Annotated in this window: 180 protein-coding genes, 2 tRNA genes, 2 pseudogenes, 1 CRISPR repeat array and 1 riboswitch; of the genes and pseudogenes, 83 read left to right on the forward strand and 101 right to left on the reverse strand. The window is 66.8% G+C overall.

What is annotated here, in order from left to right; all coding sequences use genetic code 11:
- Positions 1-107 precede the first annotated feature (107 nt).
- A riboswitch (cobalamin riboswitch) is annotated at positions 108-225 on the forward strand.
- Between the two features lie 239 nt (positions 226-464).
- The 3 genes from cobW to cobO are packed head-to-tail and all read left to right on the forward strand — an operon-like array spanning position 465 to position 5,816.
- Positions 465-1,493 carry a cobalamin biosynthesis protein CobW gene (cobW, locus tag K3F48_RS04870; protein ID WP_222574300.1) on the forward strand — a complete coding sequence of 343 codons (1,029 nt, stop codon included), beginning with the start codon at positions 465-467 and terminating at the stop codon, positions 1,491-1,493.
- Complete coding sequence (cobN, locus tag K3F48_RS04875) at positions 1,493-5,242, forward strand: cobaltochelatase subunit CobN (RefSeq protein WP_222574301.1); 3,750 nt, start codon at positions 1,493-1,495, stop codon at positions 5,240-5,242. The genes cobW and cobN overlap by 1 nt, the downstream gene beginning before the upstream one ends.
- Positions 5,196-5,816: a cob(I)yrinic acid a,c-diamide adenosyltransferase gene (gene cobO, locus K3F48_RS04880; RefSeq protein ID WP_222574302.1), complete on the forward strand. Its 621-nt coding sequence runs from the start codon at positions 5,196-5,198 to the stop codon at positions 5,814-5,816. The genes cobN and cobO overlap by 47 nt, the downstream gene beginning before the upstream one ends.
- A 128-nt stretch (positions 5,817-5,944) precedes the next feature.
- Here the strand turns inward: cobO and K3F48_RS04885 are convergent, their stop codons facing one another.
- Positions 5,945-6,802, reverse strand: a complete 858-nt coding sequence (locus K3F48_RS04885) for an ABC transporter substrate-binding protein (RefSeq protein WP_222574303.1) — start codon at positions 6,800-6,802, stop codon at positions 5,945-5,947.
- A gap of 212 nt (positions 6,803-7,014) precedes the next feature.
- Complete coding sequence (locus tag K3F48_RS04890) at positions 7,015-8,715, reverse strand: carbamoyltransferase C-terminal domain-containing protein (RefSeq protein WP_222574304.1); 1,701 nt, start codon at positions 8,713-8,715, stop codon at positions 7,015-7,017.
- 453 nt (positions 8,716-9,168) lie between these two features.
- Between K3F48_RS04890 and K3F48_RS04895 the strand changes: the two genes are divergently transcribed.
- The 4 genes from K3F48_RS04895 (at position 9,169) to K3F48_RS04910 (ending at position 14,990) form a co-directional block, all read left to right on the forward strand.
- Positions 9,169-9,513: a hypothetical protein gene (locus tag K3F48_RS04895; RefSeq protein WP_222574305.1), complete on the forward strand. Its 345-nt coding sequence runs from the start codon at positions 9,169-9,171 to the stop codon at positions 9,511-9,513.
- Between the two features lie 158 nt (positions 9,514-9,671).
- Complete coding sequence (locus tag K3F48_RS04900; protein ID WP_222574306.1) at positions 9,672-11,924, forward strand: TOMM precursor leader peptide-binding protein; 2,253 nt, start codon at positions 9,672-9,674, stop codon at positions 11,922-11,924.
- 47 nt (positions 11,925-11,971) lie between these two features.
- Positions 11,972-13,369: a SagB family peptide dehydrogenase gene (locus K3F48_RS04905; protein ID WP_222574307.1), complete on the forward strand. Its 1,398-nt coding sequence runs from the start codon at positions 11,972-11,974 to the stop codon at positions 13,367-13,369.
- A gap of 37 nt (positions 13,370-13,406) precedes the next feature.
- Entirely contained in the window at positions 13,407-14,990 is a 1,584-nt protein-coding gene (locus K3F48_RS04910) for an amidase (protein WP_222574308.1), read from the forward strand.
- An 11-nt stretch (positions 14,991-15,001) separates the two neighbouring features.
- Here the strand turns inward: K3F48_RS04910 and K3F48_RS04915 are convergent, their stop codons facing one another.
- Positions 15,002-15,796, reverse strand: a complete 795-nt coding sequence (locus K3F48_RS04915; protein WP_222574309.1) for a 4'-phosphopantetheinyl transferase superfamily protein — start codon at positions 15,794-15,796, stop codon at positions 15,002-15,004.
- Between the two features lie 380 nt (positions 15,797-16,176).
- A CRISPR array of direct repeats spans positions 16,177-16,579; the repeat unit is 37 nt; unit sequence GCCTTTCCGGGCCTCACGGCCCGGACCTCATTGAAGC.
- A 48-nt stretch (positions 16,580-16,627) separates the two neighbouring features.
- Positions 16,628-18,409: pseudogene (locus K3F48_RS24820) on the reverse strand (M3 family oligoendopeptidase); the annotation flags it as partial.
- Between the two features lie 303 nt (positions 18,410-18,712).
- Between K3F48_RS24820 and K3F48_RS04925 the strand changes: the two are divergent.
- The 4 genes from K3F48_RS04925 to K3F48_RS04940 all read left to right on the forward strand — a co-directional run bounded on the left by K3F48_RS04925 (position 18,713) and on the right by K3F48_RS04940 (position 21,664).
- Positions 18,713-20,200: a sigma-54 dependent transcriptional regulator gene (locus K3F48_RS04925; protein WP_222574310.1), complete on the forward strand. Its 1,488-nt coding sequence runs from the start codon at positions 18,713-18,715 to the stop codon at positions 20,198-20,200.
- 117 nt (positions 20,201-20,317) lie between these two features.
- Positions 20,318-20,797 carry a glutathione peroxidase gene (locus K3F48_RS04930; protein ID WP_222574311.1) on the forward strand — a complete coding sequence of 160 codons (480 nt, stop codon included), beginning with the start codon at positions 20,318-20,320 and terminating at the stop codon, positions 20,795-20,797.
- An 82-nt stretch (positions 20,798-20,879) separates the two neighbouring features.
- Positions 20,880-21,371, forward strand: coding sequence for a glutathione peroxidase (locus K3F48_RS04935; RefSeq protein WP_222574469.1), 492 nt, complete (start codon positions 20,880-20,882; stop codon positions 21,369-21,371).
- Complete coding sequence (locus tag K3F48_RS04940; protein WP_222574312.1) at positions 21,368-21,664, forward strand: hypothetical protein; 297 nt, start codon at positions 21,368-21,370, stop codon at positions 21,662-21,664. Before K3F48_RS04935 ends, K3F48_RS04940 begins: the two co-directional genes overlap by 4 nt.
- 44 nt (positions 21,665-21,708) lie before the next feature.
- Here K3F48_RS04940 and K3F48_RS04945 read toward each other — a convergent pair whose 3' ends face one another.
- Positions 21,709-23,325, reverse strand: coding sequence for a sulfite exporter TauE/SafE family protein (locus K3F48_RS04945; protein ID WP_222574313.1), 1,617 nt, complete (start codon positions 23,323-23,325; stop codon positions 21,709-21,711).
- Positions 23,326-23,594: 269 nt separating this feature from the next.
- Between K3F48_RS04945 and ftsH (K3F48_RS04950) the strand changes: the two genes are divergently transcribed.
- Positions 23,595-25,523 (forward strand): ATP-dependent zinc metalloprotease FtsH, encoded by a 1,929-nt coding sequence (gene ftsH, locus K3F48_RS04950; protein ID WP_222574314.1) that lies wholly within the window; start codon positions 23,595-23,597, stop codon positions 25,521-25,523.
- Between the two features lie 70 nt (positions 25,524-25,593).
- On the opposite strand, the gene K3F48_RS04955 is transcribed toward ftsH (K3F48_RS04950), so the two are convergent.
- The 5 genes from K3F48_RS04955 to K3F48_RS24715 all read right to left on the reverse strand — a co-directional run bounded on the left by K3F48_RS04955 (position 25,594) and on the right by K3F48_RS24715 (position 32,388).
- Positions 25,594-26,454: a carotenoid biosynthesis protein gene (locus K3F48_RS04955; RefSeq protein ID WP_222574315.1), complete on the reverse strand. Its 861-nt coding sequence runs from the start codon at positions 26,452-26,454 to the stop codon at positions 25,594-25,596.
- Between the two features lie 194 nt (positions 26,455-26,648).
- Positions 26,649-28,574: an ATP-dependent zinc metalloprotease FtsH gene (ftsH, locus tag K3F48_RS04960; RefSeq protein WP_222574316.1), complete on the reverse strand. Its 1,926-nt coding sequence runs from the start codon at positions 28,572-28,574 to the stop codon at positions 26,649-26,651.
- Positions 28,575-28,768: 194 nt separating this feature from the next.
- Positions 28,769-29,770, reverse strand: coding sequence for a tRNA lysidine(34) synthetase TilS (gene tilS, locus K3F48_RS04965; RefSeq protein WP_222574317.1), 1,002 nt, complete (start codon positions 29,768-29,770; stop codon positions 28,769-28,771).
- 9 nt (positions 29,771-29,779) lie between these two features.
- Positions 29,780-30,829, reverse strand: coding sequence for a tol-pal system protein YbgF (ybgF, locus tag K3F48_RS04970; RefSeq protein WP_222574318.1), 1,050 nt, complete (start codon positions 30,827-30,829; stop codon positions 29,780-29,782).
- Positions 30,830-30,927: 98 nt separating this feature from the next.
- Complete coding sequence (locus K3F48_RS24715; protein ID WP_222574319.1) at positions 30,928-32,388, reverse strand: calcium-binding protein; 1,461 nt, start codon at positions 32,386-32,388, stop codon at positions 30,928-30,930.
- A 294-nt stretch (positions 32,389-32,682) separates the two neighbouring features.
- Between K3F48_RS24715 and K3F48_RS04980 the strand changes: the two genes are divergently transcribed.
- The 3 genes from K3F48_RS04980 to K3F48_RS04990 all read left to right on the forward strand — a co-directional run bounded on the left by K3F48_RS04980 (position 32,683) and on the right by K3F48_RS04990 (position 35,982).
- Positions 32,683-33,429, forward strand: coding sequence for a thermonuclease family protein (locus K3F48_RS04980; protein ID WP_222574320.1), 747 nt, complete (start codon positions 32,683-32,685; stop codon positions 33,427-33,429).
- 91 nt (positions 33,430-33,520) lie between these two features.
- Entirely contained in the window at positions 33,521-34,909 is a 1,389-nt protein-coding gene (locus K3F48_RS04985; RefSeq protein ID WP_222574321.1) for a M48 family metalloprotease, read from the forward strand.
- 203 nt (positions 34,910-35,112) lie between these two features.
- Entirely contained in the window at positions 35,113-35,982 is an 870-nt protein-coding gene (locus K3F48_RS04990; RefSeq protein WP_222574322.1) for an RNA polymerase factor sigma-32, read from the forward strand.
- Positions 35,983-36,102: 120 nt separating this feature from the next.
- On the opposite strand, the gene K3F48_RS24215 is transcribed toward K3F48_RS04990, so the two are convergent.
- Positions 36,103-37,854, reverse strand: coding sequence for a CarD family transcriptional regulator (locus tag K3F48_RS24215; protein ID WP_255608337.1), 1,752 nt, complete (start codon positions 37,852-37,854; stop codon positions 36,103-36,105).
- A 427-nt stretch (positions 37,855-38,281) separates the two neighbouring features.
- A complete protein-coding gene (gene fdxA, locus K3F48_RS05000) occupies positions 38,282-38,620 on the reverse strand; it encodes a ferredoxin FdxA (RefSeq protein ID WP_222574323.1) in 339 nt (112 codons plus the stop codon).
- 149 nt (positions 38,621-38,769) lie between these two features.
- Between fdxA and K3F48_RS05005 the strand changes: the two genes are divergently transcribed.
- Both K3F48_RS05005 and K3F48_RS05010 read left to right on the forward strand, forming a co-directional pair.
- A complete protein-coding gene (locus tag K3F48_RS05005; protein WP_222574324.1) occupies positions 38,770-39,600 on the forward strand; it encodes an RMD1 family protein in 831 nt (276 codons plus the stop codon).
- Positions 39,601-39,625: 25 nt separating this feature from the next.
- On the forward strand, positions 39,626-40,828 hold the full coding sequence (locus tag K3F48_RS05010; protein ID WP_222574325.1) for an MFS transporter: 1,203 nt from the start codon (positions 39,626-39,628) through the stop codon (positions 40,826-40,828).
- A 51-nt stretch (positions 40,829-40,879) separates the two neighbouring features.
- On the opposite strand, the gene miaA is transcribed toward K3F48_RS05010, so the two are convergent.
- Entirely contained in the window at positions 40,880-41,800 is a 921-nt protein-coding gene (gene miaA, locus K3F48_RS05015) for a tRNA (adenosine(37)-N6)-dimethylallyltransferase MiaA (RefSeq protein WP_222574326.1), read from the reverse strand.
- Positions 41,801-41,830: 30 nt separating this feature from the next.
- Here miaA and serB point away from each other — a divergent pair, with 30 nt between their 5' ends.
- Both serB and K3F48_RS05025 read left to right on the forward strand, forming a co-directional pair.
- Positions 41,831-42,775: a phosphoserine phosphatase SerB gene (gene serB, locus K3F48_RS05020; protein ID WP_222574327.1), complete on the forward strand. Its 945-nt coding sequence runs from the start codon at positions 41,831-41,833 to the stop codon at positions 42,773-42,775.
- A 6-nt stretch (positions 42,776-42,781) separates the two neighbouring features.
- Positions 42,782-43,174: a GtrA family protein gene (locus tag K3F48_RS05025; RefSeq protein WP_222574328.1), complete on the forward strand. Its 393-nt coding sequence runs from the start codon at positions 42,782-42,784 to the stop codon at positions 43,172-43,174.
- A gap of 43 nt (positions 43,175-43,217) precedes the next feature.
- On the opposite strand, the gene K3F48_RS05030 is transcribed toward K3F48_RS05025, so the two are convergent.
- Positions 43,218-44,039, reverse strand: coding sequence for a phosphosulfolactate synthase (locus K3F48_RS05030; RefSeq protein WP_222574329.1), 822 nt, complete (start codon positions 44,037-44,039; stop codon positions 43,218-43,220).
- A complete protein-coding gene (locus K3F48_RS05035) occupies positions 44,036-45,424 on the reverse strand; it encodes an MmgE/PrpD family protein (RefSeq protein ID WP_222574330.1) in 1,389 nt (462 codons plus the stop codon). Before K3F48_RS05035 ends, K3F48_RS05030 begins: the two co-directional genes overlap by 4 nt.
- Before the next feature lie 123 nt (positions 45,425-45,547).
- On the opposite strand from K3F48_RS05035, the gene K3F48_RS05040 reads away from it, so the two are divergent.
- The gene (locus K3F48_RS05040) at positions 45,548-46,702 is read left to right on the forward strand and encodes a DUF3611 family protein (RefSeq protein WP_222574331.1); all 1,155 of its coding nucleotides are present in this window, start codon (positions 45,548-45,550) and stop codon (positions 46,700-46,702) included.
- Between the two features lie 19 nt (positions 46,703-46,721).
- Here K3F48_RS05040 and K3F48_RS05045 read toward each other — a convergent pair whose 3' ends face one another.
- The 6 genes from K3F48_RS05045 to K3F48_RS05070 form a co-directional block, all read right to left on the reverse strand.
- Positions 46,722-47,306 (reverse strand): TIGR02281 family clan AA aspartic protease, encoded by a 585-nt coding sequence (locus K3F48_RS05045; protein ID WP_222574332.1) that lies wholly within the window; start codon positions 47,304-47,306, stop codon positions 46,722-46,724.
- 317 nt (positions 47,307-47,623) lie between these two features.
- Entirely contained in the window at positions 47,624-48,280 is a 657-nt protein-coding gene (locus K3F48_RS05050) for a pentapeptide repeat-containing protein (protein WP_222574333.1), read from the reverse strand.
- A gap of 89 nt (positions 48,281-48,369) precedes the next feature.
- Positions 48,370-49,404 (reverse strand): glycosyltransferase family 4 protein, encoded by a 1,035-nt coding sequence (locus K3F48_RS05055; RefSeq protein WP_222574334.1) that lies wholly within the window; start codon positions 49,402-49,404, stop codon positions 48,370-48,372.
- Complete coding sequence (locus tag K3F48_RS05060) at positions 49,401-49,799, reverse strand: 6-carboxytetrahydropterin synthase (protein WP_222574335.1); 399 nt, start codon at positions 49,797-49,799, stop codon at positions 49,401-49,403. The genes K3F48_RS05055 and K3F48_RS05060 overlap by 4 nt, the downstream gene beginning before the upstream one ends.
- Positions 49,800-49,811: 12 nt before the next feature.
- Entirely contained in the window at positions 49,812-50,783 is a 972-nt protein-coding gene (locus K3F48_RS05065) for a zinc-binding alcohol dehydrogenase (RefSeq protein ID WP_222574336.1), read from the reverse strand.
- A 117-nt stretch (positions 50,784-50,900) separates the two neighbouring features.
- Positions 50,901-51,182 (reverse strand): hypothetical protein, encoded by a 282-nt coding sequence (locus K3F48_RS05070; RefSeq protein WP_222574337.1) that lies wholly within the window; start codon positions 51,180-51,182, stop codon positions 50,901-50,903.
- Between the two features lie 187 nt (positions 51,183-51,369).
- On the opposite strand from K3F48_RS05070, the gene K3F48_RS05075 reads away from it, so the two are divergent.
- The 3 genes from K3F48_RS05075 (at position 51,370) to K3F48_RS05085 (ending at position 53,938) form a co-directional block, all read left to right on the forward strand.
- Positions 51,370-51,807: a Rieske 2Fe-2S domain-containing protein gene (locus K3F48_RS05075; protein WP_222574338.1), complete on the forward strand. Its 438-nt coding sequence runs from the start codon at positions 51,370-51,372 to the stop codon at positions 51,805-51,807.
- A gap of 233 nt (positions 51,808-52,040) precedes the next feature.
- Positions 52,041-52,946: a hypothetical protein gene (locus K3F48_RS05080; RefSeq protein ID WP_222574339.1), complete on the forward strand. Its 906-nt coding sequence runs from the start codon at positions 52,041-52,043 to the stop codon at positions 52,944-52,946.
- 287 nt (positions 52,947-53,233) lie between these two features.
- Positions 53,234-53,938: a glutamine amidotransferase gene (locus K3F48_RS05085; protein ID WP_222574340.1), complete on the forward strand. Its 705-nt coding sequence runs from the start codon at positions 53,234-53,236 to the stop codon at positions 53,936-53,938.
- 46 nt (positions 53,939-53,984) lie between these two features.
- On the opposite strand, the gene K3F48_RS05090 is transcribed toward K3F48_RS05085, so the two are convergent.
- The 5 genes from K3F48_RS05090 to K3F48_RS05110 all read right to left on the reverse strand — a co-directional run bounded on the left by K3F48_RS05090 (position 53,985) and on the right by K3F48_RS05110 (position 58,447).
- Complete coding sequence (locus K3F48_RS05090) at positions 53,985-54,443, reverse strand: hypothetical protein (RefSeq protein WP_222574341.1); 459 nt, start codon at positions 54,441-54,443, stop codon at positions 53,985-53,987.
- Between the two features lie 187 nt (positions 54,444-54,630).
- Positions 54,631-56,850: a transglycosylase domain-containing protein gene (locus K3F48_RS05095; protein WP_222574342.1), complete on the reverse strand. Its 2,220-nt coding sequence runs from the start codon at positions 56,848-56,850 to the stop codon at positions 54,631-54,633.
- 275 nt (positions 56,851-57,125) lie between these two features.
- A complete protein-coding gene (locus tag K3F48_RS24825) occupies positions 57,126-57,737 on the reverse strand; it encodes a ClpX C4-type zinc finger protein (RefSeq protein ID WP_370631359.1) in 612 nt (203 codons plus the stop codon).
- Positions 57,738-57,743: 6 nt separating this feature from the next.
- Positions 57,744-58,184: a hypothetical protein gene (locus K3F48_RS05105; protein ID WP_222574343.1), complete on the reverse strand. Its 441-nt coding sequence runs from the start codon at positions 58,182-58,184 to the stop codon at positions 57,744-57,746.
- Positions 58,181-58,447, reverse strand: a complete 267-nt coding sequence (locus K3F48_RS05110) for a type II toxin-antitoxin system Phd/YefM family antitoxin (protein WP_222574344.1) — start codon at positions 58,445-58,447, stop codon at positions 58,181-58,183. Before K3F48_RS05110 ends, K3F48_RS05105 begins: the two co-directional genes overlap by 4 nt.
- Positions 58,448-58,636: 189 nt before the next feature.
- On the opposite strand from K3F48_RS05110, the gene dnaN reads away from it, so the two are divergent.
- Positions 58,637-59,755 (forward strand): DNA polymerase III subunit beta, encoded by a 1,119-nt coding sequence (gene dnaN / locus K3F48_RS05115; RefSeq protein WP_222574345.1) that lies wholly within the window; start codon positions 58,637-58,639, stop codon positions 59,753-59,755.
- Between the two features lie 144 nt (positions 59,756-59,899).
- On the opposite strand, the gene K3F48_RS05120 is transcribed toward dnaN, so the two are convergent.
- On the reverse strand, positions 59,900-60,481 hold the full coding sequence (locus tag K3F48_RS05120) for a hypothetical protein (protein ID WP_222574346.1): 582 nt from the start codon (positions 60,479-60,481) through the stop codon (positions 59,900-59,902).
- A 179-nt stretch (positions 60,482-60,660) separates the two neighbouring features.
- The gene (locus K3F48_RS05125) at positions 60,661-61,335 is read right to left on the reverse strand and encodes a hypothetical protein (protein ID WP_222574347.1); all 675 of its coding nucleotides are present in this window, start codon (positions 61,333-61,335) and stop codon (positions 60,661-60,663) included.
- 86 nt (positions 61,336-61,421) lie between these two features.
- Here K3F48_RS05125 and K3F48_RS05130 point away from each other — a divergent pair, with 86 nt between their 5' ends.
- From K3F48_RS05130 to K3F48_RS05175, 10 genes are all read left to right on the forward strand, one after another.
- Positions 61,422-62,453 (forward strand): hypothetical protein, encoded by a 1,032-nt coding sequence (locus tag K3F48_RS05130; protein ID WP_222574348.1) that lies wholly within the window; start codon positions 61,422-61,424, stop codon positions 62,451-62,453.
- Between the two features lie 261 nt (positions 62,454-62,714).
- Entirely contained in the window at positions 62,715-64,109 is a 1,395-nt protein-coding gene (locus tag K3F48_RS05135) for a murein hydrolase activator EnvC (RefSeq protein WP_222574349.1), read from the forward strand.
- Positions 64,106-65,440 carry a S41 family peptidase gene (locus K3F48_RS05140; RefSeq protein ID WP_222574350.1) on the forward strand — a complete coding sequence of 445 codons (1,335 nt, stop codon included), beginning with the start codon at positions 64,106-64,108 and terminating at the stop codon, positions 65,438-65,440. The genes K3F48_RS05135 and K3F48_RS05140 overlap by 4 nt, the downstream gene beginning before the upstream one ends.
- Positions 65,441-65,523: 83 nt before the next feature.
- Positions 65,524-66,294: a heme ABC transporter permease gene (locus K3F48_RS05145; RefSeq protein ID WP_222574351.1), complete on the forward strand. Its 771-nt coding sequence runs from the start codon at positions 65,524-65,526 to the stop codon at positions 66,292-66,294.
- Complete coding sequence (gene ccmD, locus K3F48_RS05150; RefSeq protein WP_222574352.1) at positions 66,291-66,452, forward strand: heme exporter protein CcmD; 162 nt, start codon at positions 66,291-66,293, stop codon at positions 66,450-66,452. The genes K3F48_RS05145 and ccmD overlap by 4 nt, the downstream gene beginning before the upstream one ends.
- The gene (locus K3F48_RS05155) at positions 66,449-67,042 is read left to right on the forward strand and encodes a DsbE family thiol:disulfide interchange protein (RefSeq protein ID WP_222574353.1); all 594 of its coding nucleotides are present in this window, start codon (positions 66,449-66,451) and stop codon (positions 67,040-67,042) included. Before ccmD ends, K3F48_RS05155 begins: the two co-directional genes overlap by 4 nt.
- A gap of 97 nt (positions 67,043-67,139) precedes the next feature.
- A complete protein-coding gene (locus K3F48_RS05160) occupies positions 67,140-68,654 on the forward strand; it encodes a sensor domain-containing diguanylate cyclase (RefSeq protein ID WP_222574354.1) in 1,515 nt (504 codons plus the stop codon).
- A 263-nt stretch (positions 68,655-68,917) separates the two neighbouring features.
- On the forward strand, positions 68,918-70,378 hold the full coding sequence (locus tag K3F48_RS05165; protein WP_222574355.1) for a methyl-accepting chemotaxis protein: 1,461 nt from the start codon (positions 68,918-68,920) through the stop codon (positions 70,376-70,378).
- 123 nt (positions 70,379-70,501) lie between these two features.
- Positions 70,502-70,864 carry a hypothetical protein gene (locus K3F48_RS05170; RefSeq protein WP_222574356.1) on the forward strand — a complete coding sequence of 121 codons (363 nt, stop codon included), beginning with the start codon at positions 70,502-70,504 and terminating at the stop codon, positions 70,862-70,864.
- A 157-nt stretch (positions 70,865-71,021) separates the two neighbouring features.
- Positions 71,022-71,399 carry a hypothetical protein gene (locus K3F48_RS05175; RefSeq protein ID WP_222574357.1) on the forward strand — a complete coding sequence of 126 codons (378 nt, stop codon included), beginning with the start codon at positions 71,022-71,024 and terminating at the stop codon, positions 71,397-71,399.
- Between the two features lie 10 nt (positions 71,400-71,409).
- On the opposite strand, the gene K3F48_RS05180 is transcribed toward K3F48_RS05175, so the two are convergent.
- The 12 genes from K3F48_RS05180 to K3F48_RS05235 form a co-directional block, all read right to left on the reverse strand.
- A complete protein-coding gene (locus K3F48_RS05180; protein ID WP_222574358.1) occupies positions 71,410-71,787 on the reverse strand; it encodes a hypothetical protein in 378 nt (125 codons plus the stop codon).
- Positions 71,787-72,332, reverse strand: coding sequence for a chemotaxis protein CheD (locus tag K3F48_RS05185; protein WP_222574359.1), 546 nt, complete (start codon positions 72,330-72,332; stop codon positions 71,787-71,789). The genes K3F48_RS05180 and K3F48_RS05185 overlap by 1 nt, the downstream gene beginning before the upstream one ends.
- On the reverse strand, positions 72,329-72,718 hold the full coding sequence (locus tag K3F48_RS05190; RefSeq protein WP_222574360.1) for a response regulator: 390 nt from the start codon (positions 72,716-72,718) through the stop codon (positions 72,329-72,331). Before K3F48_RS05190 ends, K3F48_RS05185 begins: the two co-directional genes overlap by 4 nt.
- 11 nt (positions 72,719-72,729) lie before the next feature.
- Positions 72,730-73,758, reverse strand: a complete 1,029-nt coding sequence (locus tag K3F48_RS05195) for a chemotaxis response regulator protein-glutamate methylesterase (protein WP_222574361.1) — start codon at positions 73,756-73,758, stop codon at positions 72,730-72,732.
- Positions 73,758-74,642 carry a protein-glutamate O-methyltransferase CheR gene (locus K3F48_RS05200; protein ID WP_222574362.1) on the reverse strand — a complete coding sequence of 295 codons (885 nt, stop codon included), beginning with the start codon at positions 74,640-74,642 and terminating at the stop codon, positions 73,758-73,760. Before K3F48_RS05200 ends, K3F48_RS05195 begins: the two co-directional genes overlap by 1 nt.
- A 6-nt stretch (positions 74,643-74,648) precedes the next feature.
- Entirely contained in the window at positions 74,649-76,814 is a 2,166-nt protein-coding gene (locus tag K3F48_RS05205) for a chemotaxis protein CheA (protein WP_222574472.1), read from the reverse strand.
- A 40-nt stretch (positions 76,815-76,854) separates the two neighbouring features.
- A complete protein-coding gene (locus K3F48_RS05210; RefSeq protein WP_222574363.1) occupies positions 76,855-77,220 on the reverse strand; it encodes a response regulator in 366 nt (121 codons plus the stop codon).
- The gene (locus K3F48_RS05215) at positions 77,217-77,495 is read right to left on the reverse strand and encodes an STAS domain-containing protein (protein WP_222574364.1); all 279 of its coding nucleotides are present in this window, start codon (positions 77,493-77,495) and stop codon (positions 77,217-77,219) included. Before K3F48_RS05215 ends, K3F48_RS05210 begins: the two co-directional genes overlap by 4 nt.
- Positions 77,496-77,531: 36 nt before the next feature.
- Positions 77,532-78,002 carry a chemotaxis protein CheW gene (locus K3F48_RS05220; RefSeq protein WP_222574365.1) on the reverse strand — a complete coding sequence of 157 codons (471 nt, stop codon included), beginning with the start codon at positions 78,000-78,002 and terminating at the stop codon, positions 77,532-77,534.
- A gap of 2 nt (positions 78,003-78,004) precedes the next feature.
- Entirely contained in the window at positions 78,005-79,492 is a 1,488-nt protein-coding gene (locus K3F48_RS05225) for a methyl-accepting chemotaxis protein (protein ID WP_222574366.1), read from the reverse strand.
- Positions 79,493-79,869: 377 nt separating this feature from the next.
- Entirely contained in the window at positions 79,870-80,118 is a 249-nt protein-coding gene (locus K3F48_RS05230) for a hypothetical protein (protein ID WP_222574367.1), read from the reverse strand.
- Positions 80,119-80,196: 78 nt separating this feature from the next.
- The gene (locus tag K3F48_RS05235; RefSeq protein WP_222574368.1) at positions 80,197-80,646 is read right to left on the reverse strand and encodes a hypothetical protein; all 450 of its coding nucleotides are present in this window, start codon (positions 80,644-80,646) and stop codon (positions 80,197-80,199) included.
- A gap of 178 nt (positions 80,647-80,824) precedes the next feature.
- Here K3F48_RS05235 and K3F48_RS05240 point away from each other — a divergent pair, with 178 nt between their 5' ends.
- The 13 genes from K3F48_RS05240 to K3F48_RS05300 are packed head-to-tail and all read left to right on the forward strand — an operon-like array spanning position 80,825 to position 90,908.
- Positions 80,825-82,063: a flagellar hook protein FlgE gene (locus K3F48_RS05240; protein WP_222574369.1), complete on the forward strand. Its 1,239-nt coding sequence runs from the start codon at positions 80,825-80,827 to the stop codon at positions 82,061-82,063.
- A gap of 20 nt (positions 82,064-82,083) precedes the next feature.
- Positions 82,084-83,571: a flagellar hook-associated protein FlgK gene (gene flgK / locus K3F48_RS05245; protein ID WP_222574370.1), complete on the forward strand. Its 1,488-nt coding sequence runs from the start codon at positions 82,084-82,086 to the stop codon at positions 83,569-83,571.
- Between the two features lie 15 nt (positions 83,572-83,586).
- Positions 83,587-84,636: a flagellar hook-associated family protein gene (locus K3F48_RS05250; RefSeq protein WP_222574371.1), complete on the forward strand. Its 1,050-nt coding sequence runs from the start codon at positions 83,587-83,589 to the stop codon at positions 84,634-84,636.
- A 26-nt stretch (positions 84,637-84,662) separates the two neighbouring features.
- Positions 84,663-85,010, forward strand: a complete 348-nt coding sequence (gene flaF, locus K3F48_RS05255; RefSeq protein ID WP_222574372.1) for a flagellar biosynthesis regulator FlaF — start codon at positions 84,663-84,665, stop codon at positions 85,008-85,010.
- Between the two features lie 7 nt (positions 85,011-85,017).
- On the forward strand, positions 85,018-85,428 hold the full coding sequence (flbT, locus tag K3F48_RS05260; RefSeq protein ID WP_222574373.1) for a flagellar biosynthesis repressor FlbT: 411 nt from the start codon (positions 85,018-85,020) through the stop codon (positions 85,426-85,428).
- A 14-nt stretch (positions 85,429-85,442) separates the two neighbouring features.
- Entirely contained in the window at positions 85,443-85,847 is a 405-nt protein-coding gene (flgD, locus tag K3F48_RS05265) for a flagellar hook assembly protein FlgD (RefSeq protein ID WP_222574374.1), read from the forward strand.
- Positions 85,847-86,113, forward strand: coding sequence for a flagellar biosynthesis protein FliQ (gene fliQ / locus K3F48_RS05270; RefSeq protein WP_222574375.1), 267 nt, complete (start codon positions 85,847-85,849; stop codon positions 86,111-86,113). Before flgD ends, fliQ begins: the two co-directional genes overlap by 1 nt.
- A gap of 60 nt (positions 86,114-86,173) precedes the next feature.
- Complete coding sequence (gene flhA, locus K3F48_RS05275) at positions 86,174-88,258, forward strand: flagellar biosynthesis protein FlhA (protein WP_222574376.1); 2,085 nt, start codon at positions 86,174-86,176, stop codon at positions 88,256-88,258.
- A complete protein-coding gene (locus K3F48_RS05280; protein WP_222574377.1) occupies positions 88,255-89,010 on the forward strand; it encodes a flagellar biosynthetic protein FliR in 756 nt (251 codons plus the stop codon). The genes flhA and K3F48_RS05280 overlap by 4 nt, the downstream gene beginning before the upstream one ends.
- A gap of 5 nt (positions 89,011-89,015) precedes the next feature.
- Complete coding sequence (locus tag K3F48_RS05285; protein ID WP_222574378.1) at positions 89,016-89,408, forward strand: hypothetical protein; 393 nt, start codon at positions 89,016-89,018, stop codon at positions 89,406-89,408.
- Positions 89,409-89,445: 37 nt separating this feature from the next.
- Entirely contained in the window at positions 89,446-89,940 is a 495-nt protein-coding gene (locus K3F48_RS05290; protein WP_222574379.1) for a rod-binding protein, read from the forward strand.
- 37 nt (positions 89,941-89,977) lie between these two features.
- Positions 89,978-90,409 carry a hypothetical protein gene (locus K3F48_RS05295; protein WP_222574380.1) on the forward strand — a complete coding sequence of 144 codons (432 nt, stop codon included), beginning with the start codon at positions 89,978-89,980 and terminating at the stop codon, positions 90,407-90,409.
- Positions 90,410-90,425: 16 nt separating this feature from the next.
- Positions 90,426-90,908: a flagellar basal body-associated protein FliL gene (locus tag K3F48_RS05300; protein ID WP_222574381.1), complete on the forward strand. Its 483-nt coding sequence runs from the start codon at positions 90,426-90,428 to the stop codon at positions 90,906-90,908.
- A gap of 11 nt (positions 90,909-90,919) precedes the next feature.
- On the opposite strand, the gene K3F48_RS05305 is transcribed toward K3F48_RS05300, so the two are convergent.
- Positions 90,920-91,588 (reverse strand): response regulator transcription factor, encoded by a 669-nt coding sequence (locus tag K3F48_RS05305; protein WP_222574382.1) that lies wholly within the window; start codon positions 91,586-91,588, stop codon positions 90,920-90,922.
- A gap of 263 nt (positions 91,589-91,851) precedes the next feature.
- On the opposite strand from K3F48_RS05305, the gene K3F48_RS05310 reads away from it, so the two are divergent.
- From K3F48_RS05310 to K3F48_RS05330, 5 genes are all read left to right on the forward strand, one after another.
- Positions 91,852-92,403: a MotE family protein gene (locus tag K3F48_RS05310; protein ID WP_255608346.1), complete on the forward strand. Its 552-nt coding sequence runs from the start codon at positions 91,852-91,854 to the stop codon at positions 92,401-92,403.
- Positions 92,400-93,122 (forward strand): flagellar basal body L-ring protein FlgH, encoded by a 723-nt coding sequence (gene flgH, locus K3F48_RS05315; RefSeq protein ID WP_222574384.1) that lies wholly within the window; start codon positions 92,400-92,402, stop codon positions 93,120-93,122. Before K3F48_RS05310 ends, flgH begins: the two co-directional genes overlap by 4 nt.
- 18 nt (positions 93,123-93,140) lie before the next feature.
- Entirely contained in the window at positions 93,141-93,719 is a 579-nt protein-coding gene (locus K3F48_RS05320) for a flagellar basal body-associated FliL family protein (protein ID WP_222574385.1), read from the forward strand.
- Positions 93,716-94,447 carry a flagellar type III secretion system pore protein FliP gene (fliP, locus tag K3F48_RS05325; RefSeq protein ID WP_222574386.1) on the forward strand — a complete coding sequence of 244 codons (732 nt, stop codon included), beginning with the start codon at positions 93,716-93,718 and terminating at the stop codon, positions 94,445-94,447. Before K3F48_RS05320 ends, fliP begins: the two co-directional genes overlap by 4 nt.
- Before the next feature lie 255 nt (positions 94,448-94,702).
- Entirely contained in the window at positions 94,703-95,614 is a 912-nt protein-coding gene (locus tag K3F48_RS05330; RefSeq protein WP_222574387.1) for a flagellin, read from the forward strand.
- A 77-nt stretch (positions 95,615-95,691) separates the two neighbouring features.
- On the opposite strand, the gene K3F48_RS05335 is transcribed toward K3F48_RS05330, so the two are convergent.
- Together K3F48_RS05335 and K3F48_RS05340 are read right to left on the reverse strand one after the other, a co-directional pair.
- Positions 95,692-96,171, reverse strand: coding sequence for a hypothetical protein (locus tag K3F48_RS05335; protein ID WP_222574388.1), 480 nt, complete (start codon positions 96,169-96,171; stop codon positions 95,692-95,694).
- Between the two features lie 180 nt (positions 96,172-96,351).
- The gene (locus K3F48_RS05340) at positions 96,352-97,017 is read right to left on the reverse strand and encodes a sigma-70 family RNA polymerase sigma factor (RefSeq protein ID WP_222574389.1); all 666 of its coding nucleotides are present in this window, start codon (positions 97,015-97,017) and stop codon (positions 96,352-96,354) included.
- Positions 97,018-97,213: 196 nt separating this feature from the next.
- Between K3F48_RS05340 and K3F48_RS05345 the strand changes: the two genes are divergently transcribed.
- Together K3F48_RS05345 and K3F48_RS05350 are read left to right on the forward strand one after the other, a co-directional pair.
- Complete coding sequence (locus tag K3F48_RS05345) at positions 97,214-98,422, forward strand: divergent polysaccharide deacetylase family protein (protein ID WP_222574390.1); 1,209 nt, start codon at positions 97,214-97,216, stop codon at positions 98,420-98,422.
- Positions 98,419-98,916 (forward strand): RNA pyrophosphohydrolase, encoded by a 498-nt coding sequence (locus tag K3F48_RS05350; protein ID WP_222574391.1) that lies wholly within the window; start codon positions 98,419-98,421, stop codon positions 98,914-98,916. The genes K3F48_RS05345 and K3F48_RS05350 overlap by 4 nt, the downstream gene beginning before the upstream one ends.
- A 53-nt stretch (positions 98,917-98,969) precedes the next feature.
- Here K3F48_RS05350 and aspS read toward each other — a convergent pair whose 3' ends face one another.
- From aspS to K3F48_RS05375, 5 genes are all read right to left on the reverse strand, one after another.
- Complete coding sequence (aspS, locus tag K3F48_RS05355) at positions 98,970-100,748, reverse strand: aspartate--tRNA ligase (protein ID WP_222574392.1); 1,779 nt, start codon at positions 100,746-100,748, stop codon at positions 98,970-98,972.
- A 339-nt stretch (positions 100,749-101,087) separates the two neighbouring features.
- Positions 101,088-103,346 (reverse strand): amylo-alpha-1,6-glucosidase, encoded by a 2,259-nt coding sequence (locus K3F48_RS05360; RefSeq protein ID WP_222574393.1) that lies wholly within the window; start codon positions 103,344-103,346, stop codon positions 101,088-101,090.
- 60 nt (positions 103,347-103,406) lie between these two features.
- Positions 103,407-104,579: a glycosyltransferase family 4 protein gene (locus K3F48_RS05365; protein ID WP_222574394.1), complete on the reverse strand. Its 1,173-nt coding sequence runs from the start codon at positions 104,577-104,579 to the stop codon at positions 103,407-103,409.
- Between the two features lie 104 nt (positions 104,580-104,683).
- Positions 104,684-105,310 (reverse strand): NADPH-dependent FMN reductase, encoded by a 627-nt coding sequence (locus tag K3F48_RS05370; protein ID WP_255608353.1) that lies wholly within the window; start codon positions 105,308-105,310, stop codon positions 104,684-104,686.
- 19 nt (positions 105,311-105,329) lie between these two features.
- On the reverse strand, positions 105,330-105,752 hold the full coding sequence (locus K3F48_RS05375) for an MAPEG family protein (protein WP_222574395.1): 423 nt from the start codon (positions 105,750-105,752) through the stop codon (positions 105,330-105,332).
- Between the two features lie 278 nt (positions 105,753-106,030).
- Here K3F48_RS05375 and K3F48_RS05380 point away from each other — a divergent pair, with 278 nt between their 5' ends.
- Positions 106,031-106,978 carry a trypsin-like peptidase domain-containing protein gene (locus K3F48_RS05380; protein WP_222574396.1) on the forward strand — a complete coding sequence of 316 codons (948 nt, stop codon included), beginning with the start codon at positions 106,031-106,033 and terminating at the stop codon, positions 106,976-106,978.
- A gap of 44 nt (positions 106,979-107,022) precedes the next feature.
- Here K3F48_RS05380 and ahpF read toward each other — a convergent pair whose 3' ends face one another.
- Together ahpF and ahpC are read right to left on the reverse strand one after the other, a co-directional pair.
- Positions 107,023-108,579, reverse strand: coding sequence for an alkyl hydroperoxide reductase subunit F (gene ahpF, locus K3F48_RS05385; protein ID WP_222574397.1), 1,557 nt, complete (start codon positions 108,577-108,579; stop codon positions 107,023-107,025).
- 220 nt (positions 108,580-108,799) lie between these two features.
- A complete protein-coding gene (ahpC, locus tag K3F48_RS05390) occupies positions 108,800-109,363 on the reverse strand; it encodes an alkyl hydroperoxide reductase subunit C (RefSeq protein WP_222574398.1) in 564 nt (187 codons plus the stop codon).
- Positions 109,364-109,502: 139 nt separating this feature from the next.
- On the opposite strand from ahpC, the gene K3F48_RS05395 reads away from it, so the two are divergent.
- A complete protein-coding gene (locus K3F48_RS05395; RefSeq protein ID WP_222574399.1) occupies positions 109,503-110,426 on the forward strand; it encodes a hydrogen peroxide-inducible genes activator in 924 nt (307 codons plus the stop codon).
- Positions 110,427-110,479: 53 nt separating this feature from the next.
- Here K3F48_RS05395 and K3F48_RS05400 read toward each other — a convergent pair whose 3' ends face one another.
- From K3F48_RS05400 to K3F48_RS05415, 4 genes are all read right to left on the reverse strand, one after another.
- Positions 110,480-111,895, reverse strand: coding sequence for a TolC family outer membrane protein (locus K3F48_RS05400; protein ID WP_222574400.1), 1,416 nt, complete (start codon positions 111,893-111,895; stop codon positions 110,480-110,482).
- A complete protein-coding gene (locus K3F48_RS05405; protein WP_222574401.1) occupies positions 111,892-115,125 on the reverse strand; it encodes an efflux RND transporter permease subunit in 3,234 nt (1,077 codons plus the stop codon). Before K3F48_RS05405 ends, K3F48_RS05400 begins: the two co-directional genes overlap by 4 nt.
- Positions 115,126-115,162: 37 nt before the next feature.
- A complete protein-coding gene (locus K3F48_RS05410; protein ID WP_222574402.1) occupies positions 115,163-116,356 on the reverse strand; it encodes an efflux RND transporter periplasmic adaptor subunit in 1,194 nt (397 codons plus the stop codon).
- Between the two features lie 256 nt (positions 116,357-116,612).
- Positions 116,613-117,389 carry a Bax inhibitor-1/YccA family protein gene (locus K3F48_RS05415; protein ID WP_222574403.1) on the reverse strand — a complete coding sequence of 259 codons (777 nt, stop codon included), beginning with the start codon at positions 117,387-117,389 and terminating at the stop codon, positions 116,613-116,615.
- 331 nt (positions 117,390-117,720) lie between these two features.
- On the opposite strand from K3F48_RS05415, the gene K3F48_RS05420 reads away from it, so the two are divergent.
- Positions 117,721-117,972 carry a hypothetical protein gene (locus tag K3F48_RS05420; protein ID WP_222574404.1) on the forward strand — a complete coding sequence of 84 codons (252 nt, stop codon included), beginning with the start codon at positions 117,721-117,723 and terminating at the stop codon, positions 117,970-117,972.
- 235 nt (positions 117,973-118,207) lie between these two features.
- Complete coding sequence (locus K3F48_RS05425; protein ID WP_222574405.1) at positions 118,208-118,684, forward strand: transcription termination/antitermination NusG family protein; 477 nt, start codon at positions 118,208-118,210, stop codon at positions 118,682-118,684.
- A 33-nt stretch (positions 118,685-118,717) separates the two neighbouring features.
- Here the strand turns inward: K3F48_RS05425 and K3F48_RS05430 are convergent, their stop codons facing one another.
- On the reverse strand, positions 118,718-119,557 hold the full coding sequence (locus K3F48_RS05430) for a DJ-1/PfpI family protein (RefSeq protein WP_222574406.1): 840 nt from the start codon (positions 119,555-119,557) through the stop codon (positions 118,718-118,720).
- 8 nt (positions 119,558-119,565) lie between these two features.
- Positions 119,566-121,815: a TonB-dependent siderophore receptor gene (locus tag K3F48_RS05435; RefSeq protein WP_222574407.1), complete on the reverse strand. Its 2,250-nt coding sequence runs from the start codon at positions 121,813-121,815 to the stop codon at positions 119,566-119,568.
- Positions 121,816-121,998: 183 nt separating this feature from the next.
- Between K3F48_RS05435 and K3F48_RS05440 the strand changes: the two genes are divergently transcribed.
- The 4 genes from K3F48_RS05440 (at position 121,999) to K3F48_RS05455 (ending at position 124,515) form a co-directional block, all read left to right on the forward strand.
- A complete protein-coding gene (locus tag K3F48_RS05440; protein ID WP_222574474.1) occupies positions 121,999-122,679 on the forward strand; it encodes a hypothetical protein in 681 nt (226 codons plus the stop codon).
- 63 nt (positions 122,680-122,742) lie between these two features.
- Positions 122,743-123,231, forward strand: a complete 489-nt coding sequence (locus K3F48_RS05445; RefSeq protein ID WP_222574408.1) for a DUF4240 domain-containing protein — start codon at positions 122,743-122,745, stop codon at positions 123,229-123,231.
- A gap of 11 nt (positions 123,232-123,242) precedes the next feature.
- The gene (locus tag K3F48_RS05450; RefSeq protein WP_222574409.1) at positions 123,243-123,881 is read left to right on the forward strand and encodes a hypothetical protein; all 639 of its coding nucleotides are present in this window, start codon (positions 123,243-123,245) and stop codon (positions 123,879-123,881) included.
- Between the two features lie 16 nt (positions 123,882-123,897).
- Positions 123,898-124,515 (forward strand): hypothetical protein, encoded by a 618-nt coding sequence (locus K3F48_RS05455; protein ID WP_222574410.1) that lies wholly within the window; start codon positions 123,898-123,900, stop codon positions 124,513-124,515.
- 12 nt (positions 124,516-124,527) lie between these two features.
- On the opposite strand, the gene ruvB is transcribed toward K3F48_RS05455, so the two are convergent.
- Positions 124,528-125,583: a Holliday junction branch migration DNA helicase RuvB gene (ruvB, locus tag K3F48_RS05460; RefSeq protein ID WP_370631362.1), complete on the reverse strand. Its 1,056-nt coding sequence runs from the start codon at positions 125,581-125,583 to the stop codon at positions 124,528-124,530.
- Positions 125,584-125,642: 59 nt separating this feature from the next.
- A complete protein-coding gene (locus tag K3F48_RS05465; RefSeq protein ID WP_222574412.1) occupies positions 125,643-126,440 on the reverse strand; it encodes a glucose 1-dehydrogenase in 798 nt (265 codons plus the stop codon).
- 95 nt (positions 126,441-126,535) lie between these two features.
- On the opposite strand from K3F48_RS05465, the gene K3F48_RS05470 reads away from it, so the two are divergent.
- Complete coding sequence (locus tag K3F48_RS05470; RefSeq protein ID WP_222574413.1) at positions 126,536-127,135, forward strand: Uma2 family endonuclease; 600 nt, start codon at positions 126,536-126,538, stop codon at positions 127,133-127,135.
- 80 nt (positions 127,136-127,215) lie between these two features.
- Here the strand turns inward: K3F48_RS05470 and K3F48_RS05475 are convergent, their stop codons facing one another.
- Complete coding sequence (locus K3F48_RS05475; protein WP_370631360.1) at positions 127,216-127,821, reverse strand: transglutaminase-like cysteine peptidase; 606 nt, start codon at positions 127,819-127,821, stop codon at positions 127,216-127,218.
- A gap of 194 nt (positions 127,822-128,015) precedes the next feature.
- Here K3F48_RS05475 and K3F48_RS05480 point away from each other — a divergent pair, with 194 nt between their 5' ends.
- The 5 genes from K3F48_RS05480 to argC all read left to right on the forward strand — a co-directional run bounded on the left by K3F48_RS05480 (position 128,016) and on the right by argC (position 133,651).
- The gene (locus K3F48_RS05480) at positions 128,016-129,230 is read left to right on the forward strand and encodes a cupin domain-containing protein (RefSeq protein WP_222574414.1); all 1,215 of its coding nucleotides are present in this window, start codon (positions 128,016-128,018) and stop codon (positions 129,228-129,230) included.
- A gap of 150 nt (positions 129,231-129,380) precedes the next feature.
- Positions 129,381-129,869 carry a 50S ribosomal protein L13 gene (rplM, locus tag K3F48_RS05485; protein ID WP_222574415.1) on the forward strand — a complete coding sequence of 163 codons (489 nt, stop codon included), beginning with the start codon at positions 129,381-129,383 and terminating at the stop codon, positions 129,867-129,869.
- Between the two features lie 3 nt (positions 129,870-129,872).
- A complete protein-coding gene (gene rpsI, locus K3F48_RS05490) occupies positions 129,873-130,349 on the forward strand; it encodes a 30S ribosomal protein S9 (RefSeq protein WP_222574416.1) in 477 nt (158 codons plus the stop codon).
- A gap of 115 nt (positions 130,350-130,464) precedes the next feature.
- Positions 130,465-132,537: a prolyl oligopeptidase family protein gene (locus tag K3F48_RS05495; protein WP_222574417.1), complete on the forward strand. Its 2,073-nt coding sequence runs from the start codon at positions 130,465-130,467 to the stop codon at positions 132,535-132,537.
- Positions 132,538-132,667: 130 nt separating this feature from the next.
- Positions 132,668-133,651 (forward strand): N-acetyl-gamma-glutamyl-phosphate reductase, encoded by a 984-nt coding sequence (gene argC, locus K3F48_RS05500; protein WP_255608359.1) that lies wholly within the window; start codon positions 132,668-132,670, stop codon positions 133,649-133,651.
- 88 nt (positions 133,652-133,739) lie between these two features.
- Here argC and K3F48_RS05505 read toward each other — a convergent pair whose 3' ends face one another.
- Entirely contained in the window at positions 133,740-134,837 is a 1,098-nt protein-coding gene (locus K3F48_RS05505) for a COX15/CtaA family protein (protein ID WP_222574418.1), read from the reverse strand.
- Between the two features lie 135 nt (positions 134,838-134,972).
- Here K3F48_RS05505 and K3F48_RS05510 point away from each other — a divergent pair, with 135 nt between their 5' ends.
- The 4 genes from K3F48_RS05510 (at position 134,973) to smbP (ending at position 136,555) form a co-directional block, all read left to right on the forward strand.
- Positions 134,973-135,578 carry a MerR family transcriptional regulator gene (locus K3F48_RS05510; RefSeq protein ID WP_222574419.1) on the forward strand — a complete coding sequence of 202 codons (606 nt, stop codon included), beginning with the start codon at positions 134,973-134,975 and terminating at the stop codon, positions 135,576-135,578.
- 119 nt (positions 135,579-135,697) lie between these two features.
- A tRNA-Pro gene (locus tag K3F48_RS05515) sits at positions 135,698-135,775 on the forward strand.
- 97 nt (positions 135,776-135,872) lie between these two features.
- Positions 135,873-136,079 carry a hypothetical protein gene (locus K3F48_RS05520; protein ID WP_222574420.1) on the forward strand — a complete coding sequence of 69 codons (207 nt, stop codon included), beginning with the start codon at positions 135,873-135,875 and terminating at the stop codon, positions 136,077-136,079.
- A gap of 143 nt (positions 136,080-136,222) precedes the next feature.
- The gene (gene smbP, locus K3F48_RS05525) at positions 136,223-136,555 is read left to right on the forward strand and encodes a small metal-binding protein SmbP (protein WP_222574421.1); all 333 of its coding nucleotides are present in this window, start codon (positions 136,223-136,225) and stop codon (positions 136,553-136,555) included.
- 53 nt (positions 136,556-136,608) lie between these two features.
- Here the strand turns inward: smbP and K3F48_RS05530 are convergent, their stop codons facing one another.
- A complete protein-coding gene (locus tag K3F48_RS05530; protein ID WP_222574422.1) occupies positions 136,609-137,205 on the reverse strand; it encodes a PAS domain-containing protein in 597 nt (198 codons plus the stop codon).
- A 168-nt stretch (positions 137,206-137,373) separates the two neighbouring features.
- Between K3F48_RS05530 and K3F48_RS05535 the strand changes: the two genes are divergently transcribed.
- Together K3F48_RS05535 and K3F48_RS05540 are read left to right on the forward strand one after the other, a co-directional pair.
- Entirely contained in the window at positions 137,374-138,159 is a 786-nt protein-coding gene (locus tag K3F48_RS05535; RefSeq protein ID WP_222574423.1) for a rhomboid family intramembrane serine protease, read from the forward strand.
- A gap of 25 nt (positions 138,160-138,184) precedes the next feature.
- Positions 138,185-138,616, forward strand: a complete 432-nt coding sequence (locus K3F48_RS05540; protein WP_222574424.1) for a CBS domain-containing protein — start codon at positions 138,185-138,187, stop codon at positions 138,614-138,616.
- 75 nt (positions 138,617-138,691) lie between these two features.
- Here K3F48_RS05540 and K3F48_RS05545 read toward each other — a convergent pair whose 3' ends face one another.
- On the reverse strand, positions 138,692-139,723 hold the full coding sequence (locus tag K3F48_RS05545) for a patatin-like phospholipase family protein (RefSeq protein WP_222574425.1): 1,032 nt from the start codon (positions 139,721-139,723) through the stop codon (positions 138,692-138,694).
- 421 nt (positions 139,724-140,144) lie between these two features.
- Between K3F48_RS05545 and K3F48_RS05550 the strand changes: the two genes are divergently transcribed.
- On the forward strand, positions 140,145-142,238 hold the full coding sequence (locus tag K3F48_RS05550) for an ABC transporter ATP-binding protein/permease (protein ID WP_222574426.1): 2,094 nt from the start codon (positions 140,145-140,147) through the stop codon (positions 142,236-142,238).
- Positions 142,235-142,942, forward strand: coding sequence for an RlmE family RNA methyltransferase (locus K3F48_RS05555; RefSeq protein ID WP_222574427.1), 708 nt, complete (start codon positions 142,235-142,237; stop codon positions 142,940-142,942). The genes K3F48_RS05550 and K3F48_RS05555 overlap by 4 nt, the downstream gene beginning before the upstream one ends.
- A gap of 36 nt (positions 142,943-142,978) precedes the next feature.
- Here K3F48_RS05555 and K3F48_RS05560 read toward each other — a convergent pair whose 3' ends face one another.
- The gene (locus tag K3F48_RS05560) at positions 142,979-143,167 is read right to left on the reverse strand and encodes a hypothetical protein (protein WP_222574428.1); all 189 of its coding nucleotides are present in this window, start codon (positions 143,165-143,167) and stop codon (positions 142,979-142,981) included.
- A 32-nt stretch (positions 143,168-143,199) separates the two neighbouring features.
- Complete coding sequence (locus K3F48_RS05565; protein WP_222574429.1) at positions 143,200-144,597, reverse strand: DHA2 family efflux MFS transporter permease subunit; 1,398 nt, start codon at positions 144,595-144,597, stop codon at positions 143,200-143,202.
- A 109-nt stretch (positions 144,598-144,706) separates the two neighbouring features.
- Between K3F48_RS05565 and K3F48_RS05570 the strand changes: the two genes are divergently transcribed.
- Complete coding sequence (locus K3F48_RS05570; RefSeq protein WP_222574430.1) at positions 144,707-145,450, forward strand: DUF4336 domain-containing protein; 744 nt, start codon at positions 144,707-144,709, stop codon at positions 145,448-145,450.
- 4 nt (positions 145,451-145,454) lie between these two features.
- Here K3F48_RS05570 and ruvC read toward each other — a convergent pair whose 3' ends face one another.
- From ruvC to crcB, 28 genes are all read right to left on the reverse strand, one after another.
- Entirely contained in the window at positions 145,455-145,976 is a 522-nt protein-coding gene (gene ruvC, locus K3F48_RS05575) for a crossover junction endodeoxyribonuclease RuvC (protein ID WP_222574431.1), read from the reverse strand.
- A 1,157-nt stretch (positions 145,977-147,133) separates the two neighbouring features.
- Positions 147,134-147,535, reverse strand: a complete 402-nt coding sequence (locus K3F48_RS05580) for a type II toxin-antitoxin system HicB family antitoxin (RefSeq protein ID WP_222574432.1) — start codon at positions 147,533-147,535, stop codon at positions 147,134-147,136.
- A 30-nt stretch (positions 147,536-147,565) separates the two neighbouring features.
- Positions 147,566-147,775: a type II toxin-antitoxin system HicA family toxin gene (locus K3F48_RS05585; protein WP_222574433.1), complete on the reverse strand. Its 210-nt coding sequence runs from the start codon at positions 147,773-147,775 to the stop codon at positions 147,566-147,568.
- 66 nt (positions 147,776-147,841) lie between these two features.
- Positions 147,842-148,006 carry a hypothetical protein gene (locus tag K3F48_RS05590; protein ID WP_222574434.1) on the reverse strand — a complete coding sequence of 55 codons (165 nt, stop codon included), beginning with the start codon at positions 148,004-148,006 and terminating at the stop codon, positions 147,842-147,844.
- Complete coding sequence (locus K3F48_RS05595) at positions 148,007-148,237, reverse strand: hypothetical protein (RefSeq protein WP_222574435.1); 231 nt, start codon at positions 148,235-148,237, stop codon at positions 148,007-148,009.
- Between the two features lie 550 nt (positions 148,238-148,787).
- Positions 148,788-148,863 (reverse strand) — tRNA-Lys (locus K3F48_RS05600).
- 91 nt (positions 148,864-148,954) lie between these two features.
- Positions 148,955-149,188, reverse strand: coding sequence for a DUF1467 family protein (locus K3F48_RS05605; protein ID WP_222574436.1), 234 nt, complete (start codon positions 149,186-149,188; stop codon positions 148,955-148,957).
- 47 nt (positions 149,189-149,235) lie between these two features.
- Positions 149,236-149,640, reverse strand: a complete 405-nt coding sequence (mce, locus tag K3F48_RS05610) for a methylmalonyl-CoA epimerase (RefSeq protein ID WP_222574437.1) — start codon at positions 149,638-149,640, stop codon at positions 149,236-149,238.
- Between the two features lie 56 nt (positions 149,641-149,696).
- Positions 149,697-151,367, reverse strand: coding sequence for a ribonuclease J (locus K3F48_RS05615; RefSeq protein WP_222574438.1), 1,671 nt, complete (start codon positions 151,365-151,367; stop codon positions 149,697-149,699).
- Positions 151,364-152,170, reverse strand: a complete 807-nt coding sequence (locus tag K3F48_RS05620; RefSeq protein ID WP_222574439.1) for a biotin--[acetyl-CoA-carboxylase] ligase — start codon at positions 152,168-152,170, stop codon at positions 151,364-151,366. Before K3F48_RS05620 ends, K3F48_RS05615 begins: the two co-directional genes overlap by 4 nt.
- A gap of 6 nt (positions 152,171-152,176) precedes the next feature.
- Positions 152,177-153,610, reverse strand: a complete 1,434-nt coding sequence (gene nuoN, locus K3F48_RS05625; RefSeq protein ID WP_222574440.1) for an NADH-quinone oxidoreductase subunit NuoN — start codon at positions 153,608-153,610, stop codon at positions 152,177-152,179.
- Positions 153,611-153,623: 13 nt separating this feature from the next.
- A complete protein-coding gene (locus K3F48_RS05630) occupies positions 153,624-155,135 on the reverse strand; it encodes an NADH-quinone oxidoreductase subunit M (protein WP_222574441.1) in 1,512 nt (503 codons plus the stop codon).
- Entirely contained in the window at positions 155,135-157,201 is a 2,067-nt protein-coding gene (nuoL, locus tag K3F48_RS05635; RefSeq protein WP_222574442.1) for an NADH-quinone oxidoreductase subunit L, read from the reverse strand. The genes K3F48_RS05630 and nuoL overlap by 1 nt, the downstream gene beginning before the upstream one ends.
- Positions 157,202-157,207: 6 nt before the next feature.
- Complete coding sequence (gene nuoK, locus K3F48_RS05640) at positions 157,208-157,516, reverse strand: NADH-quinone oxidoreductase subunit NuoK (RefSeq protein ID WP_003608857.1); 309 nt, start codon at positions 157,514-157,516, stop codon at positions 157,208-157,210.
- 13 nt (positions 157,517-157,529) lie between these two features.
- Entirely contained in the window at positions 157,530-158,132 is a 603-nt protein-coding gene (locus K3F48_RS05645; RefSeq protein ID WP_222574443.1) for an NADH-quinone oxidoreductase subunit J, read from the reverse strand.
- A 50-nt stretch (positions 158,133-158,182) separates the two neighbouring features.
- Positions 158,183-158,671 (reverse strand): NADH-quinone oxidoreductase subunit NuoI, encoded by a 489-nt coding sequence (gene nuoI, locus K3F48_RS05650; protein WP_222574444.1) that lies wholly within the window; start codon positions 158,669-158,671, stop codon positions 158,183-158,185.
- Between the two features lie 12 nt (positions 158,672-158,683).
- Entirely contained in the window at positions 158,684-159,703 is a 1,020-nt protein-coding gene (gene nuoH / locus K3F48_RS05655; protein ID WP_222574445.1) for an NADH-quinone oxidoreductase subunit NuoH, read from the reverse strand.
- 11 nt (positions 159,704-159,714) lie between these two features.
- Positions 159,715-161,778: an NADH-quinone oxidoreductase subunit NuoG gene (gene nuoG / locus K3F48_RS05660; protein ID WP_222574446.1), complete on the reverse strand. Its 2,064-nt coding sequence runs from the start codon at positions 161,776-161,778 to the stop codon at positions 159,715-159,717.
- Positions 161,775-161,948, reverse strand: a complete 174-nt coding sequence (locus tag K3F48_RS05665; RefSeq protein WP_222574447.1) for a hypothetical protein — start codon at positions 161,946-161,948, stop codon at positions 161,775-161,777. Before K3F48_RS05665 ends, nuoG begins: the two co-directional genes overlap by 4 nt.
- A 5-nt stretch (positions 161,949-161,953) precedes the next feature.
- Entirely contained in the window at positions 161,954-163,258 is a 1,305-nt protein-coding gene (gene nuoF, locus K3F48_RS05670; RefSeq protein WP_222574448.1) for an NADH-quinone oxidoreductase subunit NuoF, read from the reverse strand.
- A gap of 7 nt (positions 163,259-163,265) precedes the next feature.
- Positions 163,266-163,892 carry an NADH-quinone oxidoreductase subunit NuoE gene (nuoE, locus tag K3F48_RS05675; RefSeq protein ID WP_222574449.1) on the reverse strand — a complete coding sequence of 209 codons (627 nt, stop codon included), beginning with the start codon at positions 163,890-163,892 and terminating at the stop codon, positions 163,266-163,268.
- Positions 163,893-165,083: an NADH-quinone oxidoreductase subunit D gene (locus K3F48_RS05680; protein ID WP_222574450.1), complete on the reverse strand. Its 1,191-nt coding sequence runs from the start codon at positions 165,081-165,083 to the stop codon at positions 163,893-163,895.
- Positions 165,084-165,153: 70 nt separating this feature from the next.
- Positions 165,154-165,756, reverse strand: coding sequence for an NADH-quinone oxidoreductase subunit C (locus K3F48_RS05685; protein WP_222574451.1), 603 nt, complete (start codon positions 165,754-165,756; stop codon positions 165,154-165,156).
- A 96-nt stretch (positions 165,757-165,852) separates the two neighbouring features.
- On the reverse strand, positions 165,853-166,437 hold the full coding sequence (locus K3F48_RS05690) for an NADH-quinone oxidoreductase subunit B family protein (RefSeq protein WP_003608838.1): 585 nt from the start codon (positions 166,435-166,437) through the stop codon (positions 165,853-165,855).
- Positions 166,428-166,793, reverse strand: a complete 366-nt coding sequence (locus K3F48_RS05695; protein ID WP_222574452.1) for an NADH-quinone oxidoreductase subunit A — start codon at positions 166,791-166,793, stop codon at positions 166,428-166,430. Before K3F48_RS05695 ends, K3F48_RS05690 begins: the two co-directional genes overlap by 10 nt.
- Before the next feature lie 200 nt (positions 166,794-166,993).
- On the reverse strand, positions 166,994-167,809 hold the full coding sequence (locus K3F48_RS05700) for an ATP12 family chaperone protein (protein WP_222574453.1): 816 nt from the start codon (positions 167,807-167,809) through the stop codon (positions 166,994-166,996).
- Between the two features lie 219 nt (positions 167,810-168,028).
- Positions 168,029-169,126, reverse strand: coding sequence for an RluA family pseudouridine synthase (locus tag K3F48_RS05705; RefSeq protein ID WP_222574454.1), 1,098 nt, complete (start codon positions 169,124-169,126; stop codon positions 168,029-168,031).
- A complete protein-coding gene (crcB, locus tag K3F48_RS05710) occupies positions 169,123-169,506 on the reverse strand; it encodes a fluoride efflux transporter CrcB (protein WP_222574455.1) in 384 nt (127 codons plus the stop codon). The genes K3F48_RS05705 and crcB overlap by 4 nt, the downstream gene beginning before the upstream one ends.
- A 286-nt stretch (positions 169,507-169,792) precedes the next feature.
- On the opposite strand from crcB, the gene K3F48_RS05715 reads away from it, so the two are divergent.
- From K3F48_RS05715 to K3F48_RS05725, 3 genes are all read left to right on the forward strand, one after another.
- Complete coding sequence (locus K3F48_RS05715; RefSeq protein ID WP_370631361.1) at positions 169,793-170,395, forward strand: pilus assembly protein PilZ; 603 nt, start codon at positions 169,793-169,795, stop codon at positions 170,393-170,395.
- A 194-nt stretch (positions 170,396-170,589) separates the two neighbouring features.
- A complete protein-coding gene (locus K3F48_RS05720) occupies positions 170,590-171,015 on the forward strand; it encodes a VOC family protein (protein ID WP_222574456.1) in 426 nt (141 codons plus the stop codon).
- Positions 171,016-171,062: 47 nt separating this feature from the next.
- The gene (locus tag K3F48_RS05725) at positions 171,063-171,581 is read left to right on the forward strand and encodes a GNAT family N-acetyltransferase (protein WP_255608369.1); all 519 of its coding nucleotides are present in this window, start codon (positions 171,063-171,065) and stop codon (positions 171,579-171,581) included.
- A 118-nt stretch (positions 171,582-171,699) separates the two neighbouring features.
- On the opposite strand, the gene radC is transcribed toward K3F48_RS05725, so the two are convergent.
- Complete coding sequence (gene radC / locus K3F48_RS05730) at positions 171,700-172,425, reverse strand: DNA repair protein RadC (protein ID WP_222574458.1); 726 nt, start codon at positions 172,423-172,425, stop codon at positions 171,700-171,702.
- Positions 172,422-173,258: a type I methionyl aminopeptidase gene (gene map, locus K3F48_RS05735; RefSeq protein WP_222574459.1), complete on the reverse strand. Its 837-nt coding sequence runs from the start codon at positions 173,256-173,258 to the stop codon at positions 172,422-172,424. The genes radC and map overlap by 4 nt, the downstream gene beginning before the upstream one ends.
- A gap of 240 nt (positions 173,259-173,498) precedes the next feature.
- Between map and K3F48_RS05740 the strand changes: the two genes are divergently transcribed.
- Positions 173,499-174,608 carry a hypothetical protein gene (locus K3F48_RS05740; protein WP_222574460.1) on the forward strand — a complete coding sequence of 370 codons (1,110 nt, stop codon included), beginning with the start codon at positions 173,499-173,501 and terminating at the stop codon, positions 174,606-174,608.
- 58 nt (positions 174,609-174,666) lie between these two features.
- On the opposite strand, the gene K3F48_RS05745 is transcribed toward K3F48_RS05740, so the two are convergent.
- Both K3F48_RS05745 and K3F48_RS05750 read right to left on the reverse strand, forming a co-directional pair.
- Entirely contained in the window at positions 174,667-176,295 is a 1,629-nt protein-coding gene (locus tag K3F48_RS05745) for an FMN-binding glutamate synthase family protein (protein ID WP_222574461.1), read from the reverse strand.
- A 276-nt stretch (positions 176,296-176,571) separates the two neighbouring features.
- On the reverse strand, positions 176,572-176,859 hold the full coding sequence (locus K3F48_RS05750) for a type II toxin-antitoxin system ParD family antitoxin (RefSeq protein WP_222574462.1): 288 nt from the start codon (positions 176,857-176,859) through the stop codon (positions 176,572-176,574).
- A gap of 264 nt (positions 176,860-177,123) precedes the next feature.
- On the opposite strand from K3F48_RS05750, the gene K3F48_RS05755 reads away from it, so the two are divergent.
- Complete coding sequence (locus K3F48_RS05755; protein ID WP_222574463.1) at positions 177,124-177,357, forward strand: ribbon-helix-helix protein, CopG family; 234 nt, start codon at positions 177,124-177,126, stop codon at positions 177,355-177,357.
- Positions 177,358-177,637: 280 nt separating this feature from the next.
- Here the strand turns inward: K3F48_RS05755 and K3F48_RS05760 are convergent, their stop codons facing one another.
- From K3F48_RS05760 to K3F48_RS05775, 4 genes are all read right to left on the reverse strand, one after another.
- Positions 177,638-178,030 (reverse strand): HEPN domain-containing protein, encoded by a 393-nt coding sequence (locus tag K3F48_RS05760; RefSeq protein WP_222574464.1) that lies wholly within the window; start codon positions 178,028-178,030, stop codon positions 177,638-177,640.
- Complete coding sequence (locus K3F48_RS05765) at positions 178,030-178,353, reverse strand: nucleotidyltransferase domain-containing protein (RefSeq protein ID WP_222574465.1); 324 nt, start codon at positions 178,351-178,353, stop codon at positions 178,030-178,032. The genes K3F48_RS05760 and K3F48_RS05765 overlap by 1 nt, the downstream gene beginning before the upstream one ends.
- Before the next feature lie 109 nt (positions 178,354-178,462).
- Entirely contained in the window at positions 178,463-178,963 is a 501-nt protein-coding gene (locus tag K3F48_RS05770) for an ImmA/IrrE family metallo-endopeptidase (protein ID WP_222574466.1), read from the reverse strand.
- A gap of 175 nt (positions 178,964-179,138) precedes the next feature.
- Entirely contained in the window at positions 179,139-182,768 is a 3,630-nt protein-coding gene (locus K3F48_RS05775; RefSeq protein ID WP_222574467.1) for a vitamin B12-dependent ribonucleotide reductase, read from the reverse strand.
- A 542-nt stretch (positions 182,769-183,310) separates the two neighbouring features.
- On the opposite strand from K3F48_RS05775, the gene K3F48_RS05780 reads away from it, so the two are divergent.
- Entirely contained in the window at positions 183,311-183,976 is a 666-nt protein-coding gene (locus K3F48_RS05780; protein ID WP_222574468.1) for a hypothetical protein, read from the forward strand.
- Between the two features lie 358 nt (positions 183,977-184,334).
- Here K3F48_RS05780 and K3F48_RS05785 read toward each other — a convergent pair.
- Positions 184,335-184,603, reverse strand: a pseudogene (locus K3F48_RS05785) (IS4 family transposase); the annotation flags it as partial.

Below are 184,603 nucleotides of genomic sequence, written 5' to 3' on the forward strand. Positions count from 1 at the left end.
CGGCGTGGATGGCCGCGACAAGCGCGGCCATGACGCTGAAAACTCTCTGCTCGTTAACCCGAATTCGGAGCCCTGGCGCCTTGTGCGCGCGCATTGACATGCGCGGCCTTCGAGAACAGATTGGATGGCTCTCGTGGGGAAGCCGGTGAGAATCCGGCGCGGTCGCGCCACTGTGATCTGCCTGTTCGGCGGCAAGTCAGACCTCCATGCAAGCGCTTTGCAATCCGGCGGGACGCAGGATCCCGAGGAGGCGAAATGACGACAGAAAGTTTTTTGAGTGACGCTCGGCTCGCGTCCGTCGACCGGCGTCGAGCTCCGCGCCCGACATCGGCGGAGCGCAGGCCCTCGCCCCGATCCGATCTCGAAATCACCGCCGTGCGGAAGAGGGAGCGGACTCGGCGCGTCATCGACCCGCTCGCCCGCCAAGCGGGGGAGGGTGAGAAAGGCTTCGAGAGGGGGCCGGCATGACCAAGATCCCGGCGACTGTGATCACCGGCTTCCTCGGCTCCGGCAAGACGACATTGATCCGTCATCTGTTGCAGAACGCGGGCGGTCGGCGCCTCGCGGTGATCGTCAATGAGTTCGGCGACGTCGGCGTCGACGGAGAGATTTTGCGCGGCTGCGGCGTCGCGACCGGCGCGCAGGATATCGTCGAGCTCGCCAATGGCTGCATCTGCTGCACCGTGGCCGATGATTTCCTGCCCACAATGGCGAAGCTGCTCGACCGGGAGACGCCGCCGGAGCACATATTGATCGAGACCAGCGGCCTCGCGCTGCCGAAGCCGCTGTTGAAAGCCTTCGCCTGGCCCGATGTGCGCACGCGCGCGACGGTCGACGCCGTGATCGCCGTGATCGACGCCGCGGCGGTCGCCGAAGGCCGCTTCGCCGCGGATGAGGCGGCGCTCGCGGCTCTGCGTGCGGATCCCGATCTCGACCATGAGACGCCGCTCGAGGAGCTGTTCGAGGAGCAGCTCGGATCGGCCGATCTCATCGTGCTCAACAAGACCGATATCATCGACGCGCCCCGGCTCGATCGGGTCGAGCGGGATGTGCTGGCGGCGGCGCGGCCGGGCGTCGGCGTGATGCGCGCCTGCCAGGGCCGGCTCGATCCCGCGGCGCTGCTCGGCCTCGGCCTTTGCGCCGAGGACGATCTCGACAGCCGTCCGTCGCATCACGAATCGGAGGCCGATCACGACCACGATGATTTCGAGAGCTTCGTTCTGCGAACGGGCGTGATCGGCGCCGCCGAGCCTCTGGCCGCGCGTCTTTCCGAGATCATCGCGCGCCACGACGTGCTGCGCCTCAAGGGCGTCGTGGCCGTCGGCGGCAAATCGGCTCGGCTCATCGTCCAGGCCGTCGGCCCGCGAATCGAGACCTATTATGATCGCCGCTGGCGCGACGACGAGCCGCGCGCGAGCCGCCTCGTCGTCATCGGCGAAAAGGGCCTCGCCCGCGCCGAGATCGAGGCGGCGCTGACGGCGGCGCTGCGCTGATGCATCTGCTGGCGATCCAGCAGGGACAGATCGTCGAGGGCGAGGCGGCCGTCGATCTCGGCCAGACGCCGGGGGACGTTCTCCTGCTCTCGGCCGCCGACAGCGATCTCGCATGCCTCGCCAAGGCCGCGGCGAGCCTCGGGACCGACGCCCCGAGCGTGCGGCTCGCCAATCCGCTCGGCCTCGCGCATCCGCTGTCGGTCGATCTCTATGTCGAGAAAATGGTCGCTCGGGCGCGCTTCGTCTGCGTGCGCCTGCTCGGCGGGCGCAGCTACTGGCCCTATGGCCTCGAGGAGATCGCGCGCGTCTGCCGGGAGCGCGACATTCTTTTTGCCGCGCTTCTGTCGGATGACGCCGAGGATCCGGAATCGGAAGATCTGTCCACTCTGGCCGGCGGCGAGCGGCGGCGGCTGCTGGCCTATCTGCTCGAGGGCGGCGTCGACAACGCTTGCAATCTCTTGCGGCATGCGGCCCATCTGATCGGCGCGCCGCAGATCGCCGCGCCGCCAGCGCCGATGCCGGAGGCGGGCCTCTATCGGCCGCAGGCCGGCGTCGTCGATCTGTCCGACATGCTGCGGCGCCGGCGGTCGCAGGCGCCGGTCGCGGCCCTCGTCTTCTATCGCCATATGGTCGCGTCGGGCTCGACGGCGGCGATCGACGCGCTCGTCGGCGCGCTCGCGCAGGAGGGCCTCGATCCGCTGCCGATCTTCGTCCCCAGCCTGAAGAACCCCTTCGCACGCAGCCTCATCGCCGATGTGTTCGGACGGCTGCGCCCGGCCGTTGTGCTCAACGCCACCGCCTTTGCCGCCTCGGCGCCGGGCGAGGACGGTCGAGGCGGGCCCTTCGACGCAGCGGACGCCGTCGTGCTGCAAGTGGTGATGGCGGCTTCGAGCGAGGAGGCGTGGCGCGCCGATCCGCGCGGACTCGGCGCGCGCGACCTCGCGATGAATGTCGCCTTGCCGGAGGTCGACGGGCGCATTCTCGCCGGCGCCGCCGCCTTCAAGGCCGAAACGCGCTTCGACGCGCTCACGCAATGCGCCGTGATCGAGCATGCGCCGGCGATGGAAAATATCCGTCACATCGCCGCGATGGCGGCGGGCTGGGCGCGGCTGCGCGCGGCGCCGCCGCAAGCGCGCCGGATCGCCATCATCCTCGCCAATTATCCCGATCGCGACGGCCGTCTCGCCAATGGAGTGGGCCTCGACACGCCGGAAAGCGCGATCGCGATCCTCGACGCCATGGAGGCGGAAGGCTATGAACTCGCGCGCCGTCCGCGGAGCGCGCGCGCGCTGATGGACGCGCTGCTCGCCGGCCCGACCAATGCGCCCGGGCCGCGCCATGCGACCGACGCCGTTTTGTCACTGGACGACTATGAAAGCTTTTTGGCAACGCTGCCGGAAGCGATCCGGCGCGCGATATCGGAACGCTGGGGCGCGCCGGAGCGCGATCCGTTCTTCGCTCGCGGCGGCTTTCGCCTCGCCATTCGTCGCTATGGCTCGGTGGTCGTCGGCGTGCAGCCGGCGCGCGGCTACAATATCGATCCCAAGGGCAGCTATCACGACCCGGCGCTGCCGCCGCCGCACGCCTATCTCGCCTTCTATGCCTGGCTGCGGCGCGTCTTCGACGCGCATGCGCTCGTGCATCTCGGCAAGCACGGCAATCTGGAATGGCTGCCCGGCAAGGCGCTGGCCCTGTCCCAATCCTGCTTTCCGCGCGCCATCGCCGGCGCGGTGCCGCAGCTCTATCCCTTCATCGTCAATGATCCGGGCGAAGGCTCGCAGGCCAAGCGGCGGATCGGCGCGACGATCGTCGACCATTTGACGCCGCCGCTGACGCGCGCGGAAAGCTATGGCCCGCTGAAAGCGCTCGAGGCCCTCGTCGACGAATATTATGCGGCGTCGGGCATGGACCGGCGCCGGCTCGCGCCGCTGAAGGCGGAGATTTTGGAACTCGCCCGCTCGCACGGCCTCGACCGCGACGCCGGCGTCGTCGGCGCGGACGATGACGAAGCGCTGTCGACGCTCGACAATTATCTCTGCGAGCTGAAGGAAATGCAGATCCGCGACGGGCTGCACGTGTTCGGCCGCTCGCCCGAGGGGCGGCTCCGCACCGATCTCCTCGTCGCTCTCGCGCGCACGCCGCGCCGGCATGGCGAGGGAGGCGACGCTTCGCTGATCCGCGGCCTCGCGCAGGATCTCGGCCTCGATTTCGATCCGCTCGACTGCCGTCTCGGCGAGCCATGGAGCGGCGCGCGTCCCGCGGCGCTCACGGCGCCGAGCGGCGACGCATGGCGCACATGCGGCGATACGGTCGAGCGCCTCGAGCTTTTGGCGGCCGAGCTGGTCGCGAGGACGCGCGCGCCGGACGCCGCGTGGACGCGAACGCTCGCGGTGCTCGGCGCTGTTCACGACACGCTCGCGCCGCGCGTGGACGCTTGCGGCGCGGCGGAGATCGGCGGATTCATGCGGGGCCTTTCCGGCCGCTTCGTCGCGCCCGGCCCCTCCGGCGCGCCGACGCGCGGGCGGCCCGATGTGCTGCCGACCGGGCGCAATTTCTACTCGCTCGACACGCGCGCCGTGCCGACGCCGACCGCCTGGCGGCTCGGCTTCGCCTCCGCCCAGCGGCTCGCCGAGGATCATTTGCAGCGAGCCGGCGAGCCGCTGCGGGCCGTCGTTCTGTCGGCCTGGGGCACCGCCAATATGCGCACGGGAGGCGACGACATCGCGCAGGCGCTCGCGCTGATGGGCGTGCGCCCCCAATGGCACGCCGCTTCCGGCCGCGTCACCGGCTTCGAGATACTGCCGCTCGCAATGCTCGGCCGCTCGCGCGTCGATGTGACGATGCGCGTCTCCGGCTTTTTCCGCGACGCCTTCATCGATCAGATCGCGCTGATCGACGCCGCGGCGCGGGCGGTGATGGCGCTCGACGAGGACGAAGACGACAATCCCGCCGCCGCCCGCTTTTTGCGCGAGACCGCCGCCGGAGCGAGCGCGAGCAGAGCGTCGGCGCGCGTGTTCGGCGCGCAGCCCGGCGCCTATGGCGCGGGCCTGCAGGCGATGATCGATGACAGGTTGTGGCGCGAGCGGCGCGATCTCGCCGAAGCCTTTCTCGATTGGGGCGGCTACGCCTATGGCGATGGCCTCGACGGCGCGCTAAATCGCGCGGCGCTGGAGACGCGGCTCGCGCAGGTCGACGCCGTCGTTCACAATCAGGACAATCGCGAGCACGATCTTCTCGATTCCGACGACTATTGCCAATTCGAAGGCGGGCTCTCCGCCGCGGTCGAGACGATCACGGGCTCGGCTCCGATCGTCTATCACAACGACCACTCGCGGCCCGAGCGGCCGATCGTCCGCACGCTGGAGGACGAGATCGCCCGCGTCATTCGCGCGCGCGTGGTCAATCCGAAGTGGATCGCCGGCGTGATGCGCCACGGCTACAAGGGCGCCTTCGAGATCGCCGCCTCGATCGACCATCTCGTTGCGTTCGCGGCGGCCACGGATGCGGTGAAGGATCATCATTTCGATCTCGTCTACCAGGCGCTCATCGAGGACGAGAATGTGCGCGGCTTCATGGCCGACGCCAATCCCCACGCTCTGCGCGAAGCCGGCGCGCGCCTCGCGGAAGCGATCGAGCGCGGCCTATGGCGGCCGAAATCCAACAGCGCCGGCGCGAGGCTGGCCGAGCTCACGGGAGCAGCCGATGAACGAGATCCGTCCCCAGCCGGGAACCGACGCCTATCACAATGAGAAGATGCGCAAGGTTCAGGCGGCGCGCGAGAAGATGATGGCCGGCAAGGTCATCGAGCGCGGCCTCGTCATCGTCCATACCGGCGCGGGCAAGGGCAAGACGACCGCGGCCTTCGGCATGGTCTGCCGCATGATCGGCCATGGCAAGCGCGTCGCGATCATTCAATTCATCAAAGGCGCGATGCAGACCGGCGAGAAGACGGTGTTCGACGCATTTCCCGATCAGGTCGAATTCCGCCCCATGGGCGAAGGCTTTACCTGGGACACGCAGGATCGCGCCCGCGACATTGCGACGGCGACGCAGGCTTGGAGCGTCGCGAAGGCGCGTATTCTCGATCCCGACATCGACATGGTCGTCTGCGACGAGCTCAATGTCGCCTTGCGTTACGATTACGCGCCGCTCGACGACGTGCTGGCGACCTTGCGCGCGAAGCCCGACGCCACGCATGTCGTCATCACGGGCCGCAACGCGCCCGACGCATTGATCGATTGCGCCGATCTCGTGACCGAGATGACTCTGGTGAAGCATCCGTTTCGCAGCGGGGTCAAAGCGCAGGAGGGAATCGAGTTTTGATGCGGCTTGCCCGGTCGGCGCGCCTCGCGGCTCTTGGTTTGCGACATTGCGTCGACGAATTCGAAGCCTCGGGAGCCCGAGCCTTCAGGCTCTCTCTCGAAGCCCATCAAATTCGATGAAGCAGACCTCTAGCGTCCCATCGCGCGCGCGGCCTCCGCCTGCAGCCGCTCCAGCGCGTCCGGATAGGACGGGCCGCCGCAGACGGTGAGCGCCGCCGGGACGCGCAGTCGTCTGTCCGCAGGCACGGCGCGCATCAACGCCGGATGTTCGAGCACAAGCTCGCCCTGGTCCTGCCCCTCGCCGCCGGGGTTGCTGAGAACGAGATAGTCCGGCCGCCGATAGATGATCTCCTCGAGCGACAGGCGTCCGATCGTCCCGCCATTGAGCCTTCGCGCGAGATTGTCGAGACCGGCGCGGCTCATGAGATCGTCCATCAGCGTGCCGGGACCCGTCAGATAGCCGCCGCGCTGATAATGGGCGGCGACGCCGCCGATCGGCCGCCGTCCCGCGGCCGCGACCCGTTGCTGCATTGAGCGAATGAGCGCTTCTCCCCGCTCGCGCTGGCCGATGGCCGCGGCGATGCGGCGCGTCTCCTCGATGACGTCGTCGAAGGAATTGGCTGGCTTCAAGGAGAGGATCGCGACCTTGCCTTGCAGCAGCGCGAGATCGTCCGCGCGCCGATAGGGATTGGTGATCACGAGGCTCGGCCGCAACGCGAGCGCCGCCTCCGCCTCACCCTTGCTGATCGGATAGGCTTTCGCGGCCTCGGCGTAAAAGGAGAGGCTCGGATCGCGGGAGAAATGCGTCAGCGCAGCGATCTGCTGCTTATCGGCCAAAGCGATCAGATATTGATCCGCGCAGGCGTTGAGCGAGACGATGCGGCTCGGCGCGCCGCCGGCGGCGGCGGACGCCGCGCCTCCGCAAGCCAGCGCGACCAATGCGGCGGCGACCGCTCGCGCGCTCTTCGCTTCTCGTTTCGATGTCATGTTGTTCCGCTGCGCATCGTCTCGCGGACCGCCGACCGATCGACGGCGTCCGGTTCTGTGCTCCGCTCGGGCTTCGCCCGCGCCGAATCTGTCATCTCCTCGTCTCCGCGTGAGATCGCCGTGACATTCGAGGCCGTGATAGCCCCGGCGGCGATTATAGGCGTTGGAGCCGTCATCATAGCAGGAGCGCGCGCGCCAGACATCGCGGTTCGTCACATTTGCGAGGTCAGATAAATGTCGCCCATGAACAGCGCATCCATGCCGGTGTTGCGGAACGTATGAATGGCTTGGGCGGGCGTGCACACGATGGGCTCGCTGTCGTTGAACGAGGTGTTGACGACGAGAGGCACGCCGGTTCGCGCAAAGAAGCGGGAAATCAGCTCATGAAAGCGCGGATTTGATTTGCGCTGAACGATCTGCACCCGGGCCGTCCCGTCGCGATGAATCACGGCCGGAATTCTGTCGCGGCGCTCCGCCTTGGCCGGACAGGCGAACAGCATGAATTCTCGGCTCGGCGACGGCGGCCCGATGTCGAACCATTCGTCCGCGCGCTCGGCCAGCACGGCCGGCGCGAATGGCCGAAAATCTTCGCGGTGCTTGATCCTGCGGTTGAGGATCGCCCGCGTGTCGGGCCTGCGAGGGTCGGCGAGCAGCGAGCGGTTGCCGAGCGCGCGCGGACCGAACTCCATGCGGCCTTGGAACCAGGCCACGATATTGCCGTCGGCGATCATATCGGCGGCGTCGCGCGCGGGGTCCTTGCTTCTCCGTGGCGTGAGACCGGCCGCTCGGACGGCGGCCAGAATTTCGCGCTCGTCGAAATCGGGACCGAGATAAGGACTTGCGCTCGGCCGCGGGCATGCGCCCCCTTCGGCGCAATGGACGAGCAGAGCCGCGCCGATCGCGGTGCCGGCGTCGTGCGGCGCCGAGGGGATGAAGATATCCGAGAAGCCGCTCATTCGGCTGATCTGCGCATTGGTCACGCAATTGAGCGCGACGCCTCCGGCGAGGCATAGGCGCTCCTGTGCCGTCGCGCGTTCGAGGCGCCGCAAGAGCGCGGCGACGGCGGCGTTCGTCTCCGCTTGCAGCGCGGCCGCAATATCGGCGTGCCGGCGAGAAATCTCCGCATTCCGCCGCCGCGGCGGCCCGAGCAGACCCTCGAGGCCGCTCTGATCGCGGCGCTCGGGCGCGCTCGAATCGACCGCTGGAAATCCGAGCGCGACCGGATCCACCGCATAGCCATCCTCGCGCACATCGATGATCGCCGCGATCTGCTCGCGGCAAATGTCGGGATCGCCATAGGCGGCGAGGCCCATGACCTTGGCGGCGTCATAGGGCGAAAAGCCGAGATGAGCGCTGACCTGCTCCCAAACGAAGCCGAGCGAGTGCGGATAGGAGAATGAGTCGAGGCTCTGAATCCGCGCGCCGTCGCCGCGCGCGAGCGTCGAGCAGGCGGCCTCGCCGATGCCGTCGACGACGAGGATCGCGGCCGAGTCGAAGCCAGACGGATAATAGGCGGAAGCGGCGTGCGCGAGATGGTGCGGCACGAACTTCAGCGCGTCGCCGATTTCTCGCTCGAGAATAGCCTCGACGGCGGCGCTCACATCCGCGAGCCGCGACAAAAACTCGGATTCCCAGCCGCTGTCCGGCCACCACTGCGGGCGAAAGCTCGCGCGGCGAAGCCGCGGATCGAAGGAATAGGCGATGTGGTCGATCTCGCAAGCGTGCAGCCCCGCATAATTCAAACAAAATCGAATCGCTTTTTCCGGGAGCACGTGAGGATTATCGACTCGCGCCTGCTTGGCGTGCTTCACGCGGTTGAAGCGCTCCTCCTCGCAGGCGGCCACGATCTCGCCATCGATGATCAAGGCGGCGGAGGATTCGTGAAACACGGCGTTGATCCCGAGAATATTCATTGCGCGCTGACTTCCGTTCGGATCGTCGACATTCTCGAGCGTTATGGAGGCGAGGATCGCACTTGCGCTGCAGGCGTTTCGTGGCGCGGTCGCCTGCGGTTTCGTCGAGATCGAAGCTTCGACCGAATAGCTAGCAGCCTCGAGCGCGTTCTCAAGAGTGCATAGCACGGCGCCAATGACGCGCGCCGCAGGGCGGACGAGGGCGATCGACCTCCGTCTCAGCGAACGCGCTTCGGCGATTTATGTCGTCTTTTCCGACGAATAACATGGCTCGCGGACGCGCCTTCGAGCGCCTGCGATCGAACGCTGGACACTTTGTGGACGCGCATCGATTGCGAGTCGGTTGTCGTCGACTTCCCGCGACGACGCATTGACGAGCGACAGTCGCGCTATATTTGCGCCGCGGGGCTGCCGGTCTGACGCTCGCGACTTTCAGCCGAAAGGAGGCTCGTCATGGAGCGCTCGAAGGATGGCTCGCAGAACAATCGCGTCGGCAAGGCGCTCGGCATGATGGGCGTGTCGCTGTCGCTCGCAGGCGCCGCCTGCGCCGAAAGCAATCCCGTGGAAGCGTCGACTGTCCCGACCGGCAATGTGCGCGACATGGATCTTCGCGAGATCGAGCTTTTCGACGTCACCCTGGGCCAGTTCCGCATCTTCGACAGGGAAGACGCGCAGGAATCCGCGCCCGAGCTCCTGGCGCAGCGCGGCTGCGGCCGTGGTTGCGGCTGCGGCCGCGGTTGCGGTCGTGGTTGCTGCAGAGGATGTTGCAGAGGCTGTTGCAGAGGGTGTGCCGGCTGAGACATCCTCGATCGTGACGACGTCCAGGCAGGGCGTGTCGAATCCGCGCGACATGCGAGAGGCGGCTTCAGAGCCCTGCCTGCGGCGAAGCGAAATGCTTGCAAATGGACCGCGCCGCGGAGCGGCTGCGACGTTGACGTCAATCGGCGGGGCGACAAATGACCGGTGAGGATCCCAGACGAATTTCCGAGCAACGCGACAGCGCCGAGCGATACGACGCCGGCGTCATCCGGTTCGCGCCGAATTACTCGGTTTATGTCCTGCCTCCCGACCTCGTCTGCCTTTATTCGGAAGACCGCAAATTCTTCCTTCAGGGCGAGCTCTATTGCGCGCTCGCCTCGCGGATCGGCGCGGGAGACTTGCAGGACGCCATCGTTCGCGAGCTTTCCCACGAATTTCCGGCCGACAAGATCGAGGAATCGTTCAAGCGTCTGTTCGACCGGCGTTTCGTCGTGCCGGTGAGCGCGGCCGACGACGCGAGCGCGGCCTATTGGGCGAGTCTCGGACTGAGACCCGAGACCGCGGCGGCGAACTTGCAGAATGTCAGCGTCGGGGTCAGGTCGCTCGGCGCGGCTGGCGCCGGCGAGCTCGAGGCTGCGTTGCGCGCATTCGGCGTTCGAATCGTCGATGGCTCGGCCGATCTGATCGTGGTGCTGGTCGACGATTATCTCGATGGCCGGCTCGCAGCGTTCAACGAGCAGCAGCTCACGCAAAAGCAAGACTGGCTGCCGGTGCAAGCGTCCGGACTTTTTCCGCTCGTTGGTCCGATCTTCAGTCCGGGAAAGAGCGCCTGCTGGACGTGCCTCGCCGACCGCATGAGAGCGAACCGCCAGGTCAAGGCGTTTCTCGATCGCAGGAACGCCCGTCGCGTCGCCGCCTCGCCGCTCGACGACAATCTGCTCGGTCACAGCGGCGTCTCGCTGGCGGCGGTCGAAATCGGCAAGGCCATCGCCAGCGGCTTTCGCACCGATCTGCATCAGCATCTCGTGAGCCTCGATCTCTTGGGCTCGACGCTCGTCAGGCACTATGTGCCGGCGCGGCCTCAGTGTCCGTCCTGCGGCGCAAAGGAGCTGCGCGACCCGGCGCGCCCGCCGGCGCCGATCCGGCTGCGCGCGGGCGGAAAGCTCGTGATGACGAGCGGCGGCTACCGCTCCGTGCCGCCGTCCGAGACGGTCGCTCGCTTCCGCAAGCATGTGAGCGCCTTGACGGGCGTCGTGTCTCGGCTCGACCGAATCGAGAGCGAGCAGCCCCTGGATTTCAGCTATTTCGCGAAGCACAATTTTTCGCCGAATCCGGAAAGCTTCGAGGCGCTGCAAGCGGGTCTGGTCGGAGACAGCCACGGCAAGGGCAGCAGCTGCGAGCAAGGGCAAGCGAGCGCCCTCATGGAGGCCATCGAACGCTATTGCGGGATATTCCAAGGCGACGAGATCAGGACGACGCGCAGCTTTGCGGATTTCGCCGCGGGCGAGGCGATCCCTCCCAATGATATTCAGCTGTTCAGCGAAGGCCAGCACGCGCGTGCGGCGGACGAGGGCTGGTGCGCCGACGGCGTTCCCCGCCGCTTCGATCCCGCGGCCGCAATCGAGTGGTCGCCAGTCTGGTCCCTGCGTGACGAGCGCTTCAAGCACATTCCGACAAGCTTGTTGTATTTTTTCCACAACGCCGGTCCCGACGACCTCATTGCCGACTCGAATGGCTGCGCCGCCGGCAACACGCTCGAGGAAGCGATTCTCCAGGGTTTTCTCGAGCTCGTCGAGCGCGACGCCTACGCGATCTGGTGGTACAATCGCCTGCGGCGTCCGAGGATCGATCTCGAGAGTCTCGGCGACAATTATATCCGCGATCTGCAGGCGCATTTCGCCGCGATGGGCCGGCGGCTGTGGGCGCTGGACGTGACCAGCGATCTCGGCGTTCCGGTCGTCGTCGCCGTCGCGCATTGGATGGAAGACGGACGAGAGCGCATCGAAGTCGCAGCCGGCGCGCATTTCGATTTGCGGATCGCGGCGCTGCGGGCCTTGACCGAGATCAATCAGTTCATGGCGATCGAGCGGATGATGGGACGGCCCGGCGATCGGATCGATCCATTGCCGTTGCAGGAACACGTCTATCTCATGCCCGATGGAACGGCTTCCTTGCGGCGGCGGCAGAGCCAGAAATTCGCGAGCCTCGATCGACGCGAGCAGGTTCTGGCCTGCGTGAAGCTCGTCGAGCGTCACGGCCATGATTTCCTCGTTCTCGATCAGACCCGTCCCGACATCGAGGTTCCGGTCGTCCGCGTCATCGTTCCCGGACTGCGGCATTTCTATCGTCGCTTTGCGCCCGGCCGACTCTATGACGCGCCGCTCGCTCTCGGGCTGCGCCGGCGGCGCCTGGTCGAAGCCGAGCTCAATCCGCTCCATCCGATCATGTGAGCTTGCCGATCATGTGAGCTCGCGCAAAACCACCCCGAGCCGCCAGCATGCTCTTCGCCCGATTGAATCCTCATGTCTCGCTCGAACGAGCGGACGACAATTTGCGGGCCGTCGTCGATGGCCGAGCCATCGGTCTCGGACGATTCGGCGCAGACGCCGCAGTGCGCTCGGCCGAGCTGAAAGCGGGATTGCCGCTCGAAACATGCGGCGAGGATGGCGCGGGAGACATCGCCGAGCTGGTTCGGCGGCTATCGTCATGCGGTTTGTTGGAATATCGTCTCGCCCGCGCGGACGGAGGCGGCGATCTCGCTGTCGTCGAGCCGCAACTTCGCGATTACGTCCCGCGAACGCCGGCGCTCGGCGACGGTGCGCTCGCGCTCTCCCGCTTCGCCTATTTGCGGCGACGCGGCGCCGACATCGTGCTCGAATCGCCCCGCTCGCCCGCCTTGTTCAGGCTTTGCGATCCGGGCGTCGCCGCCATGCTCGCAAGCCTCGCCGAACCGAAAGCGGCGCAGCAGCTGCGTCGCGATCATGGCGGCCTCATATCCGAATTGCTCGCCATGCTCGTCGACTGCCGGATCGTGTTCGCGCTCGGCTCGGAGGGCGGCAAAGGATTGCGGTCCAACGAGGGGGAACCCGATCTCGTTCTGTGGGATTTTCACGATCTTGTGTTCCACGCCCGCAGCACGACCGGGCGACACGCCAATCCATCGGGCGGCAGATACGCCTATGCGCATGTGATGGAGATGCCGCCGGCGGTCAGGCCCGCCTGGCCGGGAGAGGCGATCGACCTGCGCGGCGTGCTCGGCTCGCAGGAGTCATCCACGGCGTCGTCCTTCGCGACATTGCTGCGTCGGCGACATTCGACGCGCGGCTTCGACGACCGGCGTCCGATCACATTATCGGAGCTGTCGCGCTTTCTCGACGCGACTGCGCGCGTCCAATCAATGGAGCGGGTCAGAGAAGCGGACGGGTCCGAAATGGAGTTCACGTCGCGACCCTATCCTTCCGGCGGCGCGAGCTATGAGCTGGAGCTCTATCTGGCGGTCGCCAAATGCGAGGGATTGCCGTCGGGCTTTTATCATTACGACGCGGCGCGTCACGCCGTCACGCCGATCGAGGCGAGAGCGGACCATCTGCGAGCGATGCTGGCCGGCGCTCAGCATCACCTCGACGCGCCGACCACGCCGCAGATCGTCATCACGATAGCGGCGCGCTTCGGCCGCGTGTCGTGGAAATACAGCGCGATCGCTTATGCGCTGACGTTGAAGCACGTCGGCGTCCTGATGCAGAGCTTCTATCTCATGGCGACCGAGATGGAGCTCGGGGCTTGTGCGGTCGGCGCCGTGGATATCGATTTGTTCGCGCGAATGACCGGCGTCGAATTCCATATCGAGGGCTCGGTCGGACAGATAGCGATCGGCCGCGGCCTCGCCGGCGAGTGAGCCGATCGGCAAAGGGAAGCGCTCGGAGCCGCTGATCATGAGCCATGCGACGCGGCGCGACATTGTGATCGGCTGCGGCGCGAGCGTCGTCGCAGCCATGGCCCCGGCTGAACGGGCTCGCGCGGCGCCGGCGCAGCAGACCGCCTCCATGCCCGATCGCGAGTGGGATTTTTGCACGGCGAAGGAGCTCGTGGCTGCGTTGCGGGCGCGCAAAATTTCGGCGCTGGAGCTGACCGAGCGCATGATCGCGCGCATCGAGGCTCTGGACCGCCGGATCAATGCGGTCGTGGTCCGCGACTTCGATCGCGCGCGCGACGCGGCCAGGCGCGCCGATGTCGCGCTCGATCGCGGCGAGACGCGCGCGCTGCTCGGCGTTCCCGTCACCGTCAAGGAATCCTTCAATATCGCCGGACTGCCGACGAGCTGGGGTTTTCCGCGATACGCGCGCTTCACGCCTCGGCAAGACGCCCTGGTCGTCGCTCGCGCGAAGAGCGCCGGCGCGATCATTCTCGGCAAGACCAATGTGCCGGTCGCGCTGAGCGATTGGCAGACTCACAACGAGATCTACGGCGCAACCAATAATCCCTGGGACCTGCGCCGCACGCCGGGCGGCTCCTCGGGCGGCTCGGCTGCGGCGCTCGCGGCCGGCTTCGGGCCGCTGTCGCTCGGATCGGACCTCGGCGGCTCGCTGCGCGCGCCGGCCCATTACTGCGGCGTTTACGCGCACAGGCCGACGCCGGGCCTCATCCCGCGGCGCGGGCATGTTCCGCCGGGCGTTCCGCCGCTTCCGCGCGACAGCGATCTCGCCGTCATCGGCCCCATGGCGAGATGCGCGAGCGATCTCGGGCTCGCGCTCGATGTGCTCGCCGGCCCGGACGAGGAGCGCGCCGGCGTCGGCTATAAATTGGCCCTGCCCGAGGCGCGGCATCGGGAGCTCGGGCGCTTCCGTGTGCTGGTCATCGACACGCACCCGCTCACGCCGACGGCGAGCGTGGTGAGAGCGGCGCTCGCGCGGCTCTCGCAACGGCTCGCAGGCGCCGGCGTGACGCTCGCGCACGCCAGCCCTTTGCTCCCGGACCTCGCCGAATCGGCGCGGGTCTACATGCGTCTCCTTTATTCACTCTGGGGAGGCGAGCTGCCGCCTCGCACTTACGCTCAGCTGCGCAGAACCGCCGCAGCGCTGTCGCCGCGCGACCGGAGCCTCGCGGCCGAGCGCATGCGCGGCGCGGTGATCGATCATCGCGATTGGCTCGCGGCCGACGAGGCGCGGCTCCGGCTGCAACGGCAGTGGAGCGAAGTGTTTCGCGAGTGGGACATTGTGCTCTGCCCCGCTGCGCCCACGCCGGCGTTTCCGCACGACCGCTCGACTCCGATCGCATCGCGGCGTCTCGACATCGACGGCAAGTCCTGGTCCTATCTCGATGCGCAGCTCGCTTGGGCGGAGCTCGCCACGACGCCCGGCCTGCCCGCGACCGTGGCGCCGATCGACCACGCGCCGTCCGGGCTGCCGATCGGCGCGCAAATTCTCGGCCCATATCTCGAGGACCGCACGACGATCGCGTTCGCCGAGCTCCTCGAACGGGAGTTCGGCGGGTTCACGCCGCCGCCGGGCTATGTTTGAACCGCTCGCGATCACTCGGAGGCTTTTGTCGAGCCGCGGTTCGGATGCGGCCCAAGATCGGCGGTTTCGTCTATGTCCGTCGACGACGCCCGTCGAATGTCGAATTGAACGGATCTCGCCGATCTCGCGGCGACGGAGAGGCGGTGTCCGCGGGCGACGAGGATGGACGAGAAGCGCCACAGCGACGGCTCCGCCGGCGCGGCGTCGGGCAGGTCGATGCGGATGGGATCGAGCGAGAAGGCGAAACGGTCGAAAGCCAGCGAGAGGCCGTCGCCGCGCGCCTTCACATAGGCCTCTTTCAAGGTCCAGAGTTGGAAGAAGGCCGCGGCGCGCCGCTCCTCGGCGAGGGATTCGAGCAGCGCGACCTCCGCCCCGGCGAAATAGCTCCGGGCCAGCGCCAGGAGATCGATGTCGCGATGTGTCCCTTCGATGTCGACGCCGACGGGACGCCCGCTCGTCACGGCGCAGGCGACCGCGCCATCCGTGTGGGAGAGGTTGAACTCGAGCGCGCGCCGGCCCATGGCGGGATCGAGCGACGGCTTGCCGTTCGGCTGATCGACGAAGCGCCAGATCTCCGGCGGGCCGCCGAGCGCGCGCGACAGCATCGCGCGTGTGAGCGCATGCGCCGCGATATAGGCGCGACGGTCGCGCGCGTGATAGAAACGCGCGGCGCGGGCGCGCTCCGTCGGGTCGAGGCATTCGAGCCAACGCCTTTCATGGGGCTCGGCGACCTCGGCGAGGTCGAGCCAGCGCACCTGCACGGCGTCGGCGGCGTCCTGATTCGTCGGCGTCTCTCCGCTCGCCAAGCTGCGCCGCTCCTTCCTGCTCCGCCGCCGTCCGCAGGCGGACCTCCTCGAAGATTTATCCCGATGACCAGGCGCTGGCCATCATTCTGTTCCGGAGAGCGAGCCTGAAGTAGAGCCGCGGCGCGATCGTCGCGCCGATCGAGCGGCGGGCGATAGTCATCCGATCCGATTCGAGCTAGGCTGCCGCCGGCGCGCGAGGGCTCCGACGGAACAGATTCGCCGGGGAGCGCTCGCGGAGCGTGATATGCTTGTTTCTCCTGTGTTGTTTGTCATCGTGAAGCGTTCGAGCCGGCGCTCTGGCGACAGCGCGCGAGACGTTCGAGCCACCGCTCGCAAACGAAGGTCTTCGGGCTTTCGAATCCGCCCGCTGCGACCGGGCCGCCTTTCCGGGCCTCACGGCCCGGACCTCATTGAAGCGAGGCTAGAAAGCGCCGCGATGATGAAAGGCAATGAGCCTTTCCGGGCCTCACGGCCCGGACCTCATTGAAGCTTCACGGCCCTGCTCGTCGGCAACGGCTATGAGCTGGCCTTTCCGGGCCTCACGGCCCGGACCTCATTGAAGCGCTCTCTGGCCGCTCGACGCCGGCAGAGCCGCGAAAGCCTTTCCGGGCCTCACGGCCCGGACCTCATTGAAGCTTCGTCAGCAATTCCGAGGTTGGCGCCGGCTCGCTGGCCTTTCCGGGCCTCACGGCCCGGACCTCATTGAAGCGATTGATAACGCTGTGAGACAGTGTGCGCCGACGCGCGCCTTTCCCGGCCTCACGCCCCCTCCATCGCCTCCAGCTCGGCGATCAGTCCTTCGATCATTTCGAGGCCGATGCTCCAGAAGGCCGGATCGCGCGCGTCGAGGCCGAAGGGGGCCAGCAGCTCGTTGTAGGGCTTGGCGCCGCCCGCCTCGAGCAGAGCGAAATAGCGCTCGGCGAAGCCCGTCTCCGCTCGTCGGTAGACGCCATAGAGCGAGTTCACCAGGCAATCGCCGAAGGCGTAGGCGTAGACATAGAAGGGCGAATGGACGAAGTGCGGAATATAGGCCCAGAAGGAGTCATATCCTTCGCCGAGCCGGATCGACGGCCCGAGGCTGTCGCTCTGCACGCTCATCCACAATTCGCACAGCTTCTCGGCGGTCAGCTCGCCATTCTTGCGCTCGGTGTGGACCTTGCGCTCGAAGCTGTAGAAGGCGATCTGCCGCACCACCGTGTTCAGCATGTCCTCCACCTTGGCGGCGAGCAGGGCGCGCTTCTTCTCGGGCTCCGTCGCGCCGGCGAGCAGCGCGCGGAAGGTCAGCATCTCGCCGAACACCGAGGCCGTCTCGGCCAGCGTCAGCGGCGTCGGCGCCATCAGCGCGCCCTGCGCGCCCGCGAGCACCTGATGCACGCCATGGCCGAGCTCATGGGCCAGCGTCATCACATCGCGCGTCTTGCCTTGGAAATTGACCAGAACGTAAGGATGCACGGAGGGCACGGTCGGATGGGCGAAGGCGCCCGGCGCCTTGCCGGGCCGCACCGGCGCGTCGATCCAATTGCGCTCGAAGAAGCGCGAGGCGATCTCCGCCATGCGCGGCGAAAAGCGCGAATAGGCCGAGAGCACGATGTCGCGCGCCTCGTCCCAGGAATAGACATGGCTCGGCACCTGGGGCAGCGGCGCGTTGCGGTCCCAATGATCGAGCGCCTCCTTGCCGAACCATTTGGCCTTGAGCTTGTAATAGCGATGCGAGAGCTTGGGATGGGCGGCGACGACGCTCGAAACCAGCGCCTCGACCACCTCGGGCTCGACGCGATTGGAGAGATGGCGCGCGTCGGCGACATCGTGAAAGCCGCGCCAGCGGTCGGAAATCTCCTTGTCCTTGGCGAGCGTGTTGGTCACCAGCGCGAAGACGCGCAGATTGGCCTTCAGCGTCGCGCCCACCGCCAGCGCCGCCTCGCGCCGCACGTCCTCATTCGTGTCCTGCATCAAAGTGAGCGCGGGCTCGAGCGTCAGCTCCTTGCCGCCGACCGGGAAGCGCAGCGCGGCGATGGTCTCGTCGAACAGGCGATTCCAGGCGGCGCGGCCGGTCATCGACTTCTCGTGGAAGAGCCGCTCCAGCTCGTCGGAGAGCTCATAGGGCTTCTCCTTGCGAATATCCTCGAGCCAGGGGCGCCAGCGCGACAGCGGAGCCTTTGCGGCGGCTGCGTCGAGAGCGGCGTCGTCGAGACGGTTGAGCTCAAGCTGGAAGAACAGCAGCTGCGTCGAAATGTCCGTGATCTTGCCCTGCATGTCGCCATAGAATTTGGCGCGCGCGGGGTCGCTGGTGTCGCCGCTGTAGACGAGGCCGGCATAGGACATGATTCGGCCGAGGAGTTCCTGTAGCGCCTCGTAGCGCGCGACCGCCTCGCCGAGCGTCTCGCTCGCCGCGGCGCCCTCGGCGAGCTGCTGCAGCCGGCCGCGATAGTCGGCGGCGAAGCCGGCGGCGTCGCGCTCGGCCGCGGCGAGATCCGCGGCGAGCGCGGGAGCGTCCATCGCCGGATAGAGATCGGCGAGGTTCCATTCGGGAAGTCCCCCGCCGCCAGGCGCGGACGCGCGCGCGTCGGCGGCGTCCCGGAGAATGATCGCGGCGTCGGCTGAGTTTTTCGGCATGGCTCGAACCAGGAGTTGAGTATGGGAAGGGTTTGGCCGAATATCGGGTCCGAACGGAGAAAATTGCAAGACCGGGCGGGCGGGGCCCAGGCGGGGGGCCGCGGAGCGCCATCGCCGGGGCGGCGCTTTGCCTGTCGAGACATTCGCCCGGCCGCGCCGAGCGCGATGACGATGTTAACGGCGCCTTTACCCTGATCCATGAGCATGGGCCGCAAGCAGAATGGGCTCGCGCCTCGAGGCGGGCCGGTGGAGCGGCGGCGACGCCACGTGGCCGCTACGGGCGACAGAAAGTCAAGAGGTTCGATGTCTTCCACGATTCTCATCGCCGACGATGATCCCGTTCAGCGCCGTCTCCTCGAGGCCGCCGTGCGGCGGTTCGGCTATGACGCCGAGACGGCGGAGGGCGGCGAGCAGGCGCTGGCGCGGCTGACGCGGGCGAATGCGCCGCCGGTCGAACTGCTGATCCTCGATCTCGTCATGCCCGATCTCGACGGCATGGGCGTGCTGACGCGCATGCGCGACCTCAAGATCGCCATTCCGGTGATCGTGCAGACGGCCAATGGCTCGATCGAGACCGTGATCTCGGCGATGCGCGCCGGCGCCAATGACTTCGTGGTGAAGCCCGTCGGCGCCGAGCGGCTGCAGATTTCGATCAAGAACGCGCTCTGCGCCGACGCCCTCGCCGGCGAATTGCGGCGCGTCAACCGGCGCAGCCAGGGCGCGCTCACCTTCAAGGACCTCGTCTCGCGCAGCGAGGAGATGGCGCGCGTCATCCGCCTCGGCGACCGCGCCGCCCATTCCAGCATTCCGGTGCTGATCGAGGGCGAGTCCGGCGTCGGCAAGGAGATCGTCGCCCGCGCCATTCAGGGCGGCTCGGAACGCCGCGGCAAGCCCTTCGTCACCGTGAACTGCGGCGCGCTGCCGGCCAATCTAATCGAATCCATTCTCTTCGGCCATGAGAAGGGCGCCTTCACCGGCGCGACCGAGAAGCACGCCGGAAAATTCCTCGAGGCCCATGGCGGAACGCTGTTCCTGGACGAGATCGGCGAATTGCCGCTCGACGCCCAGGTGAAGCTGCTGCGCGCGCTGCAGGAGGGCGAGATCGACCCCGTGGGCGCCAAGCGGCCGGTGCGCGTCGACATCCGCCTCATTTCCGCGACCAACCAGAATCTGATCGAGCTGGTGAAGCGCGGCCAGTTCCGCGAGGATCTGTTCTACCGGCTCAATGTGTTCCCGATCACCATTCCGCCGCTGCGCGCGCGCCGCGACGACATCGGCGACCTCGCGCGCCGCTTCGCCACGCGCTTTGCCGCCGAGGAAGGCAAGAAGCTGCGCGGCGTCACCCATGAGGCGATCAATCTGCTGTCGAGCTATGATTGGCCCGGCAATGTGCGCCAGCTGGAGAACGCCGTGTTTCGCGCCGTGGTGCTCGCCGACGGCGACGAGCTGACGGTCAATGAATTTCCGCAGATCGCCGCCCATGTGGAAGGCTTCTCTGTGCGCCTGCCGCCGCTGCCCGCGCCCGTCGCCGCGACGGCGGCCGCGCCGGAGCGCGAGATCGTGCGCGTCGAGATCCGCGACCCCAATGCGATGCCGCTGCTCGGCCAGCACGGCGAGATGCGGCGGCTCGAGGACCTCGAGGCCGAGGTCATCAAATTCGCGCTGGTCCATTATCGCGGGCAGATGTCGGAGATCGCCCGCCGGCTCGGCATCGGCCGCTCCACCCTCTATCGCAAGATGAAGGAATATGGACTGGGGGAGGCGGAGGAAGAGAACGTCGACGCGGCATGAAAGTGATGCATTTTTAGGCGGGTTGCAGCTTGCCCGGCGCCGCCCTCGTCGCCATTCTGGGGCCAGCCGCGAGCGCAGAGGGGCGCTCCGCGAAAAGGTTCGAAAGGTCCTCGGGCAATGGCCGAATTGTTTGATATTCCGGTAAAGACCATCGATGGCGAGACGAAGACGCTCGCCGAATACGCCGGCAAGGTGATCCTCGTCGTCAATGTCGCGAGCCGCTGCGGCTTCACGCTGCAGTACAACGGGCTCGAGGCGCTGTGGAACGAGAACAAGGACAAGGGGTTCGTCATTCTGGGCTTCCCCTGCAACCAGTTCAGCAATCAGGAGCCGGGCACGGACGAGGAGATCAAGACCTTCTGCGCCACCCGCTTCGTCGTGACGTTCCCGCTGTTCAGCAAGATCGAGGTGAATGGCGAGAACGCCCATCCGCTCTATCGTCTGCTGAAGGAGAAGGATCCGGCCTCGTCGGACGACGTGAAATGGAATTTCACCAAATTCCTCATCGACCGCAACGGCAATGTGGTGAAGCGCTTCGAGGCGACCAACACGCCGCGCTCGCTGGAGCCGGACATTCACGCTCTGCTGTCGGCGTGACCGCCGCGGGCGACGCGGCGTCGAGCTGCGGCGAGGCTCGGCCTCGCCGCCGCGACGGCGCGTCGCCATGACATCGCTCTACATGACCTCGCTCTATGATTTCGAGGCGCGCGCCATCGACGGAACGACGCGCGCGCTCGGCGATTATGCCGGCAAGGTCCTGCTGATCGTCAATGTCGCCGGCAAATGCGGCTTCACGCCCCAATATGCAGGGCTCGAGGCGCTCTGGCGCGACTATCGCGACAGGGGGTTCGTCGTGCTCGGCTTCCCCTGCAATCAATTCGCCGGCCAGGAGCCGGGCGCGGAGGCGGACATCGCGCAATTCTGCTCGGCGACATACGATGTGAGCTTCCCGCTCTTTTCCAAGATCGAGGTGAATGGCGCGCGGGCGCATCCGCTCTATCGCTATTTGAAGACGGCGGCGCCCGGCCTGCTCGGCTCCGAGGCGATCAAATGGAACTTCACCAAATTCCTCGTCGATCGAACGGGCGCGCCGATCAGGCGCTATGCGCCTTTGGCGCCGCCGTCGTCGCTCGCGGCCGACATAGAGGCCGCGCTGGCGGCGCCGGCATGAGCGGCGCCCGCATCGAGATCGCGCGCCGCGGCGACGGCGGCGCCAAGGCGCTCGCCTTCGACGTGGTCGTGCGCGAAGGGACGAGCGAGACGCGCCATCGCGTCACCATCTCGCACGAGCTCGCGCAGAGGCTCGGCGGCGGCGCGTCCGATCCGGAGCGATGCCTCGACGCCGCCTTCCGCTTCCTGCTCGACCGCGAGCCGAAAGAGCAGATCCTCGCCCGTTTCGACGTGAGCGTGATCGCGCTGTATTTTCCCGAGTTCGAGCGGGAGCTGTCGAAATATCTGGGGTGAGCGAATAGCGAGTAGAGGTGCGACCCTCCGCTATTCGCTATTCGCTACTCGCTCTTAGCAGGCGTCACAATTTCCATCCCCGGCCGCAGCCGTCGCGGATCGAGCCCGGGATTGGCGTCGACGATCGTCTTCCACCGGCCGGCGTCGCCATAGCGCTTTTTCGCGATCGAGCGCAGCGTGTCGCCGGCGACGATGCGATAATGATTGTCATGCGCGCTCGAGCGCGCGTCGCTCGCGACCTCGCCGCGCTTTGCGTCTGGGGCTTTCGCTTCCGCGATCTTCGGCGGCGCGGCGCGCGCGGGCGCGTCGATCACGTCGAACGCGCCGGGCAGCATGCCCATCCAGCAGCTCCAGCGAATGACGCCTGTCTCGCGCGGCGTGAACTCGATGGTCTGCTTGCCCGGCTTCACCTCGAATTCGAGCTTCAGGCTCGGCGCGACAATGCGGCGATTGCAATTGGTGATCTCCTTGCCGTCGACCACCCAATGCACCGGAACATCCTTCACCAGCGTGAAGCGATTGGGCGAGAAGCCCGTCGCCCGCACCTCCATCTCGATCGTCTGGAAAGCGGGACGCGCCGCCTGCGGCGCTCCGGCCGGCGCGGGCGGCGGGGCAGGGGGCGCGCCCGTCCCGCGCAGGACGCCGAGCATGGATTGCAGATCATAGCCCCAGCCGGTCAGGACCAATCCGCGATTGATCATCACGGCGCCGAGCGCGACGACGATCGCGCCCGAGGCCATCAGCAGCCGATGCGTCAGCGAAGCGGAGACGAGCGTCGACAGCGCGCCGAAGCTCAGCATCACCGGCAGCGTGCCGAGGCCGAAGGCGAGCAGCATTTTCGCGCCCTCGAGCGCGCTGCCGGTTCCGGCGGCCATCACATACATGGCCTGCAGCGGCCCGCAGACGATCATCAAGCCGTTGAGCAGGCCGATGACGAAGGGCCGATGCGAGCTCGCCGCGCGCCGCGCGACCAATTTCTGCAATGGCGCGGGCAATGCCAAGCGAATGCGCCGCAGCGGCGCGAACAGGCCGAGCATATTGAGGCCGAAGACGATGAGGAAGAGGCCGGCGGCAACGCCTGCCGCGCCGCGCAGCAAAGGCGTGAACGCGACGATCGCGCCGACGAGGCCGAACAATGCGCCGATCGTCGTATAAGAGAGCGTCTTGCCGGCCGCGTAGAGCAGATGCGAGCGCAGCGAAGGCCGCCCTTCTCTCGCATCCTCGGCCGTATAGCTCAGCACGAAGCCGCCGCACATGCCGACGCAATGAAAGCCGGTCAGGAGCCCGAGCAAAAAGATGAGATCGAGGCTCATATGGCGCGAGATATCGGGCGCGCCGCTGTCGCCGATCCAATTGGCGTCGAGATAGATGAGCAGGCCGATGCCGGCGACGCCGATAACGAAGCCGGCGATTTTCGTCAGCATGCGTCGCCGCTGCGACTGCTCGCGCGTCAGCGTGCGATAGCCTTGCCGCTCCACCGCCGCGCGGATCTGCTCGGGCGTCGCCGCGGCCGGGTCATAGTCGACCTCGACCCATTCGGTCGGATAATCGGCCACGACCTTCCGCACGCCGGGCAGCTTGCGCGCGGCCGCCTCGATGACGCGCTCGCAGCCGTGGCAATGCATGCCGTGCGCGCGGAAGCCGACCTTGGCTGCGCCCATGACGCTGGTCCTCGTCTCTCTCCGCCCGAATATTTGTGCCGAGAGCGAAGACGGGAAGACGGCGGGCAATATTGAAACTGCGGCGCTTTGTCCCTCGACGCCGGCCGCGGCTCCGGTTCGGGCGCGACGCATCGAAAATCGGGGCTCGCGCATTAATGTATTTAATTTGGCGACCGAGAAATGCTGTCGTAAGGTCACGAAAGCGACACAGGTCCTGGCCGCGGGAGAACAGGCGGCCGCGTCGGGGCCGAGTCCATCGGAGGTCGGCGATGAAGATCAATTACAAGCCGTTCGTCATATTCGCCATCATCGCTTTGCTCGCCGTCGCATTGGCCATGCTGTTCGATCAGCGCGGCCAGCGCACGGCCGGGCGGGACATCACCTTCAGCGAGCTGCTCGCGCAGATCGAGCTCGGACGCGTCCATGATGTGACCATGGCCGGCAATGAGATCACCGGCCATTTCATGGACAATCGGTCCTTCGTCACCTATGCGCCCAATGATCCGACGCTCGTCCAGCGCCTTCAGGCGAAGAATGTGTCGATCAGCGCCAAGCCGTCGAGCGAGGGCGGCAGCTGGTGGATGACCCTGCTGCTGAACGCGCTGCCGCTGATCGCCTTCATCGGCGTGTGGATTTTCCTGTCGCGCCAGATGCAGGGCGGCGCGGGCGGGCGGGCGCTCGGCTTCGGCAAGTCGAAGGCGAAGCTCTTGACCGAGACGCAGGGGCGCGTGACCTTCGAGGATGTCGCCGGCGTCGACGAGGCCAAGGAGGATTTGCAGGAGATCGTCGAATTCCTGCGCGATCCGCAAAAATTCCAGCGGCTCGGCGGACGCATTCCGCGCGGCGTGCTGCTGGTCGGACCGCCCGGCACCGGCAAGACGCTTCTCGCCCGCGCCATCGCCGGCGAGGCCAATGTGCCCTTCTTCACCATTTCGGGCTCGGACTTCGTCGAAATGTTCGTCGGCGTCGGCGCTTCCCGCGTGCGCGACATGTTCGAGCAGGCCAAGAAGAACGCGCCCTGCATCATCTTCGTCGACGAGATCGACGCGGTCGGCCGTCATCGCGGCGCCGGCCTCGGCGGCGGCAATGACGAGCGCGAGCAGACGCTGAACCAGCTGCTGGTCGAGATGGACGGTTTCGAAGCCAATGAGGGCATCATCCTCATCGCCGCGACCAACCGTCCCGACGTGCTCGATCCGGCGCTGATGCGTCCCGGCCGCTTCGATCGGCAGATCAATGTGCCGAACCCGGATTTCATCGGCCGCGAGAAGATCCTGAAGGTCCATGCGCGCAAAGTGCCGCTGGCGCCGGATGTGGACTTGAAGGTGGTCGCGCGCGGCACGCCGGGTTTTTCGGGCGCCGATCTGATGAACCTCGTCAATGAGGCGGCGCTGCTGGCGGCGCGTCGCAGCAAGCGCATCGTGACGCGCCAGGAATTCGAGGACGCGCGCGACAAGATCATGATGGGCGCGGAGCGCCGCACTCTGGTGATGACGGAGGAGGAGAAGCGCCTCACCGCCTTCCACGAGGGCGGGCATGCGCTGGTGCAGCTGAACATGCCGGGCTCGATCCCGATCCACAAGGCGACGATCATCCCGCGCGGCCGCGCGCTGGGCATGGTGCAGGGTCTTCCCGAGCGCGATCAGATCTCGCAGACCTATGAGCAGCTGAAAGCGATGCTGGCGCTGGCCATGGGCGGGCGCGTGGCGGAGGAGCTGGTGTTCGGCCACGACAAGGTGACGTCGGGCGCGGCGAGCGACATTCAGCAATGCACGCGCATCGCGCGGGCAATGGTGACGCAGCTCGGCTTCTCGGACAAGCTCGGCACAGTGGCCTATGCCGATCCGCAGCAGGAGCAGTTCCTGGGCTACTCGCTCGGCCGCACGCAGACGCTTTCCGAAGCGACGCAGCAGACGATCGACGCGGAGGTTCGCCGCCTCGTGGCCGAGGGCTATGAGGACGCGAGGCGCATTCTGACGGAGAAGCGCGCCGATCTCGACACTCTGGCCAATGGCCTGCTCGAGTTCGAGACGCTGACCGGCGAGGAGCTGATGGGCCTGCTGCAGGGCAAGCGCCCGGTGCGCGAGGATGTGCCGCCGGACGTTCCGCCGGCGCGCCCCTCGCCGGTCCCGTCCACCGGCCGCACCCGGCCGAGCCCCGAGCCCGACGCGGGCGGACTGGAGCCGCATCCGGTGTGAGCCTTGCAAAAGAGAGACAGGAAGGAAAAGGAAGCCCGGCGCCATCGCCGGGCTTTTTTTGCCTCGGGCTTCAGGCTTGGTCCGGCGGATGGCCAATATGAGCGGGCAGCCCGACAGCCGTCGCGCATGAGGCGCGCTCCCACAGCGTTCTCGCGATTTTGATCGCGGCGAGCGTCGACGAAAAAAGCATTGTGAGCAGCATGACGACGACGCTGATCGCGCGAATGTCACCAGAGCGCCAGACCCGGCCGCTCGCGTCGATGATTTCGCCGCTCGCGCCCGAGAGCCAGGGAATGAGATGGGTCAAGCCCGCCGCTGCGTAGAGGATGACCGCCACGAGCCGAAGCGAGGGCGCGGGCGCTGCGACGGCGGAACGCGCCAGCCATATGGCGTAGAGCTGGTAGAAGGACCAGGATGTGACGAACCATCCCGCGTAATTCGATAGCGGGACGCCGAAGTCGGGACCGCCTTCATGCCATGCCCAGGCGCCGGAGAGCGTCGAGTTCCCGCGGTCCATGACGAAATCCCACTGAGTCATCACGAAGGCCGCGATCAACGGAAGCGCGACGATATTGCCGCGCTGCCCAAGCCGCGCATCCGCATCGTCGAGCAGAATGGCCGCCATCTGCCAGGAGAAATAGCCCATGCCGAACCACAGCAGGCCGGCGACGAGCGGGATGCGTCCGACAAAGGGGAGCCCGGCGGTGACGATGAAGTGATAATGACCGAATGGAACGCCTGTCGCAGCTCCGATGTTCTCGACGATGAGCGTCACGACGAGCGTGATCACGAAAAAGGCGAGGGCGTTTTTCCAGCCGTAGACGCATCGCCCATGCGCGAGCGCGATGACGACACTGAGCACGGCGAGTGTCTGTCCCACCGGATTGGGATTCCACGACAGCGCGATTTCCGCCGCGGCGATCAGCGCCACGAAAAATGCCGAAATTGTCTCAAAGCGCGGTCTCATGACGCCCCATGACGCGAAGACTGACTCGAGTGCGAGCGCGTGTTCGCCGGGCGAATATGCGCCGAGATCCGCTGATTCAACCAATGCGCAGGATAAAAAAAGCCCGGCGAGGATCGCGCCCGCCGGGCCATAATGCCTTCTCCGTCATCGGCTCCGGTTCACACCGGATGCGGCTCCAGTCCGCCCGCGTCGGGCTCGGGGCTCGGCCGGGTGCGGCCGGTGGACGGGACCGGCGAGGGGCGCGCCGGCGGAACGTCCGGCGGCACATCCTCGCGCACCGGGCGCTTGCCCTGCAGCAGGCCCATCAGCTCCTCGCCGGTCAGCGTCTCGAACTCGAGCAAGCCATTGGCCAGAGTGTCGAGATCGACGCGCTTCTCGGTCAGGATGCGCTTGGCGTCGTCATAGCCTTCCTGCACCAGACGCCGGACCTCCGCGTCGATCGTCTGTTGCGTCGCCTCCGAGAGGGTCTGCGTGCGGCCGATCGAATAGCCGAGGAACTGCTCCTGCTGCGGATCGGCATAGGCCACCGTGCCGAGCTTGTCCGAGAAGCCGAGCTGCGTCACCATCGCCCGCGCGATGCGCGTGCATTGCTGAATGTCGCTCGCCGCGCCCGACGTCACCTTGTCGTGGCCGAACACCAGCTCCTCGGCGACACGGCCGCCCATGGCCAGCGCCAGCATCGCCTTCAGCTGCTCGAAGCTCTGCGAGATCTGGTCGCGTTCCGGCAGGCCCTGCACCATGCCCAGCGCGCGGCCGCGCGGGATGATCGTCGCCTTGTGGATCGGGATCGAGCCCGGCATGTTGAGCTGCACCAGCGCATGCCCGCCCTCGTGGAAGGCGGTGAGGCGCTTCTCCTCCTCCGTCATCACCAGAGTGCGGCGCTCCGCGCCCATCATGATCTTGTCGCGCGCGTCCTCGAATTCTTGGCGCGTCACGATGCGCTTGCTGCGACGCGCAGCCAGTAGAGCAGCCTCATTGACGAGGTTCATCAGATCGGCGCCCGAAAAACCCGGCGTGCCGCGCGCGACCACCTTCAAGTCCACATCCGGCGCCAGCGGCACTTTGCGGGCGTGCACCTTCAGGATCTTCTCGCGGCCGATGAAATCCGGGTTCGGCACATTGATCTGGCGATCGAAGCGGCCGGGACGCATCAGCGCCGGATCGAGCACGTCCGGACGGTTGGTCGCGGCGATGAGGATGATGCCCTCATTGGCCTCGAAGCCGTCCATCTCGACGAGCAGCTGATTGAGCGTCTGCTCACGCTCGTCATTGCCGCCCCCTAAGCCGGCGCCGCGATGACGACCCACCGCGTCGATCTCGTCGACGAAGATGATGCAGGGCGCGTTCTTCTTGGCCTGCTCGAACATGTCGCGCACGCGCGAGGCGCCGACGCCGACGAACATTTCGACGAAGTCCGAGCCCGAAATGGTGAAGAAGGGCACATTGGCCTCGCCGGCGATGGCGCGGGCGAGAAGCGTCTTGCCGGTGCCGGGCGGTCCGACCAGCAGCACGCCGCGCGGAATGCGTCCGCCGAGCCGCTGGAATTTTTGCGGATCGCGCAGGAATTCGACGATCTCCTGCAAATCCTCCTTGGCCTCGTCGACGCCGGCGACATCCTCGAAGGTCACGCGCCCCTGCGTCTCGGTCAAGAGCTTCGCCTTCGACTTGCCGAAGCCGAGCGCCCGCCCGCCCGCGCCCTGCATCTGGCGCGACAGGAAAATCCACACGCCGAGGAAGGCGATCAGCGGCAGGCCGTTGATGAGCAGCGTCATCAGCCAGCTATTGCCGTCCGCCGGGGGGCGCGCGCTGATGGCGACATTCTTGGCGGTGAGCTTCTGCACCAGCGACGGGTCGTTGGGCGCATAGGTGGAGAACGGACGATTGTCCGAGAAATGGCCGGTGATCTCATTGCCCGCGATCGTCACGTCGTGGACGCGACCCTGATCGATCTGCGTGAGCAATTCGCTGAAGGAGATATCGCGGATCGGCGTGCGCTGACCCGGTTGCTGGAACAGCATGACGAGCGCCACGACGAGCAGCCCGATGATCGCCCAGAGAGCGATGTTCCTGAAGTTTGCGTTCATGTCGAACCTGCGAAAGACGTGACCGTCCGAGGCCATCCTCGGCGACGGACGCCGTTCCGAGTAATCTAGGCGCGTCGTGACCGATTGCCAAGAGAAGGGCTAAAGACCGGTCCGAGCGGCGCTTCGGCCACGCGAGACGGCCGTTGAGGCGCATTTTCAGCGCGGTGTCATTCGATCGTCGTCGAATGGCTTTTTTACGGCCGGCGCGCCGCGCCCTGCCGTCGCGGCGGCTCGGGCCGGATCGTCAGCGTATCCGTCGTCAGCGCGATCTCCGCGCCGCCGAGCGTCGCCTTGAAGGAAAGCCCCGCAGCCAGCGCCTCATGCAGACGATCGCAGGCTCGCTCCTGCCGCTCGAGCCGCGCCGTCGACCCGCCGATGCGCTCGATTTCGGCCGCGACAACGCGCCGCAGCAGCTCGCGCGGCAACGCCGCCACGGGCGCCGCCGCGACGCGGAAAAGGCCCTCGCCGCGTTCGGCCGGCAGAGCGGCGGCGGCGGCGCGCGCGGCGTCGGCGAGGGCCTCCTCGGCGCGCGCGGCGCGGGCGCCGAGGCGCAGCAGCGCGTCGACGCTCAGTCCCTGCTGTTCGAGCAGCGTGGACAGGCGCCGCAGCCGCGCGCGCGCATAGGCGGGATTCTCGTTCGAAGGATCGCGAAAGAATGGCTGACCCGCCGCCTCGCAGAGCGCCTCGAGCGCCTGCTTGCGCAGGCCGAGCAGCGGCCGCAGCAGAGCGAGGCCGTCGAGGCGCGAGGCCGGCGCCATGCCGGCGAGGCCGGCGATTCCGCTGCCGCGCGCGAGGCGGAACAGGATCGTCTCCGCCTGGTCGTCGGCGTGATGCGCCGTCACGATCGCCGTCGCGCCGGTCGCGCGGGCGCATTCGGCGAGCAGGCGATAGCGCGCCGTGCGCGCGCGCTCCTGAATGCGCGTTCGCGGCTTCTCGCCCTCCCAGCGCAGAATGTGATGGGGAAGGCCGAGCGCTTGCGCCCATTCGCCGACGAGGGCCGCCTCCTCGGCCGCCTCCGCGCGCAGCCCGTGATCGACCGTGGCGACGGCGATCCGCTTCGTCTCGCGCAGCGACCAGCGCGCCGCGAGCAGCATCAGCGCCATCGAATCCGGCCCGCCGGAGACGGCGAGCAGGAGCTGCTCGTGACCCGCCAGCGGCGCCAGAACGCGATCGGGGTCGGGAACGTCAGCGGGCATGCAGGCCCGTCAGCACTGGTCCTTCCGGCTCTCGCGCTGCGCGGCCTCCTTCACGCGCGCCGGCGCGCCCGGATATTTCACCGCGATCTCGCCGAAGGAGGCGCAGGCCTGCTCCTTGGCGCCGATCGCATGCAGCGATTGTCCGAGCCGCAGCATCGCCTCGGGCGCCTGCGGGGAGGTCGGAAACTTGGTCGAGATCTCGAGGAATTTCTCCGCCGCCTCGCGGTGGCGCTCGCGCAGGAAGAAGCTCTCGCCGAGATAGAAAATCGCCTGCGGGGCGAGCTTGCTCTTGCCGTTCTTGCCCAGAAAGCCCGCAAAACCCTTTTCGGCCGCCTCATATTCGCCGAGGCGCAGGCGCGAGAGGGCGACATCGAACTCGTCCCGCGGCGATTGCGGCGCAGTAGGAGCGACGGCCGCGGCCGGAGCGGGCGGCGTCGGCGCCGCGGCGAGCGTCGGCGCCGCCGGGCCGCTGGAATAGCCATGGGTGAGGTCGAGCGGCGCGCCCGGGGAGCGCAGGTCCGAGGCCGCGGCGCCGCCCGGCCCGCCCGCAGCGAGCGGCGCGCTCGGCGGCGTGGTTCCGAGCGGGCGCGGCGCGCCCGGCGCGGACGGGTCTCGGCCCGGATCGAAGGCGTCGCCGCGCCGCAGCGAGCCGGTCCCGCCGATCGTGGCCGGCCCCGGCGCGGCGAGCGGGCCGGACGGCTCGGACGCGCCGCGCGGGGGCGCCGCGGCGGCGTCCGTCGAGCGGCGAAGCTGCTCCTCGAGGCGGCGGATTTGGTGCTGAAGCTCCTCGACCTGGCCGTTGAGCGAGCGGATTTGGCTCTCCAGCCGATCCATGCGCACGCCGGCGGCCGCGGCCTCGCGGGAGCCGCTCATTCCCTCGTCCTCGGGCTCGCGCGGCGAACGGTCGAAGAGCTGGGTCACGTCGAGACGCCGGCCGAGCGACTGCAGCCCCTGGCCGAGCCGAGCGACGCCGTCGGTCTCGGCGCCGGCGGAGCCGGAGGAGAGAGCGGCCCCGAGGGCCGCTGCAGCGAGCAATTTGCGCCGGAACAAAGAGGCCATGTTCGAATCCCGCGAACTCGGGCGAAGCGCCGAGGGCCCTAGCATAGGCGATCTTTTGGCCAAAGTCGGGCGGCGGCGCCCGGTCCGCTGCATCCGCCTCAGACGAATTCGACCCGGCTCGCGGTGAGGCTGGCGAGGCTGAAAGTCTCCAGCGTGATCACATCGGTGGCGCTCGCCGTGATCACCGTGTCGGCGCCGACCTGCTGCGCCGAGGCGAGCAGGCCGGCGAAATTGGCGAAGATTGTGCGATCGAAGCGCAGACTGTCGCCCGCCGAAAAATCCGTGACCGCATCGCGCCCGAAGGCCGGCGCAAACACGAAATGATCCGCGCCGGCGCCGCCGGTCAGCGTATCATTGCCGCCGCCGCCGGTGAGCGCATTGGCGAGACTGTCGCCGGTCAGCGTATCGGCGCCCGAGCCGCCGATTACATTCTCGATATTGCGGATCGTGTCCTCGGCGACGCCGCCGACTCTCACCTTCGCATCGGACGCGCCGTTCAGCGTCACCACGACGGATGTCGTCTTGTCGCGATAATCGGCCGTGTCGACGCCGGCGCCGCCATCCAGCCTGTCCTTGCCGCGCCCGCCCTTCAAACGATCGTCGCCGCCGCCGCCGGTGAGCGCATTGGCGAGACTGTCGCCGGTCAGCGTATCGGCGCCCGAGCCGCCGATCACATTCTCGATATTGCGGATCGTGTCCTCGGCGACGCCGCCGACTCTCACCTTCGCATCGGACGCGCCGTTCAGCGTCACCACGACGGATGTCGTCTTGTCGCGATAATCGGCCGTGTCGACGCCGGCGCCGCCGTCGAGCGCGTCCTTGCCGGACCCGCCCTTCAGGCGGTCATTGCCGGCGCCGCCGTTCAACCGGTCGCCGCCGGCGCCGCCGATCAGCGTGTCGGCGCCGCCGCCGGTGACGATCGTGTCGGCTCCGCCGGAGCCGGTGAACATGACGGAGCGATCGCCGAGTTGCGTCGCGAGATCGACTGCTCCCGGCCCGGCCAGCGTCAGCGCGACGCCGGCGTCGAGCTGATAGGCGCCGAAGGCAATCCGGGTGAACCCTTGCAGCTGCGCCGCAGAAGCGGCGACGTTGCGCGAGGCCGTGTAGAGATTCTCGACGCCGACGATGGTCGAGGCGCTGATATCGGTCAGGTAGGAATAATTGAAGGTCAGACTGTCGTTTCCTGCTCCGCCGTCGATCGTATCGGCTCCGGGGGAGGCATAGAAAGTGTCGTCGCCGGCGCCGCCGTTCAGATTGTCCGCCGCGGAATCGTCGCCGCTGAAAATGGACCCCCACAGCAGATCGTCGCCCTCGCCGCCGAACAGCGTGTCGGCGCCGGCGCCGCCATAGATCAGATCATTGCCGACGCCGCCGTCGAGCGTGTCGGCGCCGCCGCCGCCGAAGATCGAATCGTCTCCGGCTTCGCCGAAAATCCGATCGCCGTCCGTCGCCGGTCCGTCGTCGCCCGGAGCATTGACGTCGCTCCATCCGTAGATGGTGTCGTCTTCCGAACCGCCGTTCAAAATGTCGGGCGCATTCGTGCCGGAAATAATCGCCATGGTGGGGGCTCCGCAGGCGTCAAGGCGACGCGGCTGGAAAGGCGCGGCCGGAACCGTTCGCCCGCCTGTTCCGCCACCTTTGCACTATCGACATCGTTGAAACTACGTGTAGATAGTAACATGGTTCCGTTCCAGCCGGCAAGCTGCGGCGATGCTGCACGGAGGACTTCGGCCACTTCGACGAGCGAGCTTGTCGCCCGAGCTGCGGCTCGCGTCGTTCGGAGGGCGGAGCGGCCTTCGCGCGCGCATAAAGGCTGCGCCGCCGGCGCTCTTTTACTCGCCGCCGTCGTCGCCATGGGGCGCGCGTTCGGCGCCGAGGCCGCGCCGTGCTCCTTGGAGGAGTCGGCGCCTGTCGAGATCGCCGCCGTCGACGCCGATCTCGACCTGCTGACGCAGGACGGGCGGCGCATCGCTCTGGCGGGAGTGGAATTCCCCGCCGGCCCGCTGCGTGAGCGCTCGCGCGCCCGGCTGGAGGCGCGGCTCGCGGCGGGACGGCTGGCGTTTCTTTCGGCCGCCGCCGCGGTTCCAGACCGCTGGGGCCGCATTGCGGGCGGCCTCTATGTGGAAGGGGAGGGCGACGAAGCGGCGCTCGCGTCGCTGGCCGAGGCGCTGCTGCGCGAAGGTCTCGCGCGCTTTCGCCCCGATCCGGCCGCAATGCCTTGCCGCAATGGCCTGCTGGCGGCGGAGGCGGAGGCCCGTCGACGCGGGCTTGGACTTTGGACGGCGGGCGAGTATGTCGTCGTGGACGCCGGCCGGCCCGATCTGCTCGCGGGGCGCACGGGCATGGTCGTCGTCGAAGGCGTTCTCGGCGGGATCGGCGAGGCGGGCGGATCCCTCTATTTGAATTTCGGACCGAGACGATGGGCGGATTTCGCCGTCGTGATCTGGAAGGGTAATATCGAGGCGTTCGAGCGGTCGGGGCTCCGCTTGCGGACGCTTTCGGGCCGGCGCGTGCGCGTGCGAGGATTGATTGACACAGCTTACGGACCGCGCATGGAGCTCGTTTCTCCCGCGCAGATGGAGATCGTCGGCGCGCCCTGACCGAAGCTGCGAGCGAATCGCGCCGCGGCTCCTCGCGGCGGCGCTCCTGCTCGCTGCCGGCGGCTGCGCGCAGCTCGAGCGCCAGGGCGAGATGCTCAACGCCGGCGCGGCAAATCTCGGGCGGCTGCCCGCCGCCGTGCCGCGCGTCGTCGGCGTCGAGACCCAGACCAGCGCCGAGCACAAGGAGCTGGTGGCGCAGTTCGGCGGCGAATATCGATTCCCCGCGGCGGAGCGATATCTCGACGATATATTGGTCAAGCTGGCGCAGGCGGGCGACACGCCCAATCAGTCCGCCTATAAGGTGACCATTCTGAACACGCCGGTGGTCAACGCCTTCGCTCTGCCGAGCGGCAACCTCTATGTCACGCGCGGCCTGCTGGCGCTCGCCGGCGACGCCTCGGAGGCGGCGGCGGTGATGGCCCATGAGATCGCCCATGTGACCGCGCGCCACAGCGCGTTGCGCGCCGAGCGCGAGCGCGAGGCGGAGGTGATCAGCAAGGCCGCGGCCGTGATCCAGAGCAAGCAGAAGAGCGAGGATGTGCGCGCCTCGCAGCGCCTGTCCTTCGCCGGCTTCTCGCGCCTGCAGGAGCTCGAGGCCGACGCCGTCGGCGTGCGCGTGATCGCCAAGGCGGGCTTCGACCCTTACGGCGCGTCGCGGTTCCTCGCCGCGCTCGGCAGATCGGCCGATCTGCGCGCCGCGCTCTACGGAAAGAAGCACACGGCCGATCTCGACATTCTGGCGACGCATCCGTCGACGCCCGACCGCATCGCCAAGGCGATCGCCGCGGCGCGGCAGATCGCCGCGCCGGGCGTCGGCGCGCGCGATCGCGCCGGCTATCTCGCGGCGATCTCGGGGCTCGCCTATGGCGACGATCCCAACGAGGGTTTCGTGCGCGGCCGCAAGTTCACGCATCCGCGGCTGCGCTTCGCCTTCACCGCGCCCGAGGGCTTTCTGCTCGAAAACTCGAGCGAGGCCGTGTTCGGCGTGAAGGAGCACGACGACGAGGCGCTGCGCCTCGACAGTGTGCGCGCCCCGGCCGGCCAGACTCTCGAGGCCTATGTCGAATCGGGCTGGGTCGACGGTCTGCTGCGCTCCACGGTGCGCCGCGTCGAGATCAACGGCCTGCCCGCCGTCGTCGCCAGCGCGCGCGCCGGCGAGTGGAATTTCAAGCTCGCCGTCATTCAGCTCGGCGACGAGCTCTATCGGCTGATCTTCGCCGTGCGCGCGCTGAACGAGGACGTCGAGCGCCGCTTCATGACCTCGGCTCAGAGCTTCCGCCGGCTGGGCTGGGAAGAGACTTTGGACGTGCGTGGCCTGCGCGTCTCCGTGGTGACGGCGAGCGCGCAGGACACGCCCGAAACGCTCGCCGCCCGCATGGTGACGCCCAATCGGCCGCTCGACTATTTCCTGCTCCTCAACGGCCTCGAGCCGCAGGACCGGCTCACGCCCGGCGAGCGCTACAAGCTCGTCACCGAATAAACGGCCGCGCCGATGGAACCGGAGCGCCCGTGACAACGTTGTCCAACCGCTAGAATTCTCGCGGGTTGGGCGGGCCTCGAGGCGTAGCGCCTCCGTCGAGATTCTCTTCGAGCCAGGCGTCGATAGCGCAAACCGTGTCAGATCGATCGATGTTCGGTCGATCGCTTTTTCTGCGCGCGTCGACAGGCCCCGCGGAGGCGTTAATGGCGTATTTGCCCGGAGTTGGACGCGAGCTCGTCAAGGCGGCGATGGAAGCGCCTTTTCTCGAGCGCGAGGAAGAAAAGCAATTGGCGATTGCCTGGAAGGACCGGCGCGACGGCGAGGCGCTTCACAAGCTCGCCTCGGCGCATATGCGTCTCGTCATCGCGCTGGCGGTGCGGTTTCGGCACTACGGGCTGCCGGTCGCCGATCTGGTGCAGGAGGGGCATGTCGGGCTGCTGGAGGCCGCGGCCCGCTTCGCGCCGGAGCGCGACGTGCGTTTCTCCACTTACGCGACGTGGTGGATCCGGGCGTCGATCCAGGACTATGTGCTGCGCAACTGGTCGATCGTGCGCGGCGGCACCAGCTCATCGCAAAAGGCGCTGTTCTTCAACCTGCGCCGGCTGCGCGCCAAGCTCGCCCATGCGCCGCAGTCCGCCGCCGAGGCGAGCGACGCTTTTCAAGCGATCGCCGGCGCGATCGGCGTCTCGCGCGCCGATGTGGAGCTGATGAACTCCCGTCTCGCGGGCTCGGACATTTCGCTCAACAGCCAGCTGATCGAGGACGATTCGGCGACCTCGGCCGAGCGCATGGATTTTCTCGTCGACGATCGGCCGCTGCCCGACGAGATCGTCGAGGACCGGCTCGATTCCGACCGTCGCGCGCGCTGGCTCGCCGACGCGCTGAAGCTGCTCTCGGAGCGCGAGCTGCGCATCGTGCAGGAGCGGCGCCTCAGCGAGAGCCTGGTGACGCTGGAATCGCTCGGCGATCGGCTCGGCATCTCCAAGGAGCGCGTCCGCCAGATCGAGAACCGCGCCTTGTGCAAATTGCGCAAGGCGCTCGTCCGCGCGCAGGATCAGGCGGCGCCCGAGTAGGAGGGGCCTCCGAGCTCTTTCGAGAACGAGCCTTCAGACTCGCGTCACGAAACCAAACGAAAAGCGCGGCCCCTCGAGGAGCCGCGCTTTTCGTTTTTCCCCCTTGTCGAAACCCGAGGCTCAGGCGGCGGCCTCGACATCGTCCTCGTCGCCGTCCCCGTCGGCCGGGTCGCTTCCGCCGTCGTCGCTCTTCTGGCCGCGGCGCGGGCTCTTGGCCAGGAAGGATTCGATCAGCTTGAGCGACTCGGAATCGATGAGCTTGCGCACCGCCGCCACTTCCCGCGCCATGCGGTCGAGCGCCGCCTCATAGAGCTGCCGCTCGGAATAGGACTGCTCGGGCTGGGTGTCGGAGCGATAGAGATCGCGCACCACCTCGGCGATGGTGACGAGATCGCCGGAGTTGATCTTGGCCTCATATTCCTGCGCCCGCCGCGACCACATGGTGCGCTTGACGCGCGCGCGTCCGGTCAGGGTCGAGAGCGCTTTGTCCACCACCTCGGGCTCGGCGAGCTTGCGCATGCCGACGGCGGCGACCTTGCTGATCGGCACCTTCAGCGTCATCTTGTCCTTGACGAAATGGACGACGAACAGCTCGAGGCTGAAGCCCGCCACCTCCTGCGTCTCGATCGCGATGATCTGTCCGACGCCATGGGCCGGATAGACGATGAATTCATTCGTCTTGAATCCCAGCTTGGCGGCCGGCGCCTTGGCCTTGACGGCGGGCGCCGGCTTGGCGGGGGCGGCGGCTGCGGCGCGCGCCGCGACCATGGCCTTGGGCGAAAGGGCCGGGCTCGGGCTCGGGCTCGCGGCGACCGCCGGAGCGGGGACCGCGGCTCTCTGCGCCGGCGAGGTTTTGGCGTTGATCGCCTTTCCGGGTGTCGTTTTTGCCACTGGAATAGTGTCGCTCGAAGCTGGAGGTGAAACGGGCGTCGCCGCCGCGCTTTCGTTCGTTGCGCCGACGCTCGGGGCGACGGGCGGAACGGAGGCTGCCGGTTGGACGGTGGGTGGGGTGGTCGAGTTGTCCCGCGCGGGTTTCGTTCGAGAACCCTCCTCTATTGCGCCGGGCGTCGCCGCGGCCGTAACCTGATCGCCGATTTCCGCGCGCGGCGTCGCCACGCGCGCATCCGCGCCAGCCTCGTTCGCGCCCGGCTTGCCGGCGCTCGCCTTGCCAGCGGGGCGCGCCTTGCCAGCGGGGCTCGCCTTGCCAGCGGGGCTCTTGCGCGGCGCGGCTTTCCCGGGCCGCGCCGGGGCCGGCGCCTCGGTCCGCTGCTCCACGGGCCGATTTTCGACAGCGCCCTGCGCCGCGCGGTCCTCGATCCCCGCCTGCTTCTGCGTCGCGGCCGGATCCGCCGCGCGAGCGGCGCTCCGCGCCTTGCTGCGGGCGGAAGAGGCGCGCGACGTATCTGTTCCCCGCGCCGTGCGTTCGGCGGATTTGGCCGCGCTTCGCGCCCGCTCCGTCGTCCGCGACGCGGACCGCTCGCCGTTCGACTTCGTGGTCGTCCGGGCCGAGGCCGCAGCGCGGGCCGAGGTCTTGGATGCGGCGGTCCTCGCCGTTTTGGCGGCCGCCGCCTTCGCCGTCCGGCTGGCCGCGCCCGCCTTCGTCGTCGCGCCGGCGTTTTTCGCCTTGCCGCTCGCCTTGGCCTTGCCGTTCGCGTTGGCCTTGGCGCGCATGTTCGTCTTAGCGCTCGCGCCGCTCTTGGCGGTCGTTTCGCGCTTGACGCCCGTGTCGCTCGAATTGTTTTTAGCGCTCGGCTCGCCGGCGGCGACTCTCGTGATCTGCGACCGGCCCGATTTGGTTTCCGCATCCCTCGCGCCGCGCCTCGCGCTCGACGGCGCCTTGCGGTTTTTCGCAGTCTTCTTGCTCGAGGGCATACGCGGGTACTCCTTATGTCGCCCCGCTGTGGAGACGGGACATGTTGTCCCGCTGTGGAGACGGGACGGAAAGCCACGTGGCCTCGGAGCGCAAGCCGCGCCCCGGCCAGGATAGCGCTAACGACCGCGCATACTTTAGGCTGGCGAAAGCCCGACGCTTCACTCTTCGGAACCGACGCGCCTCGACGCTCTCGGACGCCATCCCCGTTCGGTTCCAGGCGGCCACGGCGACTCGCGCGTTTTCCCGACCGGCAAAACGCGGATTTGCGCCCCTTAGCGCCCGAACGCTATTCGTTAATGCTTTGTATATCACGCGGGACGGCGAAAATCAAAGGGAACCCATCGCAGCCTTCCGGCATGGTTACCCTGATCGCGCCGGTCGCGCTTGAATTTGCTGGCGAATATGTCGCGTTTGGACGATTTCGCTCTAGTCGCCCTGGCCGGGCTCGGGCGAGAAGCTCGTTTCGAGCTTGCCGGGTTTGCCGTCCCACTCCTTGGCGTCCGCCGGCGGATCGCGCTTGACCGTCACATTCGGCCAGACCTGCGCATATTCGGCGTTGAGCGCCATCCATTTCTCGAGGTCCGGCTCGGTGTCCGGCTTGATCGCCTCGGCCGGGCACTCGGGCTCGCACACGCCGCAGTCGATACATTCGTCCGGATGGATGACCAGCATGTTGGCGCCTTCGTAGAAGCAGTCCACCGGACAAACCTCCACGCAATCCATATATTTGCACTTGATGCAGTTTTCCGTGACGACATAAGGCATGGGGAATCCTCGACCATCGCCGGCTTGCTAGCGTTTTTGTCGCAATCGCGCAAGCGGCTCGGCGAGCGCGAGCGGTTCGCGGCGGGTCGGCTCGCCTCTTTCCCGGTCTGCGTGATATCTTGCCGGACGAGGTCGGAAGGGAATCGCTCATGGCGAATTTGCAGTCGATGTCCGAGGTTGCCGCGCCGCCGACGCTGCGCTGCGTGACGGCGCGCGCCCTATTGCTCGGCGACCGAATCGACACGGGAGGGCTCGAACGCGCCGATCTCGTCTCCACGTCGCCGCTGGCCTTTCCCGCCGGGCAATCCGGCTTCGTCGTGCTCTATCGATTCGGCGTCGCGGTGCTGTTCGGCCTGACGCCGCTCGAGGAGGACGAGATCGTCGCCAAGGTCGGCGCGCGCGTCGCCGGCGCCGCCGAGCAGAGCGACGACGAGACGCTGGTGCTGGAGATTTCGCCCGAGAGCGACGACCGTTCGCTCGCCAATGGCCGGCTCGCGGTCAAGGACACGTCCGGCGAGCGCCTGCTGGTCATCGCCGACGCCTTGGCCAAGAGCGTCGCGCTGGCGCGCGACGAGCGGCGCGTGAACGCGGTGTTCGACACGATCGAGCCCTTCGCCGCCGAGCTCGCGGGCAAGGGCCGTCCGCCCTCCGGGCGCCGCGCCATGCTGGAGCTGATCGGCCAGACGCTGCTGGTGCAGCATCGCGTCTCCGGCCGCGTCGCCGTCGAGGACAAGCCCGACGTTTTGTGGGACCGGCCCGACCTCGAGCGCCTCTATGCGCGTCTCGAGGACGAATATGAGCTCGAGGCGCGCGGCCAGACGCTGAAGGCGAAGATCGAGGTGATCGGCGAGACCGCGCGGGCGCTGACCGAGATCATCGACGTCGACCGCTCGGTCAGGCTCGAGGCGACGATCATCGTGCTCATTCTCGCGGAGATCGTGCTGACCCTGGTCCAGATGTTCGTGCAGCGGGCGCATTGAGAGCCGCGACGCCGGACGCGCGCGCATGACCTTCGGCCAGCTCGCGGCGCTGGCGGCGGCGCTGTTCCTCGTCGGCTCGGCGGAGGTCGTCGCCGGCCCGCTGATGACGGCGATGGCGCCCGATTTCGGCGTCGCGCCGGCCGCCATCGCCTATCTTCCCGCCGCCTATGGCCTCGCCTACGCCGGCTTCGCCATCCTCGCCGGGCCCGTGTCCGACCGGCTCGGGCGCAAGCGGCCGCTGCAGGCCGGGCTGCTCGGCTATGCCGTCCTCTGCGCCGCTCTGCCGGCCGCGCCCGATCTTCCGGCGGCGATCGCGCTCTCCGCCTTGGCCGGCCTCTGCGGCGCGATCATCCAGCCCAATGCGTTGTCGCTCATCGCCGATTCATCCGCGCCGCGCGACGTCGATTCCCGCACCGCGCGGGTGTTCGTCGGGCTGATGTCGGCCTTCGTGATCACGCCGTCGATCGCCGGCCGGGTCGCCGATTGTTGCGGCTGGCGCACCGCTTATTACCTTCTCGCCCTGCTCGCGGCGCTCGCCTTCCTCGCGGTCTCCGGCGTTTTTCGCGCCGGCCGAGCCCATGCGGCGGGTCCCGTCTCCTTCTCGGCGACGCACAGAAGCGCGCTGGCGACGCCCGGCGTCCTGCGGCGCCTCGCGGCGAGCTATCTGTGGATCGGATGGATCGCGGGCTTCGGCGTCGTGGTCGCCGATGTGGCGGCGCGCAAGCTCGCGCTCTCGCCGACGGATGCGGGGCTGCTGGCCGGCTTCTTCGGCCTCGTCACCATCGCCGGCAATCTCGCCGGTCCGCGCATAAGCGACGCGCTGGGCGACCGGGCCTTGCCGCTCGCCTGCCTCGCCGCCTCCGTCGGCGTCCTCGCCTTCGCCCTTCCGGCGCAATCGGCGCTCCAGCTCGCCCTGATCGGCCTGCCCTGGGCCTTCGGCTATGGCTGCGGCGGCCCGCTCCATCATGCGCGCCTCAGCGGCATGTCGGCGCAATTCCGCGGCACGATCAACTCCTATCACGCGAGCCTGCTCAACCTCGGCATCGGCTCGACGTCCTTTCTGTTCGGCGCGCTCGCTCCCGTGGCGCCGCTCGGCCTCTTCTATGCGCTCGTCGCCGGCGTCTCTCTCATCGGCGCGTCGCTGCTCGCGATCGCCGCTCTCGCCGACAAAAGAGACGCCCAGCAGCTCGCGTCAGCCAGATCGAAGGGATCAGAAGAGCGAGCCTGAAGGCTCGCGGTCCAAGCGCGGCCCTGGACCGCGAGCCTTCGGGCTCGCTCATTATGAGCCGGCGAAGCGCGCCGCCGCTTCGATCGCCGCTTCCGTCTCGCCCGAGTCGATCCAGCGGAACGACGGCAGCTGATGGCGCGCGAAGGTGAATTGCCGCTTGGCGTAATGGCGCGTGTCGAGCTTGCCCTGCGCGGCCGCCGCCTCGAGCGACATCTCGCCGCCGATGAAGCGCAGCAGATGCGGCGCGCCATGCGCGCGCATGGCCGGCAAGGCGGGGTCGAGCGCGCGCGCGCCGAGCGCACGGACCTCGTCGAGCGCGCCGAGGCGGAGCATCGCGTCGAAGCGCGCATCGATGCGCGCATAGAGCTCCTCCCGCCGCGGCGCGAGGAAGAAGGCGAGGCATGAGGCCTCCTCCAGCAGAGGCGCCATGCGCGCGTTCTGGAAGGAGGCGAGCGGCCGTCCCGTCGCCTCGAGCACTTCCAGCGCGCGCAGGACGCGCTGCGGGTCGGTCGGGCGCAGCCGCGCCGCCGTCTCGGGGTCGCGCCCGGCGAGCAGCGCGTGCAGCTCCTCCGGCGGGCGCGCCTCCGCTCGCGCGCGCACCGCTTCGCGGATTGCGGCGGGGACCGGCGGAATGTCGGAGAGGCCGAAGAGCGCGGCCTTGAAATACATGCCGGTGCCGCCGGCGACGACCGGCGTCGCGCCCTCCCGCTCCAGCGCGTCGAGAGCGCCGCGAAAATCCTCGAGCCAGCGCCCGACGGAATAGTTCACGCTCGCGTCGACATGGCCGAACAGCAGATGGCGGACGCTGTCCTCCTCGTCCGGCGTCGGGCGGGCGGTGAGAATGCGCAGGTCGCGATAGACCTGCATCGAATCGGCGTTCACGACCACGCCGCCGATGCGCGCGGCTATGGCGAGCGCGAGAGCGGACTTGCCGCTCGCCGTCGGTCCTGCGATGAGAATGGCGCGCCTCATGGGCTCCTTCGCAACGACAAAAAGAGCGAAATGTCAAAAGCGCCCGTCGAGCATGTCGCGACCTTCATCGCCGCAGCGGACGGCCCGCCGCTGTCGGCGGGCGCCGTCGCCGCGTGGAGCGGGGCCGTCGGGGCCGGCGCGATCGACTGGCTGGAGCCGGGCGTCGCGGCGGATGTGACCTTCGCGCTCGCGCCGGACGCGCTGCCGCAGGTCCGCGCGGCGCTGCAGGCGGCGGCGGACGCGGGCGGAGTGGACGTCGTCGTGCAGCGGAAGGCCGGGCGGCGCAAGCTGCTGCTCGTCGCCGACATGGATTCGACGATGATCGAGCAGGAATGCGTCGACGAGCTCGCCGCATTCGCCGGGCTGCGCGAGCGCGTCGCGCCGATCACCGCCCGCGCCATGCGCGGCGAGCTCGATTTCGAGGCGGCCCTGCGCGAGCGCGTCGCGCTGCTCGCCGGCCTCGACGTCGCGATCGTCGACACGATCCTGCGCGAGCGCGTGACTTTTACGCGCGGCGCCTCGGCGCTGGTCGCGACCATGCGCGCGCATGGCGCCTATGCCGCTCTCGTCACCGGCGGCTTCACTTGTTTCGCCGAGCGGATCGCCGCGCGCCTCGGCTTCGACGAAGCGCGCGCCAATCGGCTGGAGACGCGCGAGGGCCGGCTGACCGGCGCCGTGACGCCGCCGATCGCCGGGGCAGGGGCCAAGCTCGCCGCGCTCGAGTCGCTGCGGGCGGCGCGCGCATTGCCGCGCGAGGCGACGCTCGCGGTGGGCGACGGCGCCAATGATCTCGACATGCTGGCCGCCGCCGGCCTCGGCGTCGCTTTTCACGCAAAGCCCAAGGTCGCCGCCGCGGCGGGCGCGCGCATCGATCGCGCCGATCTCACGGCGCTGCTGTACGCGCAGGGCTTTCGCCGCGCGGATATCGTCGAGCTCCAGCAGCCCTCGCCTCTCCGCGCGAAACATGCGAAGTGACGACGCATGTCGCTTCCCCGCCAGATCACCGTGTTCGCGCTCGTCGGCGTCGTCGCCACGCTGCTGCATTACGCGGTGCTGGTCGCCCTGGTGGAACTCGCTCATCGGCCGCCGGTGACCGCCGCGCTGTGCGGCTATGTCGTCGGGGGAATCGTCTCCTACGGCCTCAATCGCCGTCACACTTTCGCGAGCGACCGCCCGCATGAGGAAGCGGGCTGGCGTTTCGCCCTCGTGGCCTTCATCGGCTTCTGCCTCACTTACGTCTTCATGGACGTCTTCGTCGCCCGGCTCGGCGCGCCTTATCTGCCGGCGCAGATGGCGACGACGGGAATCGTCTTCTTCTGGTCGTTCGTCGCCAATCGGCTGTGGACGTTCCGCACGGGGGCAGTGGGGGAGTAGGGAGTAGGCAGGAGTGAGTAGGGAGTAGCGCCCACTCACTCTTTCATCCGCCGATATTCTGAATGCGGCCCCATGTGCTCATGGTGCCCCAAATGCCCTGGCGCAGCGCCTCGAGCTGCACGATCTGGCTGTGGTCGACGAAGAGATTGACCTCATTGCCGTAGTTCTTCACGTACCATTCGAACACGGGCGGATCGGCGGCCTCGAACATCACATTCTCGAGGCCGAGCTTGTCGATGACGCGCGCCGCCGCGTCGGTGCGCCAGCTCGTCACATTTTCGGTAATGCCTTCGCTCTCGATCATCACGATGTCGGCGCCGGCGTCGAGCGCGCGCTCGGCCTGCGCGATCAGCCAGCCGACATCCTTGGTTCCTTCGGCGGCGAGCTCTTCGGCGGAGGTGCTTCCGCCCGCGCCGAACTGAATGCCGACCTCCGGCTTGGCCTTCAGCCCCGCCTTCTTGACCATGCCCACGAGCCGCAGCAGGCTTTCGGTCGGCAGGCTGATGAAGCCGGCGGAAATTTCGATCACGTCGAAGCCGAGCGCCTTCGCCTCGTCGATATAGCGGGAGGCCGCATCGGGGCCGAAGCGCAGCACATTCTCGATCCAGCCGCCGGTCGAGACATAAGCGCCATGGTCGTGGACGGTCTTGTTGAAGCTCTTCACCGCCTCCGGCGGCATCAGCGCGAAGGAGCCGCCGGCATATTTCACGCCGTCGATCCAGGCGCCCATGGTCTCGAACAGATCGGCGAGATGGCGGCGTCCATAGGCGCTGTAATAGGGGCCGCGGATCTCGGTGACGCCGCGCCGGCGCGGCTTCTGCGTGCGCATGGCGCGGGGGATGAAGGAAAAGCACGTCTCGCTCATGGCGTCGTCCTTTTGCTTTGCGCCGAGCCGACCTTGGCGAGCAGCGCGGTCAGCTCGGCGATCTCGCGCCGCTCGAGCGTCGCCACGACATCGGCGATGGCGTCGCGCAAGGCCGCATCCGCATGGGCGTGCGCCACGCGGTCGAATTTTTCGCGCGCGGCGCGCCAGTCGAAGGGGTCGGTGAAAAAGCCGTGATAGTCATAGCGCGCGGCGGAAAAGATCGCGCCATTCTCGAGCTCCGCCTCGAGCCGCGCCGGCAAGGATTGCGGGAACCGCGCCGACAGCTCTTCGGAGGGCGCGACCTTCACCTTGCGCAGCAGAGTCTGCACATCCTCGGCGAGAATGCGCTGCGGCGCATATTGCTCGGGCTGCAGCTCTCCGTCGAGCAGCGCCACGGCCACCATATAGGGGAGGCTGTGGTCGGCCTCCTCCTTGTTGCGCACGACGCGCTTGTCGCCTTCTTCGCCGCCGCCGATGATCTGAAACGCGACGGCGAAGGTCTCGACGCGGATTTCCTTCACCCGATCGGCCCGAAAGCCGGGCTTTGCGCGAATGTCGAGCGCCGCGTCGATCGCCGATTGCGAATGAATCTCGGCATTGTGCTTTTTGACGATGGTCAGCAGCACGCGCTCGAGATCCTCCTCGCGCCAATCGATGTCGAATGGGCCGGCGATGGTCTCCTCGAAGCCCTTGTTGCCCTCGAAGACTTCCGCCGGGCCGGTGATTCCCTGTTCTGCTAGCAGCGCCGCCTGCGTCGCCGCCATCGCGACATTGGGATAGGCGAGGCCCTTCCAATGCGAGAGCGCGCCGGTGCGGGTCACGCGCAGCGCATTATTGGCGGTTCCGCTGATGGCGATGGCGTTGGCGATTTCCTCGCGCGACGAGCCGAGAGCTCTGGCGACGCCGGCCGCCGCCGCATAGGCGCCCTGGACCGTGTGATCGAAGCCGCGCGCGCGCACTGGCGCGACGTCGCTGAGGCGCGTCTGCACCTGATAGGCGACGGCGAGCGCCGTGAGAAAATCCGCGCCGCTCGCCCGCCTGGTCTCCGCCGCCGCCAGCACGGCGCTGAGATTGTCGGACGGGTGGCAGGTCTCGCCGGGGGCGAGATAGCTGTCCATGAAATCGAGATAGCGGGAGAGCGCGCCATTGTAGAAGGCGGCGCGATCCGTCGCGCTGCGGCCGCCGCCGATCAGCGTCGCGAGCGGCGCGCCGCCCTGCTCGTCGATCATGCGGCGAATAGCCGCCATGGGCGGCGTTCGAAGCGCGCCGATGGCGACGCCGAGCGTATCGAGGACGCGGATTTTCAGTTGCCGCCGCGCGGCCTCGCTCATGTCGCCGAGCCGCGCCGCGGCGACGAAATCCGCGAGCGCCTCGACCTTGGTCATGGCGTGCGTCCTCCGAAGAGAGCGAATCTGGCGCCGCGCGGCCTCGAATCAAGGCGGCGGCGATCTATCTGAGAAATTGACCGCCAGCGTCGCCGCCACGCGATTTCGATCGGATGTCTCAAAATGCGCTCCAATATCGCCCGCGCCGTTTTCGTGCTGCTGCTCGCGGCCAGCCTCGTGCTGCTGGCGCTCGGCTGGCTCGCCGCCTTTGCGTCGCCGCCGCTGCGGGCGACGCTCTCTGCCCTCCACGTTTCCCTCGGCGTGCTGGCGGCGGCGGCGCTGCTCGCGGCGATCGTGCTGCGCGTCGTCGCGCCGCCGCCGCCCTATCCCGCGCATTGGCCGCGATGGCGGCGCGCCGTCGGCGCCGCCTCGGAGCTCACGCTCTATCTGTCCTTCGTCGCCATGGTCGCGACCGGCGCGCTATGGACGGCGTTCAGCGGCGCGCCGCTGCATGTGTTCGGCGCGCCGCTTCCGGTTTCCGATCTCGCCGATCCGCCGCTCGCGCAGGCGCTCGGGCGCTTCGGCGATCTCGCCGGCGCCGCGGGCTTCGGCGCGACGAGAGCGTCGGAGGCCTTTCTCGCCCTCCACCGCTTTTTCGCCTTTCTGCTGGCCGTCGCCATCGCCGCGCATCTCGCCGTCTGGGCGCCGAGCCGCTTTCGGCCGCCGCGCGCCGTCGTTCCGGCGCCGGTCGCGCCCGCCCCTGCCGCGGCGACCGGCCTTGCCGGCCGCTTGCGCCTGCTCGGCTGGCTTCAGTTCTGGGTTCAGCTCGCCATAGCGCTGGCGAGTGGCGTGCTGCTGCAATTTGCGACTTCGGGCCGCGCCTTCAGCCCGAGCGTGTCGGGCTTCGGCGATGCGATTTCTTGGAGCTTCTACGGCTTCGTTCTGCTCTGCATCGCAACCGCGCTCGCCTATTACTACACGCGCGCGGCGCGCGTCGTCGCCGAGCGCGCCGATTATCTGGGCGAGGGACGCGCGAGCGCCTTCTGGTTTCTCTCCATCGGGCTGCTGATCGGCCTTGCCGGCACGGTGGTCTCCTTCATCGGCGTGTCGCTGAGCATTTCGCTGCTGATCGCCAAGACCGTGTCGCAGCCGCCCGGCATCGCGATCACCGATCCGACCAAGATCATCCGCGCGCTCGACGTCTTCGTTCTGCTGGTGAATTTCGCGCTTCTGCTCGCGCATTTCGTCGGCGCGGGCGTCGCGGCCTGGCTCGCGGCCGGCGCAACGCAGGCGCGCTACCGCTATGCGACGGCGCGCCCGCCGACGCAGCGGACGTGACGCGGGTTTCGTGGACTCGCTACTGGCGCAGGATCATGCGGCCGGAGGCGACCTCGAAATGCGACAGGCGGGAGAGGAAGGTCATGCCGAGCAGGCTCGCGCCGAGCGCTCCACGGTCGGCGACATAGGCGTCGACATTGTCGAGCGCGATGGCGCCGAGCCGCATTTGTCGCAGCCGCACGCGCGCCATGCGCGAGACGCCATTGGCGGTCTGCGCCGAATATTTGAAATCGGCCGGCGAAGGAAAGAAGCCGGCGGCCGAGGCGTCGTCATAGGAGAGCACCACCGAGCTCGCGCCCGTGTCGACCAGCATATGCACGCGCGCGCCATTCACTTCGATTTCGGTTGCAAACTGGCCGAGCCGGTCGGCGGCGATCGTCGCTTCGCTGCGGAGCGGCGACGGCGCGACATAGGAAGCGGAGGCTTGGGAAGCGGAGGCTTGGGAAGCGGAGGCTCGGGAGGCGGAGGCTTGCCTCGCCGGCTGCGCCACAGGAGCCTCCGACGCCTTGTGCTGAACGCGCGACAAATAGACCATGGACAGCTGTGCGAGGACGAAGGCTGCGGCGAGGGCGCCGATCGCGGACTTCAACACGGATGCGAGCATGGGCGAAAGCCTCGGGCGGGGCGCAATGAGGCCGGGAGGCTAAGGCGCAGAGCCTGCGCCTCCTTTAAGCGGACGCCTCGAATTTTATGCGCCGGCGATAATCGCTGGGAGCGGCGCTCTCGGCGCATCCGGAGCGATGGCGTGAAGGACAAAAGCCCTGTCGCCCTCGTCCTGAGGAGCCCGCGAAGCGGGCGTCTCGAAGGACGGCAACGGGGAGAAACCTTTGATTTCGCCTCGCGGCCGTCCTTCGAGACGCCGCCTGCGGCGGCTCCTCAGGACGAGGGATGGGGAATTTATCCTTCACCCGATCGCCCTGATCAGCGCATCAGGGTGATATTGGCGCCGTCGAGCACGGCGTAATCGAAGCGCGCGTCGGTGACGATCGCGCCCGTGAAGCTCGCGGATGTCAGAACCGCGTGGGTCATATTGGCGCGGGTGAGATCAGCCCCGTCGAAATTGGCTTCGGGCAGCTCCGCCCGGACGGGAACCATTCCCTGGTTGGCGGGGTCGGCGCCGAGATCGGCGTCGGTCAGCTTCGCCCTGGTGAACTTCACGCCCCGTCCGCCGCCGATGATGCGCGCGCGCGTCAAATTCGCGCCGGTGAAGTCGGCGTTGTCGAGCAGAGCGGCATAGAGCGTCGCGCCATGGAGATCGGCACCGCGGAAATTCGCGTTCTGCAGCTCGCTGCGCGTGAAATTCGCTCCCGTCAGATCGGCGCCCGCGAGATCGGCGTTGGTCAGGCGCGCCGAAAAGAAATCCGCGCCGGAGAGATCGAGTCCGTGGAGGTCGGCGCCGGAGAGATCGCGGTCGGCGAAGTCGGCCGGGCCGTCCTTGCGCTGCGCCAGACGCTGCTCGATCTCGGCGCGCGTCAGCTCGGACGCGGCGGCGGCGAGCGGGAGAAAGCAGCAGAGAGTGACGAACGATCGGAGCGCGAGCGGCGTTCGACGTCGTGACGATGGCGGCGTTTCTTTCATGAACAGGGACCATCGACCGCGCGATCGACCCATGCAATGGGAGAGATTTTCCCGAGCAAGGGAAAAACCGGAAGCAGGCGGCGACGGCTTCAGGCCGCGGCGCGCGCCGCCTCCTCGATCATGCGCGCCGTGTCCTCCCAGCGCGGAAGCGCGCCGGCGGCGGTCCAGGAGGCGTCGGCGAGCTGCGCGCGCAGCTCGTGGTCGACGAGGACGAGGCGCAGGGCGGCGCGCAGCGCTCGCCGATCTCCGGGAGGAACTTTCAGCGCGGCGGCGTCGGGAATGGTTTCGGCCGCGGCGCCGCCCGTCGTCGTGATGATCGGCAGGCCGCGCGCCAGCGCGTCCGCGAGCGCCATGCCATAGCCTTCATAGAGCGACGACGAGACGAAGACATTGCTTTTCGCATAGAGCGCGGCGATCTCGGCTTCCGGCAGCGCGCCCGTCAGAACGACGCGCCCGGCGAGGCCGGCCGCGTCGATCCTCCGGCGCAGCGCGGCGGCGGTCGCCGTGTCGGCGCGCAGGCTGCCGGCGATCGTGAGGCGCCAGTCGAGATCGGCGAGATCGGCGAGCGCGTCGACGAGCAGGTCGAAGGCCTTTCGCGGAATGATCGACCCGACGGCGAGCAGCGCCGGCGCGCTCCCCGAACCGCGCGCGCGCGGCGCTTCATCCGTTCCCGGCGGAGCGACGATGATTTTATGTGGCGGCGCGCCGAAATCGGCGGCGAGCAGCGCGGCCGTATGGGCGCTGGTGACGATGACGCGGGCGGCGAGGGCGAGCGCCTGTGTTTCGCTGTCGCGCAGCGCCGCGGCGACTTTCGCGTCGAGTCCCGTCTCGAGGCAGAGCGGGTGATGGCAGAGCGCGACGATCGGCGCGCCGATCCGGCCGATCGCGGCGGCGGGCAGCGCGCCATAGGCGAGCCCGTCGATCAGCACGACGTCGCCGTCCCGCCGCGCGTCCTCGATCGCCGCGACGGCGGCGGCGGCATCGGCCGCGCTCGGATGCGGAAAGGCGCCGGGCAAAGCCAGATGGGTCGCGCCGGGAAGCGCCGCCAGCACGCGCCGATCATAGCCATAGCCGCCGCTCGGCGTCTCGATGTCGCCGGGGACGGCGAACAGAATGCGCGTCACACCGGCCCCTCGAACCAGGCGCGGGCCACATGGCTTTCGTGCAGCGTGACGCGGATGCGGGAGACGCCGTCGCCGCCCGGCCCCAGCGCGCCCGTGCGCGCGGCCTCCGCCATGGCGTCGAAAATATGCTTCGACAGAAATTCGGTCGTGGTCTGCTTGCCTTCGAATTGCTCGAGCTCGTCGAGATTGCGATAGGCGAGGGGGGCGAGCGTCGCCTTCAGCGCCTCATGGGCGCGGCCGATGTCGACGACGACGGCGTCCTCGGTCAGCGCCTCGCGGAAGAAGGCGACGTCGACGACGAAGGTCGCGCCGTGCAGCCTCTGCGCCGGGCCGAACAGCTCTCCGCGGAAACTATGGGCGATCATGATGTGGTCGCGCACCTCGACGGCGTACATGGGCTGTTTCCTTCAGTAGCGAAAAAGAGTGGCGAGGCCGCCCGCGCCGGGCGCGAGCACGCGCGGCAGCTCCTGCGGCGCGTTTTCGAAGGCGATCTCCTCGGTGATCAGCGCGTCGAGGCGCGGGTCGGCGAGCAGCTCCAGCGCCTTGTCGAGGCGGCGCGCATAGCTCCAGCGCGGTCGCCGCGAGGGCGCCACCTGTCCGACCTGCGAGGAGAGGAGACGCAGCCGGCGGACATGAAAGGCGCCGCCGAGCGGGGCGGCGACCGCGCCCGCGCCGTGCCAGGAGAGCTCGACGACGGCCGCCTCGGGCCCGGCGGCGTCGAGCGCGAGAGCCAGCCCTTCCGACGAGGCGCTGGCGTGGAACACCACATCGGCGTCTCCGCCGGGCGCGAAATCTCCGGCCGAGGCGAAGCGCGCGCCGAGGCTTTGCGCGATATCGCCGCGCGGCTCGCGGTCGACGACCGTGACCTCGGCGCCGGGCAGGCGCGCGGCGAGGGCGGCGACGAGCAGGCCGAGCACGCCGGCGCCGACGACGATGATGCGATCGCCTGGTCCCGCGCCCGAATCCCAGAGGCCGTTCAGCGCCGTCTCCATATTGGCCGCGAGCGTCGCGCGGCGTGGCGGCACGTCGGCGGGGACGCGCCGCAGCATGTCGAGTGGCGCGACGAAGCGGTCCTGATGCGGGTGGAGGCAGAACACGATCTCGCCGAGGCGCTCCCGCGGACCCTCTTCGATCGCGCCGACGGCGCAATAGCCGTATTTCACCGGAAAGGAGAATGCCCCTTCTTGAAAGGGCGCGCGCATCCGCGTCCATTCGGAGGGCGGAACGCGGCCTTCGAAGACGAGCCGCTCGGTGCCGCGGCTCACCGCGCTCCACGACGTCCGCACGCGCGCCTCGCCCGGGCCGAGCGGCGGGAGCGGCGTGCTGCGGATCGCGGCGGCGCGCGGCGCTTCGTGCCAGAGGGATCGCGCGTCAGTCATATCTAATCTATAAACTTAGTCTTGCCTTTAGGCTAGGGCGCTTCCGATCGAACGGAGTCGTTCGATCGATCAGAATTCGCTCCAAATCTAAAAAAGCGTCGGCTGCGGCCGCGCGGCTCACCCCGCCTTGCGGCAGACCCGGCGGGTGATGTGACCGCGCACGCCATAGCCTTCGTCGATCTCGACCTCGACCGTCCTGCATCGATCCTCGGCCGAGGCGTCGCGCTGCATCTTCGCGACGGGCGCCGGATTTGCCGCGGTCGGCGTCGCGAGGCCGCGGGCGAGCAGCGCCTTGCCTGCCGAAAGGCCTGCGATCACGGCGAGCAGAGCCAGCGACATCCGCACGGCGGAGCCGATCTGGACGGGACGAGAAGCAAGTTCGGTCATGGCGAAGGTCATGGACTTTCCCCCCGGGTCTCGGCGCGGGCTCCGCGGCCCGCCGTCAATTCGTCTATGACTGGGCTTCTAAGCCTCGGGCGGGCAGGCGAGCGTGCGCTGGCGCACAGTCCGCGCCGCTGCGGCTGCGGCGCCGAGATTGCTTGGCCCCGAGCAGTCTTTGGAACGGCTGTAAGCAACAGGAGGCGGTATGGAGCCGGTTCGCGAAATCTTCGCCGTTTGCCACGTGAACGACGTCGCCAAGCGGCGGGCGGTCGGCTATGTGCTGGCCCGCGTCAACGAGGAGGGGAAAACCGTTCCCTTTCCGATCGTCATCGTCCGTCATGTCGGCAAATATTACGCCTATGTGAATCGCTGCCCGCATCAGGACAGTCGGCTCGACTTCGAGCCGAAATCCTTTTTCGATCCGACGCAGCGCTTCCTGCTCTGCGGCAAGCATGGCGCGCAATTCGACATTCCGACCGGCGTCTGCAACGACGGCCCTTGCGTCGGCGCGCAACTCGAGAAAGTCGAACTGGTGATCGACGAGGAGGAGGTGTGCATCGCCGGCGTGCAGATCGCCGAAGAGGACGGCCTCGACCGCGAGGAGAAGGATCTTTATCCGGAAGTCGTCATCACTTCCGACTGAGCGGGGTCGGGACGTCGCAGGTTCGGCGCGCCGAACCTGCGCGCAACTCGCCTCGCCCTTCCGGCGGGTATAGACCGGCAATATTTCAGAATTGCCAGACATGACCTAGACAAATAACCCGGTCATTGTAATCGAACGATGTATCGACGAATTTTTTGCTGGTGGATGCAAGGTCTAGGTAAGGCTCTCGCCCGAATTTCCTGCGTCGTCTCCCCTCGGGAAGGAGAAGCAGAATGACGATATCGAGCCTCAACTCTTCACACGCGTTGACTTCACTCTATCAACAAACCAAGACCGACAAGGATCTCGAGAAGTCCATCACCGACTTGGCGGCTCAGGCGGCGGGCGCGGCCAGCGGCTTGCAGCAAGCGGGATTTTCGCCCGCGTCCGATCCGGCCGGGATGAGTTCGTTTCGCGATTCCGCCTCAGATGGTCTGGCGGGCGTTCTCGCGCAGATCGACGCTTCTTCCTCGGCCTCGGGCGCGACGGCGTCGAGCCGGCAATCCAGCGCGAGCGGCGCGTCCTCCTTCGCTTCGGCGGTCGCGGCGCTGCTTCAGTCGGTCCAGTCCGGAGACACGGAGGCGGCGTCCTCGGCGGCTGCGAACATGCAGACGCAATTGGCGGCTCTGACCGGATCGAGCGAGTCCGACGCCGTCGAGCAATCGGGGTTCCTCACCGATCTTCAATCGCTGGTCTCGGCCGTGCAGTCTGGAGATTCCAGCGGCGCTCAGACCATCGCGAGCGGGATCGAGAGCCATCTGAGCGCGCCGCCTCCGCCTCCGCCTCCGCCTCCGGCAGACGGTGGTTATGCATCGTCGAGCGCGACCTCCGACTCCTCGTCGACGGCGTCGTCCTTCGTCTCCGATCTCGCCACTTTGCTCGATGCGGTGCAGTCGGGCGATGCTTCCGCGGCGAAGTCCGCGGCGACGAGCCTCGACGGCGACCTCGCCGCTCTGCTCGGAACCTCCTCGACCGAGCAGGCCAGCGACGCCTCGTCCTCCTCTTCGTCCTCGTCTACGATCATCGACGATCTGAGATCGCTGATCGCGCAAGCCCAGAACGGCGACACGAGCGCCGCGCAATCGAGCGTCGACGCTTTCCTGAAGGATTTGCAGGCGCAGGGATCTCGGCGCGGCTGACGCGGCCGCTTCGCGCGGACCTGATCAAAGTCGAGGCGCCGCGCCTCGTTCGGCGTCTCGCCTTTCTGCGTCCGGTGGCGGGAATTAGGGTTCCCGTTCGTCGTAATTTCTGCTTAGAGCAGTTGTCGATCCGAATGGATCGACAACTGCTCCAGCTTTTTTGATTTCGAGCGAATTCTTTGATCGATCGAACGAGTCCGGTCGATCGGAGAGTGCTCGAGACGCCGGTCGATTCTCAGGGCCGCGGCCGTCCCCTCGGCGCGTCCGGCGTCAGACGGAGGGAGCCGATGAAGAAGGCGCTTGTCCTGCGGCATGTGGCGTTCGAGGATCTCGGCTCCTTCGCCGAGCCGCTCGCCGAGGCCGGATATGGCGTCCGCTATGTCGAGGCGGGACGCGATGCGCTTCCCGCCGACGCGGACGCGGCCGATCTGCTCATCCTGCTCGGCGGCCCGATCGGCGTCTACCAGAGCGACGATTATCCTTTTCTCGCCGACGAGATCGCCCTGTTGCGGCGCCGCCTCGCTCGGGACGCGCCGACGCTGGGCGTCTGCCTCGGCAGCCAGCTGATGGCGACGGCGCTCGGCGCGAAAGTGTTTCCCGGCGCGGCGGGCAAGGAGATTGGTTTCGCGCCGATCGCGCTGACGGCGGACGGCGCCGAGAGCGCGCTCCGCGAGCTGGTCGAGCCGGAGGCGGAGGTGCTGCACTGGCACGGCGACACCTTCGACTTGCCGGCCGGCGCATGTCGGCTCGCATCCTCCCGGCTGTACGAGAATCAGGCATTTGCGGTCGGCCGTCGCGGCCTCGCCCTGCAGTTTCATCCCGAGGTCGAAGCGGAGGGCCTCGAGAGTTGGCTCATCGGCCATGCGGCGGAACTCGCGGCGGCGAATGTCTCTGTGCCCGCCCTCAGGGCCGATGCGGCGGAGAAGGCGCCGGGCCTGCGCGTCCGCGCGCGGCGGTTCCTGTCGCGCTGGCTGCGCGAGATCGCCCTTTGAGGGCGAGACCCGGCGGCGTCGGGGACGCCGCCGGGCGAGGGCGCGCTCAGCCGCGCACCGACACCTTGCGGAACGGGTTCTCGTGATTGGTCTGGAACACGTGGCCGAATTCCGTCTTCGCCCACTCGACCGTCTCGGCGGCGCCGAATGTCACCGAGGTGATGGTGAGCGGGAAATCCTTGGTCGCCGAAACGCTCGCGAGCTTGATCTCCGTCGCTCCCGGGCCGGCCGAAAGATCGGCCACCGGCGCGCCATCCGCCTTCGACAGGCGCGCCCAGCCGGGCGTGCCGATCGCCGTCGCGATCACCGTCCCCTCGGCGAACGACGCCGCGTCGCCGTTGAAGGCCGGCGAGGCGAAAGTGAAGGTCGCGAGCGCCTCGCTGCGGGTGATCGCATGGTCCGGACCCACCGGACGGCCGGTCGAGTATAGGACCAGTTTTCCGCCGTCGAGCGCCGCCTTGATGTCGTCGAGCGTCGCCGACGCGAAAGCCTCCGCCAGTCTCATATCGCCTACTCCTCCTTCGCTAGGCATGCCGTCTTTGCGACAAAAGCGACATGCGGAAAGGACTTTTGGGCAGAGGGTCGCAATAGTCGTGCCGACAATCTCATGATTACGCGCGAAGCGGGCGGAGAAAAACGAGCGAGCCTTCAGGCGCGCTCTCGAAGCCCATCAAAATCGATGACGCAGGCCACTAGCCGCCGAACAGCTTCTCGAAGATGTTCTTCTCTTCGGCCGGCGCGGCCCGGCGCGGCCGCGACCGCTGCTCCGGGATGTCGGCCGGCGGCAGCAGCGCCTCGAGTCCATGCACGGCGTTCGGATCCTCCGCGTCGGCGGTCCTCGCCGCGCGCGCGTCGCGCGCCGTGCGTCGCGGCGCCGGCTGCTCGGCGGGCTCGTCGGAGGAGAACAGTCCGAGCAGCGGCGCGAAGGGCGAGGCGCTGTCGGCTCGCGAGGCGGAGGCTTGCCGCCATATCCCCGAAGGAAGCGCGGCGACCGGCACGCCCTGATGCGCCGCCTTCATGAAGCGGCTCCACACCTCGACCGGCAGATTGCCGCCGGAGACCTTCTTCGTCGGCGAGTTGTCGTCATTGCCGAGCCAGACGCCGGCGACGAGATGCGGCGTGTAGCCGACGAACCACGCGTCGCGGAAATCCTGGCTGGTGCCGGTCTTGCCGGCCGCGCGCCAGCCCGGCAGCTCCGCCTTGCGGGCCGTGCCGGTGGAGAGCGTCTCCTCCATCATCATGTTCATCATCGCCACATGTTGCGGCTCGATGACGCGGCCGTTGCTCGAGCCCTTGCGGGCGTAGAGCTGCTTGCCGGAGGCGCTGCGCACCCGGGAAATGATGTGGGTCTGCACGCCGATGCCGCCATTGGCGAAGGGGGCGTAGGCGGCGACGAGCTCCAGCGGCGTCACTTCCGACGTGCCGAGCGAGATCGAGGCGTTGGGCTGCAGCTCCGAGACGACGCCGAGCCGGTGCGCCGTCTTCACCACTGTCTTGGGGCCGACCTCGAGCCCGACCCGCACCGCGACGGTGTTGAGCGACAGCGCGAGCGCCTTGGTCAGCGAGACGGGGCCGAAATATTCGCGGCTATAATTCTCCGGTTGCCAGCCCTTCACATTGATCGGGCCGTCCTCGCGGATCGTGTCCGGCGTCAGCCCGTGCTCCAGCCCGGCGAGATAGACGAAGGGCTTGAAGGCGGAGCCCGGCTGGCGCTTGGCGGCGACGGCGCGGTCGAACTGGCTGTCGGCGTAATTGCGGCCGCCGACGAGGGCGCGGATCGCGCCATTGGGATCGAGCGCGACGAGCGCGCCCTGGGTGACGCCGAACTTGTCGCCCTTCTTGTCGAGCTCGTCGGCGAGCGCCTTTTCGCCGGCGTCCTGCAGGCGGCGGTCCAGCGTCGTCGTGACGACGATGTCCTGATCGATCGCGCCGATCGTGTCGTCGAGCATGTCCATCACATAATCGGCCGCGTAATTGGCCGAGCCGCCGGCCTGCTCGCGGCGCGCGCGCGCCGGATGGGCGAGGGCGGCCTTGGCCATCGCCTCGCTGATATGGCCCTCCTGGGCCATTGCGGTGACGACCTGGCCCGCGCGCTCGCTCGCGCCTTCCGGGTTGCGGTCGGGCGCGAGCTTGCTCGGCGCCTTCATCAGCCCGGCCAGCACGGCGGATTCGGCGAGGGTGACGGCGCTCGCCGGATGGCCGAAATAGCGCTGCGCCGCCGCCTCGACGCCATAGGCGCCGGAGCCGAAATAGACGCGGTTGAGATAGAGCTCGAGGATCTGGTCCTTCGAATATTTGTGCTCGAGCCAGAGCGCGAGGATCGCCTCCTGGATCTTGCGCGAGACCGTCCGCTCCTGGGTGAGGAACAGATTTTTGGCCAGCTGCTGGGTGAGCGTCGAGCCGCCCTGCATGGCGCCATGGCCGACGATGTTGCGCGTCAGCGCGCGGCCGATCCCGACCGGATCGATGCCCCAATGCGAGTAGAAGCGCCGGTCCTCGATGGCGACGAAGGCCTTGGGCAGATAGGCGGGCAGGTCCTTGATGCGCACGGCGGCGCCGCCGGTGTCGCCGCGATTGGCGAGCAGCGAGCCGTCCGCGGCCAGAATGGCGATGTTGGGCGGCCGCTTGGGCACCGCCAGCGTGTCGATCGGCGGCAGCTGCGCGGCGTGATAGGCGGTGAGGCCGGCGGCGCCGATCACGCCCCAGATGGAGCCGACGAGGCCCCAATAGACGAGGCCGCCGAGCAGCGAGCCCCCGCGGCGCTTGGGCGGAGGGGGCGCGGGAGCCTCCGTCGCGGCCGGGGCCTTGGCCTTGCGTTTCGCCATGCCGATTCTCTCATTGGGGTCGGCGCGAAGATCGCCGGGCCCGTCCTCCGCGAATCGTGGCTCGCGTCGCCGCTTCTCGCGCGTCATGGGTCGCTCGCCGCCTTCGGCGCTCCGCTGCTTCCGATGGGTCCTGCGCGAGGATAGATTTAAACCGGCCGATTTAAGGGCCGGTAAAGCGTGGCGGGAGGGGATCGGCTCGCGCGGCCTCCCGGAAAAGGCTCGCCCGCGAATTCGACGCGACGCAACGCAGATTTTGCTCGAAAGCTCGCACCCACGTGAGCGAGGCGCTGGCGCATGCAAAAGCCCACGCCCGATGCGTGGCGCGGGCAATAATGCGACTCCGACGGGCCGCCGGAGTAGCTTTAACCGAACCGCTCCCAAGCCGTCTGACGCGAAACGCCGAGCTTTTCGCCAATTGCCGCCCAACTGATGTCTCGCGCTCGCAGAGCGTCAACAACTTCGCCGAGGTGACGACGATGCGCCTCCGCCGTCGCGTTCAAGGGGCCGAGCACGTCGAGCAATCGCTCGGTCGGCCAGTTCGTCGGCTCGAAATCGCGCGGCAACGCCGCCTCTCCGCTCATGAAGAGGCGACAGGCTTCCACGCATTCGTCGCAAATGTGTATGCCGCCGGGACCGGCCGCCAGCTTGGCGACTTGGCGTTCCGACTTGCCGCAGAAGGAGCAGCACAGACCTGTCTTGAGTGGCAGTTTCATGGGGCCTCCGTCAGGCTTAACCTGACTGTAAAGCATAACCTGACATATTGTCAAGGCGGTCCTGACGACAGGACGTTGGTCTATCGCCGCCGCGCAGGTGCGGCTAGAAAAGCATTTTACACCAATGGTTTCTGCGCAAAATGCCCCTCGCGTGCGAATTTCGAGGTCGTGTCCCCTCCGATGGTGTAGCAGTTCGGGAGCAAGCCGCTCGCGACGCGCGCTTTTCAAGCGCATCCGGCGCGCAACAGACAGGCGCGACATCTGCGGCTATTCCGTGCGCGCTACGCGGCGCAGGCGGCGCAGGCGATGCATGCTCACCACCTTCTCGCGGACATGGGCGAAGAAGCGCGGCGGCAGCATTCCGTAGACGATGCTGGAAAGATCGCCGTTGACGGCAGGGCGCAAATCTGGTCCCGGCCAGACGAAATCATTCGTCTCCGTCAGAACGATCCACGATCGTTCGGAATCCAGCCCGAGGCGCTGCTTGGTGATGGCTGGAATTTCGACGGCTTCAGTCGCATCCACGGGCGGCGTGTGGGTGATCGGCAGGACGCCGACGAGCGGCGCTTCGCCGGCTTCGCCCGCGAGAACGACGACGACGGCGCAGGGACGGTCCTTCACGCCTTCTTCCCTTCCTTCGCGCGCCTCCCGCTCCCATAGATAGGAGTAACGGATAACCAGACCGGGACAGGGAGCTGGCCAGCTCACGGATTCCAGTCTTTCAACTCTTCGTCGAGATGCTCATAGCCGGCGGGGACTTCCGCCTTGGCGATCAGCGCAATCTCTTCGTCGCTCAGCTCTTCGACCAGCCGAACGCGGCGGTCGCGGCGCTTCAAGCGCCGGTATTCATCGACCGAGAGCAGCACGCAGCTCTCGCGCCCATTCCGCGTCACCGCGACAGGCTCGCGCAGCGCGAGGTCCTGATAGCGTCCGATGTTGCGTTGAAAATCAGCGGCGGAGACTTTGAGCACGTGTCGCCCTCTTTTCATGCATATCGCATAATCTATGCAATCTGCATGAGATTGTCGAGAGCGAGAGGGCCGATCCCGCGAGGGTCCCGGTCGCGGAGCCGGTCTGGCCGGAGCCGCCTCTTGCGCGACGCGCCAGGGCTTGTCAAAGTCCGGCTCTTATAATTCGAAGGGCGGCACGGGTAGAGCGCTATGAAGATCACCATCGAAAGGGCGGCGCTGCTGCGTGCGCTCGGGCATGTTCACCGGGTGGTGGAGCGGCGCACGACCATTCCGATCCTCGCCAATGTGCTGCTCGACGCGGCCGAAGGCGGCCTGCTGCTGAAGGCGACCGACCTCGACCTCGAGATCACCGAGAAGGCCCCGGCCGAGATTCCGCAAAAGGGCGCGACGACGCTTCCCGCCCATACTCTCTATGACATCGTCCGCAAGCTGCCGGAGGGCGCGCAGGTCTCGCTCGAGGGGACCGGCGAGCAGGGGCTGTTCCTGCTGCGTTCGGGCCGGTCGCGCTTTCAGTTGCAGAGCCTGCCCGAGAGCGATTTTCCCGATGTCACCTCGGGCGAGTTCTCGCATCGCTTCCAGCTCGCGCCGACCGACCTCAAAAAGCTGATCCTGAAGACGCAATTCGCCATCTCCAGCGAGGAGACGCGGTATTACCTCAACGGCATCTACCTGCATGCGACCGAGGTCGAGGGCCATCAGCTGCTGCGCGCCGTCGCCACCGACGGCCATCGCCTCGCCCGCGTCGAGCTGCCGGCGCCGGCGGGGGCGGCCGGAATGCCGGGCGTCATTCTGCCGCGCAAGGCGGTCGCCGAGGTGCTGCGCCTCGTCGAGGACGCGCAAGGAGCGGTGGAGATCGAGCTGTCGGTCAACAAGATGCGCTTCTCCTTCGGCGAGACGGTGCTGACGACCAAGCTGATCGACGGCACCTTCCCCGATTACGGCCGCGTCATTCCCGCGGGCAACGACAAGCGCCTCACCGTCGAGCGCGCGGCGTTCCGCGAGGCGGTCGATCGCGTCTCCACCATTTCGTCCGAGCGGGGCAGGGCGGTGAAGCTCGCTCTGGGCGAGGGGCGGCTGGTGCTGTCGGTGACCAATCCCGACCAGGGCTCGGCCGTGGAGGAGATCGAGGCCGATTATGACGGCCCGCCGATCGATATCGGCTTCAACTCCCGCTATCTGCTCGACATCGCCGACCAGCTCGACAGCGACACGGCGCTGTTCCGCCTCGCCGATCCCGGCTCGCCGACGCTGATCCAGGACCGCGACGGGGCGAGCGCGCTCTATGTGCTGATGCCGATGCGGGTGTGAGGCTTCGCCTTTCACGCCGCGCGGCGGGGGCGTCTCGAAGCTCCGCTGCGCAGGCTCTCCAATACGCGCGGCTCGATCCAGTAGAAGCTTTGAAAGGCTGGAATTTCGCCGCGTGACGCTCTTTCGCCGAGAGCAAGATTCGGTTCAGATCTGGTCGGATGCGAGTATCTTTTCGGCTTCTTTGATGGCGTCCGCATCGGGAACATAGATGTTGTTCTGACCTGAGGCTTTCGCGGCGGCATATCCTTTCAAGTATATTTCTAAATCATCCGTCGTGATCTTGCGGCCATGTTTCAGGCTCGCATCGCCTTGCATTCCGCCGCTCATTCTCAGTTCCGAAAGAGAAAATGCCAAATCTTCCGCCGCTTTGGTTTGGCCCGGATGAGGATCCAATAGATTTCCGTGGCTATCGCTGTGCATGCCCAAGCGATTGCCGTCGCTATCATAATAACCGCCGTCCTTTACGGTGACGCCGGTCGTGCGTTTGATCAGATCGATGTCCGAAGCCGTCAGATACGAGAGTTCGTTAATGACGTAGCCGCCAGTCGCCGCTACGGAATCCAATCGAGCGCGGGAGCTTCCGAAAAAGCCGGTTCGTAGCTCTTGTTGCGTTGGCGGGGCGCCTGCGAGCGCATCCTGATCATAATTCGTCGATGAGTCGTTGCTCTGCGTCGACGAGCGCTGTGGCAGGAAAAGATAACGACTATTCGAGCTAGAGACATGCATGATCTTGCAAAGCTCCAATTGATATCGGAAATACCTTACGACGGCCTTCTTGCTCGAGGCTGACGAAACGTCTGGCGGGCGCTCTGCAGTTTTGGGGCCCGCTTATTGTGCCTTCGACACCAGACGAACGCCATTTATCGCGAGTTCGCCGCCTCGTCGCAGAGCCGCTGGAGAGCCGTCTATTTCGCCTCGATCTCGACAATCTCGATGGTCGCATCGCCCGCGTTGCGCAGCGCGGGCGCGGCGTCGGCCTCGCGCCACTGAAAGCCGCCTGGCTGCAGCGCCATCGCCTGCTCGCCGCTCTCCCACGCCTCCATCAGCAGCCCGCCCTCGACGACGATGCGCGCCATCGGCGCCGTCTGCGCGAAGCCCGGCGCCGATTCGCCCGGCTTCAGGGTCAGCCGCCAGCCGCGCAGGCGCTCATTGTCGATGATCTCGCGATAGGCCGGCGGACGCGCGGAGGTCGCTCGGCCCTTCGGCGCGTCCTGCAGAAATTCGAAGCCGATGAAGCGCAGCGGCTGGGGACCGACATTCTGTCCGCGATGCACGAGGGGTTTTTTCGAGAAGGCGCCGAAGGCGGCCATGCCGCGCGGCCAATGCGTGCGCGTCGTCTCGGACTCGCCCCAATTCTGCAGCAGGAGATCGCTGTCTCGCACCACGACGAACACGAAGTCGCGCGAATGGCGATGCCAGCCCGCCTCCCGGCCGGCCGGAATCGGCACGTCGAGCAGTGCGACCTCGTCGTTGTGGAAGACGGGAATGTGAAACGGCGCGCGTTCGACCGGCGGCGCCTCGGCGCGAGCGGGCGAGGCGCCGAGGAGAATTGCGGCAAAGAGGAGGATCAGCGTGCGCATGTGGTGTCCTCTGCTGTTCGCGAGCCTTGCCAAAGATCGCGCGCTGACGCAATCTTTCGAGCGCCGCCCGCCCCAGTGAGAGCGACATGACCTATCTCGTCACGCATTTTTGGGCCTGGTGGATGGCGGCGCTCGCGATCGGCGCGGCGACGGCGCTCGCCCTCGCCCGGCGGCCGGAGCGCGGCGCGCTCGCCGGCTGGCTGGCCTGGTTCGGCCTCGCCTTCATCGTCGGCTTGGCGGTCGCCGTCCTGCATCTTCTCGCCGGCCGCGCCGGTCTCTGGCTCGAGACCGGCCTCGCGCTGTTCGCCGGCTTCCTCGCCGGCGCGGCGCTCGGCGCTCTCGCCGGCGGCCGCTCGTTGCGCGAGCATGAAGGCTGGGCCGTCGGCCTCCTTCCCCTCGCGCTGGTCTTCGTCGGCGCGAATCTGTTCGCGGGCCGCTCGCTCGAAGCCGAGCTGCAGCGTCAGGCGCGCGCCGTCGTCGAGAAGCTCGGCGGCGACGCGGCGCGGGTCGAGGCGGCGGGGCGTGACGTGCTGCTGCCCCGCGATGCGGCGAGCCGCGCCGAGGCGGAGCATGGAATTGCGCAAATCATCGGCGTTCGCCGCATCCTCGCGGCCGACGCCCCGCCGGCGGACGAGGAAAAGCGCGTCGCCTCGGCCGAGCCGCCCGCGCAAGCGCCCACGCCCGCCGATCCGAAGGAGCCGCCAGCCCGGCCGACGCGGCCGGCCGATGAGGCAATTCGCGGCGTCGTCGCGAAGGCGGAGCCGGCGCCGCCGGCCGGCGAGCTCGACGCCGCAGCCTGTCACGAAGCCGTGGCGGCGACGCTGGTCGAGGAGCCGATCCGCTTCACTCGCAGCGGGGTCGGCATCCGGCGCGTGTCGAGCGGCGCGCTCGACAAGGTCGCCGCATTGCTGAAGCGCTGCCCCGCCGCCGCCGTCGAGGTGCGCGGCCTCGGCGACGCCGCAGACCCGGGCGAGCGCAAGGCGGCGGGCGCGCGCGCCGAGCGCGTGGCCGATTATCTCGGGCGCATGGGCGTCGAGCGCGGCCGGCTCATCGCGCAAGGACGGCCGATGGCCGGAGCGGAGCCGGGCGTGGAGCTGGTCGTCGGCCACCGCCGCTAGACTAGTGCTTGCTTCATCGAATTTGACGGGCTTCGAGAGCGAGCCCGAAGGCGCGCGGTCCAGGGGCCGCGCGTGGACCGCGAGCCTCCAGGCTCGCCCTTTCACCCAGTGAAATCGGCCAAGTCACGCCACTGGTCGCCGCAAAATGGGCCAGATCTTCGCCGAAAACGCTGGCTTGGCCGATTCTCGGCGGATAGGCTTTCTTCGCAATTGCGCGCAATCATCGTCGCCTTGCGATAGCGGACAGGGCGGCGGGCGTCGATGCGGTTTCGGGCGCGGGGAGGTCATGAATCGGGCGGCCTCGCGGCCGCCCTGCTGCTCGTCGCGCTCTCCGGCTCCGCCGGCGCCGAGCATTTGCGCGGCTCGGTCGCGGCCGTCCCGCTCGCGCCGCCGCGCGCCGCCGCGCCCGCGCCGGAGCCGGCCGATCTTTCCGGCAGGCGTTCGGAGCTGCGCGGGCTCGAGGACAATCTCGGCGTCTCCGCCGAGCAGAGGCGCAAGATCGAGGCCGAAATCCAATCGCTGCGCGCCGACCGCGCGCGGCTCGCCCAAGCGCTGATCGACGCCGCCGCCAGGATCGAGGAGCTGGAGAAGCGCGCCGAGGAGGTCGCCGCCCGGCTCGACGCCTCGCGGCGCAAGGAGCAGGCGCTGGTCAAGTCCCTGGCCGGACGGCGCGAGCTGATCGGCGAGGTGCTGCTGGTGCTGCAGCGCATGGACCGGCGCCCGCCGCCGGCGCTGCTGGCGCGGCCCGAGGATATTCTGGAGGGCATTCGCGCCGCCATGCTGCTCGGCTCGGTGCTGCCGCAGATGCGCGGCGAGATCGAGACGCTGAAGGCCGACCTCGGCGAGCTGGTCGCGCTGCGCGGGAGCATAGAGACCGAGAAGACGAGCCTCGCCAGGGAGGTCGCCGATCTCGAGGAGCAGCGCGTGCGGCTCGCGGCGCTGGTCGACGCGCGGCAGAAGGCGCTGATGCTGGCGCAGAGCGCGCTCGATTTCGAGGCCGAGCGGGCGAAGGCGCTCGCGGCCAAGGCGACGAGCCTCAAGGAGCTGATCGCCCGCATGGAGGGCGAGGTCGAGGCGGCGCGGCGCGCGGCCGAGGCGGCGCGGCAGGCGGACGCCGCGCGTGAGGCCGCCGACGCCGCCGCCTCGAGGGCCAGCCGGGTCAAGGCTCTGGCGGCGCCGTTCAAGGATGCGGCGCGGCTCGCGCCGGCGGTCGCCTTCGCCGATCTGAAAGGCCGCCTGCCCTTGCCGGCCGCGGGAGCGGTGGTGAAGCGCTTCGGCGCGCCGGACGGAGCGGGCGGCGCCGAAAAAGGCGTGTCCATCGCCGTGCGGGACAAGGCCGTGGTCGCCTCGCCCTGCGACGGATGGGTGATTTTCTCCGGTCCCTATCGGAGCTATGGGCAACTCTTGATCATCAGCGCCGGCGGCGGCTATTATGTCACTCTGGCCGGCATGGACCAGATCTCCGTCGCCGTAGGCCAGTTCGTGCTGGCGGGCGAGCCGGTTGCGAATATGGGCGGAGGCGCCGTGAGGACGGCGGCGGCCATTGCTATCGGCGCGAAACAGCCCATTCTCTATGTCGAGTTTCGCAAGGACGGAGCGTCCATCGATCCGGGCCCATGGTGGGCGAAGCCGGAGATTCAGAAGGTTGGCGGATGATGCGCAGGGCCTCATTGATCATCACGGGTATCGTCATCGGAGCGGGTTTCGCCACTCTGGGGCAGCAGGCGCGCATGGCTCTGGGGTCGACGGCTCTGGCCGCGGCCGCCGATACCTATAAGAACCTCAGCCTGTTCGGCGACGTGTTCGACAAGGTGCGCGCCGATTATGTCGAGAAGCCCGACGAGCAGAAGCTGGTCGAGTCGGCGATCAACGGCATGCTGACCTCGCTCGATCCGCATTCGAGCTACCTCGACGCCAAGGGCTTCAAGGACATGCGGACCCAGACCGAGGGCAAGTTCGGCGGCCTCGGCATAGAGGTCACGCAGGAGGACGGCCTGGTGAAGGTGGTGTCGCCGATCGACGACACGCCCGCCTCGCGCGCCGGCGTCATGTCCGGCGATCTCATTTTCGCCATCGACGACGAGAATGTGCAGGGCCTCACCCTCAATCAGGCCGTCGACAAGATGCGCGGCCAGATCAACACGCCGGTCAAGCTCACTTTGCTGCGCGGAAAAGACCGCGAGAAGGTCGAGGTGAAGCTGGTGCGCGCCGAGATCCACATCAAATCGGTGCGCTCGCGCAAGGAAGGCGAGGACGTCGGCTATATCCGCATCTCGCAGTTCAACGAGGAGACCTCGGACGGGCTGCGCTCGGCGATGCAGAAGTTCCAGCAGGAGCTGCCGGGCGACAAGCTGAAGGGCTTCATCGTCGATCTGCGCAATAATCCGGGCGGCCTGCTCGACCAGTCGATCCAGGTGGTCAACAGCTTCATCGACCATGGCGAGATCGTCTCGACGCGCGGCCGCACCGCCGACGAGACGCAGCGCTACAACGCCCGCGCCTCGAGCGACATCTCGAAGGGCAAGCCGGTGATCGTGCTGATCAATGGCGGCTCGGCCTCGGCCTCGGAGATCGTCGCCGGCGCGCTGCAGGACCATAAGCGCGCGACGATCCTCGGCACGCGCTCCTTCGGCAAGGGCTCGGTGCAGACCATCATCCCGCTCGGCGGCGCCAATGGCGCGCTGCGGCTCACCACGGCGCGCTATTACACGCCATCGGGCCGCTCGATCCAGGCCAAGGGCATCGATCCGGACGTCACCATCCTGCAGGACGTGCCGGACGAGCTGAAAGGCAAGGACGACACCAAGGGCGAGGCCTCGCTCAAGGGCCATCTGAAGAATGGCGACGACGAGAAGACCGGCTCGCAGGCCTATGTCCCGCCGGATGCGACCAAGGACAAGCAGCTGATCGCCGCCCTGGACATGCTGCACGGCCGCTATAAGCCGCAGAGCGCGGCGGAGCCGGCGAAGTCGAAAGCCGCCAACTGATCTCGCGCGCGCCGCGGCCTCGAGCGGGCCGCGGCCGCGTCGCCCGTGCGTCGTTTCCTGCCCGCTCCCGGCCGCGTCCCGTCATGAATTGGCTTACCTCTCTCGCAAATCCGGCCGTGTTCCTGCGGCTGACCCGCGCCGTGCTGCCCTGGCTCGCCGGCGCGAGCTCGGCTCTGCTCGGGCTCGGGCTCTATCTCGCCTTTGTCGTCGCCCCGCCGGACTATCAGCAGGGCGAGACCGTCCGCATCATGTATATCCACGTGCCGGCGGCCTGGCTCGCCATGTTCGCCTATGCGGCGATGACCTCGGCGTCGCTGGGCGTTCTGGTGTGGCGCCATCCGCTGGCCGACGCCGCGCAGAAGACCGCGGCGCCGCTCGGCGCCGCCTTCGCCTTCGTCTGCCTCGTGACCGGATCGCTGTGGGGCAAGCCCATGTGGGGGACTTATTGGGTGTGGGACGCGCGCCTCACCTCCATGCTCGTCCTGTTCCTGATCTACCTCGGCCTGATCGCGCTGCGTCAGGCCATGGAGGATTCCCCGCGCGGCGCGCGCATCGCGGCGATCATGACCCTGGTCGGCTTCGTCGATATTCCGATCATCAAATATTCGGTCGACTGGTGGAACACGCTGCATCAGCCGGCCTCGGTGTTCCGCGCCGGCGGGCCGACCATCGCGGCGTCGATGCTGTGGCCGCTGCTGATCATGGCGCTCGGCGCGACGGCGTTGTTCCTCGCTCTGCACCTCACCGCGATCGGCAACGAGATCCTGCGCCGGCGCGTGGCGCGGCTGACCTTGCGAGCGGTCGCCGCCGGCGAGGAGAGCGCGCCCGGAGACGCGCTGGAGGCGGCGCAATGAGCGAGACGCATTGGGGCTATGTCGTCGTCGCTTACGGCGTGACGGGGGCGACCGTGCTCGCCATTGCCCTGCGCATTTGGCTCGAACGTCGACGCTTGACGGCGGATCTCGCCCGTCTCGAGCGCGAGGGCGCCAGCGAGGAGAGCGAAGCGAAATGAGCGTCGATCTTTCCGGCTCCGGGCCGACGCCGCGACGTGGGCTGGCGCTGTTCCTGCCGCTCGCGGCGTTTCTGCTGCTCGCCATCTTGTTCTTCTTCCGCCTGTTCGCCGGCGACGCGTCGCGCCTGCCTTCGGCGCTCATCGGCAAGCAGGCGCCCGCCTTCGCTCTGCCGGCGCTGCCGGGCTTTGCCGGCGTCGGCGGCCTCAGCGGCGATGATCTGCGCAAAGGCCATGTGAGCGTCGTCAATGTGTTCGCCTCCTGGTGCGTCCCCTGCCGCGAGGAGCATGCGCAACTGATGGCGCTCGCCGGGGACGCGCGCCTCGCCGAGGCGGGCGTTTCGCTCGCCGGACTTTCCTACAAGGACGACCCCGCCAATTCGCGCCGCTTCCTCGAGGAGGTCGGCAATCCCTATGGCGCGATCGGCGTCGATCTCGCCGGCCGGGTGGCGATCGATTTCGGCGTCTATGGCGTGCCGGAGACCTTCGTGGTGCGCGGCGACGGAACCATCGCGTTTAAATTCGTCGGGCCATTGACGCGGCAGGCGATGGAAGCCACACTCGTGCCCGAGATCGAAAAAGCGGCGCGCTGACCTTAGGCATGAACTCGGCGTCAACTCTTTCGGCGTCGACTGCCGGCGCAGCTCGGCTCGAGCCGCCTCGCCCCCTGCGACACGCAGCCATGTGTTCATGATGTTTATTTCCGCTCGGCTTTCCGCCCTTTCAGGAGAATTCGAGGACGCCGCCGTCGAACGCGCGTTTCGAGAAGAGCGTTTTCCCGAAACGGCGCGTCAGGCGCGTCTGCTGTTCTTTTTCTCCATCGTGCTCAACACGCTGTTTCTCGCCAGCGACTGGCGCTTCTTCGGCGCGCCGCATTTTTACGTCGCCGTTCCGGCCCGGTGCGCCGTCATCCTCGTCGCGATCGTCGCCTATTGCGGAGCGCGCCGCTGCAGAAGCCGCGTGGCTCTCGAGCGCTGGCTCATCGCGTGGGAAGCGGTGACCGCGCTCGGAGTCGGCGCCCTCGTCACCTCGCGCAGCGACATCGCGCTGTTCGTCGTGCTCATGCTGCCCTCGATCTATTATCTCGTCGTTCCGACCGGCTTTCTGTGGACGGCGATCGGCGGCGTCGGCTGCAGCCTCGTGATGCTGCTCGGCTACACGCTGCCCGGCGGGTCCGAGACCGCGCTCGGCATGACCTTCGCGATCGTCATGCTGAATGTGGCGTTGATGCTGACGGTGACCAACTCCAATCGTCTGCGGCGCTTGGAATGGTCGGCGATCCGCTCGGAGCGGCTCGCGCGCACGCGCCTTGCCGACAGCCAGAAAATGCTCGAGGCGGTGTTCTCCGCGCTTCCGGCGCCGCTGATCGTCGGCGATCTCACCAACGGCCGCGTTCTGCGCGCCAATCAGGCGGCCCGCGGTTGTTTCGGCGACGCGGCGGATCTCGAAAGCCTCAATCTGGCCGATATCCGCATGGACCCGGCCGATCGGGCGCAATTTCGTCGCATCTTGGAGACGGAGCGCCGGGTGAGCGGCTTCGAGGCGAGCATCGGCGGACCCGACGGGACGAGGCGCGAGCTCTTGATTTCCGCCGCGCCGATCGAGGACGCCGGCGTCGCCGGAGTCGTGATGTGCGGCGTCGACATCTCCGAGCGGAAGGCGGCCGAGGCGCGGCTCGAACGTCTCGCGACGACCGACGCGCTGACCGGGGTCGCCAATCGCAACCACTTCTTCGCGCGCGCCGAGGCGGAAATTCGCCGCGCGGCCCGCTATCGGCGGCCGCTGTCGGTGCTGATGGTGGATCTCGATCATTTCAAGCGCGTGAACGACGAGCACGGCCATGCGGTCGGCGACGCCGTGCTCGCCGAATTCGCCATGCTCTGCGCGCGCCTGCTGCGCGCCGACGATCTCATCGCCCGCTATGGCGGCGAGGAATTCGTGGCGCTGCTGCCGGAGACGGACGAGCAGGGCGCGATCGCGGTCGGCCATCGCCTGCGCGAGGCGGCGACGCAGATTCGCCTGCCCGCGGGATCGGCCTCGCGCCGTCTGACGATCAGCATCGGCGTCTCTCCGGTGCTCGCGGGAGACGCCGCCATCGAGGCCGCGCTCGCCCGGGCGGACGAGGCTCTGTATCAGGCGAAGGCCGCCGGCCGCGACAGGGTGGTCGCCTCGGCGGTCGCCGCCGCCGACGTCGAAGCGGCGTGAGGCGCGCTGTCGCGCCGCGCCTGTCGCGGCGCCGGATTTACTCGCCTTTAACAGCCGACGTCCCAATGATGTCGCACGGCGAGATCAGGACGCGCGTCCCGATGGCATGACGCCCTCTCGTCGCGCCGGACAATCCGGACGTTTTGCATCTCTTTCATCGAGCGTCGACCGAGGAGATTCGCGCGGAGCGCCGCGCATCCTCGCCCTTTGCTCACGATCGCGGCCCGGCCGCTAGATTCCACGAGCTTTCCGGAGTTGCGACAGTGACCGACGTCGCCTCGATTTTCCCGACGAGCCTGCGGACCCGTTCGGCCATTCTTTTTTCCGCGATCGCGACGTTCGCGGCGCTGCAGGCCGCGGTAGGCTGGTTCCTCGCCGTCGATGCGCAGTCCTTCGGGTCGTGGCGGGGGAAAGCGCAACTCCTTCTCCTCGTTTTCGCCGCCGCCATCATGCTGCTGAGCCTCGTCGTCGCGATCGGCGTGCGGCGGCGCGTCGTCGATCCGCTCGCCGCCGTCACCGACGCGATCCAGCATCTCGCGCGCGGCGACACCGAGCACCGGCTCGAGATCGGCGTCTGCGCCGACGTCGTCGCACATCTCGCCGACGCCTGCGAGAATTTGCGTCAGGTCATCGTCGATCACGCGGCGGACGAGCAGATGATCGCCGAATCCAATGCGGCGCAGGCGCGCATCGTGCAATTGCTCGGCGACGGCCTGTCGAAGATCGCGCAAAAGGATTTGACCTGCCGTCTCACCGAGAAAGTCCCCTACGCCTATCGGGGGCTGCAATCCGACTTCAACACGGCGATGGAGCAGCTGTCGCAGGCGATCGCCGATGTCGCCGAGAGCACGCAGGTGCTCGGCGCCGGCATGCGCGAGACGGTCGCGGCGGCGGATGATCTCTCGCGCCGCGCCGAGCGTCACGCCGCCAATCTGGAGCAGACCGCCGCCTCGCTGGCGACGATCACGGGCGCGGTCGGCTGCACCGCCGAAGACGCGGAGCAGGCGCGCAAGATCGTGGCCGGGGCGAGCCGCGACGCCGAGAAGAGCGGCATGATCGTCAATCAGGCGATCGGCGCGATGGGCGACATCGACCGATCCTCGCGCAAGATCGGCCAGATCATCGGCGTCATCGATTCGATCGCGACGCAGACCAATCTGCTCGCGCTCAACGCCGGCGTCGAGGCGGCGCGCGCCGGCGAGGCCGGACGCGGCTTTTCCGTGGTCGCCGCGGAAATCCGCGATCTCGCGCGCCGCTGCGCCAAGGCGGCGAAGGAGATCGAAGATCTCATCTCCGCCTCCAATGCGCAGATCGACCGCGGCGTGGCTCTGGTCGGCGAGACCGGAGCGGCGCTCGCCCGCATCGTCGAGCAGATCGCCGGGGTCAATGACGTCGTCGCCGAGATCGCCGATCGCGCTCGCCGGCAGGCCGCCAATCTGACGGAGGTCAATGCGGCGGTGGGCCAGATGGATCAGTTCACGCAGCAGAACGCCGCCATGGCGGAGCAGACGACCGCGGTCAGCCATCGTCTCGGCGAGGAGACCATGGAGCTGATCGCATTGATCAGAAGGTTCCGCGTCGATGCGAGCGCGCCCGTCGAGGCCGCGCAGGCGGAGCGCAGGCGGCGCGGCGCCGGCGCGCGGGTCGCGGCCTCGCCGCAGGCGGCCGAGCGCCGCGCGCCGAAGGATGAACCCGCAGCGGCGTTCGACTGGATCGAGTTTTGAGCGCCGCGCGCAAGTCCGGCGCAAGAGGCGCCATGATATCGAAGGTCGCCGTCGTCGCCCGACGGAGAGAGCGCTGTGCGCCCGACATGCGCCGACGGCGCCGGTCCCCTGGGAGTTCCCTTCATGGCGATGGTTTCGCATGCGCGACTCGTCTTCGGCGCGCTCGGGCTGGCGGCGGCGCTCGCCGCCTGCGCGAAGCCGGCCCACGAGATCGCGCCGACGCCGATCGATCCGGTTATGTTCGCGGGCAAGAGCTGCTCGCAGCTCGTCGCCGCGCGGGCGCGCCGCTCGCAGGCGCTGATCTTCGCCGGAATGGCGCAGAATCAGGTGAGCGACGACGATCGGATGCGCACCCTCGGCGTGCCGACCCCGGTCGGAACCCTCTTCGACGGCGATCGCGAGCCGGAAGTGGCGCGGCTGAAGGGCGAACTCCACGCCATCGGCGCGCAAATGATCGTGATGAATTGCGGTCCCGACTATCGCTGAGAGCGGGAAGCGCAACGCGATCAAAGGCCGCTATGCACAATCTGAGATTGTGTGACAGATTGATTCGATTGACGCTTTCATATAGTCATCGAAGAATGCGAGCGCCGACGAGCGACAGGCCGACGAGCGACAGGCCGACGAGCGACAGGAGGTCGTCATGACCAGTTTCGATCCGCGCGCGTCGCGGCGAGACGGCGAAACCTCGGGCCGGCCCGCGCGCGCCGCGCCCTTCTCGATCGCGGAATGCAGGAGCTGCGCGCCCGAGTTGCGCGAGGCGCTGGAAGTGCTCGACGATGAGGCGCGGGGCGTCGTCAATCAGCTGCTCGCGCGGGTCGAGGGCGGCGGCGCGGACGGGACGGCCTTCCTGAAAGCCGCGACGACGGTGCTGCTGTCGGTCGCCGCTTCGCTGATGGAGACGGCCGCCGAGCGCGGCAGCGAGCTCGCAGAGGTCGACTCGTTCAAGGACGCGGCCGAAGCCGCAGCGCAATGGGCGAAAAGCCACAGATTGCGTGATCTGCTCGACGGCGAGAGTTGATCCGCCGTTTTCAGAAGAATTCGGAATCGCCGCTGGACTCCGCGACCTCCGACCGAGGACGATCGGCGAGGCGGGCGGCGAGCTCCGCGAGACGCACGCGGCGCGAGGCGGCCGCTCCCGCGACCTCCCATTGACGGGGCGCGAGCTCCGCGAGAGCGGAAACGAAATCCGACAGCGCCGACAATGTCTGCTCGATCGCGTCGATGGCCTGAGCCGAACGGATGAGCTCGTGCTTTTCCTTCACATTGTGCCAGGCGACGCCCTCGACGAGGCAATGCAGCCGATCCGTGCTCGCGGCCGTTTCGCGCAATTCGCGCGCGACGCGGCCGAGAATGTCGGTCATCGCCTGGGGCGCGTCGGCGTGGTCCGTGTGCGGCGCGGCGATCATCAGAACAGCTCCAGCGAACCGGCGGCGGGCAGCCGGCTGATCGCCGCGGGCGGCGTGGGCGCGACCGTCGGCGTCGGGCCGGAGAGAAGGCTTTGGCGCGCGCGGCCGGATACCGGCGAATATTCGATCCTGCGGCCGCGATCGCCGCCGAGATCTTCGGCGACGAGCCTTATGCCCTCGTTCTGCAGGAAGCGCTTGGCGAATGCGGCGTTCTTGGCGCCGATGTCGGAGAGCCCCTCCATCATGCGCGCGCCGCCGAACAGCTTGCCTTCGAGGCGATCGCGCCGCGCGCCTTTCTTCAACAGACCGTTCACGAGCAGCTCCATGAGATGAACGCCATAGCGCTCGGCGTCGCCGCGGCCTGCGCCCATGTCGCCGGGAAGAAGGAAATGATTCATGCCGCCGACGCCCGCCTCCGCATCCCTCAGGCAGGCGGCGACGCAGGAGCCGAGGACAGTGGCGAGAACCGTGTCGGGATCGTCGACGACCCGATACTCGCCCTGGATGATGTGAACGCGGTTGCGGCCGTGGCTCATCGCGGTCATGAGAGCTTGCCGATGATTGCTTCCAGCGCCTTCTTCAGCGCGGGAACGGTGAAGGGCTTGGTGAGGAAGTTGTTCACGCCGAGCTTGATGGCGTTCTCGAGCACTTCCTTGTCGCCGCGGCCGGTCAGCATGATGAACGGCACTTTCTTCGTCGGGTTGTAGCCGCGAATGGCCTTCAGCAGGCCGAGGCCGTCGAGCTTGGGCATGTTGAAGTCGGAGATGACGAGATGGGCGGGCGTGCTCATCATGAACTGCAGCGCCTGCTCGCCGTCGCCGGCGAAGAAGATGTTGCGGACGCCGAGCTCCTCGAGGCCGTCGCGTATGAGCATGCGGCTCGTGCTGGTGTCGTCCACGATCAAGACTCTGAGCTGGGCGGCGATCGACATGTCCTACCTCGTCATCCTTGTTGGTTCGTCGAGTTCACGATATGCGCTCCGATCCTGTGCAGGGGGAGCTGCCTGGCGACGCTGCCGATCTCGAAAGCCGCTCTCGGCATGCCGTAGACGAGCGACGTGCCCTCGTCCTGCCCGATCGTTTCCGCCCCCGATCGGCGCATCGTCAGCAATCCTTCCGCTCCATCGCGGCCCATGCCCGTCAGAATGACTCCGAGCGAGCGCTGTCCGGCGGCCTCGGCCACGGAATTGAACAGCACGTCGATCGACGGCCGATGGCCGTTGACCGCATCGGTCGACGTCAGGCGGCAATGCAGTCCGCCGCTCTTCTCGACCGTCAGATGCGTGAGGCCGCCCGGCGCGACATAGACATGCCCCGGCCGAATGGGCGCGCCGTCGACCGCTTCGCTCACGCGCGGCTTGCACATGCGGTCGAGTCGCGCCGCAAAGCTCGCCGTGAAGACGGGCGGCATGTGCTGCGTGATCACCGTCGGCGGACAATTTTCCGGAAATTCCGAGAGCACCGTCAGCAGCGCTTCGACGCCGCCCGTCGACGAGCCGATGGCGACGAGACGTCCGTCCGGCTTGAAGGCCGGGGCCGCGCGCTGAGGCGCCGGCTGCGCCCGCGGCGGCTCGCCGCGCGACAGCGGCGCGGAGGCGACGGCCTTGATCTTCGCGGGCAGCGTCTCGAAGGTGCGCGGGTCCTTCGGCGAGGGCTTGGCGACGCAGTCGAAGGCGCCGATCTCCAGCGCCTTGATGGTCGCCGACGCGCCTTTGTCGGTCATCGACGAGACCATGATCACCCGCGTCGGTCGCAGCCGCATGATCTTCTCGAGAAATTCGAGGCCGTTCATGTTCGGCATCTCGACGTCGAGCGTGACCACGTCGGGGTCGAGCTCCTTGATCGCTTGCCGCGCCTGAAGCGGATCGGCGGCCTCTCCGACGACCTCGATCGCCGAGTCGCGGCGCAAAGTGGCGGCGATCAATCCGCGCATCGTGGCGGAATCATCGACGATGAGAACACGAATGGACATTATCCACGCCCTCGACTGCGTAAACGATAGGTGGTGACGCCGTCGCTCTCGAAGGAGGCGGCCGCGGCGCCGGATATTCTTTCCGAATGACCGATGTACAGGCGGCCATCCGGCTGGAGCAGATCGACGTAGCGGCTCCACAGCGCCTCCTGCGTCTTGTCCTCGAAATAGATCGCGACGTTGCGGCAGAAGATCGCGTCGAAGCGTCCGGACATCGGCCAGCGGCCGATGAGATTGAGCTCACGAAACGAAACGAGCGACGCCAATTCTTCGCCGACGCCCCAATCGCCGCGCCCGTCGGCGGTGAGCGGCGTGAACCAGCGCGTCTTCAGGCGAGGCGGCACCGCCTCCATCACGTCCGGGCCGTAGACGCCCTCGATGCCGGCGGCGACCATATTGGGATCGATGTCCGTCGCCAGGATCTTCACGTCGAGGCGCGCGGCCTCCGGAATGACCGAGAGCACCGACATGGCGATCGAATAAGGCTCCTGGCCGTTCGAGCAGGCGGAGGACCAGATGCGCATGCGCGCGCCCTTGCGCACCGCCGCCGCGCGCGGCGCGAGCACGAGCTCCTCGAGGTGCTTGAAGTGATGCGGCTCGCGGAAGAAGCGTGTGACGTTGGTGGTGAGCGCCGCCAGCATCTGCTGCCGCTCGTCGACGCCCGCCTCGCTCGCGACGAGCGCGCAATAGTCGCGGAAGCTCTCGAGCCCCAGCGTGCGCAGGCGCTTGGCGAGACGTGAATAGACGAGCGTCGCCTTGGTGTCGGGCAGATGAATGCCGGCGTCCTCATGCAGCAGAGTGGCGATCTTGCGGAAGTCGGCCTCTGTCAGCAGGAACTCGCCGGGCACGATGGCCCGACCCGCGGGCGCGGTCGATGAACGCATCTCACTTCACTCCGCCGCCATCGACATCGCATCCGCCGCGATCATATCGGCGCGCGGCCGCGCCACGATCGCGTCGACATCGAGGATGAGCGCCACGCGCCCGTCGCCGAGGATGGTCGCGGCGGCGATGCCGTGGACATGGCCGTAATTGGTCTCGAGGCTTTTGATCACCACCTGCCGCTGGCCCTGGATCGCATCGACCAGCAGCGCGCATTTGGCGCCGCTCTCCGACTCGACCAGCAGCGCGACCTGCGAGGTCGGGTCGATCGGCTCGTCGCGATACATCAGCACCATGCCGACGTCGATCAGCGGGGTGAAGGCGGCGCGGCTGGCGATGACGCGCGCGCCATTGCCGAGCTCGTGCACGCTCTCCTTCTTCGGCTGCAGCGTCTCGATGATGGCCGTCAGCGGCACGACCAGCGTCTGGCCGCCGACCGTCACCACCATTCCGTCGAGCACTGCGAGCGTGAGCGGCAGGCTCATCGAGAAGGTCGAGCCGCGGCCGGGCACGGAGGAGATCGACATGCGTCCGCCGAGCGCCTGGATGGCGCGCTTGACGACGTCCATGCCGACGCCGCGGCCGGAGATGTTCGACACGGTGGAGGCAGTCGAGAAGCCGGGGAGAAAGATCAGATTGTCGATCTCTTCATCGGTCAGATTGGCCTCCGCCGGAATGAGGCCCTTGTCGATGGCGATCTGACGCACGCGCGCGCGATTGATGCCGGCGCCGTCGTCCGCCACTTCGATGACGATGCGGCCGGAGCGATGCGTGGCGGAGAGACGCAGCGAGCCTTCCTCGGGCTTGCCGGCGGCGACGCGATCCTCCGGCCTCTCGATGCCGTGATCGACGGCGTTGCGGATCATATGGGTGAGCGGATCGGTCAGGCGCTCGATGACGGTCTTGTCCACTTCCGTGCCTTCGCCGTCCATCACGAGACGCACGGATTTGCCGGTCATCGCCGCCACCTCGCGCACCGTGCGCGACATGCGCTGGAACACGGGCTTCACCGGCTGCGCGCGAATCGCCATCACGCTGTCCTGAATGTCGCGCGTCAGCTGCTCGAGCTCGTCGAGGCCGATCGCGACGGAAGAGGCGCGCGACAGCCCCGCCTCGGAGACGCGCTGCGACAGCATGGCCTGATTGATGACCAGCTCGCCGACGAGATTGATGAGCCGATCGACGCGGTCGAGGTCGACGCGAATGGTCGTCTGCGCGGCTGCGGCGCCGTCGCCGCGCTGCGCTTCCGGCTTGGCCGGGGAGGGATGGCCGCGCTCGTCGTCGGCGGCGGCGGCCGGAGCGGGGACAACCGGCGCCTCGGCTTCGATCCTCGGCGGACTCGCCGCGGCGGCGATGCAGACGGGCGCGTCGCCCGGCTCCAATGCCTCTTGCAGCGCCTCGAGCAGCTTGCCGACATCGGCGACGGAAATGTCCAGCTCGCAGTCCCATTCCACGAACTCGAAGATCTCGCGCACGCGCGCTTCGGGCTCGCTGGTGCGCAGACGGATCGTCCAGGAGAGATAGGCTCCCTCCGGATCGAGCTCCGACAGCAGCGGAATGTCATGCGTGTCGCATTCGACGATGGCCTCGCCGAGCTGCGCGAGCTCGCGCAGCAGGCGCACCGTCTCATTGGCCTTGGCGTAGAGTCCGGGACCGGGGCGGAAGCGGATGATGAAGTCCTGCGTCGCGGGCGGCTCGTCGTCGCCGCTAAGATCGAAGATCGAATCGAGCGAGATCGCCACGGGCTGGAACTCGAGCGACTCCAGGCTCTCTTCCTCCTCGTGCGCGCCGGCCGCGGCGTCGCCGTGCAGCGCGCTGAGCTCCGCCGCAATGGTCCTCGCCGCATGGGCGTCCGCCACAGTGTCCTCGCGGGCGGCGCGGACGAGGTCCGACAGCACGTCGGAGGCGCGCAGCAGCGTCTTGGTCAGCGAGGGGGTCGCCGTGAGCTTGTTGGAGCGCAGCAGATCCAGCGTCGTCTCGAAGACATGGACGAATTCGACCAGCTGATCGAAACCGAACGCGCCCGCGCCGCCCTTGATCGAATGAACGGCGCGAAACACGGCGTTGACCGTCTCGGCGTCGCATTCGCCATCCTCGATTTTCAGCAGCCCGCTTTCGAGCTCGACCAGCTGTTCTTCGCATTCCTGAAAGAACGTCTGCTTGATGGAGGCCATCGGGTCCACGGGCGCTACTCCTTCGCTACTCGAACGAGACTTACACGGCGACGCGGCGAATCGCGTCCACGAGCTTGACCGGATTGAAGGGCTTGACGATCCAGCCGGTGGCGCCGGCGCGGCGGGCGCGATCCTTCTTGTCGCCGTCGCTTTCGGTGGTCAGCACCAGGATCGGAACCGCGCGATGCTTCTCGTGGCGACGTACGCCCTCGATGAAGCCGAAGCCATCCATGCGCGGCATGTTGATGTCGGTGACGATCACGTCCGGCGTCTCGGTCTCGAGAACCTCTAGCCCATGCACGCCGTCTTCGGCCTGCACGACGGAGAAGCCGGCGTCCGAGAGCGCGAGCAGCAGCATCTCCCGCATGGTTCTCGAATCATCCACTGTCAGAATGGTCTTGCTCATTTCTCTGTATCCTGTTCCGAGATGTCGGAGATCTGTATCCCGAGAGTTGCAAGCGCGGCGAGGAATGGCTCGGATGCGTCGGCGACGACGAGCGAATAGCCGTCCGCCGCCCATGTGGAGCGCGCCGACAGCAGCACCTGCACGCATTGAGCGCCGAGCTTCTGCACATTCGAGGCGTCGACCGTCACATGGCCGCCGCGCGCGTTGAGCAGCTCGCCGGCGAGCGGAGAGGCCGCGCGAATGTCCAGTATCTCGGCAAGCCGCATGGTGATCATCGATCGGTCCTTTTCGCAGCGTTTCGAATGATGCGCTCAGGCGGCGTCCAGAATGGGCTCGGGCAGGAGATTATGGATGGTCAGCACGCTGATCATCGAGTCGCCCGAGGCGACGACGCCCTTGACGAAGGTGCGGGCCATTTCCGAGGCGACTTCCGGCGTCGGCTGAATGGCGTCCGGCGTCAGCGTCAGAATGTTCGACACCGCGTCGACGAGCAGGCCGACGACCTGATGCGCCGACTGCACGACAATGACCGCATGGCGCGCCGTCGGCTCGCTCTGCGTCAGTCCGAGGCGAGTCGCGAGATCGATGACCGGCAGCACTGCGCCGCGCAGATTGATGACGCCGCGCACGAAGCTCGGCGAATGCGGCAAGGGCGTCGCCGGCGTCCAGCCGCGGATCTCGCGAACCGCCATGATATCGATGCAGAAAGTCTGCGCGCCGATGTGGAAGGCGATGAATTCCTTCGCGTGGTTCGTCGCGCTCGGGGAATGCATGTCCGCCATGGTCAAAACTCCTCCCAGCTATGCTCCGATTGCGACTCCTGCGCCTGCAGCGCGACGGCGGAGCCGCGGTGCGCGGGCCGGGCGCCTCTCTGCGTCCGCGCGGCGAGCCGCGGCGCCGGCGCTTCGGCGCCTCGGCGCGCCGCGTGAGACTCGACAATGTCGTCGTCGCCGAGCTCGAATGTCGCGATCGATTCGGCGAGCCGCTCGATGTCGTATTTCAGTCCGTGGCTCGACGCGGTGGTCTCCTCCACCATGGCCGCGTTCTGCTGCGTGAACTGATCCATCTGCGTCACCGCGGCGTTGACCTCGCGCAGTCCGGTCGCCTGCGCTTGAGCGCCATCGGCGATCTCGGCGACGACCTTGTTGGCCTCGCTCACCTGGCCGACGATGCGGCCGAGCGCGGTTCCGGTCTGCGCGACCAGCGTGACGCCTTCCTCCACCTGCCCTGACGATGTGGAGATCAGTCCTTTGATCTCCTTGGCGGCTTCGGCGGAGCGCTGCGCCAGCGCGCGCACTTCCGACGCGACCACTGCGAAGCCGCGTCCGGCCTCGCCGGCGCGCGCCGCCTCGACGCCGGCGTTGAGCGCGAGAAGATTGGTCTGGAAGGCGATCTCGTCGATGACGCCGATGATCTGGCCGATCTCGTGCGAGGAGCCTTGAATGCGTCCCATCGCATCGATCGCGCGGCGCACGATGTCGCTGCTTCTCTCCGCGTCGGTGCGCGCCTCGGAGACGATGCGGGCGGCGTGCTGAGCGCCTTCCGATGTCTTGTAGACGGTGGTGGAGATCTGCGCGAGCGCCGACGTCGTCTCCGCGAGGCTCGCCGCCTGCTGTTCCGTGCGCTGCGCCAGCGCGTCGGCGGCGGAGGCGATCTCGCCGGTCTTCGAGCTCAGTCCGTGGACATGCCCGATCATCTCGCCGAACGCGGCGCGCAGCTTGTCGACCGAAGCATTATAGCTGTGGCGCAGCTTCTCGTAATCGGAGGAAAAGGACTCGGTCAGGCGGTGGCTGAGGTCGCCGTGCGACAGCTGCTTCAGAGCCGAGTCGAAGGTCCGCATGAAGAACTCATGCGCTTCGACATAGCTCCGCGATTCCGCATCGCGCGCGGCCCGGCGCTCGGCGTTGGCGCGCTGCTCGGCGGCCGCCTCCGCGGAACGGCGGCGCGCGTCTTCCCGAATCGAGGCGCGCAGCAGCTCGACAGCCTCGCCGAGCTCCGCGAGCTCTTTCGTTCCGGGCACCTGCATCGGCGCAAAGTCGACGTCGCCCGCGCGCAGGCGCTCTATGGACTCTCGCAGCGCTGCGCAGGGACGCGAGAGGCCGGTGACGACCGCATGAGCGAGCGCGCTCGCCGACCCGACGAACACTGCCGCTCCGACGCCCGCCCACAAAGGAGAAAGCCATGCTCCCTCCGCGAGCGCCGGCGCGGCGACAAGCAGAGGAGCAACGGCGACGCCGACGAAGGGCGGAACGACTCTCATGCCGAATTTCATCGCATCCCTCGTTGCTGGTTCAAAATCGGTCGGAGCGTCGTCGCGCGACAGCCGCTGAATCGATGAAGCGCGCGACGACAGGGACGCGAACCGTCCTCGTCTGCGGCGCGCCTCCGCTCGGAGAGCGCCGCAACGCCGCGTCGAAAAAAGTCGAGTGATCGGGCGCGATCCGATGGAGCATGCCGGCGCGCCGGCGTGTCGAGAGCAGCGTCATGCTTTTGATCGCTATGATTGCCAGGCGATCAACTCGACCGTAGAAAACTGTAGAGCGCGAGCCCTTAAAGCTTCCTTAGCGGGGCGCGGACGCGCGACGACGGCCCGTGGCCGAAGGCCGCGAGCCGTCTGAGAGAGCTTCTTTGCGGATGAGTCGCGCCGGATCAGGCGACGCGATGAGCCGGGATATAGGGCGTGACGCGCGGAGCGGGAGACACGGGCTCGACCTTCTGCCGCATTTCGATCGGCGCCTTCTGGGAGATCGCCTCGTCATGCACAGAAGCGGTCTCGTAGATGTTCGTCATTTCGGCGATGAAGCGCTCCATGGCCTTGAGGGCCTGATATTCCGGAATCTGCGTGAGCTGCTCGACCATCTGTTCGCGAAGCTGCTTCAATTCATGAACCGGGTGCATTGCGACCTCTCCCGAAAACGACGTGTGTTAACTTTTTAGTAAGGACAACTTGCGCGAGGCTTGCGCGATGGGCGCGCGTCAGCCGACCGAATAATAGCGATTGCGCAGCCGCGCCAGCAGCGGCTCGGACGCGGGAGCGCCCTCCGCGGCGACACGACAGCCCACATCGCAGCCGCGTTGCCAGACGACGGATGCGACATGCAGCGCCGAATATTGATCGTCGAATAGAAGGATGCGCTTCGGCAGAACGACGCGACGGGCGAGGCGCAGCCGAACGCCGGCCTCGCTGCGATTGCGGAAGACGAATTCGGTGAGGAAGCGCTCGCCGCAATCGACGATCTTGCCCGATTGGAGACGCGCGGGGCGACGCTTTTCGCGACGTCTCTCGAGCCTTTCCTCGAGGACGGAATATGCGACGTCGCGGGGACTGTCGAGAAAGCGCATGGCGATGGCGCGAACCAGCGAGCCCATGCGGCCGCGTCCCGCTTTGAAGCCGTGCAGAATAGGCTTGTCTCGCCCTGCGCCCACGATCGCGATCCTGCGCGTCTCACGAATCGAAAGACGCCTCACCGGCGCCAATCTAGCGCGCGAGCCCTTGCGACGACGTTAACATCGGCGACCTCGACGAGCTGATCGAAGCCGCCAGTTTCAGGCAAGCTATTGTCCGTTAAATCCGCCCGATCCTGGAACGACGAAAGGGTTCGAAATGACCGCCACCGCGCTTTTCAACACTTCGGTTATGGGCATGGCGGCGCAGGCCAGCGCGCTCGGCGCCGTCTCACAAAATATCGCGAACTCCGGCACCGTGGGCTACAAGGACGCCACCACGCAATTCTCCACCGTTCTCTCGAGCGTTCAGAATGGCGGCGATCCTGCGGGCGGCGTGCTCGCGCAGACAGGCACCGCCGTCACCGCTCAGGGCAACACACAATCAACGTCCTCGACGACCGACCTCGCCATTCAAGGCTCCGGCTTCTTCGTTGTTAGCGACGACAGCGGAAACACGCTGCTGACGCGCGCCGGCTCCTTCGAGCCCGATGCGGAAGGCCGCCTCGTCAACAAATCTGGCTATTATTTGATGGGCTATAGCGCGAGCGACACAAATTCGCCGAGCGATATCGCCGGTCTGCAGACGATTCACGTTGCCATCGGCAGCCTTATCGCGACGCCCTCGACCGAAGGGTCGCTGACGGCCAATCTTCCGCAGAACGCCGAGACTGTCGATCCGAGCACGCTGCCGTCCAGCAATGACCCGTCCGCGACCTATACGTCGAAGACATCGGTGACCGCCTACGACAACTACGGAAATTCCGTCAAGCTCGACGTCTACTTCTCCAAGACGGCCGACAACGAATGGGAGATGTCGGTCTACGATTCGTCTAAGGCCGATGCGAGCGGAGGCTTTCCGTATAGTGAAGGGCCGATCACGACTCAGTCGCTCAGCTTCGACTCGAGCGGCGCCCTGACCAGCGGCAGCCCGGCGACCATCGCTGTTCCCAATGGCCAAACGCTCACGCTCGATCTCTCCGACATGACTCAGCTCGGATCGCCTTTCTCGGTCTCCGATCCGACCGTCGATGGAAACGCTGCACAGGCGGTCGCGAGCGTCAATGTCGATTCGGACGGAACGCTCAATTACGTCCTCACCGGCGGACAGACCGTGCCGGCGTTCAAGATCCCGCTCGCCAATGTATCGAGCCCTACTGGTCTGCAGTCGCTATCCGGCAACGCGTTCGCCACCACCGCCAGCTCCGGCACCGCTTATGTGGGGCTTCCGGGCAGCGGCTCCTTCGGCGATATCGAATCAAAGAGTCTCGAAAGCTCGACCGTCGATCTCGCCACTCAGCTCTCCAACATGATCGTCGCCCAACGCTCCTACACGGCCAACAGCCAAGTGTTCCAGGTAGCGTCGGAAGTCATGCAGGTTCTGAACAATCTGAAGTGACCCAATGACGAGCGCGCGCCATGTCTCTGTCTAACGCGGGAGCGATCGGCAGCCAGTCGCTCGCCGCCATCTCATCGCAGATCAACGTCGTCTCTCGCAACATCGCCGGCGCCTCGACGTCCGGCTATGCGGCGAAGACGGCGCTGCTCACGACGAACGCCTATGGCGGCGTCAATGTCGACGGCGTCGCCCGCGCGACCAGCAACGCGCTGTTTCAGAAGGCGCTGCAGGCGACCTCCGCGCAGGCCGCTTCCGCCGCTATATCGGACGGGCTCGATCAGATCGATCAGATCTTCGGCCTCTCCACGAGCACGGCCACCGATTCTTCGGCCGGCCGTTCTCCTGCCACGCTGATCGCCTCGCTATCGAGCGCGCTGCAGAGCTATAGCGTTTCACCGGACGATCTCACAGCCGCGCAGTCGGTGCTGACCGCCGCGCAATCCCTGGTGGGTTCGTTGAACGACGGCGCCAATGCGGTTCAGAATTTGCGGGCTCAGGCCGATGGCGACATCGCAACCGCCGTCGACGAGATCAATTCGCTGCTCGGCGAGTTTCAAAAGGTCAACGCCGAGATCGTCGCGGGAAGCCAGACCGGCCGCGACGTGAGCGCGCTCCAGGACCAGCGTGACGCCCTGCTGAACCAATTGTCGGAGAATATCGGCGTGCGAACGGTGACGCGCGCCAATAACGACATGGTGCTCTATACGGACAGCGGCGCGACTCTGTTCGAAACCACGGCGCGCAGCGTGACCTTCTCCGCCACCGCCGGCTACTCCGCGTCGACCGTCGGCGGCTCTGTCTATGTCGACGGCGTCCCGGTGACCGGCGCAAATGCGGCCATGCCGATTCAGTCGGGCAAGCTGCAAGGGCTGACGCAGCTTCGCGACGTCGTCGCGCCGCAATTTCAGAGTCAGCTGGATGAAGTGGCGCGCGGGCTGATCGTCGCTTTCGCGGAGGCCGACCAGGGCGGCGGCGGCGCGAGCGCCCCTGGCCTGTTCACCTTCGCAGGCGCGACGGATGTTCCGTCGGTCGGACTCATGCCGGGCCTCGCCAGCGAGATCACGATCAATGCGAACGCCGACCCGACGCAAGGGGGAAGTCTCGATCGGCTGCGCGATGGCGGCCTCGCGGATCCGGGCAATCCCGCCTTCACATACAATGAAACAGGCGCGAGCGGCTATTCGGATCGCATCAACGAGCTGATCTCGGCTCTCTCGGCTCCGCAGGACTTCGACACGACCGCCGGGGTCGGAACCGATCGCTCGATCGCGGATTATGCCTCTTCCTCGATGGGATGGCTCGAAGCGCAGCGGCAAGAGGCGTCGAACTCGGCGAGCTATCAGGAAACCTTGGTCACGCAAACGTCGGAAGCGCTCTCCAATGCGACCGGCGTCAATCTCGACGACCAGATGTCGAGAATGCTCGATCTCGAGAATGCATATCAGGCGTCGGCGAAGCTGCTCGCCGCTGTCGACGCAATGTACAAAGCGCTGTTCCAGGCGCTCTGACAAAGGGACGCTCGCATGGTCTCCATCACATCGACCGCCTCCTTCGCCAATGCGCTGCGGCGCACGATCGTCGACACGCAAAATCAAGTGTCCAAAGCGCAGGTCGAAGTTTCGACGGGACGAGTCGCCGATCTCGGACTGTCGCTCGGCGGCGCGGCGGCGCGAGATTTGTCGCTCGGCGTGCGCTCCGCCGACCTCGAGTCGATCGCCAATAGCAACGCCGTGATCACGGCGCGTCTCGATACCACGGAAACGGCCCTCTCGACGATCGCGGAAACGGCCCAGAATTTTCTAGAGACTCTGGTCAGCACGCAATCGGGGGCCGGCAGCGACGCGAAGGCGGTGCAGGATCTCGCGACCGCCGGTCTCAAATCGCTGATCGGCGCGCTCGACACGAGCATTTCCGGCGTCCATATCTTCGGCGGCGTCGCTTCCTCCACGCCTCCGATCGCCGATTATTTCGCCGATCCGACCTCCGCGGCGAAGGACGCGCTGGACCAGGCCTTCGTGTCTTCATTCGGCGTGACGCAGTCGAGCGATTCGCTCGCGACAGTCACCCAGTCGCAAATGCAAGAGTTCCTCTCGGGAAGCTTCGCCGATCTCTTTTCGGCGAGCGCCTGGACGTCGTCCTGGTCGACCGCGTCGGATCGTCCGACCACCAATCGCATCTCGCTGTCTCAGATCGCGGAGACATCGGTCAGCGCCAATGACTCGGCGTTTCGTGAGATTGCGTCCGCTTACGCCATGGTCGCCGAGCTCGGCGTCACCAAGCTCGGATCGGACGCTTACAACGAAGTTCTGAAGACCGCGACGACGACCCTGAGCGGCGCGATCGGCGAATTGACGGGCCTTCGCGCGTCGGTCGGCGTGATGCAAAAGAATGTGTCGAACGCCAATGACGCGATAACCGCCCAGCGAAACGCCCTCGCAGTTCAGATCGGCGCGCTCGAGAATGTGGACTCGTACGAAGCGTCCACCCGTCTCAACAACCTGACCACTCAGCTCGAGACGTCCTACACGCTGACCGGAAAAATCCAGCAATTGACGCTCGCGAAATACATCTGAGCAACGGCCCGATCAGAGACGACCGCATGTATCGACATCTCTATGCGCAAACTGTCGAAGACTCTCCTGCTGCGGCGCGAGGCCGCGAGCGTGATCTTCTCGAACGCGCGATCCGTCTGCTCGCCGTCGCCAAGGTCAAGGGCGCGCGCAGCGGAGAATCGTTCGAGGCGACGGATAATCTTCGGCGTCTCTGGCATGTGTTCATGGAGGATCTGTCCAGTGACGGCAATGCGCTCCCCGAGCCGCTGCGCGCGTCATTGATCTCGATCGGACTGTGGATCCTGCGGGAGATCGACGCCATCGATACGGGGAAATGCGACAATTTCGACGGGCTCATCGAGATCAACCAGATGATCGCCGACGGATTGGCTTGAGGGCGCGATGAACATCTCACTAAGGCGAGGCGAAAAGCTCTACCTCAATGGGGCCGTTATCCGTGCGGATCGGAAGGTCTGCATCGAACTCTTGAACGACGTGACGTTCCTGCTGGAAAATCACGTCATGCAGGCGCAGGACGCGACCACGCCCTTGCGGCAGCTCTATTTCGTGGTTCAGCTAATGCTGATGTCTCCGAACGACACGGCGGCGGCGATCGACATGTGCCGAGGCATGCTCGCGTCGTTGAATCTCGCCTGCGTGGATCCGCGCATCGTCACAGGTCTCGCGCTCGTCGCAAAGCATGTCGACGGCAAGCGACACTTCGACGCGCTCAAGGCCATTCGAGCGCTGTTCCCGCTCGAGCAGGAAATACTGAACGCCGCGCCCGCTTGCAGCGACGGGAAGGCAGCCTGAAGGAGACCGAAACCGTGCAGGTTACATCCACCAACGCAGTCACGACTGCGACATCGACTTCGAGCACGTCCACGACCGGATCGAGCGCATCGCTGGGTTACGATCAGTTTCTGATGCTGCTGGTCACGGAGATGCAAAATCAGGATCCGACCAATCCGATGGATTCGACCGAAACGGTGTCGCAGCTCGCGTCCTTCTCGGCGGTCGAGCAGGCGGTGAAGACGAATGAGACTTTGACGTCTCTGCTGGCGTCGTCGTCGCTGACGCAGGCGCAGTCTTTCATCGGCAAAACCGTCACCTCGGCGGACGGTTCGGTGAAAGGCGTCGTCGCATCGGTCACGATCGGCGCCTCTGGTCAGACCGCGACGCTCACCGACGGCCGCACGGTCGATCTCACCACCGGAATAACGGTGAGCTGATGAACGAGGCCGACGCGCTCGAAATCATGCAGCGGGCCATCTTCACGGTGCTCGTCGTTTCCGGTCCCGTCGTCGGGGCGGCGATGCTCGTCGGCGTCGTCATCGCGCTTCTACAAGCGCTCACACAGGTTCAGGAAATGACCCTGACCTTCGTTCCCAAGATCGTCGCGATTTTCCTCGCTCTCGGCCTGGCGGCGCCGTTCATCGGATCGCAGATCTCCGCTTTCACCGATTACGCCTATGCGAAGATCGAGAAGGGCTTTTGAGCCGATACTGCGCGTTCGTTCGATCCGCGTCTCACAGAAACAGCACATAGGATCCGAAAGATGAGCGACGCGGCCATAGCGGGCGCCGTTCCCGAGAAGCATGTCAAGGACGTCGGCTTCGCGCTCGCCATCGTCTTCATCCTGTGCGTCTTCTTTCTTCCGATCCCGCCGTTCCTCATCGACATCGGCCTCGCATTCTCCATCGCGTTGTCGGTATTGATATTGATGGTGTCGCTGTGGATTCAGAAGCCGCTCGAATTCTCTGCGTTTCCGACCATTCTCCTCGTCGCGACCATCCTGCGCCTGTCGCTCAATATTGCGACGACGAGGCTCATTCTCGGACATGGCGCCGAAGGCACGCACGCTGCGGGATATATCATCGCCGGCTTTTCGAAGCTGGTGATGAGCGGGGATTTCGTGATCGGCCTCACCGTCTTCGCGATTCTGGTCACGGTCAATTTTCTGGTCATCACGAAAGGCGCGACCCGTATCGCGGAAGTCGGCGCGAGATTCACGCTCGACGCCATTCCCGGCAAGCAGATGGCGATCGACGCCGATCTCTCGGCCGGGCTGATCGACGAGAAGCAGGCGCAGCTGCGACGCAGGGAGCTCGAGGAGGAAAGCGCCTTCTTCGGTTCCATGGACGGCGCCTCCAAATTCGTGCGCGGCGACGCGATCGCCGGCCTCGTCATTCTTTCGGTGAATATTTTCGGCGGCATCGTCATCGGCGTCACGCGCCACGGAATGCCGTTGGCGAGCGCCGCGGACGTGTTCACCAAGCTGTCGGTCGGCGAAGGGCTCGTCTCCCAGATTCCCGCGCTGATCGTGTCGCTGGCGGCGGGCCTCCTGGTTTCGAAGGGCGGCACGCGCGGCTCGACCGAGCAGAACATCGTTCGTCAGCTCGGCAATTATCCGAAGGCGCTCTATGTGGCGTCCTCGCTGCTGTTCGTTCTCGCCTTGATGCCCGGCCTGCCTTTGACGCCCTTCGCTCTGCTCGGCGGAACGATGGCGTTCATCGCCTACACGACGCCGAAGCAGGCGGCGAAGCTGCGGGCGAGCGAGGCGGCGAAGCGGGAAGAGGAGGAAAAGCGCGCCCAGGCCGAGGCGAAGGATCAGATCAAGGACTATCTGAAGGCGCCGACCATCGAGCTCTGCCTCGGCAAGCAATTGGCCGCGAAGCTGCTGCTCTCTCAGGATGAGCTCGCGCATCGCGTCGGCAAGATGCGCCGCAATTTCGCCAAGCAATATGGCTTCGTCATACCGGAAATTCGCCTCTCCGACGATCTCGCGTTGAAGCCGAAGTTCTATCAGATCAAGATTCACGGCACGGTGGCCGTTACGCAGGAGCTGCGCCTCGGACAGCAGCTCATCATCGTCGGTCAAGGCCGCGCTCCCGATCTCCCGAGCGAGGAGACCGTCGATCCCGCCTTCGGACTGAAGGCGGTGTGGATTCCCGACGCCTTGATCGCCGAGGCGCGGCGGGAAGGCTTCGAGCCCGTCGATCCGATTTCCGTGCTGCTCACCCATCTTTCGGAGGTGTTGCGCAACAATCTCGCTCAGCTGCTCTCCTATCGCGACGCGCGCATGTTGCTCGATCGGCTGGAGCCGGAATATCGCAAGTTGATCGACGAGATCGTGCCCAATCTCATTTCCAATTCGGGGCTGCATTCTGTGTTGAAGCTGCTGCTCGCCGAGCGGGTGTCGATTCGCAATCTGGAGCTGATCCTGGAGGCGGTCGCCGAGGTCGTTCCCTATTCGCGTCGCGCCGAGCCCATCGTCGAGCATGTCCGCGCGCGCTTGGGGCCGCAGATCTGCGGCGAAGCCTCGATGAATGGCGTGCTCAGCGTCCTGCGTCTCGGCAGCCGGTGGGATCTGTTCTTTCACGAGAGCCTGCGGCGCGACGCCAAGGGCGAGATCGTCGAATTCAACGCGGAGCCGGCGCTGATCGAGCAATTCGGCCAGGAAGCGGCGGCGGCGGTTCGCGTGCGTCTCGAGCGCGGAGACGTGTTCGCCGTGGTGACGACGCCCGAGGCGCGTCCCTATGTGAAGATGATCATCGGTCGCTTGTTCGCGGGCCTGCCGGCGCTCTCGCATCTCGAGATCGCGCGGGGACTCGAGATCAAATCGCTCGGCTCGATTTCATGACTCTCGGCCTCGACGGAATCGCGGCGACCTTGTTCGTGCTGTTCTGTCGGATCGGCGCCTGCATCATGACGATGCCGGGGTTCTCGAGTCCGCGCATCCCGGTGCGGGCGCGGCTTTATATCGCAATCGCGATCACCGTCGCGCTCGCGCCGCGGCTCGTCGACACGGTTTCTCCGCTCGCCGCCGGCGCATCAGTGACCGGTCTCGCCGTCCTTTTGACGAGCGAATTGCTGATCGGCGCGCTGATCGGCTCGCTGGCGCGCTTGTTTTTCTTCGCGCTGGAAACGCTTGCGACCGCGGCGGTGACGGCCGCGGGGCTCGGCAATGTGATGGGCGCGCCGATGGAGGAGGCGGAGGCGTTGCCGGCGATGAGCTCCTTCATCATGCTGGGGGCGACGGCGCTGATCTTTGTGCTGGATCTACACTGGGAAATGATCAGAGGGATCTTCTTGTCCTATTCCGCCATACCGATCCGGGAGTCGTTCCAGGTTCGGAACATGCTGTCGGAATATATGAAGGTGCTCTCCGAAGCGTTCCTCCTCGCGCTGCGCATCAGCAGTCCGCTGCTGCTGTTCGGATTGATCGTGAATGTCGCCTTCGGCTTTCTCAATCGCATGACGCCGCAGGTTCCCGTGTTCTTCGTGTCGACGCCGCTGCTCATCGCCCTCGGGTGCTACTGGTTCTATCTCATGGCGGACGATTTCTTCGCCGCTTTCGCATCGTCCTTCGGCTCGTGGCTGTTGACGGGATAAGGGTCATGAATTGGAAAAATAGACGCAGGATCCTCGCCGTTCACGAGCATCTGCACAAGATCGAGATCGGGCGCCTGTCCAAGCTCGAGCGTGCGGCGCGCGATCTGAAGGAGGAGGAGGCGCGCATCGTCGGCTATCTCGACGGCAACCGCGAGATGATCGCGATGTTTCCCGATATCGTGCTCCGGCGATTGAAAGCGAACATCCGGCAGCAGCAGGACATGCTCGAGCAAGTCGAACGTCAGACGGATTTGGCGCTCGAGCAGGCCAAGCGCGTCAAGCAGGCGGAGCGGCTCGTCGCCAATGCCGAGCAGGCGCGCGAGCAGGCGCTCGAGCAGGAGGCGCTGCGCGAGATCCTCGAGCACCGCGCGCATGTGAGCGATATAAGCGCTCAGTAACCAATTTGCGCTAGAGCTCATCCGAGAAGGGGCGCCCATGTCCATCTTTCCTGCTGTCGATCTCGTGACCGACGTCGCCCAGGCTGCCGATCCGCTCAAGCGGAATGCGGCGGTGTCGCGTCTCAGCGAATTGTCTCCGGCGCGGCTGCGCTCCGAGGACGAATTCGCGCGGCTCGTCGACGGATCGAATCGCTCCAAGGCGGCGCCACAATCGAAAGCTGCAACCGCAACTGCCACGACCGGCGCGTCGGCGGGCGCGAAGCTGCCGAGGATCGCGTCGGCGGCCGGTGCGGCGGAGACATTCGAGGCGTTCGTCATTCAGTCCACGCTGGAGACGATTCTACCCAAGGCCGAGGAGGGGTTGTTCGGCCATGGGTCGGCGGGCTCGACATGGAGATCGATGCTCGCGGAGCAGATCGGTCAGCAGATCGCCAAGGCGGGCGGCCTCGGCATGCGTTCGATGCTGCTTCGCGACCTCGAGCATCGTGCGGCCGCCTCGTCCTCCGCGCCGCAATCGAAGACGGCCGGTTGAGCGCCCGACGACAGTAGGAAGAGGAAGCGGTCTGGAGATGGTGTCTCACAGGCGACAAGAGGCGAAGGCGGCGGTTGCGCTGCTGCGCGGCGCATTGACCCCGAGCGATGCGGCTCTGGACGGGAAGCGCTCCGCGCTGCTCGGATGCGTGGAACGGCTCATCCGCTTGATCGAGCAGGAAACCATAGCGCTACGCGGGCGCGAGGCGATCGATTTCGATGAGTTCAATGCGCGCAAAGCGCATGCGCTGCTGGAGTTTTCGCGTGCGTGGCGCGCCTTCGGAGCGCCGGCCTCGGCGCCGTCGGTCGAATCGGCGTTGACGCGGCTGCGGGCGCGCCTCGCCGAAAATGCGGAGCTGCTGAACGATCGTCTGCGCGCGATGCGGGAGATTGCCGGCATCATGATCTACACGATCGAAATGGCCGAATCCGACGGCACCTATACGATGCGAGTCAAGCCCAATCGATGAAGTCGGAGTGCGTGTGATGTTGCGTTTGCTCCTGATCGGCATTTGGACGTGCAGCGTGACGCTCGCGTCCACCTATGGCGCCGCCTATTGGAAAGCTCATCGCGCCGGGCCGGCGCCGGAAGCGCAAGCCGAGAAGTTGGAGGTGCGCAAGGTCAAGCCCATCAGCGTGCCGATCATTTCCGAGGGCCAGCTGAAGGGCTATATCTCTGCCGAGTTTTCATATGTCGTCGTCGCGCCGGAAAAATCGCACGGCGGCGGCCATGGCGGCGGAGAAGCGGAGGGCGCGGGGCTCGATCCCGACAGCTATGTGATGGATGAAGCGTTCCGCCGCATCTATGCGGATAATAAGCTGGACTTTCGGCACATCGAAAAATTCGATCTCAATGCGTTCACGCATGAGCTGACTCGGCGCGTGAACGATCGGCTGGGCTTCGCGCTCGTGCGGGAGACCCTCGTCAAGAGCTTCGCCTTTGTTCCGAAGGACGATATCCCGCACTGAGCTTCGCGGGGTCAGCCCATGAGCATATAGCCGAGGAAGCGCTGCGAATCGATCGGATCATAACCGAGACGCGTGCGCAGCTTCTTGCGCAGCTTGCTGACATGGCTCTCGACGACGTTCTCTTCGACCACGTCGTCGAACAGTCCATAGACGGCGTTGAAGATTTGCGACTTGGTGAGTCGTCGTCCGCGATTCATGACGAAATATTCGAGGATGCGGCGCTCGCGGCGGGGCAGCGACAAAGGCTCGCCGCCGATGAGCGGATCGCGGCCGTCGAAGAAGACCTGCATCGGACCGACCACGGCGTAATCGCGCCGGATTTCCGCGCGCCGGCGGATGGCGCAGACACGCGCGAGGATTTCCTTCACATGGATCGGCTTGCGCACGACATCGTCGACCCCTGCCGTGAACAGCCCCAAAGTCTGCTCGAGGGAAGGCGCTTCATTCATTGCGATGACCGGCGCCTGAGAGCGCTTGCGGATGATCTTCGGCAGCTCCTCGCGCTCGGGGCATTCGCCGATCAGAAAAGCCTCGACGGCAGCCATGTCGGTCTCGACGGCGGAGCCGACCCAGTCGCGGAATTGGCCGGAACAAAAGCCGGCCGAGGAGATTCCTTCCTGGCCGAAGTGTCGCGCATATCCACTCGTCACCAGCTCACGTTCATCCACGATTATGAACATAGCCGCCCCCTTGACAATCTTTTCGCCCTAGTGATTTGCGCGAATCACTATGGCACTACTTAGCCGTATCGATTCCTCGGCGTCAATGAAATAGTAACCCTCATCGTGTCGACTGCGGCGGTGACGGCGCGCAGTCGCGGCGGCGCCGTCGCAATGGTCTTCGCGCGCCGATTCGATCGGCGCGTCGCGCATCTGCGCGGGCAAGCCACACGCAAGGCGGCTCGGTCACTTTGCGCCTGCCGATGACCGACATGAACTCACCAATGAAGCAGCAAGTCCGCGCGATCCGCGCCGCTCTCGTCGCGGCCGCTTTCGGCTGCTCGGCCGAAACGGCGCATGCCGAGCCGAAGAAGCCGGAGCCGCCCGTGCACGGCGATTCGGCGAAGGCGCGCCAGCAACGCGCGGCGCCGTCGCCGGAGGTCGAGCGCTACTGCGCGGATGTGTCGGCGACGGCGGGCGCTGCGCGCAATGCGCGAATGGAAAAGGAGCTCATGGAGCTCGAGCAGCTGATCGTTCGCCGCACGGCCGAGCTCGAAGCCAAGCGCGCCGAGCTGCAGGCGGCCATCGACCGACGCGAGGCGATGGTCAAAAAGGCCGACGAGCGGCTCGTCGCGATCTATGCGCGCATGCGGCCGGACGCGGCCGCCGCGCAATTCGCGGACATGGATGAAGAGATGGCGGCGGCGATGCTGATGCGGCTCGAGCCGAAAAAGTCGAGCGCGATATTGAACGAGATGGAGGCGGCCCGCGCCGTCGCGCTGACCAAGAAAGTAGCGGGACTTTCGACTCTGCCGCAGAGCGGGATAAAGCAATGATCGCCAGAGCCGCGCCGTTACTTCTTTTGGCCGCGCTCGCCGGATGCGCGACCGACCCGCGCGACATTGGCCGGGAGCCGCATATGAGTCCGGTGGGGAGCGGGCTCGCGTCGATCGACGACCAGCTGCCCACGGGCGCGATTCGCGACGGCGCGCTCGGGCCGCATATGCGGCTCGACGAAAATCGCATCAATCTCTATCGCGACGTGCGCGCGATGAATGTCGGCGACGTCGTCACCGTCAACATATCGATGGACGACAAGGCGGTGCTCGGCAATTCGACGGATCGCTCGCGGGATTCGAAGATCAAGAGCGAATGGTCGTTCCTGTTCGATTTCCTCGCCGGCGGGACGGGGGGCGCCCACCACAAATGGGACGGCTCGATCACCAATGATCTGCAGTCGAGCTCGTCGACTCAGGGGCAGGGCTCGATCAATCGGTCCGAGCAGATTCGCCTGTCGATCGCCGCGGTGGTCACGGCCGTTCTGCCCAATGGCAATCTCGTCATCCGCGGCTCGCAGGAAATCAGAGTGAATTACGAGATGCGGGTGCTCACGATCGCCGGCATCGCGCGCCCGCGCGACATCGCCAAGGACAATACGATCTCCTACGACAAGATCGCCGAGGCGCGCGTCTCCTATGGCGGGCGTGGACGATTGTCGGAGGTGCAGCAGCCGGCCTGGGGCCAGCAGGCATACGACATATTCGCGCCGTTCTGATCAGAGAGGGAGCTGCACATGGCCGGCCCGCCCGCTTCGTCCTCCCCCGCGCCGCCGTCATCCTCCTCGATGCAGACGGTGGTGGCGCTCGTCGTCGCCACGCTGGTCGCCGTCGGCGGCGGCGGATTTCTCGGCATGACTCTCGTCGGAGAGCAGCCGGCCGCGCCCGCGCATGGCGACGAAGCCAAAGAGAGCGCGGCGGCGAGCAGGCCGGCGCCGGAGCCGGCGGATAAGGGTCATGGCGGCGGCGGCCATGGCGCGGCGGCGCCCGCCGCCAAGGAGGCCGCGCCGCCGGCGGCGCCGAAGTGGAAGCTGAAGGAGCTCGCGCCCATCGTCACCAATCTCGCCGATCCGGAAATGGGATGGGTGCGCATGCAGGCGGCGATCGTCTATGACGGAGAGGCCGTGCCGCAGACCGATCTGCTGGTGTCGCAGGTAACCGCCGACATCGTCGCCTTTCTTCGAACGATGACGCTCGCGTCGATCCAGGGCGCCGACGGACTGCGTCGCTTGCACGAGGATCTGTCCGAGCGCGCGGTGATCCGGTCGGAGGGGCGCATCCGCGAGCTGATCATTCAAGCTCTGGTCGTCCAATGAAAAGGCTCGCGCTTCTCCTCGGCCTCGTGCTGCTTCCCGGCTGCGCGCTCGCTCAGGGCTTCGATCTCGACACGCTGCTGCCCGCGGGCGGCGGAGCGGCGAGCGGCAAGATCGTTCAGCTCCTGGCCATACTGACGGTGCTCTCGATCGCGCCCGGCCTGCTGATCATGGTCACGAGCTTCACGCGCTTTGCGATCGCTCTTTCGTTTCTGCGCAGCGGTCTCGGCCTGCAGAGCACGCCGGCCAATCTGGTGCTGATCAGCCTCGCTCTGTTCATGACCTTCTATGTGATGGCGCCGACTTTCGACGTCGCCTGGAAGGACGGGCTGAAGCCGCTGATGGATCAGAAGATCACCGAGGCCGAGGCGTTCGACAAGATCTCGCAGCCGTTTCGCAAGTTCATGATCGCCAATGTGCGCGAGAAGGACATCAAGCTGTTCGACGGCCTGTCCCACGAGCCGCGCAAGGCGGGCGATTACGACAAGCTCGGCCTGCAGGTGCTGGCGCCGGCTTTCATGATCTCGGAACTGCGGCGCGGCTTCGAGATCGGCTTTCTCATCGTGTTGCCGTTTCTCGTCATCGACATGATCGTCGCGGTGGTCACAATGTCCATGGGCATGATGATGCTGCCGCCCACAGCCATTTCCCTGCCGGTGAAAGTCCTTTTCTTCATTCTGATCGACGGCTGGAATCTCCTGGTCGGGAGCCTGATCCGATCCTACGGTTGAGACGCCGAGCCGTTTCGCTCAGCTGAAAACCCCCGTGTTTTTAGGTGTTTATTAAGCGCATTTGCCGCGAATTGTGGCGCTTCCCCCCGCCTGTGTGAGATAACCGGAGCGTCCTCGAGGACGCGGCCGCCGAGCGGTCGCGCCGCGAGACAGAAAGCTTCGGATAGGTCCTCTTGGCCCAGGCATGATGCCGCGTCCGTCGAGCCGGTGAATTTCCGGGATGTCGCGTTCACCTCATCCAAGGATCGACGAGTCATGTCCAGCATTCTCACGAATTCCTCCGCCATCACCGCTCTCCAGTCGCTGCGCAGCACCCAGCAGAACCTCGCTTCGACGCAGAAGGAGATCGCCACCGGCCTCAAGATTTCCAGCGCCGCCGACAACGCCTCGACCTGGGGCAATGCGCAGACGATGCAGTCCGACCGCGGCGTGCTCTCGACGATCAGCGACTCGCTGGCCGTCAGCTCCTCGGTGCTGAACGTCGCGTCGACGGCCGTGACCAATGCGATCTCGGTGATCAACAACATCAAGGCGCAGGTCGCTCAGGCCGCCCAGCCCGGCGCCGACACGGACAAGATCGGCACGACCCTCTCCGGCCTCAGCGATCAGCTGTCGAGCATCGTGACCTCGGCCAACTTCAATGGCCTCAACCTCACCGACGGCTCGGCCGGCTCCTATAGCTTCATCGCTTCCTATTCGGAGTCGCATGGCACGGCGGCGTCGAGCCTCAACACCATCGATCTGACGGCGACCGCGCTGATCGGCGGCGGCGGCGCGTCTCCGGCGGTTGCGGCCGGCTCGGGCATTCTCGAGGCGGCGCAGGCGACCGGCGCGAGCGCGGCCACCGACTTCACCGCTCTTTCCTCGTCGGATGTCGGCTCCGCGACCGCCATCGCCGACACGCTGTCCAACGCCGACAAGGCGATCGCCGACCTCACGACCTATGCGGCGAAGATCGGCGCGACCAAGACGACGGTCGACGGCCAGGGCGCCTTCATCAAGACGCTGAACGACTCGCTGAAGGAAGGCGTCGGCGCGTTGATCGACGCGGATATGAACGAGGCGTCGACCCGCCTGCAGGCCCTGCAGACGCAGCAGCAGCTCGGCGTGCAGTCGCTGTCGATCGCCAATCAGAACAGCCAGATCATCCTGCGCCTGTTCCAGTAAGCCGATCCGGCTCGAAAACAGCCGAAACAGGGCCGCGCCTTCGGGCGCGGCCTTTTTTGTTCACCCGATGCGGGGGCTCACCAGCCGCAGCATTCGGAGCTGTAGCTCACGATCGGATTCGCATAATCGACCTTGTAGTGGTCGACGCGATAGACTGGGTAGGAAACCGTTCCAGCCGGCGAATAGCCGGTGAAGTAGGGAGTGATCGGAGCCGCGGAATAGGACGGAGCGACCGAACGATAATGCGGCTGGTAGCCGAAGCCGAACGCGCGCGCTTGGCGATAAGCGGGAGCATAGGCGTGATAGCGATAGGGCGAGACGTACGTGTGATAGGGATAGGGCCGCGGGCGTGAGGCTCTGTAATGCGCGTAAGCGGGCGCGAAATGATGATGGCGATGCCCATAGCCCGAATAATGCACGCGCTCGATCGGCTGATCGAAGGACGCGACGGCGGACGCCGCGGCTCCGAACGGTCCCGCGACAGCCGCGCCGGACAGCGCCAGCGGACCGGCGACGCCGACCACGGCGACGATCGCGATTTTCGATAGTGTGTTCATCTTTCAACTCCTCGACTTCATGCGTGTTCGAACACTCGGGACGAGCCGGCGCCGCAAGCTCCGATCGGCCGGAAGCGGCGGCGCTCGTCCTCCGGCCGGCGGCCGGAGCGTGGGCTTATCCATGCTAGAACCGGCCGGCCGCGGTTTCGGTTCCAGAAAATCGACGAAAAATTTGCGTGCTCATCCGCGCGCCTGCTCCGGCGCGTCGACGGCGACGCGCGCCAAGCCATCGCGCGCGCGGCTGATGCGGCTGCGGACAGTGCCGACTGGGCATTTGCAGATGTGCGCCGCTTCTTCATAAGAGCAGCCGCCGAATGCGACCAGGATCAACGCCTCGCGCTGCTCGGCTGGCAGCCGCGCCAGCGCGCGATTGACCTGCAGCAGCTCGAGCAGATGTTCCTGCGCGGGCGCGTCGACCAGCGTCGCCGCATGGCGCCCGTTCGGATCGGCCGTCTCGCGTCTTCGCTTGTGATAGTCGCTATAGTAGAAATTGCGCAGAATGGTGAACAGCCAGCCGACGAGATTGGTGCCTTCCTCGAAGAGGGCGATGCGGCCGAGCGCGCGCGTGACGGCTTCCTGCACCAGATCGTCGGCGCGATCCGGATCGCTGCATAGAGAGAGCGCGAGCGAGCGCAATTGCGGCATGGCGCGAACGATCTCGGCGCGCAGGCGGCTCGTCGCTCGAGAGGCGCGCTCGTCCATGTCTTCGCGCCGGTCGCGCGTGCGCGGCGCCGGCGCGAGGCCGCGCGCCGAACGTGTCCGCCGGCGCACGCGAGAGAGGACGGCGCCCGACTCGCTCCGCAATGATGCGGCGGTGATGAGGTCTCGTTCGCGCGAATCCCGCATTGGGCAAAGCTTCCGTTCGAAACTGGAACGTCGCCGTTCCGCTCGCCTCGACCCGGCAAGGACGAGGCCGCGCCTGCGCCCGGCCGCGGAGACGAACGCTCGACGCGCGCGTCACGAACCCCCAGAATGGCGGGCGGCGCTTGATTCGCGATACGAGGCGGAAGCCGCCTCGACACAAGGAGCGGCCGGGACCGAAATGACCGATGAATTGAATCAGCCGCTGGGGATGGGCGGACCGGGGCCTCGGTCCAGGCCGGTGCGACGGCGCGGCGCGCTGCTCGGCGTCGCCGCGGCGGCAGCGGCGGGCGTCGCTGCGCTCGCGGCGCTGCTCGCGCCGAAGATGGGCGGCGACGGCCAGCCCTTCGCCACTGCGCGCATCGAAATGGTCGAGCCGCCGAAGCCCGTCGAGGCGCCTCCCGCGGTCGCGGACGCGCCGTCTCCGCCGAACGAGGCGGAGCGCAATGCGGGCGCGATCGCCGATATCGAGCGCCTCTCCGGCGTCAAGGTCACGCGCGGCGGCGGCGGCGAGGCGCCGGGCGCGCTCGTCATCAGGATCGAGGAGAGCGGGTCGGGCCTCGCGCCGGCGCCCGACAAGCGGCTCGTCGAAAAGACGCGCGACGGGCTGCTGCCCAGGATCGGCGTGGACGGCGCCAAGCCGATGGACGTCTATGCGCGTCCGGCCGATCTCTCCGCGCGGCTTCCGGCCGGCGCGCCGCGCCTCGCGCTGGTGGTCGGCGGGGTCGGGCTCAATGCCCGATTGTCCGAGAGCGCGATCGACGATCTACCGGGCGCCGTCACCCTGGCGCTCGCGCCCTATGGCGCCGCGGTCGAGGAGACCGCCGCGCGGGCGCGGGCGCGCGGCCATGAGATCCTGCTGCAGGCGCCGATGGAGCCGTTCGACTATCCCCACGAAAATCCCGGGCCGCACACGCTGCGAACCGGCTCGTCCTCGCTCGACGACCTGCATTGGCTGATGAGCCGGTTCTCCGGCTATGTCGGCGTCGTCAATTTCCTCGGCGCGCGCTTCACCGCCGAGGCCGCCGCTCTGACACCGGTGTTGTCGGACGTCGCCGCGCGCGGCCTGCTCTATCTCGACGACGGCACGTCGCCGCGCTCTCTGGCGACGAGCCTCGCCTCCGGCCTCGGCCTCGCGGCGGCGCGCGCCGACGCCGCGATCGATGCGCGGGCGAAGCCCCAGGATTTGGATAAGCAGCTGGCGCAGCTGGAAGCGCTGGCGCGCCGCAATGGCCAGGCGATCGCGACCGCCGAGGCGCTGCCGGGCGCGATCGCGCGGCTCTCCCGTTTCGTCCGCGATCTCGAGCGGCGCGGAATCGCGCTCGTTCCGGTCAGCGCGCTCGCCGGGCGGGTCGATGTGTCCGAAGCGCGCGCGGGACGAGCCAAATGAGCGAATTGCTCTACAGACCCTGCGTCGGCGTGATGCTGCTCGACCGGCGCGGCCTCGCCTTCGTCGGGCGGCGGCGCCCCAAGCGCGCCGATCCCGATATCTCCGACTTCGAATGGCAGATGCCGCAGGGCGGCATAGACGAGGGCGAGGAGCCGCTCGCCGCCGCGCTGCGCGAGCTGCACGAAGAGACCAATGTGACCAGCGTCGCGCTGCTCGGCGAGGCGCGCGATTGGTACAGCTATGATCTGCCGCCCGAGGCGACCAAGCGCTGGACCGGAAGATTCCGCGGCCAGACGCAGAAATGGTTCGCGCTGCGCTTCCTCGGCGAGGAGTCGGAGATCGACATCGAACGTCCCGCCGGTGGCGCCCATGAGCCGGAGTTCGACGCCTGGCGCTGGGAGGCGCCCTCGCGCCTCCCGGGGCTGATCGTGCCATTCAAGCGCGCGGTCTATGAGCGCGTGGTGGACGACTTCGCCCATCTCGGCGCGGAGTAGGGCGGCCCCGTGACGTTCTCCCTTCTCCCGCGTGCGGGAGAAGGGGCGTCCTCTCAGCCCTTTTCCGGCAGGTTCAGGCGGATGTGCAGCTCGCGCAGCTGCTTCGGCGTCGCCTCCGAGGGCGCCCCCATCAGCAGATCCTCGGCGCGCTGGTTCATCGGGAACAGCACCACCTCGCGCAAATTCTCCTCGCCGGCGAGCAGCATCACGATGCGATCGACGCCCGGCGCGATGCCGCCATGCGGCGGCGCGCCATATTGAAAGGCGCGATACATGCCGCCGAATTTTTCCAGCAGCACCTCCTCGCCATAGCCGGCGATCTCGAAAGCCTTCTTCATGATGTCCGGGCGATGGTTTCGGATCGCGCCCGACGACAATTCGATGCCGTTGCAGACGATGTCGTATTGATAGGCGAGAAGATCGAGCGGGTTCTTGCTCGTGAGCGCCTCCAGGCCGCCCTGCGGCATCGAGAAGGGATTGTGCGAGAAGTCGATTCTTTTGTCGTCCTCGTTCCACTCGTACATCGGAAAGTCGACGATCCAGCAGAACTCGAACACATCGGTCTTGCAGAGGCCGAGCTCCGAGCCGATGCGCAGGCGCGCGGCGCCGGCGAGCTTGGCGGCCTTGAGCTCCTCGCCGGCGGAGAAGAACAGAGCGTCGCCCGCCTTCACGCCGCCTTTGGCGGCGAGGGCGGCCAGCGCCTCCGGCGGGATGAACTTGGCGATCGGCCCCTTGCCGGCGAGCGCGCCATTCTCCTCGTCGAAGATGATGTAGCCCAATCCCGGCGCGCCTTCCGAGCGCGCCCAGTCGTTGAGCTTGTCGAAGAAGCTGCGCGGCTGCGCGCCGGCGCCCGGCGCCGGAATGGCGCGCACCACCTTGCCCTTGAAGGCCTTGAAGCTCACGTCGTCGCGCGCGAACTCCTCGCTCACATCGGCGATGATCAGCGGATTGCGCAGGTCCGGCTTGTCCGAGCCATATTTCAGCATGGCGTCGCGGAAGGCGATCTTCGGGAATTGCTGCGTCACCGGCTTCGCCCCGGCAAACTCCTCGAACACGCCGCGCAGCACGGGCTCCACCGCCGCGAACACATCCTCCTGCGTGACGAAGCTCATCTCGACATCGAGCTGATAGAATTCGCCCGGGCTGCGGTCGGCGCGCGCGTCCTCGTCGCGAAAGCAGGGCGCGATCTGGAAGTAGCGGTCGAAGCCGGCGACCATCAGCAGCTGCTTGAACTGCTGCGGCGCCTGCGGCAGCGCGTAGAATTTTCCGGGATGCAGGCGCGAGGGCACGAGGAAGTCGCGCGCGCCCTCAGGCGAGGAGGCGGTGAGGATCGGCGTCTGGAACTCGAAGAAGCCTTGGTCCTTCATGCGCCGGCGCAGCGAGTCGATGACGGCGCCGCGCAGCATGATATTGGCGTGCAGCTTCTCGCGGCGCAGATCGAGGAAGCGATAGCGCAGCCGTGTGTCTTCCGGATAGGGCTGGTCGCCGAACACCGGCAGCGGCAGCTCGGCCGCCGGGCCCAGCACCTCGATCTCGGTCACATAGACCTCGACGAGGCCGGTCGGCATTTCCGCATTCTCGGTGCCCGCGGGGCGCTTGCGCACCTCGCCGTCGAAGCGGGCGACCCATTCGGAGCGCAGCTTCTCGGCGTCGCCGAAGGCCGGAGAATCGGGATCGACGACGCATTGGGCGAGGCCGTAATGGTCGCGCAGATCGATGAAGAGCACGCCGCCATGGTCACGAATGCGGTGGCACCAGCCGGAGAGCCGGACTTTCTGGCCGGCATGGGCCTCGCGCAGCTCTCCACAATTATGCGAACGATAGCGATGCATGGGTCTTTGGTCTCGCAGGGGAGGGGATGTTTTAGCCGCGGACAAGCGCAGGGGGAAGCGCCGGTGTCAAGCTCCCGGGCAGGAGCGGAGCCGTCGCGCCCGCCGGGACCGGCGCCGCGGGCGACCGGGATGCGGCGAGTCCGCAGGGCGGCGCCGTCCGGGCCGGGAAAGCGCCGGCTCCGCGACTCCACTTAATTTTTCGCCCGATTTTCGCGCTTTCGAGGAGAAGCAGGTCGACCCGGCGCTGCGGGAATTCGCCGAGCGCGAGGCGCGCCTCGGCCGCGAGACCACGCTGGCCGCCGCCGCCGATCGCGCCATAGCGGAAAAGGTCGAGCGCATTCACCCCCGCGCCGACAGCGGATGCTCGCGCACATCGGGATCGAACACGAGCGACACTTGCACGTCGCCGACCGTGCGCAGCACATGCAGCGAGATCGCCGAGCGCGCCTCCTGGCGCAAAGCGATGTCGACGCGCGCGTCGCCGAGCGACAGATTGCGCAGCACGATCTCGCCCGCGAACGCGGGCACATCGGGATTGACGAGGCGAATCTGCCGCGCCTTGTGATCGAATTCGAGGCCGAGCATGGTCTGGATCAGCAGAAACGGCGCGCTCGCCGCCCAGGCCTGCGGCGAGCAGGCGGCGGGATAGAGCGTCGGTCCGCGTCCGCGCCGCCGGCGAAAGCCGCAATAGAGCTCCGGTATCCGCCGCGCCTCCATATAGCTCGCCGCGCGCACCAGGGATTCGAAGACGAGGGCGACGCCGCGCTTGAAGCCGTAGCGGCCGAGCCCATGGGCGATGATGGCGTTGTCGTGCGGCCAGATCGAGCCATTGTGATAAGACATCGGATTGTAGCGGCTCTCGCCGCGCGCCACCGTGCGCAGGCCCCAGCCAGAGAAGAAATCCGTGTCCAGCAGGCCGTTCGCGACGCGCTCGGCGCGATCGGGCCGCGCTATGCCGGCGTAGAGCGCATGGCCTGCATTGCTCGTGCGCACCTTGCATTGCCGCTTCTCGCCGTCGAGGGCGAGCGCATAGGTGCCGATCTCCTCGCACCAGAAGGCCGCTTCGAAGCGGTCGCGCAGCTCTTGCGCTTCGCGCACGAGCTCGGCCGCGCGCGCCTCCATGCCGAGCTCGCGCGCGCAAGCGGCGGCGAGCCGTCGCGCGGCATAGACATAGGCCTGCGCCTCGACGAGCGCGATCGGCCCTTCGGCGAGGCGCCCGTCGGCGTGGAACACGGAATCGTGCGAGTCCTTCCAGCCCTGATTGACGAGTCCCTTTTCGGTGTGGCGCTGATATTCGATGAAGCCGTCGCCGTCGATGTCGCCGGGGCCGCAGATCCAGGCGAGCGCCCGCTCGATCGACGGCCACAACTCGGCGATGAGCGCGAGATCGCCGGTGCGGCGCGCATAATAGCCGGCGAGCACGACGAACAGCGGCGTCGCATCGACCGAGCCGTAATAGAGGCCGAACGGAATTTCGCCGAGCGCGGCCATTTCGCCGCCGCGCATCTCGTGCAGGATCTTGCCGGGCTCGCAGTCCGAGCGCGCGTCGTGGCCGATCCCTTGATAGGACGCAAGCCGCTTCAGCACGCCGACGGCGATCGACGGATCGAACCACAGCATCTGCAGAGCCGTGATGACGCCATCGCGTCCGAAGGAGGTCGAATACCAGGGAATGCCGGCGTAAGGGTATAGACCTTCCGGCGTCTTGGTCAGCAGCATGCGCACATCGGCCGTCGACCGCCAGAGTATGGCGTTGAGCGTCGGATCGGAGGTCTCGACATGGGCGCAATCATGCGTCGTGGCGGCGAGCTCGCGATGCAGTCCGGTAAGGCCGCTGAAGAAGGATTGCGTCGATTTCGGCAGACGGCCACGGCTCGCCGCGGTGAGAAAAATGGTGCGCGCCTGCCGTGGCGCGAGCTGCAGCGAATAGGTCGCGACGCTGTCGACGAGCAGCGAAGGATCCGGTTCGAACGACAGCGCGGTCTCGCGCAGCACGCCGTCGAGCCCGCGATAATAGAGCGCGACGGCGCTCGCTGCGAGCACTTGCGCCCAGGCGGCGCCGCGCCGCGCGCGCCGCACGCCGCGCACCTCGAAAATATCGGCGAAGTCATTGGCGAAGGCGAGCGAGAGATTGAGCCGCACCTCCTCGGCGCTCTGATTGGAGACTTCCAGCCGCTCGCGCAGCGAGCCGTCCTTCAAATAGATGGTGCGCGAGATATAGATCGAGTCTTTGAGCAGCGCGATCTTGCCGTCGATGAAGATGTCGGGGTTGGTGAGGTCGACATAAAAGCTCAGATTGTCGTCGCGGATCGCCGAGTCGAGCAGCAGGGGCTGCGCGCCGTCGATCAGGAGCTCGAGATGCGAGAGATAGCGCGTGTCGTGGTCGAACAGGCCATCCGGTCCGCCGGCCGTCGCGCCGATGTCGCCGTGACTGTCGAAGACCGCGAATGTGTCGTCGTGCTTGAGCGTGCGGCGCGGGCGCGAGGGCGGCCCGATCGCCGGAATGTAGAACTGCAGCTCATGCGCCTGCAGCCCGTCGCCGGCCGGGTCCGACGAGACGCTGGTTTGTTCGGCGCTTCGCTCTGAGCCGGAGGTCACGGCCGCGGCCTCTTGTTCGAATGGAGCGGCCGTCGCGGCGCGCGTCGTCGCTTTGTCGAGTTAGCGCGCCGGTCCGGCGATGCCTCTGTCCAGCGTCAATTGTTCGCACGGAAGCGGCGGCGGATGCGCGTCGCCGCGCGGCCGCGCGCCCGCCGCGCCCAGCAGACGTCGATAGAGCGCGACATAATCCTTCGCCATTCGCGCGGCGGAGAAGCGCGCCTCGAAGCGGCGGCGCACGCGCGCGCGATCGAGCGCGAGCACGCGGCCGAGCGCGGCGACAGCCTCGCTCACGGTCTCGGCGAGGCAGCCGGTCACGCCTTCGTCGACGACTTCCGGAACGGAGCCGCGACGGAAAGCGAGCACGGGCGTGCCGCAGGCCATGGCCTCGATCATCACGACGCCGAAAGGCTCCGGCCATTCGATCGGGAACAGCAGCGCGCGCGCCTCGCCGAGAAAGCGGTTCTTTTGCCGGTCGTCGATCTCGCCCACATAATCGATCGTCGGCGGATCGAGCAGCGGCTCGATCACGCCGTGAAAATACTCTTCGTCGGGACGGTCGATCTTCGCTGCGATCTTGAGCGGCAGGCCGGCGGCGGAGGCGATGGCGATGGCGTGGTCGAGCCCTTTCTCGGGCGAGACGCGGCCGAGAAAGGCGAGATAGCCGCCACGCGGCTCGAGCGTCGGGGTCAGCAGGTCGAGCGGCAATCCGTTCGGCACGGTGCCGATGAAATGCGCGTGCGGCACGGGCCGGCGCTGCGCGTCGGAAATGGAGACGAGCGGCATTTCGGAAAAGCGCGTGTAGAAGTCCTCGAGGTCGGGGAGATCCTGGCGCCCGTGCAGAGTGGTGAGCGTGTGCGAAGCCATGTCGCGGAACAGCGGGAACTGCAGCTGGTCGATGTGGAAGTGCAGAATGTCGAATTGCCCTGCCATGCGGCGCGCCTTGTCGAGCATGGAGAGATAATGCGGCAGCGGATCGGGCGCGCCTTTCTGCCGGAGCGGCAGATCGCAGCAGGGCACGAGCCGCGCCGAGGTGACGGATCGTCCGCTCGCGAACAGCGTCACCTCATGGCCTTGCGCGACGAGCTCTTCCGTGAGGTAGGAGACGACCCGCTCGGTTCCGCCATAGAGACGCGGGGGCACGCTCTCGATCAACGGGGCGATTTGCGCTATCTTGAGCGGAGGCGCACAGGCCGGGAATGTCTCGATGGGACCACGCCATTGCTGCGACAGCATTTTTCTCGACCGTTCGACGCCTGCGCTCCCCGCAAAGGTCAACTCTCGATCGGCGCGAAAGTTCCGATGCGGCGAGGCTCGCACAGAATGTCGGACCAAAAGCTCTAACGTTCGCCGCCTCTGCGCCGGAGCGCAGCTTCGGCGAGCTCGCGCATCGCTCCCGCGATCGCCGATCGAATTGCATCGTCGGCGATGACTCCATCGTCGTCGACGGCGTCTCTCGCGACGGGAATGTCCATGCAGGCGGCTTCGATGACGTCGGCGCCGGCGCGGTCGAGCACGATGCGCAACGCTGCATGAGCGTCGCGTGCGCCGCCATGAGCCGAAGGATTGATCCAGGCGACCGGAAGGCGATAGAGGCTCGCCCCGCCCACTGTCCAATCCAACAAGTTCTTGAAGCTTCCCGGCAGCGAGCCCGCATATTCCGGCGTCGAGAACAGGGCGGCGTCGGCGCCCTCGAGCAGAGCGCGCAGCTCGGCCGCCGTCTCTGGAAGCGGATCGCGGTCGTGATCGGGATTGAAATGCGGCAGCTCGCCGAGCCGTCGATAGACGACCGCGTGAACGTTGAAGGGCGCCAGCTGCGCGGCCGCGGCGACGACCGCGCCATTCACCGATCGGGCGCGTAGGCTTCCGCTGATCAGAACAATGTCGAGGGGCGCCTTTTCCGACACGGGGCCATCATCTTCGTAGTCGATCAGCAGCGATGCGGCGAGCGAGCCGCCTCGGCGCAAAGGGCGATCGGAAAGCGTTCTAGAACACGAGCACCGCCGCGCGGATGGTCAGAGCGAGCAGGACCAGCGACGCGGCGACGAAGATCGAAAAGCGGCGTATCATGACGTTCGTGGTCGACTGCACCAGGCTATGGGCGACGCGCAGGGCCACATAACCCCAGGCGAGCGCCGTTTCGAGCGCGCCGTCGGCGCCGAGCATGGCGAGCGTGAGGGCGACGGCGTAGAACAAAGTCGGCTGCTCGTGAAGATGATTGTAATTATCGGCTTTCCAACGCGCGCGAGCGGGAATCTGCGCGTTGAACTCTTCCTTGGTCTGTTCCGGATCGAGCGCCATGCGCGCTTTTCGCATGGCGGGAATGCGCGTCGCATAGAGCCACGCCCACATGACGAAAGTCCAAAGGACCAGCGCGACGATCGGCGCGAGCAGGGGGCTGTGTCGCAATGTCATCTCCATTGAATGCATCGGAACGATGGAAGCTACGCCTCGAGCCTTTTACCCTACGGCGCCGAACTCACTACTGCCTACTGCCCGCTGCTGCCCCGCCGGCTCGATCGTAGCCGCGACAACCGCGACAATTTCTTGGCGCCAGCCCATCAGCAGCGGCTATACTGTGGCGGTTCCGGGGTCTTTCGGCGAAGCCCCTGTTTTTGCTACTGCCGAGCTTGTGTGGACGGAGGCTTGTCGAATAGGCATTGTCTTGAACGAGACATGAGGACGCGATGAAGAACGTCGAAATTCGTCTTTTTGCCGCAGCGCTTTGCGCCGGAGCCGTCGCCGCGGCCGCGGCCGCCTCGTCGGCCCAGGCCGGAATGGGGCTGGACGCCAATGTCGCCGGCGTCGGCGCGATTGCGCCGACCAAGGTTCTGGTGCTCGGCTCCGAGCATCGCGCCAACGCCGAGCAATATGCCGTCAGGAACAAGCTCGATCTCTCCACGCTGAAGCGCGTGCATGCCGCTTCGGGGCTCGTGACCTGCGGGAGGGCGCATGGCGCCGGCCAGCTGACGGTGGCCAATGACGTGATCACCACGGCCGCTCACGTGTTCCTCGACGAGCGCGGCGCGCATCGCTCGCGCGCCTGCCATTTCGTCACTGACGTCGAGGGAAAAAAGCGCCGCATTCCGATCGACATGAGCACGATCGTCGCCGGCGCGGCCAAGCCCTATTCGGCCAAGGCCGTCAATGATTGGGCGGTGGCGCGCCTCGCGCAGCCGCTCGAAGACGTGAGCCCTTATGATCTCGCCGAGCAGGTCGGCGTCGATCAGCCGGTGGAGTTCGTCTCGCGCGGCCATTCCGATTGGCGCAATGCGGAGACCATGTCCTTCGAGGCGTGCCGGCTGCGCGCGCAGACCAATCAGGCGAAGGGCGGCACGCGCGAATTCGCCTTCGATTGCGGCACCGGCGACGGCGCCTCGGGCGGCGCGGTGCTGGCCGGCGAGCAGCGGCTGCGGCTCGGCGCCATTCTGGTCGGCTGGCGCAGCAGCGATCCGGCGCGCGTCGCGCCCTATTCGCAGGACAATTACAACTTCGTCGTCTCGATCGAGGGCCCGTTCCGCGAGGCCGTGCTCGCCGCCGCGCGGCGCGACACCGGCACGGCGACGGCGCAGTCGCAGCCGGCCGAGAAGACCAGCGAGGCCGAGGGCGCCCGTCGCTCCGCCGGCCGCGATTGACGAAACGAGCGAATAGCGAGTAGCGCTATTCGCTATTCGCCCCCTCACGACACCCTCACGAGATAATCGAACGCCGAAAGCGCCGCCGTCGCGCCTTCGCCCATGGCGATGACGATCTGCTTATAGGGCGCGATCGTCGCATCGCCCGCGGCAAAAACTCCCGGGGCGGAGGTGACGCAGCGGCGGTCGATCTCGATCTCGCCGAAGCGCGACAGCGTCACCGCGCCTTGCAGCCATTCGGTGTTGGGCAAGAGGCCGATCTGCACGAAGACGCCGTCGAGCGCGATGTCGCGGGTCTCGCCGCTGTCGCGATCGCGATAGGACAGGCCGGTCACTTTCGCGCCGTCGCCCCGGATCTCCGTGGTCTGCGCGGAGACGACGATCTCGACATTGGGCAGCGAGCGCAGCTTCGCCTGCAATATGCCGTCGGCGCGCAGCTTCGAGTCATATTCGATCAGCGTCACATGAGCGGCGAGGCCGGCGAGGTCGATCGCCGCCTCGACGCCGGAATTGCCGCCGCCGATCACCGCGACGCGCTTGCCCTTGAACAAGGGGCCGTCGCAATGCGGGCAATAGGCGACGCCCTTGGTCATATAGTCGGTCTCGCCGGGCACATTGATGCGCCGCCAGCGCGCGCCGGGCGCGAGGATGATCGTCTTCGATTTCAGCGTCGCGCCATTGGCGAGGCCGAGCGTCGCGAGGCCGCCGGGCTCGGCCGCCGGGACGAGCGTCGCAGCGTTCTGGCCGTTCATCACATCGACCCCATATTCGGCGACATGGCGCGCGAGCGCCGCCGCCATCTCGGGCCCTTCGGTGTGCGGCACGGAGATGAAGTTCTCGATCGCCGCCGTGTCCTGCACCTGTCCGCCGAAACGCTCGGCGACCAATCCCGTGCGCACGCCCTTGCGCGCGGCATAGACCGCCGCCGCCGCGCCCGCCGGGCCGCCGCCGACGATCAGCACGTCATAGGGCGCTTTCGCCGAAAGGGCCGCGGCCTGCTTCTCGCCGGCGCCGGCGTCCAGCTTGTCGACGATCTGCTCCAGCGTCGCGCGGCCGTGCTGGAACGGCTCGCCATTGAGGAACACGCTCGGCACGGCCATGATTCCGCGGTCCTCGACCTCGCGGGGAAACAGCGCGCCGTCGATGGCGACATGATGCACGCGCGGATTGAGCGTCGCCATCAGGTCGAGCGCCTGCACGACCTCGGGGCAGCTCTGGCAGGTGAGCGAGAAATAGGTCTCGAAGCGATAATCGCCGTCGAGGGCGCGCACGCGCTCCAGCGTCTCCTCCGCCTCCTTGGGCGGATGGCCGCCGACATGCAGCAGCGCCAGCACGAAGGAGTTGAACTCGTGCCCGCCGGGCACGGCGGCGAAGCGCAGGCTCACCCCGCCGCCGTCGCGCTCGATCGCGAAGGAGGGGCGGCGCGCGTCGTCGTCGCGGCGCACATAGGAAATCCTGTCGGAGAGGGACGCCACCTCCTGCAGCAGCTCGGCGAGCTCGGCTGATTTCGCGCCGTCGTCGAGCGAGGCGGCGAGCGTGATCGGCGTCGCGATGCGCGCGAAGAGGCCCTGCAGCTGGCTTTTCAGATTGGCGTCCAACATGTTTGCGGCTCCTTCGATTTGTCTCACGCCCGCAAATACAGCCCCCTCATCCTGAGGAGCCCGCGCAGCGGGCGTCTCGAAGGATGGGCCGCCCGCGCGCTCTGAAGCAGCCTTCGAAGCTTTTTGCGTTCCGCAAAAAGCGCCTCAGGATGAGGGGACTGCGTTTTCCTGAGCGAGCGCGGGAGCCTCCGGCCGGCGAGCCGGCCGGAGTTTTTCGAAATCAGATCTTGCCGACGAGGTCGAGCGAGGGAGCGAGCGTCTTCTGGCCCTCTTCCCATTTGGCCGGGCAGACCTCGCCCGGATGCGCCGCGACATATTGCGCCGCCTTGACCTTGCGCAGCAGCTCCAGCGCATTGCGGCCGACGCCGCCGGCGTTGATCTCGACGATCTGGATCTTGCCGTCCGGATCGATGACGAAAGTGCCGCGGTCGGCGAGGCCCGCCTCCTCGATCAGCACGTCGAAATTGCGGCTCAGCGTCAGCGTCGGATCGCCGACCAGCGGATACTCGATCTTGCCGATCGCCGGCGAGGTGTCGTGCCAGGCCTTATGCGCGAAATGCGTGTCGGTCGACACGCCGTAGATCTCGACGCCGATCGCCTTGAAGGCCGCGTAATTGGTCGCGAGATCCTCGAGCTCGGTCGGGCAGACGAAGGTGAAGTCGGCCGGATAGAAGAAAAACACCGACCATTTGCCCTTCAGCGTCGCCTCGGTCACCTCGACGAATTTGCCGGCGTGGAAGGCGGTCGCCTTGAAGGGCTTGATCTCGGTTCCGATCAGGGACATGCGATGGCTCCTCTTGGATGGCCGGGAGCGCGGCGCGCCCTCGGCGGGGGAAGACGGGGGGAAACTAGCCGCACTGCAGCATCGAAAAAAGCGAAAAATTCCGATTTAACTATTCGGTTCTATCGATATATCATGCGGCATGGCGATCCTGCCCACCTTGCGTCAGCTGCGCTTTCTGACGGCGGTGGTGGACGAGCGGCATTTCGGCCGCGCGGCCGCCGCCTGCTTCGTCGGCCAGTCGACCCTCAGCGCCGGCATTCAGGAGCTGGAGTCGCTGCTCGGCGTGCAATTGCTGGAGCGCACCAAGCGTTCCGTCGCGCCGACGCCGGCCGGGCGCGAGATCGCCGAGCGCGCTCGCGCGATGCTGCGCGGGGCGGAGGAGATCGTCGACGTCGCCCGCGCCGCCCAGGCGCCCATGTCGGGGCCGCTGCGGCTCGGCGTCATTCCGACCATCGGGCCGTTCCTGTTTCCGCGCGTGACGCGGCGGCTGCGCGCGGCCTTCCCGCAGCTGAAGCTCTATTTGCGCGAGGAGCAGACGGCGCCGCTGCTGGCGCGGCTCGACTCCGGCGAGCTGGACGCGGCCGTGCTGGCGCTGCCCTATCCGCTGCCGGGCATGGAGACGCGCGAGATCGGCCTCGACCGGTTCTTTCTGGCGTGCCCGCCCGACCATCGGCTGAGCGGGGCGGGTCCGGTCGCGCTCGACGACATGGCGGTCGAGGATCTGCTGCTGCTCGAGGACGGCCATTGCATGCGCGACCATGCGCTCGCCGCCTGTGCGCTCGCGGGCGCGCGCCGCAATGTCGCCTTCGAGGGCACGAGCCTGCACACTCTGGCGCAGATGGTGGCCAATGGCCTCGGCGTGACATTGCTGCCCGAAATGGCGCTCGACGCCGGCATCTTGCGCGGGCTCGATCTCTGCGTGCGGCCGCTCGAGGGCGAGACGCCGTTCCGCCGCATCGGCCTCGTGTGGCGGCGCCGCTCGGCGCGCAAGGAGACATTCGACCGGCTGGCCGAGGCGCTCGCCAATTTTCTCGTGAGCGGAGGAGCCGATGGCGCGTCATAGGCGCGTGTCACGGCGAACGGGATATTCGCTTCACTTATTGTCGCCGCATCGCCTCAGCGGCCCGATCCGGTCGCCATCTCTCCCCAAGAGTCCTTCACCCGATCGAAATGCGACGCCGGATCATAGGCCGCGACGGAAAGGCCGAGCGCATGCGTCGACAGGCGGCCGATCGCCGCCAGCGCGGCATAGGAGGCGACGACGCGGTCGCGCTGCGCGAAGACGAGGCCGATGCGCGCGCCGAGCAGCTCCTGCTGGGCGTTGAGAATATCCAGCGTCGTGCGCTTGCCGGCCTTGGCCTCCTCGCGCACGCCCAGCAGCGCGCGCTCGGCCGCTTCGATCTGCGCGCTCGCCGCGGCGACCTGCGCCTTCGCCGCATCGAGCGCGCCCCAATTGGCGCGCGTCAGCGCCAGCAGCTCGGCGCGCGCGACGTCCACGTCGAATTTCTTCTGGCCCGCGACCTCCTTGGCCTGGCGCATGCGCGCCGAGGTCTCGCCGCCCGAATAGAGCGGCACGGATAATTTGCCGAGCAGCTGCGCGCCGAGCGCGCGATTGCCGCGCCCGTCGATGTCCGACTGCGTGTAGACCTTGCCGACCATCGAGAGGCTCGGCATGTAGTCGCTCTCGATGACCTTGATGTCGTATTCGGCGGCGTCCGCGTCATGCAGCGCCGCGCGGACGACCGGATGCTCCGCGAGGGCGATGCGCTCGGCCGCGTCGCGAGTCCGCGGCAGTAGGCGGTCGATGGCGCCGCCGGGCGCGAGCTGCTTCGGCTCCGCGCCGACCACCTGCCGATACCGGGCGACGGCGGCGTCGAGCTCGGCGCGCGCCGCGGCGGCCTGCGAGCGGCCGGCGGCGAGCCGCGCTTCGGCCTGCGCAATGTCGGTCGGCGTGATTTCGCCCGCCGCATAGCGTTCCTTGGTCTGATGCAGCTGCTCTTGCAGCACGGCGACGTGATTTTGCTGCAGGCGCAGCGCCGCGGTGTCGCGCAGCACGTTCATATAGACGGTCGCCGCCTCGAACAGGACCCGCTGCTCGATGAGCCGCAGGCGCTCGCGTCCGGCGAACACATTGGTCTCGGCCGACAGCGCCGAATTCTTCGCGCGAAAGCCGTCGAACAGCGGCTGCTCGACGCTGAGCGCCGCCGCCCGCGGCAGGCCGCGCGTGTTCTGGAAACTGTCCACCCAATTGGGCTCGAGGACATTCCCATTGTCGATCTCGAAGGCTTTGTCGGCCGAACGGCGGCGCTCTATGCCGAGATAGGCGTCGGTCTTCACGCGCGGCCGAAATTGCGAGAGCGCGCGCGGCACGTTTTCGTCATTCGCGCGCTGAGCGGCGCGTTGCGAATGGATGGTCGGATTGGTCTCATAGGCGCGCGCCAGGGCGCCGGCGAGGGTCTCGCCGAAGGAACTTTTCGCCGGCGCGATCGCGAAGCAGAGTGCCAAGAGGATGGCGAGCGACGTCCGCGTCATGCGTCGGCCTCGCGCGGCGCGGCTTCGTCCATTGCGTCTGTGACGAGGGGCGCGTCGCGCCCGAGCAGCGAATAGAGCGCGGGCAGCACGAACAAGGTCAGCAGAGTCGCGCTGATCAGGCCGCCGATCACGACGGTGGCGATCGGCTTCTGCACTTCGGCGCCCGTGCCGGTGGCGAAGGCCATGGGGACGAAGCCGAGCGAGGCGACCAGCGCCGTCATCGCGACAGGCCGCAGCCGCGTCATCGCCCCCTCGACGATCGCGGCGCGCGGCTCGCGCCCGCGCGCGATGAGCTGGAGAATATAGCTGCGCATGACGAGCCCGTTGAGCACGGCGATGCCGGAGAGGGCGATGAAGCCGACCGCCGCCGACACCGACAGCGGCATGCCGCGCAGAAACAGCGTGGCGACGCCGCCCGACAGGGCCAAAGGCACGGCGCTGAACACGATCAGCGCGTCGCGCGCCGAGCCCAGCGCCGAATAGAGCAGGAGGAAGATGAGGAAGAAGCAGAGCGGCACGACCAGCATCAGCTTCTCGCGCGCGGCGGCGAGATTCTCGAATTGTCCGCCCCAGGAGATCCAGTCGCCCGGCGCGAGCGCCACTTGCGCCTTCACCTTCTCCTGCGCCTCGGTCACCACAGAGGCGATGTCGCGTCCGCGCACATTGGCGGAGACGACGACGCGGCGCTTGCCGTTCTCGCGCGAAATCTGGTTCGGACCCTCGTGGACATCGAAGGAGGCGACCTGCTTCAGCAGGATCGGCCGCACGCCGCCGCCGTGATGGCTCGTCGCCGCGATCGGAATATTGCCGAGCGCGTCCATGTCCTCGCGCAGGCGATCGGCGAGCCGCACGATGATCGGAAAGCGCCTGTCGCCCTCGAAGACCACGCCGGCGCGCTCGCCGCCGACCGCCGCGCCGACGACGTCCTGCACCTCGCCGACGCTGAGGCCGAGATGCGCGATCTCGCTTCTGTCGATCTCGACCTCGACGAAGGGCAGGCCCGCCACCTGCTCGACCTTCACGTCGCGCGCGCCGTTCACGCCGCGCAGGATCGAGGCGATGCGCTCGGCCTCGCGCGACATGGAGTCGAAATTCTCGCCGAACACCTTGACCGCTATGTCGCCGCGCACGCCGGCGAGCAGCTCGTTGAAGCGCAGCTGAATGGGCTGCGAGAATTCATAGAGATTGCCGGGCAGCTGCGTCACCCGCGCGTCGATGCGGCGGATCAGATCGTCCTTCGGGAGGCGCGGATCCGGCCATTGGTCGCGCGGCTTCAAGAAGACATAGGTGTCGGTCAGATTGGGCGGCATCGGGTCGGTCGCCGCCTCCGCCGTTCCGGTCTTGGAGAACACATAGTCGACCTCGGGCGCCTCCCCGATCGCATTCTCCACCTCGATCTGCATTGCCTGCGACTGGGTGAGCGAGGCGCTCGGTATGCGGCCCGCCTGCATCGCGATATTCTTCTCGTCGAGCGTCGGGATGAACTCCTGGCCGAGAAACGGGACCAGCGCCAAGGCGAGCAGGAAGGCGCCCGCGCCGACGGCGATCGGCTTCGTCGGCGTCGCGATCGCCGCCTCGAGCCGCGGCCGATAGGCGCGCTGCATCCAGGCGATGATCTTGTTCTCGCTCTCCTCGACGCGGCCGGCGACGAGGATCGAGATCATCGCCGGAACGAAGGTGAGCGACAGCACGAAGGCCGAGATCAGCGCGACGATGACGGTGATCGCCATCGGATGGAACATCTTGCCTTCGACGCCCGAGAAGGACAGCAGCGGCACATAGACGAGAATGATGATCGCCTGGCCATAGACCGTCGGCCGGATCATCTCCGTCGTCGATTCCACCACCGTTTCGAGCCGCTGCTCGAGCGTGAGGTCGCGCCCCGTCGCTTGCCGCCGTTCGAACAAATGGCGCAGGCAATTCTCGGCGACGATCACCGCGCCGTCGGCGATGAGGCCGAAGTCGAGCGCGCCGAGGCTCATCAGATTGGCGCTGATGTGGCCCTGGACCATGCCGCTGGCGAGCAGCAGCATGGCCACCGGAATGACGAGAGCGGTGATCAGCGCCGCGCGGAAATTGCCGAGCAGCAGGAACAGCACCAGAATGACCAGCGCGGCGCCTTCCGCGAGATTGGAGGCGACGGTGCGGATCGTCGCGTCGACGAGCACGGTGCGGTCGAGGATGGTGCGCGTCTCGATCCCCGGCGGCAGCGAGGCGGAGATCGCGCGCAGCTTGTCGCCGACCGCCGCCGACACCGAGCGGCTGTTGCCGCCGATCAGCATCAGCGCGGTGCCGATGACGACCTCCTCGCCATTCATGCTGGCGCTGCCGACGCGCATCTCGCGGCCTATGCCGACCTCGGCGACGTCGGCGATGCGCACCGGCACGCCGCCGCGCGTCGTGACGACGACGCGGGCGATGTCCTCGATCGTCTCCAGCCGGCCGCCGCTGCGCACCACATAGCCTTCGCCATTGCGCTCGATATAGCCGGCGCCGCGGCTCTGATTGTTGCGCTGCAGCGCGCCTGTCACATCGGCGAAGGAGACGCCGAGCGAGAACAGCTTCATCGGATCGGGGCGAACGTCGAGCTGCTTCACGAAGCCGCCGAGCGAATCGACGCTGGCCAATCCCGGCACGGTGCGCAGCTGCGGCTTGACGATCCAGTCCTGCACCGTGCGCAGATAGGCGGTCTTCTCGAGATCGCTGCGCAGGATCTGGCCGTCGGGCGTCCAATAGGAGCCGTCGCTCTGCCAGCCCGGCTCGCCGTTCACGATTTTGCGCTCGCCCTCGGCGTAGCGCACCGCCCACATATAAATCTCGCTGAGGCCGGTCGCGATCGGCCCCATGCGCGCCTCGACGCCGGGCGGAAAATTCTCCTTCGCCTCGGCGAGACGCTCGTTGATCTGCTGGCGCGCGAAATAAATGTCGAGCTTCTCGGCGAACACCGCCGTCACCTGCGAGAAGCCGTTGCGCGACAGCGAGCGCGTATGGTCGAGGCCGGGAATGCCGGCGAGCGCGGTCTCGATCGGGAAGGTGATCTGCTTTTCGACCTCGGTCGGCGACAGCGCCGGCGCGATGGCGTTGATCTGCACCTGATTATTGGTGATGTCCGGAACCGCGTCGATCGGCAGGCGCTGCAAGGAGAGCGCGCCGACCAGACAGGCGAGCAGGGTCAGCAGCGCGACGAGCCAACGCTGGCGGACGGAGAAGGCGATCACATGCTCGATCATCTACGCTCGCATCTACACTCACGCGCCGCCGGCGCTGTCAGTCCAGCCCTTCCAGACGGGCCTTGCCCAGCTCCGCCTTCAGCACGAAGACGTTGGACGCCGCGACCTGCTCGCCCGGCTCCAGTCCGGAGAGGATCTCGACCCATTCGCGATCGCTCTCGCCGGGCGTGACCTTGCGCTTCACGAAGCCCTCCGGCGCGCGCACGAAAACGATGGGATCGCCCTCGAAGGAGAGCAGGGCGGCGCGCGGAATGCGCAGCGGGACCTCCCTCTCGGCCAGAAAGACGCGCGCCGTCATCGAGGCGCCCGCCCGCAGCTTTTGTGCTTCGTTGCTGAAAGAGGCGATCGCGCGCCCGGAATGAGTCTCGTGATCGATGGTCGGGCGGATGAAGACGATGCGTCCCTCCGCGTCCTCCTCGCCGCCATGGGCGAGGCGGACGCGCTGTCCCTCGCGCAGATCGGCGAGATCGGCGATTGCGACCGAAATCTCGGCGATCACCACGGAGAGGTCGGCGATCTGATAAAGCTCCTTCTCCTGCCCCTCGCCGCCGACCGGCTGTCCGAGATGCACGCGGCGCTCGATCACCCTGCCGGCGGCCGGCGCGCGGATGTCCTTGGAGCGCAGCGCGCCCGTCTTCTGCCGCGGCAGCTCGGCGATGTCCTCATCGGAGAGATCGAGCGCGGCGAGCTTCTGGCGGGCGAGGTCGGCGCGCAGCCGCGCCTCCTCATAGACGCTGCGGGCCTTGAGGAAGGACTGTTCGGCGGCGATCTTCTTCTCGAAGAGGCCTTTCTCGCGCTGGAACAGCGCCGATTGCAGGTCGAGCTGGACGAGCGCGGCGAGATAGTCGCTCTTGGCGTCGGCGACCTCGCGGCTGTCGATCACGGCGACGATCTCGCCCTTCTCCACCGGATCGCCGAGCTTCTTGCGCAGTTCCGCGATCGTGCCGGCGACCTTGGCCGCGACCTTGCCGATGCGGTCGGGATCGACTGCGACCATGGCGGGGGCGACGATGGCGCGTGCGAGCATGCCGGGCGCTACGAGAGCGGTCTCGATGCGCGCCGCGGCGATCTGCGCGGCGGAAAGCGGGACAAGTCCGTCCTCGGCTGCGGCGGCGGGCAAAGCCTCGTCGGCCGTCCCGAGCCAGGATCGCAAGGAATTATAGAGCGGGGGCAGGGCGGCCCCCAGCGCGACGGCGGCGGCGAGGGCGGCGCCGAGGCCGAACCGTCGCATCCAGCCCGCCGGCGGGCGCGGCGAGAAGCCGGACGCGCCTTGCCGCGCATCGGCGGGAACGGCCGACGACTCCGCGAGGCGGCGGAGCAAAGAGGAAAGGTGGACAGGACCGCGCATCTTCCTCAGTCTTAGCCCAGCCGAACGGCTGCGTCCACGTCAGCCCGCCGGAAAAAGAGGCGCCCCGCCGAAGCTGCGCACATTAAAAAGGCCCCGCCGGCGGGCGGGGCCTTCAAAGAGCGGCGCGGATGGCGCGCGATCAGTCGTTGTTGCGGTCGCCGAACAGGTACAAAAGCGACTGGAACATGTTGATGAAGTCGAGATAGAGCGACAGCGCGCCGAACACGCTCTGCTTCTGCGCGACCTCGGAGCCATAGGCGGCGCTCTGATAATAGCCGTCCTTGATCGACTGGGTGTCCCAGGCGGTGAGGCCCGCGAAGATGAACACCGACAGGATCGACAGGCCGAACTGCAGCGCGCTGCTCTGGAAGAACAGATTGACCAGGCTCGCGATCACGAGGCCCCACAGGCCCATCACCAGGAAGGATCCGAAGGCCGACAGATCGCGCTTCGTCAGATAGCCGTAGAGGCTGAGGCCGGCGAAAGCCGCCGAGGTGATGAAGAACACCTTGGCGATCGACGCGCCGGTGAAGACGAGCATGATCGTCGACATCGACAGGCCCATCACCGCCGAGAAGGCGAGGAAGACATTGCGCGCGGTCGCCGCCGACATCCGCTCCGCGCGAAAGCCGAGGAACAGGACGAAGGCCAGCGGCGCCAGCATGACGACATATTTCAGCGGGGTCGCGTAGAGCATGTGCCCGAACGGCGTGAGCGCGACCTGGCGGCCGCCTTCCTTGACGACGGCGAGCATATAAGTGCCGAGCGCCACGAAGCCGGTGACGCCGAGACCGAGAACCATGTGATTGTACACGCCGACCATATAGGCGCGCAGGCCCTCGTCGATCTCGGCCGCGCCGGTCCTGGAGACGCCGCCCCGGTAGCCGAAGCTCGTGTTGCGGTCGAAATTGGTCATTTGATCCTCTCGAAAAGATCGCGCGGCCGGTCGATCCGGCCCTGATGCGCGAACCTTGCGCCCGAATATGGCGTGTGATCCGGGCGAAAACAAGCCGTCCCAGAGCGAAAACGCCGGCGGAGAAGATGGAGCGGCTTATGCGATTGTCAATCTTTTCTCAATCTTTTTCGGCGTGTCGGGCAGGGCAATCGAGTGAATGCGAGAAGAGGCGCATCACCCTCCCCTTTCGCGCTTTCCGCTTCGTCCCTCCTGCGTTCGGGGGATGGCGCTGCTCGGCGCCCGCCTATCATGGATTCCAACGCGATTCGCGCGGCTGGAGAACGCATCCCGCATGACCGATAGAAAGCGCCCCTTCCGCACGCCGTCCCGGCGGTCCGCAATGACGCCGCTCGCGCCTCGTGATGCCGCCGCGTCGCCGCCGTTCGCGCGCGAGCGGAAGGCGGTCGAGGCGATCCTGCGCGCGGAGGCGCTCTCGCGCGCCGCGCTCGAGCCTCCCGCGCCGCAGGCGGAGGCGATCGACGCGCGAGAGGTCGATTGCGCTCCGGCGCGAGCGCGCGACGGCATGCGCGAGCGGGGCCGCTGAAAGCGCGTCATTGCTCGGCGCGAGCGTCGGCCGACCGCGCATCCGGGTTTTTCTCCGTACTCGGGGCGCGGGCGCCGACGAGCGAGTTCGGATAGGAGTTGATTGCAGCCGAATTTTTTCTCGGCTTCGAACCGATAATGTCTCGGGGGTTGCGATTTTGATTTCGGCAATTTGTAACGATCCGTCGTCGCGCTGCGAGGACGGGCCGACCGAGTCGGCGCGACGCTGGTATGTCGTGCAGACTCGTCCGCGTCGCGAGGCGGGCGTCGCCCTGCAGCTCGCGGCTCAGCATTTTCGCGCTTTCCTGCCCAAAATGAGCCGCACTGTGCGGCACGCCCGCAAGCTGCGGCTGGTCGAGACGCCGCTGTTCCCCGGCTATCTGTTCGTGTCCCTCGACCTCGGGCGCGATCGCTGGCGATCGGTGAACGGCACATTCGGCGCCGTCGGCCTCATCATGGGCGACGAATTTCCATCGCCTGCGCCGCGCGGGGTCGTCGAATCGCTGCTCTCCTGCGCCGACGCGCGCGGCGCATGCCGGTTCGATCATGATCTCGTCGAAGGCCAGAAAGTGAAGGTGCTGGTCGGTCCTTTCGCCGATGCGATCGGAAGCCTCATCCGCCTCGACGCCCATGAGCGCGTTCGCGTGCTGCTCGACATCATGGGCGGCCAGGTGCCCGCCACGCTCGAGCGATCGGCTCTCGCAGCCCTCTGAACTCCCGACGCCGCGGCGCGCCCCCGCGCGGCGTCAGCCGCCGCGCGATCTCGCGAAGGCGGCGGCTCCCGCCTCGCGCATATCGCGCCTGAGGCCGACGAACATGCCGTCGATCATTTTCGTCACGGCGGGCGGCGCGGTTTCCGGCGCGCCGGCGGCAAAGGGCGGCTCCGGCGCATATTGCGCGAGCAGCTGCACGCCTTCGGCGTAAGTCTGATCGCGCAATTGCGCGACGAGGGCGAGGGCGAAGTCGAGGCCCGCCGTCACGCCTTCCGCCGTGATGCGGTTGCGGTCGCGCACGACGCGCCCGTCGGCCGGAACAGCGCCGAAGATCGGCAGCAGCGGCTTCGTCACCCAATGCGACGTCGCGCGATAGCCGTCGAGCAGCCCGGCCGAGCCGAGCAGCAAGGATCCCGTGCAGACCGAGGTGACATGGCGCGCCTTGCGGCCCGCCGCGCGCAGAAAGTCGAGGGTCGCGTCGTCGCGCATGGCGGCGAGCGTTCCGAGCGAGCCGCCGGGAATGCAGACGACATCCAGCGGCGAAGACGCCGTTTCGAATGTCGCCGTGGGCGTGACGACGAGGCCGGCGTCGCTGCGCACCGGCTCCTTCGTCTTGGCGACGATCTCGATCGTCGCGCCCATCAGATTGGCGAGCATATAATGCGGCCCGATCATGTCGAGCGCGGTGAATCCCGGATAGATGAGAAAGGCGATTTTCTCCTCGCCCATCCAATGCGCCGGCATGGCGGACATGTCATGCGGCGGCGGCGCGGCGGCGGCGTCCTGCGCCGCGCGCGCGGGCGCGCCGCTCGCGAGAACAGCGGCGAATGCGGCGGCGCATTCGGCGAAGCGGCGGCGGTCCATATCGCTCATTGTCGCTCCTACATGCGCGCGGAGACGGTGACGAAGAAGGTGCGTCCCTCGGCCGGCGCGACATTGCCCGAGAGATAGGGATATTGCACCAGATAGCGGCGATCGCCGAGATTCTTCGCATTCACGGCGAAGGTGAAATTCTCGTGGCGATAGGCGAGCGCGGCGTCGAACACGACATAGCCGCTCGTGCGCCAAGGCTGCGCGATCTCGACGACTTGTCCCGAAGAGGCGTAGAGGCCGGCGCCGAGCGACCATCCCCGCAGCTGCCCGCCGAAGGCGTAATTGCCCCACAAGCGCCCGGAATCCGGCGGCGCCAGATTGAGCGCGGCGCCCTGCAGCCGCGGATCGGCGTTGCGTGAGATTTTCGCGTCGATATGCGCGTAGCTCGCGAGGAAGGAGAGCTCCGCGGTCGGCTGCCAGACGAGATCGGCCTCGAAGCCGGACGAATGCCATTCCCCGCTCTGGCTCTGCGTGAGGCTGCCCGGCGCCGTCGTCGGCACATTGGTGCGCTTCAGATCGAAATAAGCGAGCGTTCCGGAAAGGCCGTGGAGGCCGTCGAGCTTGACGCCCGCCTCGAATTGCTCGGACCCTTCCGGATGAGGCGCGGCGCCGTTCGGTCCGCTGAAGAAGGTGACGGCGCGCAGGCCCTGCGAATAGTTGCCGAATGCCGAGAGCCAATCCAACAGATCATAGCTCGCGCCGATGCGCGGCAGCACTTTCGCTTCGCTCGTGTGGAATGTGCGTGGCGGCGAATAGGCCGCCTCATGGGAATCGATGTCGACCATGGCGACGCGCAGCGCGCCGAGCACATGCAGGCGCTCGAACAGCGTCGATTGCAATTGCACGGTGGCGCCGCTGTTCTGATATTGATTGTTGCCGGCGTTGAACAGCGTGTAGCCATATTGGCCCCGCTGCGGATAGACATAGCCCGGAAACGCCGGAGAGCGAAAATCGGTCGGCTGCGGGAAGCCGAGGAGAGCTCCGTAGAGGCTCGGATCGCGCCCGGTTGCGTAAGCAGCGGCGAACAGGCCGCGCTCCCAGACGCGATTGAAATCGCCGCCGACGAGCAGACGATGTTGCGTCGGGCCGAGATCGAATTTGGCGGTGAAATTGGAGGTGACGGCGATCTCCTCGAGCTGCTGCGACAGAATCGAGTTCAGCATGACGAAGCTGCTCGGGCTTCCGTAATTGCCGAAGAGCGGGCTGGCGACATAGGTCGGCGTATTGGCCGAGAAGGGAATTTGCGAGGGCTCGTCCATTCTCGAGCGCGTCCAGCGAAAGCTGGTGAAGCTCGCGAAGGTCTCGTCGAAGCGATGATCCAGCCGCGCGGTGATCCCTGCCGATTCGGACGTCGCATCCGGCGTCTGCGCGTTGGAGAGGAAGCTCGTCGGCCGCACAGAATAGAAGGAGCGGTCGATGGTTCCGGTCGCCGGCAGGCCGGGATAATCGGCCTGGTCGCGGCGCGACACATGGCCCTGAAGGGTGAGCGACGTGTCCTGCGTCGGCGCGAATTTCAGCGTCGGATCGATCGAATAGCTGCGGCGATGCAGCACGTCGATGTTGGAATGCGTCGATTCATATTGCGCGGTGACGCGGAACAGCACGCTCTTGTCGGCGGTGAGCGGCTGATTGACATCGATATAAGGGCTGACGAAGCGATAGCCGCCAGCGCGCACGCCGGCCTCGGCGAATCGCTCCTCGGTCGGCATTCTCGACACGACATTGACGACGCCGCCGACCGGGCTCGGACCGCCCTGGAACAAAATGCTCGCCGGGCCCTTCAGCACTTCGATGCGCTCGACGCTCGCCAGGAGGTCGCGCGCGCCGAAATCATAATAATTCGGCAGTCCGTCGACATAGCGCTCGGCGCGCATGCCGCGCAGGCTCGGGCCGAGGCCGCCGGGAAACAGCGGATCGGTCGCATGCAGGCCGGAGACGTTGCGGAAGGCCTCGCTCTGCGAGACGGCCAGCTGATCGTCGATGAGCTTGCGCGGGATCACCTCTATCGACATCGGCAGCTCGCGGATCGGCGTCGCGAGGCGCGTCGCCGTCGAGGTCTTCGCCTGATAGCCGCGCACTGGGCCGGCGCTCGTCTCGACGGTCGCGGGACCGCCGTCCGCGGCGACGGCCGCGCGGGCGCGCGTCGCATCGATGTCGATCGGCGGCAGCGCCATCTCTGCGAGCGCCGCGCCGCTCGTGCAGAACACAGCCAGGGCGCTCGCCCCGACGCTCGTCAAGAGAAAATCACAAAACCGCATATGGCCTCCCGATGCGCTCGACTCCAAGCTCCTCGCCGCACAGGGGCCGTCTAGGAGGCCAACCTTTCATGGAGATAACATGGAGCGGCGCGGCGAATCTCGAGACCGCCACGAGACGAGACAAGCGATGCGCCATGCGATAGCCTGCCGCGCGAAATCGCCGGGGGCAGGGGAAGACCGATGATGAAGATGCGATCGATCGGAACGGCGTTCGCCCTCGTCGCGGTGGTCGCGCCGGCGGGCGCGGAGCCGCGCGTCTTTCGCGATGACTTCATCGGCCGGCTGGAGGCGCTGGCGCTGGTCGAGACGCTCAACGCGGAGCTGCTCGCGGGCCGCTCCGCCACTCTCGTGCTGGAGAAATGGTGCGCGGATCATCACATGGCCGCCGAGCCGAAGATCGTCGCGCGCGTCGCGCCCGGATCGGGAACGCCGCCGAGCGACGAGCAGCGGGCGCGCCTCGGCGTCGGCCCGGATGAAATGGTCGCGCATCGCCGGGTCGCGCTGAGCTGCGGGACGCATACGCTGTCGGAAGCCGATAATTGGTATGTGCCCGCGCGTCTCACGCCCGAGATGAATCGCGCGCTGGCGACGAGCGACACGCCTTTCGGCAAGGTGGTGGCGCCCTTGCAGCCGTCTCGCCGCACATTTTCTGTCGAGATGCTGTGGTCGCCTCTGCCCGCCGGCTGGGAGAGTCGGACGCGCGAAGAGATCGCGCGCGCCTATCCGCCCGGCGCGCGGCTCGAGGCGCCGCATGGCGTGCTCGAGCATCGCGCGATCGTCCATGCCGCCGACGGCCGCCCGATCTCGGAAGTGCGCGAGACCTACACGAGGGACGTTCTCGATTTCGACGCCGGCGCGCGATGACGGCAGCGCGTTTGTGGAAGAGCGAGCACCCGGAGCAAAAGAGATCGTCGTGAGGATTTTTCGATGGACGAAACGAATTTCTGGCAAATCGTCGAGCGCGTCCATCGCGCCGCCGGCGACGATATGGAGCTGAAGTGTCGGATCATCGAGCGGGACATATCCGCTTTGCCCGCTGCCGAGGCGCTCGACTTCGCTCGCCTGTTCGACACGATGATGGGGCGGGCCTATCGCTGGCCGCTCTGGGGCGCGGCCTTCGTCATCAACGGCGGCTGCGGCGACGACACGTTCAGCGATTTTCGCGCTTCTCTGATCTCGCGCGGCCGCGAGGCGTTCGAAAGCGCGCAGGCCGATCCGGATTCGCTCGCCGATGCGGAGTTCGACGCCGAAGCGTGGTTTTATGAGGGCTACCAATATGCGGTCGGCCGAGGCGTGAAGACGGCGACGAAAGGCGAGCGGCCATCGCCCGCGCCATTTTCCGATCCGTCCGGGCAGGACTGGAAGGAGGACGAGGTCTATGGTCTCTTTCCGAGGCTCGCGGCGAAATTCGGCTGAGGGAGCCGGTCATGGGCTGGAAATGCGACGCGCTTCTCATTCGTCCCGCGAGCGTCGAGGAAGGAGCGGAAAATCTGCTTCGCGACCTCGGCTTTCGACTGTCGGCGCCGATCGGCGACGAGGCTTTTCTGCAGGCGATCTGGCCGATGGAGAACACGATCTGGGTCGGCCGGGCAGGGGATTGCCTCCTGCTCTCTTCGCGAGGGCTGGCCGATCCCTTCTTCGGGGATGATCGCTCGGATTTTAAGCATGCGTTGTTCGAGCGATTTCCTGGCGCCGAGATCGCAGCCGTGCTGGCGCACAGCGTTTCCGGCGCCTGGGCGTTCGCGGTCTATCGCAAGGGCGAGTGCGTGCGCCGCAAGGGCGGCTCCTCGGATGACGGAACCATTTTCGACGTCGGCGCGCCGCTTGTCGAAGAGGCGGAACTGCTGGCGCGGTCACGGCTGGATGCGCAGGGTCGGCGCATGTATCGGCTTCCTGGGTTCCCCGACGAAGAGGTTTCCGAGAGCGATGTCGGCGAGGAGCTCGTGTTCAAAATTATCGAGCGAATGACCGGCGCGCGGCCCGACGTGGTGAAAGAGGGCGGGTTCGATCTGCTCGAGCTGCCTTGCGTCGGCTTCGCGCTGCGGCCCTGGTGGAAATTTTGGTGAGAGCGGGGAGCGGCTCATGGGGACGAAATGCGACATGCTGCTCATTCGTCCCGCGCGGGTCGAGGAGTCGGAAGCTCTGCTGCGCGATCTCGGCTTTCAGATAACGGCGCCGCTCGGCGAAGAGTGCTTTTGCCGGGCGATCTGGCCGAAACGCAATACGATCTGGGTCGGCCGGGCCGGCGATTGCCTCATCCTCTCCTCGAAGGGACTGGCCAATCAGTTCTTCGAGAAGAAGCGCTCGGATTTCATGAGCCTTCTGTTCGCCCGCTTCCCGGAGTCGGAGATCGCGGCGCTCATGTTGCACAGCGTGGTGAATTTGTGGGGCTTCGCGCTCTATCGGAACGGCGAGCCGTTCCGTCGCAAGGCGGGCGCCGCGGATGACGGAACCTATCTCGACGAGGGCGCGCCGATCGCCGAGGAGGAGGAGCTTCTGGCCAAATCGACGCTGGACGCGGAGGGCCGGCGCGTCTACCGCCTTCCCCAATGGCCGGACGAGGAGTTTCCCGAGGACGGCGTCGGCGAGGAGTTCGTGCTCGCGATCTTCGACCGAATGACGGCCGCGCGGCCGGAGGCGGCGAATCTCGACATTTCCTGTGTCGGCTTCGCGCTGCGGCCCTGGTGGAAGTTCTGGTGAGGCGCTCGGGCCTCACCCCTCCTCTTCCCCGAACAATCCGAACTGCGCCTCCTGGCGCGCCGGCTCGGCGAGGCCGAGATGGCGGAAGGCGTGCGGCGTCAGCAGCCGACCGCGCGGCGTGCGCTGCAAAAAGCCCTGCTGCAGCAGGAAGGGCTCGATAATGTCCTCGATCGCGTCGCGCGGCTCGGACAGCGCGGCGGCGATGGTTTCGATCCCGACCGGGCCGCCGCCGAAATTGACCGCCACCATTTCCAGATAGCGGCGGTCCATCACATCGAGCCCGATGCTGTCGACCTCGAGCAGGGCGAGCGAGCGGTCGGCGAGCTCGCGCGTGATCTCCGAATTTTCGACGATGGCGAAATCGCGCACGCGGCGTAAGAGGCGCCCCGCGATGCGCGGCGTGCCGCGCGCGCGCCGCGCGATCTCGCGGGCGCCGTCCTCGCTCATGGCGACGCCGAGCACGCGCGCGCCGCGCCGCACGATCAGCTCCAGCTCCTCCGCCGTGTAGAAATTGAGCCGCACCGGAATGCCGAAGCGGTCGCGCAGCGGCGTCGTCAGCAGGCCGGCGCGGGTGGTCGCGCCGACGAGCGTGAATTTGGCGAGATCGATTTTTACGGAACGCGCCGCCGGGCCTTCGCCGATAATGAGATCGAGCTGGAAATCCTCCATCGCCGGATAGAGGATTTCCTCGACCGCGGGGTTGAGGCGGTGGATCTCGTCGATGAACAGCACGTCGCGCGGCTCGAGATTGGTGAGCTGGGCGGCGAGATCGCCGGCCTTGGCGATGACCGGGCCGGAGGTGGAGCGGAAATTGACGCCGAGCTCGCGGGCGACGATCTGGGCGAGCGTGGTCTTGCCGAGGCCGGGCGGGCCGACCAGCAGCACATGGTCGAGCGCCTCGCCGCGGGTCTTGGCCGCCTCGATGAAGATTCTGAGGTTCTTGCGCGCTGCCTCCTGGCCGGTGAAATCGCCGAGCGAGAGCGGACGCAGCGAGGCGTCGGGATCATCGTCGCGTTTTTCCGGCGTCACCAGGCGGCGGGGAGGGGTGGTCAAGGGCGGGGCTCCAATCCGGCGCAAAGGCGTTCCGGGGCCGGACCTTTATACCGCCGGCGGCAGATTAGGAACGCTTATCCTGGGCTCGCCGCCGATCCGGCGAGCAGGCCGCCGTCGATGTTCAGCTCGGCGCCGGTGATATAGGTCGCCTCGTCCGAGGCCAGCAGCACGGCGAGCGCCGCGACCTCCTCCGGACGCCCGAACCGTCGCAGCGGCGTGTCGCGAACGAACGCCTCCATGCGTCGTTCCCGCTCGGGGCCCTCGCCCAGCATGGGCTCCCACATAGGCGTCAGGATCGCCGCCGGATGGATGGAGTTGCATCGGATCGCCAGCCCTTGCGCCGCGCACCACAGGGCGACTGTCTTCGTATGGTTGCGCACCGCGGCCTTGGATGACGCATAGGCCGCCGCTCCTGCTATGCCGACGAGGCCCGAACGGGAGGATATATTTATGATCGATCCGGCTCCGGCGGGCCGCATCGCCCGGATCGCATGCTTGCAGCCGAGGAACACGCCGTCGAGATTGGTCGCATGCACGGCGCGCCAATCCTCGAGCCGCGCATGTTCCGGATCATGGGCCGTCGCGCCGGCTTCGAATCCGGTAATCCCCGCATTATTGACGACGATGTCCAGCCGGCCGCGCTCGGAGAGCGCGCGGTCGACGGCGTCGCGCCAATCAGCCTCCTCGCGCACGTCGAGACGCGCATACGCGGCGTTTGGGCCGAGCGCCCCGGCGGCCGCGTTTCCGTTCTCATCGTCGAGGTCGGTGAGATAGACGAAGGCGCCTTCCGCCACGAAGGCTCGGGCGATCGCGGCGCCGATGCCTCGCGCCGCGCCCGTCACGAGCGTCACTTTTTGCGCCAGTCGCATCATCGGCGGCTCCGTTTGTCGTCCGTTTCACCCGCTCGAGGGCCGAACAGATGCGCGGGAAGGGGCATTATGTTAGCCTGTCGCCAGGAGCCGAGACCATGAGCCGCCCCTCTTCGCAATATGAGCATATGTCCCTCGACGACTTCGAGGAACTGCTCGCCGACAAGCCTGCCGATGAAAAGTGGGAGCTGATCGGCGGGAGGGTCGTGCGCATGATGGTCGGCGCGCGGTGGGAGCACAATTACATCATTCAGAATATTTCGACGGGCCTGCGCGACCGTCTGAGGGCGAAGGGCTCGCCCTGCCGGACCTTGATCGAGAGCTTTCGTTTGCGCAATGCGCCGACCGAATCCTCCATGCTGCCGGACGTGATCGTCCATTGTCGCCCCCTCGAGCCCGGCGCCGCCTCGCTCCACGACCCGACAGTCCTGGTCGAGGTCATGTCCGAGGGCAGCAAGGCGCGCGACCGTTTCGAGAAATGGGCCGTCTATCAGAAGCTGCCGAGCCTGCGCCATTATGTGCTGGTCGAGCGCGACCGGGCGCATATCGAGACCTTCGATCGCGTCGGCGAGGTCTGGTCGGGCGTTCAGATTCTCGACGGGCTCGACGCCGTGCTCGACCTGCCCGGCATCGGCGTCGCCGTCCCGCTCGCTGAAATTTATCGCGACGTGATCGGTCGTGAGAAAGAGCGAGCCTGAAGGCTCGCGGTCCAGGCGCGCCCACTTGGACCGCGAGCCTTCAGGCTCGCTCTTTTCCATTGAAACGGCCGCCTTTTACCTCACCGCGCGCCCACCCGCCGCCGCGCCTCGATCGCCAGCCACACATTCGGGTCTTCCTGCGATTGGCGCTTCACGAAGCGGTAGCCGGTCTTCTCCCAAGGCTTCACCGCATCGGTCAGATTGTCGAGGATGAAGTCGCCGCGGCTGGTGCGCAGGGTGAGGATCGTATGGCCCTGGTCGTGCTGATCGCGCACGATGGTCATCAGCAGAGCCTGGCGCGGAAAACCCATCTCGATCAGCCGCCGGCGCTTCTCCAGCGCATAGATCTTGCAGTCGCCCTTGCCGTCGGTCGGATAGTCCCAATGATCGGCGATCGTGCCCCAATGCTCGAGATTGGAGATCGGCTCGATCGCCGCATTGACCGCGCGATTGATCTCAGCGATCTGCGCCCAGGCCTCCCGCGTCAGCTCGACGTCGTCCGCCGGCAGCGCGCCTTGCCGGCATTCCTGCGGGCGCCGGCTGCAGAAGTCCATCCAGCCATAGGGAATGGAGGTCGCTTCGCCCGTGACGGCGAAGCTCGCCTTCGGCGCTTCGGCGAGAGCGTGGGCGGGAGCGGCGAAGGCGACGGCGGCCAAAAAAAACAGGCGAAAAGCGGACGCGAACACCAGGAGCTCCCCGAAGAGGCGGTCGGGCGAGGGGGCCCGACGTCGTTTCGAGGAGCACTCTGCGGCCCGAGCCTTTGCCCGACAGCCAATCCGAATGCTCGCATTTTAGCGATATCGGCTTTTTCCGCCCGCCGTTGACCGGCCCCGCCCCGGCGCAATCTGTCGAATGGCGTTCATCGACGAGGAGGACGGCCATGGCCACGATGAAGAGACGCTCGACGGCGGAGCGGCCCATTCCCGCCTTCGGCAATCCAGATCTCCCGCCCCAGGGCGCGGTCAACGCCGCCAACCGGGCGAGCCTCACCGATCCGGGGCCGCAAAATCCGGCGATCGGCTCGCAATTCGCCTCGGCGCAATTCCCGCCGGCGACCGACGTCAGCGACATGCCGATGTTCTGGGCCTCGTTCAACAATGCGCCCAAGCGCGTGCAGAACGGCGGCTGGGCGCGGCAGGTGACGCAATATGATTTCGCCGTCGCCGAGGAGATTTCCGGCGTCGACATGCGCCTCACCGCCGGCGGCGTGAGGGAGATGCATTGGCACCTCGCCGCCGAATGGGGCTATGTCTCCTATGGGAGCTGCCGCGTCACCGTGCTGGACGAGATGGGCCGCGCCTATGTCGCCGATGTGAAGGAAGGCGACATCTGGTATTTCCCCGCCGGCCTGCCGCATTCGCTGCAGGGGCTCGGGCCGGACGGCTGCGAGTTCCTGCTCTGCTTCGACGATGGCCGGGCGACCGAATACAATACTCTTCTGGTGACCGATTGGATCGCCCACACGCCGCCCGAGATACTCGCCGCCAATTTCGGCCTGCCAGCCGCGACCTTCGCCGATATCCCGCTGAACCAGCTCTATATTTTCCAGGGCGAGGTTCCAGGGCCGCTGGAGGCGGACCGCGCCGCCGTCGCCGGAGCGGAAGGCGCGCCGCCCTATCCCTTCACCTTCTCGCTGAAGCAGAGCAAGGGCTGCAAGCAGACCAAGGGCGGCGAAGTGCGCGTTGCCGACAGCAATAATTTCCATATTTCCAAGACCATCGCCGCGGCGCTGGTCACGCTCGCGCCCGGCGCGCTGCGCGAGATGCACTGGCACCCCAATGGCGACGAATGGCAGTATTGGATCAAGGGCCACGGCCGCATGACCCTGTTCGACGCCGGGCCCAAGGCGGTGACGCAGGATTTCCATCCCGGCGACATCGGCTATGTGAAGCGCGCCCACGGCCATTATGTGCAGAATGTCGGCGACGACGAACTGCAGTTCCTCGAAGTGTTCCGCAGCTCTTATTTCGCCGACGTCTCGCTCACGAATTGGCTCACCCACACGCCGCCGGCCATGGTCGCCCGCCATCTGAACATAGACGAGGAGACGATCGCCAAATTCCCGCGCGGAAAGCCCGAGATCATGCCGCTGTGATGTGGTATCATCATACCTCTACCGGTTTTCGTCTAGAATTACGGGCTTTTCCGGCGCATCGTGCGCCCGATTCCGTTTGACAGCGGGGAGCGCCTCGCTTATTCAGCCGCATCCCGCGAGCGCGGACAAAGCGAACGGAACAGCTCACCCATGTTTGGCAAGACGTTTTCGGCGAAGCCGGCCGAAGTGGAAAAGAAATGGGTGGTGATCGACGCCACCGGCCTCGTGGTCGGGCGTCTCGCCACGCTCATCGCGCTGCGCCTGCGTGGCAAGCACAAGGCCACCTTCACGCCGCATGTGGACGACGGCGACAATATCATCGTCGTCAACGCCGAGAAGGTGGTGTTCACCGGCCGCAAGCGCGAGCAGAAGGTGTATCACCATCACACGGGCTATCCGGGCGGCATCAAGGAGCGCTCGGCCAAGTTCATCCTCGAGGGCCGCTTCCCCGAGCGCATCGTCGAGAAGGCGGTGCAGCGCATGCTGCCGCGCGGCCCGCTCGGCCGCAAGCAGCTCGGCAATCTGCGCGTCTACAAGGGGCCGGAGCATCCGCATGCGGCGCAGTCGCCGCAGCCGCTGGACGTCGCCGCCCTCAACCCGAAGAACGCCCGCAACGGCACGACTGCGAAGAGCGCATAACCCATGGCCGAGACCACGCTTTCTTCCCTCTCCGAGCTGACCGTCGCCGCGGTCGCCTCCGAGGCGCCGAAATATGAGCAGAAGCTCGACAAATATGGCCGCGCCTACGCCACCGGCAAGCGCAAGAACGCCGTCGCGCGCGTCTGGATCATGCCGGGGACCGGCAAGATCACGGTGAACGGCCGCGACGTCGAGGTCTATTTCGCGCGTCCGGTGCTGCGCATGATCCTGCAGCAGCCGCTCGGCGTCGCCAATCGCGCCGGCCAATACGACCTCGTCGTGTCGGTCGCCGGCGGCGGGCTCTCCGGCCAGGCCGGCGCGGTCCGTCACGGACTCGCCAAGGCGCTGACGCATTATGAGCCGGAGCTGCGCCCGGCGTTGAAGCGCGAAGGGTTCCTGACCCGCGATTCGCGCGTCGTCGAGCGCAAGAAATACGGCAAGCGCAAAGCCCGCCGCAGCTTCCAGTTCTCGAAGCGCTGAGCGACATCGGACGTTCGCGCGCGAATTCGAGCGGCCGCATCGCGATGCGGCCGTTTTTGCGCGACCGGCGCGGGAACGATCCCGTCGAAACCAGTCGCGACAGCGGTTGCGGAGAATGTCATTGCCGAGCATCGATCCGCGTCCGACACTCGCCGCGCCCGACGACGATCCCTATCTCTGGCTCGAGGATGTCGAAGGCCTCGAGGCTTGCGCATGGGCGCAGGCGCGCAGCGAGCACGCTCTGGCGAAATTGGCCGATGCGCGCTGCGACGCCGATCGCGCGGCGCTGCGGGAAATATTCGATTGTCCCGATCGGATTCCGCATGTCGCGCGGCGCGGCGGACTTTTGTACAATTTCTGGCGCGACGGCGATCATCCTCGCGGTCTTTGGCGGCGCACGACGACGGAGTCCTATCGCCTGCAATCGCCGGAATGGGACGTTTTGCTCGATCTCGACGCGCTCGCCGCGACCGATGGCGAGGACTGGGTCTGGCGTGGCGCGCAGACGCGCCCGCCCGCCCACGACCGCGCGATCCTCAGCCTGTCGCGCGGCGGCGCCGACGCCGTGGTCCTTCGCGAATTCGATCTGACGACACGGGATTTCGTCGTCGACGGCTTTTGCGCGCCGGAAGCCAAGAGCAGCGTGTCCTGGCTCGATGACGACATTGTGCTGCTGTCGTCGGCCTATGGCGAGGGGCGCGCGACGACCGCCGGCTATGCGCGAACCGTCCGGCTGTGGCGGCGGGGGACCGATCTCGCGAAGGCCGAGACCCTGTTCGAGGTGGCTCCCGAGCGAATGGCCTGTCGGGGGTGGTTCGACCGGGAGAACGCCACACTCGTTTTCGCGGAGCAGATCGACTTTTTCAATTCCGACATCTGGCTCGGCGATCGCACGGGGCCCAAGACGAAAATCGACCGCCCGACCGACGCCGCGACGAGCTGGAGCCGCGGCTTCGTCGTCGTGCGGCCGCGCCGTCCCTGGACCGTGGGCGAGGCGACCTATCCAGCCGATACGATCCTCGGCGCTTGCTGGGAGGATTTCCGCGCAGGCGCCCGAGACTTCCGCGTGCTGTTCACGCCCGCGCCGCGCAAGGCGCTGCAAGGGTGTTTTTGGAGCGGCGGCGAGCTCGTCATTTCCATTCTCGACGCGCTGCGACCGGTCTTTCTGCGTGTGACCCCCGCCGACCATTGGAAGGTCGACGCGATCTCGGAGCTGCCGTCGATCGGCGCGGTCGATATCTGGCCGCTCGACCTCGATCCTGAAGAGGCGAACGGCGAATTGCTGGCGATGACGCAGACGCCGATCACGCCGCCGACGCTGTCGCTGCTGACGCCGGGCGTCGCCGCGCCGACGGTTTTGCGCCAAGCGTCCCGCGCGTTCGATCCCCGCGACGCCAACGTCACGCGCCACGAGGCCATAGCGCCGGACGGCGAGCGCATTCCCTATGTGCAGGTCGGGCCGCCCGGCGACACCGGCGACGCGCCCGTCCATATGACCGGCTATGGCGGCTTTCGGGTGTCGAGCCTGCCATATTATGCGTCCACGACCGGCAAGCTCTGGCTGGAGCGCGGCGGCACGACCGTCGTCGCGAACATCCGCGGCGGCGGCGAGTTCGGGACGTGGTGGCACGAGGCGGGACGGCGCGAGGGCAAGGCGCGCTCGCATGACGACTTCGCCGCCGTCGCCGACGATCTCGTGCGACGAGGCGTGACGCGGCCGCAACGGATCGCCGCCGAGGGCGGCTCGAACGGCGGCCTTCTGATCGCCAACATGCTCACGCGGCATCCGGAAAAATTCGGCGCGCTCTTTTGCACGATTCCGCTCGTCGACATGCGCCGCTACCACAAGCTGCTCGCCGGATCGAGCTGGATGGCCGAATATGGCGATCCCGATCGCGCCGAGGATTGGGCGTTTCTCCAGCAGATATCCGCTTATCACGTCGCAGAGGCCGGACGGCCCTATCCGCCGATCCTCATCGCCACCTCGCGGCGCGACGATCGCGTGCATCCCGGCCACGCGCGCAAATTCGCCGCCAAGCTGCAAGCGCTCGGCTATCCGGCGCTGTTCTACGAGCCGGCGGCGGGCGGACATGGCTATGGCAAGGACAATGCCGAGGTCGCACGCTTCGCGGCGCTCGGGATGGCATTCTTGCGACGCGCCATCGGCTGGGAGCCGACGTCGAGCTGACGAATCCACTGCGTCGGCGGCCGATCGGCGGTTGCCACTTGCGCGCGCCCGCGCGTATTGAACCCCGGCGCGCGCCGGATCGGACGAATGTTCCCGGGAAAGGCGCGCATCGCAGATCGGGGACAGGCTGATGATCAAAATCTTCATCGACGGCGACGCCGGCACGACAGGCCTCGAAATCCGAGAAAAGCTCGCGGGCGCGGACGGCGTCGAGCTGGTCGCGATCGCGCCCGAGCTGCGCAAGGACGTCGCCGCCAAGCGCGACATTCTCGCGCGCGTCGACATTGCGGTCCTGTGCCTGCCCGACGCCGCGGCGAAAGAGACGGTGGCGCTCGCCGATTTGCTCGGCGGCGAGGGACCGCGCATTCTCGACGCCTCCACCGCGCATCGCGTGGCGCCCGGCTGGACCTATGGCTTTCCCGAGCTCGCCGCTGGACAGGCCGAGGCGATCCGCATGGCGCGCCGGGTCGCCAATCCCGGCTGCTATGCGACCGGGGCGATCGCGCTGCTGCGCCCGCTCGTCGACGCCGGGCTGATCGCGCCCGCGCATGCGCTGACGATCAACGCCGTCTCCGGCTATTCCGGCGGCGGCCGGCAGATGATCGAGGCCTATGAGGCGGGCGCGGCGCCGGCCTTCGAGCTCTACGGGCTCACGCTCGAGCACAAGCATCTGCCCGAGATCGTCGCCTGCGCGCGGCTCGAGGCGACGCCTCTGTTCGTCCCTTCGGTCGGCAATTTCCGCCAGGGAATGCTGGTGTCGATCCCGCTGGCGCTCGATTCACTGCCGGGCGCGCCGCGCGCGGTCGATCTCGAGGCGGCGCTGGCGCGCCATTACGCCGCCGCAACTCATGTGCGAGTCGTTCCGGCGCCGAAGTCGGGACGGCTCGACGCGCTGGCGCTCAACGGGACCAACGACCTCGAGCTGTTCGTCTTCGCCAATGAGGCGCGCCGTCACGCCCTGCTGGTCGCGCGGCTCGACAATCTCGGCAAGGGCGCGTCGGGCGCTGCCGTGCAGAATCTGGAGCTGATGCTCGGGTCGAAAATGCGCCGTGTGGAAGCGGCTCTTTTCGTATCGCCAGCCGACGCCGTTCGAGCCGAGCGCGACCGCGAGTGATCGTCGTCGACGCCTCGGCTCCTGCCGCTTGCCGAACCCTCGCGCGCCGGGACGAACGGTCGTCGGCGGGCGTGAGCGAAGCCCGTTTTCACTCGCCCGACGAGCTTACGGCTGCGCGCAGCCGCCGCGCATGCAGCGTCGCGATCGCCAGCACGCCCATGGCCAGCGCCTGATGCGAGAGCGCCGCCCATAGGGGCGCGGCGAGCAGCACGGTCGCGATTCCGAGCGCGGCCTGCGCGCCGATATGGCCGAACAGCACGCCCGCGCCGCGTCCGACGCGCCCGCCGACCGTCCCCTCCGCGTCGACCAGATGCAGCAGCGACAGCGCCAGCAGCAGATAGGCCAGCATGCGATGGTCGAATTGCACGGTCGCGCCGGTGTCGACGACATTGAGCCACCAGGGCGAAACCGGCAGCAGCGCCTCGGCCGGCGGGACGAAGGCCCCGTCCATCAGCGGCCAGGTGTTGTAGATGAGCCCGGCGCGCAGCCCCGCGACCAGAGCGCCGGCGCCGAGCTGAACGAAAACCAGGACCAGCAGCAGCGTCGCGACGGCGGAGAGCCGCTTGCGCCCATGCTCGATGACCAGCGGCCGCTGCGGGCCGAGCCCGGCGGCGACCCAGAGGCAGGACGAGAAGATCAGCGCCGCCAGCAGCAAATGAATGGCGAGCCGCTCCTGCACGACCTCGACGCGGTGCGCGAGGCCCGAGGACACCATCCACCAGCCGACCGCGCCTTGCAGCGCGCCGAGCGCCAGAATGCCGATGAGCTTCGGCTTCAATCTGCGCGGCAGGCGCCCGCGCAGCCAGAAGAAGGCGAGCGGCAGGGCGAAGGCGACGCCGATCAGCCGGCCGAGCAGACGATGGCTCCATTCCCAGGCGTAGATGACCTTGAAGCGCGCGAGCTCCATGTCCGGGAACATCTCGCGATATTGCGGGATTTTTTTATAGTCCTCGAAGGCGGCGCTCCATTGCGCCTCGGAGAGCGGCGGCAGCACGCCGGAAATGGGCTTCCATTGCGTGATGGAGAGTCCCGATTCGGTGAGCCGCGTCGCGCCGCCGACGATCACCATCAGAACGACGAGGCCGGCGACGATCCACAGCCACAGGCGCACGTCGGTGGCGGTTTCCTCGCTCGGCGGAGCGACAATGGCGGGCGTGTGGGCGGGGAAATGAATCCACTCGGTCATGGGGACCACTCGGGCGACAGGGCAGGGCCGTAGCGCGCCAATTAAGAGGAGGGCGGGGCTCTTGTCCACATCGGCGACGGCCGGGCGGCGCGGTCGCAAAAATTCGTTCTGGCGTTCGCCGCCGCGCGGATGACAATGGGCCGCGGCCGATTCGTTCCCTTCGGCCGCGGCGAGCGGAGCGAGGCTGTGACGACCGGCAAGGACGAAGGCGCATTCCGCACGATCGGCGAGGTCGCGGAGAGCCTGGACCTGCCGGCGCATGTGCTGCGCTTCTGGGAGACGCGCTTTTCCGAGATCGAGCCGGTCAAGCGGAACGGCGGCCGGCGCTATTATCGGCCGCGCGACGTGGAGCTCGTCGCCGCCATCCGCCATCTGCTCTATGGCCGCGGCTATACGATCAAGGGCGTGCAGCGCCTGCTGCGCGAGCAGGGCGTGCGGGCGGTGATCGAGAATGTGCGCTCCGGCGCGCTCGAGCCGCGCGCCGGCGATCTGCGTGGCGAGGAGGCCGAGCCGTCGCTGTTCTCGCGCGCCGAGCTCGCCGAGCCGCCGGCGCCCGAGCGCCAGGCCGGCGCGGCGCTCGTCGCAGTCTCTCCGCGTGAGCCGGCGACGCTCACGCTCCCGGCCCTGCGTCTCTCCGAAGCGCCCGCCGGCGGCCTCGGCCCGCGCGAGACGCAGCGGCTGCGCGAGGCGCTCGAGGACATTTCCGAGTGCCGGCGCATGTTGCTGCTGACCGTGCGATGAATGTGCCGGTCGATCGGGCGAACGACGGAAGGGGCGCTCCACCCTCACCCGATTCCCTTCGATGAAATTGCGCATGACGTTGCCAGCGTCGTCCGCGCCCTCTATAAGGACGCCCGAGTCGGAGTGTAGCGCAGCCCGGTTAGCGCACTTGTCTGGGGGACAAGGGGTCGTGGGTTCGAATCCCGCCACTCCGACCAAAACAAAAAAACAAAGCCCCAGTGGCGAATCTGACCGGGGAAACTGGCAAAATTACTTCATCCGGCTTTCAGACTCGCCCTTAGCGAGAGAGAGCAAATGGCGAAGCAACCTTTGATCGCCCTTCTTCAGACGAAGCTGGATGACGCACGAAGAGAATTGCGGACCGCGGCAGTCAATTTCGACATTCCCGACGACAAGCTGCTCGAGCTGCGGGACTCCGCCCGCCGCACCTATTTCGAGCTGAAGGAGCAGGATCGTCTCGTCACCCACAAGGGCTTCTTCGAGTCGCTGAAATTCTGGTGACGATCCGCATTCTTCGCCGGGACGCGGCGCCGCGGGGAGAAATGCTCCTTGTGTTGTAGGAAAATGCGCGACAAGATCGGCGGCGGCCGCATCCCAAGTCGAGGCGATCTGCCGAGACATGCGCGCCGCCGAGGAAAACGCCTATGAAAGGTAGAAGTTTCGCGCTCGCGTTCGGAGCCATGCTCGCGTTCGGTTCCGGTCAGGCTCTGGCCGACGATCGCCTGGACAAGGCCAAATATCACGTCCAGGAGGCGGTCACTCACGCGAAGCTGAAGGATACGGGCCTTCTCGCCTATCATGCCGATCTCGCGCTGGAGAAAGCCGAGGGGCTGCAGAAGTTCAAGCCCGACCCGCATCTCGCCGAGGCGATCGTCCACATCAAGGCCGCGATCGAGGAAGGTCATTCGGACCATCTCGCCCCGGCCGCCGAGCACGTCAAAGCTGCGGCGTCCGAGCTGGACAAGGTCGCGCAGTAACGAGGCGACGCCACGGCGAGTCGGCGCGGCGACGCGCCGGCTGCGCTGGGGCTTCATGCCTTGCCGCCCTGGTGCACGACGAGAGCGGGACGGCGCGCGGCCGGATGCGGCCGGATTGCTCCCGCCGCCGACGCGGGCGCATAGCGCCGCGCCTCGCTCGGCGTGATGACGCGAAAGGACTTCAGCCGCAGCGGGCGGGCCGGCGCCAGGCCGAACCAGCGCGGACGTCGCGCCGGCGCCAATGCGCCGAGCACGCGCGCATGAGTCTTGCCGAAATGACGCAAGGGCAGCAGCAGCAGCTCGAGATCGAGCAATTCGTGTCCCGCGCCCGCCGTCGCTTCCACGCCCGCGACGACCGGGGCGACGCCATCGATGACCGTCATCATCACCGACGCCAGGGTGCGGCGATCCTCCTCTTCGAATAGCGCGAGGAATGACCGGCCCTTCTGCTCCTCCAGCCAGAGCGCGTTGAGCCGCGTTCCGGAGAGCCGCAGCGGAAAGCTCGCGGCCGGGTCGACCTCGATGATGAAGGAGTCGGCCAGCGCGTCGCGAATCTGCGCCGGATCGATCTCGGAACGCTCGGGCGCGGAGCGCGCGCCTTTGAGCCGACGCCAATAGTCATAGAGATGCTTGTTGACCGCTTGTCTCATTTTGTTTCCGAACGGCACACATACGATGACCTCGGATCGGGTTGGGGCGCATCGCGCCCGATTTCCGAGGGGGCGTGAGCTCGGCAGCAGCCGTCGTGCCAGAATCATCGGGACGGGTTAAGCGTTCCGCAACCATGCCGGCCGGCGGCCGCGAAGAGGATCGAACGCATGAACGAGTGGCGCGAAGCTCGGCGGGGCGGCCGGGAGAAGATTCTCAATCTGCCGACCGTGGTGACTGCGGTTCTCGGCGCGCTGCTGCTCGTGCAGCTGGCAATGAGCGCGCTCCCGTTCTCGATGGTCGAGGCGCTCTATGCCGAGCTCGCCTTCACGCCGGCGCGCATCTCCTCCGCTTTCTGGCCGGAGGCGGCGGCGCGGGTCATGGCGCCGGCGCTCCGCGCGGATGTCGATCCTGCGGAGCTCGTCCGCGCGCTCGGCGCCGAGCCCGTCCCATGGTGGAGCTTCGTCACCTATGCGCTGCTCCACGCCAGCTGGACGCATCTCACGGTCAATGGAGTGACTCTGGCCGCCTTCGGCTCGCCCTTGGCGCGGCGCATCGGGCCGGCCCGCTTTCTGGTTTTTCTGGCGTTGACCGCGGTCGCCGGCGCGGCGGCGCATTTCGCCGTGCATCCTTTCGATCTCGCGCCGGTCGTCGGCGCTTCGGCGGCGATTTCGGGAACCATGGCGGCGAGCGCGCGTTTCGCCTTCGCCCGGTTCCGCGCGGAAGGGGAGCCGTCGGCGTCGCCGCAGGGCGCGAGCCTTTCGGAATTGTGGCGGAACCGGCAGGCGCTGACCTTCGTCGGCCTGTGGTTCGGCGTCAATCTGCTGTTCGGCTTGTTTCCGCGGGCGACGGGCGAAACCGAGCTGATCGCCTGGGAGGCGCATGTCGGGGGATTTGTCGCCGGCCTGCTGCTGTTCGGCCTGCTCGACCCGCGCGGCGCAAAGCGAGCGATTTGAAACGAGGCGAGGGGAGGATTTCGAGATGAACGTCGCCCGCATACTCGCGCATAAAGGGTCGGAGGTCGCCACCACGACGCCCGCCCGCAGCCTGCTGGACGCGGCCGCGGATTTGACGCGGCGGGACATCGGCGCGCTCGTCGTCGTCGACGGGGACGACGCGGTCGTCGGGCTGATCACCGAGCGCGACATCGTCGCCGCCATCGCCCGCCATGGCGTCGAGGCGCTCTATGACGACATCGCCCGCTTCATGACCCGCGACCCCATGTCCGTCGCCGAGGATCACAGCCTCGACGCGACGATGGAGGCGATGACGATCGAGCGCCGCCGCCACCTGCCGGTGATGCGCGAGGGGCGGCTCGCGGGGATCGTGTCGATCGGCGATGTGGTGAAATGCCGGATCGACGAGATCGAGTCGGAGCGGCGCGAGCTGTTCGCTTATATCGCGTCGGCGTGAGGGAGAAGCAGCGAGTAGCGAGTAGCGAATAGCGAATAGAAGGCAGTCGCTACTCGCTATTCGCTACTCGCTCTCTCACGGCGTCGCGCCGACGAGCGGAATATGCGCGAAAATATTCGGCAGCGAGCGTTTCGTCGCCTCGTGGCCGAGCTCGATCAGCTCCTTGGCGCGATGGAAGTCGAACATTCCGACATCCTCGTGGCGGGCGTGGATCGTCGCGTCCGGCGGATCGCCGGCCATGCGCGACCTCAGAATCCGATCCTGAATGATGTTGAACGCATCGATCATCGAGGCGGCGACATTGGGCGCGGCGCCCGGCCGCCGCTGGAAATAGCGCGGCAGCAGATGCTCGGCGACGACGCTGTCGCGGCGCTCGGCGAAGGGCGCCTGCGCCGCGCCCGCGCCGCTCGCCTCGCCATGGTGGTCGTGGATGATGTGCGAGCGATACATCGTATCCGCTGTCACATTCACGGCGATGACGAAATCGGCGCCGAGCGCGCGGCAGACGGTGATCGGAATGGGATTGACCAGCGCGCCGTCGAACAGCCAGCGGTCGCCGATGCGCACGGGCTCGAAAATGCCGGGCAGCGCATAGGAGGCGCGCACCGCCTGCGCCAGCGGCCCGCGCTTCAGCCAGACCTCATGGCCCGAGCCGACCTCCGTCGCGACCACCGCGAAGGCGATGGGCAGATCCTCGATGCGCTGATCGGCGAGCTCGCGCTCCAGCGCGACGCGCAGGCGCTCGCCGCCGATGAGGCTCATGCCGGAGAAGGAGATATCCATCATGCGGAACACGCGCCGCTTGGTCAGCGACCGCGCGAAGCTCTCGATCTCGTCGAGCTTGCCGGCGGCGTAGCAGGAGCCGACCACGGCGCCGATCGAGGTGCCGGCGACGACATCGGGCACGACGCCATGGGCGGCGAGCTCGCGCAGCACGCCGATATGCGACCAGCCGCGCGCGGCGCCGGCGCCGAGCGCGACCCCGATCTTGGGCCGGGCCGCCTCCGGCTTGGGCTCCGGGGGCGCCGGCGCGCGTTCGGCAGGCGGCGCGTCGGCTCCGCCATCGGCAGCCCATCTGTCGAAGGGATTACGAAAAAAGGCCGTCATCGCGCCTCTCCTCCGTCTCCGCCCGTCGGTGTTTCCTCTATATTGGGTGGAAAGCTGCGCGCAGAAAGTAGCGAGGCCGTTAACGAAGGCGTGGCGAGACGGCCGCCTCTCGTCTCGACCGCTTTTGCCGGACGGCGAAGCGGCCGACCCGGAAAATTTTCTCTCCGAGGCGGAAGCGGAGAAGGCGCTTCTTCGCCGCGCGCCGTCGGCGTCGCTGCGCGCGCGGCGAAGGCCTCGTCGGCGCGCTGTTTCTTCTGCTTCGCCGCGTCGACGTCGCCGGCCTCGATTTGCGCTTCGCCGCGAAACCGCGCTATCGCAGAGCCGATGAGCGGGCGCGCCACTCGATTGGCGCAATCTCGAGCTTCATGCGCCGCGGAGCCGGGCCGTCGGCCGGGCGATTAATTCATTCAGGGGAAACGATATGCAGAGACTGGGCGCGGCCGTCGCCGTCTTCGCGCTTCTGGCCGCCGCCGCCGGGCTCCATCGCGGCGGCTCCGATCTGTTCCTGCTCGCCGCCGGCGCCGCCGTCTGCGCCTACACCACCTGGCGCAGCGCAAGGATGTCGAGCTTCCTGAAGATTTTCGCCGCGATCTTCTCCACGGAGACGGTCGTGTTCGGCGTCGCGCGCCTGCTCGAGGCCGAAGAGCTGTGGCCGGCGTCGCTCGCCGATTACGCGCTGCCGGACAGTTTCGCGCTCACCGTCGCGGTGTTCTCCATCCTCGTTTATGCGCTCTCGCATATGCCGGTGGTGCGCGAGATGACGCGCATCGCCGATCTCTATTTCGATTCGGACGACCGCGCCGAGCTGCGGCTGTGGCGCATTCCCGCCTTTCGCATGAGCGAGCCGGCGATCGCCGTCGCCATGATCGTCGGCCTCGTGCTCATCAATCAGGCGCAGGTCGGCATATCGGTGCGGCTCTCCTTCATCCGCCGCGATTACTACACCGCCTTGCAGGAGATGAACGGGACCGAGTTCTGGCGCCTGTTCCTCTATGGCTTCACGCCCTGGGCCTTCACCTTCATCTTCTCGGCCGTGGTCGAATATGTCGTGCAGTCGCTGATGATCATCCGCTGGCGGCAATGGCTCACGCGCCATTATATCGGCCGCTGGCTCGGCGGACGCCGGCACTACGCCATGTCGCTCGCCGGCAGCGCGGCGGACAATCCCGACCAGCGCATCGCCGAGGATGTGAACCGCTTCATCGACGGCGGCGATTCCGGCTATGGGATCTACTCCTATTCGATCCTGCTGATCTCCAAGGTCAGCTCGCTCGTCTCCTATTCGATCGTGCTGTGGGACATTTCGAGGGCCTTCACCTTTCCGGGAACCGAGTTCTATGTGCCCGGCTTCCTGTTCTGGTGCGCGCTGGCCTATGCGACCTCCGGCACGATCGCGACGCATCTCATCGGCCGGCCGCTGACGGCGCTGCTGTTCGAGAAGCAGCGCCGCGAGGCCGATTTCCGCTTCTCGCTGGCGCGGCTGCGCGAATATGCCGAGCAGATCGCGCTGCTCGGCGGCGAAGGCGCCGAGCGCGCCTCGCTCGGGCGCAGATTTGCGGCGATCGTCACCAATTTCTACGCGATCATAAATCTGCGCAAGAGGCTCGCCGCCTTCAGCGCCACCTACGGCCAATTGTCGGTCATCATCCCCTTCGTGCTGACGGCGCCCTTCTTCTTCGCCGGCAAGATCAAGCTGGGGGTGATGACCCAATCGGCGGAGGCCTTCGCCACTGTGGAGAGCGCGCTCGCCTTCTTCATCGATTATTACGTCTCGCTGTCGAACTTCAAATCGGTGCTCGACCGTCTCGCCTCCTTCGACGCCGCCGCCGATCGCGCCGAGGAGCTGATCGCCGCGCAGCCGGCCGTCCGCGCCGAGCGGCGCGACATCGCGCTCGACGTCACGCTGGCGCTGCCGGACGGGCGCCGCATCGTCGACGCGCATGGGCTCGCTCTGGAGCCGGGCGAATCGGCGCTGCTCACCGGCCCCTCGGGCTCGGGCAAGTCGACCCTGTTCCGCGCCGTCGCCGGCGTGTGGCCCTATTGCCAGGGCCGCATCGACATTCCCGCTGGCGCGGAAGTGATGCTGCTGCCGCAGCGTCCCTATGTGCCGATCGGCACGCTCGCCCGCGCCGTCGCCTATCCGGCCGAGCCCGAGGCGTTCTCGCGCCATGAGATCGCGCAGGCGCTGGAGGCGGCGCGCCTGCCGGGCTTCGTCGCCCATCTCGAAGAGGAGGCTCATTGGGGCCAGCGCCTCTCGGGCGGCGAGCAGCAGCGCGTCGCCGTGGCGCGGGCGCTGCTCGCCAAGCCCGACTGGCTGTTCCTCGACGAGGCCACCTCCGCGCTCGACGAGAAGCTCGAGGGCGAGATTTATGGAATGCTGGCCGAGCGCCTGCCCGACACGACGATCGTCTCGATCGGCCATCGCTCGAGCCTTCTCGCCTTCCATCGTCGCCATATCGCCATGGAGCCGACCGACGGCGCCCTGTTCGCGCCGCGCGAAATGGCGCCGGCATGACCAAGAGCGGGGCCTCGGGCCGGGAGGGCGGCCGCTCGCTGAAGACGCGCGTGAAGACGGCGCGAAAGCGCTCGCTGTCCTCGACGCTCTGGCTCGAGCGCCAGCTCAACGACCCTTATGTCGCTCAGGCCAAGCGCGACGGCTATCGCTCGCGCGCCGCCTATAAGCTGATCGAGCTGGACGAGCGCTTCCATCTCTTGCGTCCCGGCCAGCGCATCGTCGATCTCGGCGCGGCGCCCGGCGGCTGGTCGCAGATCGCCGCGCGCAAGGTCGGCGCGGGGCAGGGCAAGGGAAGGGTGGTCGGCGTCGATCTCCTCGAAATGGAGCCGGTCCCCGGCGTCGACTTCACGGTGATGGATTTCAACGACGCCGACGCGCCGGAACGAATAAAGGCGATGCTCGGCGGGCCGGCCGATGGCGTGATGTCCGACATGGCCGCCAACGCCACCGGCCACAAGCAGACCGATCATTTGAAGATCGTGGCGCTGGCCGAGCTCGCCGCCGAATTCGCCCGCGAGGTGCTGGCGCCGGGCGGCTTCTTCGCCGCCAAGGTGCTGCAGGGCGGCACGGAGCACACGCTGCTGGCCGAGCTGAAGCGCGATTTCGCGGTAGTGCGCCATGTGAAGCCGGCCGCGAGCCGGGCCGATTCCGCCGAGCTCTATGTGCTGGCGACGGGGTTTCGAGGGCGGGCGGCGGCGCAGTGACAAGGAGAGCGGGCTCGGGAGGCGCGTGACGCTTGGTCACGCGACCGGGCCGATGTCCCCAATTGGCCAACGCTGTGCTTCGTAGTCAGCGATCGTATGCAGCAACATCGCGAAGCGATCCGCTGCGGGCGAGCCGGGGGCGGGCTCGAGGTCGAAATAGCCTTCGACCTCGACGAGCGCCGCATCATAGGCTTCTTCATCGCAGATCGGCGGAAAAGGAAACATCGGATCGTCTCCGGATTGAACTCGTGCCGCGCCTATTTACCCCGTCCTGCGCTGATCCCCGTGAGCGCCGCGCCGGCATTGCGCGCGAGCGGCCAGAAAAACAGGATCGAAGCGGCCGACACCGCCGCGACCATCAGAAAAGCCGGCTCGAAATCCACATATTGCAGCGCCCCGCCGCCATGCAGCGACCGGGCGCCTTCCAGCGCAGCGGCGCCGAGGGAGACGCCGGCGGACAAGGACAATTGCTGCCCGGCCGAGGCGAAGCTGGTCGCCCGGCTCATCGCCTGCTGCTCGATATCGGCGTAGCCGATGGCGTTGAGCGCGGTGAACTCCAGCGAGCGGAAGAAGCCGCCGACGAGCAGGATCATCATGATCGCCCAATGCGGCGTCGCCGGCGTGAAGAAGGCGTTGGCGCAGAAGAAGCCGGCCGAGATCAGCGCATTGACGATCAGCACCCGGCGGAAGCCGAAGCGGTCCAGGATCGGCTGCGCCGTCGTCTTCATCGCCATGGCCCCGACGCTGGCGATGAAGGTCAGCGAGCCGGATTGAAAAGCGGTGAGGCCGAAGCCCGTCTGCAGCATCAAGGGCAGCAGGAACGGCGAGGCGCCGAGCCCCATGCGGAACAGGAAGCCGCCGACGACCGAGGCGTGAAAGGTCGGCACGCGCAAAAGCGAGAGATCGATGATCGGATAGGGCGCCCGCAGCGCATGGCGCACATAGAGCGCCAGCGCCAGCGCGCCGGCGCCGATCAGCGCCGCGACATAGGGAGCCCCGATGAAGCCGGGGCCGGCGACGCCGAGGCCGAAGACGAGGGTGGAGAGGCCGAAGCCCGAGAGCAGAAAGCCCTTCACATCGAGCGGCGGGACCTCGGCCTCGCGCAGATCGGGAATGAATCGCGTGACCAGCAGCACGCCGAGGAGCCCGATCGGCACATTGATCCAGAAGATGTAGCGCCAGTGGAAATAAGTGGCGATGAAGCCGCCGAGCGGCGGGCCGATCATCGGCCCGATCAGCGCCGGCACGGTGAGATAGGCGAGCGCCCGCACCAATTGCGCGCGCGGGGCGACGCGCAGCAGCACCAGCCGCCCGACCGGCACCATCATCGCGCCGCCGAGCCCCTGCACGACGCGCGACAGCACGACGCCGGTGAGCGAGGTCGAGAGGCCGCAGAGAATGGAGCCGAAGGTGAAGACGAGAATCGCCGCGCCAAACACCCGCCGCGCGCCATGGCGGTCGGCGACCCAGCCGGAGACGGGGATGAACACCGCGAGCGAGAGCAGATAAGAGGTGAGCGCCAGCTTCAGCGCAATCGGGTCCTCGTGGAGATCGGCGGCCATTGCGGGCAGGGCGGTCGACAGCACGGTGCCGTCGAGATTCTCCATGAACAGCGCGGTGGCGACGATCAGCGGCGTGACGGCGAAGGAAGGCAACGGACCTCGTGGAGAGTGAGCGGAAAGGCGAGCGTCGCCTTCCTCTATGGATCTCTATATGCCTATTTGACGCAAATTGTCGAAACGCTCCCGATTGCGAGGCCTCGAGATGGACCGTCTGACGACCTATGAGCCGATCAACCGGCTGAAGACTGTGGCCGAGGATGTGTATCTCGTCGACGGCCCCGTGATCGGCATGAGCTATATGGGGTTGGCCGTCCCTTTCACGACGCGCATGACTATTGTGCGTCTTCCGGATGGGCGGCTGTGGATACACTCGCCGACGCCGCTGGTGGACGCGCTCGAGGCGGAAATCGCAGCGCTCGGTGAGCCGGCTTTTCTGATCGCCCCCAATCGGCTGCATTTCTGGTGGATCGGCGAGTGGAAGGCGCGCTTTCCGCGCGCCCGCGCCTATGCCGCTCCCGGCGCGCGCAAGGCTGCGGCCGCGCGCTTTTCGGCCTTCGACGCCGATCTTTCTCATGACCCGCCGCCCGAATGGGGCGGCGCCTTCGCGCAATATCTGCTGCCGGGACTGTTTCTCACCGAGGTCGATTTCCTGCACCGCGCCAGCGGCACGCTGATCCTCGCCGATCTCATCGAGAATTTCGAATCTTCACATATAGGCTGCGCCGGCTGGCGTTTTCTGGCCAAGTTGGGCGGGCCGCTCGACCCGGACGGCAAGCCGCCCCATGATCTCGCGCTCAATTTCCTGTGGCGGAAAAAAGAGGCGCGCGCCGAGATCGAGCGCATGCTCGGCGATTCGCCGCAGCGGATCATTCTTTCGCACGGACGCTGGTACGACAGAGACGCCGCGGCCGAGCTGCGCCGCGCGCTGCGGCGATTTCTCGCGTGAGCCGTCAGGCTCGCGCCTGCAGAAGCCGCGCGGCGGCGCGGCTCGAGCGGTGCTGGGCGTGGCAAATGGCGACGGCGAGCGCGTCGGCGGCGTCGGCGCTCTCGGCGCGGCTCGCCGGCAGCAGCACGCGCACCATCATGGCGACCTGCGCCTTTTCGGCGTGGCCGTTGCCGACGACTGTCTTCTTGACCAGATTGGCGGCATATTCGGCGACCTCGATTCCAGCGAGCGCCGGGGCGGCCAGCGCGACGCCGCGCGCCAGCCCGAGCTTCAGCGCCGATTGCGGATCGCGATTGACGAAAGTCTCCTCGACCGCCGCCTCATGCGGCAGATGCGCCTCGATAATGGCGGCGAGCCCGCGCTGCAATTGCGCGAGCCGTTCGGCGAGCGAGGCGCCGGCGTCGGAATGCAGGCTGCCGCAGGCGACAAAGCCGAGCCGCGAGCCCCGCGACGCCTCGACCACGCCCCAGCCGGTGTTGCGCAGGCCCGGGTCGATGCCGAGAATGCGAATCGTCTCATCCGTCATGCGGACAGGTTAGGAAAAACGAGCGGAATCGGGAAGTGCGGGAGCGGAGGGCCGGACGAACGTTTACGGGCTCGCGAGCTATCTCCCCCCGTGACCTATGAGAGCTGTGTGTCGTCACTCATCCTCGCTCGCCGCGGCGACATACTCGCTGACGGCTTCTTCGAGGGCTCGGCGAACTTCGTCGAACGATCGGCCTTGCTCGCCGATTTGCCGCCACTCGAGTGCGAGCCTTCAGGCTCGCTTTTCGGGCCATCAGCTCAATTGACGCCGACCACTCGTCTCTCTGCTGTTCTTTGGTGAGCGTGATGGGACTCGAACCCATGACGCTCTGATTAAAAGCCGCTGAAGCGACTTTAGCACATGCTTACTCCTAGCTACACGTAGTACATTCTATTACGTATAAACAATAGCTTGCTTTACATCCGTGTCAGATGGGCTACGGTTGATTTCGATGCTTGCTGCTGACTATGTGCTGACTGTTGGCTGGTGGCGCCAGCCAACGAGCCCCGCGGTCGCAATAGAAGAATTGTGTGAAACATAGGCCGTGAGATCGTCCAAGCCGTCCGATGTCGTTCATCTAGCATAGAAATCAATGTTTCATGATGATAATTGAGTTGTCAAAACAAGGGGCTTTTGTTGTCAAACCCGTCAAAATGGCGTGAAATCAAAATGTTGCAGAAGAGAGCCGCTTACGATCCTCGGGCCGCCGACAGCGAAAAGGCCGGCGAAAAGTCTTGCAAATGATTGAAGTTGCTACCCGATGGGCGACCTTCGACAACTCCGTCGTTTCGTCCACGGGAAGAGATCACCGCTCGCGTGCGCCGGGGCTGTTGCGGCGTCCGCCTCGGATGGCTTTGTTGGTTGCAGCCGAGGAGTTCATGAGGAATCGCATGGCGATCATGCGTCACGCGTCGACCGCGATGACCAGCCGGTATGTCAATTTCGACTCTGATCCCGTGCGAGAGCTTTCGAACGCGGTCGGCGCGCGCATAGCCGCGAACTTGGAGGGCAAGAGCGCCGAGGTCGTCCCGCTGAAACGGCCGAGGAAAGGCTAAAGCGCCGGAAACGACAGCGCATCACGCCATTTGCCACACCGAGGTTCCCGCCAGTGCGGGAGCGGATCGGTCATGCCGCGTTCCGGCTCTTTCCTGTGGTCATCACGCGCCGGCGATATGCCGCTTCGCCGCCTCTGCCAGAAAAGAGGAGCGCGATTGGCCGACGGCGGAGGCCGCGCGGTCGATGCGCTCGAGAAGGCCTTCGTCGATGGAGATGTTGACCCGCACGGCGCGGCGCGGGAGCTCCACCTCGATCGCCGCGACAGTCGCGTCCGCGAACCAATCGGCGAGTTCCGGGTCGGCGCGCAATTGCGAGACGCCGCGCAGTTGCGGGAGCGGCTCGCCGTCCTCCGCCATGCCGGCGACATGCAGGGCGAGCGCTTGCGCGCCCTTGGCAATGGCTTCGTCGATCGTTCGTCCCGTGCTCACGCAGCCGGGGAAATCCGGAAAGGAAATCCCGAAGCCGCCGCCTTCCTCATGAATGAGAGCGATCGCATAGCTCATTTCTGGCTTCTCCTGCGGGAGGGCACTCTCTCACCAGTCCCACCCGGCTTGCTTGTAGATCGAGCGTAGCGTGCCGGTCGGGATGTCGCTCGGCCCCGTGTCGACGGTGACGCGGCCGGGACGATCGGGGTGCGTGTATTGCACATGGTCGCCGGGCCCCTTGCGGGAAATGCGCCAACCTTCCGCCCGAAGACGCGTCTCGATCTCCTTGCGTTTGTTGCTGCGCCCGGCGCGACCCATGAGTCTGTCTCCGCAATGTGCGTATTTTTACACACATCCATCAAGTGGTCAACAAAAGTTGTGTAGTTATGTGTATCTGACTGTAATGCGCGCCATCTCCGATGATCGGCTGATCCGGTTGGGCGGAATACGCACGATGTGCTCAACCTCGTTCACGAGCTGGAGAGCATGCTCGCGCATGATGTCGAGCATCTTCTCGCGCTGCTCCGGCGCGAGATCGGCGAGCCGCACCTAGGGTCCGACGCCGAGGCCGTTCGTCACGCGCCGGACATAGGCGCCGGTGTCGTTCTCCGAGGCAGGCGCATATTTGCCGATCGCCTCGCGGATCGAGAGCCCGGCATATTGCGGGCTGTCGAACAAGAGGCTGCGCTGCGCCGCGCGCCCCGTCTCCGGCGTCCGGGAAGACGGCGAAGCCTTTTTCGTTCGCGCCCGTCGCGCCGTGGGCGGCGGCGAACTCGCCATGGCGCAGATTGCCCGGGTTGTTGTTGCGCCAGGATCGCGAGCCGCCAAAGCCGGGAATGGACGGAGTCGTATGAGGTCGTCAACTCACGTTAAATTTCAGCGGTTTACAGCGATATTCGCCAGCTCGAACGCGTCTCTGCGGCCGAGGATAGACGTGGCATGATGAGTCACGAGCTATCGAAAAAATGTAGTTTTGACGGATTGGACGGGTCGATTGGCCGATTTGGACGGCTGATTTTCGATCTAACCGTTTGAAAATACGTAGCTTCTGGCAACCTTTGACAACTTGGACGACCTTTTTCCTTCTCTCGAGGAAAAGAAAAAAGACAAACAGAGGTGAGAGTATAAATGAAACAATAAAAACAAACAGTTATGTCGTGACGCAGGTCCGCCGATGACCTCGGACGTGTTGCGGAATGCCATGAGGAGGGAGGAGGGAAGTGGGTTTTGCGTTCAAGGATCAGCGAGCGGTGACGGAGCGCTCTGCTGACTCTTTCGGACGGTGTGCGCTTCCGCCAGACGAGATTAGCGGCTAATTACTTGATTTCCTTGGTGAGCGCGATGGGACTCGAACCCATGACCCTCTGATTAAAAGTCAGATGCTCTACCGACTGAGCTACGCGCTCGCTCTGCTCGATCTCTCGCGGCGGAGGGTCGCTCTCCGCCGCCGTCCCCAGTAGCCGCAGACCGCAGATGGGTCAACCCTGCCGCGCCGTCCTATCCGCTCGACTTCACGAAAAGGATAAGCGCCGCGAACACCACCGCCGAAACGACCGTGGTGATCGCCGCTTTCAGCCCCAGCCGGGGCGCAACCGGCGCGCCCGGATCGGAGCCCTCCGGCGTGTCTCCCTCCTCCTGCGAGGAGCGAATCCCGAGCGGCAGCACGGCGAACAGCACGATCCACCATATGGTGAAATAAATGGCGAGGGCCAGCGGCGTCGAGAATGGCACGGCTCGCGTCCTTCCTTCGCATGCGTCGCCCGGCCCACGGCCGAGCGTCAGGCCTGCTCGAGCTCCACCAGGGCGCCGTTGAAGTCCTTCGGGTGCAGGAACAGCACAGGCTTGCCATGGGCGCCGATCCTGGGCTCGCCGTCGCCGAGCACGCGCGCGCCCGCCGCCTTCAGCGTGTCGCGCGCCGCCAGAATATCCGCGACCTCATAGCAGAGGTGGTGAATGCCGCCGGCCGGGTTTTTGGCGACGAAGCCGGCGATGGGCGAAGCCTCGCCGAGCGGCTCCAGCAGCTCGATCTTGGTGTTGGGCAGCTCGACGAACACCACTGTCACGCCATGCTCGGGGATCGCCTCCGGCGCGGAGACCGTCGCGCCCAATGTGTTCCGATAGGTCGCGGCGGCCGCGGCGAGATCGGCGACGGCGATGGCGACGTGATTGAGGCGTCCGATCATCTCTCTTCCTTCGTGAACAGCTCGCTTCGTGAACAGCTCGGCCGTTACATGCGCCATCAGGCTTCGATGATCAATACATGCACTTGCGGTTTCTTGCCCCACACCGAATTGACGCTGGCGCGCACCGCGCGCTCGATCGCCGTCGCCGCCGCGTCGAAATCGCGGCGCTTTTGCCGCGGCAGATTGTCGAAGGTGCGGAAGATCGCCTCATCCACCACCTCGGCCATTTCCTCGCCGCTGTGGCCGCGCTTGGGCAGGCCGGCGAGCATCACATCCGGGTCGCCGATGAGATCGCCGCGCTTGTCGATGGCGAGGGCGAGCGAGACGACGCCGGCAAAGCCGAGCTTGGCGCGCTCGCGCACCGCATTGTCGTCCTCGCCGATCAGCACGTCGCCGTCCTTCAGCAGCCGTCCGCCCGGCGTCTTGCCGACCACGCCGAGCTCGCCGGGCATCAGCCGCACGATGTCGCCATTGCGCGCGCCGAGCACCTGGCCGACGCCGCGCGCCTGCGCGAAGGCGGCGTGCACCGTGAGATGATGCCCCTCGCCATGCACCGGCACCGCCGCGCGCGGCCGCACCCAATCATAGAGCTGCGCCACCTCGCCGCGCCGCGGATGGCCGGAGCAATGCACCAGATGGTCGTGATCGGTGACGACCTCCATGCCCTGGTCGCAGAGCTTGTTCACGACCCGGTTCACCTCGCGCGTGTTGCCGGGAATGGCGCGCGAGGAAAAAATCACGAGATCGCCGGCCGCGAGCTTGATGACCGGATGCTCCTTCTCGGCGACGCGCGCCATGGCCGCCCGTGGCTCGCCCTGGCTGCCGGTCGCCAGCACCACGATTTTTTCACGCGGCAGGGCGGAGAACATGTCGAGCGACAGGAAGGGCGGCAGCCCGTCGAGGAAGCCGCATTCGCGCGCGACCTGGATGACGCGCTCCATCGCCCGCCCGGCGATCACGACGCTGCGGCCGGCCGCCTGCGCCGCCTCCGCCACCGAGCGGATGCGCGCGACATTGGAGGCGAAGGTCGTGACCATCACCCGATGCTCGGCCTCGCCGATCAGCCGCATCAGCGTCTCGGCCACGTCGCTCTCGGAGAAGCTGTCGCCCTCGCGCAAAATATTGGTCGAATCGCAAATGAGCGCGTCGACGCCCTCGTCGCCGAGCGCGGTGAGCCGCGCCGCGTCGATGCGATGGCCGACGCGCGGCTCCGGATCGATCTTCCAGTCGCCGGTGTGGATGGCGAGGCCGAGCGGCGTGCGGAGGGCGAGCGCGTTGGCCTCGGGGATCGAATGGGCGACGGCGATCAGCTCCACATTGAATGGGCCGATGTCGAGCCGGTCGCCCGTCGCGACCGTCACGATTTTAATGTCCGGCGCGCCGGCCTCCGAGAGGCGGCGCGCCTCCAGCAGGCCGGCGGCGAAGCGCGTCGCATAGACCGTGCAGCGCAGCTTCGGCCACAGGAACGACAGCGCGCCGATATGGTCCTCATGCGCATGGGTGATGACGAGGCCGACGAGATCGCGGCGGATCTTCTCCACGAAGGACACGTCCGGCATCATGAGGTCGATGCCCGGCAGCTCGGGACCGGGAAAGGCGAGGCCGCAATCGACCATCAGCCATTTGCGCGCGCGTGGCGGGCCGAAGCCGTAGAGCGCGGCGTTCATGCCGATCTCGCCGACGCCGCCCAGCGGCGCGAACACGAATTCGTCTGCTTCCTCATTCATTGGCGTCGCTCCGGCTCGGGCCGGGCCGCCGAAAGGGCCGGCAGGAAAATGTCACCCGCCTCGATCACGCGCCGGCCGCCTTCGGCAGAGATAATGAGGCGGCCGTCCGCGTCTATCGTCTCGAAGCGTCCGCGAAGAGTCTCGCGGGGCAGGCGCGCCTCGATCTCCTCGCCGAGCCCGGCCGCATGGGCGAGCCAGCGCTCGCGCAGGGCCGCAAAGCCGGCGCCGCCGGCCCAGAGGCGCAGCGTCTCCTCCATCTGGTCCGAGAGACACGCAAAAAGCACGCCGGCGCTGGGCGCAGAGGCGAGGCGGGAGAGATCGCTCGCGGGGTAGGGGAGGCCCTCGGGCGAAGAGGCGCAATTGACGCCGACGCCGATGACGCAGCCGAACGGCGCGCCCGGCTGCGCTTGTTGCGCGCCTTCGAGCAGCACGCCGGCGAGCTTGGCGCCGTCGAGCAGCACGTCATTCGGCCATTTGAGCGCCAAGCGATGTGGCGCGCCGGTCGTCTCGATCAGCGCCGCGATGGTCGCGAGCCCGGCGACGAAGCCGAGCTGCGGCGCGATCGCCGGCGGGCCGAAGCCGGAGAGCAGCAGGCTGGCGTGCAGATTGCCCGCGAGCGAGCTCCAGCTGCGGCCGAGACGGCCGCGGCCCTTGGTCTGGCGCGCCGCGACGACCCAGAGCGGGCCGCGATCGCCCGCCTCGGCGCGGCGACGCGCCTCGTCATTGGTCGAGTCGATCGCGTCGAAAACCTCGAGACGCACGCCGCGCGCGAGGGCGTGGCGGCCGAGCTCGACCTTTTCCATCTGCGGTCAGAACAGCGATTTGGCGGCGGCCGTCGCCGCTTCCACCACCGGCGCGGGATAGACCCAGAAGCCGAGCAGGAAGATGGTGGAGACCGCGAGGACGGCGCGCAGCGACAGCGGCGAATGATCGAAGGCCGGCGCCGGCTCGTCGAAATACATCACTTTGACGACGCGCAGATAGTAGAAGGCGGAAACGGCGCTCGCCGCCACGCCGAGAATGGCGAGCGCATAGAGCCCGGCGTCCACGGCGGCGAGGAAGACGTAATATTTGGCGAAGAAGCCGGCGAGCGGCGGCACGCCGGCCAGCGAGAACATCAGCATGGCGAGGTAGAAAGCCGCCGTCCCATTGTTGCGCGAGAGGCCCGAGAGATCGGCGATCTTCTCGACCGGCCGCCCCTCGACGCGCATCTGCAGAATGGCCGCGAAGGCGCCGAGCGTCATCACCAGGTAAATGGCGAGATAAATGGCGACGCCGCGCACGCCGGCCTCGTCGCCCGCCGCGAGGCCGACCAGCGCGAAGCCCATATGGCCGATCGAGGAATAGGCCATCAGGCGCTTGATGTTGGTCTGGCCGATCGCCGCAAAGGCCCCGAGCAGCATCGACGCGATGGCGAGGAAGATCACGATCTGCTGCCATTGCGCGGCGACGCCCGGAAAGGCCGTCATGACGATGCGGGCGGTGATGGCGACCGCCGCCATCTTCGGCGCCGAGGCGAAGAAGGCGGTGACCGGAGTCGGCGCGCCCTCATAGACGTCGGGCGTCCACATATGGAAGGGCGCGGCCGACATTTTGAAGGCGAGGCCGGCCAGCACGAAGACGAGGCCGAAGACGACGCCGAGCGGCGGCGCGCCGGTGATCGACTTGGCGATGCCGTCGAAGGAGATGGTCCCGGCGAAGCCGTAGAGCAGCGAGGCGCCATAGAGCAGCATGCCCGACGACAGCGCGCCCAGGACGAAATATTTGAGGCCCGCCTCGGAGGCGCGGGCGTCGTCGCGCGCGAAGGCGGCGGCGACATAGAGCGCCAGCGACATCAGCTCGAGGCCGAGATAGAGCGCGATGAGATTATCGGCCGAGACCAGCAGCAGCATGCCGATCGTCGACAGAACGACCAGGATCGGAAATTCGAAATTGCCGAGCTTGGCGCGCTGCAAATAATCGCGCGACATGATGATGGTGACGAGCGAGCCCAGAAGCGTGAGAATCTTCACGAAGCGGCCGAAGGCGTCGTCGACGAAGGCGCCCTCGAACAGCGAGGCCTGCGTGTCGCCGCCGAACAGCAGCGAGAGAATGGCGAGGCCGAGCAGGCCGATCGCCAGCTCGTTGACGAGGCCGAAGGCGCGCGATCCACGGAAGGAGCCGACGAGGATCAGCGCCAGCACGCCGAGCGTGAGAATGGTTTCCGGCAGGAAGTGATGCGCGAGAGCGGTTGTGAACGACATTGTCGGCGACCGATCATTGAGCGGCCTGGGCCGCGACTTTGAGCGCGTCCGCCAGGGCCGTGTGGGTTTGCAGGAGATTGGCGACGGAGGCCGCCGATGCTTCGAGGATCGGGCCCGGCTTCACGCCGTAATAGATGGTGAGCGCGATCAGCGGGACGAACAGGATAAGCTCGCGGGGCGTGAGATCGGAGATGTCGGCGAGGCTCGGCTTGTCGAGCACGCCGAAGATCACGCGGCGATAGAGATAGAGCGCATAGGCCGCCGAAAGAATGACGCCGGTGGTCGCGAACAGCGCCACCCAGCTGTTGGCGACGAAGGCGCCGGTCAGCGTCAGGAACTCGCCGACGAAGCCCGAGGTGCCCGGCAGGCCGACATTGGCGAGCGTGAACACCATGAAGGTGAAGGCGTAGAGCGGCATGCGGTTGACGAGGCCGCCATAGGCGGCGATCTCGCGCGTGTGCATGCGATCATAGATCACGCCGACGCAGAGGAACAGTGCGCCGGAGACGAAGCCGTGCGAGATCATCAGGAACATGGCGCCCTGCACCCCCTGTGTCGTCAGGGTGAACAGGCCCATGGTGACGAAGCCCATATGCGCGATCGACGAATAGGCGATCAGCTTCTTGATGTCCTCCTGCACCAGCGCGACCAGCGAGGTGTAGATGATGGCGATCACCGACAGCGCATAGACGAGCGACGCGAATTGCGCCGAGGCGTCGGGGAACATGGGCAGCGAGAAGCGGATGAAGCCATAGCCGCCCATCTTCAGCAGGATGGCGGCGAGGATCACCGAGCCCGCCGTCGGCGCCTCGACGTGAGCGTCGGGCAGCCAGGTATGGACCGGCCACATCGGCATCTTCACCGCGAAAGAGGCGAAGAAGGCGAGCCACAGCCAGGTCTGCATTTCCGGCGGGAACTTCGTCTCCAGGAGGATGGCGATGTCGGTGGTGCCGGTCTTGCCATAGATCGCCAGGATCGCGATTAGCATCAAGAGCGAGCCGGCGAGCGTGTAGAGGAAGAATTTGAAGCTCGCATAGACGCGCCGCTTGCCGCCCCAGACGCCGATGATGAAAAACATCGGAATGAGGCCGCCCTCGAAGAAAAGATAGAACAGCACCAGATCGAGCGCGCAGAACACGCCGATCATCAGCGTCTCGAGGACGAGGAAGGCGACGAGATATTCCTTGAGGCGGAACTTCACCGATTCCCACGAGGCGAGAATGGCGAAGGGCGTCAGGAAGGTCGTCAGCAGCACGAAGGGAATGGAGAAGCCGTCGACGCCCATCTTATAGGTGAGGCCGGCGCCGAACCAGCCTTTCTGCTCGACGAGCTGGAAGGCGGCGCTGGTCGTGTCGAAGCGTCCCCAGACGACGAGCGACAGCAGGAACACGACGATCGTCGTCAGCAGCGCCGCCCATTTGGCGTTGCGCTGCGTCGCCTCGTCGTCTCCCTTCAGCGTCAGGATGAAGGCCGCGCCGACGAGCGGCAGGAAGGTGAGGCCCGTGAGAATGCCGAAACCGAACATCAGCGCAGACCTCCCGCGACGAACCAGGTGACGAACGCCGCGACGCCGATCAGCATGGCGAAGGCGTAATGATAGACATAGCCCGTTTGCAGACGCACGGCGAGCCGCGCCCCGTCGACGACGCGGGCCGCGACTCCATCGGGGCCGAGGCCATCGATGATGCGGCCGTCGCCGCCCTTCCACAGGATGCGGCCGAGCGCGAAGGTCGGACGCACGAAGATCGCGTCATAGAGCTCGTCGAAATACCATTTGTCGAGCAGGAACCGGTACAGCCGCGGGAAGGCTCCGGCGATCTTCTGCGCCGTTCCGGGCGCGAGCTGATAGACATAGAGCGCGACGAGGAAGCCCAGAGCCATCATCACGGTCGGCGTGTAGGAGATCCATTCCGGAACCTCGTGCATGGCGTGCAGGATGTGGTTCTCGTGGCCGGTATAGATCGCGCCCTTCCAGAACTCGTCATAGGCGTGGCCCGTGAAGTCGCCGGCGAAGACGAGGCCCGCGCCGAGCGCGCCGATCGACAGCGCGATGAGCGGGATCAGCATCACGATCGGCGACTCGTGCGGGGCGTGAGCCCCATGGCCATGGTCCGCATGCGCGTGATCGTCCCGAGCATGATCGTCCCGAGCATGATCGTCGTGACCATGGGCGTGGTCGTCATGTCCATGCGCCGCAGCCTGCGCCGCCGCATGGGCATGCGCGTCGCCATGCGCCTCCTTGGCCTTGCCGAAGAAGGTCATGAACACGAGACGCCAGGAGTAGAAGGAGGTGAGGCCCGCCGCGATCACGGTCGAGAGGAAGGCGAAGAAGGCGACGTGATGATGCGCGCTCGCCGCGTAAGCTGCCTCGATGATCTGGTCTTTGGAGAAATAGCCGGCGGTGTAGGGGAAGCCGGTCAGGGCCAGCGTGCCGATGGTCATCATGGCGAAGGTGACGGGGATCTTCTTCCACAGCCCGCCCATGTTGCGCATGTCCTGCTCGTGATGCATCGCATGGATCACCGAGCCGGCGCCGAGGAACAGCAGCGCCTTGAAGAAGGCGTGGGTGTAGAGATGGAACACGCCGACCGAATAGGCGCCGACGCCCTCGGCGACGAACATATAGCCGAGCTGCGAGCAGGTCGAATAAGCGATGACGCGCTTGATGTCGTTCTGCACGAGGCCGATCGTCGCCGCGAAGAAGGCGGTGACGCCGCCGATCAGCGTGACGAAGGCGAGCGTATCGGGCGCATATTCGAAGATCGGCGACAGGCGCGCCACCATGAAGACGCCGGCGGTGACCATGGTCGCCGCATGGATGAGGGCGGAGACCGGGGTCGGGCCCTCCATCGCGTCCGGCAGCCAGGTGTGCAGCAGGAATTGCGCCGACTTGCCCATCGCGCCAGTGAACAGCAGGAAGGTCGCCAGCGTCAGCGCGTCGAAATCGGCGCCGAACACATGGATCTTCTGGCCGGCGATGCCCGGCACGGCGGCGAACACCTGCTCGAAGCTCACCGACTGCGTGAGCTGGAAGACGAGGAAAATGCCGAGCGCGAAGCCGAAATCGCCGACGCGGTTGACGACGAAGGCCTTGATCGCCGCGGCGTTGGCCGAGGGCTTCTGATACCAGAAGCCGATGAGGAGGTAGGAAGCGAGGCCGACGCCCTCCCAGCCGAAGAACATCTGCACCAGATTATCGGCGGTCACCAGCGTCAGCATGGCGAAGGTGAACAGCGACAGATAGGCGAAGAAGCGCGAGCGATGCGGATCCTCGTGCATGTAGCCGATCGAGTAGAAATGCACGAGCGCCGAAACGCTGTTGACGACGACGAGCATCACCGCCGTCAGCGTGTCGACGCGCAGCGCCCAGTCGACGCTGAGCTTGCCCGAGGTGAACCAATTGGCGAGCACGGGCGCGCTCGCATGGCCGTGGCCGAGCGCGACATCGAAGAACACCATCCAGGAAAAGCCGGCCGCAAGGAACAGCAGCGTCGTCGTCACGAGTTCGGACGGACGCGCGCCGATACGCCTGCCGAACAAGCCCGCGATGAGAAAGCCGATGAGCGGCAGGAAGACGATAGCTTGGATCATCGGCGCTCAGCCCTTCAGAGAGTTGATGTCCTCGACCGCGATGGTGCCGCGGTTGCGGAAATAGGTGACGAGAATGGCGAGGCCGATGGCCGCCTCCGCCGCCGCCACCGTCAGGATGAACAGAGCGAACACTTGTCCGGTGAGATCGCCGAGCGCCGCCGAGAAGGCGACGAGATTAATGTTCACCGCGAGCAGGATCAGCTCGACCGACATCAGAATGATGATGATGTTCTTGCGGTTGAGGATGATGCCGGCGACGCCGAGCGTGAACAGGATCGCCGCGACGACGAGGTAATGGGTGAGACCGACGGCCATTGCTGCGCTTCCTTCAGACGCCCGCCCGCGAGGGCACTTTCTTGATCTCGATCACATTCTCGCGCGTGCGCGCGTTCTGCTCCGCGATCTTCTGCCGCTTGACGCCGGGGCGATGGTGCAGCGTCAGCACGATCGCGCCGATCATGGCGGTGAGCAGCACCAGAGCGGAGGCTTGGAAGAACACGAAATATTTCGTGTAGAGGACCTGACCGAGCGCGGCGGTGTTGGAGACGCCCGCAGCGATCGGGGTCTGCGCCGCCTCGAGCGCATTTGGCGCGCTCTGCCAGCCGACTGCGATCATGCCGAGCTCGATGAGCACCACCGCGCCGACTCCGGCCCCGAGCGGCAGATGCTTGGAGAAGCCCTGGCGCAGCTCGGCGAAGTCGACGTCGAGCATCATGACGACGAAGAGGAACAGCACCGCCACCGCGCCGACATAGACGACGACGAGGATCATGGCGAGGAACTCGGCGCCCGCGAGCAGGAACAGGCCCGCGCCATTGACGAAGGCGAGGATGAGAAAGAGCACCGAATGGACCGGATTGCGCGCGACGATCACCGCGAAAGCCGATGCGATCAGCACCGCCGAGAAAAGATAGAAGAATGCTGCAGCCACTGTGTCGTTCCTCTCTCGCAGCCTCGTAGCGTCGCGCGGGTTCTGCGCCTTCAGCGATAGGGCGAATCCATCGCGATGTTGCGCGCGATCTCGCGCTCCCAGCGCGCGCCGTTCTCGAGCAGGCGATCCTTGTTGTAGTAGAGTTCCTCGCGCGTCTCGACGGCGAACTCCTGGTTCGGCCCCTCGACGATGGCGTCCACCGGGCAGGCCTCCTGGCAGAAGCCGCAATAGATGCATTTCACCATATCGATGTCGTAGCGCGTGGTGCGGCGCGTCCCGTCGTTGCGGCGTGGACCGGCCTCGATGGTGATGGCCTGCGCCGGGCAGATCGCCTCGCACAGCTTGCAGGCGATGCAGCGCTCCTCGCCATTGGGATAGCGGCGCAGCGCATGCTCGCCGCGAAAGCGCGGCGAGATCGGGTTCTTCTCGTGCGGATAGTTCAGCGTCGCCTTCGGCTTGAAGAAATAGCGCATCGACAGGAAGAAGGCGGCGATGAACTCGGTGAGGAAGAGCGATTTCGCTGCTTGATCGAGCTTCATGACACGGGCCCCTTAGTTCGCGCCCGCCGAGCCGGCGAATTGCAGCACGGCGGCGACGAGGATCACCATGACGAGAGAGATGGGCAGGAACACCTTCCAGCCGAGCCGCATGAGCTGGTCATAGCGGTAGCGCGGCACGAAAGCCTTCACCATGGCGAAGAGGAAGAAGAAGAAGGTGACCTTCAGCACGAACCAGATCACGCCGGGCACGAGATCGAGCGCCGCGATGTGGAACGGCGGCAGCCAGCCGCCGAAGAACAGCAGCGTCAGCAGCGCGCACATGGTGAGGATGGCGACATATTCGCCGAGCATGAACAGCATGTAGGGCGTCGCCGAATATTCGATCATGAAGCCGGCGACGAGCTCCGATTCCGCCTCGACGAGATCGAAGGGCGGGCGGTTCGTTTCGGCCAGAGCCGAGATGAAGAAGATCACGAACATCGGCAGGAGGCGCAGCCAATACCAGCCGAGCATGCCATATTGCGTGTCCTGCGCGCGCACGATCTCGGTGAGGTTCAGCGAGCCGGCGCAGAGCAGCACGGTGATGATGACGAAGCCGATCGAGACCTCGTAGGACACCATTTGCGCGGCCGAGCGCAGCGCCGAGAGGAACGGATATTTCGAGTTCGACGCCCAGCCGCCCATGATGATGCCGTAGACGCCGAGCGAGGAGATGGCGAAGATATAGAGAATGCCGACATTGAGATCGGCGACCGCCCAGCCGTCATTGACGGGGATCACCGCCCAGGCGGCGACCGCCAGCATGGCGGTGACGAAGGGCGCCAGCAGGAACACGCCCTTATTGGCCGTGTCCGGAATCACCGGCTCCTTCAGCACGAACTTCAGCATGTCGGCGAAGCTCTGGAGCAGGCCCCAGGGACCGACGACATTGGGGCCGCGGCGCAATTGCACCGCTGCCCACACCTTGCGGTCGATATAGATCGCATAGGCGAGATAGACGAGCAGCACCACCGTCAGGACGACGCTCTTGACGATGATGATGAGGAGATTGAGCAGCCAGCCGTCGATCACGTCTTATGCTCCTATTCGGCAGCGCGGCTGAGCCGGCCCTGCGCCAGCGCCGAGCATTCGGCCATGGTGGCCGAGGCGCGGGCGATCGGATTGGTGAGATAGAAATCGGCGATGGCGGCGACGAAATCGTCTTTCCACGCCGTCGCCGGCTGCAGCGCCACCGCCTCGAGATCGGCGACATTCGCCGGCGCGATCCGGTCGAGCTTGGCGACATGCGGATGCGCCTCGGCGAGCTTCGCGCGCAATTGCTTCAGCGAGTCGAAAGGCAGAGGCGCGCCGAGCGCGCCGGAGAGCGCGCGCAGAATGGCCCAATCCTCGCGGGCGTCGCCGGGCGGGAAGGTGGCGCGCAGCGCCTCCTGCACGCGGCCTTCGGTGTTCACATAGAGACCGAATTTTTCCGTATAGGCGGCGCCCGGCAGAATGACGTCGGCGCGATGGGCGCCCTTGTCGCCATGCGTGCCGATATAGACGACGAAGGCGCCCGGCTCGATGGCGATCTCATCGGCGCCGAGATTGAAGATCAGCTCGAGCGCGCCGGCCTTGGCCATCTCGCCGGCGTCGAGCCCGCCCTGGCCCGGCGTGAAGCCGAGGTCGAGCGCGCCGACGCGCGCGGCCGCCGTGTGCAGCACGCTGAAGCCGTTCCAGCCCTCGCCGAGCGCGCCATGCTTCTTGGCGATCTGCGCGGCGAGCGCCAGAATGGCGCGGCCGTCGGGCCGCGTCAGCGCGCCCTGGCCGATCAGCACGACGCGCCTCGACGAGCCGGTCGGCGCGCTGTCGAGGAAGCGCGACAGCGAGTCCGGCCCGGCGCCGAGATAATCATAATCATAAGTGAGATCCGCCTTCTCGCCGACGAGCGAGATGGGGAAGTCGCCGCGCAGCCAACGCTTGCGAATGCGCGCATTGAGCACCGGCGCTTCCTTGCGCGGATTGGAGCCGATGATCAGCAGCGAATCGGCGTCATCGATCCCGGCGATGGTCGCATTGAAGAGATAAGAGGCGCGGCCGAAGCGCGGGTCGAGCTTGGTTCCGTCCTGGCGCGCGTCGAGATTGGCGCTGCCGAGTCCTTCGACGAGCAGCTTCAGCGCATAGATTTCCTCGAGCGCGGCGAGATCGCCGACGAGCGCGCCGATTTTTCCTGGCGCCGCCGCCTTGATCTTGGCGGCCACGGTGGCGAGCGCCTCCTGCCAGGAGGCGGCGCGCAGCCGGCCGTTGTCACGAATATAGGGACGGTCGAGACGCTGGACCTTGAGGCCGTCCACGACCTGCCGCGTCTTGTCGGAAATCCACTCCTCGTTCACCGCCTCGTTGACGCGCGGCAGAATGCGGATCACTTCGCGGCCGCGCGCGTCGACGCGGATCGCCGAGCCGAGCGCGTCCTGCACGTCGATCGTCTCGGTCTTCTGATATTCCCACGGGCGGGCGCGGAAATTTTGCGGCTTGGGCAGCAGCGCGCCGACGGGGCAGAGATCGGTCACATTGCCCTGCAGCTCCGAGGTCATCGCGGTCTGCAGATAGGTGGTGATCTCCATATCCTCGCCGCGGCCGATCGCGCCCATGTCGCTGGTGCCGGCGATCTCCGCCGTGAAGCGCACGCAGCGGGTGCAATGAATGCAGCGGTTCATCGCCGTCTTGACCAGCGGGCCGATATATTTGTCCTCGACCGCGCGCTTGTTCTCGGCGTAGCGCGAGCTGTCGCCGCCGAAAGCGAGCGCCTGATCCTGCAGGTCGCACTCGCCACCCTGATCGCAGATCGGACAGTCGAGCGGATGATTGACGAGCAGGAACTCCATCACGCCTTCGCGCGCCTTCTTCACCATCGGGGATTTGGTGAAGACTTGCGGCGGCTCGCCGTTCGGGCCGGGACGCAGATCCTTGACCGACATGGCGCAGGAGGCGGCGGGCTTGGGCGGTCCGCCCTTCACCTCGACGAGGCACATGCGGCAATTGCCGGCGATCGACAGACGCTCATGGAAGCAGAAGCGCGGCACCTCGGCGCCGGCCTCCTCGCAGGCCTGCAGCAGCGTATATTCGGCCGGAACGTCGACCTCGACGTCATCGACGAGAATCTTCGTCATGCAGCTTCGCCCCTCTCTTGCGCGGCGAGCGCGCTCAAATTGCCGAATTCGGCGCGCCCCGCGTCGCTCCGAAGATATCGCTCGACCGCCTCGATCTGCTCTTGAAGCTCTTCAGGAGCGAGCGCCGCCAGCTGTGCGATGAGCTCGTCCGTTCGATGCTGTGCGGTCATTATCTCTACTCCGCCGCCACCTTCACAGGCTCGGGATGCGGATTGGCCGCATAGCGGTCGATGCGCCGCTCGATCTCGCCGCGGAAGTGATTGATGAGGCCCTGGATCGGCCAAGCGGCCGCATCGCCGAGCGCGCAGATCGTATGCCCCTCGATCTGCTTCGACACGTCGAACAGCATGTCGATCTCGCGCTTATGCGCGCGCCCTTCCGCCATGCGGGTGACGACGCGCCACATCCAGCCCGTGCCTTCGCGGCAGGGCGTGCATTGGCCGCAGCTCTCATGCTTGTAGAAATAGGCGAGGCGGGCGATGGCGCGGATGATGTCGGTCGACTTGTCCATCACGATCACGGCCGCCGTGCCGAGGCCGGAGCCGAGCTTGACGAGGCTGTCGAAATCCATCGGACAGTCGATGATCTGATCGGCCGGCACGAGGCGCACCGAGGAGCCGCCGGGGATGACGGCGAGCAGATTGTCGGAGCCGCCACGGACGCCGCCGCAGTGACGGTCGATCAGCTCGCGGAAGGGGATCGACATCGCCTCTTCCACATTGCACGGTCTGTTCACATGGCCGGAGATGGAGAAGAGCTTGGTCCCGGTATTGTTGGGCTTGCCGATGCCGGCGAACCAGCTCGCGCCACGCCGCAGAATGGTCGGCACAACCGCGATCGACTCGACATTGTTGACCGTGGTCGGACAGCCGTAGAGGCCGACATTGGCCGGGAAGGGGGGCTTGAGGCGCGGCATGCCCTTCTTGCCCTCGAGGCTCTCGATCAGCGCCGTCTCCTCGCCGCAGATATAGGCGCCGGCGCCGTGATGCACATAGAGGTCGAAGGGATAGCCGTGGACATTGTCCTTGCCGATGAGCTTCGCCTCATAGGCTTCGTCCACCGCGCGCTGCAGGGCGACGCGCTCGGCGATGAACTCGCCGCGCACATAGATGTAGCAGGCGTGCGCGCCCATCGCGAAGGAGGCGACCAGCGCGCCCTCGACCAGCGTATGCGGGTCGTTGCGCATGATCTCGCGATCCTTGCAGGTGCCGGGCTCCGACTCGTCGGCGTTGATGACGAGATAGGAGGGACGCGCCGGATCGGGCGTCTTGGGCATGAAAGACCATTTGAGGCCGGTGGAGAAGCCGGCGCCGCCGCGTCCGCGCAGCCCCGAATCCTTCACCTCCTGGATGATCTTGTCGCGGCCGAGCTCCAGCAGCGCCTTGGTGTTGTCCCACTGGCCGCGCGAGCGCGCGCCGGCGAGGCCCCGGTCGCCATAGCCGTAGAGGTTCGTGAAGATGCGGTCTTTGTCGGCGAGCATTTCTGGTTCACTCCGCCTGCGCTTTGGCGCCGTCGCCGTAGAGAGAGGTGAGGCTCGTCAATCCGCCCGCCGGCTCCGAGGAGATGCGGCCCGTCTGCGAGCCGGTCTTCACCGGCCGGCCGGCGGCGAGGTCATCGAGCAGCTTCTCGAAGCTCTCGGCCGTCAAATCCTCGTAGTAATCGTCATTGATCTGCACCATCGGCGCATTGCAGCAGGCGCCGAGGCACTCGACCTCGAGCCAGGAGAACAGGCCGTCGGCGGTCACATGCCGCTGCGGTCCCACCCGGCGCTCCAGCACGGCGATGAGATCGTCCGAGCCGCTCAGCATGCAGGGCGTCGTGCCGCAGAGCTGCACGTAGAACCTCCCCACCGGCTCGAGATTGAACATGGTGTAGAAGGTCGCGATCTCGAGCACGCGGATATAGGGCATGCCGAGCGTGTCCGCGACGGTCTCGATCGCCTTCTGCGGCAGCCAGTAATCATTCTGCTTCTGCGCCTGCCACAGAGCGGGCACGACCATGGAGGCCTGACGGCCGTCCGGATATTTGGCGATCTGCTTGTCGAGCCACGCCTTGTTCTCTTGCGTGAACTCGAAGCTGTCCGGCTGCTGCTCGGCGAGACGACGTGTGGTCATTTAGCGATCGACCTCCCCGAAGACGATATCGAGCGAACCGAGGATCGCCGAGACGTCGGCGAGCAGATGGTTCTTGCAGAGAAAATCCATGGCCTGCAGATGCGCGAAGCCGGGCGCCCTGATCTTGCAGCGATAGGGCTTGTCGCCGCCGTCCGAGACCAGATAGACGCCGAACTCGCCCTTGGGCGCCTCGACCGCCGCATAGACCTCGCCCGCCGGCACCTTGAAGCCCTCGGTGTAGAGCTTGAAGTGATGGATGAGCGCCTCCATGGAGCGCTTCATCTCGGAGCGGGGCGGCGAGCTGATCTTGTTGTTGTCGGTCGCCACCGGGCCACGGTTCGTGGCCGTCAGCAATTTGTCGACGCACTGCCGCATGATGTAGGTCGACTGGCGCATCTCCTCCATGCGGATCACCGCGCGGTCGTAGCAGTCGCCGTTCTTGCCGATGGGGATGTCGAACTCCATCTCCTCGTAGCAGTCATAGGGCTGCGACTTGCGCAGGTCCCAGGGCGCGCCGGAGCCGCGCACCATCACGCCGGAGAAGCCGTATTTCCACGCGTCCTCGAGCGAGATGACGCCGATGTCGGCGTTGCGCTGCTTGAAGATGCGGTTGCCGATGAACAGCTCCTCGAGATCGTCGCAGACCTTCAGGAAGGGTTTGCAGAAGGCGCCGATGTCCTCGACCAGCTGGTCGGGCAGATCGCGGGCGACGCCGCCCGGACGGAAGTAATTGGCGTGCATGCGCGCGCCGCTCGCCCGCTCATAGAACACCATGAGCTTCTCGCGCTCCTCATAGCCCCACAGCGGCGGGGTGAGGGCGCCGACGTCCATCGCTTGGGAGGTGACGTTGAGCAGATGCGAGAGGAGACGGCCGATCTCGGCGTAGAGCACGCGGATGAGCTGGCCGCGGCGCGGAACCTCGACGCCGAGCAGGCGCTCGATCCCGAGGCAGAAGGCGTGCTCCTGATTCATCGGCGAGCAATAGTCCAGCCGATCGAAATAAGGCACGTTCTGCAGGAAGGTGCGCGCTTCCATCAGCTTCTCGGTGCCGCGATGCAGGAAGCCGACATGCGGATCGCAGCGCTCGACCACCTCGCCGTCGAGCTCGAGGATCAGTCGCAGCACGCCATGGGCGGCAGGATGCTGGGGCCCGAAGTTGAGGTTGAAATTGCGGAGGCTCTGATCGTTCATCGGGACAGTCCCAGGCGGGGGAGGAGCGAATAGCGAATAGCGAGTAGCGGATCGAGACTTATCTCACGCGTCACTTGCTGGCCTTTTCGTCACCCGGCAAATCATATTGGACTCCCTCCCACGGAGAGAGGAAATCGAACTTGCGGTATTCCTGAGTCAGATTGACCGGCTCGTAGACGACGCGCTTGCGCTCGTCGTCGTAGCGCACCTCGACATAGCCGGTCATCGGAAAATCCTTGCGCAGCGGATGACCGTCGAAGCCATAGTCGGTCATGATGCGGCGAAGATCCGGATGGCCGTCGAAGAGGACGCCGAAGAGATCATAGGTCTCGCGCTCGAACCAGTCGGCGCCGGGATAGAGGCTCGTCAGCGAGGCGACGGGCGTCGCTTCGTCGGTCTGCGTCTTGAGGCGAATGCGCTGATTGCGTCGCGGCGAGAGCAGATGCGTCACCACGTCGAAACGCTGCTCGCGCTCGGGATAATCCGCCGCGGTGATGTCGATGAAGCTGACGAACAGCAGCTCCGGATCGTCGCGCAGCACCCGCGCCACGTCGAGCCAGCGCGCGCGCTCCACCTCCACGGTGAGTTCGCCATAGGCGATCTTCAGGCCGCGCACGGCGCCGGGCAGGGCGGCCGCCACCTTCTCGCCGAGCAGTTCGAGTTCCGCGCTCATGAAAGGCTCACCTCGCTAGAAGAAACCGACGGGCTCGTCGCGCGTCGGTTCGCTTCGTCCTCGTTTTTTTGCGCGCCTCGCGAGAGGCGCGAATCGTCAGCGTTCTATGGTGCCGCTGCGCCGGATTTTCTTCTGCAGCAGCAGCACGCCATAGACGAGCGCCTCGGCCGAAGGCGGGCAGCCGGGAACATAGATGTCCACCGGAATGATGCGGTCGCAGCCGCGCACCACCGAATAGGAATAATGATAGTAGCCGCCGCCATTGGCGCAGGAGCCCATCGAGATGACATAGCGCGGCTCGGGCATCTGGTCGTAGACCTTGCGCAGAGCGGGCGCCATCTTGTTGGTCAGCGTGCCGGCGATGATGATGACGTCCGACTGGCGCGGGCTGGCGCGCGGGGCGAAGCCGAATCGCTCGAGATCGTAGCGCGGCATGGCCGCCTGGATCATCTCGACCGCGCAGCAGGCGAGGCCGAAGGTCATCCACATCAGCGAGCCGGTGCGGGCCCAATTGATGATGTCGTCGGTCGCGGTGACGACGAAGCCCTTGTCGGCGAGCTCGTCATTGAGGCCGAGATAGAAGGGATCGTCGGCGCCGACCGGCTTGCCGGTGCGCGGATCGACGAGGCCCTTGGCGGAGGGCGCGACGAGAGTCGGGCTCTGGCGCGTGATCAATCCCATTCGAGCGCTCCCTTGCGCCATTCATAGACGAAGCCGACGGTCAGCACGCCGAGGAAGAACATCATCGACCAGAAGCCGAAGCTGCCGGCCTCCTTGAAGGCGACCGCCCAGGGGAAGAGAAAGGCGACCTCGAGGTCGAAGACGATGAACAGCAGCGCCACCAGATAGAAGCGCACGTCGAATTTCATGCGCGCGTCGCCGAACGGGTTGAAGCCGCACTCATAGGCGGAGAGCTTCTCCGGGTCCGGCGCCTTGAAGGCGACCAGGAAGGGGAGAACGAGAAGCGCGCCGGAAATGATCGCCGCGAGGGCGATGAAGATCACGAGCGGCAGATATTGTTCGAGAAGGCCTGGCATGGCTGTGTCCGACGTTGGGCGGCGGAAGGCGGCGGTCGTGGCGACGGGGGTCGGGACCCGGGGCGCCGTCCGGCCGCGCGTTCCGTAACAAAGCGTATAGATCAAAGCAAGAGACAAGCTGGTCCGCGCCGAAGGGTTTGCGCCGACTTTCCTTCTTCTTGCCCGCGTCTCGACGAAATTTTGCGCGGGGCGCCCGCAATTCAGGCGGACGCGCTCGCGGCGGCGATCGCCGCCGCCGCCCGCATCTCGTCGAAGCGCCGGGCGCGCCGCTGCAGCGCTTCCTCGTCGGCGCCCCAGGCCTTCATCTGGTGGTTCTCGTCGACATGGGCGGCCGCCCAGGCGGCCTCCAGCTCGATCACGCGCTGGGCCACGGCGAGGGCGATGACGCAGGAGCCGGTCAGCGTCGTCATGGCGTGCAGTGCGGCGAGGCGGAACGGCGCGCCCGCATCGGCGCCGGCATAAGCCTCCACCGCCTGCGCCACAGCCGCCGCGACCTCCGGCGGCTGCGCGACGAACATCACTCCTTCCGTCGCGGCGAGCGGGGCGCGCAGGCGGTCCTTCGCGAAGGCGACGAGCGGGTCCCACGCCTGCGCCTGCGCCTCGGCGAGGCCCGCCGGCTCGCCGGCGCGATAGCTCACGAGATCGGAGCCGGCGTATTTGACGATGTCCGCCGCGACCTCGGCCATTCGCTCGGCGACCCCGTCGATCGCCGAATTAGCGAGCCGCGTCAGTGGCATGGCGGTGGGATCGAGTCTTTCGCCCTGGGCGGCCCATTCGGCCGCCAGCGCGGCGCTCAGCTCCCGCCAGGGCGTCGCCAGCGGGCGGCGGCCCGGCGTCTTCACGGTCTTGCCGTCGAGCAGCACGGCGAAGCCGTCCGCGCTCTCGCCGACGGCGGCGGTCTCGTAGAAGCGCTTCGGCAGCGTGGGGCGCGCGCCTTGCGCGGCGGCGCGCAGCGGATTGCGCTCCTCATCGGCCACGAACAGGCCGTCGCTGAGATTGTCGTTGTCGGCGGCCATGCGGCTCTCCCCTTTGCGGCGGATCGTATTTCCGCGGAACATCAGGTGAAGGATAAAAATCCTCGACCCTCGTCCTGAGGAGCCCGCGAAGCGGGCGTCTCGAAGGACGGCCACTGCCAAATGCCGTGAATTTGGTCCGCGGCCGTCCTTCGAGACGCCGCCTTCGGCGGCTCCTCAGGACGAGGGTAGTAGGTCGATATTCCTTCGGCCCGAAACATATCAAACGTCCGGAGCCGCCAATATGGGGTCCTCGCGCCGCACGTCGAAGCCGAACGCGTCCCAGCTCTTCTGCATATGCGGCGGCAGCGGCGCGGTCACATCGAGCGTCCCGCCCTTGGGATGGGGCAGGATGAGCCGCCGCGCGAGCAGATGCAGCTTGCGCTCCAGGCCTTCGGGCATGGCGCGCATGGGATCGCGACGGCGCACCTCGTCCTCGGGCCTGTGGCCATATTTGGGATCGCCGAAGATCGGGCAGGCGATCGCCTCGGCATGGGCGCGCAACTGGTGGGTGCGGCCGGTGAGCGGCTTCATCGACAACCAGGCGCAGCGCGGCGCCGCCTTCTCGACGATGGCGTAATAGGTGAGCGAGTGCTGCGCGCCTTCGTCGCCATGGCGCGCCACCCGCATTTTTTCGCGCGCGTCGGCGGCCTCCCGGCGCTCCGTCCCCGGGCGCGGCGGGCGGTCGTCGCCCATTCCGGGGCCCTTGGCGAGATAGAGCGAGACGCGGCCCTGCGCCGGCTTGGGCACGCCCTCGACCAGCGCCCAATAGATTTTCTGCGCCTGGCGCGAGCGAAAGATCTCGCCGAGATCGGCGGCGGTGCGGCGGTTCTTGGCGACGAGCAGCACGCCGGAGGTGTCGCGGTCGAGCCGATGCACCAGCACCGGCCGCGCGTCGCCCTTCGCCAGAGACTCGAGCATGCCGTCGAGATGGCGCTTCATGCCCGAGCCGCCCTGCACGGCGAGGCCATAGGGCTTGTTCAGCACCATCAGGCTCGCGTCCTCATAGAGCGTCATCTCGGCGAGCGCGCGCGCGTCCTCGGGCGAGGCGCGCAGAATCGCCGGCGCGGCGGCGGCGCTCTCCAGCTTCAGCGGCGGCACGCGGATTTTCTGGTCCTGCTCCAGCCGCGTCGAGGTGTCGACGCGCTTGCCGTCGACGCGCACCTCGCCCTTGCGGCAGATTTTGGCGAGATGCGAGAGCGCGAGCGCCGGAAAGCGCCGCTTGAACCAGCGGTCGAGCCGCAGGCCCGCCTCGTCCTCCGAGACGATGAGCGTCTGCACCGGCGTCGACTCGATAGGGCGCGGCGTGGTCGCGCTCACGAAATCGCCCTCATGATCGACAGGCCGAGAAACAGCGCCAGAATGGCGAGGCCGACCGAGCCCGTGACATAGAGCCAGGCGGTGACGGCGTCGCCGCGCTCGAGCAGGGTCGCGGCGTCGAGCGAGAAAGCGGAGAAGGTCGTGTAGCCGCCGAGCACCCCGGTCGTCAGGAACAGGCGCAGCCATTGCGGCCAGCCGGGGCCGGATTTGAAGGCGAAATAGCCGGCGGCCAGCCCCATGGCGAAGGATCCGGTCACATTGATGAGGAACACGCCCCAGGGAAATTCGGCGCCGAGCGTGCGGCTGCAGAAAATATTCACATAGTGCCGCAGGACGCCGCCGGCGCCGGCGCCGAGAAAGACGAGAAGGAGAGAGCGCATGGCGCCTTTTAGCGCAAGCGCGCGGCTTCGTCACGCTGGCGGAGAAAGCGTGGACGAACGTGGACTCGTTTCGATTGGCCTCAAATTGGCGCGAGCCGATTCAACGCCGGTTTACTCGCCTGCCTCCATGATAGAGTTCCGATCTCGCCGGGGCGGCGGCCGCAAGCCGCTCGCGCTCGGGATAGAGCATGATCGGATTTGAGTGGAGATCTCGCCGGTCGGCGGGATTGGTTTCGCGCTCCGGCCCATGGCGGCCGGCGTGCGCCGCGCATGTGGAGCGACGGCCGTGCGAAAGTCGTATTTGAGCCCGTGGCGGGGGCCGGAAGGCTCGCCGGACGCCGCCGCCGAGCCGCGTTTCAAGGGCCGTTTTACCGCGCCCGACCGGCGTGACTATTTTTGCCGGGCGATCGACATGTCCGCCGAAGTCGTCGCTCTGCGCAGCGATTATGCGCCGGGCGTCGGCGAGCGCATCGCGCTGCATCTCGATCCCTGGGGCAAATTCCAGGGCGCGGTGATTCGCGTCTTCGCCGGCGGCTTCACCGTCGATCTCGAGGTCGCCGACCGCAATCGCGCCCATGTCGCGATGCAGCTCGCCTGGCTGTCGCGCCGCGCGGCCGGCGAGGCGGCGTTCCGCTTGCATGAGCGGCTGACGCCGCGGCGGCGCTTCACCACCTTCACGGTGCAGGGCGTCACCTTGCCCTGCGAGGTCCTCGATCTCTCGCGCAGCGGCGCCTCGGTGCGCACCCATGTGAAGGTGCCCGACGGCGCCGCGGTGACGCTCGGCCGCAAGACGATCGCCGAGGTCGCCCGCCAGACCGATCAGGGCTTCGCGGTGCGCTTCCGCCGCCTGCTGCCGCTCGAGCGCTTCGATGAAGATATCGAGCTGTGACGGATTGGCGGGCGGTCCTCTCCGCGCATTGAATCCTGCAGCTGTCGCTGGTAAGTGACGGCCGTCTAAAAAGGAGAGATCGGTGCGGTTGGCCCGATCCCCGCGACACAGCGGGTCCTGGCCGTCGCGCCGGCGGCGAGCCCCATGACCTTCAACGCCGGGTAATAGCGCGCCGGTGAGCGAGGGGTCTTGGCATGAGACAGCAAATTTCAGTCGTTACTCTCGGCGTCGCCGATCTCGATCGGTCGCGGCGGTTTTATCGCGACGGCTTCGGATGGTCGCCCGTGTTCGAGAATGAGGAGATCGTCTTCTATCAGATGAACGGCTTCGTTCTGGGACTGTTTCGAACCGCGGCCCTGGAGGCCGATATGAATCGCGCCGGCCTTTCGCATCCTGCGGCTTTCGCTCTCGCTCACAATGTCTCGGCGCGGGACGATGTCGCGCCCTTGATGGAGCGGCTTGCGAAAGCCGGCGGCTCCGTCATTCGTGCCGCGGACGAGCCTCCCCACGGCGGCTTGCGCGGCTATGTCGCCGATCCCGACGACCATGCATGGGAAATCGCCTGGAACCCGGCCTGGCCGATCGACGAGCATGGACATGTGACCTTCGCTGTCTCATGACGTGCCTCGGCCGAGCCGAGGGAATCGAAGAGCCTGAAGGAATCCTCTTGTCTATCGTCATAAGGCGGCTCGGCCGCGCCGACGCCGTCTCGTTCCACGCGCTGCGCCTCGAAGGCTTCCGCCTGCACGAGCGCGAGTTCCGTTTCGCGCCGGAGGACGAGGCCGGCCTCTCGCTCGAGGATGTCGCGGCGCGTCTCGCGCGCGACGCCGTGTTCGGCGCCTGCGACGGCGATGCGCTGGTCGGCGTCGCCGGCCTCGCCTTCTCCGGCGGCGCGAAGACGCGGCACAAGGCGCTGCTCTGGGGCATGTATCTGCGCGCCGCCTATCGCGGCGCCGGCGTCGCCGATCGCCTCATGTCCGCGTTGATGGACGAAGCGCGCGGACGCGCCGAGATGGTGACCTTGACCGTGATCCACGGCAATGCGCGCGCGACGCGCTTCTACGAGCGATGGGGTTTCGTCGCTTATGGCGTCGAGCCGCGCGCGGTGCGGACGTCGGGAGGCGACTATCTCGACGAGGCGATGATGGCGCTGCGTCTCGACGCAAATCCCACGCCCTCATCCTGAGGAGCGCCCGCAGGGCGCGTCTCGAAGGATGTTCCAGAGCGCGCGCGGCGGCCACCCTTCGAGACGCCCGCCGCGCGGGCTCCTCAGGGCGAGGCGATTGGTCGTGGCGCCGAGGCTTTCAAATCAGCTTCTGCCCCTTGAGGCTGGAATGGCCGTTGCGGCCGACGATCAGATGATCATGCACCGCTATGCCGAAAGGCTGGGCGATGGCGATGATGTCGAGCGTCATGCGCACATCGGCGGTCGAGGGCGTCGGATCGCCGGAAGGGTGGTTGTGCGCGAGGATCAGCGCCGTGGAGCCGAGCTCCAGCGCGCGGCGCACCACCTCGCGCGGATAGACCGGCGTATGGTCGACCGTGCCGACGCCCTGCACCTCGTCGGCGATCAGCGCATTGCGCTTGTCGAGGAACAGGATGCGGAATTCTTCGCGCTCGGCGTAGGCCATGGCCGTTCGACAATAGTCCAGCACATCCATGAAAGAGGAGAGCGCCGGCCGCTTCTGCAGGGTTCCGCGCGCGAGGCGCCGCGCCGCCGCCTCGACGAGCTTGATCTCGCAGATTGCCGCCTCGCCGAGCCCCTCGATCTCGCGCAGCCGCTCGGGCCGCGCCGCCGCCACCTCGGAAAAAGAGCCGAAGCGGGCGATCAGCGCCTTGGCGAGCGGCTTGACGTCGCGTCGCGCTATGGCCCGGAACAGCACGAGCTCCAGCAGCTCGTAGTCGGCGAGCGCCGTCTCGCCGGCCTCGAGGAAGCGCTCGCGCAGCCGCTGCCGGTGCCCGTGGAAATGGGGAGCCTCTTCGCGCAGGCCGGCCGCCGCTTTGGCCTTTGGCGCGCCGGGCTCGGTCATGACGCGCTGGCGGACGCCGTCGGATTGTCGAGCCCCGCGGGCGAGGCGGTGAAGATTTCGACGCCGGTCTCGGTGACGCCGAGCGAATGCTCGAATTGCGCCGACAGCGAGCGGTCGCGAGTGACGGCGGTCCAGCCGTCGGCGAGGATCTTCACCTGCGGGCGGCCGAGATTGATCATCGGCTCGATGGTGAAGAACATGCCCGGACGCAGCTCCACGCCCTGGCCGGCGACGCCATAATGCAGGATGTTGGGCTCGTCGTGGAACAGCCGGCCGAGCCCATGGCCGCAGAAGTCGCGCACCACCGAGCAGCGCTCGGCCTCGGCGAAGCGCTGGATGGCGGCGCCGATGTCGCCAGTCGTGGCGCCGGGCTTCACCGCGGCGACGCCGCGCATCAGGCATTCATAAGTGACGTCGATGAGGCGCTGGGCCCGGCGCGGAATTTCGCCGACCGCGAACATGCGGCTCGAATCGCCGTGCCATCCGTCGATGATGAAGGTGACGTCGACATTGACGATGTCCCCCTCGCGCAAGGGCTTGTCGTCGGGCAGGCCGTGGCAGACGACGTGATTGATCGAGGTGCAGATCGACTTGCGAAAGCCGCGATAATCCAAGGGGGCAGGATAGGCGCCGTGGGCGATGGCGAAATCGAAGACGAGATCGTCGAGCGCCTTGGTGGCGACGCCCGGGCGCACATGCGGCGCGAGCATGTCGAGCGCCTCGGCGGCGAATTTGCCGACGCGCCGCATGCCCTCGAAATCCTCGGGTCCATGGAGCTTGATCTGGCCGCTCCGCCGTCCGGAGCCCGCGAGCCGCGACTCGACGAAGGTCATGAATGTCTCTCTGCTTGGCGGTTTCAGGTCGACGTTGCTTATAAGTTAAGCTGCTGACGGCGCAAAGCAAGAAGCTTTCGCGCTTCGCCCGCCGGCGAGCGGCCGACATCCCCCTGTCATGAGCTTGACTTAGTGCCGCGTGGCCGAGCTTCGGCTGCAATCGCGGCCGTGCGTCGGCGCTCGCGTTCTGGGGCCCCGGATCGCCGCCCGAGCGGCGCTCCGGCGCAGGGGGAAATATCGATGCAAGTCAAACATATTGCGATGACGCTCGCGGCGGCTCTGCTCGCCGCCGCTCCGGCGACGGCCGCCGAGACGGCCGCAACGCCGCCCGCCGGCAATCCGGGCAAGACCACGCTCGCCGTGTTCGGCGACTGGCCCTACAACGACAATCTGCTCGGCCGCGCCAATCTGCTGCTCCACTCGGTGAACGCCACTCCCAGCGTGAAGCTCGTGCTGCATGTCGGCGACATTCATGCAGGCGCCCAGCCCTGCACCAGCGCCGGCATTCTGCCGCCGATCCAGACGTCGAATCCCGGCTGGAACCAGCAGATCTACGCCCTGTTCCAGCGGTTCAAGGCGTCGGTCGTCTACACGCCGGGCGACAATGAGTGGACCGATTGCTACAAGCCGAAGGGAGGCGCCGCCGGCCAGCCGCTCAAGGAACTCGACAGCCTTCGCACCCTGTTCTTCGCACGTCCGGGACATACGCTCGGCCTCACCGACAGATATGTCTACAGCCAGGCGCTGTTTGCCGCGGCCGCCTATCCGACCGACGCCCACTATGTCGAGAACATGATGTGGGAGGACGCGAAAACCGTGTTCGCCACCGTCAACATGCCCGGCTCGAACAATGACGGCCTCCCCTGGGGCGTCTTCGAGAACAAGGCGGCGCGCGAGGCCGAGGCGGCGGCCCGCACCGGGGCGGCCATTCGCTGGATTCATGACGCTTTCGAGCTCGCGGCCGAGCACCGCGCGTTCGGCGTGGTGATCGCCCTGCAGGCGGATATGTGGGATCACTTCGCCGCCGCGCCCGGCGGCGACGGTCTCGACCGCTACACGACCTTCGTCAAGGAGCTCGCGCGGATGACCCTGCATTTCCGCAAGCCCGTGCTGCTGATCAATGGCGACTCCCATGTCTACGGCTCGGACCAGCCGCTCGCCGACCCCAACAGCGAGACCGGCAAGATCCACAACACGGTCGCCGTGCCCAATCTGACCCGCATCACGGTTCAGGGCGCGACCAGCAAGCCGGCGGAATGGGTGAAGCTGACGGTCGACCCCGCCGACCCCAAGCTGTTCAGCTGGGTGAATGTGCCTTACTGCATCGACCCGGAAGGGGCCTGCAAATAAACGCGCAAATCTAAAGCGCTTCAAATCGCGGGCGCGCCCCTCGAGGCGCGCCCCTCTTTCACGTGGTCGCGGCCGGGCGGAAGGACTCGGCGCGGGCGCGCCGCCATGCGGCGGAAAAGCGCGCATCGATCTCGCCGGCGAGAAACGAGCCGGGCGCGGGCGCCGGATGGAGATCGGCGAAGCTCGCGGTCTCCTGGGCCGAGACGCGCCGGCAGAAATGTTCCGGCTCGAAGCCGTTCGGATGGTCGAGCCCCGCGGCGGCGGCGAGTTCGGCGAGCGCGATCATCGTCGCGCGATGGAAATTGCGCACGCGCTCGGCCTTGTCGGCGACGACGAGGGCGCGGCCGCGGCTCTTGTCCTGCGTCGCGACGCCGGTCGGACAGCGGTCCGTGTGGCAGGACTGCGACTGGATGCAGCCGAGCGCGAACATGAAGCCGCGCCCGCTGTTGCACCAATCGGCGCCGAGCGCCAGCGCCCGCGCCATGTCGAAGGCGGTGACGATCTGCCCGGCGGCGCCGATGCGGATGCTGTCGCGCAGGCCGACGCCGATCAGCGCATGATGCGCGAAGACGAGGCCCTCGCGCATCGGCATGCCGACATGATCCATGAACTCCATCGGCGCGGAGCCGGTGCCGCCCTCCTTGCCGTCGACGACGATGAAATCGGGCGCGAGCTTAGTCTCGACCATCGCCTTGCAGATGGCGAGAAATTCCGCAGGCTGGCCGAGGCAGAGCTTGAAGCCGACCGGCTTGCCGCCCGAAAGCGCGCGCAGCCGCTCCAGAAATTGCAGCAGCTCGATCGGCGTCGAGAACGCCGAATGCGTCGCCGGCGACACGCAATCCTCGCCCTGCGGCACGCCGCGAATGCGCGCGATCTCCGCCGTGACCTTGGCGCCCGGCAGTACGCCGCCATGGCCGGGCTTGGCGCCCTGGCTCAGCTTCACCTCGATCATCCTGATCTGCTCGTCGGCGGCGACCGCGGCGAATTTTTCCGGATCGAACGCGCCTTTTTCGGTGCGGCAGCCGAAATAGCCGGAGGCGATCTGCCAGACGATGTCGCCGCCCTGCCGGTGATAGGGGCTGAAGCCGCCTTCGCCCGTATCCTGCGCGAAGCCGCCCTTGCGCGCGCCGAGATTGAGCGCCGCGACCGCGTTGGCGCCGAGCGCGCCGAAGCTCATCGCTGATATATTCAGGAGCGATATGTCATAGGGCCGCGCGCAGCGCGCCGCGCCGACGCGCGTGCGAAAATCCTCGCCCGACACCGGCCGCGCCGCGATCGAATGGCGCAGCCATTCATAGCCTTCTTCATAGACGTCGATCTCGGCGCCGAACGGGCGCTTGTCGATAGCCATCTTGGCGCGCTGATAGACGATGGCGCGGCGGTCGCGGCTGAACGGACGGCCGTCGCGATTGCCCTCGAAAAAATATTGCCGCAGCTCGGGGCGGATGGTCTCGAACAGAAAGCGCAGATGGCCGCTGATCGGATAGGCGCGCAGAATGGCGTGCTCCGTCTGCAACAGATCGCGCAGCCCGAGCGCGCAGAGGGAGACGAAGACGAATGTGAGCGGCGTGAACGCGCTGCTCCATTCGCCGCGCGTCGCCGCCGCCGCGACGGCGAAGCCGACGACGCTGAGCGTGAGGATGACGAGGCGGGGCGTGAAGGGAAGGAGGAGGAGACGCCAGGACATGGAGAACGGTCTTTCACCAGTGACAGCGGAGCGCTCGGCGAACGAATCAGACGCAGCCGCCGTCTTCGGCAATGGCGGCGGCGTCGCGCACGCTATGCAGGACGCGCGAGATCACGATCTCCGCTTCTGTCGGAAGATAATAGATCGCATAGCCTCCGCGGAACGCGACGCGGTTCGGTCGAAGGAAATTACACCTGCGCCCCTCGCCCTGAGGAGCCCGCGAAGCGAGCGTCTCGAAGGGCGGCCACGTCCGCCAAGTCGACCTCCGCTGGTCGGTCAGGCGGAGGTCGAGCAGTCGGCTGACAGCCTCCTCCCGCGCGTGATGATCGCCTCGGCGTCGAATTCCTCGACGCGGCCCGCCGCGACATCCGCCAAGCCTTTGTCGATGTCGGACCTCAGCGCATCCAGTTCCTGAAGCTGCGTCGCCCGTTTCGCCGTCCAGTCGCGGAGCGCGGCGCGGACGACGTCGCTCGTGGAGGCATAGTCGCCGTTCTCGACCGCGGATTTGATCGCCGCCGCCATATCGGGCGGCAGGGTGACGGTCAGTCGCTCGATGTCCGCCATGTCGCTGGCTCCTTGTGCGGAGGTCGAAATATATCACACTCCGCCGAGTTTGCGACTTTAGGTCATTCCTCGCTGGTCATTCCTGCCGGCGACGGTGGAGCTCCGACCTTCCAGAGAGAGACGGCGGCAGTCTCGCCGCGCGCGCTCCCTTTTCCCGCTCTGCGCGCGCGAGTGGGAGAAAGACACGCGCTGTTGCCGCCGCCCCCCAATGTTGAAACTGGCGCAATTATCCATATTGTATCATCGATGCCGGAGGCTCGCCTCTTGCCCCGCACCATCATCAGCGTGAGCGACGCTGAAAAGGATTGGCTGATCCGCCTCGCCGAGGCGGAGCGTGTGCCCATGACGGAGATCGTCCGCCGCGCCTTGGCGCTGTACCGTCAAAGCGGAGAGCGTCCGAGCTTCGACGAGCTGCTCGAGCGCAGCCGTGGACTCTGGCGGGAGGGAGACGGTCTCGCCTATCAGCGCCGACTCCGCGCTGACTGGGAGGAGAGGTGACGAGCCTGCTTCTCGACTCGGTCATCGTCATCGACCATTTCTCGAGGCCTCGTCGCGCGCTCGGCCGCCCGATCGCGCACCTTGACGTGGACCACCTCGTTCGCGGTGGCGTAGTCTCCATCCTCGAGACCGTGGATTTGATCGCGGCGGCCATATCGGACGGCAGGATGACGGTCAGTCGCTCGCTGTCCGCCATGCCGAGGGCTCCTTGTGCGAGGTGACTATATATTACACTCCGCGGAGACGGGGACGAAGCTTGTGGCCCAGCGAAGCCAGGATCTCATGCGCCTCTTGCGAGTATACCCTCGACGCAGTCGACCAATTGCACGGCGATTTCGATCGCCTGCTCCGCCTCGGAAAGGCTCACACCGCCACCGTCGCCGATGGCGTAATCCGCCGTCGCTTTGAGATTGTAAGCGCGAGCCAGAAAGGTAGGAAAGCTCGGGTCGATGTTCGGATCATTCTTGGCGAGGCGGGCGAATTCGCTGCGCACGCCATTATGGCTCTTCGCTGTCTTGCTGGTTCGCTCGAATATGAGCGCTTGCGCCGCATGGAATGCGGCCAGATAGGCGGCGCGCCCGGCGGCCTCCGGCAGCTCGTTGGCCGCGACGATCCGCGCCTCCTTCAAAGCCTGCCGCGCCTTGGCGAGATAGGCGGACGTTTCCGGCTGCATCACAGGTCGAGCCCCTCGCGCCGCACCTCATGCATCAGCGGCGTTCGGGCGTCATAGGCGGCGGCGGCGAAGGGAAGGGCGTTGATGACGGCCCCGGTGTCATAGAGGATGGCGGTCTCGATCTCTGCGAGCCGACCGCTCTCCGTCCAGAAGCTGTCGGGCTGCTCGAGGAAAACGGCGATGTCGTAATCCGAATCCGGCCGCGCGTCGCCGCGCGCCCGCGAGCCGAACAAGACGGCGCGCTTTAGCCGATCGCCGTAGAGAACGGCGAGTGCGGCGCGGAAGCGCGCGAGGATCGGGTCGGGAAGGGCTTGGATCGCCATGGGTAGAGCTTCCATCTTCGAGTTCGAACTCACACGGAAATGTGTGTCGAGCATCCGACGTGGAGAAGACGGGTCCTCGTCATGGCTTCTCGATCATCAAAGTGGAGCGTCACAAACACTCCATCGTCACTCCGCAAATTTCGCACGTCAGCCTTGACCCATGCTGCACCAGTGAAAAATTCGCGCAGCTTTGACAAGCTGTTCCGACATGAACGATACGACAATCCTTCAGCCGCGTCATTCTATGATCGGCGTAATCTTCGGGAAAGTCGAATTTGAGGCACAAATCCGTCGTGCTCTTGCATGAGCGGGCTAGGTGGTCAGGTGCTATGAATTGCTCTGCGAACCAATTCGCTTGGGGTTCAGCGCGCTCCTCTTCCGGCCATGCCCTTAGATGCATTGTTTCGTCATCAGAAAAAGCTTGGCGGAAGTAACCATGCAGAAAAATGTGGCCGAGTTCATGGGCCAGAATGAACCGCGACTTTGGCTCACCAAGCCGCGCGTCTTGCCAAATTTCGTGATGAACGTGGAGCGTCAATCGGGGTTTGTAGGACACCCAAGCGAGATCGGGCTCTTCGTGCTTAAAGATATCGAGATGAAGGACGCCCAACTTTCCGATCGTTCTCCCAACAAGGAATTCTACCTGCCTCGTAATATCGAATTTGGAATAAGCGTCGATCCCGAGCCACTGACGAAGCTTGTGAGCTTCGTCAGCGACTGTTTCGTAACGCCGATACCTAACTTTGCAATCCGTCGCCATAAAGGAAGGCCTCAACCCGATCTTCTCACGAGCACCCCGTGGTCGCCCCACAGGTCTCGCACTTCAGGCACGTCCCATTGCGCACCAGCGTGAAATTCGCGCATTCCGGACAGGCCTCGCCGACATAGCCCTTCATCCGCGCTTCGGCGCGCTTCTCCGCGGCGCTGTCCACATGCTTGGTCGGCGCGGTCCAGCCGAGCTGCGACAGCGGCTCCGCTTCCTCGGCCGGCGCGCTCTCGCGCAGCGCCGTCGCGCCGCCGCGCACCAGCATCAGCCGATCGGTCTTCGAGCGCAAAAGGCCCTTCGATACGACCGACGACGCATTCTCCGGCGCCTTGCCCTCATGCTCGCCCTTGCCGAGCACGTCATGGCCGATGTCGTCCGGCGACACATGGGCGAGATCGTTGCGGCCGAGATAGGAGACGGCCAGTTCGCGGAACACATAGTCGATGATCGAGGTCGCGTTCTTGATCGCGTCATTGCCCTGCACCGGCCCCGCCGGCTCGAAGCGGGTGAAGGTGAAGGCGTCGACATATTCCTCGAGCGGCACGCCATATTGCAGGCCGAGCGAGATGGCGATGGCGAAATTATTCATCAGGCTGCGGAAGGCGGCGCCCTCCTTGTGCATGTCGACGAAGATTTCTCCGAGGCGCCCGTCGGCGTATTCGCCCGTGCGCAGATACACCTTGTGCCCGCCGACGGCGGCCTTCTGCGTATAGCCCTTGCGGCGATCGGGCAGTTTTTCACGCTCGCGCACCACATGATGCACGACGCGCTCGACGATGCGCTCGGCCACCGCCGCCGCGCGCGCGGGCGCATTGGCGGCGACGATCTCGTCGGCGATCTCCTCGGCCTCGTCCTCGGCGTCCGCGACGAGATGAGTCGAGAGCGGCTGCGACAGCTTGGAGCCGTCGCGATACAGCGCATTGGCCTTCAGCGCGAGGCGCCAGGAGAGCAGATAGGCCGCCTCGCAATCCTCGATCGAGGCGTCATTGGGCATGTTGATGGTCTTGGAGATCGCACCCGAGATGAAGGGCTGCGCCGCCGCCATCATGCGAATGTGGCTCTCCACCGAGAGATAGCGCTTGCCGAGCCGTCCGCACGGATTGGCGCAGTCGAACACCGGATAATGCTCGGGGGAAAGATGCGGCGCGCCTTCGAGCGTCATGGCGCCGCAGATGTGGATATTGGCCGCCTCGATCTCCTGGCGAGAAAATCCGAGATGCGTCAGCAGGTCGAAGCTCGCATCCTCCAGCGAGCTCGCCGGAACCTTCAGCGCCGAGACGAGGAAGTCGGGACCGAGCGTCCATTTGTTGAACACGAATTTGATGTCGAAGGCGGCGAGCAGGGCCTTCTCCACCGTCTCGATCTTCTCCTCGGTGAAGCCGCGCGCGCGCAGCGACGTCGTGTTGATCGCCGGCGCGTTGGACAGCGACGCATGGCCGACGGCATAGGCCTCGATCTCGGCGATCTGCGCCTCGCGATAGCCGAGCGCGCGCAGCGCCTCCGGCACGGCGCGGTTGACGATCTTCAGATAGCCGCCGCCGGCGAGCTTCTTGAATTTCACCAGCGCGAAATCGGGCTCGATGCCGGTGGTGTCGCAATCCATCACGAGGCCGATGGTGCCGGTCGGCGCGACGACGGACACTTGCGCATTGCGATAGCCATATTGCTCGCCGAGCGACAGCGCCTCGTCCCAGGCGCGCATGGCGCGGCCGATGAGCGCCTGCTCGGGGCAGGCGGCGTGATCGAGCGGCACGGGCGCCGTCGACAGCGCTTCATAGCCGGCGCGCTGTCCATGCGCGGCGCGGCGATGATTGCGGATGACGCGCAGCATGGCCTCGCGATTTTGCGCGAAGCAGTCGAAGGCGCCGCGCTCCTTGGCCATTTCCGCGGATGTGCGATAGGCGACGCCGGTCATGATCGCCGACAGCGCGCCGCAGAGCGCGCGGCCGGCGTCGCTGTCATAAGCGATGCCGCAGGACATCAGGAGGCCGCCGACATTGGCGTAGCCGAGGCCGAGCGTGCGATAGTCGTAAGAGAGCTGCGCGATCTCGCGCGAGGGGAACTGCGCCATCAGCACGGAAATTTCCAGCACGATGGTCCACAGCCGCGCGGCGTGCTCATAGGAATCGACATCGATGCGCTTGGTCTCGCCGTCGCGGAACTGCAGCAGGTTCAGCGAGGCGAGATTGCAGGCGGTGTCGTCCAAAAACATATATTCCGAGCACGGGTTCGACGCACGAATGGGGCCGCCTGCCGGGCAGGTGTGCCAGTCGTTGATCGTCGTGTGGAACTGAATGCCCGGATCGGCCGAGGCCCAGGCGGCGTAGCCGATCTTCTCCCACAATTCGCGCGCCTTCAGCGTCTTCGACACCTTGCCGTCGAGGCGGCGCGTCAGGCTCCAATCGCCGTCGCTCTCCACCGCCTTCAAAAACTCGTCGGAGACGCGCACGGTGTTGTTGGAGTTCTGGCCGGAGACGGTGAGATAGGCCTCGCTGTCCCAATCCGTGTCATAGGTGTCGAAGGAAATGTCCTTATAGCCCTGACGCGCGAATTGAATGACGCGCTTGATGGAGTTCTCCGGAACCTCGGCGCGGCGCGCGGCGCGGATCTCGCGCTTCAGCGCCGGATTCTTCTCGGGGTCGAAGCAGTCGAACGCCGGCCCCTCGCAATTGACGCAGGCGCGCATCACCGCCTTGAGATGCTTCTTCACGATCTTGGAGCCGGCGACGAGCGAGGCGACCTTCTCCTCCTCCTTCACCTTCCATTCGATGAAGGCTTCGATATCGGGATGGTCGACGTCGACCACCACCATCTTGGCCGCGCGTCGTGTGGTGCCGCCGGATTTGATGGCGCCGGCGGCGCGGTCGCCGATCTTCAGGAAGGACATGAGGCCGGAGGAGGAGCCGCCGCCCGAGAGCTTCTCCTTCTCGCCGCGCAGCCGCGAGAAATTGGAGCCGGTGCCGGAGCCATATTTGAACAGCCGCGCCTCGCGCACCCACAGATCCATGATGCCGCCATCGTTGACGAGATCGTCCTCGACCGACTGGATGAAGCAGGCGTGCGGCTGCGGATGCTCGTAAGCGGTCTTGGACTTGGTCAGCTTGCCGGTGTGAAAATCGACATAGAAATGGCCCTGGCTGGGCCCGTCGATGCCATAGGCCCAATGGAGGCCGGTGTTGAACCATTGCGGCGAGTTGGGCGCGGCCATCTGGCGCGCCAGCATGTAGCGCAATTCGTCCTGAAAGGCGGAGGCGTCCTCCTCCGTGTCGAAATAGCCGCCCTTCCAGCCCCAATAGGCCCAGGCCCCGGCGAGCCGGTCGAACACCTGCCGCGCCGAGGTCTCGGAGCTGTTGCGCTGATCCTTGGGCAGGGCCGCGAGCGCCTCCGAATCGGGCGCCGAGCGCCACAGGAAGCTCGGGACCTCATGCTCCTCGACGCGCTTCAGCTTCGCCGGCACGCCGGCCTTGCGGAAATATTTCTGCGCCAGCACGTCGATCGCCACCTGGCTCCAATCGGCGGGCGCGTCGATATCGTCGAGCTGGAACACCACCGAGCCGTCGGGATTGCGAATCTCGCTGCGCGCGGCGCGAAATTCGATGTCCGCATAGGGCGACTGTCCGGCTCTCGTGTAGCGTCGCTCGATCTTCATCGTCTCGAAGTCCTCGGGATGGGCGCGCGCAGCCGCGCGCTCGGCCGCGCAATAGCGGCCGCGCCGTTTGGATGATGGGGTGGAACTCTACGTTCTGAGGAAACGCAGGCACGCCGGCCGGTCGCGAGCGGGGGAGCGCCTGCGCGACGGGCCGCAGCGAAGGCGATCGAGCAGCCGAACGCCCCCCGCGAGGGGCGTGAATGCCGGCCACGTCGATAAACCGCCGCTGTGTCATTGATTGACCCGCCGAGAGTGCGTCACTCTGTGAAGGACGTCAAGACGCTAACAACATATAGTGTGCCTAATTAACAATCAGACAATATGTTGCAAAATCCAGTGGATTATGGGGAGAAGCGGACGTGGGCTCGGCCACGGGGCTCGACGCCGCCGGGAGATTCGGCCTGCGCCCCGAATCGGGCGCCATTCACCTCTCGTTCACCATGTGCGCTCGCGCACGGCCGTCGGCGTGCGAGCGGCGCATGCTGCAAATGTCGAGACCACTTCTGGCGACGCAATCGATATTGAAAAAAGGAATGGCGACGATGACCGATTCTCCCCAAAGCCTCTTCTCCACGGCCCGCAACGCCACCTTTCCGCTCACTCTCCTCGCGGCGGTCGCCTCTGCCGGCGTCTTCGCCTGCGCCAATCCGGACGTCGTGGCGATGCTGCTCAGCCGCGTCCAGACGGTGGAAGTCGGCGATGTGAAGATCGCGCTCGGCGATCAGGCGTTCAAGATCAATTCGGATCTGCAGGTCAAGCAGCTCGGCCTGGAGGTCCAATCGAAGCTGACGCGGCTCGCCGCCGATCTCGGCCCGCGGGAGGTGGATCGTCTGCTGCACCTGCCCGAGCTCGACCGGAAGGCGCAAGGCGATCTCTATGTGCATTGCGAGTTCGAGCGCTCCACCGCCAACATGCGCTATTTCTCGGCCGTCGATCACGGGCTCGCCGAAAGGGCGCTGGTCGCCATCGTCCCGCGCGCCGATCTCGCCGGGAAGCGCGAGACGCCCGATTTCGGGCGGGCGCTCGGCTGCTATCAGATGGAGCTGACCGAGGACGGCGCCGATGTGAAATCGCTGATCGTCTCGGAGCTGTCGCGGGTCTTCCACGGCGGCTTCGAGGGAGATTTCCAGAAAGCCGCGCCGAAGCGCGAGAACGCGAAGACCGCCGCCGCCCGCGCCGAGACAGGCGAGCGTCTCGCCGTGCGGTGAGGGGGGCGCCATCCACACCGTCAGCTGATCTGCGTCACTGAAAATGAAACATGTCTGCGCCCCCCAGCCCTCCCTCGCTTCGCGACGCGAAGCGAGGGCTTCCGGCCTTCAATTCGGATGACGCAGGCCATTCGGTCGCGCTGTCGAGGTGAGCGCAGGAAGCCGTCATGGCCGGGCTCGTCCCGGCCATCCACGCCAAGCCGCGGAGACATCTGGGAAAAGCGCCTAGGATCTGCGGATTTCGCATTTCGTGGCAAGGCGCGGAACCGGTCGCCGCAACGGCGACGTCGCGTCTGAAATTGCGAGAAACCTCGGCGTTGCGGCGTGGATGGCCGGGACGAGCCCACGGCTGTCCGGTTCAAGATAGGCATAGTATTATCTCGTATTGGCGTGGGTCCGGCTTGTTATTCGGCGTCGGCGCGCGCATGTCGACGACGCTCTTGCGATGCATGAGGTTGGCTTTCACGAGTCTTGCGAGGTCGAGGAATCCGCGGCTATTCTTTTCGATGCTTTGCACGAGGCGCAGCAGCAAATGCGCGATGAGCGCGGTCGCGAGCTGGATGCGCACCGCGTTCTGCGAGCGGCCCACCAGCCGCTTGATGCGAAGCGTCTGCTTCATCAAGCGAA

The organism is Methylosinus sp. Sm6, assembly GCF_019802345.1.
In the GTDB taxonomy this organism is placed as follows: Bacteria; Pseudomonadota; Alphaproteobacteria; order Rhizobiales; family Beijerinckiaceae; genus Methylosinus.

Excerpts from the sequence above, each read along its gene's own strand:
- K3F48_RS05155 (WP_222574353.1), top strand. The coding sequence starts at position 66,449 with ATGAGCGTCGATCTTTCCGGCTCCGGGCCGACGCCGCGACGTGGGCTG.
- K3F48_RS05010 (WP_222574325.1), top strand. The coding sequence starts at position 39,626 with ATGACCTTCGGCCAGCTCGCGGCGCTGGCGGCGGCGCTGTTCCTCGTC.
- K3F48_RS05445 (WP_222574408.1), top strand. The coding sequence starts at position 122,743 with ATGGACGAAACGAATTTCTGGCAAATCGTCGAGCGCGTCCATCGCGCC.
- K3F48_RS05505 (WP_222574418.1), bottom strand. The coding sequence starts at position 134,837 with ATGACCGAGTGGATTCATTTCCCCGCCCACACGCCCGCCATTGTCGCT.
- K3F48_RS05130 (WP_222574348.1), top strand. The coding sequence starts at position 61,422 with ATGACCTATCTCGTCACGCATTTTTGGGCCTGGTGGATGGCGGCGCTC.
- K3F48_RS04910 (WP_222574308.1), top strand. The coding sequence starts at position 13,407 with ATGAGCCATGCGACGCGGCGCGACATTGTGATCGGCTGCGGCGCGAGC.
- K3F48_RS05170 (WP_222574356.1), top strand. The coding sequence starts at position 70,502 with ATGGCGATGGTTTCGCATGCGCGACTCGTCTTCGGCGCGCTCGGGCTG.
- K3F48_RS05620 (WP_222574439.1), bottom strand. The coding sequence starts at position 152,170 with ATGGAAAAGGTCGAGCTCGGCCGCCACGCCCTCGCGCGCGGCGTGCGT.
- K3F48_RS05775 (WP_222574467.1), bottom strand. The coding sequence starts at position 182,768 with ATGAAGATCGAGCGACGCTACACGAGAGCCGGACAGTCGCCCTATGCG.
- K3F48_RS05080 (WP_222574339.1), top strand. The coding sequence starts at position 52,041 with ATGACGATATCGAGCCTCAACTCTTCACACGCGTTGACTTCACTCTAT.
- K3F48_RS24825 (WP_370631359.1), bottom strand. The coding sequence starts at position 57,737 with ATGTCGCGCCTGTCTGTTGCGCGCCGGATGCGCTTGAAAAGCGCGCGT.
- K3F48_RS04990 (WP_222574322.1), top strand. The coding sequence starts at position 35,113 with ATGGCGTATTTGCCCGGAGTTGGACGCGAGCTCGTCAAGGCGGCGATG.
- K3F48_RS05060 (WP_222574335.1), bottom strand. The coding sequence starts at position 49,799 with ATGTACGCCGTCGAGGTGCGCGACCACATCATGATCGCCCATAGTTTC.
- cobW (WP_222574300.1), top strand. The coding sequence starts at position 465 with ATGACCAAGATCCCGGCGACTGTGATCACCGGCTTCCTCGGCTCCGGC.
- nuoI (WP_222574444.1), bottom strand. The coding sequence starts at position 158,671 with ATGAAGCTCGATCAAGCAGCGAAATCGCTCTTCCTCACCGAGTTCATC.
- nuoK (WP_003608857.1), bottom strand. The coding sequence starts at position 157,516 with ATGGCCGTCGGTCTCACCCATTACCTCGTCGTCGCGGCGATCCTGTTC.
- flaF (WP_222574372.1), top strand. The coding sequence starts at position 84,663 with ATGTATCGACATCTCTATGCGCAAACTGTCGAAGACTCTCCTGCTGCG.
- K3F48_RS05335 (WP_222574388.1), bottom strand. The coding sequence starts at position 96,171 with ATGAACACACTATCGAAAATCGCGATCGTCGCCGTGGTCGGCGTCGCC.
- nuoG (WP_222574446.1), bottom strand. The coding sequence starts at position 161,778 with ATGACGAAGATTCTCGTCGATGACGTCGAGGTCGACGTTCCGGCCGAA.
- K3F48_RS04890 (WP_222574304.1), bottom strand. The coding sequence starts at position 8,715 with ATGAATATTCTCGGGATCAACGCCGTGTTTCACGAATCCTCCGCCGCC.
- K3F48_RS05005 (WP_222574324.1), top strand. The coding sequence starts at position 38,770 with ATGGCGAATTTGCAGTCGATGTCCGAGGTTGCCGCGCCGCCGACGCTG.
- K3F48_RS05585 (WP_222574433.1), bottom strand. The coding sequence starts at position 147,775 with ATGGGTCGCGCCGGGCGCAGCAACAAACGCAAGGAGATCGAGACGCGT.
- K3F48_RS05760 (WP_222574464.1), bottom strand. The coding sequence starts at position 178,030 with ATGCAGCCGGAAACGTCCGCCTATCTCGCCAAGGCGCGGCAGGCTTTG.
- K3F48_RS04935 (WP_222574469.1), top strand. The coding sequence starts at position 20,880 with ATGACCTCGCTCTATGATTTCGAGGCGCGCGCCATCGACGGAACGACG.
- K3F48_RS05215 (WP_222574364.1), bottom strand. The coding sequence starts at position 77,495 with ATGATCACCATGCGGCTTGCCGAGATACTGGACATTCGCGCGGCCTCT.
- K3F48_RS05070 (WP_222574337.1), bottom strand. The coding sequence starts at position 51,182 with ATGACCTTCGCCATGACCGAACTTGCTTCTCGTCCCGTCCAGATCGGC.
- aspS (WP_222574392.1), bottom strand. The coding sequence starts at position 100,748 with ATGCATCGCTATCGTTCGCATAATTGTGGAGAGCTGCGCGAGGCCCAT.
- K3F48_RS05330 (WP_222574387.1), top strand. The coding sequence starts at position 94,703 with ATGTCCAGCATTCTCACGAATTCCTCCGCCATCACCGCTCTCCAGTCG.
- K3F48_RS05295 (WP_222574380.1), top strand. The coding sequence starts at position 89,978 with ATGGTGTCTCACAGGCGACAAGAGGCGAAGGCGGCGGTTGCGCTGCTG.
- K3F48_RS05310 (WP_255608346.1), top strand. The coding sequence starts at position 91,852 with ATGAAGCAGCAAGTCCGCGCGATCCGCGCCGCTCTCGTCGCGGCCGCT.
- K3F48_RS05480 (WP_222574414.1), top strand. The coding sequence starts at position 128,016 with ATGGCCACGATGAAGAGACGCTCGACGGCGGAGCGGCCCATTCCCGCC.
- K3F48_RS05540 (WP_222574424.1), top strand. The coding sequence starts at position 138,185 with ATGAACGTCGCCCGCATACTCGCGCATAAAGGGTCGGAGGTCGCCACC.
- K3F48_RS05550 (WP_222574426.1), top strand. The coding sequence starts at position 140,145 with ATGCAGAGACTGGGCGCGGCCGTCGCCGTCTTCGCGCTTCTGGCCGCC.
- K3F48_RS05125 (WP_222574347.1), bottom strand. The coding sequence starts at position 61,335 with ATGCGCACGCTGATCCTCCTCTTTGCCGCAATTCTCCTCGGCGCCTCG.
- cobN (WP_222574301.1), top strand. The coding sequence starts at position 1,493 with ATGCATCTGCTGGCGATCCAGCAGGGACAGATCGTCGAGGGCGAGGCG.
- K3F48_RS05365 (WP_222574394.1), bottom strand. The coding sequence starts at position 104,579 with ATGCTGTCGCAGCAATGGCGTGGTCCCATCGAGACATTCCCGGCCTGT.
- K3F48_RS05690 (WP_003608838.1), bottom strand. The coding sequence starts at position 166,437 with ATGGGATTGATCACGCGCCAGAGCCCGACTCTCGTCGCGCCCTCCGCC.
- K3F48_RS24215 (WP_255608337.1), bottom strand. The coding sequence starts at position 37,854 with ATGCCCTCGAGCAAGAAGACTGCGAAAAACCGCAAGGCGCCGTCGAGC.
- K3F48_RS05570 (WP_222574430.1), top strand. The coding sequence starts at position 144,707 with ATGGACCGTCTGACGACCTATGAGCCGATCAACCGGCTGAAGACTGTG.
- K3F48_RS05090 (WP_222574341.1), bottom strand. The coding sequence starts at position 54,443 with ATGAGACTGGCGGAGGCTTTCGCGTCGGCGACGCTCGACGACATCAAG.
- K3F48_RS05405 (WP_222574401.1), bottom strand. The coding sequence starts at position 115,125 with ATGATCGAGCATGTGATCGCCTTCTCCGTCCGCCAGCGTTGGCTCGTC.
- K3F48_RS04930 (WP_222574311.1), top strand. The coding sequence starts at position 20,318 with ATGGCCGAATTGTTTGATATTCCGGTAAAGACCATCGATGGCGAGACG.
- K3F48_RS05665 (WP_222574447.1), bottom strand. The coding sequence starts at position 161,948 with ATGACCGCACAGCATCGAACGGACGAGCTCATCGCACAGCTGGCGGCG.
- K3F48_RS05185 (WP_222574359.1), bottom strand. The coding sequence starts at position 72,332 with ATGACCGCGATGAGCCACGGCCGCAACCGCGTTCACATCATCCAGGGC.
- K3F48_RS05430 (WP_222574406.1), bottom strand. The coding sequence starts at position 119,557 with ATGAGCGATATGGACCGCCGCCGCTTCGCCGAATGCGCCGCCGCATTC.
- dnaN (WP_222574345.1), top strand. The coding sequence starts at position 58,637 with ATGAAGATCACCATCGAAAGGGCGGCGCTGCTGCGTGCGCTCGGGCAT.
- K3F48_RS05740 (WP_222574460.1), top strand. The coding sequence starts at position 173,499 with ATGCAAGTCAAACATATTGCGATGACGCTCGCGGCGGCTCTGCTCGCC.
- nuoN (WP_222574440.1), bottom strand. The coding sequence starts at position 153,610 with ATGTCGTTCACAACCGCTCTCGCGCATCACTTCCTGCCGGAAACCATT.
- K3F48_RS05720 (WP_222574456.1), top strand. The coding sequence starts at position 170,590 with ATGAGACAGCAAATTTCAGTCGTTACTCTCGGCGTCGCCGATCTCGAT.
- K3F48_RS24715 (WP_222574319.1), bottom strand. The coding sequence starts at position 32,388 with ATGGCGATTATTTCCGGCACGAATGCGCCCGACATTTTGAACGGCGGT.
- tilS (WP_222574317.1), bottom strand. The coding sequence starts at position 29,770 with ATGCCCGCTGACGTTCCCGACCCCGATCGCGTTCTGGCGCCGCTGGCG.
- K3F48_RS05615 (WP_222574438.1), bottom strand. The coding sequence starts at position 151,367 with ATGAATGAGGAAGCAGACGAATTCGTGTTCGCGCCGCTGGGCGGCGTC.
- K3F48_RS05465 (WP_222574412.1), bottom strand. The coding sequence starts at position 126,440 with ATGATGCGACTGGCGCAAAAAGTGACGCTCGTGACGGGCGCGGCGCGA.
- map (WP_222574459.1), bottom strand. The coding sequence starts at position 173,258 with ATGACCTTCGTCGAGTCGCGGCTCGCGGGCTCCGGACGGCGGAGCGGC.
- K3F48_RS04985 (WP_222574321.1), top strand. The coding sequence starts at position 33,521 with ATGCTCAACGCCGGCGCGGCAAATCTCGGGCGGCTGCCCGCCGCCGTG.
- K3F48_RS05220 (WP_222574365.1), bottom strand. The coding sequence starts at position 78,002 with ATGGCGGACATGCATTCCCCGAGCGCGACGAACCACGCGAAGGAATTC.
- K3F48_RS05195 (WP_222574361.1), bottom strand. The coding sequence starts at position 73,758 with ATGTCCATTCGTGTTCTCATCGTCGATGATTCCGCCACGATGCGCGGA.
- ccmD (WP_222574352.1), top strand. The coding sequence starts at position 66,291 with ATGAGCGAGACGCATTGGGGCTATGTCGTCGTCGCTTACGGCGTGACG.
- flbT (WP_222574373.1), top strand. The coding sequence starts at position 85,018 with ATGAACATCTCACTAAGGCGAGGCGAAAAGCTCTACCTCAATGGGGCC.
- K3F48_RS05440 (WP_222574474.1), top strand. The coding sequence starts at position 121,999 with ATGAAGATGCGATCGATCGGAACGGCGTTCGCCCTCGTCGCGGTGGTC.
- K3F48_RS05410 (WP_222574402.1), bottom strand. The coding sequence starts at position 116,356 with ATGCGACGGTTCGGCCTCGGCGCCGCCCTCGCCGCCGCCGTCGCGCTG.
- radC (WP_222574458.1), bottom strand. The coding sequence starts at position 172,425 with ATGACCGAGCCCGGCGCGCCAAAGGCCAAAGCGGCGGCCGGCCTGCGC.
- K3F48_RS04885 (WP_222574303.1), bottom strand. The coding sequence starts at position 6,802 with ATGACATCGAAACGAGAAGCGAAGAGCGCGCGAGCGGTCGCCGCCGCA.
- K3F48_RS05085 (WP_222574340.1), top strand. The coding sequence starts at position 53,234 with ATGAAGAAGGCGCTTGTCCTGCGGCATGTGGCGTTCGAGGATCTCGGC.
- nuoF (WP_222574448.1), bottom strand. The coding sequence starts at position 163,258 with ATGCTCGCCGACAAAGACCGCATCTTCACGAACCTCTACGGCTATGGC.
- K3F48_RS04895 (WP_222574305.1), top strand. The coding sequence starts at position 9,169 with ATGGAGCGCTCGAAGGATGGCTCGCAGAACAATCGCGTCGGCAAGGCG.
- K3F48_RS04945 (WP_222574313.1), bottom strand. The coding sequence starts at position 23,325 with ATGGGCGCAGCCAAGGTCGGCTTCCGCGCGCACGGCATGCATTGCCAC.
- K3F48_RS05535 (WP_222574423.1), top strand. The coding sequence starts at position 137,374 with ATGAACGAGTGGCGCGAAGCTCGGCGGGGCGGCCGGGAGAAGATTCTC.
- ruvC (WP_222574431.1), bottom strand. The coding sequence starts at position 145,976 with ATGACGGATGAGACGATTCGCATTCTCGGCATCGACCCGGGCCTGCGC.
- serB (WP_222574327.1), top strand. The coding sequence starts at position 41,831 with ATGTCAAAAGCGCCCGTCGAGCATGTCGCGACCTTCATCGCCGCAGCG.
- K3F48_RS05545 (WP_222574425.1), bottom strand. The coding sequence starts at position 139,723 with ATGACGGCCTTTTTTCGTAATCCCTTCGACAGATGGGCTGCCGATGGC.
- ybgF (WP_222574318.1), bottom strand. The coding sequence starts at position 30,829 with ATGGCCTCTTTGTTCCGGCGCAAATTGCTCGCTGCAGCGGCCCTCGGG.
- K3F48_RS05320 (WP_222574385.1), top strand. The coding sequence starts at position 93,141 with ATGGCCGGCCCGCCCGCTTCGTCCTCCCCCGCGCCGCCGTCATCCTCC.
- rpsI (WP_222574416.1), top strand. The coding sequence starts at position 129,873 with ATGGCCGAGACCACGCTTTCTTCCCTCTCCGAGCTGACCGTCGCCGCG.
- K3F48_RS05745 (WP_222574461.1), bottom strand. The coding sequence starts at position 176,295 with ATGTCCTGGCGTCTCCTCCTCCTTCCCTTCACGCCCCGCCTCGTCATC.
- K3F48_RS04905 (WP_222574307.1), top strand. The coding sequence starts at position 11,972 with ATGCTCTTCGCCCGATTGAATCCTCATGTCTCGCTCGAACGAGCGGAC.
- mce (WP_222574437.1), bottom strand. The coding sequence starts at position 149,640 with ATGATCGGACGCCTCAATCACGTCGCCATCGCCGTCGCCGATCTCGCC.
- K3F48_RS05250 (WP_222574371.1), top strand. The coding sequence starts at position 83,587 with ATGGTCTCCATCACATCGACCGCCTCCTTCGCCAATGCGCTGCGGCGC.
- nuoL (WP_222574442.1), bottom strand. The coding sequence starts at position 157,201 with ATGATCCAAGCTATCGTCTTCCTGCCGCTCATCGGCTTTCTCATCGCG.
- K3F48_RS04900 (WP_222574306.1), top strand. The coding sequence starts at position 9,672 with ATGACCGGTGAGGATCCCAGACGAATTTCCGAGCAACGCGACAGCGCC.
- K3F48_RS05300 (WP_222574381.1), top strand. The coding sequence starts at position 90,426 with ATGTTGCGTTTGCTCCTGATCGGCATTTGGACGTGCAGCGTGACGCTC.
- K3F48_RS05450 (WP_222574409.1), top strand. The coding sequence starts at position 123,243 with ATGGGCTGGAAATGCGACGCGCTTCTCATTCGTCCCGCGAGCGTCGAG.
- K3F48_RS05050 (WP_222574333.1), bottom strand. The coding sequence starts at position 48,280 with ATGAAAGAAACGCCGCCATCGTCACGACGTCGAACGCCGCTCGCGCTC.
- miaA (WP_222574326.1), bottom strand. The coding sequence starts at position 41,800 with ATGAGGCGCGCCATTCTCATCGCAGGACCGACGGCGAGCGGCAAGTCC.
- fdxA (WP_222574323.1), bottom strand. The coding sequence starts at position 38,620 with ATGCCTTATGTCGTCACGGAAAACTGCATCAAGTGCAAATATATGGAT.
- K3F48_RS05045 (WP_222574332.1), bottom strand. The coding sequence starts at position 47,306 with ATGCTCGCATCCGTGTTGAAGTCCGCGATCGGCGCCCTCGCCGCAGCC.
- K3F48_RS05205 (WP_222574472.1), bottom strand. The coding sequence starts at position 76,814 with ATGGCCTCCATCAAGCAGACGTTCTTTCAGGAATGCGAAGAACAGCTG.
- K3F48_RS04980 (WP_222574320.1), top strand. The coding sequence starts at position 32,683 with ATGGGGCGCGCGTTCGGCGCCGAGGCCGCGCCGTGCTCCTTGGAGGAG.
- K3F48_RS05750 (WP_222574462.1), bottom strand. The coding sequence starts at position 176,859 with ATGGCGGACATCGAGCGACTGACCGTCACCCTGCCGCCCGATATGGCG.
- crcB (WP_222574455.1), bottom strand. The coding sequence starts at position 169,506 with ATGCGCTCTCTCCTTCTCGTCTTTCTCGGCGCCGGCGCCGGCGGCGTC.
- K3F48_RS05240 (WP_222574369.1), top strand. The coding sequence starts at position 80,825 with ATGACCGCCACCGCGCTTTTCAACACTTCGGTTATGGGCATGGCGGCG.
- K3F48_RS05140 (WP_222574350.1), top strand. The coding sequence starts at position 64,106 with ATGATGCGCAGGGCCTCATTGATCATCACGGGTATCGTCATCGGAGCG.
- K3F48_RS05495 (WP_222574417.1), top strand. The coding sequence starts at position 130,465 with ATGTCATTGCCGAGCATCGATCCGCGTCCGACACTCGCCGCGCCCGAC.
- K3F48_RS05695 (WP_222574452.1), bottom strand. The coding sequence starts at position 166,793 with ATGCCAGGCCTTCTCGAACAATATCTGCCGCTCGTGATCTTCATCGCC.
- K3F48_RS05305 (WP_222574382.1), bottom strand. The coding sequence starts at position 91,588 with ATGTTCATAATCGTGGATGAACGTGAGCTGGTGACGAGTGGATATGCG.
- K3F48_RS05095 (WP_222574342.1), bottom strand. The coding sequence starts at position 56,850 with ATGACGCGCGAGAAGCGGCGACGCGAGCCACGATTCGCGGAGGACGGG.
- K3F48_RS05560 (WP_222574428.1), bottom strand. The coding sequence starts at position 143,167 with ATGTTTCCTTTTCCGCCGATCTGCGATGAAGAAGCCTATGATGCGGCG.
- K3F48_RS05415 (WP_222574403.1), bottom strand. The coding sequence starts at position 117,389 with ATGACCAATTTCGACCGCAACACGAGCTTCGGCTACCGGGGCGGCGTC.
- K3F48_RS05765 (WP_222574465.1), bottom strand. The coding sequence starts at position 178,353 with ATGGCGATCCAAGCCCTTCCCGACCCGATCCTCGCGCGCTTCCGCGCC.
- K3F48_RS05345 (WP_222574390.1), top strand. The coding sequence starts at position 97,214 with ATGACCGATGAATTGAATCAGCCGCTGGGGATGGGCGGACCGGGGCCT.
- K3F48_RS05630 (WP_222574441.1), bottom strand. The coding sequence starts at position 155,135 with ATGTTCGGTTTCGGCATTCTCACGGGCCTCACCTTCCTGCCGCTCGTC.
- K3F48_RS05340 (WP_222574389.1), bottom strand. The coding sequence starts at position 97,017 with ATGCGGGATTCGCGCGAACGAGACCTCATCACCGCCGCATCATTGCGG.
- K3F48_RS05285 (WP_222574378.1), top strand. The coding sequence starts at position 89,016 with ATGAATTGGAAAAATAGACGCAGGATCCTCGCCGTTCACGAGCATCTG.
- K3F48_RS05180 (WP_222574358.1), bottom strand. The coding sequence starts at position 71,787 with ATGATCGCCGCGCCGCACACGGACCACGCCGACGCGCCCCAGGCGATG.
- rplM (WP_222574415.1), top strand. The coding sequence starts at position 129,381 with ATGTTTGGCAAGACGTTTTCGGCGAAGCCGGCCGAAGTGGAAAAGAAA.
- K3F48_RS05350 (WP_222574391.1), top strand. The coding sequence starts at position 98,419 with ATGAGCGAATTGCTCTACAGACCCTGCGTCGGCGTGATGCTGCTCGAC.
- K3F48_RS05455 (WP_222574410.1), top strand. The coding sequence starts at position 123,898 with ATGGGGACGAAATGCGACATGCTGCTCATTCGTCCCGCGCGGGTCGAG.
- K3F48_RS05400 (WP_222574400.1), bottom strand. The coding sequence starts at position 111,895 with ATGACGCGGACGTCGCTCGCCATCCTCTTGGCACTCTGCTTCGCGATC.
- K3F48_RS05230 (WP_222574367.1), bottom strand. The coding sequence starts at position 80,118 with ATGCACCCGGTTCATGAATTGAAGCAGCTTCGCGAACAGATGGTCGAG.
- K3F48_RS05780 (WP_222574468.1), top strand. The coding sequence starts at position 183,311 with ATGACCGATTCTCCCCAAAGCCTCTTCTCCACGGCCCGCAACGCCACC.
- K3F48_RS05280 (WP_222574377.1), top strand. The coding sequence starts at position 88,255 with ATGACTCTCGGCCTCGACGGAATCGCGGCGACCTTGTTCGTGCTGTTC.
- K3F48_RS05035 (WP_222574330.1), bottom strand. The coding sequence starts at position 45,424 with ATGACCAAGGTCGAGGCGCTCGCGGATTTCGTCGCCGCGGCGCGGCTC.
- K3F48_RS05065 (WP_222574336.1), bottom strand. The coding sequence starts at position 50,783 with ATGACTGACGCGCGATCCCTCTGGCACGAAGCGCCGCGCGCCGCCGCG.
- K3F48_RS05290 (WP_222574379.1), top strand. The coding sequence starts at position 89,446 with ATGTCCATCTTTCCTGCTGTCGATCTCGTGACCGACGTCGCCCAGGCT.
- K3F48_RS05225 (WP_222574366.1), bottom strand. The coding sequence starts at position 79,492 with ATGAAATTCGGCATGAGAGTCGTTCCGCCCTTCGTCGGCGTCGCCGTT.
- K3F48_RS05680 (WP_222574450.1), bottom strand. The coding sequence starts at position 165,083 with ATGAACGATCAGAGCCTCCGCAATTTCAACCTCAACTTCGGGCCCCAG.
- K3F48_RS05510 (WP_222574419.1), top strand. The coding sequence starts at position 134,973 with ATGGGCCGCGGCCGATTCGTTCCCTTCGGCCGCGGCGAGCGGAGCGAG.
- K3F48_RS05530 (WP_222574422.1), bottom strand. The coding sequence starts at position 137,205 with ATGAGACAAGCGGTCAACAAGCATCTCTATGACTATTGGCGTCGGCTC.
- flgH (WP_222574384.1), top strand. The coding sequence starts at position 92,400 with ATGATCGCCAGAGCCGCGCCGTTACTTCTTTTGGCCGCGCTCGCCGGA.
- K3F48_RS04925 (WP_222574310.1), top strand. The coding sequence starts at position 18,713 with ATGTCTTCCACGATTCTCATCGCCGACGATGATCCCGTTCAGCGCCGT.
- K3F48_RS05395 (WP_222574399.1), top strand. The coding sequence starts at position 109,503 with ATGGCGATCCTGCCCACCTTGCGTCAGCTGCGCTTTCTGACGGCGGTG.
- K3F48_RS05435 (WP_222574407.1), bottom strand. The coding sequence starts at position 121,815 with ATGCGGTTTTGTGATTTTCTCTTGACGAGCGTCGGGGCGAGCGCCCTG.
- flgK (WP_222574370.1), top strand. The coding sequence starts at position 82,084 with ATGTCTCTGTCTAACGCGGGAGCGATCGGCAGCCAGTCGCTCGCCGCC.
- K3F48_RS05580 (WP_222574432.1), bottom strand. The coding sequence starts at position 147,535 with ATGAGCTATGCGATCGCTCTCATTCATGAGGAAGGCGGCGGCTTCGGG.
- K3F48_RS05190 (WP_222574360.1), bottom strand. The coding sequence starts at position 72,718 with ATGTCGATCGCCGCCCAGCTCAGAGTCTTGATCGTGGACGACACCAGC.
- K3F48_RS05160 (WP_222574354.1), top strand. The coding sequence starts at position 67,140 with ATGATGTTTATTTCCGCTCGGCTTTCCGCCCTTTCAGGAGAATTCGAG.
- K3F48_RS05685 (WP_222574451.1), bottom strand. The coding sequence starts at position 165,756 with ATGAGCGCGGAACTCGAACTGCTCGGCGAGAAGGTGGCGGCCGCCCTG.
- argC (WP_255608359.1), top strand. The coding sequence starts at position 132,668 with ATGATCAAAATCTTCATCGACGGCGACGCCGGCACGACAGGCCTCGAA.
- K3F48_RS05175 (WP_222574357.1), top strand. The coding sequence starts at position 71,022 with ATGACCAGTTTCGATCCGCGCGCGTCGCGGCGAGACGGCGAAACCTCG.
- K3F48_RS05420 (WP_222574404.1), top strand. The coding sequence starts at position 117,721 with ATGACCGATAGAAAGCGCCCCTTCCGCACGCCGTCCCGGCGGTCCGCA.
- K3F48_RS05145 (WP_222574351.1), top strand. The coding sequence starts at position 65,524 with ATGAATTGGCTTACCTCTCTCGCAAATCCGGCCGTGTTCCTGCGGCTG.
- K3F48_RS05595 (WP_222574435.1), bottom strand. The coding sequence starts at position 148,237 with ATGGCGAGTTCGCCGCCGCCCACGGCGCGACGGGCGCGAACGAAAAAG.
- K3F48_RS05380 (WP_222574396.1), top strand. The coding sequence starts at position 106,031 with ATGAAGAACGTCGAAATTCGTCTTTTTGCCGCAGCGCTTTGCGCCGGA.
- ftsH (WP_222574316.1), bottom strand. The coding sequence starts at position 28,574 with ATGAACGCAAACTTCAGGAACATCGCTCTCTGGGCGATCATCGGGCTG.
- K3F48_RS05520 (WP_222574420.1), top strand. The coding sequence starts at position 135,873 with ATGGCGAAGCAACCTTTGATCGCCCTTCTTCAGACGAAGCTGGATGAC.
- flhA (WP_222574376.1), top strand. The coding sequence starts at position 86,174 with ATGAGCGACGCGGCCATAGCGGGCGCCGTTCCCGAGAAGCATGTCAAG.
- K3F48_RS05210 (WP_222574363.1), bottom strand. The coding sequence starts at position 77,220 with ATGAGCAAGACCATTCTGACAGTGGATGATTCGAGAACCATGCGGGAG.
- ahpF (WP_222574397.1), bottom strand. The coding sequence starts at position 108,579 with ATGTTGGACGCCAATCTGAAAAGCCAGCTGCAGGGCCTCTTCGCGCGC.
- K3F48_RS05040 (WP_222574331.1), top strand. The coding sequence starts at position 45,548 with ATGCGCTCCAATATCGCCCGCGCCGTTTTCGTGCTGCTGCTCGCGGCC.
- nuoE (WP_222574449.1), bottom strand. The coding sequence starts at position 163,892 with ATGACCACACGTCGTCTCGCCGAGCAGCAGCCGGACAGCTTCGAGTTC.
- smbP (WP_222574421.1), top strand. The coding sequence starts at position 136,223 with ATGAAAGGTAGAAGTTTCGCGCTCGCGTTCGGAGCCATGCTCGCGTTC.
- ftsH (WP_222574314.1), top strand. The coding sequence starts at position 23,595 with ATGAAGATCAATTACAAGCCGTTCGTCATATTCGCCATCATCGCTTTG.
- cobO (WP_222574302.1), top strand. The coding sequence starts at position 5,196 with ATGAACGAGATCCGTCCCCAGCCGGGAACCGACGCCTATCACAATGAG.
- K3F48_RS04940 (WP_222574312.1), top strand. The coding sequence starts at position 21,368 with ATGAGCGGCGCCCGCATCGAGATCGCGCGCCGCGGCGACGGCGGCGCC.
- K3F48_RS05700 (WP_222574453.1), bottom strand. The coding sequence starts at position 167,809 with ATGGCCGCCGACAACGACAATCTCAGCGACGGCCTGTTCGTGGCCGAT.
- K3F48_RS05120 (WP_222574346.1), bottom strand. The coding sequence starts at position 60,481 with ATGCATGTCTCTAGCTCGAATAGTCGTTATCTTTTCCTGCCACAGCGC.
- K3F48_RS05025 (WP_222574328.1), top strand. The coding sequence starts at position 42,782 with ATGTCGCTTCCCCGCCAGATCACCGTGTTCGCGCTCGTCGGCGTCGTC.
- K3F48_RS05030 (WP_222574329.1), bottom strand. The coding sequence starts at position 44,039 with ATGAGCGAGACGTGCTTTTCCTTCATCCCCCGCGCCATGCGCACGCAG.
- ahpC (WP_222574398.1), bottom strand. The coding sequence starts at position 109,363 with ATGTCCCTGATCGGAACCGAGATCAAGCCCTTCAAGGCGACCGCCTTC.
- K3F48_RS05075 (WP_222574338.1), top strand. The coding sequence starts at position 51,370 with ATGGAGCCGGTTCGCGAAATCTTCGCCGTTTGCCACGTGAACGACGTC.
- K3F48_RS05470 (WP_222574413.1), top strand. The coding sequence starts at position 126,536 with ATGAGCCGCCCCTCTTCGCAATATGAGCATATGTCCCTCGACGACTTC.
- K3F48_RS05135 (WP_222574349.1), top strand. The coding sequence starts at position 62,715 with ATGCGGTTTCGGGCGCGGGGAGGTCATGAATCGGGCGGCCTCGCGGCC.
- K3F48_RS05555 (WP_222574427.1), top strand. The coding sequence starts at position 142,235 with ATGACCAAGAGCGGGGCCTCGGGCCGGGAGGGCGGCCGCTCGCTGAAG.
- fliP (WP_222574386.1), top strand. The coding sequence starts at position 93,716 with ATGAAAAGGCTCGCGCTTCTCCTCGGCCTCGTGCTGCTTCCCGGCTGC.
- fliQ (WP_222574375.1), top strand. The coding sequence starts at position 85,847 with ATGAACGAGGCCGACGCGCTCGAAATCATGCAGCGGGCCATCTTCACG.
- K3F48_RS05200 (WP_222574362.1), bottom strand. The coding sequence starts at position 74,642 with ATGCGTTCATCGACCGCGCCCGCGGGTCGGGCCATCGTGCCCGGCGAG.